This is a genomic window from Isoptericola sp. NPDC057653 (assembly GCF_042799955.1).
In the GTDB taxonomy this organism is placed as follows: domain Bacteria; phylum Actinomycetota; class Actinomycetes; order Actinomycetales; family Cellulomonadaceae; genus Isoptericola.
On sequence record NZ_JBHVHP010000001.1, the window covers coordinates 1,885,725 to 2,109,969 of the forward strand.

At 74.6% G+C, this 224,245-nt stretch carries 218 protein-coding genes, 1 other RNA gene and 3 pseudogenes (2 of these 222 only partly in view); 142 read left to right on the top strand and 80 right to left on the bottom strand.

Going from position 1 to position 224,245, the window contains the following annotated elements; all coding sequences use genetic code 11:
- Nucleotides 1-368: the 5' end (the start) of an RNA polymerase sigma factor gene (locus tag ACFU9A_RS08500; RefSeq protein ID WP_430574793.1), read on the bottom strand. Its footprint begins 622 nt before the window's first position; only the first 368 of its 990 coding nucleotides appear in the window; its start codon is at nt 366-368; its stop codon lies off the left edge, out of view.
- Between the two features lie 284 nt (nt 369-652).
- The gene (locus ACFU9A_RS08505) at nt 653-1,039 is read right to left on the bottom strand and encodes a YciI family protein (RefSeq protein ID WP_430574794.1); all 387 of its coding nucleotides are present in this window, start codon (nt 1,037-1,039) and stop codon (nt 653-655) included.
- Between the two features lie 198 nt (nt 1,040-1,237).
- On the opposite strand from ACFU9A_RS08505, the gene ACFU9A_RS08510 reads away from it, so the two are divergent.
- Genes ACFU9A_RS08510 through ACFU9A_RS08520 form a run of 3 tightly spaced genes read left to right on the top strand, consistent with a single transcriptional unit; the run spans nt 1,238 to nt 3,778 of the window.
- Nucleotides 1,238-2,101: a transporter substrate-binding domain-containing protein gene (locus ACFU9A_RS08510; RefSeq protein ID WP_430574795.1), complete on the top strand. Its 864-nt coding sequence runs from the start codon at nt 1,238-1,240 to the stop codon at nt 2,099-2,101.
- A gap of 7 nt (nt 2,102-2,108) precedes the next feature.
- Complete coding sequence (locus tag ACFU9A_RS08515) at nt 2,109-3,002, top strand: ABC transporter permease subunit (protein WP_430574796.1); 894 nt, start codon at nt 2,109-2,111, stop codon at nt 3,000-3,002.
- Nucleotides 2,999-3,778: an amino acid ABC transporter ATP-binding protein gene (locus ACFU9A_RS08520; RefSeq protein ID WP_430574797.1), complete on the top strand. Its 780-nt coding sequence runs from the start codon at nt 2,999-3,001 to the stop codon at nt 3,776-3,778. The genes ACFU9A_RS08515 and ACFU9A_RS08520 overlap by 4 nt, the downstream gene beginning before the upstream one ends.
- 2 nt (nt 3,779-3,780) lie before the next feature.
- On the opposite strand, the gene ACFU9A_RS08525 is transcribed toward ACFU9A_RS08520, so the two are convergent.
- Together ACFU9A_RS08525 and ACFU9A_RS08530 are read right to left on the bottom strand one after the other, a co-directional pair.
- Entirely contained in the window at nt 3,781-4,449 is a 669-nt protein-coding gene (locus ACFU9A_RS08525) for a response regulator (RefSeq protein ID WP_430574798.1), read from the bottom strand.
- Nucleotides 4,450-4,499: 50 nt separating this feature from the next.
- Entirely contained in the window at nt 4,500-5,582 is a 1,083-nt protein-coding gene (locus tag ACFU9A_RS08530) for a sensor histidine kinase (protein ID WP_430574799.1), read from the bottom strand.
- 401 nt (nt 5,583-5,983) lie between these two features.
- On the opposite strand from ACFU9A_RS08530, the gene ACFU9A_RS08535 reads away from it, so the two are divergent.
- From ACFU9A_RS08535 to ACFU9A_RS08545, 3 genes are all read left to right on the top strand, one after another.
- Nucleotides 5,984-6,829 (top strand): DUF4190 domain-containing protein, encoded by an 846-nt coding sequence (locus ACFU9A_RS08535; protein ID WP_430574800.1) that lies wholly within the window; start codon nt 5,984-5,986, stop codon nt 6,827-6,829.
- 187 nt (nt 6,830-7,016) lie between these two features.
- A complete protein-coding gene (locus ACFU9A_RS08540; RefSeq protein WP_430574801.1) occupies nt 7,017-7,895 on the top strand; it encodes an NAD(P)-dependent oxidoreductase in 879 nt (292 codons plus the stop codon).
- Nucleotides 7,896-7,971: 76 nt separating this feature from the next.
- Complete coding sequence (locus ACFU9A_RS08545; RefSeq protein WP_430574802.1) at nt 7,972-9,315, top strand: DUF2235 domain-containing protein; 1,344 nt, start codon at nt 7,972-7,974, stop codon at nt 9,313-9,315.
- Between the two features lie 8 nt (nt 9,316-9,323).
- Here ACFU9A_RS08545 and ACFU9A_RS08550 read toward each other — a convergent pair whose 3' ends face one another.
- Complete coding sequence (locus ACFU9A_RS08550) at nt 9,324-9,710, bottom strand: universal stress protein (protein ID WP_430574803.1); 387 nt, start codon at nt 9,708-9,710, stop codon at nt 9,324-9,326.
- 80 nt (nt 9,711-9,790) lie between these two features.
- On the opposite strand from ACFU9A_RS08550, the gene ACFU9A_RS08555 reads away from it, so the two are divergent.
- Nucleotides 9,791-10,180, top strand: coding sequence for a zf-TFIIB domain-containing protein (locus ACFU9A_RS08555; protein ID WP_430574804.1), 390 nt, complete (start codon nt 9,791-9,793; stop codon nt 10,178-10,180).
- A gap of 45 nt (nt 10,181-10,225) precedes the next feature.
- On the opposite strand, the gene ACFU9A_RS08560 is transcribed toward ACFU9A_RS08555, so the two are convergent.
- On the bottom strand, nt 10,226-10,666 hold the full coding sequence (locus ACFU9A_RS08560; RefSeq protein ID WP_430574805.1) for a SufE family protein: 441 nt from the start codon (nt 10,664-10,666) through the stop codon (nt 10,226-10,228).
- Nucleotides 10,667-10,743: 77 nt separating this feature from the next.
- Nucleotides 10,744-11,670 carry a sulfurtransferase gene (locus ACFU9A_RS08565; RefSeq protein WP_430574806.1) on the bottom strand — a complete coding sequence of 309 codons (927 nt, stop codon included), beginning with the start codon at nt 11,668-11,670 and terminating at the stop codon, nt 10,744-10,746.
- Nucleotides 11,671-12,092: 422 nt separating this feature from the next.
- Between ACFU9A_RS08565 and ACFU9A_RS08570 the strand changes: the two genes are divergently transcribed.
- The 5 genes from ACFU9A_RS08570 (at nt 12,093) to ACFU9A_RS08590 (ending at nt 19,242) form a co-directional block, all read left to right on the top strand.
- Nucleotides 12,093-12,620, top strand: a complete 528-nt coding sequence (locus ACFU9A_RS08570) for a nucleoside deaminase (RefSeq protein WP_430574807.1) — start codon at nt 12,093-12,095, stop codon at nt 12,618-12,620.
- Nucleotides 12,621-12,649: 29 nt separating this feature from the next.
- Nucleotides 12,650-14,140 (top strand): NCS2 family permease, encoded by a 1,491-nt coding sequence (locus ACFU9A_RS08575; protein ID WP_430574808.1) that lies wholly within the window; start codon nt 12,650-12,652, stop codon nt 14,138-14,140.
- Between the two features lie 58 nt (nt 14,141-14,198).
- Entirely contained in the window at nt 14,199-15,350 is a 1,152-nt protein-coding gene (locus ACFU9A_RS08580) for an XdhC family protein (RefSeq protein WP_430574809.1), read from the top strand.
- A gap of 65 nt (nt 15,351-15,415) precedes the next feature.
- Entirely contained in the window at nt 15,416-16,303 is an 888-nt protein-coding gene (locus ACFU9A_RS08585) for an FAD binding domain-containing protein (RefSeq protein WP_430574810.1), read from the top strand.
- Nucleotides 16,300-19,242 (top strand): molybdopterin-dependent oxidoreductase, encoded by a 2,943-nt coding sequence (locus ACFU9A_RS08590; RefSeq protein WP_430574811.1) that lies wholly within the window; start codon nt 16,300-16,302, stop codon nt 19,240-19,242. The genes ACFU9A_RS08585 and ACFU9A_RS08590 overlap by 4 nt, the downstream gene beginning before the upstream one ends.
- A gap of 75 nt (nt 19,243-19,317) precedes the next feature.
- On the opposite strand, the gene ACFU9A_RS08595 is transcribed toward ACFU9A_RS08590, so the two are convergent.
- Nucleotides 19,318-19,995, bottom strand: coding sequence for an NTP transferase domain-containing protein (locus ACFU9A_RS08595; RefSeq protein WP_430574812.1), 678 nt, complete (start codon nt 19,993-19,995; stop codon nt 19,318-19,320).
- Nucleotides 19,992-20,420, bottom strand: coding sequence for a winged helix-turn-helix transcriptional regulator (locus ACFU9A_RS08600; RefSeq protein ID WP_430574813.1), 429 nt, complete (start codon nt 20,418-20,420; stop codon nt 19,992-19,994). Before ACFU9A_RS08600 ends, ACFU9A_RS08595 begins: the two co-directional genes overlap by 4 nt.
- A 149-nt stretch (nt 20,421-20,569) precedes the next feature.
- Here ACFU9A_RS08600 and ACFU9A_RS08605 point away from each other — a divergent pair, with 149 nt between their 5' ends.
- The 4 genes from ACFU9A_RS08605 (at nt 20,570) to ACFU9A_RS08620 (ending at nt 23,810) form a co-directional block, all read left to right on the top strand.
- On the top strand, nt 20,570-21,442 hold the full coding sequence (locus tag ACFU9A_RS08605) for an SDR family oxidoreductase (RefSeq protein ID WP_430574814.1): 873 nt from the start codon (nt 20,570-20,572) through the stop codon (nt 21,440-21,442).
- A complete protein-coding gene (locus tag ACFU9A_RS08610; protein ID WP_430574815.1) occupies nt 21,442-22,383 on the top strand; it encodes a VOC family protein in 942 nt (313 codons plus the stop codon). Before ACFU9A_RS08605 ends, ACFU9A_RS08610 begins: the two co-directional genes overlap by 1 nt.
- Nucleotides 22,384-22,487: 104 nt before the next feature.
- Complete coding sequence (locus ACFU9A_RS08615) at nt 22,488-23,510, top strand: bile acid:sodium symporter family protein (protein ID WP_430574816.1); 1,023 nt, start codon at nt 22,488-22,490, stop codon at nt 23,508-23,510.
- A 9-nt stretch (nt 23,511-23,519) separates the two neighbouring features.
- Nucleotides 23,520-23,810, top strand: coding sequence for a DUF3175 domain-containing protein (locus ACFU9A_RS08620; RefSeq protein WP_430574817.1), 291 nt, complete (start codon nt 23,520-23,522; stop codon nt 23,808-23,810).
- Between the two features lie 36 nt (nt 23,811-23,846).
- On the opposite strand, the gene ACFU9A_RS08625 is transcribed toward ACFU9A_RS08620, so the two are convergent.
- Nucleotides 23,847-24,785, bottom strand: a complete 939-nt coding sequence (locus ACFU9A_RS08625) for an SDR family oxidoreductase (RefSeq protein ID WP_430574818.1) — start codon at nt 24,783-24,785, stop codon at nt 23,847-23,849.
- 233 nt (nt 24,786-25,018) lie between these two features.
- Between ACFU9A_RS08625 and ACFU9A_RS08630 the strand changes: the two genes are divergently transcribed.
- From ACFU9A_RS08630 to ACFU9A_RS08640, 3 genes are all read left to right on the top strand, one after another.
- The gene (locus ACFU9A_RS08630) at nt 25,019-26,212 is read left to right on the top strand and encodes a GAF domain-containing protein (protein ID WP_430574819.1); all 1,194 of its coding nucleotides are present in this window, start codon (nt 25,019-25,021) and stop codon (nt 26,210-26,212) included.
- A gap of 80 nt (nt 26,213-26,292) precedes the next feature.
- Nucleotides 26,293-27,816: an aldehyde dehydrogenase family protein gene (locus tag ACFU9A_RS08635; RefSeq protein ID WP_430574820.1), complete on the top strand. Its 1,524-nt coding sequence runs from the start codon at nt 26,293-26,295 to the stop codon at nt 27,814-27,816.
- Between the two features lie 31 nt (nt 27,817-27,847).
- Nucleotides 27,848-28,270, top strand: a complete 423-nt coding sequence (locus tag ACFU9A_RS08640) for a DUF779 domain-containing protein (protein WP_430574821.1) — start codon at nt 27,848-27,850, stop codon at nt 28,268-28,270.
- 27 nt (nt 28,271-28,297) lie between these two features.
- Here the strand turns inward: ACFU9A_RS08640 and ACFU9A_RS08645 are convergent, their stop codons facing one another.
- Complete coding sequence (locus tag ACFU9A_RS08645; protein WP_430574822.1) at nt 28,298-28,663, bottom strand: DoxX family protein; 366 nt, start codon at nt 28,661-28,663, stop codon at nt 28,298-28,300.
- Between the two features lie 149 nt (nt 28,664-28,812).
- Between ACFU9A_RS08645 and ACFU9A_RS08650 the strand changes: the two genes are divergently transcribed.
- Nucleotides 28,813-29,232: a winged helix-turn-helix transcriptional regulator gene (locus ACFU9A_RS08650; RefSeq protein WP_430574823.1), complete on the top strand. Its 420-nt coding sequence runs from the start codon at nt 28,813-28,815 to the stop codon at nt 29,230-29,232.
- Between the two features lie 21 nt (nt 29,233-29,253).
- Here ACFU9A_RS08650 and ACFU9A_RS08655 read toward each other — a convergent pair whose 3' ends face one another.
- Nucleotides 29,254-29,619, bottom strand: a complete 366-nt coding sequence (locus ACFU9A_RS08655) for a DoxX family protein (RefSeq protein ID WP_430574824.1) — start codon at nt 29,617-29,619, stop codon at nt 29,254-29,256.
- Between the two features lie 172 nt (nt 29,620-29,791).
- On the opposite strand from ACFU9A_RS08655, the gene ACFU9A_RS08660 reads away from it, so the two are divergent.
- Nucleotides 29,792-30,787, top strand: coding sequence for a hypothetical protein (locus ACFU9A_RS08660; protein WP_430574825.1), 996 nt, complete (start codon nt 29,792-29,794; stop codon nt 30,785-30,787).
- A gap of 40 nt (nt 30,788-30,827) precedes the next feature.
- Here ACFU9A_RS08660 and ACFU9A_RS08665 read toward each other — a convergent pair whose 3' ends face one another.
- Entirely contained in the window at nt 30,828-31,307 is a 480-nt protein-coding gene (locus ACFU9A_RS08665) for an HNH endonuclease (RefSeq protein WP_430574826.1), read from the bottom strand.
- Between the two features lie 168 nt (nt 31,308-31,475).
- On the opposite strand from ACFU9A_RS08665, the gene ACFU9A_RS08670 reads away from it, so the two are divergent.
- Complete coding sequence (locus ACFU9A_RS08670; protein WP_430574827.1) at nt 31,476-32,132, top strand: dihydrofolate reductase family protein; 657 nt, start codon at nt 31,476-31,478, stop codon at nt 32,130-32,132.
- A 2-nt stretch (nt 32,133-32,134) separates the two neighbouring features.
- Here the strand turns inward: ACFU9A_RS08670 and ACFU9A_RS08675 are convergent, their stop codons facing one another.
- From ACFU9A_RS08675 to aceA, 3 genes are all read right to left on the bottom strand, one after another.
- Nucleotides 32,135-32,557 (bottom strand): hypothetical protein, encoded by a 423-nt coding sequence (locus ACFU9A_RS08675; protein ID WP_430574828.1) that lies wholly within the window; start codon nt 32,555-32,557, stop codon nt 32,135-32,137.
- A 155-nt stretch (nt 32,558-32,712) separates the two neighbouring features.
- Nucleotides 32,713-34,467, bottom strand: coding sequence for a malate synthase A (gene aceB / locus ACFU9A_RS08680; RefSeq protein WP_430574829.1), 1,755 nt, complete (start codon nt 34,465-34,467; stop codon nt 32,713-32,715).
- Nucleotides 34,468-34,511: 44 nt separating this feature from the next.
- Nucleotides 34,512-35,825, bottom strand: coding sequence for an isocitrate lyase (gene aceA, locus ACFU9A_RS08685; RefSeq protein WP_430574830.1), 1,314 nt, complete (start codon nt 35,823-35,825; stop codon nt 34,512-34,514).
- A gap of 163 nt (nt 35,826-35,988) precedes the next feature.
- On the opposite strand from aceA, the gene ACFU9A_RS08690 reads away from it, so the two are divergent.
- Nucleotides 35,989-37,491, top strand: coding sequence for a helix-turn-helix domain-containing protein (locus ACFU9A_RS08690; protein ID WP_430575363.1), 1,503 nt, complete (start codon nt 35,989-35,991; stop codon nt 37,489-37,491).
- A 78-nt stretch (nt 37,492-37,569) separates the two neighbouring features.
- On the opposite strand, the gene ACFU9A_RS08695 is transcribed toward ACFU9A_RS08690, so the two are convergent.
- Nucleotides 37,570-38,250: a helix-turn-helix domain-containing protein gene (locus ACFU9A_RS08695; protein ID WP_430574831.1), complete on the bottom strand. Its 681-nt coding sequence runs from the start codon at nt 38,248-38,250 to the stop codon at nt 37,570-37,572.
- Between the two features lie 116 nt (nt 38,251-38,366).
- On the opposite strand from ACFU9A_RS08695, the gene ACFU9A_RS08700 reads away from it, so the two are divergent.
- Nucleotides 38,367-39,791, top strand: a complete 1,425-nt coding sequence (locus ACFU9A_RS08700) for an MFS transporter (RefSeq protein WP_430574832.1) — start codon at nt 38,367-38,369, stop codon at nt 39,789-39,791.
- A gap of 13 nt (nt 39,792-39,804) precedes the next feature.
- Here ACFU9A_RS08700 and ACFU9A_RS08705 read toward each other — a convergent pair whose 3' ends face one another.
- The 4 genes from ACFU9A_RS08705 to ACFU9A_RS08720 are packed head-to-tail and all read right to left on the bottom strand — an operon-like array spanning nt 39,805 to nt 43,465.
- Entirely contained in the window at nt 39,805-40,458 is a 654-nt protein-coding gene (locus ACFU9A_RS08705) for a 3-oxoacid CoA-transferase subunit B (protein ID WP_430574833.1), read from the bottom strand.
- Between the two features lie 3 nt (nt 40,459-40,461).
- Complete coding sequence (locus ACFU9A_RS08710) at nt 40,462-41,292, bottom strand: CoA transferase subunit A (protein ID WP_430574834.1); 831 nt, start codon at nt 41,290-41,292, stop codon at nt 40,462-40,464.
- Nucleotides 41,289-42,068, bottom strand: a complete 780-nt coding sequence (locus tag ACFU9A_RS08715; protein ID WP_430574835.1) for a 3-hydroxybutyrate dehydrogenase — start codon at nt 42,066-42,068, stop codon at nt 41,289-41,291. Before ACFU9A_RS08715 ends, ACFU9A_RS08710 begins: the two co-directional genes overlap by 4 nt.
- On the bottom strand, nt 42,065-43,465 hold the full coding sequence (locus tag ACFU9A_RS08720) for an MFS transporter (protein ID WP_430574836.1): 1,401 nt from the start codon (nt 43,463-43,465) through the stop codon (nt 42,065-42,067). The genes ACFU9A_RS08715 and ACFU9A_RS08720 overlap by 4 nt, the downstream gene beginning before the upstream one ends.
- A 153-nt stretch (nt 43,466-43,618) precedes the next feature.
- On the opposite strand from ACFU9A_RS08720, the gene ACFU9A_RS08725 reads away from it, so the two are divergent.
- Entirely contained in the window at nt 43,619-44,539 is a 921-nt protein-coding gene (locus tag ACFU9A_RS08725; protein ID WP_430574837.1) for a LysR family transcriptional regulator, read from the top strand.
- Nucleotides 44,540-44,649: 110 nt separating this feature from the next.
- Nucleotides 44,650-45,408: a DedA family protein gene (locus ACFU9A_RS08730; protein ID WP_430574838.1), complete on the top strand. Its 759-nt coding sequence runs from the start codon at nt 44,650-44,652 to the stop codon at nt 45,406-45,408.
- Here ACFU9A_RS08730 and nhaA read toward each other — a convergent pair.
- Nucleotides 45,374-46,717: a Na+/H+ antiporter NhaA gene (gene nhaA, locus ACFU9A_RS08735; RefSeq protein ID WP_430575364.1), complete on the bottom strand. Its 1,344-nt coding sequence runs from the start codon at nt 46,715-46,717 to the stop codon at nt 45,374-45,376. The two genes, ACFU9A_RS08730 and nhaA, sit on opposite strands and share 35 nt — an antisense overlap.
- Before the next feature lie 64 nt (nt 46,718-46,781).
- Nucleotides 46,782-47,342, bottom strand: a complete 561-nt coding sequence (locus tag ACFU9A_RS08740; RefSeq protein WP_430574839.1) for a DUF1697 domain-containing protein — start codon at nt 47,340-47,342, stop codon at nt 46,782-46,784.
- 260 nt (nt 47,343-47,602) lie between these two features.
- Between ACFU9A_RS08740 and ACFU9A_RS08745 the strand changes: the two genes are divergently transcribed.
- Nucleotides 47,603-48,970 carry a PhoH family protein gene (locus ACFU9A_RS08745; RefSeq protein ID WP_430574840.1) on the top strand — a complete coding sequence of 456 codons (1,368 nt, stop codon included), beginning with the start codon at nt 47,603-47,605 and terminating at the stop codon, nt 48,968-48,970.
- A gap of 22 nt (nt 48,971-48,992) precedes the next feature.
- On the opposite strand, the gene ACFU9A_RS08750 is transcribed toward ACFU9A_RS08745, so the two are convergent.
- Nucleotides 48,993-50,351: an FUSC family protein gene (locus tag ACFU9A_RS08750; protein WP_430574841.1), complete on the bottom strand. Its 1,359-nt coding sequence runs from the start codon at nt 50,349-50,351 to the stop codon at nt 48,993-48,995.
- A gap of 49 nt (nt 50,352-50,400) precedes the next feature.
- On the opposite strand from ACFU9A_RS08750, the gene ACFU9A_RS08755 reads away from it, so the two are divergent.
- Nucleotides 50,401-50,910: a MarR family winged helix-turn-helix transcriptional regulator gene (locus tag ACFU9A_RS08755; RefSeq protein WP_430574842.1), complete on the top strand. Its 510-nt coding sequence runs from the start codon at nt 50,401-50,403 to the stop codon at nt 50,908-50,910.
- Nucleotides 50,911-51,089: 179 nt separating this feature from the next.
- On the opposite strand, the gene ACFU9A_RS08760 is transcribed toward ACFU9A_RS08755, so the two are convergent.
- Nucleotides 51,090-52,526 carry a class II fumarate hydratase gene (locus tag ACFU9A_RS08760; protein WP_430574843.1) on the bottom strand — a complete coding sequence of 479 codons (1,437 nt, stop codon included), beginning with the start codon at nt 52,524-52,526 and terminating at the stop codon, nt 51,090-51,092.
- Between the two features lie 85 nt (nt 52,527-52,611).
- On the opposite strand from ACFU9A_RS08760, the gene ACFU9A_RS08765 reads away from it, so the two are divergent.
- Complete coding sequence (locus ACFU9A_RS08765) at nt 52,612-53,169, top strand: DUF1697 domain-containing protein (RefSeq protein WP_430574844.1); 558 nt, start codon at nt 52,612-52,614, stop codon at nt 53,167-53,169.
- A 28-nt stretch (nt 53,170-53,197) separates the two neighbouring features.
- On the opposite strand, the gene ACFU9A_RS08770 is transcribed toward ACFU9A_RS08765, so the two are convergent.
- Genes ACFU9A_RS08770 through ACFU9A_RS08780 form a run of 3 tightly spaced genes read right to left on the bottom strand, consistent with a single transcriptional unit; the run spans nt 53,198 to nt 55,061 of the window.
- Nucleotides 53,198-53,836, bottom strand: a complete 639-nt coding sequence (locus ACFU9A_RS08770; protein ID WP_430574845.1) for a carbonic anhydrase — start codon at nt 53,834-53,836, stop codon at nt 53,198-53,200.
- On the bottom strand, nt 53,833-54,768 hold the full coding sequence (locus ACFU9A_RS08775) for a carbohydrate kinase (protein WP_430574846.1): 936 nt from the start codon (nt 54,766-54,768) through the stop codon (nt 53,833-53,835). Before ACFU9A_RS08775 ends, ACFU9A_RS08770 begins: the two co-directional genes overlap by 4 nt.
- On the bottom strand, nt 54,765-55,061 hold the full coding sequence (locus tag ACFU9A_RS08780; protein ID WP_430574847.1) for an exodeoxyribonuclease VII small subunit: 297 nt from the start codon (nt 55,059-55,061) through the stop codon (nt 54,765-54,767). The genes ACFU9A_RS08775 and ACFU9A_RS08780 overlap by 4 nt, the downstream gene beginning before the upstream one ends.
- 114 nt (nt 55,062-55,175) lie before the next feature.
- Here ACFU9A_RS08780 and ACFU9A_RS08785 point away from each other — a divergent pair, with 114 nt between their 5' ends.
- Nucleotides 55,176-56,795 carry an ATP-binding cassette domain-containing protein gene (locus ACFU9A_RS08785; RefSeq protein WP_430574848.1) on the top strand — a complete coding sequence of 540 codons (1,620 nt, stop codon included), beginning with the start codon at nt 55,176-55,178 and terminating at the stop codon, nt 56,793-56,795.
- 3 nt (nt 56,796-56,798) lie between these two features.
- On the opposite strand, the gene ACFU9A_RS08790 is transcribed toward ACFU9A_RS08785, so the two are convergent.
- The gene (locus ACFU9A_RS08790; protein ID WP_430574849.1) at nt 56,799-57,428 is read right to left on the bottom strand and encodes a TetR/AcrR family transcriptional regulator; all 630 of its coding nucleotides are present in this window, start codon (nt 57,426-57,428) and stop codon (nt 56,799-56,801) included.
- A 94-nt stretch (nt 57,429-57,522) separates the two neighbouring features.
- Between ACFU9A_RS08790 and ACFU9A_RS08795 the strand changes: the two genes are divergently transcribed.
- Nucleotides 57,523-58,746 carry an FAD-dependent monooxygenase gene (locus ACFU9A_RS08795; RefSeq protein ID WP_430574850.1) on the top strand — a complete coding sequence of 408 codons (1,224 nt, stop codon included), beginning with the start codon at nt 57,523-57,525 and terminating at the stop codon, nt 58,744-58,746.
- Here ACFU9A_RS08795 and ACFU9A_RS08800 read toward each other — a convergent pair.
- The gene (locus ACFU9A_RS08800; RefSeq protein ID WP_430574851.1) at nt 58,730-59,881 is read right to left on the bottom strand and encodes an epoxide hydrolase family protein; all 1,152 of its coding nucleotides are present in this window, start codon (nt 59,879-59,881) and stop codon (nt 58,730-58,732) included. The genes ACFU9A_RS08795 and ACFU9A_RS08800 overlap by 17 nt on opposite strands.
- A 61-nt stretch (nt 59,882-59,942) precedes the next feature.
- On the opposite strand from ACFU9A_RS08800, the gene ACFU9A_RS08805 reads away from it, so the two are divergent.
- The gene (locus ACFU9A_RS08805) at nt 59,943-60,902 is read left to right on the top strand and encodes a helix-turn-helix transcriptional regulator (RefSeq protein WP_430574852.1); all 960 of its coding nucleotides are present in this window, start codon (nt 59,943-59,945) and stop codon (nt 60,900-60,902) included.
- Here the strand turns inward: ACFU9A_RS08805 and xseA are convergent.
- The gene (gene xseA, locus ACFU9A_RS08810; protein ID WP_430574853.1) at nt 60,871-62,160 is read right to left on the bottom strand and encodes an exodeoxyribonuclease VII large subunit; all 1,290 of its coding nucleotides are present in this window, start codon (nt 62,158-62,160) and stop codon (nt 60,871-60,873) included. The two genes, ACFU9A_RS08805 and xseA, sit on opposite strands and share 32 nt — an antisense overlap.
- Nucleotides 62,161-62,232: 72 nt before the next feature.
- Between xseA and ACFU9A_RS08815 the strand changes: the two genes are divergently transcribed.
- Nucleotides 62,233-63,276: a 4-hydroxy-3-methylbut-2-enyl diphosphate reductase gene (locus ACFU9A_RS08815; protein ID WP_430574854.1), complete on the top strand. Its 1,044-nt coding sequence runs from the start codon at nt 62,233-62,235 to the stop codon at nt 63,274-63,276.
- 42 nt (nt 63,277-63,318) lie between these two features.
- Here ACFU9A_RS08815 and rmuC read toward each other — a convergent pair whose 3' ends face one another.
- Nucleotides 63,319-64,917, bottom strand: coding sequence for a DNA recombination protein RmuC (rmuC, locus tag ACFU9A_RS08820; protein ID WP_430574855.1), 1,599 nt, complete (start codon nt 64,915-64,917; stop codon nt 63,319-63,321).
- 117 nt (nt 64,918-65,034) lie between these two features.
- Here rmuC and ACFU9A_RS08825 point away from each other — a divergent pair, with 117 nt between their 5' ends.
- From ACFU9A_RS08825 to ychF, 5 genes are all read left to right on the top strand, one after another.
- The gene (locus ACFU9A_RS08825) at nt 65,035-65,856 is read left to right on the top strand and encodes an ABC transporter ATP-binding protein (RefSeq protein ID WP_430574856.1); all 822 of its coding nucleotides are present in this window, start codon (nt 65,035-65,037) and stop codon (nt 65,854-65,856) included.
- Nucleotides 65,826-67,424 (top strand): hypothetical protein, encoded by a 1,599-nt coding sequence (locus ACFU9A_RS08830; protein ID WP_430574857.1) that lies wholly within the window; start codon nt 65,826-65,828, stop codon nt 67,422-67,424. The genes ACFU9A_RS08825 and ACFU9A_RS08830 overlap by 31 nt, the downstream gene beginning before the upstream one ends.
- Before the next feature lie 70 nt (nt 67,425-67,494).
- Nucleotides 67,495-68,544, top strand: a complete 1,050-nt coding sequence (locus tag ACFU9A_RS08835; RefSeq protein ID WP_430574858.1) for a GNAT family N-acetyltransferase — start codon at nt 67,495-67,497, stop codon at nt 68,542-68,544.
- Nucleotides 68,545-68,591: 47 nt separating this feature from the next.
- Nucleotides 68,592-69,395 carry a DinB family protein gene (locus tag ACFU9A_RS08840; protein ID WP_430574859.1) on the top strand — a complete coding sequence of 268 codons (804 nt, stop codon included), beginning with the start codon at nt 68,592-68,594 and terminating at the stop codon, nt 69,393-69,395.
- 24 nt (nt 69,396-69,419) lie between these two features.
- Nucleotides 69,420-70,505, top strand: a complete 1,086-nt coding sequence (ychF, locus tag ACFU9A_RS08845; RefSeq protein ID WP_430574860.1) for a redox-regulated ATPase YchF — start codon at nt 69,420-69,422, stop codon at nt 70,503-70,505.
- A gap of 63 nt (nt 70,506-70,568) precedes the next feature.
- Here the strand turns inward: ychF and ACFU9A_RS08850 are convergent, their stop codons facing one another.
- Nucleotides 70,569-71,183 carry a TetR/AcrR family transcriptional regulator gene (locus ACFU9A_RS08850; protein ID WP_430574861.1) on the bottom strand — a complete coding sequence of 205 codons (615 nt, stop codon included), beginning with the start codon at nt 71,181-71,183 and terminating at the stop codon, nt 70,569-70,571.
- Entirely contained in the window at nt 71,180-71,575 is a 396-nt protein-coding gene (locus ACFU9A_RS08855) for a hypothetical protein (protein WP_430574862.1), read from the bottom strand. The genes ACFU9A_RS08850 and ACFU9A_RS08855 overlap by 4 nt, the downstream gene beginning before the upstream one ends.
- Nucleotides 71,576-71,880: 305 nt before the next feature.
- Between ACFU9A_RS08855 and ACFU9A_RS08860 the strand changes: the two genes are divergently transcribed.
- Complete coding sequence (locus ACFU9A_RS08860; protein WP_430574863.1) at nt 71,881-72,402, top strand: AAA family ATPase; 522 nt, start codon at nt 71,881-71,883, stop codon at nt 72,400-72,402.
- 34 nt (nt 72,403-72,436) lie between these two features.
- Here ACFU9A_RS08860 and ACFU9A_RS08865 read toward each other — a convergent pair whose 3' ends face one another.
- On the bottom strand, nt 72,437-72,778 hold the full coding sequence (locus tag ACFU9A_RS08865; RefSeq protein WP_430574864.1) for a YciI family protein: 342 nt from the start codon (nt 72,776-72,778) through the stop codon (nt 72,437-72,439).
- A gap of 137 nt (nt 72,779-72,915) precedes the next feature.
- Between ACFU9A_RS08865 and ACFU9A_RS08870 the strand changes: the two genes are divergently transcribed.
- A complete protein-coding gene (locus tag ACFU9A_RS08870; protein ID WP_430574865.1) occupies nt 72,916-73,464 on the top strand; it encodes a GNAT family N-acetyltransferase in 549 nt (182 codons plus the stop codon).
- A gap of 7 nt (nt 73,465-73,471) precedes the next feature.
- Here the strand turns inward: ACFU9A_RS08870 and ACFU9A_RS08875 are convergent, their stop codons facing one another.
- Complete coding sequence (locus ACFU9A_RS08875) at nt 73,472-74,065, bottom strand: ArsR/SmtB family transcription factor (protein WP_430574866.1); 594 nt, start codon at nt 74,063-74,065, stop codon at nt 73,472-73,474.
- A 56-nt stretch (nt 74,066-74,121) separates the two neighbouring features.
- On the opposite strand from ACFU9A_RS08875, the gene ACFU9A_RS08880 reads away from it, so the two are divergent.
- The 4 genes from ACFU9A_RS08880 to ACFU9A_RS08895 are packed head-to-tail and all read left to right on the top strand — an operon-like array spanning nt 74,122 to nt 76,090.
- On the top strand, nt 74,122-74,691 hold the full coding sequence (locus ACFU9A_RS08880) for a dienelactone hydrolase family protein (protein ID WP_430574867.1): 570 nt from the start codon (nt 74,122-74,124) through the stop codon (nt 74,689-74,691).
- A 25-nt stretch (nt 74,692-74,716) separates the two neighbouring features.
- Entirely contained in the window at nt 74,717-75,130 is a 414-nt protein-coding gene (locus ACFU9A_RS08885; RefSeq protein ID WP_430574868.1) for a GNAT family N-acetyltransferase, read from the top strand.
- A gap of 46 nt (nt 75,131-75,176) precedes the next feature.
- Nucleotides 75,177-75,596, top strand: a complete 420-nt coding sequence (locus tag ACFU9A_RS08890) for an oxidoreductase (RefSeq protein ID WP_430574869.1) — start codon at nt 75,177-75,179, stop codon at nt 75,594-75,596.
- A 38-nt stretch (nt 75,597-75,634) separates the two neighbouring features.
- Entirely contained in the window at nt 75,635-76,090 is a 456-nt protein-coding gene (locus ACFU9A_RS08895) for a cyclase (RefSeq protein WP_430574870.1), read from the top strand.
- A gap of 10 nt (nt 76,091-76,100) precedes the next feature.
- On the opposite strand, the gene ACFU9A_RS08900 is transcribed toward ACFU9A_RS08895, so the two are convergent.
- Nucleotides 76,101-76,484, bottom strand: a complete 384-nt coding sequence (locus tag ACFU9A_RS08900) for a VOC family protein (protein WP_430574871.1) — start codon at nt 76,482-76,484, stop codon at nt 76,101-76,103.
- A 10-nt stretch (nt 76,485-76,494) separates the two neighbouring features.
- Complete coding sequence (locus tag ACFU9A_RS08905) at nt 76,495-77,196, bottom strand: LysE family translocator (RefSeq protein WP_430574872.1); 702 nt, start codon at nt 77,194-77,196, stop codon at nt 76,495-76,497.
- 88 nt (nt 77,197-77,284) lie between these two features.
- On the opposite strand from ACFU9A_RS08905, the gene ACFU9A_RS08910 reads away from it, so the two are divergent.
- On the top strand, nt 77,285-77,716 hold the full coding sequence (locus tag ACFU9A_RS08910; RefSeq protein ID WP_430574873.1) for a GNAT family N-acetyltransferase: 432 nt from the start codon (nt 77,285-77,287) through the stop codon (nt 77,714-77,716).
- Between the two features lie 9 nt (nt 77,717-77,725).
- On the opposite strand, the gene ACFU9A_RS08915 is transcribed toward ACFU9A_RS08910, so the two are convergent.
- Entirely contained in the window at nt 77,726-78,226 is a 501-nt protein-coding gene (locus ACFU9A_RS08915) for an NUDIX hydrolase (protein ID WP_430574874.1), read from the bottom strand.
- 11 nt (nt 78,227-78,237) lie between these two features.
- Complete coding sequence (locus tag ACFU9A_RS08920) at nt 78,238-79,107, bottom strand: alpha/beta hydrolase (RefSeq protein ID WP_430574875.1); 870 nt, start codon at nt 79,105-79,107, stop codon at nt 78,238-78,240.
- Between the two features lie 65 nt (nt 79,108-79,172).
- Here ACFU9A_RS08920 and ACFU9A_RS08925 point away from each other — a divergent pair, with 65 nt between their 5' ends.
- The 19 genes from ACFU9A_RS08925 to ACFU9A_RS09015 all read left to right on the top strand — a co-directional run bounded on the left by ACFU9A_RS08925 (nt 79,173) and on the right by ACFU9A_RS09015 (nt 105,479).
- Complete coding sequence (locus ACFU9A_RS08925; protein ID WP_430574876.1) at nt 79,173-79,907, top strand: TetR/AcrR family transcriptional regulator; 735 nt, start codon at nt 79,173-79,175, stop codon at nt 79,905-79,907.
- 63 nt (nt 79,908-79,970) lie between these two features.
- The gene (locus ACFU9A_RS08930) at nt 79,971-80,792 is read left to right on the top strand and encodes a GNAT family N-acetyltransferase (protein ID WP_430574877.1); all 822 of its coding nucleotides are present in this window, start codon (nt 79,971-79,973) and stop codon (nt 80,790-80,792) included.
- A 40-nt stretch (nt 80,793-80,832) separates the two neighbouring features.
- Entirely contained in the window at nt 80,833-81,048 is a 216-nt protein-coding gene (locus ACFU9A_RS08935; protein ID WP_430574878.1) for a hypothetical protein, read from the top strand.
- A 255-nt stretch (nt 81,049-81,303) separates the two neighbouring features.
- Complete coding sequence (locus tag ACFU9A_RS08940) at nt 81,304-84,267, top strand: FtsX-like permease family protein (RefSeq protein WP_430574879.1); 2,964 nt, start codon at nt 81,304-81,306, stop codon at nt 84,265-84,267.
- Nucleotides 84,267-87,005, top strand: a complete 2,739-nt coding sequence (locus tag ACFU9A_RS08945; protein ID WP_430574880.1) for an FtsX-like permease family protein — start codon at nt 84,267-84,269, stop codon at nt 87,003-87,005. Before ACFU9A_RS08940 ends, ACFU9A_RS08945 begins: the two co-directional genes overlap by 1 nt.
- Nucleotides 87,006-87,030: 25 nt before the next feature.
- Nucleotides 87,031-87,978: an ABC transporter ATP-binding protein gene (locus ACFU9A_RS08950; protein WP_430574881.1), complete on the top strand. Its 948-nt coding sequence runs from the start codon at nt 87,031-87,033 to the stop codon at nt 87,976-87,978.
- Entirely contained in the window at nt 87,975-88,718 is a 744-nt protein-coding gene (locus ACFU9A_RS08955; protein WP_430574882.1) for an ABC transporter ATP-binding protein, read from the top strand. Before ACFU9A_RS08950 ends, ACFU9A_RS08955 begins: the two co-directional genes overlap by 4 nt.
- A 365-nt stretch (nt 88,719-89,083) precedes the next feature.
- Nucleotides 89,084-90,571, top strand: coding sequence for an ABC transporter substrate-binding protein (locus tag ACFU9A_RS08960; RefSeq protein WP_430574883.1), 1,488 nt, complete (start codon nt 89,084-89,086; stop codon nt 90,569-90,571).
- A 250-nt stretch (nt 90,572-90,821) separates the two neighbouring features.
- Nucleotides 90,822-91,748, top strand: coding sequence for an ABC transporter permease (locus ACFU9A_RS08965; RefSeq protein ID WP_430574884.1), 927 nt, complete (start codon nt 90,822-90,824; stop codon nt 91,746-91,748).
- Complete coding sequence (locus tag ACFU9A_RS08970; RefSeq protein ID WP_430574885.1) at nt 91,741-92,718, top strand: ABC transporter permease; 978 nt, start codon at nt 91,741-91,743, stop codon at nt 92,716-92,718. Before ACFU9A_RS08965 ends, ACFU9A_RS08970 begins: the two co-directional genes overlap by 8 nt.
- The gene (locus ACFU9A_RS08975) at nt 92,715-94,496 is read left to right on the top strand and encodes a dipeptide ABC transporter ATP-binding protein (protein WP_430574886.1); all 1,782 of its coding nucleotides are present in this window, start codon (nt 92,715-92,717) and stop codon (nt 94,494-94,496) included. Before ACFU9A_RS08970 ends, ACFU9A_RS08975 begins: the two co-directional genes overlap by 4 nt.
- Before the next feature lie 126 nt (nt 94,497-94,622).
- The gene (locus ACFU9A_RS08980; protein ID WP_430574887.1) at nt 94,623-96,341 is read left to right on the top strand and encodes a BCCT family transporter; all 1,719 of its coding nucleotides are present in this window, start codon (nt 94,623-94,625) and stop codon (nt 96,339-96,341) included.
- A 118-nt stretch (nt 96,342-96,459) separates the two neighbouring features.
- A complete protein-coding gene (gene typA / locus ACFU9A_RS08985; protein WP_430574888.1) occupies nt 96,460-98,370 on the top strand; it encodes a translational GTPase TypA in 1,911 nt (636 codons plus the stop codon).
- Between the two features lie 16 nt (nt 98,371-98,386).
- On the top strand, nt 98,387-99,373 hold the full coding sequence (locus ACFU9A_RS08990; protein ID WP_430574889.1) for a PIG-L family deacetylase: 987 nt from the start codon (nt 98,387-98,389) through the stop codon (nt 99,371-99,373).
- Nucleotides 99,370-99,771, top strand: coding sequence for a DUF6113 family protein (locus ACFU9A_RS08995; RefSeq protein ID WP_430574890.1), 402 nt, complete (start codon nt 99,370-99,372; stop codon nt 99,769-99,771). Before ACFU9A_RS08990 ends, ACFU9A_RS08995 begins: the two co-directional genes overlap by 4 nt.
- A gap of 743 nt (nt 99,772-100,514) precedes the next feature.
- Nucleotides 100,515-102,596, top strand: a complete 2,082-nt coding sequence (locus ACFU9A_RS09000) for a VanW family protein (protein WP_430574891.1) — start codon at nt 100,515-100,517, stop codon at nt 102,594-102,596.
- Complete coding sequence (locus tag ACFU9A_RS09005; RefSeq protein WP_430574892.1) at nt 102,596-103,501, top strand: hypothetical protein; 906 nt, start codon at nt 102,596-102,598, stop codon at nt 103,499-103,501. The genes ACFU9A_RS09000 and ACFU9A_RS09005 overlap by 1 nt, the downstream gene beginning before the upstream one ends.
- Nucleotides 103,498-104,466 carry a prephenate dehydratase gene (locus tag ACFU9A_RS09010; RefSeq protein WP_430574893.1) on the top strand — a complete coding sequence of 323 codons (969 nt, stop codon included), beginning with the start codon at nt 103,498-103,500 and terminating at the stop codon, nt 104,464-104,466. The genes ACFU9A_RS09005 and ACFU9A_RS09010 overlap by 4 nt, the downstream gene beginning before the upstream one ends.
- Nucleotides 104,463-105,479, top strand: a complete 1,017-nt coding sequence (locus ACFU9A_RS09015) for a prephenate dehydrogenase (protein ID WP_430574894.1) — start codon at nt 104,463-104,465, stop codon at nt 105,477-105,479. Before ACFU9A_RS09010 ends, ACFU9A_RS09015 begins: the two co-directional genes overlap by 4 nt.
- A 34-nt stretch (nt 105,480-105,513) precedes the next feature.
- Here the strand turns inward: ACFU9A_RS09015 and ACFU9A_RS09020 are convergent, their stop codons facing one another.
- Nucleotides 105,514-105,879: a hypothetical protein gene (locus ACFU9A_RS09020; protein WP_430574895.1), complete on the bottom strand. Its 366-nt coding sequence runs from the start codon at nt 105,877-105,879 to the stop codon at nt 105,514-105,516.
- Nucleotides 105,880-106,000: 121 nt separating this feature from the next.
- Here ACFU9A_RS09020 and fdxA point away from each other — a divergent pair, with 121 nt between their 5' ends.
- The 3 genes from fdxA (at nt 106,001) to ACFU9A_RS09035 (ending at nt 109,015) form a co-directional block, all read left to right on the top strand.
- On the top strand, nt 106,001-106,318 hold the full coding sequence (gene fdxA, locus ACFU9A_RS09025) for a ferredoxin (RefSeq protein ID WP_416342121.1): 318 nt from the start codon (nt 106,001-106,003) through the stop codon (nt 106,316-106,318).
- Nucleotides 106,318-107,499: a succinyldiaminopimelate transaminase gene (gene dapC, locus ACFU9A_RS09030; RefSeq protein ID WP_430574896.1), complete on the top strand. Its 1,182-nt coding sequence runs from the start codon at nt 106,318-106,320 to the stop codon at nt 107,497-107,499. The genes fdxA and dapC overlap by 1 nt, the downstream gene beginning before the upstream one ends.
- Before the next feature lie 193 nt (nt 107,500-107,692).
- Nucleotides 107,693-109,015: a citrate synthase gene (locus ACFU9A_RS09035; protein ID WP_430574897.1), complete on the top strand. Its 1,323-nt coding sequence runs from the start codon at nt 107,693-107,695 to the stop codon at nt 109,013-109,015.
- 28 nt (nt 109,016-109,043) lie between these two features.
- On the opposite strand, the gene ACFU9A_RS09040 is transcribed toward ACFU9A_RS09035, so the two are convergent.
- Together ACFU9A_RS09040 and dapD are read right to left on the bottom strand one after the other, a co-directional pair.
- Nucleotides 109,044-109,961 carry a hypothetical protein gene (locus ACFU9A_RS09040; protein ID WP_430574898.1) on the bottom strand — a complete coding sequence of 306 codons (918 nt, stop codon included), beginning with the start codon at nt 109,959-109,961 and terminating at the stop codon, nt 109,044-109,046.
- 32 nt (nt 109,962-109,993) lie between these two features.
- Nucleotides 109,994-110,962, bottom strand: a complete 969-nt coding sequence (dapD, locus tag ACFU9A_RS09045; RefSeq protein ID WP_430574899.1) for a 2,3,4,5-tetrahydropyridine-2,6-dicarboxylate N-succinyltransferase — start codon at nt 110,960-110,962, stop codon at nt 109,994-109,996.
- 30 nt (nt 110,963-110,992) lie between these two features.
- Between dapD and dapE the strand changes: the two genes are divergently transcribed.
- The 4 genes from dapE to ACFU9A_RS09065 all read left to right on the top strand — a co-directional run bounded on the left by dapE (nt 110,993) and on the right by ACFU9A_RS09065 (nt 114,276).
- Nucleotides 110,993-112,174 (top strand): succinyl-diaminopimelate desuccinylase, encoded by a 1,182-nt coding sequence (gene dapE / locus ACFU9A_RS09050; protein WP_430574900.1) that lies wholly within the window; start codon nt 110,993-110,995, stop codon nt 112,172-112,174.
- A gap of 9 nt (nt 112,175-112,183) precedes the next feature.
- Entirely contained in the window at nt 112,184-113,005 is an 822-nt protein-coding gene (locus ACFU9A_RS09055) for a TIGR00730 family Rossman fold protein (RefSeq protein WP_430574901.1), read from the top strand.
- A complete protein-coding gene (folP, locus tag ACFU9A_RS09060) occupies nt 113,002-113,946 on the top strand; it encodes a dihydropteroate synthase (protein ID WP_430574902.1) in 945 nt (314 codons plus the stop codon). Before ACFU9A_RS09055 ends, folP begins: the two co-directional genes overlap by 4 nt.
- Nucleotides 113,947-114,108: 162 nt before the next feature.
- The gene (locus tag ACFU9A_RS09065; RefSeq protein WP_111249454.1) at nt 114,109-114,276 is read left to right on the top strand and encodes a DUF3117 domain-containing protein; all 168 of its coding nucleotides are present in this window, start codon (nt 114,109-114,111) and stop codon (nt 114,274-114,276) included.
- 110 nt (nt 114,277-114,386) lie between these two features.
- On the opposite strand, the gene ACFU9A_RS09070 is transcribed toward ACFU9A_RS09065, so the two are convergent.
- Nucleotides 114,387-114,959 (bottom strand): O-methyltransferase, encoded by a 573-nt coding sequence (locus tag ACFU9A_RS09070; RefSeq protein ID WP_430574903.1) that lies wholly within the window; start codon nt 114,957-114,959, stop codon nt 114,387-114,389.
- Nucleotides 114,960-115,153: 194 nt separating this feature from the next.
- Between ACFU9A_RS09070 and sigE the strand changes: the two genes are divergently transcribed.
- The 7 genes from sigE (at nt 115,154) to ACFU9A_RS09105 (ending at nt 121,401) form a co-directional block, all read left to right on the top strand.
- Nucleotides 115,154-115,783: an RNA polymerase sigma factor SigE gene (sigE, locus tag ACFU9A_RS09075; protein ID WP_430574904.1), complete on the top strand. Its 630-nt coding sequence runs from the start codon at nt 115,154-115,156 to the stop codon at nt 115,781-115,783.
- On the top strand, nt 115,780-116,769 hold the full coding sequence (locus ACFU9A_RS09080) for a zf-HC2 domain-containing protein (protein ID WP_430574905.1): 990 nt from the start codon (nt 115,780-115,782) through the stop codon (nt 116,767-116,769). The genes sigE and ACFU9A_RS09080 overlap by 4 nt, the downstream gene beginning before the upstream one ends.
- The gene (locus ACFU9A_RS09085; RefSeq protein ID WP_430574906.1) at nt 116,766-118,145 is read left to right on the top strand and encodes a S1C family serine protease; all 1,380 of its coding nucleotides are present in this window, start codon (nt 116,766-116,768) and stop codon (nt 118,143-118,145) included. Before ACFU9A_RS09080 ends, ACFU9A_RS09085 begins: the two co-directional genes overlap by 4 nt.
- Nucleotides 118,146-118,207: 62 nt before the next feature.
- Nucleotides 118,208-118,612: a Sec-independent protein translocase TatB gene (locus ACFU9A_RS09090; RefSeq protein WP_430574907.1), complete on the top strand. Its 405-nt coding sequence runs from the start codon at nt 118,208-118,210 to the stop codon at nt 118,610-118,612.
- A 71-nt stretch (nt 118,613-118,683) separates the two neighbouring features.
- Nucleotides 118,684-119,751: a tryptophan--tRNA ligase gene (trpS, locus tag ACFU9A_RS09095; RefSeq protein ID WP_430574908.1), complete on the top strand. Its 1,068-nt coding sequence runs from the start codon at nt 118,684-118,686 to the stop codon at nt 119,749-119,751.
- Nucleotides 119,748-120,302 (top strand): 2'-5' RNA ligase family protein, encoded by a 555-nt coding sequence (locus ACFU9A_RS09100; RefSeq protein WP_430574909.1) that lies wholly within the window; start codon nt 119,748-119,750, stop codon nt 120,300-120,302. Before trpS ends, ACFU9A_RS09100 begins: the two co-directional genes overlap by 4 nt.
- Nucleotides 120,303-120,312: 10 nt before the next feature.
- Complete coding sequence (locus ACFU9A_RS09105) at nt 120,313-121,401, top strand: YihY/virulence factor BrkB family protein (RefSeq protein ID WP_430574910.1); 1,089 nt, start codon at nt 120,313-120,315, stop codon at nt 121,399-121,401.
- Here the strand turns inward: ACFU9A_RS09105 and ACFU9A_RS09110 are convergent.
- The 4 genes from ACFU9A_RS09110 to sdhC are packed head-to-tail and all read right to left on the bottom strand — an operon-like array spanning nt 121,385 to nt 124,850.
- Nucleotides 121,385-122,152 carry a succinate dehydrogenase iron-sulfur subunit gene (locus ACFU9A_RS09110; RefSeq protein ID WP_430574911.1) on the bottom strand — a complete coding sequence of 256 codons (768 nt, stop codon included), beginning with the start codon at nt 122,150-122,152 and terminating at the stop codon, nt 121,385-121,387. The two genes, ACFU9A_RS09105 and ACFU9A_RS09110, sit on opposite strands and share 17 nt — an antisense overlap.
- Nucleotides 122,152-123,987 carry a succinate dehydrogenase flavoprotein subunit gene (sdhA, locus tag ACFU9A_RS09115; RefSeq protein ID WP_430574912.1) on the bottom strand — a complete coding sequence of 612 codons (1,836 nt, stop codon included), beginning with the start codon at nt 123,985-123,987 and terminating at the stop codon, nt 122,152-122,154. Before sdhA ends, ACFU9A_RS09110 begins: the two co-directional genes overlap by 1 nt.
- Nucleotides 123,988-124,002: 15 nt before the next feature.
- Nucleotides 124,003-124,467, bottom strand: a complete 465-nt coding sequence (locus ACFU9A_RS09120) for a succinate dehydrogenase hydrophobic membrane anchor subunit (protein WP_430574913.1) — start codon at nt 124,465-124,467, stop codon at nt 124,003-124,005.
- Complete coding sequence (gene sdhC / locus ACFU9A_RS09125; RefSeq protein WP_416342102.1) at nt 124,467-124,850, bottom strand: succinate dehydrogenase, cytochrome b556 subunit; 384 nt, start codon at nt 124,848-124,850, stop codon at nt 124,467-124,469. Before sdhC ends, ACFU9A_RS09120 begins: the two co-directional genes overlap by 1 nt.
- 183 nt (nt 124,851-125,033) lie before the next feature.
- Between sdhC and ACFU9A_RS09130 the strand changes: the two genes are divergently transcribed.
- The 15 genes from ACFU9A_RS09130 (at nt 125,034) to ACFU9A_RS09200 (ending at nt 143,023) form a co-directional block, all read left to right on the top strand.
- Nucleotides 125,034-126,152 carry a mannose-1-phosphate guanylyltransferase gene (locus ACFU9A_RS09130; protein WP_430574914.1) on the top strand — a complete coding sequence of 373 codons (1,119 nt, stop codon included), beginning with the start codon at nt 125,034-125,036 and terminating at the stop codon, nt 126,150-126,152.
- Entirely contained in the window at nt 126,149-127,330 is a 1,182-nt protein-coding gene (locus ACFU9A_RS09135) for an amidohydrolase (protein WP_430574915.1), read from the top strand. Before ACFU9A_RS09130 ends, ACFU9A_RS09135 begins: the two co-directional genes overlap by 4 nt.
- Nucleotides 127,331-127,502: 172 nt before the next feature.
- Nucleotides 127,503-128,600: a BMP family protein gene (locus ACFU9A_RS09140; protein ID WP_430574916.1), complete on the top strand. Its 1,098-nt coding sequence runs from the start codon at nt 127,503-127,505 to the stop codon at nt 128,598-128,600.
- 177 nt (nt 128,601-128,777) lie between these two features.
- The gene (locus ACFU9A_RS09145) at nt 128,778-130,322 is read left to right on the top strand and encodes an ABC transporter ATP-binding protein (protein WP_430574917.1); all 1,545 of its coding nucleotides are present in this window, start codon (nt 128,778-128,780) and stop codon (nt 130,320-130,322) included.
- Between the two features lie 140 nt (nt 130,323-130,462).
- Nucleotides 130,463-131,836, top strand: a complete 1,374-nt coding sequence (locus ACFU9A_RS09150; RefSeq protein ID WP_430575365.1) for an ABC transporter permease — start codon at nt 130,463-130,465, stop codon at nt 131,834-131,836.
- The gene (locus tag ACFU9A_RS09155; RefSeq protein WP_430574918.1) at nt 131,833-133,131 is read left to right on the top strand and encodes an ABC transporter permease; all 1,299 of its coding nucleotides are present in this window, start codon (nt 131,833-131,835) and stop codon (nt 133,129-133,131) included. Before ACFU9A_RS09150 ends, ACFU9A_RS09155 begins: the two co-directional genes overlap by 4 nt.
- 2 nt (nt 133,132-133,133) lie before the next feature.
- Nucleotides 133,134-133,565, top strand: a complete 432-nt coding sequence (locus ACFU9A_RS09160) for a cytidine deaminase (RefSeq protein ID WP_430574919.1) — start codon at nt 133,134-133,136, stop codon at nt 133,563-133,565.
- Nucleotides 133,562-134,866: a thymidine phosphorylase gene (locus tag ACFU9A_RS09165; RefSeq protein ID WP_430574920.1), complete on the top strand. Its 1,305-nt coding sequence runs from the start codon at nt 133,562-133,564 to the stop codon at nt 134,864-134,866. Before ACFU9A_RS09160 ends, ACFU9A_RS09165 begins: the two co-directional genes overlap by 4 nt.
- A gap of 35 nt (nt 134,867-134,901) precedes the next feature.
- Nucleotides 134,902-136,074 carry a hypothetical protein gene (locus ACFU9A_RS09170; protein WP_430574921.1) on the top strand — a complete coding sequence of 391 codons (1,173 nt, stop codon included), beginning with the start codon at nt 134,902-134,904 and terminating at the stop codon, nt 136,072-136,074.
- A gap of 19 nt (nt 136,075-136,093) precedes the next feature.
- Nucleotides 136,094-137,209 carry an adenosine deaminase gene (locus ACFU9A_RS09175; protein ID WP_430574922.1) on the top strand — a complete coding sequence of 372 codons (1,116 nt, stop codon included), beginning with the start codon at nt 136,094-136,096 and terminating at the stop codon, nt 137,207-137,209.
- Nucleotides 137,206-137,925: a deoxyribose-phosphate aldolase gene (gene deoC / locus ACFU9A_RS09180; RefSeq protein WP_430574923.1), complete on the top strand. Its 720-nt coding sequence runs from the start codon at nt 137,206-137,208 to the stop codon at nt 137,923-137,925. The genes ACFU9A_RS09175 and deoC overlap by 4 nt, the downstream gene beginning before the upstream one ends.
- Nucleotides 137,915-138,565 carry an ATP-binding cassette domain-containing protein gene (locus ACFU9A_RS09185; RefSeq protein ID WP_430574924.1) on the top strand — a complete coding sequence of 217 codons (651 nt, stop codon included), beginning with the start codon at nt 137,915-137,917 and terminating at the stop codon, nt 138,563-138,565. The genes deoC and ACFU9A_RS09185 overlap by 11 nt, the downstream gene beginning before the upstream one ends.
- A 67-nt stretch (nt 138,566-138,632) precedes the next feature.
- Nucleotides 138,633-140,213, top strand: coding sequence for a hypothetical protein (locus ACFU9A_RS09190; protein WP_430574925.1), 1,581 nt, complete (start codon nt 138,633-138,635; stop codon nt 140,211-140,213).
- Nucleotides 140,214-140,313: 100 nt separating this feature from the next.
- On the top strand, nt 140,314-142,137 hold the full coding sequence (locus ACFU9A_RS09195; RefSeq protein WP_430574926.1) for an oleate hydratase: 1,824 nt from the start codon (nt 140,314-140,316) through the stop codon (nt 142,135-142,137).
- A gap of 70 nt (nt 142,138-142,207) precedes the next feature.
- The gene (locus ACFU9A_RS09200) at nt 142,208-143,023 is read left to right on the top strand and encodes a siderophore-interacting protein (protein WP_430574927.1); all 816 of its coding nucleotides are present in this window, start codon (nt 142,208-142,210) and stop codon (nt 143,021-143,023) included.
- A 16-nt stretch (nt 143,024-143,039) separates the two neighbouring features.
- On the opposite strand, the gene ACFU9A_RS09205 is transcribed toward ACFU9A_RS09200, so the two are convergent.
- Complete coding sequence (locus ACFU9A_RS09205; protein WP_430574928.1) at nt 143,040-144,884, bottom strand: phospho-sugar mutase; 1,845 nt, start codon at nt 144,882-144,884, stop codon at nt 143,040-143,042.
- A gap of 25 nt (nt 144,885-144,909) precedes the next feature.
- Nucleotides 144,910-145,761 carry a purine-nucleoside phosphorylase gene (locus tag ACFU9A_RS09210; RefSeq protein WP_430574929.1) on the bottom strand — a complete coding sequence of 284 codons (852 nt, stop codon included), beginning with the start codon at nt 145,759-145,761 and terminating at the stop codon, nt 144,910-144,912.
- A gap of 134 nt (nt 145,762-145,895) precedes the next feature.
- On the opposite strand from ACFU9A_RS09210, the gene ACFU9A_RS09215 reads away from it, so the two are divergent.
- Nucleotides 145,896-147,341, top strand: a complete 1,446-nt coding sequence (locus ACFU9A_RS09215; protein WP_430575366.1) for an NAD(P)H-quinone dehydrogenase — start codon at nt 145,896-145,898, stop codon at nt 147,339-147,341.
- A gap of 9 nt (nt 147,342-147,350) precedes the next feature.
- Here ACFU9A_RS09215 and ACFU9A_RS09220 read toward each other — a convergent pair whose 3' ends face one another.
- Entirely contained in the window at nt 147,351-147,881 is a 531-nt protein-coding gene (locus tag ACFU9A_RS09220; RefSeq protein WP_430574930.1) for an NUDIX domain-containing protein, read from the bottom strand.
- 98 nt (nt 147,882-147,979) lie between these two features.
- Here ACFU9A_RS09220 and ACFU9A_RS09225 point away from each other — a divergent pair, with 98 nt between their 5' ends.
- Nucleotides 147,980-149,329 carry an MFS transporter gene (locus ACFU9A_RS09225; RefSeq protein WP_430574931.1) on the top strand — a complete coding sequence of 450 codons (1,350 nt, stop codon included), beginning with the start codon at nt 147,980-147,982 and terminating at the stop codon, nt 149,327-149,329.
- 42 nt (nt 149,330-149,371) lie between these two features.
- On the opposite strand, the gene ACFU9A_RS09230 is transcribed toward ACFU9A_RS09225, so the two are convergent.
- The 5 genes from ACFU9A_RS09230 to ACFU9A_RS09250 form a co-directional block, all read right to left on the bottom strand.
- Nucleotides 149,372-151,159, bottom strand: a complete 1,788-nt coding sequence (locus tag ACFU9A_RS09230; protein ID WP_430574932.1) for an acetyl/propionyl/methylcrotonyl-CoA carboxylase subunit alpha — start codon at nt 151,157-151,159, stop codon at nt 149,372-149,374.
- A 184-nt stretch (nt 151,160-151,343) separates the two neighbouring features.
- Nucleotides 151,344-151,991, bottom strand: a complete 648-nt coding sequence (locus ACFU9A_RS09235) for a Maf family protein (protein ID WP_430574933.1) — start codon at nt 151,989-151,991, stop codon at nt 151,344-151,346.
- Nucleotides 151,992-152,019: 28 nt separating this feature from the next.
- Nucleotides 152,020-152,946 (bottom strand): AEC family transporter, encoded by a 927-nt coding sequence (locus ACFU9A_RS09240; protein WP_430574934.1) that lies wholly within the window; start codon nt 152,944-152,946, stop codon nt 152,020-152,022.
- A gap of 33 nt (nt 152,947-152,979) precedes the next feature.
- The gene (locus ACFU9A_RS09245) at nt 152,980-154,752 is read right to left on the bottom strand and encodes a DUF885 domain-containing protein (RefSeq protein WP_430574935.1); all 1,773 of its coding nucleotides are present in this window, start codon (nt 154,750-154,752) and stop codon (nt 152,980-152,982) included.
- Nucleotides 154,721-155,767 carry a LacI family DNA-binding transcriptional regulator gene (locus ACFU9A_RS09250; RefSeq protein WP_430574936.1) on the bottom strand — a complete coding sequence of 349 codons (1,047 nt, stop codon included), beginning with the start codon at nt 155,765-155,767 and terminating at the stop codon, nt 154,721-154,723. Before ACFU9A_RS09250 ends, ACFU9A_RS09245 begins: the two co-directional genes overlap by 32 nt.
- A gap of 249 nt (nt 155,768-156,016) precedes the next feature.
- Between ACFU9A_RS09250 and ACFU9A_RS09255 the strand changes: the two genes are divergently transcribed.
- From ACFU9A_RS09255 to ACFU9A_RS09270, 4 genes are all read left to right on the top strand, one after another.
- Entirely contained in the window at nt 156,017-157,012 is a 996-nt protein-coding gene (locus ACFU9A_RS09255) for an ABC transporter permease (RefSeq protein WP_430574937.1), read from the top strand.
- A complete protein-coding gene (locus ACFU9A_RS09260; RefSeq protein ID WP_430574938.1) occupies nt 157,009-157,977 on the top strand; it encodes a carbohydrate ABC transporter permease in 969 nt (322 codons plus the stop codon). The genes ACFU9A_RS09255 and ACFU9A_RS09260 overlap by 4 nt, the downstream gene beginning before the upstream one ends.
- Nucleotides 157,978-158,051: 74 nt before the next feature.
- The gene (locus tag ACFU9A_RS09265; RefSeq protein WP_430574939.1) at nt 158,052-159,701 is read left to right on the top strand and encodes a hypothetical protein; all 1,650 of its coding nucleotides are present in this window, start codon (nt 158,052-158,054) and stop codon (nt 159,699-159,701) included.
- 44 nt (nt 159,702-159,745) lie between these two features.
- Nucleotides 159,746-160,963 carry a glycerate kinase gene (locus tag ACFU9A_RS09270; protein WP_430574940.1) on the top strand — a complete coding sequence of 406 codons (1,218 nt, stop codon included), beginning with the start codon at nt 159,746-159,748 and terminating at the stop codon, nt 160,961-160,963.
- Nucleotides 160,964-160,982: 19 nt separating this feature from the next.
- On the opposite strand, the gene ACFU9A_RS09275 is transcribed toward ACFU9A_RS09270, so the two are convergent.
- The 4 genes from ACFU9A_RS09275 to ACFU9A_RS09290 are packed head-to-tail and all read right to left on the bottom strand — an operon-like array spanning nt 160,983 to nt 164,002.
- Nucleotides 160,983-161,552: a hypothetical protein gene (locus ACFU9A_RS09275; RefSeq protein ID WP_430574941.1), complete on the bottom strand. Its 570-nt coding sequence runs from the start codon at nt 161,550-161,552 to the stop codon at nt 160,983-160,985.
- Entirely contained in the window at nt 161,549-161,791 is a 243-nt protein-coding gene (locus ACFU9A_RS09280) for an acyl-CoA carboxylase epsilon subunit (RefSeq protein ID WP_430574942.1), read from the bottom strand. The genes ACFU9A_RS09275 and ACFU9A_RS09280 overlap by 4 nt, the downstream gene beginning before the upstream one ends.
- A complete protein-coding gene (locus ACFU9A_RS09285; RefSeq protein WP_430574943.1) occupies nt 161,788-162,354 on the bottom strand; it encodes a hypothetical protein in 567 nt (188 codons plus the stop codon). Before ACFU9A_RS09285 ends, ACFU9A_RS09280 begins: the two co-directional genes overlap by 4 nt.
- A gap of 31 nt (nt 162,355-162,385) precedes the next feature.
- Complete coding sequence (locus tag ACFU9A_RS09290; RefSeq protein WP_430574944.1) at nt 162,386-164,002, bottom strand: acyl-CoA carboxylase subunit beta; 1,617 nt, start codon at nt 164,000-164,002, stop codon at nt 162,386-162,388.
- A gap of 120 nt (nt 164,003-164,122) precedes the next feature.
- Here ACFU9A_RS09290 and ACFU9A_RS09295 point away from each other — a divergent pair, with 120 nt between their 5' ends.
- Together ACFU9A_RS09295 and ACFU9A_RS09300 are read left to right on the top strand one after the other, a co-directional pair.
- A complete protein-coding gene (locus ACFU9A_RS09295) occupies nt 164,123-165,019 on the top strand; it encodes a biotin--[acetyl-CoA-carboxylase] ligase (protein WP_430574945.1) in 897 nt (298 codons plus the stop codon).
- Nucleotides 165,020-165,038: 19 nt separating this feature from the next.
- Complete coding sequence (locus ACFU9A_RS09300; protein WP_430574946.1) at nt 165,039-166,097, top strand: adenylate/guanylate cyclase domain-containing protein; 1,059 nt, start codon at nt 165,039-165,041, stop codon at nt 166,095-166,097.
- 18 nt (nt 166,098-166,115) lie between these two features.
- On the opposite strand, the gene ACFU9A_RS09305 is transcribed toward ACFU9A_RS09300, so the two are convergent.
- Entirely contained in the window at nt 166,116-166,988 is an 873-nt protein-coding gene (locus ACFU9A_RS09305; RefSeq protein WP_430574947.1) for a helix-turn-helix transcriptional regulator, read from the bottom strand.
- 150 nt (nt 166,989-167,138) lie between these two features.
- Between ACFU9A_RS09305 and ACFU9A_RS09310 the strand changes: the two genes are divergently transcribed.
- The gene (locus tag ACFU9A_RS09310; protein WP_430574948.1) at nt 167,139-167,894 is read left to right on the top strand and encodes an SDR family NAD(P)-dependent oxidoreductase; all 756 of its coding nucleotides are present in this window, start codon (nt 167,139-167,141) and stop codon (nt 167,892-167,894) included.
- Between the two features lie 10 nt (nt 167,895-167,904).
- Here ACFU9A_RS09310 and ACFU9A_RS09315 read toward each other — a convergent pair whose 3' ends face one another.
- On the bottom strand, nt 167,905-168,705 hold the full coding sequence (locus tag ACFU9A_RS09315; protein ID WP_430574949.1) for an SOS response-associated peptidase: 801 nt from the start codon (nt 168,703-168,705) through the stop codon (nt 167,905-167,907).
- Nucleotides 168,706-168,797: 92 nt separating this feature from the next.
- On the opposite strand from ACFU9A_RS09315, the gene ACFU9A_RS09320 reads away from it, so the two are divergent.
- A complete protein-coding gene (locus ACFU9A_RS09320; RefSeq protein ID WP_430574950.1) occupies nt 168,798-170,027 on the top strand; it encodes a multidrug effflux MFS transporter in 1,230 nt (409 codons plus the stop codon).
- Nucleotides 170,028-170,116: 89 nt separating this feature from the next.
- Here ACFU9A_RS09320 and ACFU9A_RS09325 read toward each other — a convergent pair whose 3' ends face one another.
- Both ACFU9A_RS09325 and ACFU9A_RS09330 read right to left on the bottom strand, forming a co-directional pair.
- Complete coding sequence (locus ACFU9A_RS09325; protein ID WP_430574951.1) at nt 170,117-171,472, bottom strand: permease prefix domain 1-containing protein; 1,356 nt, start codon at nt 171,470-171,472, stop codon at nt 170,117-170,119.
- Nucleotides 171,472-171,843, bottom strand: coding sequence for a PadR family transcriptional regulator (locus ACFU9A_RS09330; protein ID WP_430574952.1), 372 nt, complete (start codon nt 171,841-171,843; stop codon nt 171,472-171,474). The genes ACFU9A_RS09325 and ACFU9A_RS09330 overlap by 1 nt, the downstream gene beginning before the upstream one ends.
- 178 nt (nt 171,844-172,021) lie before the next feature.
- Here ACFU9A_RS09330 and ACFU9A_RS09335 point away from each other — a divergent pair, with 178 nt between their 5' ends.
- Together ACFU9A_RS09335 and ACFU9A_RS09340 are read left to right on the top strand one after the other, a co-directional pair.
- Entirely contained in the window at nt 172,022-174,325 is a 2,304-nt protein-coding gene (locus ACFU9A_RS09335) for an esterase-like activity of phytase family protein (RefSeq protein WP_430574953.1), read from the top strand.
- A 94-nt stretch (nt 174,326-174,419) separates the two neighbouring features.
- Nucleotides 174,420-175,721 carry an LCP family protein gene (locus ACFU9A_RS09340; RefSeq protein WP_430574954.1) on the top strand — a complete coding sequence of 434 codons (1,302 nt, stop codon included), beginning with the start codon at nt 174,420-174,422 and terminating at the stop codon, nt 175,719-175,721.
- 36 nt (nt 175,722-175,757) lie between these two features.
- Here the strand turns inward: ACFU9A_RS09340 and ACFU9A_RS09345 are convergent, their stop codons facing one another.
- Nucleotides 175,758-176,717 carry a LysR family transcriptional regulator ArgP gene (locus tag ACFU9A_RS09345; RefSeq protein ID WP_430574955.1) on the bottom strand — a complete coding sequence of 320 codons (960 nt, stop codon included), beginning with the start codon at nt 176,715-176,717 and terminating at the stop codon, nt 175,758-175,760.
- 84 nt (nt 176,718-176,801) lie between these two features.
- Between ACFU9A_RS09345 and ACFU9A_RS09350 the strand changes: the two genes are divergently transcribed.
- The gene (locus ACFU9A_RS09350) at nt 176,802-177,431 is read left to right on the top strand and encodes a LysE/ArgO family amino acid transporter (RefSeq protein WP_430574956.1); all 630 of its coding nucleotides are present in this window, start codon (nt 176,802-176,804) and stop codon (nt 177,429-177,431) included.
- 96 nt (nt 177,432-177,527) lie between these two features.
- Here ACFU9A_RS09350 and ACFU9A_RS09355 read toward each other — a convergent pair whose 3' ends face one another.
- Nucleotides 177,528-178,751: an aminotransferase class I/II-fold pyridoxal phosphate-dependent enzyme gene (locus ACFU9A_RS09355; RefSeq protein WP_430574957.1), complete on the bottom strand. Its 1,224-nt coding sequence runs from the start codon at nt 178,749-178,751 to the stop codon at nt 177,528-177,530.
- Nucleotides 178,752-178,989: 238 nt separating this feature from the next.
- Here ACFU9A_RS09355 and ACFU9A_RS09360 point away from each other — a divergent pair.
- A pseudogene (locus tag ACFU9A_RS09360) lies at nt 178,990-179,637 on the top strand (ATPase, T2SS/T4P/T4SS family); the annotation flags it as partial.
- 99 nt (nt 179,638-179,736) lie between these two features.
- Here the strand turns inward: ACFU9A_RS09360 and ACFU9A_RS09365 are convergent.
- From ACFU9A_RS09365 to ACFU9A_RS09380, 4 genes are all read right to left on the bottom strand, one after another.
- Nucleotides 179,737-180,033 (bottom strand): hypothetical protein, encoded by a 297-nt coding sequence (locus ACFU9A_RS09365; protein WP_430574958.1) that lies wholly within the window; start codon nt 180,031-180,033, stop codon nt 179,737-179,739.
- A gap of 16 nt (nt 180,034-180,049) precedes the next feature.
- Nucleotides 180,050-180,304, bottom strand: a complete 255-nt coding sequence (locus tag ACFU9A_RS09370; protein WP_430574959.1) for a hypothetical protein — start codon at nt 180,302-180,304, stop codon at nt 180,050-180,052.
- Between the two features lie 838 nt (nt 180,305-181,142).
- Entirely contained in the window at nt 181,143-182,003 is an 861-nt protein-coding gene (locus ACFU9A_RS09375; protein ID WP_430574960.1) for a hypothetical protein, read from the bottom strand.
- On the bottom strand, nt 182,000-182,335 hold the full coding sequence (locus ACFU9A_RS09380; RefSeq protein WP_430574961.1) for a hypothetical protein: 336 nt from the start codon (nt 182,333-182,335) through the stop codon (nt 182,000-182,002). The genes ACFU9A_RS09375 and ACFU9A_RS09380 overlap by 4 nt, the downstream gene beginning before the upstream one ends.
- A 191-nt stretch (nt 182,336-182,526) precedes the next feature.
- Here ACFU9A_RS09380 and ACFU9A_RS09385 point away from each other — a divergent pair, with 191 nt between their 5' ends.
- Complete coding sequence (locus tag ACFU9A_RS09385) at nt 182,527-182,826, top strand: hypothetical protein (RefSeq protein WP_430574962.1); 300 nt, start codon at nt 182,527-182,529, stop codon at nt 182,824-182,826.
- A 117-nt stretch (nt 182,827-182,943) separates the two neighbouring features.
- Here ACFU9A_RS09385 and ACFU9A_RS09390 read toward each other — a convergent pair whose 3' ends face one another.
- The 4 genes from ACFU9A_RS09390 to ACFU9A_RS09405 form a co-directional block, all read right to left on the bottom strand.
- Nucleotides 182,944-185,766 (bottom strand): phage/plasmid primase, P4 family, encoded by a 2,823-nt coding sequence (locus ACFU9A_RS09390; RefSeq protein WP_430574963.1) that lies wholly within the window; start codon nt 185,764-185,766, stop codon nt 182,944-182,946.
- Nucleotides 185,767-186,404: 638 nt separating this feature from the next.
- Nucleotides 186,405-186,674 carry a hypothetical protein gene (locus ACFU9A_RS09395; RefSeq protein ID WP_430574964.1) on the bottom strand — a complete coding sequence of 90 codons (270 nt, stop codon included), beginning with the start codon at nt 186,672-186,674 and terminating at the stop codon, nt 186,405-186,407.
- Between the two features lie 209 nt (nt 186,675-186,883).
- Nucleotides 186,884-187,204, bottom strand: coding sequence for a hypothetical protein (locus ACFU9A_RS09400; protein WP_430574965.1), 321 nt, complete (start codon nt 187,202-187,204; stop codon nt 186,884-186,886).
- Nucleotides 187,201-188,592: a recombinase family protein gene (locus tag ACFU9A_RS09405; RefSeq protein WP_430574966.1), complete on the bottom strand. Its 1,392-nt coding sequence runs from the start codon at nt 188,590-188,592 to the stop codon at nt 187,201-187,203. The genes ACFU9A_RS09400 and ACFU9A_RS09405 overlap by 4 nt, the downstream gene beginning before the upstream one ends.
- A gap of 37 nt (nt 188,593-188,629) precedes the next feature.
- Between ACFU9A_RS09405 and ACFU9A_RS09410 the strand changes: the two are divergent.
- The 10 genes and pseudogenes from ACFU9A_RS09410 to ACFU9A_RS09455 all read left to right on the top strand — a co-directional run.
- A pseudogene (locus ACFU9A_RS09410) lies at nt 188,630-189,250 on the top strand (ATPase, T2SS/T4P/T4SS family); the annotation flags it as partial.
- Nucleotides 189,250-190,107, top strand: a complete 858-nt coding sequence (locus tag ACFU9A_RS09415) for a type II secretion system F family protein (protein WP_430574967.1) — start codon at nt 189,250-189,252, stop codon at nt 190,105-190,107. The pseudogene ACFU9A_RS09410 and the gene ACFU9A_RS09415, both read left to right, overlap by 1 nt.
- A complete protein-coding gene (locus ACFU9A_RS09420; RefSeq protein ID WP_430574968.1) occupies nt 190,104-191,045 on the top strand; it encodes a type II secretion system F family protein in 942 nt (313 codons plus the stop codon). The genes ACFU9A_RS09415 and ACFU9A_RS09420 overlap by 4 nt, the downstream gene beginning before the upstream one ends.
- A 59-nt stretch (nt 191,046-191,104) precedes the next feature.
- Nucleotides 191,105-191,296, top strand: a complete 192-nt coding sequence (locus ACFU9A_RS09425; RefSeq protein ID WP_430574969.1) for a hypothetical protein — start codon at nt 191,105-191,107, stop codon at nt 191,294-191,296.
- A gap of 1 nt (nt 191,297) precedes the next feature.
- Complete coding sequence (locus tag ACFU9A_RS09430) at nt 191,298-191,702, top strand: VOC family protein (RefSeq protein WP_430574970.1); 405 nt, start codon at nt 191,298-191,300, stop codon at nt 191,700-191,702.
- Between the two features lie 122 nt (nt 191,703-191,824).
- On the top strand, nt 191,825-192,172 hold the full coding sequence (locus tag ACFU9A_RS09435; RefSeq protein WP_430574971.1) for a TadE/TadG family type IV pilus assembly protein: 348 nt from the start codon (nt 191,825-191,827) through the stop codon (nt 192,170-192,172).
- Nucleotides 192,169-192,675, top strand: coding sequence for a pilus assembly protein (locus ACFU9A_RS09440; RefSeq protein ID WP_430574972.1), 507 nt, complete (start codon nt 192,169-192,171; stop codon nt 192,673-192,675). The genes ACFU9A_RS09435 and ACFU9A_RS09440 overlap by 4 nt, the downstream gene beginning before the upstream one ends.
- The gene (locus tag ACFU9A_RS09445; protein ID WP_430574973.1) at nt 192,672-193,196 is read left to right on the top strand and encodes a hypothetical protein; all 525 of its coding nucleotides are present in this window, start codon (nt 192,672-192,674) and stop codon (nt 193,194-193,196) included. Before ACFU9A_RS09440 ends, ACFU9A_RS09445 begins: the two co-directional genes overlap by 4 nt.
- 62 nt (nt 193,197-193,258) lie before the next feature.
- A complete protein-coding gene (locus tag ACFU9A_RS09450; RefSeq protein WP_430574974.1) occupies nt 193,259-193,702 on the top strand; it encodes an RrF2 family transcriptional regulator in 444 nt (147 codons plus the stop codon).
- 78 nt (nt 193,703-193,780) lie between these two features.
- Nucleotides 193,781-194,995 carry a globin domain-containing protein gene (locus tag ACFU9A_RS09455; protein ID WP_430574975.1) on the top strand — a complete coding sequence of 405 codons (1,215 nt, stop codon included), beginning with the start codon at nt 193,781-193,783 and terminating at the stop codon, nt 194,993-194,995.
- A 39-nt stretch (nt 194,996-195,034) separates the two neighbouring features.
- Here the strand turns inward: ACFU9A_RS09455 and ACFU9A_RS09460 are convergent, their stop codons facing one another.
- Nucleotides 195,035-195,571, bottom strand: coding sequence for a putative glycolipid-binding domain-containing protein (locus ACFU9A_RS09460; RefSeq protein WP_430574976.1), 537 nt, complete (start codon nt 195,569-195,571; stop codon nt 195,035-195,037).
- A 104-nt stretch (nt 195,572-195,675) separates the two neighbouring features.
- Between ACFU9A_RS09460 and ACFU9A_RS09465 the strand changes: the two genes are divergently transcribed.
- Nucleotides 195,676-196,083, top strand: coding sequence for an ankyrin repeat domain-containing protein (locus ACFU9A_RS09465; RefSeq protein ID WP_430574977.1), 408 nt, complete (start codon nt 195,676-195,678; stop codon nt 196,081-196,083).
- A gap of 36 nt (nt 196,084-196,119) precedes the next feature.
- Here ACFU9A_RS09465 and ACFU9A_RS09470 read toward each other — a convergent pair whose 3' ends face one another.
- Nucleotides 196,120-196,506, bottom strand: coding sequence for a hypothetical protein (locus ACFU9A_RS09470; RefSeq protein ID WP_430574978.1), 387 nt, complete (start codon nt 196,504-196,506; stop codon nt 196,120-196,122).
- Between the two features lie 79 nt (nt 196,507-196,585).
- Here ACFU9A_RS09470 and prfB point away from each other — a divergent pair, with 79 nt between their 5' ends.
- The 7 genes and pseudogenes from prfB (at nt 196,586) to ACFU9A_RS09505 (ending at nt 204,239) form a co-directional block, all read left to right on the top strand.
- Complete coding sequence (prfB, locus tag ACFU9A_RS09475) at nt 196,586-197,701, top strand: peptide chain release factor 2 (protein WP_430574979.1); 1,116 nt, start codon at nt 196,586-196,588, stop codon at nt 197,699-197,701.
- Between the two features lie 159 nt (nt 197,702-197,860).
- A pseudogene (ftsE, locus tag ACFU9A_RS09480) lies at nt 197,861-198,538 on the top strand (cell division ATP-binding protein FtsE); the annotation flags it as partial.
- A 401-nt stretch (nt 198,539-198,939) separates the two neighbouring features.
- Entirely contained in the window at nt 198,940-199,851 is a 912-nt protein-coding gene (ftsX, locus tag ACFU9A_RS09485; protein WP_430574980.1) for a permease-like cell division protein FtsX, read from the top strand.
- A gap of 8 nt (nt 199,852-199,859) precedes the next feature.
- On the top strand, nt 199,860-201,329 hold the full coding sequence (locus ACFU9A_RS09490; protein WP_430574981.1) for a peptidoglycan DD-metalloendopeptidase family protein: 1,470 nt from the start codon (nt 199,860-199,862) through the stop codon (nt 201,327-201,329).
- A 94-nt stretch (nt 201,330-201,423) separates the two neighbouring features.
- Complete coding sequence (gene smpB, locus ACFU9A_RS09495; RefSeq protein WP_380243402.1) at nt 201,424-201,924, top strand: SsrA-binding protein SmpB; 501 nt, start codon at nt 201,424-201,426, stop codon at nt 201,922-201,924.
- Between the two features lie 129 nt (nt 201,925-202,053).
- Nucleotides 202,054-202,422, top strand: a transfer-messenger RNA (tmRNA) gene (gene ssrA, locus ACFU9A_RS09500).
- Between the two features lie 101 nt (nt 202,423-202,523).
- On the top strand, nt 202,524-204,239 hold the full coding sequence (locus ACFU9A_RS09505) for a beta-N-acetylhexosaminidase (protein WP_430574982.1): 1,716 nt from the start codon (nt 202,524-202,526) through the stop codon (nt 204,237-204,239).
- A gap of 20 nt (nt 204,240-204,259) precedes the next feature.
- On the opposite strand, the gene ACFU9A_RS09510 is transcribed toward ACFU9A_RS09505, so the two are convergent.
- Entirely contained in the window at nt 204,260-205,279 is a 1,020-nt protein-coding gene (locus tag ACFU9A_RS09510; protein ID WP_430574983.1) for a DUF4349 domain-containing protein, read from the bottom strand.
- A gap of 259 nt (nt 205,280-205,538) precedes the next feature.
- Here ACFU9A_RS09510 and ACFU9A_RS09515 point away from each other — a divergent pair, with 259 nt between their 5' ends.
- The 9 genes from ACFU9A_RS09515 to ACFU9A_RS09555 all read left to right on the top strand — a co-directional run bounded on the left by ACFU9A_RS09515 (nt 205,539) and on the right by ACFU9A_RS09555 (nt 215,543).
- A complete protein-coding gene (locus ACFU9A_RS09515) occupies nt 205,539-206,690 on the top strand; it encodes an ROK family protein (RefSeq protein WP_430574984.1) in 1,152 nt (383 codons plus the stop codon).
- A gap of 71 nt (nt 206,691-206,761) precedes the next feature.
- Entirely contained in the window at nt 206,762-208,111 is a 1,350-nt protein-coding gene (locus tag ACFU9A_RS09520) for an extracellular solute-binding protein (protein WP_430574985.1), read from the top strand.
- A gap of 92 nt (nt 208,112-208,203) precedes the next feature.
- Complete coding sequence (locus ACFU9A_RS09525) at nt 208,204-209,136, top strand: carbohydrate ABC transporter permease (RefSeq protein ID WP_430574986.1); 933 nt, start codon at nt 208,204-208,206, stop codon at nt 209,134-209,136.
- Nucleotides 209,133-210,062, top strand: coding sequence for a carbohydrate ABC transporter permease (locus tag ACFU9A_RS09530; RefSeq protein WP_430574987.1), 930 nt, complete (start codon nt 209,133-209,135; stop codon nt 210,060-210,062). Before ACFU9A_RS09525 ends, ACFU9A_RS09530 begins: the two co-directional genes overlap by 4 nt.
- 1 nt (nt 210,063) lies before the next feature.
- Nucleotides 210,064-211,050 (top strand): ROK family protein, encoded by a 987-nt coding sequence (locus tag ACFU9A_RS09535; RefSeq protein ID WP_430574988.1) that lies wholly within the window; start codon nt 210,064-210,066, stop codon nt 211,048-211,050.
- Nucleotides 211,047-212,381: an extracellular solute-binding protein gene (locus ACFU9A_RS09540; protein WP_430574989.1), complete on the top strand. Its 1,335-nt coding sequence runs from the start codon at nt 211,047-211,049 to the stop codon at nt 212,379-212,381. Before ACFU9A_RS09535 ends, ACFU9A_RS09540 begins: the two co-directional genes overlap by 4 nt.
- A 116-nt stretch (nt 212,382-212,497) precedes the next feature.
- Nucleotides 212,498-213,280, top strand: a complete 783-nt coding sequence (gene nagB, locus ACFU9A_RS09545) for a glucosamine-6-phosphate deaminase (RefSeq protein WP_430574990.1) — start codon at nt 212,498-212,500, stop codon at nt 213,278-213,280.
- A gap of 74 nt (nt 213,281-213,354) precedes the next feature.
- On the top strand, nt 213,355-213,672 hold the full coding sequence (locus tag ACFU9A_RS09550; protein WP_380244530.1) for a DUF3039 domain-containing protein: 318 nt from the start codon (nt 213,355-213,357) through the stop codon (nt 213,670-213,672).
- Nucleotides 213,673-213,761: 89 nt separating this feature from the next.
- Entirely contained in the window at nt 213,762-215,543 is a 1,782-nt protein-coding gene (locus ACFU9A_RS09555) for a DEAD/DEAH box helicase (protein ID WP_430575367.1), read from the top strand.
- A gap of 31 nt (nt 215,544-215,574) precedes the next feature.
- Here the strand turns inward: ACFU9A_RS09555 and ACFU9A_RS09560 are convergent, their stop codons facing one another.
- On the bottom strand, nt 215,575-217,047 hold the full coding sequence (locus tag ACFU9A_RS09560) for a nicotinate phosphoribosyltransferase (RefSeq protein ID WP_430574991.1): 1,473 nt from the start codon (nt 217,045-217,047) through the stop codon (nt 215,575-215,577).
- 140 nt (nt 217,048-217,187) lie between these two features.
- On the opposite strand from ACFU9A_RS09560, the gene clpS reads away from it, so the two are divergent.
- From clpS to ACFU9A_RS09585, 5 genes are all read left to right on the top strand, one after another.
- Nucleotides 217,188-217,493, top strand: coding sequence for an ATP-dependent Clp protease adapter ClpS (clpS, locus tag ACFU9A_RS09565; protein ID WP_430575368.1), 306 nt, complete (start codon nt 217,188-217,190; stop codon nt 217,491-217,493).
- A complete protein-coding gene (locus ACFU9A_RS09570; protein ID WP_430574992.1) occupies nt 217,490-218,224 on the top strand; it encodes a DUF2017 family protein in 735 nt (244 codons plus the stop codon). Before clpS ends, ACFU9A_RS09570 begins: the two co-directional genes overlap by 4 nt.
- A 93-nt stretch (nt 218,225-218,317) precedes the next feature.
- Nucleotides 218,318-219,121 (top strand): glutamate racemase, encoded by an 804-nt coding sequence (murI, locus tag ACFU9A_RS09575; protein WP_430574993.1) that lies wholly within the window; start codon nt 218,318-218,320, stop codon nt 219,119-219,121.
- Nucleotides 219,118-219,924 (top strand): MBL fold metallo-hydrolase, encoded by an 807-nt coding sequence (locus tag ACFU9A_RS09580; protein ID WP_430574994.1) that lies wholly within the window; start codon nt 219,118-219,120, stop codon nt 219,922-219,924. The genes murI and ACFU9A_RS09580 overlap by 4 nt, the downstream gene beginning before the upstream one ends.
- 17 nt (nt 219,925-219,941) lie before the next feature.
- Nucleotides 219,942-220,355, top strand: a complete 414-nt coding sequence (locus ACFU9A_RS09585; protein ID WP_430574995.1) for a DUF3054 domain-containing protein — start codon at nt 219,942-219,944, stop codon at nt 220,353-220,355.
- Nucleotides 220,356-220,419: 64 nt separating this feature from the next.
- Here ACFU9A_RS09585 and rdgB read toward each other — a convergent pair whose 3' ends face one another.
- Together rdgB and rph are read right to left on the bottom strand one after the other, a co-directional pair.
- A complete protein-coding gene (gene rdgB, locus ACFU9A_RS09590) occupies nt 220,420-221,094 on the bottom strand; it encodes an RdgB/HAM1 family non-canonical purine NTP pyrophosphatase (protein WP_430574996.1) in 675 nt (224 codons plus the stop codon).
- A gap of 2 nt (nt 221,095-221,096) precedes the next feature.
- Nucleotides 221,097-221,852 carry a ribonuclease PH gene (gene rph, locus ACFU9A_RS09595; RefSeq protein WP_430574997.1) on the bottom strand — a complete coding sequence of 252 codons (756 nt, stop codon included), beginning with the start codon at nt 221,850-221,852 and terminating at the stop codon, nt 221,097-221,099.
- 77 nt (nt 221,853-221,929) lie between these two features.
- Between rph and ACFU9A_RS09600 the strand changes: the two genes are divergently transcribed.
- Nucleotides 221,930-223,612 (top strand): ABC-F family ATP-binding cassette domain-containing protein, encoded by a 1,683-nt coding sequence (locus ACFU9A_RS09600; RefSeq protein ID WP_430574998.1) that lies wholly within the window; start codon nt 221,930-221,932, stop codon nt 223,610-223,612.
- Nucleotides 223,613-223,720: 108 nt separating this feature from the next.
- Nucleotides 223,721-224,245, top strand: partial view of a glycoside hydrolase family 20 protein gene (locus ACFU9A_RS09605; protein WP_430574999.1) — the 5' end (the start) only. 1,098 nt of this gene lie beyond the right edge of the window; only the first 525 of its 1,623 coding nucleotides appear in the window; the start codon lies at nt 223,721-223,723; its stop codon lies off the right edge, out of view.

Here is a 224,245-nt window from a genome sequence, read left to right on the forward strand (position 1 = left end):
GCGTCCCCGGTGGCCGGGGCGTACCCGGCGGTGAAGGCGAGGTAGGCGACGTCCGCCGCGACGGCGAGCCGGTCCGCGAGCTCCGCGCCCTGCGGCAGGGCGAACCGCTCCCCGGCGAGCTTCTTGCGGGCCCGGGTGAGCCGGGCGGCCATCGTCGGCGTCGACTGCAGGAACAGGCGGGCGACGTCGGCGGTCGGCACGCCGAGGACGAGGCGCAGGCTCAGCGCGGACGCCGCCTCCCGCGACAGCCGGGGGTGCGCGCACAGCAGCACCAGGCGCAGCCGCTCGTCGGTGAGCGGCTCGCCGGCGTCCGCCATCACACGGCGGGCCCGCGCGGCGAGGTCCGCCTCCACCTCCAGCAGCGGCATCGCCCGGGCCAGCACCTTGCTCGGAGCGGAGCCGGTCGAGCACGCGGCGCCGGGCCGCGGTGAGCAGCCAGGCGGCGCCGTTCGCGGGCGCGCCGTCGCGCGGCCAGGTGCGGGCGGCCGCCTCGAACGCCTCCGCGAGGCCGTCCTCCGCGAGGTCCAGCCGGCGGAACCGCGCGACGAGCAGGGCCAGCAGACGGCCCCACTCGTCGCGCATCAGGTCGGCCAGCCGCGCCGAGAGCTCCGGCGCCGTCACGAGGGGTCGACGAGCGGCCCGACCGTGCGCCTCACGCGTCCGGCCCCCCGTGGTCGGCGGCGGCGCGCACCTCCACGACGCCGTCGGCGGTGGCGTCGCCGGGGTCGCCGGCGAGGAGGGCGCACACCTGGAGCAGGTCGTCGAGGTCGTCGGACTCGACCAGGTAGAACCCGGTGAGCTGCTCCGCCGTCTCGGCGTACGGGCCGTCGGTGACGACGACCCGGCCCCCGCCGCCGCGGCGGACCTGCTTGGTGGTGCGGGAGTGGGTCAGCTCGGCGCCTCCGGCCACGGTGTGCCCGCGCTCGGCGAGCGTCCGGGCGAACTCCTCGTGCCGCGCGTAGATCGCGGCCCGTTCCTCGGCGCTGGCCTGCTCGAAGACGTCCTCGACTCCCGGCAGCAGCACGACGTAGGTGGTCATGGTCCCATCGTCCTTCCTCGTGGTGGATCGTCCACCTGGATGACGCGCGAGGGCGCGGCGGATCGACAACCCGGGAAGATCGACAACCGGGCGAGGGTTGTCCTGTGACGACCGCCATGCCGCCAGGACCCGCCGGCGGCATAGGGTCGTCGACGGCGCGACCCGCCGCGTCCCTCCTCCTTCGGAAAGGCCCCACCCGTGCGCACCTCCCGCCCGCTCCTCGCGGTCGCCCTCGCCTCGGCCGCCTCGCTCGCGATCGCGGGGTGCTCGTCGTCCGACGGCAGCGACGACGTCGCCTCGACGGCCTCCGGCAGCGCGACCGACTGCACGCCCGAGGGCATGAAGACGCTCACCGACGGCACCCTGACCGTCGGCGCGAGCGACCCCTTCGAGCCCTGGTACGTGGGCGAGCCGAGCAGCGGGAAGGGCTTCGAGTCCGCCCTCGTGTACGCCGTCGCCGACGAGCTGGGCTTCGCGAAGGACGACGTCGAGTGGACGTCCGTCACCTTCGAGCAGATCATCAGCCCGGCCGTGAAGACGTTCGACGTCGCGGCCTACCAGACCACGATCACGGACGAGCGCAAGGGCGCCGTCGACTTCTCCAGCCCGTACCTCACCAGCCGCCAGGGCGTCATCGTGGCGGACGAGGGCGAGTTCGCGGACGCCGCGAGCCTCGCGGACCTCAAGGGCGCCAAGGTGGGCGTCACCGCCTCCCAGACGTCGCTCGCGGCCGCCGACGCGGCGTGGGGCGACGACGTCGAGGTCACGCCGTTCAACGCGGCGGGCGACGGGATGACCGCGCTGAGCTCCGGCACCATCGACGCCATGGTGATGGACGTCGACCAGGGCGTCGCCGCGTCGACGGTCTACTTCCCGGACACGCACGTCGTCGGCACGCTCCCGCCCGTCGGCGAGCCGGAGCAGCTCGGGCTGGTGCTCGACAAGGGGTCGTCGCTCACCGCGTGCGTCTCGGCCGCCGTCGACACGCTCGAGGAGAACGGCACCCTCGACGAGCTGCGGACCACGTGGCTCAAGTCGGACGACGTCCCCGAGCTCTCCTGACCCCCGCGTGAGCGACCCCACGACCGCGACGACCGACGGCTGGCGGCCGTCGGAGCGGGCGCGCGCCCGCGCGGCCTACCGGCGCGCCCAGCACCGCCGGGCGCTGCTCGTGGCCGGGGTGGCCACCGCGATCGTCCTGGCCGCGGTCGTGTGGGTCGTGACGACGGCGCCCGGCTGGGAGCGGGCGCGCGAGGCGTTCTTCTCGCCCGAGCGGGCGTGGGAGGTGCTGCCCGAGGTCGCGGCGGGGCTGTGGCTCAACCTGCGGGTGTGGGTCGTGGCGAGCGTCGTCGCGCTCGTCGTCGGGCTGCTGCTGGCGGTCGTGCGGACGTCGCGCCTGCCTGCGCTGTTCCCGCTGCGCATCCTCGCCGTCGGGTACGTGGACGTGTTCCGCGGGGTGCCGCTGCTGCTCGTGCTGCTGCTGGTCGGCTTCGGGCTTCCCGCGCTGCGGCTGCCGTGGCTGCCGGTGAGCGCCGCCTTCCTCGGCGGGCTGTCGATCGTGGTCTGCTACACCGCGTACCTCGCGGAGATCTTCCGCGCGGGCATCGAGTCGGTGCACCCGTCCCAGGTCGCCGCCGCCCGGTCGCTCGGGCTGTCCCGCGGCCAGGCCGCCCGCCGCGTCGTGCTGCCGCAGGCGGTCCGCAACGTCACGGCGCCCGTGGCGAGCATGCTGGTGTCGCTGCAGAAGGACTCCGGGCTCATCTCGATCCTCGGGGCCGTGGACGCGATCCGCGCCGCGCAGATCGCGACCACCGGGGACTACAACTTCACGCCCTACGTCGTCGCGGGCCTGCTGTTCCTCGCGATCTCGATCCCGCTCACGCGCCTCGTCGACGCCTGGTCGGCGCGCCAGGGCTGGCGCGGCGAGCTGCGCGGGGTCGCCGGCGCGGGGGTGGTGCGATGAGCGCCGGCGCCGTGCCGGGCGCGCCGCTGCTGTCGCTGCGCGGCGTCCGCAAGTCCTTCGGCACGGGGGACGCGCGCAAGGTGGTCCTCGACGGCGTCGACCTGGACGTCGCCGCGGGGTCGTGCGTCGTCGTCGTGGGCTCGTCGGGGTCCGGCAAGTCCACGTTGCTGCGGGTGGTCGACCTGCTGGAGGAGGTCGACGACGGGCAGGTGCTGCTCGACGGCCTCGACGTCGCCGACCCGTGGGTGGCGGCGGACTCCGTGCGCGCCCGGCTGGGGATGGTGTTCCAGCAGTACAACCTGTTCCCGCACCTGCGCGTGCTCGAGAACGTGACCCTGGCGCCGCGCGTCGTGCACCGCGTGCCGCGCCGCGCGGCCGAGGCGGCCGCGCTGGAGATGCTCGAGCGCGTCGGCCTGTCCGACAAGGCGCACGCCTACCCGGACCAGCTGTCCGGCGGCCAGCAGCAGCGCGCGGCCATCGCGCGCGCCCTCGTCAGCGGGCCCGAGCTGCTGCTGCTCGACGAGGTGACCTCCGCCCTCGACCCCGAGCTGGTGGGCGAGGTGCTCGACCTGCTGCTGTCCCTGCGCACCGAGGGCGTCGCCGGTCGTCCCACGACGATGCTCGTGGCCACCCACGAGATGGGCTTCGCGCGCGAGGTCGCCGACCAGGTCGTCTTCCTGCACGAGGGGCGGGTCCACGAGCAGGGCACGCCCGCCCAGGTGCTCGGCGACCCGCAGCAGGAGCGCACGCGCGAGTTCCTGCGCCGGCTGCGCTGACCTCAGCCGCCCAGCGGCGGCGCGGTGGCGCCGGCCCGGTCGACCAGGACGGCGAGCTGCTCGCGCGCGGTGATGCCCAGCTTGGCCATCGCGCGCCCGAGGTGCGCCTTGACGGTCGACTCGGAGAGGTAGAGCCGCTCGCCGATCTCCCGGTTCGACAGGCCGTGGGGGAGGAACGACGAGATCTCCTGCTCGCGCGCGGTGAGAGCGTCGAGCGCGCCCCTCGCCTCGGCACGGCGGGAGTCGAGGCGCTGGCTGCCGCTCAGGTGCCGGATCACCGCGCCGGCGGAGGCGTGGTCGAGCGCGCCGGCCCCTGCGGCGACCTCGCGGACGTGGTTGGCGATGTGCTCGGGGTCGTCGTCCTTGCTCAAGAAGCCCTGGGCGCCCGCGGCCAGCGCCGCCACCACCGTCTCGTCCGTGCCGAACGAGGTCAGGGCGATGACCGCTGGCGGTCGCGGCCGGCGGCGCACCTCCCGGATGGCATCGAGCCCGCCCATGCGGCGCATCGTCAGGTCCATCAGCACGACGTCTGGTCTGTGCTCCGCGACCGCCGGCACCACCTCGTCGCCGTCCGTGGCCTCGCCGACGACGTCGATGCCCTGGGCGGTCAGCACCGTCGTGAGGAGCCGCCGCACCATCGGGTCGTCGTCGACGACGAGGACGCGCGTCACCTGCCGGATGGTAGCCCGGGGCTCGCGCGCTCGCCGGTGGAAGACCCAGGTCAGGTATCTCGCGCGGCCCAGGGGAAGTGGGCGCGGACGACGAACGACCCGCCCTCGGGCCCTGCGAAGAGCGTGCCGCCGACGGCGTCCGCCCGTTCGTGCATGCCGAGCAGGCCGCTCCCGGTGCCGGGCGGCGCATGCCTGGCGTCGTCCGCGTGCCGGTCCAGCAGGTTGACCACGCGGACGTCGACGCCGCGGTCGGGAGAGGCCTCGACCCGGACGTCGACGGGGACGGCCGGCGCGTGCTTGCGGGCGTTCGTCACCGCCTCCTGCACCACGCGGAACGTCGCGCGTACCAGGGTCGGCGCCGCTCCGTCACCGTCGGAGACGGCCACGGTCGTCGTCATGCCAGGGACGTCGCGGGCCATCCGGTCGAGCAGTGTGGCCACGTCGTCGAGCGTCGCACCGGGGAACCCGGTCACCGTCTCGCCCGACCGCAGCGTCGTCACCAGGGACCGCAGCTCCGCGATCGCACTCTGCGCCGACGCGCGCACCTCGCGGGCTGCCCGCACCGCGTCGGGGTCGTCGGCGCTCGTGACCTCGAGCGCCGACGCCTGCAGCGAGATCGCCGCGACGTGGTGCGCCACGGTGTCGTGCACCTCGCGGGCGACGAGCCGGCGCTCGTCCTGGCGACGCACCTGGTCGCGGAGCACGGCGTACGCCGCGGCCTGGGCGTGTTGCTCCTCGCGCGCCCTGACGGCTGCGACCTGGGCGCGCCGCACGAGCCCCGCCGCGACCGACAGCGCGAGGAGCGCCATCCCCACGGCGACGAAGGCGGCCGCGGTGGGCTCCGAGGCGAGCACCCGGGTCTGCTCGTCGATCGTCACCAGCACGCGGGCCGCGTGGTCGCGCAGGGCGTCCCGGGTCAGGGCCGCTGCGGTCGCCGCCCCCGTCGCCCCGAGCGCGGCGAGGCAGGTACGCGTCGCGGCACGGGCGAGCACCCAGGGCAGCGCGAGCAGCGCCGCCGACGCGTCGAGGGGGAACAGGACCGAGCACGCCGAGGCGGTGAGGCACAGCGCGACGGGGAAGCGGCGGCGGAGCACGAGCAGGCCGGCGAGGGTCACGCCGACGACTGCGCTCACCACGTACAGGGGGCCCGGGGCAGCGCCCGGCGGGCCGGCGGCCTGCGACGCGAAGCCGACTGCGACGAGAGAGCTCGCCGCGGACACCGCGACGGCGACCACGGTGCCCGCGGCAGGTGCCCAACGCAGCACGGCAGCGCGGCCGGACACCGCCCTCGGCATTCGCCTCGGGGCGGCCGTCGCTCGAGCGAACATGTCTCGACAGTACGGCGGTGGCTGTGGCCTCGCGTCCGCCGATCAGGTGGTCGCGATGCCCACGGGACTGCCCGATGGGGCACCCGGGAGTGCCCGATCGGGCGATGTGGCGCGCACCGCCGGGCGGGGACCGTGGTGGCGGAAGATCATCCGGTGCCCGACGCGGCAACGGACCCGTACCGTTCACCGCTTCGAGGAGCAGTCCCGTGTCCCAGACCCTCCCGCCCACCCCGGGCGTCCCCGTCCCGCCCGCGCCGTTCGCGCCGGCACCGCAGCGTGGCAACGCCATGGCGATCACCGGGTTCGTCGTCGCCCTGGTGGCTCTCGTCCTGTGTTTCGTCCCGATCATCAACAACTTCGCGTTCTTCTTGGCGCTGGTTGGCCTCGTCTTCGGCATCATCGGGCTGGTCAGGACCAGGAAGGGCGCGAACCACAAGGGTCTCGCCATCGCCGCCGTGATCCTTGCTGTCCTGTCGGGCGGGGGTGTCCTCGTCTCCCAGTCGATCTACTCCAACGCCCTCGACTCCCTCTCGGACGACCTCGAAGCCACGACCTCGTCCGATCAGGACGGTCCGACGAAGTCCGACGAAGTCGCGTCGGAGGCGGAGGAGGCGGACGACGTGTCGACCGATGCCGACGCGGGCTCGCGCGAGAACCCTTACGCGTTCGGTCAGGAGGTCAGCAATGCTGACTGGACCGTCAAGCTCGGCAAGGCGCACGAGGCGACCGACGAGGTCCTCGCGGCGAACATGTTCAACGAGCAGCCCGGTCAGGGGATGGAGTACTGGATCGTCCCCGTGACCGCGACCTACACGGGCGACGAGACAGGGTTGCCGATGATGGACATCAGCGTGGAGTTCGTGGGCGACGACGCGAGGACCTACAGCGGTACCTGCGTCGCCCCGGACGCCCTTACCGAGGTCAACGAGCTCTACGCAGGGGGGAAGGCCAAGGGGAACGTCTGCGTCGAGGTCCCGAAGGGGGCTGAAGGAACGTGGACGTTGACCGCTGGACTCTTCAACGACCCCGTGTTCTTCACCACCGAGAAGTGAGGCAAGGGATCCTGAGGAGTCACAACAGGGGTCCTGCTGACGGTTGCCCGGGCCCGGGCCGCGGAATTCGCGGTCCGGGCCCGCGGCATCCGGACTCCGGAAGGCCCGGTCGCCGCCGCCCTGCCTCGCTAGCCTGGGCGAGCCGACGTCGCCGATTCCTCGGCGCCGAGGTCAGTGGAGGTCAGTGATGCTGAGCACGTCGATCGGGTTCGTCGGCACGGGTCCGATGGGGGCGCCGATGGCGCGGAACCTGCTGGCGGCGGGGTTCGACGTCGCGCTGTGGAACCGCACCGCCGCGAAGGCGGAGGCGGCCGCCCGGGACCAGCCGCTCGCGACGGTCGCGGCGACACCGGCGGACGCCGCGCGGCCCGTGGTGGTCGTGATGCTGCCGGACCTGCCGCAGGTGCGCGACGTCGTCGAGCGGCCGGACGGGCTGCGCGCGGGGTGGGCGGCGGCCGGGGTCGTCGACCCGGTGCTGGTGGTCATGAGCACGGTGAGCCCGGTGGCGGTCACCGCGTGGGCGCAGGAGCTCGCGGCGGACGGGGTCCGGCTGGTCGACGCGCCCGTGAGCGGCGGCGTCGAGGGCGCCGTCGCCGGCAGCCTGAGCATCATGGCGGGCGGGGCGGACGCCGACGTGGCCGCCGTCCGGCCGCTGCTCGACGCGATGGGGACCACGGTGCGCCACCTGGGCCCCGTGGGCGCCGGCTCCCTCACCAAGACGTGCAACCAGATCATCGTGGGCGGCACGCTCAACGCGCTCGCCGAGGCGGTCGCGATCGCGCGCGCGGGCGGGCTCGACCTCGCGACCGTCCTCGAGGTGCTGGGCGGCGGCCTGGCCGGCTCGCGGCTCCTCGCCGACAAGAGCCGCCGATACCTCACGGGCGACTACGAGCACGGCGGCGCCTGCCGCACGCAGCTCAAGGACCTCGAGTTCGGCATCGCGGCCGGCGAGGCCCTGGGGGTGGACACCGCGCTGACGCAGGTGGCGCGCGACCGCTACCAGCGGATGGTCGACCGCGGCGACGCGGAGCTCGACCACAGTGCCGTCATCCGCGTCGTCGTCTGACCCCGGCGCCCCGCCGCGCGCGCTCGCCGTATCACCGCGGTCCCGCGGCCCTCCGAGATACGTGGGGAGGACGACGATGAAGCGACTGGTGCTGTGCTGCGACGGGACGTGGAGCCACGCGGTGAACCCGCAGGTCTCCAACATCGAGAAGCTCGCGCGGTCGGTGCTGCGCTCCGGAGGGAGCCGGCAGCCGGACGTCGAGCAGGTCGTCGGGTACGTGGCGGGCGTCGGTGCCCGCGGCTACCTGGCGGACCAGCTCCTGGGCGGGGCGTTCGGGTACGGGTTCACGCGCAACGTCGTGGACGGGTACCGCTTCCTGGCCATGAACTACGAGCAGGGCGACGAGATCGTGGTGCTCGGGTACTCGCGCGGGGCCTACACGGCGCGCAGCGTCGTCGGGATGCTGTCCCAGGTGGGGCTGCTCACTCCGGAGGCGACCGACGACGGGCTGCTCCACGAGGCCGAGCGGGTCTACCGGCTCAAGCCGCCGTCGCCCCGCCGCGTCGCGCGGGCGGAGCGCACGGCGGCGGGCACGAGGCCCGGCTCGTGGCGGTACCGCAGGGCGCAGGCGGTGCTGAGCCGTGGCGCCGAGGTCGCGGCCGAGAAGAGGCGGTTCCGCGCCGCCCACGGCATCGAGGTGCCGGTGCGGTTCCTCGGCGTCTTCGACACGGTCGGCGCGCTCGGGGTGCCCGGGCCGTCGCGGCGCAAGAACCGCTTCCACGACGTGTCGCTGTCGCCCGCCGTCGTCACCGCCCGGCAGGCGTTGGCGATCGACGAGCGGCGCCTGACGTTCGCCCCCTGCCTGTGGACCGTTCCCGACGGGGACCCGCCCGAGCGCGTGCAGCAGGTGTGGTTCCCCGGCACGCACGGCGACGTCGGCGGCGGGGGAGCGCGCTGCGGCCTGTCCGACATGGCGCTGCAGTGGATGGCGGAGGAGATGCGCGCCGCGGGCGTGCAGTTCGACGAGCGCCGCCTCGCGCGCCAGCTGACGCCGCGCGCCGAGCTGATCCTGGCGCAGTCTCCGCCGTGGCCGTTCCGGGTCGTCAACGTGGCCAAGCGCACCTGGCCCCGCTACGGGACGGTCGACGGGCGCGTCGTGTTCCGCCGCGGCCTGCGGGTCCTGGCACTGCCCGCGACGGTGACGTCGATGCCGGAGATCGCCGGTCCGGCCGGCGGCGTCGCGTCGGCGTGGCGCGACGGCGTGCGGCTCGCGGACACGGTGCTGCGGCACGTGCTGCGCGACGGCTACGCCGCCCTCGCGCCCAACCTGGGCTGGTGGATGGCGGAGGCCGGCGGCGTGGAGCGGCTCCCCGTGGAGCGCGTGGACGCCGCGCGCGGCGACCTACGGCCGCTGGTCGTTCCCGGCGGCGACGTCATCGCTCCCGAGCGGGAGCCGCGTGCCCTGCCCGTGGGGCGCTGACGGCCCGGTCAGGCGTCGTAGGCGTCCTTGACGACGAGCACGGGCACGGAGGCGTCGAGCAGCACCCGCTGCGTCGTCGTGCCGATGAGGAACGTGCCGGCGCTGGAGCGCTTGCGCGAGCCGAGGACGACGAGCGTCGCGCCGGCCTGGTCGGCGGCGTCGAGGATCGCGTCGGCGGGCTCGGTGCCGGCGGACCGGCGGGTGACGGGCTGGACGTCCACGCCCCGCGGCGCCTCGGCGAGGAGGCTCTCGAGCGGGTCGCCGTCGATCGGGTCGTCCGACCGGGCCAGGTGCACGACGTGCAGGGCGAGGCCCCTGCGGGCCGCCTCCGCGATCGCCGTCCGGACGGCCGCCTCACCGTGCGGCGAGGGGTTGTAGGCCACGAGCACCGTCATGCGCACACTCTCGCACATCGGGGGAACCCTGCGCCGGTCCGGGCCGTTGTCCCCACCACCCGACGAAGGAGCAGCACGCCATGCAGTGTCCCCACGACCAGTCCGTCCTCGTGATGACCGAGCGCAAGGGCGTCGAGATCGACTACTGCCCGACATGCCGCGGAGTGTGGCTCGACCGGGGCGAGCTCGACAAGATCATCGACCGCTCGATGGAGGCCGAGATCGCCGCCGAGGCCGGCAGCCCCGTCGCCGCGGCGGAGCCGGCGTACGGCGGCCCGGCCGCGCCCGCCTACCCGCCCCGGTACGACGACCGTGCCCCGGACCCCCGCGTCTACGACGACCGCCGGTACGACGACCGTCGGGACGACCGTCGCTACGACGAGAAGCGGCACGACGACCGCGGGTACGACCCGCGCTACCGCAAGCGCAAGAAGAAGGAGTCCTGGCTCGAGGACCTGTTCGACTTCTGACGCGGTGCGGTCGGCCGTCCGGCGTCGGACGGCCGACCGCGAGGGTCAGGCGGCGAGCTGCTCGCGCACCTGCCGCTTGGCACGGGTGAGCATGCCGGCCATGCCGTTGAGGCGCAGCGGGCTCACGGCGCGGGTGAGGCCGATCATGAGCGGGAAGTCGTCCGGCACGTCCAGCACCTGCTGCGGCGTGAGACCGGACAGGCCCTGGGCCAGGATCGACGCGAACCCGCGGGTGGTCGGCGCCTCCTCGGGCGCGGTGGCGTAGAAGTGCACGACGTCGCCGTCGACCTCCGCGAACGCGCGCACGGGGGACTGGCACTCCTCGACGCGCTCCAGCAGGCCCGGCGCGCTCTCGTAGCGGGCGGGCAGGCCGGGCAGCTCGCGGGAGAACTCCAGCAGGAGCTGCAGCCGATCGCGCTCGGGCAGGGCGAGGAAGTCCTCCCGGATCTCGGACAGCGTCTCGGGCAGGGTGGCGGCGTCGGTCATGGCTCCAGTCTCGCAGGGGTCGACGGCGGTCGAGCCTGCCGGGAGCGCGTCCCGGCAGGCTCGACGACGGGGTGCGGTCAGGCGGCCTGGCGCTCCTTGAGGCCCGCGGGGACCTCGCCGGGCTCGGAGCCCGCGACGATCGGCACGCGCACGGCGTTGCCCCACTCGGTCCACGACCCGTCGTAGTTGCGCACGTCGTCGATGCCGAGCAGGTAGCGCAGCGCGAACCAGGTGTGGCTGGAGCGCTCGCCGATGCGGCAGTACGTGATGACGGAGTCGCCCCCGGTGAGGCCGAGGCCGCCCTCCTGGTAGATGGCCTCGAGCTCGGCGCGCGGCTTGTAGGTGCCGTCCTCGGCGACCGCGGTGGCCCAGGGGACGTTGCGCGCGGACGGGATGTGGCCGCCGCGCAGCACGCCCTCCTCCGGGTAGTCCGGGATGTGCAGGCGCTCGCCGGAGAACTCCTGCGGGGAGCGGATGTCGACCAGCGGGCCGTTGCCGAGGTGGGCGAGCACGTCCTCCTTGAAGGCGCGGAACGTGGTGTCGTCGCGCTCGACGACGGGGTACGTGCCGGGCGCGGGGGAGGGGACGTCGGTGGTGAGGTCGCGGCCCTCGGCGACCCAGAGGTTGCGGCCGCCGTCGAGCAGGCGGACGTCCTCGTGCCCGAACAGGGTGAAGACCCACGCCGTGTACGCGGCCCACCAGTTGTTCTTGTCGCCGTACAGCACGATGGTCGTGTCGCGCGAGATGCCGCGGCCGGCCAGCAGGTCGGCGAAGCCGGCGCCGTCGAGGTAGTCGCGCTCGACCGGCTGCAGCAGGTCGGTGTGCCAGTCGATCTTCACCGCGCCGGGGATGTGGCCCGTCTCGTACAGCAGCACGTCCTCGTCGGACTCCACGACCACGAGGCCCGGGGTGTCGAGGTTCTCCGCGAGCCACGAGGTCGTGACGAGGCGCTCGGGGTGCGCGTACTCGGCGAGGCGCGGCGTCGGGTCGGTGGGTGCGGGCATGGTTCCTCCATCTGTGCGGCGTCCGGGCGCCGGCGGGGGCGGTGGTCGTCCCCACTCTAGGAACTGCGCCACCTGGGGCGACAGCCCGTGTCCATCATGTGGGACCACGATGCGAGACGGTCGTCATCTGCGCGAAACGCCCGCGATACGGAAATGTGATTCCGAAATCCTTGAAGTCGCCCTCGCCGCAGGTGTAGCGTCGCGAATGCCAAAGGCGGGCCCGGGCCGCACGGACGTCGACGTCGACTCCCGTGCGGTGATCGACGAGATCGATCCGACACCGGCAGCTATCTACCAGGCGGCATGAAGGACAACTCGCCTGCAGCGGCCCGCCGAGCACCCGGTCCCGTACCGGACCCGGTGAGGTGCCGACGGACCCGTGGTGCGCCCGGGGGTCGCTGCCCGAACCGTGGAGACTCACCATGGACCGCAATGCCGTGATCAGCACCCAGCCAGTCCGCACGGCCGTTCCCGTGGACGCAGCACACCTCGAGAAGGCCGTCACCCTGGCCGTCGACAGCGTCGCGAACGCGGGAGGCCCCTTCGGAGCCGTGATCGTCACCCGTGACGGCCGCGTCGTCGAGGGCAACAACCGCGTGACCCAGGACAACGACCCCACCGCGCACGCGGAGGTCACCGCCATCCGGCGGGCCTGCGCCGAGCTGGGCACCTTCGACCTGTCGGGGGCCGTCCTCTACTCGAGCTGCGAGCCGTGCCCGATGTGCCTCGCCTCCGCCCTGTGGGCGCGCGTGGACGCCGTCTACTTCGCCGCCGACCGCCACGACGCGGCCGCCGCAGGCTTCGACGACGCCGTGTTCTACGACTTCCTCGCCACCACGCCCGAGACCCGGGCCGCGGGCGGAGTCATGACCGTGCGCCACGAGCGCACCGACAGCGCCGTCGCGCCCTTCGACGCGTGGCGCGTCCTCGAGACCCGCGTCGACTACTGACGCGCGCGGGCCGGAAAGGACACAAGGACGTGACCATCCTGGGTACCCGGCGGGACACCGCCGAGAACGACAAGACGCCCTCCACCGGCGCCCGCCGCGGCGTGCTGGAGCGGCTGTTCAGGATCACCGAACGAGGCTCCACCACGGGACGCGAGATCCGTGGCGGGCTGGTGACCTTCTTCGCGATGGCGTACATCGTCATCCTCAACCCCCTGATCCTCGGCGGCACGAGCGCCGAGAACGCGCCCACCGACGTCGCGGGCGGCTGGCTCGCGACGGCCCAGGTCGGCGCCGTCACCGGCCTCGCCGCGGGCGTGCTGACCATCCTGTTCGGCCTCGTCGCGAACCTGCCGTTCGCGCTCGCGGCCGGCCTGGGGATCAACTCGTTCCTCGCCGTGGCCGTCGTCGGCGACGTGACCTGGCCCGAGGCGATGGGCCTCGTGCTCATCAACGGCCTGCTCATCGTGCTCCTGGCGGTGACCGGCGCACGGTCGGCGATCTTCAACGCCGTCCCGCGCCAGCTCAAGGCCGCCATCACGGTCGGGATCGGCCTGTTCATCGCCTTCATCGGCTTCGTCGACGCCGGCTTCGTCACCCCCACGGACGGTGGCCCGCCGGTGCAGCTCGGCGACGGCGGGTCGATCACCACCGTCCCGACGATGATCTTCGTCTTCGGGCTGCTGCTCATGGGCATCCTCGTGGCGCGCAAGGTCAAGGGCGGCCTGCTCATCGGGCTGGTCGCCACGACGATCGTCGCGATCGTCGTCGAGGCCGTGGTCGAGCTCGGCCCGGCGAGCGCGGACAACCCCGGCGGCTGGCACCTGTCCGTGCCGGCGCTGCCCGACTCGCTGGTGTCCGTGCCCGACCTGTCCCTGCTGGGGCAGTTCAGCTTCGGCGCCTTCGACCGGATCGGGGCGCTCGCGGCCACGATGCTCGTGTTCACGCTGTTCTTCACGAACTTCTTCGACGCGATGGGCACGATGACGGGGCTCGCCAAGCAGGGCGGGCTCGCCGACGCCGACGGGAACTTCCCCCGGATCAAGTCGGCGCTGGTCGTCGAGGGCGTGGGCGCCGTCGTGGGCGGCGCGACGTCGTCGTCGTCGAACACGGTGTTCGTGGACTCGGCGGCGGGGGTCGGCGAGGGGGCACGCACCGGCCTGGCCTCGGTCGTGACGGGCGGCCTGTTCCTGGCCGCCATGTTCCTCACGCCGCTCACCGCCGTCGTGCCGATCGAGGTCGCCAGCGGCGCCCTCGTCGTGGTCGGCGCGATGATGATGCGAGAGATCAAGGAGATCGACCTGGGCGACTTCTCCGTCGCCCTGCCGGTGTTCCTCACGGTCGTGACCATGCCGCTGACGTACTCCATCGCCAACGGCATCGGGATCGGCTTCATCACGTGGGTGCTGCTGCGGTTCGCCTGCGGCCGGGCGCGCGAGGTGCACCCGCTGCTGTGGGTGGTCGCCGCGGGCTTCCTCGTCTACTTCGTGCGCGGCCCGCTCTCGGCGGCGCTCGGCGCCTGACGTCGTCGGTCGGGCCTGCCGCGACCCGGCAGGCCCAGCCCTCGGGGAGGGAACTTCGATGCTCACCCTTGCTGACCAGCTGACCGAGTGGCTCCGGCCCGGTGCCGAGCCGTTCGCCGTCGCGACCGTGGTCGGCGCCTCGGGCTCGGTGCCGCGCCCCGTCGGCACGGCGATGGCCGTGCGCGCCGACGGCGCCGTGATCGGCAGCCTGTCCGGCGGCTGCGTGGAGGGTGCCGTGCACGCGGCCGCGCTCGACGCGATCGCCGTCGGCGCGTGCCACCGCGAGACCTTCGGCTACTCCGACGACGACGCGTTCGCCGTCGGGCTCACCTGCGGCGGCAGCCTCGAGGTGCACGTGCAGCCCGTGCGCCCCGGCGACCCGGACGACCCCGCCGCGGGCGCGCTCGCGCGCCTCGCCGCCGACGGCGGCGCCCCCGCCGCGCTCGTGCGCCGCCTCGACGTCGCGCGGCCCACCGCCGTGCTCCTCCCCGACGGCCCGGCCCGGCTCGACGACGCCGCGCTGCGGGGGCTGGTGGACGACGCCGCCCTGCCGGCGGTGTCCGCGCAGGTCGCGGCCGTGCGGCGCGCGGGCGGCGCCGCGACCGTGCACGCCGCGCCGGGCGTGGCCGACGGCGCGTGCGCCGAGGAGCCCGTCGCGCTGCTGGTGGAGACCCGGCTGCCGCCGCCCCGGTTCGTGGTGGTCGGCGCCAACGACTTCGCCGGCGCGCTGATCCGGGCCGTGCGGCTGCTGGGCTACCGCGTGACCCTCGTCGACGCGCGCGAGGTGTTCGCCGCCCCGCGCCGCTTCCCGCAGGCCGACGAGGTGGTCGTCGACTGGCCCGACCGCTACCTGGCGGCCGAGGCCGCCGCGGGCCGCCTCGACGGGCGCACCGCCGTCGCCGTCCTCACCCACGACGTGAAGTTCGACGTCCCGACGCTGCGCCTCGCGCTCGGGCTGCCCCTGGCGTACGTCGGGGCGATGGGCTCCCGCCGCTCCCACGCCCAGCGGCTCCAGGCGCTGCACGACGAGGGTGTGGCCGCCGACGAGCTCGCCCGGCTCCGCTCGCCGATCGGGCTCGACCTCGGCGCGGTGACGCCGGAGGAGGTCGCCGTGTCCGTCGTGGCCGAGCTCGTCGCCGTCCGCCACGGCCGCACCGCCGCCGTCCCCCTGAGCCGCACCGACGGGCCGCTGCACGCCGCCCCCCGGTGACCGCACGCCCCCCCGCGCGACCCCTGTACGAACCTCAGCACGACCCGAAGCAAGGAGCGTTCCCGGTGGACATGAACACCGTCACCGACCTGGTCCCCACGGCCGACCCCGCCGACTGGCGCGAGGGCGACGCGTGGCTGGCCGGCGGCACCGTCCTGTTCTCGTACGGCAGCCGGACGCTGCGTCGCCTGCTCGACGTCACGACCGCCGGCTGGCCGGCGCTGACCGTGACCGACGAGGGCCTCGAGATCGCGGCGACCTGCACCGTCGCCGAGCTGTACGCCTTCCCCGACGCCCCGGCGTCGGCGGGCGTGCGCGGTGCCTGGCGCGCGCTGGACCTCGTGCGCCCGTGCTGCGACGCGTTCGTCGCGTCGTTCAAGATCTGGAACACGTCGACCGTCGGCGGCAACGTCGCGACGTCGCTGCCCGCGGGCCCGATGACGTCGCTGACCGCGGCGCTCGACGGCGTCGCCGAGGTCTGGGGGCCGGGCGGCGGCCGGCGGACGCAGCCCGTGGCCGAGCTGGTCACCGGCGAGATGCGCAACACCCTCGCCCCCGGCGAGCTGCTCCGGGCGATCCGCGTCCCCGCGGCCGCGCTGCGCGCCCGCACGGCGTTCCGCCGGCTGTCGCTGTCGAACCTGGGCCGCTCCGGCGTCCTGCTGGTCGGCCGCCTCGACGCCCCGGACGACGGCGGCGAGCTGGTGATCACCGTGACCGCGTCGACCCGCCGCCCGGTGCAGCTGCGCTTCGGCGCCGGCACCCACCCGGACGCCGCGGGCCTGGCGGCGGCGATCGACGCCGCGATCCCGCCCGACCTGTACCACGACGACATCCACGGCCTGCCCGCGTGGCGCCGCGACATGACCTACCGGCTCGCGGAGGAGATCCGCCGCGAGCTGACCGGTGCGCCGACCGGCGCGCCGGACGACAGCACCGACGGAGGCCGGCGATGACCGACGCGACCACCCGCCCCGGCACCACGCCCGCGGGCGGGCCCTCGGGTCCGACGGAGGCGCCCGCGCTGCGCGTGGACGGCCGCACGGTCGACGCCGTCCCGCGCGCGGGCCAGTGCCTGCGCACGTTCCTGCGCGAGCAGGGGTCGCCGGGCGTGAAGAAGGGCTGCGACGGCGGCGACTGCGGCGCCTGCACGGTGCACGTGGACGGCGTGCCGGTGCACAGCTGCGTGTACCCGGCGCGGCGCGCGGCGGGCCGCGAGGTGACGACGATCGCCGGGCTCGCGGCCACCGCGGCCGAACCCACCGCGGACGGGCTGCACCCCGTGCAGCAGCGGTTCCACGACGCGCAGGGCTTCCAGTGCGGCTTCTGCACCGCCGGCATGATCATGACGGCGGCCACGCTCGACGACGAGCAGCGCGCGGACCTGCCCCGCAGCCTCAAGGGCAACCTCTGCCGCTGCACGGGCTACCGGGCGGTCGCGGACGCCGTGCTGGGCGACGCCGGCTGCGGCCGCGAGCACCCCGCCGGCTCTGCGGCCTGCGACGCCCCGCACGACGGCTGGACCGCCGCGCGGGCGCGCGGCGAGGCAGGGGGAGACGCCGGCACCGCCTTCGGCACGAGCGAGCCGGCGCCCGCGAGCAGGGGCGTGGTCACCGGCCAGGTGCGATACACCCTCGACGTCGACCCGGACGCCTACCCCGGGCTGCTGCACCTCACGCTGGCGCGCTCGCCCCACGCCCACGCGCGGATCGTCGCGATCGACGCCGCCGACGCGCTCGCCGTGCCCGGGGTGCAGGCCGTGCTCACGCACGAGGACGCGCCCGCCGCCCGGTTCAGCACGGCCCAGCACGAGCTGTGGACGGACGACCCGGACGACACGCGCATCCTCGACGACGTGGTCCGCTTCGTCGGGCAGCGCGTGGCGGCCGTCGTCGCCGACTCCGTCGCGGCCGCGGAGGAGGGCGTGCGCCGGCTGCGCGTCGAGTACGAGGTGCTGCCCGCCGTGGTCGACCCCGAGCAGGCGATGGCGCCCGGTGCGCCGCTGGTGCACCCCGAGCTGGACGCGGTGCAGGCGCGCGTGGCGAACCCGGGGACGAACCTCGTCGCCGAGCTGCACAGCGAGCTGGGCGACGTCGAGGCCGGGCTCGCGGAGGCCGCCGTCGTGCACGAGGCCACCTACCGCACGCAGCGGGTGCAGAACGCGGCCCTGGAGACGCACGCGGCGATCGCGTCGTTCGACGACGCCGGCCGGCTCGTCGTGCGCTCGTCCACCCAGGTGCCCTTCCTCGCCCGCCGCCACCTGGCGCGCGTGCTGGACCTGCCCATGGACCGCGTGCGCGTGGTGTGCGAGCGGGTGGGTGGCGGCTTCGGAGGCAAGCAGGAGGTGCTGGTCGAGGACGTCGCGGGCCTCGCCGCCCTCAAGCTCGGCCGCCCGGTGCAGCTCGAGCTCACGCGCACGGACACGTTCGTCGGCACGACGACGCGGCACCCGTTCCGGATCCGCGTCCGCGCGGGCGCGCGGCGCGACGGCACCCTCACCGCGATGCACCTGGACGTGCTGAGCAACACCGGCGCGTACGGCAACCACGGCCCGGGCGTGATGTTCCACGGCTGCGGCGAGTCGATCGCCGTCTACACCTGTGCGAACAAGAAGGTCGACGCGCACTGCGTCTACACGCACACGCTGCCGTCCGGCGCGTTCCGCGGGTACGGGCTGAGCCAGACGATCTTCGCCGTGGAGTCCGCGATGGACGAGCTGGCCAGGCAGCTCGGCATGGACCCGCTCGAGCTGCGTCGCCGCAACGTGGTGCGCGAGGGCGACGCGATGCTCTCCACGAGCCCGGAGCCGGAGGAGGACGTGCTGTACGGCAGCTACGGCCTCGACCAGTGCATCGAGCTGGCCGACGACGCCCTCGCCCGCGGCCGGGCGCGCGACGTCGCCGCGTACGGCGCGGACCCCGCGGCCCCGTCGCTGCCGTGGCTCGGCGCCGAGTGGGGCGTCGGCGAGGGCACGGCCGTCTCCATGATCGACACGGTGCCGCCGCGGGGGCACGTGTCGCACGCCCGCGCCAGGCTGCGCCCCGACGGGGTGGTGGAGGCCGAGGTCGGCACCGCCGAGTTCGGCAACGGCACCACGACCGTGCACGCGCAGCTCGTCGCCGCCGCCCTCGGGCAGCGGGCGGCCGACGTCGTCGTCAGGCAGTCCGACACCGACCTGGTGGAGCACGACACGGGCGCCTTCGGGTCCACCGGCACCGTCGTGGCGGGCAAGGCGTCCCTCGCGGCCGCGACGGAGCTGGCGGAGCGGGTGCGCGTGGTCGCGTCGGCGCTCACCGGCACCCCGTCGGCGCAGTGCCGCCTGGTGCCCGGCGGGGTGGAGCACGAGACCGGCGCGGTGGTCCCGCTGGCCGAGGTGGCGCGGCACGCGCACACCGCGGGCGTGCGGCTCGAGGCCGAGGGACGCTGGGGCGGCACGCCCCGGTCGGTGGCGTTCAACGTGCACGGCTTCCGGGTGGCCGTGCACCGCGGCACCGGCGAGATCCGCATCCTGCAGAGCGTGCAGGCCGCCGACGCCGGCGAGGTCGTGAACCCGCGCCAGTGCCGTGGCCAGGTCGAGGGCGGCATCGCGCAGGCCCTCGGCGCCGCGCTGTACGAGGACGTCGTGATCGACGGCGCCGGCCGCGTCACGACCGACATCTTCCGCCAGTACCACCTGCCCACGTTCGCGGACGTGCCGCGCAGCGAGGTCTACTTCGCGCGCACCACCGACTCCACGGGCCCGATGGGCGCGAAGTCGATGAGCGAGAGCCCGTTCAACCCCGTCGCCCCGGCGCTCGCCAACGCGCTGCGCGCCGCCACCGGCGTCCGGTTCACCGAGCTCCCGCTCGCCCGCGACAGGGTCTACCTGGGCATGAGGGCGGCCGCCACGGCCTGACGGCGAGATCGAGGTACCCGTCGCGACGTCGACCCACCGAGGGTCGATCTCGCGACGGGTGCCTCGATCTCGCGCTCAGGCGAGGAGGTCGAGGTCGGCCTCGGTGTCGAGGTCACGGCCGTCGCCGGGATGGGTGACGACGTCGATCAGGGCGGCATGCGCGCGCAGGAACGCGCGCGCGCCGGCGTCGCCCTCGGCGCTCGCCGCCGCCGGTCCGGCGAGCGCGGCGTCCAGCACGAGCGGGTGCGACCAGCGGGGGCGGCCCTGCTCGGGCCCGGCCTGGTCGGACGCGGGCGCGTCGGCCCAGAGGGAGGCGGTGACGCGGCCCGGCCGGTGCGCGGCCAGGAGGCGGGCGACGTCGCCGGGCGTGACGCCCGGCTGGTCGACGTGGGCGACGACGACGCGGGCGACGGGCGACCCGTCGTCGGGCTGCAGCGCCGCCGCGACCCCGGCCTGCAGCGACGAGCCCATGCCCGTGGCCCAGCGCTCGTTGACGACGACGCGCACGCCGGCGGTGCCGGTGAGACGGTCCGCGGCGGTCGCGACCCGCGCGGCGTCGGCGCCGAGCACGACCACGACGTCGTCGCAGCCGCCGTCGGCCAGGACGCGGGCGACGTGCTCGACGAGGGGGCGGCCGCGGTGGGGGAGCAGGGCCTTGGGTCCCCGGCCGAGCCGGGTGCCCGCCCCCGCCGCGAGCAGGACGGCGACGCTGCGGCCCGCCGCGGGGGCGGGGCCGGTCGCGGGGCCCGTCACGCGTCGTCGCGGCGCGCGTCGTAGCGCTGCTGCGCGGCGCTGACCTCGTCGACGGCGCCCTCGAGCACGTCGATGAGCCCGATGAGGCGGTCGGCGACCTGCCGGCCGAGGTCGGTCAGCGAGTACTCCACGTGCGGGGGGATGGTGGTGCGCACCTCGCGCGCGACCATGCCGTCGCGCTCCAGCGCCTGCAGGGTCTGGGCGAGCATCTTCTCGCTGACGCCGTCGATCCGGCGACGCAGGGCGTTGAACCGGACCGCGCCGTCGCGCAGCCCCGCGACCGTGAGGACGCCCCAGCGGCCGGTGACGGCCTCGAGCGCCTGGCGCGAGGTGCAGCCGCGCGAGAAGACGTCGGCGATCATCGCGTCGGTCGGGCCGGCGGCGGCCTCGTCCAGGGCGACGGCGGTGGGGGAGTCGGGGGTCACCGATCCAGGATACGGCGCGATCCCGCGGCAGGCACTGTGAGGAAGGCCGCACTTGCGCATGGTTGGCACTTTCGAAAAGTTAGCGCATGCTGTGGGGGTGGCCCCGAGCGGGCCGCGCACCCGACCCGTCCTTGAAGGGGAGCATCACCATGACCATCGCCGTCACCGGAACCAGCGGCCACCTGGGCCGCCTCGTCGTCGAGTCCCTCCTCGCCCGGGGCGCCGCGCCCGCGGACGTGGTGGCGCTCGCCCGCTCGACGGAGAAGGTCGCGGACCTCGCCGCCCGCGGCGTCGTCGTCCGGGAGGCCGACTACGACCGGCCCGAGACCCTCGTCCCCGCCCTCGACGGGGTCGACGTCCTCGTGCTCGTCTCCGGCTCCGCCGTCGGGCAGCGTGCGCGCCAGCACGGCGCCGTGATCGACGCCGCGAAGGGCGCCGGCGTCGGCCGCGTGGTCTACACGAGCGCCCCGCACGCCGACACCTCGCCGCTCGTCCTCGCGCCCGAGCACAAGGCCACCGAGGAGCTGCTCGCCGCGTCGGGCCTGTCCACGACGGTGCTCCGCAACGGCTGGTACACCGAGAACTACCTCGGCGACGTGCAGCAGGCCCGGGAGACCGGCGAGATCGCGCACAGCGTCGGCGACGGCCGCGTGGCCAGCGCCAGCCGCGCCGACTACGCCGAGGCCGCCGCCGTCGTCGCGCTCGACGCGCACCGCGACGGGGGGCACGACGGCGCCGTCTACGAGCTGTCCGGTGACATGGCGTGGGACTTCGACGAGCTCGCCGCCACCGCCGCCGAGGTGCTCGGCCGGCCCGTGGCCTACCGCCCGCTGACCGCGGAGGAGCACCGCGACGCGCTGCTCGCCGCCGGCCTCGACGAGGGCACCGCCGGGTTCGTCGTCGCGCTCGACGGCGACACGCGCGCCGGCCTGCTCGCCGAGACCTCGGGCGACCTCGCCCGCCTCGTCGGCCGCCCGACCACGCCGCTGGCCGAGGGCCTGCGCCGCGCCCTGGCGGCCTGATGACCCCGCTCCCGGGCGACCGCCTCGCCGACGACACGCGCATGGCCGCGGTCACGCTGCACGTGCGCGACCTCGACCTCATGACGCGCTACTACCGCGACGCCCTGACGCTCACGGAGCTCGCCGTGCCCGAGGGCCTCGAGCTGCCGGCCGGGGCGCGCCGCGAGGAGACCACCGTACTGGGCCGCGGCACCACGCCGCTCGTCGTCCTGCACCGGGCGCGGGACCTGCCCGCACCCGGCCGCGGGGAGGCCGGCCTGTTCCACACGGCCGTGCTCTTCGACGACGAGCCCGGGCTCGCCCACGCGCTCGCGTCCGTCGCGACGACCGCGCCGAGCACGTTCATCGGCAGCGCGGACCACCTGGTGTCGCAGGCGTTCTACTTCACCGACCCGGAGGGAAACGGCGTCGAGCTGTACGCCGACCGGCCGCGCGAGGAGTGGGCCTGGGACGGCGCGCACGTGCGCATGGACACGCTGTACCTCGACCCGAACGCCTTCCTCGGCGACCACCTCACCGACGCCGCGCGGGACGCCCTCGCCACGGGCGACCCGGAGGCCCGTGCCGCGGGCACCCGCGCGGCCGGGGCCGGCGCCGTCGTCGGGCACGTCCACCTGCAGGTGGGAGACGTGCCCGCGGCCCGCCGCTTCTACGTCGAGACCCTCGGCTTCGCCGAGACGGCGAGCGTGCCCGGCGCGCTGTTCGTCTCCGCGGGCGGGTACCACCACCACATGGCGATGAACACGTGGAACAGCCGGGGCGCCGGCCCGCGCGCCTCGACCCTCGGCCTCGGCACCGTGGCCATCACGGTGCCCGGCGCCGACGACGTCGGCGCGCTGCGCGAGCGCCTGGACCGGGCCGGCGTGGCGGTGCGCGACGACGGCGCGGCCGTGCGCTTCGAGGACCCGTGGCGCAACGCCGTGGAGGTCCGCGCGGCCTGACCGGCCCGGTACCCGTGGGGCGGCGTGGCCGGTGCGGCCGCGACGCCCCACGGCCGGCGTGGACCGGATCGCTTCCCGGGGCGCGCATTTCCTACACTCGCGCGGTGCGTCGTGTGCTGAGTGGTTGGTTGGACCTGTTCGTCGTCACGCTGGTCGTCGTGATGGTCCTGGGGCTGGTGGTCCCGGTCCCGCCGACGGCGCAGCAGGTCGTGGACGTCGCGGCGGACGTCGCGGTCACCGTCCTGTTCCTCGTCTACGGCATGCGGCTGTCCACCCGCGAGGTGTGGGCCGGCCTGCGCAACTGGCGCCTCCAGGGCGGCATCCTCGCCGCCACCTACGTCGTGTTCCCCGTTCTGGGGCTCGTGGTCGCGTGGGCGGTCGCGCCGCTCGTCGGTGCGCCGCTGGCCGCCGGCCTGCTCTACCTGTCGCTGCTCCCGTCCACCGTGCAGTCGTCGGTGGCCTTCACGTCCGTGGCGCGCGGCAACGTCGCCGGCGCCATCTGCGGGGCCACCGTGTCCAACGTGCTGGGCATGGTCGTCACGCCGCTGCTGGTCCTGTGGCTCATGACCGACGCGGACGGCGGCGGCGGCGCGACCGCCGGGCACGGGCTGGACGGGCTGCAGACCGTGCTGCTGCAGCTGCTGCTCCCGTTCGTCGTGGGCCAGCTGCTGCAGCCGTGGGTGGGCGACTGGATCCGCGCCCGCCGCTGGCTCACCCTGGGCGTGGACCGCGGCACCATCCTCGTCGTCGTGTTCTCCGCGGTCGCGGCGGCCAGCTCCGCGGGCGTCTGGGCCGGCATCTCGGGCTGGGCGATCGTCGCCCTGCTGGCGGTGAGCGCCGTCATGCTCGCCGTGATGCTCGGCGTCACCTGGTGGGGCGGCGCCGCCCTGAAGCTGCCCCTCGAGGACCGCGTCGCGCTGCTCATGTGCGGGTCCAAGAAGTCCCTCGCCACGGGCCTGCCCATGGCGAGCGTGCTCTTCCCCGTCGCCGCGGCCGGCGTCATCGCCGTGCCGGTGATCATCTTCCACCAGCTCCAGCTCGTCGTCTGCGCCGTGCTCGCGCGGCGCCTCGCGCTGCGCGAGCGCGAGGCCGGACGGCCCGCTGCGAGCACGCAGGACCGCTCCTAGCGTGGCCGGATGGCCGGGCAGGACGAGGGGCGCGAGCGGTGGTCGCAGGACGTCACCGAGCACTCCGACGCGCTGGACCTCGAGGACGACGTCTTCACCTGGGACGACCCCGTCCGCATCGCCGCGTCGTTGAAGCGGTCGGCCGAGGCGAGCGGGCGGCGCAAGGGCACGCCGTACCGGTCGGCGATGTCGATGCTGACCTTCTACGTCAACCGCGCCGGGGCGAACCTCCCCGCCGCGCAGCGGGACGTGCTCGAGCGGGCGAAGGACGAGCTGCGCAGGGCGTTCGGCCGGGAGTGACCCCCGTCGACCGGCGGGCCCGATGGCCGAGGCACGTCAGTCGAAGGTGACTCCCGTCAGCTCCTCGGACACCGCCCACAGCCGCGCCGCGTCCGCGGTGCTGCGCAGCGACGCCCACGGCCGCTGCTCCACCGGAGGCCCGCCGAGCCGGCCCGGCCACCCGGGGCCGTAGAAGCCGCCGTCCCGCGCCGTCCGCGACGTCGCGGCCAGCAGCGCCGGCAGCGCCGCGCTCTCGACCGTCCCGACCACCAGGCCGCGCGCCGAGAACCACCGGACCATCCGCACCTCGCGGGTGTCGGCGGCCCGGCTCACCTCCGGGCGCGCCGCCAGCAGGCTGGTCGGCGCGACACCGGGGTGGGAGACGTTGCTCGTGATCCCCCAGCCCGAGGCGCGGGCGCGGCGGCCGAGCTCGAACCCGAACAGGGCACAGGCGAGCTTCGACCGGCGGTACGCGCGCATGCCGTCGTAGTGCCGCTCCTCGTTGAGGTCGTCCCAGCGCAGCGCGCCGCGACGTGCCGCGACGCTCGTCTGCGACGTCACCCGAGCCCGGCCCGCCCGGAGCAGCGGCAGCAGGCGTCCCGTGAGCGCGACGTGGCCGAGGTGGTTGGTGCCGAGCTGCAGCTCGAACCCGTCGTCGGTGGTGCGCCGTTCGGGCGGCGTCATCACCCCGGCGTTGTTGACCAGGCGGTGGATCGGGTCCCCCTCGGACCGCAGCCGGTCCGCGAGCGCCGCGACCGACGCCAACGACGCGAGGTCCAGCTCGAGCAGCCGGAGCCTGGCCCCGGGGTGGCGCCCGAGGATCCTCGCGACCGCCGTCTCACCCTTTCCCGGGTTGCGGACCGGCATCAGCACCTCGGCCCCTGCCCCGGCGAGCCGGGTCGCGATCTCGAGCCCGACGCCGTCGCTCGCGCCCGTGACCAGCGCCCGCGTCCCCGACAGGTCGGGCACCGTGAGGTCGTGCTCCCTGCGTGCCATGCTCTCTCGCCCCCGTGTCGTCCGTCGGTGGACCCGTGGGCCCCGTCGACACGAGGGTCCCCGACGGGGGCCGCCCGTGCCAGGGCCTGACGATCCCTGGCTGGGGCCCCCTACACTGGCACGCACGCACCGGACGACGACGTCGGGAGGTCGCGGTGGAGCGGACGGCCGCCTCGGTGGCAGGCAAGGGTCAGGGGGCCCGCGCGAGCGGGGTGAGGCGCGACCCGCGGAGCGTGCGCGCGGCGTACGAGCGCTTCATCGGCACGGGCGAGCTGCCCGCCGGGATCGACCCCGTGGTCGCCGACTCCTGGCGCCGGTCGGTGCGCAGCGGCGTCGACCCGGACACCCCGCACCCGCAGGTCGCCCTCGCCGACGACGACCTGGCCGCCTATCGCGCCGCCCACCCCCTCGCCGCGGTGATGCCCGTGGTGCGCGAGCTGGTGGTCGACGGCGCGGCGGACGACGGGCTCGTCGTGGCCGTCTCCGACGAGGTCGGCCGCCTGCTGTGGGTCGAGGGCAACCCGCGCCTGCGCGGCACCGTGGACCGGGTGGGCTTCGTCGAGGGCGCCGTGTGGCGCGAGGAGAGCGTCGGCACCAACGCGCCCGGGACCGCCCTCGCCACCCGCCGCGCCGTCCAGGTGATCGGCGCGGAGCACTTCTCCCGCCCCGTGCAGGAGCTGAGCTGCGCGGCCGCCCCGATCCGCGACCCCGCCACCGGCCGGGTGCTCGGCGTCCTCGACGTCACGGGGCGGCGGGCCGCGGCGACGCACGTCGTGCTGTCGCTGGTGCGCGCCACCGTGGCCACGGTGGAGCGCGAGCTCGCGACCCGCGCGGCCGCCGCCCCGGGCCTTCCGGCGCCCGTCGACCTGCGCGTGCTCGGGCGCCCGGCCCTGCGGTGCCGGTCCGGCGACCGGGCCCTCTCGCTGCGGCACGCCGAGATCCTGCTGCTGCTCGCGGAGCACCCGCGCGGCCTCGGCGCCGACGAGCTGGCCGTGCTGCTGCACCCCGGCGAGCTGTCCGGCGTCACCGTCCGGGCCGAGGTGTCCCGGCTGCGGCACGTCGCCGGGCCGCTGCTCGCCGGGTCGCGCCCCTACCGCCTCGCCCGGCCGCTGCGGACCGACGCCGACGACGTCCGAGCGTCCCTCGCGCTCGGCGACGTGCGCGGCGCCCTCGCCGCGTACGCGCCCCTGCTGCCGCGGTCCGTCGCGCCGGGCGTGGAACGCCTCCGGGCCGAGCTGTCCGCGGAGGTCCGCGCGGCCGTCCTCGCCTCCGGCGACCCCGACGCCCTCGACGCCTGGGTGTGCGGCGTCGACGGCGCGGACGATCACGCCGCGTGGTCCCGGCTGCTCGCCGTCGCGCCCGCCGGCAGCCCGCAGGCCGTGCGCGCCCGCGCCCGCGTCACGCTGCTCGACGCCGACCTGTCCTGACTGCAACGGGCCTGCAACCTTCGACGCCCTACCGTCGGCGGAACGCGGCGCGACGAGGCGCCGTCACGCGAGGAGGCAGCATGACCGTCTACGCAGCCCCCGGCCAGCCCGGGGCGATCGCCGAGTACCGCGCGCGGTACGACCACTGGATCGGCGGGGAGTACGTGCCGCCGTCGAGCGGCCAGTACTTCGAGAACCCCAGCCCGGTCACGGGCCAGACCTTCACCGAGGTGGCGCGCGGCAACGCCGACGACATCGAGCGGGCCCTCGACGCCGCCCACGGCGCGGCGCCGGCCTGGGGGCGCACGTCCGTCACCGAGCGGGCGAACATCCTCAACAAGATCGCCGACCGCATGGAGGCCCACCTCGAGAAGATCGCCGTGGCGGAGACGTGGGAGAACGGCAAGCCCGTCCGCGAGACCCTCGCCGCCGACATCCCGCTCGCCATCGACCACTTCCGCTACTTCGCCGGCGCCATCCGCGCCCAGGAGGGGTCGATCTCCGAGATCGACGAGGACACGGTCGCGTACCACTTCCACGAGCCGCTCGGCGTCGTCGGGCAGATCATCCCGTGGAACTTCCCGATCCTCATGGCCACGTGGAAGCTGGCTCCGGCGCTCGCGGCGGGCAACGCCGTCGTGCTCAAGCCGGCCGAGCAGACGCCCGCGTCGATCCTGTTCCTCATGGACATCATCGGCGACCTGCTGCCGGCGGGCGTCGTCAACGTGGTCAACGGCTTCGGCGTCGAGGCGGGCAAGCCGCTCGCGTCGTCGTCGCGGATCCGCAAGATCGCGTTCACGGGCGAGACCACGACGGGCCGCCTGATCATGCAGTACGCGTCGCAGAACATCATCCCGGTGACGCTGGAGCTGGGCGGCAAGAGCCCGAACATCTTCTTCTCGGACGTCGCGTCGGCGAAGGACGACTTCTACGACAAGGCGCTCGAGGGGTTCACGATGTTCGCCCTCAACCAGGGGGAGGTGTGCACCTGCCCGTCGCGCGCGCTCATCCAGTCCGACATCTACGACCAGTTCCTGGGCGACGCGCTGGAGCGCACCAGGGCGGTGAAGCAGGGCAACCCGCTCGACACCGACACGATGATCGGCGCGCAGGCGAGCAACGACCAGCTCGAGAAGATCCTCAGCTACATCGACATCGGCAAGGCGGAGGGCGCGACGGTCCTCACGGGCGGCCACCGCGCCGAGCTCGAGGGCGACCTCGCGGGCGGGTACTACGTGACCCCCACGGTGTTCGAGGGCAAGAACACCATGCGGATCTTCCAGGAGGAGATCTTCGGGCCGGTGGTGTCGGTGACCGACTTCGCGGACTTCGACGACGCGATGAAGATCGCCAACGACACGCTCTACGGCCTGGGCGCGGGCGTCTGGTCCCGGCAGGGCGAGACGGCGTACCGCGCCGGCCGCACCATCGAGGCCGGGCGGGTCTGGACGAACTGCTACCACGCCTACCCGGCGGCCGCCGCGTTCGGCGGGTACAAGGGCTCGGGCGTCGGCCGCGAGAACCACAAGATGATGCTCGACCACTACCAGCAGACCAAGAACCTCCTGGTCAGCTACTCGGGCCAGAAGCTCGGGTTCTTCTAGGCCGACGACCGACACGACGACGGGGCAGACGATGAGCGACACGATCTCGCGTGTCGCCGTGTCCGACGCCGCGGCCGGGCTCCTCGCCCGGCTGCGGCGTCAGCACGGCGAGCTGATGTTCCACCAGTCCGGGGGCTGCTGCGACGGGTCCAGCCCGATGTGCTACCCCGACGGCGACTTCCTCGTGGGCGACGCGGACGTGCACCTGGGCGACCTGGCCGTCGTCGACGGACCCGTGGACGAGGCCGGCGCGACGGGCGAGCCGTTCACCGTGCCGGTGTGGATGAGCCGCGCCCAGTTCGAGTACTGGAGCCACACGCACCTGACGATCGACGTCGTCCCGGGGCGCGGCGCGGGCTTCAGCGTGGAGGCACCCGAGGGGGTGCGCTTCCTCATCCGCTCGCGGCTGCTCACCGACGAGGAGTCGGAGGCGCTGGCGGGGCCGCCGTCCTGACCCGCCGGCACGCGGCCCGCGAGGGCGTCAGAGCGCGGCGAAGCGCCCGACCGCGACGAAGACGGCGAGCGCGAGCAGGACGACGTTCACCGGCAGGCTCTTGCTCTCGCCCAGACGCACGTGCAGCGGGATCGCGCCGACCTGCGTGATCGCGAGCCCGACGGCGGCGACCGGGGTCAGCACGGGCGCGACGCCGGTGGCCCACGGGAGGATCACGCCGACGGCGCCCAGCACCTCGAGCCAGGCCAGGGTGCGGACGGCGGTGACCCGCTCGGGGGTCACCCAGCGCATCTGCTCCTGCAGCGCGGGGATCGGCCGGAGGGCCTTGCCGAGGCCGGCCATGAGGAAGACGGCGGCGAGCAGACCGGAGGCGATCCACAGGGCGATGTTCATGCGAGTCCTTCGAGGGGCGGCCGCGACGACCCGTCTGGTCGGTCACTCTTTGTGCCTGGCTGCATGATGGGTAATCATCGGACGGCCTACAAAAGGCACACGCGTGTGCCGGAGGCACACCGGGGGACGGCCGATCGGGCGGAGACGACATGACCATCGAGGCGACCTCGACGCACGGGGCGCCGGGCGGGCCGGTGCTCGGCGGGGCGTGCCACGCGGACGCGACGACCAGCGAGGTGCGCGCGGTGCTCGACCGGGTGGGCGACAAGTGGAGCACCCTGGTGCTCGGCACGCTGGCCCCGGGCCCGCGGCGGTTCACCGAGCTGCTGCACGGGATCGACGGGATCTCGCAGCGGATGCTCACGCTCACGCTGCGCCAGCTGGAGCGGGACGGGCTGGTGAGCCGCACGGTGCACGCCGTCGTCCCGCCGCGCGTCGACTACGAGCTCACCGAGCTCGGGCAGACCCTGCTGCCGCCGGTCATCGCGCTCGTGGAATGGGCGTTCGCCCACACGGACGCCATCCGCGCCCACCGCGAGCGGTACGACCAGGCGCGGGCCGAGGCCTGAGGGGCGGCGTCCGCCCGGCCGTCACCAGCCGGCGAAATGGCCCACGGCGACGAACGCCGCGCCCAGCAGCAGGACCACGTTGACCCACAGCTGGGCGAGCTCGCGGCGGCGCACGTGCACCGAGATCGCCAGGGCCTGCAGCACCACCAGGCACGTCGCGGCGACCGGCGTCAGCCACGGCAGCGTGCCGGTGGCCTGCGGCAGGATCAGCCCGAGCGCGCCGGCGATCTCCGCCAGGCCGATGAACCGCACGACCACGCCGGGGAAGTCCTCGACCCAGCCCATCGCCGACCGCAGCCGGTCACGGCTGCGGGTGAGCTTCACGACACCCACGGCCAGGTAGAGCAGGGCCAGCAGCCCGGCGGCGACCCACAGTCCGACGTTCATCCCGTGCCTCCTCGCGGCAGCAGCTCGAGGGCGAGCGGCGGCGTTGCCCGGGTCGGAGCGGCGACGCCGTCGTGCCTGTGCCTGGTGCTGTCCGGAACCTAGCGCGCCGATGCCGCGACGGGAACGACCTCGCCCGTGGTGTCGGAGGGTCGGCGCCCGATATGTTCTGCGGGTGACCCGAGAGACCCTGCCCTCCCTGTCGGCGCTGCCCGCGTGGCTCGTGCCGTCCGTCTACCTCCACTGGTCGGCCGACTGGCTCACGGAGTCCGTCGCGATCGCCACCCGCGCCCCGGAGCACCGGCTGCCGGGCGGGCCCGACGGCCCGCAGCGGGGCGACGTGGTCGTGACGGTCCTCGGGGACGCCGGCGTCGTCGCTGCGGTGGAGCTCATGGGCGCCACCGACGGCGAGAGCTGGGTGAGCGACGACCTGTTCGGCCCGGACCGGCCGATCGTCTGGGCCGACCTCTTCGACGGCGCGGACACCTACACCGGGTCGTCGGGCTGGCTGCCGCCGGACCACGCGCGGCTGGTGCTCGACGGCGTCGCGGAGCAGTTCCGCGGCGGCCCCGTGCACACGCTCGACCCGGGCGACTGCGGCGCCGGTGCCACCGCGTCCGACGTGCACGCGCTGCGCATCCTGGGCCACCGCGCCGTGACGGGCTGGTCGATGCGCCGCGAGGAGCGCTGCGCCACGTGCGAGCGCTTCGTCGACGTGCACCGCATGCAGGCCCACGACGACGGCGCCGTCCGGCTGGGGACGACGACGGCCGGCGGGCGCACGCTCGAGCAGCTGGTGCGCGACGTGCACCTGCTGTGCGAGCAGTGCCACGACCTCATGCACGCGCACACCGTCTCCTCGCAGCGGGCGCGGATGCGCCCGCAGTGCCCGGGGTGCGGCGCGCGCGGCAAGACCAAGCGCATCGTGTGGGGCATGACGTTCCAGGACGACGTGATGAACGCCGAGCCGGACGTCGTCTACGGCGGCTTCGAGGTGCCGGTGCCGACGCCCGAGTGGTACTGCACCGAGTGCCACGCGAACTTCGCGAGCAGCGTCATCGCGTCCCGTGCGCTCACGTCCGCCGACACGGGCGGCAGCGCGGGCGTCGTCGCCGTCACGGGGTCGCTGTCGATCGTGCCGGACCTGCCGGAGGACGAGCCCGCCGCCTGACGGCTCGCGGCCCCTGCGACGGCCGCGGCCGGACCTCGGGTCAGGCCGCGGCCGTCGCGGCGGCGCGGCGGCGCCGTCGCACCAGGCCGTGCTCCGCGGGCGGCACGTACGGGGCGAGGAGCAGCGGCATGCCGGCCTCGAGGGGCGTGCGGTCGGCCTTGCGCCCGTTGCAGCGCTCGCACGCCGCGACGAGGTTGAGCCACGACGAGTCGCCACCGCGCGAGCGGGGGATCACGTGGTCCACCGTCTCGGCGGGCCCGCCGCAGTACGCGCAGGCGCCGTCCCGGCGCTTCACGCCGTCCTTCGTCACCGCCGGGCGGCCCGCGCCGCGGTAGCGCCACCGCATCGCGACGTACCGCACCAGCCGCAGCACGCGGGGCATCGGGTAGGGGCCGAACCGGTGACCCTCGACGGCCTCCTCGACCACGGCGACCTCGCGCACCAGCATCGTGATGGCGTGCTTGACCGAGACGCGGTGCAGGGGCTCGTAGCCCGCGTTGAGCACCAGGACGTCGGCCACGGTCCCGCTCCCTCCTCGGTGGGCAGGCGTGCCGTGTGAATCTCCTCACAGCATGCTGCCGAGGTGAAAGTATGCCGCCGAAGCCTGGAAGTCCAGGGCATACGGCCCGATGAGTCCGGTCCGCGCGCGCCGTCCACCCTCCGTCGACGACATCCGACGGAGGATCACATGAGGCTCAGCGTCGCGATCTTCACCTCGCTCGACGGGGTGGTGCAGGGGCCGGGAGGGCCCGAGGAGGACACCCGCGGCGGCTTCGCCGAGGGCGGCTGGTTCGTCCCGTTCACCGCGGACCCCGTGTTCGGCGAGGTCGTCGAGGGCTGGTTCGCCGAGGTCGACGCGTTCCTGCTCGGCCGTACCACCTACGACATGTTCCACAAGTCCTGGGGCCAGGTGACCGACCCGGACGACGCCCTCGCGGCCCGCATCAACGCCGGCCCCCGATACGTCGTCTCCTCGACCCTGACCGATCCCGCATGGGCCGGCACCACCGTGATCAGCCCCGCCGACGAGGCCGATCTGGCCGCCCGGGTGCAGGCGCTCAAGGACGGGCCGGACGGCGAGCTGCAGGTGCACGGCAGCGCCCGCCTCGCCAGCACCCTGCACGACCTGGGGCTCGTCGACGTCTACCGCCTCGTCCTCGCGCCCGTCGTGGTCGGGTCCGGCGCGCGGCTGTTCGACGACGGCGCCACGCCCTCCGGGTTCGCCGTCACGTGGTCGCGGCTCGGCGAGTCCGGGCTGGTGTTCCTCGAGCTCGCGCCCCGCCCGCTGCGGCACGGCACCGCGGACGTCGTGGACGGCGGCCAGTCCGTGCGGGTCGAGGACTGACCTCACGCGTCGTCGAGCACCAGCGGCCGCACCTGCCCGCCGGCGGCGACGAAGAACCCGCGCAGCCGCACTCCACGGACCGCGGCCTCGGCGCGCAGGTCGCGGTTCCAGGCACGGTCGTCGTCGGTGCGGGTCGCGTCGCCCGGGCGCTCCAGGACGACGACGGCGCACCCGCCGGGCGCCTCGTCGTCGATCACGCCGCGCAGCACGGCGCCCAGCCCGGCGAGGGAGTCGCCGTCGGGCCGGACGGACGGGTCGTCGATCGGCAGCGCCAGGCCGAGGAGGCGGTCGTCGGCGTCGAGCCACGTGACGGTGAGGGCGCGCCGTCGCGGGGAGGCGCCGCCGGCGAGGAACAGGGCGAGCTCCAGGAGCTCGGCGTCGTCGGCGATCTGGTCGCCCGGGCCGAATGCGGTGGTGGTGTCCATGCGTCGTCACCCTGCCGCACCCGCGGGCCCGCCCGTGGGCGTCGTCCACAGGCCTCCTGACCCTGGTTGCCGAACAGGCAGTTGACACCGTGATGGCGGCCCATCGGGCCTCATCACGGTGTCAATTGCCTGCTCGGCAACCGGCCGGGGTGGGGTCAGCCCGCGAGGTAGCGGGCGTACGCGCCGGTGGTGAGGAACGGCGGGAACTCCTCGCCGAGGGCCACCTCGCGGAACAGGGCCACGGCGTCGTCGAACCGGTCGCCCGACGAGCGGGGCAGGCCGCGCAGCACGTCGCGCAGCACCGCCTCGCACCGCACCCGGGTGATGGGCAGGCCGTCCTCCGTCGTCGTGCCCGAGGCCACCCACTGCCACACCTGCGACCGGGAGATCTCGGCGGTCGCGGCGTCCTCCATGAGGTGGTCGATCGCGGCCGCGCCCACGCCCCGCAGCCACGACTCGATGTAGCGCACCCCCACGGACACGTTGGTGCGCAGACCCGCGGCGGTGACGGTGGCGCCCGAGCGGCGGGCCGACGCGACGTCCAGCAGGTCGGCCTGGCCCACCTCGACGTCGTCGCGCAGGCGGTCGACCTGGTGGTCGCGCTCGCCGAGCACCTCGTCGAACGCCCCGCGCGCCACCTCGACCAGGTCGGGGTGCGCCACCCAGGTGCCGTCGAAGCCCGCCGCGGCCTCGCGGGTCTTGTCGGCCCACACCTGCTCGACGGCGCGCTCGGTCACCTCGGGGGAGCGGCGGTCGGGGATGAAGGCGCTCATCCCGCCGATGGCGTGCGCCCCACGCCTGTGGCACGTGGCGACGAGCAGCTCCGTGTACGCCCGCATGAACGGCGCGGTCATCGTCACCTGGCCGCGGTCGGGCAGCACGTACGACGAGCCCCGGGTGCGGAAGCACTTGATGACGCTGAACAGGTAGTCCCAGCGCCCAGCGTTGAGCCCGGCGCAGTGGTCGCGCAGCTCGTAGAGGATCTCCTCCATCTCGAACGCGGCGGGCAGCGTCTCGACGAGCACCGTGGCGCGGATGGTGCCGCGGGGGATGCCGAGCGCGTCCTGCGCGGCCTCGAAGACCTCGTTCCACAGCCGCGCCTCGCGGTAGCCCTCGAGCTTCGGCAGGTAGAAGTAGGGCCCCCGTCCGCGCGAGACCAGCTCGTGGGCGTTGTGGAACAGGTACAGGCCGAAGTCGACCAGCGTGCCCGACGCCGGCTGCGTCGACCCGTCCGGGCCGGTGTAGGCCAGGTGCGACTCGAACAGGTGCCAGCCGCGCGGCCGGAAGACGATCGTCGGCAGCTCGGTGAGGTCGGTGGAGCGCAGCGCGTACCGCTTGCCCGCCGGGTTGGTGAAGGTCAGCGTGCCGCGGATCGCGTCGTGCAGGGCGAGCTGGCCCTCCACCACGTTGCGCCACGTGGGGGACTGCGCGTCCTCGGCGTCGGCCAGCCAGCACCGGGCGCCCGAGTTGAGCGCGTTGATCGTCATCTTCGGGTCCGTCGGCCCCGTGATCTCGACGCGGCGGTCGCTCAGCCCCGGTGCCCCGGCCGCGCCGGCGACCCGCCAGGACGGGTCGTCGCGCACGGGCCGGGTGGCCGGGTGGAAGTCCGGGTCGTCGCCGTCGGCGATGCGCCGCATGCGCCGCTGGCGCTCCAGCAGGAGCGACGTGCGGTCGTCGGCGAACCGGTCGTGCAGCATCGCCAGGAACTCCAGCGCCTCCGGGGTGAGGATCTCCTCGTCGCGCGGCCCGAGGGGTGCGGTGGCGGTGACGTGACCCTCGCCGAGGGTCGCCGTGCCCCAGGCCGACGGCCCGGGGGCCGTGTCGGCGAGCGGGGTGCCGACGGCCGGTGCGACGACCGGCACCGGGGTGGTGCGCGGGGGAGCGGTGGTCGGGGACGTGAGCGTGGTCATGGCGTGCCTCCGGGCGGTCCGGGCTGAGCGGGGGTGGGGACGGGTCAGAACTGCGCGGCCTCGGTGGAGCCGGCGAGCGCGAGGGTGGCGGCGTCGGGGTTGAGCGCCGTCGACACGCGGTCGAAGTAGCCGGTGCCGACCTCGCGCTGGTGCTTCGTGGCGGTGTAGCCGCGCTCCTCGGCGGCGAACTCGGCCTCCTGCAGCCGCACGTAGGCGGACATCTGCTCGCGGGCGTACCCGTGGGCGAGGTCGAACATCGAGTAGTTGAGGGCGTGGAAGCCGGCCAGGGTGATGAACTGGAACCGGAAGCCCATCGCGCCCAGCTCGCGCTGGAACCTGGCGATCGTGTCGTCGTCCAGGTGCTTCTTCCAGTTGAACGACGGCGAGCAGTTGTAGGCCAGCATCTGGTCGGGGAAGTCGGCCTTGACGGCCTCGGCGAACGACCGCGCGAGCTCGAGGTCGGGGGTGCCGGTCTCCATCCAGATGAGGTCGGCGTACGGGGCGTAGGCCTTGGCCCGGGCGATGCAGGGCTCGACGCCGTTGCGGACCTCGTAGAACCCCTCGCCCGTGCGCCCGCCGGTGAGGAACGGGCGGTCCCGCTCGTCGACGTCCGACGTGATCAGGGTGGCCGCCTCGGCGTCCGTGCGGGCGATGACCACGCTCGGCACGTCGGAGACGTCGGCCGCGAGCCGCGCCGCGTTGAGCGTGCGCACGTGCTGCTGGGTGGGGATCAGCACCTTGCCGCCGAGGTGGCCGCACTTCTTCTCGCTGGCGAGCTGGTCCTCCCAGTGCACGCCCGCGGCGCCCGACGCGATCATCGAGCGCATCAGCTCGTACGCGTTGAGCGGGCCGCCGAACCCGGCCTCGGCGTCCGCCACGATCGGGGCGAGCCAGTCGCGGGTGGGGGCGCCGTTCTCGGAGACGTCGATCTGGTCGGCGCGCAGCAGCGCGTTGTTGATGCGGCGCACGACGGCCGGCACCGAGTTTGCGGGGTACAGGGACTGGTCCGGGTAGGTCTGGCCCGCGAGGTTCGCGTCGCCGGCCACCTGCCAGCCGGAGAGGTAGATGGCCTGGAGGCCCGCCTTCACCTGCTGCACCGCCTGGTTGCCGGTCAGCGCGCCGAGGGCGTTGATGAAGTCCTCCTCGTGCAGCTGACGCCACAGCCGCTCGGCGCCGCGGCGGGCCAGGGTGAACTCCTCGCCGACCGACCCGCGCAGCGCGACGACGTCCTCGGCGGTGTACGTGCGCTCGACGCCCGCCCAGCGGGGGTCGGTCGCCCACTGCTCGGCCAGCTCCGCGGCGGTCTGCGTCTGGTCGCCGGCGGCGGTGCTGGTACGGGGCTCGAGGGTGGCGGTCATGGCGTGCCTCTTTCGTCTCTCGTCGTGCGGCGCCGGCGGGTCGCCCGCCGTCGTCCTTGGTCACGACCCTGACGTGGCGCACCACCCCGCGGCCAGGAAATGTCGGGAGAAATATCGAGGTTCTTCTCCTGGACGGAAGGTGTGCCGCGTGTCACCCTCGAGCATGGCGATCTCGACCGAACCGCGGCCCGGTACCCGGGACGACGCGGCGCTGCCCATCGACCAGGAGGCCGACGCCCTCACGATCGGCCGCCGCATCCGGCACCTGCGCACCCGTCGCGGCATGACCCTGGAACAGCTCGGAGAGGCCATCGGACGTGCGCCGTCGCAGGTCTCGATGCTGGAGAACGGCAAGCGCGAGCCCACCATCGCGCGCCTGCAGGCGGTGGCCCGCGCGCTCGGCGCGAGCGTCGAGGACCTGCTCTCCGCCCAGGCGCCGTCGCACCGCGACGCCCTCGAGATCGAGCTGGAGCGCGTGCAAAGGGGCTCGCTCTTCTCCGCGCTCGGGGTGCACCCCGTGAAGGTGGGGAAGTCCCTGCCGACCGACGCGCTCGAGGCGATCGTGGGGCTGCAGCGCGAGCTGGAACGCCTGCACTCCGAGCGCGCGCTCACCCCGGAGGAGGCGCGGCGCGCCAACACCGAGCTGCGCGCCGACATGCGCGCGCAGGACAACTACTTCCCCGACCTGGAGATCGTCGCCCGAGGCCTGCTCGACGACGTCGGCCACGGCCGCGGGCCGCTGCCGCAGCGCGCCGTGGGGGAGCTGGCCGCCCACCTCGGCTTCTCGATCCACTACGAGCCCGACCTGCCGCAGTCCACGCGCGCCGTCATCGACCAGCTCCACCGCCGGGTGTACCTGCCGAGCAACGGGATCCGCGGCCGGTCCGAGGCGCGCTCGGCCGTGCTCCAGGCCCTGGCCTCGCACGTGCTGGAGCACGCCGAGCCGCGCGACTACCGGGAGTTCCTGCGCCAGCGCGTCGAGGCCAACTACCTGTGCGCGGCCCTGCTGGTGCCCGAGCGGGAGGCGGTCAAGCAGCTGCGGGAGGCCAAGGAGGCGCGGTCCATCTCCCTGGAGGACCTGCGCGACGCGTTCGCGGTCTCCTACGAGACGGTGGCGCACCGCTTCACGAACCTCGCCACGCGGCACCTGGGCATCCCGGTGCACTTCATGAAGGTGCACGAGTCGGGGGCGATCCACAAGGCCTACGAGAACGACGGCGTGCGGTTCCCGTCCGACCCGCTCGGCACCGTCGAGGGGCAGCACGTGTGCCGGCACTGGACCGCGCGCGTGGTGTTCTCCGTGGCTGACCGGCTCAGCCCGTACTACCAGTACACCGATACCCCGACGGGCACGTACTGGTGCACGTCGCGGGTGCAGGACACCGCCGACGGGCGGTTCTCGGTGAGCGTCGGCGTGCCGTACGCGCAGGTCAAGTGGTTCCTCGGCCGCGAGACGACGGCGCGCAGCACGTCGCGCTGCCCCGACGAGCGCTGCTGCCGCCGGCCCGACGAGCCGCTCGCCCGCCGCTGGGACGGCCACGCGTTCCCCAGCGCCCGCCCGCACGCCTCCATGCTCGCGGCGATGCCGTCCGGCGCGTTCCCCGGCGTCGACACGACGGAGGTCTACGAGTTCCTGGAGCGGCACGCGCCGACGGCGGCCGGCTGACGGCGAGCAGGCGGTTGCGCACGTTCTGAGCGGTCATTTCGGTGCGGTACCGCCTGGTCGGCGAGCGGTGGTGGGCGCTCAGTCGTGCCAGGCGCCGACCCAGTCGTCCCAGCGCGGGCCGTCGCCCAGCCCGTCGTCGTCGCCGGCCCGCGAGCGCAGCCCGGCGAGGACGAGCCGGAGGTAGCGCAGGTGCAGGGCGTCCGCCTCGGCGCGGGGGAAGGGGAGCGCGGGGCGCAGGTGCAGCAGGAGCTGCATGACGTCCGCGGTGGTGAACCCGGTCGGCAGCAGGCCCGCGGCGCGGTCGTACGCGACCAGCCGCTCGAGGCCGACGCGCAGGTCGCGGGTCGCCGCGGCGAGGTCCGCGGGGAGGGGCCCGCCCGCTCCCGGCGGCCGGAGGATGGGGCCGGTCGCGCCGGTGATCTGCCGCGCGAGGAACGTGCCGACGGCGCCGTCGGCCTCGGGCACCGCGTCGGTCCCGCACTGGTCCGCCACCTCGGTCGCCAGCCGCGCCGCCCCGCGCACCGCCTGCACGTGGAGCGCCTCGACCAGGGCCTCCTTGGTGGGGTAGCGGCGGTAGACCGAGCCGACGCCGACGCCCGCGTGCCGGGCGACGTCCGCCATGGAGGCGCCGTGCCCCTGCGCCGCGAAGACCTCGCGCGCCGCGGCGAGCACGGCGGTGTCGTTGGCGCGCGCCTCCCGCTGCCGGCCGGGGAGCGGTCGGTCGTCGGCGCGGTCGTCGGCGGCGGGGGCGGAGGGCATGGCCTCACGGTAGCCGCCGCCCCGGTGCTAGGGTGAATCGGAACGAGCATTCCGTTCCGTTTCAATCGGCGCGCGACGAGGCGCAGCCACCCCCACCACAGAGAGCGAGCACGACCGTGCCTCCGTCCCGCCCGGCGCCCGGCGCCGCCACCGGCCGGCCCGTCGACGCCACCGTCGTCCGGCACCCCGGCCGCGCGACCTTCGCGCTGAGCGCCGCCGTGCTCGCCTTCTCCCTGATGCAGACGCTCGTCGTCCCGGCGCTGCCGACGCTCGGCCGCGAGCTCGGCGCGACCGCGCAGGGGACCGGCTGGATCCTCACGGCGTTCCTGCTCGCCGGGGCGGTCCTCGCGCCCGTCGTCGGCAACCTCGGCGACCGCTTCGGGCACCGTCGCGTGCTGCTCGGCACCATCGTCGTGTTCGCCGCAGCGACCCTGGCGGCCGCGGCCGCCCCGACGCTCGGCGTGCTGCTCGCCGCCCGCGTGGTGCAGGGCGTGAGCACCGCGACGTTCCCGCTGGCCCTGGCGATCGCCCGGTCCGTGCTGTCCGGGCCGCGGCTCGCGGCGGCGTTCGGGTGGATCCCCGGGATGATCGGCCTCGGCGCGGGCGCCGCGCTCGTCGTGGGCGGCGTGGTCGTGGACGCGCTCGGCTGGCGCTGGCTCTTCGTGCTCGGGGCGGCGCTCATCCTCGGCTCGGGCGCGCTCGTCGCGGCCTGGGTGCCGCGCGGCGGCGCCCCCGCCGTGCAGCGCCGCACCGACTGGCCGGGCATCGCCCTGCTCGCCGGCGGCCTCGTCGGCCTGCTGCTCGCCGTGTCGCAGGGCGGCACGTGGGGCTGGGGCTCCGCGCGGACCGTCGTCGTCGGCGCGGCCGGCCTCGTGCTGCTCGCCGCGCTGGTGCTCGTCGAGCGGCGCATGGACGCGCCCGTCGTGGACGTCCGCACGTTCCGCCACGGCCCGATCGTGCTCGTCAGCCTGCTCACCGTGGCCGTGGGCTTCGTGCCGTACGTCTGCTACGTCGCGCTGCCGCTGCTCATGCAGGCCCCGGCGGGCACGGGCTACGGGCACGGCATGAGCGTCACCGTCTCCGGGCTGGCCATGCTCCCGAGTGCCGTGCTCGTCTTCCTCGGCGGGCGCGCCACCCCGGCGCTGGTGGGGCGGATCGGCCCGGGCGGCACGGGGGCGGTCGCCGCGGGGGTCATGGCCGTCGGCGCGGTCGGCCTGGCGCTGTGGCCCGCGACGCCGTGGGCCGTCGTCGTGGCGTTCTCCGTGCTCGGCCTCGGCAACGGCATCGGGTACGCGATCTGCGCGCAGCTCGTCGTGACCTGGTCGCCGCCCACCGAGACCGGCGCCGCCACCGGGCTCAACAGCGTGGTGCGCACCGTCGGGTCCGCGGCCGCCGCCCCGGTGGTCACCGCCCTCCTCGCGGCGGGCGCGACCGACCCCGCCGGCGCCTACTCCGCCGCGTTCTGGGTGGCGACCGTCGTCAGCGTGGTCGGCGTGCTGGTCGCCCTCGTGCTGGTGGCGCGCTCTCGCCGGGCGGCCTGAGCCGCCGCACCGCTCACGCGGCCCGCGCGTCGTCGAGGGCCGTCGTGAGCGGGGCGCCCGTGGCGGCCACGACGTCGTCGCCGGAGACGCCGGGCGCGAGCTCGCGGAGCACGAAGCCGGTGGTGCCGACGTCGAGCACCGCCAGGTCGGTGATCACACGGTGCACCACGCCGCGGCCGGTGAGGGGGAGGGTGCACTCCGGCAGCAACTTGGGGGAGCCGTCCCGGGCGGTGTGCTCCATGAGGACGATCACGCGCCGCGCGCCGTGCACGAGGTCCATGGCGCCGCCCGGGCCCTTGACCATCTTGCCGGGGATCATCCAGTTGGCCAGGTCGCCGGTGGCGCTCACCTGCATGCCGCCGAGGACCGCCGCGTCGATCTTGCCGCCGCGGATCATCCCGAAGCTGGTCGCGGAGTCGAAGACGGAGGCGCCGGGCAGCAGCGTCACGGTCTCCTTGCCGGCGTTGATCAGATCGGGGTCCACGGCGTCCTCGGCGGGGTACGGGCCGACGCCGAGCAGCCCGTTCTCGGACTGCAGCACCAGGTGCCGGCCGGGCGGGACGTGGTTCGGCACGAGGGTCGGCAGGCCGATGCCCAGGTTCACGTACCAGCCGTCGGCCAGCTCCGCCGCGGCACGCGCGGCCATCTCGTCGCGGGTGAGCGGCACGGCTCAGCCCTCCTCTCGGCCCGACGTCGCGGTGGACGTCGGGGTGGTGGTGCGCTTCTCGATCCGCTTCTCGCCGCCGGGCACGTGCACCACGCGGTGCACGTACACGCCGGGCAGGTGCACGTCGTCGGGGTCGATCTCGCCGGGCTCCACCAGCTCCTCGACCTGGGCCACGCACATGCGGCCCGCCATCGCGGCGAGGGGGGAGAAGTTGCGGGCGGAGCGGTGGAAGACGAGGTTGCCGTGCCGGTCGCCCTTCGCGGCGTGCACGAGGGCGTAGTCGGTGGTGATCGCCTCCTCGAGCACGAACTCGGCGCTCGCGCCGTCCGCACCGACGAACATGCGGACCTCCTTGGGCGGCGAGGCCACCGCGATGCCGCCCGCGCCGTCGTAGCGGCGGGGCAGGCCGCCGTCGGCCACCTGCGTGCCCACGCCGGTGCGGGTCCAGAACCCGGCGATACCGGCGCCGCCCGCCCGTAGCTGCTCCGCGAGCGTGCCCTGCGGGGTGAGCACCAGCTCGAGCTCGCCCGCGAGGAACTGCCGCTCGAACTCCTTGTTCTCGCCCACGTAGGAGCTGGTCATCCGGCGGATGCGCCCCGCGCCCAGCAGCAGGCCGAGGCCCCAGTCGTCGACGCCGCAGTTGTTGCTCACCACGGACAGCCCGGTGGTGCCCTGCGCCAGCAGCGCCTCGATCAGTGCGGCCGGGGTGCCGCAGAGGCCGAAGCCCCCGACGGCGAGCGACGCACCGTCGGGCACGTCCGCCACCGCCTCGGCCGCCGTCGCGACCACCGTGTCGAGTCCCCTGTCGAGACCCGTCGTGCCCGGCCCGCTCATCGTGCGCTCCATCCGCCGTCGATCGTCCACGAGGCCCCGGTGACCATCGAGGCGTCCGGGCCGGTGAGCCAGCCGACCAGCGACGCGACCTCCTCCGGCTCCACGAGGCGCTTCACCGCCGCCTCGGCCAGCATCACCTGCCCCAGCACGTCGGCCTCGGGGATGCCGTGCACCGCGGCCTGGTCGGCGACCTGCTTCTCCACGAGCGGGGTGCGCACGTACCCGGGGTTGACGCAGACGCTGGTGACCCCGCGGGGCCCACCCTCGAGCGCGACCGTCTTGGACAGCCCTTCGAGGCCGTGCTTGGCCGAGACGTACGCGGACTTGAACGGCGAGGCGACGAGCCCGTGGACCGACGACACGTTGACCACCCGCCCCCACCCGCGGGCGTACATGTGCGGCAGGGCCGCCCGTACCAGCAGGAACGGCGCCTCGAGCATGAGGCGGTGGACGAGCCGGAAGTCGTCGGGCGCGAAGTCCTCGACCGGGCTGACCCGCTGGACGCCCGCGTTGTTCACCAGCACGTCCACGTCCAGTCGCAGGTCGTCGAGGGCCCGGGTGTCGGACAGGTCGACGACCCACGCCTCGCCGCCGAGCTCGTCGGCGAGCCGCTTCGCGCCGTCGGGCTCGACGTCGGCGACGACCACGTGCGCGCCGCGCGCGGCGAGCTCCCGCGCGCAGGCCGCCCCGATGCCGGACGCGCCGCCGGTGACGAGGGCCCGGCGCCCGGCGAGCGCGCGCTCGCCGGACGCCGGGCGGGCGGTGGCCGCCGTCATGCCGCGGCCCCGGCGGTCGCGCGGTCGCGGGCGTCGACGTCGCGCAGCGAGATGCCGCGGGTCTCCCGCATGCTCAGCACGGCGACGGTGGTGATCGCGCCCGCCACGAGCAGGTAGACGGCGGTGGGCCACCACGACCCGGTCGTCTTGAGCCACGTCGTGGCGAGGATCGGCGCGAGCGAACCCGCGACGATCGACGTCACCTGGTAGCTGATCGACACCCCCGAGTAGCGCATCCGCGTCGGGAACATCTCGGCCATGATCGCGGGCTGGCCGGCGTACATGAGGGCGTGGAAGAGCAGGCCCACCATGATGACGACGAGCGCCACCACGGTGCTCCTGGTGCCGAACGCGGGGAACGCCCACAGGCCCCAGGTGCCGCCGAGGATCGCCCCGGCGAGGTAGACCGGCTTACGACCGACCCGGTCGGCGAGGCGGCCCACCACCAGGATGACCACGAAGTGGAAGGCGTGCGCGATCGCGATCACGCCGAGGATGGACGCGGTGTCCATCCCGAGCCCGGTGCCGAGGTACACGATCGAGAAGCTCACCACCAGGTAGTACATGATGTTCTCCGCGAACCGCAGGCCCATGCCGGTGAGCACGCCGCGCGGGTAGCGCCGCACGACCTCGGTGACGCCGACGCCCTGCGCCTTGCCCTCCTCGAGCTCGGCCTTCGCCTCCTCGAAGATCGGGGCGTCGGTGATGGTGGTGCGGATCCAGTAGCCGACGAGCACGACCACGGCGGAGAGCCAGAACGCGACGCGCCAGCCCCACGAGAGGAACGCGGCGTCGCTCAGCGTGGTGGACATGACCCACAGGACGGCGGTGGCGAGCAGGTTGCCCACCGGGACGGCGGCCTGCGGCCAGGCGGCCCAGCCGGCACGGGTGCGGTCCGGGGCGTGCTCCGCGACGAGCAGCACGGCGCCGCCCCACTCGCCGCCGAGCGCGATGCCCTGGACGAAGCGCAGCAGCACGAGCAGCGCCGGGGCGGCCAGGCCGATGGACGCGTAGCTCGGCAGGCAGCCCATGAGCACGGTCGCGGCGCCGATCATCATGATCGTGATCTGCAGGGTGTGCTTGCGGCCCAGCCGGTCGCCGAGGTGGCCGAAGATCACGCCGCCCAGCGGCCGCGCGAGGAAGCCGATGGCGTAGGTGACGAAGGCGGCGATGATGCCGTCGTACTGGTTGCCCATCGCGGGCATCAGCACCTTGTCGAACACGAGCGCCGCGGCGGTCGCGTAGAGGAAGAAGTCGTACCACTCGACGACCGTGCCGGCCATCGACGCGGACACGATCCTGGTGAGCAGGGACCGGTCGCTCCCGCTGTCGCCGGTGGTCCGGTCCGGCGTGCTGGCGGTCGCGCGGTCCGGCGCGGTGTTCTGGCCCGAGGCCATGGGTTCCTCCGGTGTCGTCGTTGACACGGTGGCTGGCGCCACTCCTGACGCGGAGGATGCTGCCGGTCCGGTGCATGTGCGTGCAACGACCAACCGAGCACGCCCGCTCTGCAGGGATGCACATCGACGGCGCGCGGCAGTAGGGTGCGGCGCGTGCCGACGACGCCGCAGCCCTCGCCCGACCAGCTCCTCGTGCTGCTGGAGGTGGCCCGCACCGGCCGGTACACGACGGCCGCCGAGGTGCTCGGGGTCAACCACACGACGGTCGCCCGGAACGTCGCGACCCTCGAGCGCGCGCTGGGCGGCCGCGTCCTGGTGCGCGGCGCGGACGGCTGGGAGCTCACCGGCCTGGGGGAGCGGGCGGCCCGCGCGGCGGAGGCGGTCGCGGCGGCGGTGGCGGGCCTCGCGGCCGGCGACGGCGCGCCCGACCCCGTCACGGGGGTGGTGCGGATGACCGCGACCGACGGCTTCAGCGCCTACGTGGCGTCGCCCGCCGTGGCCGCGCTGCGCCGGCGGCACCCCGACCTGTCCGTCGAGCTGGTCACCGTGACCCGGCACGCGATGCAGCACCGGTCCGGCGTGGACGTCGAGGTGGTGGTCGGCGAGCCGCAGGTGGGCCGGGCCAAGGCCGTGCGGCTGGGGGAGTACGAGCTCGGCATGTACGCCTCCCGCGACTACCTCGACCGCCACGGCGTGCCGGGGTCCGTCGCGGACCTGGCCGGGCACGGGCTCGTGTACTTCGTGAACTCGATGCTGCAGGTGGACGCCCTCGACGCCCCGCGCCGGCTGGTGCCGGGGATGCGCGACGCGCTCACCTCCACCAACGTGTTCGTGCACGTCGAGGCGACGCGGGCCGGCGCGGGCGTGGGGTTCCTGCCGTGCTTCATGGCCGACCGGCACCCGGACCTGGTGCGGCTGCTCCCGGGCGAGGTCCGCGACCGGCTGCCCTACTGGGCGGTGGTGCACCCGGAGTCGTGGCGACGGCCGGCGGTCGCGGCGCTGCTCGAGGCGCTGCGCGACCAGGTGGGCCGCCGCCGCGAGGTGCTGCTCGGCCGTCCGGGCGGGGGCGCCTGACCTCGGCCTCCGCCGCCAGGTGACCGGCCGGGCTCTCAGGGTCCCCCCAGGGTCGAACCGGGGGCACACCCCATGGTGGCCGGCGGCGGTCCCGGCGGAGGCTGGGACGCATGATCGACGCGATCGCCTCGCTGTGGGCCCAGCTGGAGAGCACGCTGTTCGCGCTCGTCGCCTCCGTCTGGGCGTTCCCCGCGCTGTTCGTGTCCACGGCCGCCGACGGGTTCTTCCCGCCCGTGCCCGGCGAGACCGTGATCATCATGATGGCGGTCGGCGCCGAGACCGGGCAGGGCGTGAACCTCGCCCTGGTGGTGCTCGTGGCGGCGCTCGGCGCGTGGTGCGGCGACCAGCTGGCCTACGCGCTCGGCCGGGCCCTCGGCACGTCGCGCGTGCCGTTCCTGCGCGGCCCGCGCGGGCAGCGCGCCGTGGCCTGGGCGGCCCGGTCGTTCGAGCGCCGTGGCGCCTCCGTCGTCCTCGGCGCGCGGTTCGTGCCCGTGGGCCGGATGGCGGTGAACGTCACCGCGGGCGCCGTCGGCTTCTCCCGCCGCCGCTTCATGGCGCTGTCCGCCGTGGCGTCCGTGGCCTGGGCGTGCTGGTCGGTGCTCCTCGGCGTCGTGGCGGCCGCGCCGCTCGGCGACCGGCCGCTGCTCGCCGTCGCGGTCGGCATCGTCGTGGGCACGGTGCTCGGCCTCGTCGTCGACCGCGTGCTGTCCGCCTGGGGCGCCCGCGCGGCGCGGGCCAGGACGGCGGCCGCCGCGTCCGCGCAGGTGGAGCGGCGCGAGCCGGCCCTGGCCGGCGCCGCGGTCGGGCCGCGGGTGCCCGCCCGGGCCGCCGCGCTCAGTGCTCCCGCCGGTCCTTCTCGTCCCCGATGAAGTCCTCGACGGCGTCGTCCACGCCGTCGAGGTTCATGTCCGCGGTGCGCGCCCGGCGGGCGTCCCACCGCAGGGTGAGGGCGCCGAGGAGCGCCGCGATCACGGAGCCGAGCAGGATGGCGGCCTTGGCCCCCTCGGTGTGCTCCGACGCGTGCCCGAACGACAGCTCCGACACCAGGAGCGCCACCGTGAACCCGATCCCGGCGAGGAACCCGACGGGCAGCAGGTCGCGGACGCCGATGCCCTGCGCCAGCCGCAGCGGCGTCAGCCGGGTGACCAGCGCCGTCGTGCCGAGCACCCCCACGAGCTTGCCCACGACGAGGCCCACGGTGATGGCCGGCACCACCGGCTGGGAGAGGATCTCCGCGGCGCCGCCGCCGTCGACCAGGTTCACGCCCGCTGCGAAGAACGCGAAGACGGGCAGGGCCACGCCCTGCGACCACGGCCGCACGGCCTGCTCGTAGCGGTGGGTGCGCGGCTCGGCCTCGCCGTGGGCGGGGCGGGCGGCGACGGTGAAGCCCATGAGCACGCCCGCGACGGTGGCGTGCACGCCCGACGAGTGCATGAACGCCCACGCGACGACGAACAGCGGCACGAGCACCCACCAGCGCGGGTTGCGCGAGCGCACGTACCAGCCGAAGACGGCGATCGTGACCAGGGCGGCACCGAGGTACGCGAAGCTCAGGTGCTCCGTGTAGAAGATGGCGATCACGACGATCGCGAGCAGGTCGTCGACCACCGCGAGCGTGAGCAGGAAGGTGCGCACGGCGGTGGGCAGGCCCTTGCCGAAGACGGCGAGGACGCCGAGCGCGAACGCGATGTCGGTGGCCGTCGGGATGGCCCAGCCGCCGAGGGCGCTCGGCTCGCCCAGGGCGACGACGGTGACCGCGTAGATGATCGCGGGCACCGCCATGCCGCCCACGGCGGCGAGCATCGGGACGCCCGCCTCCTTGGGGCTGCGCAGGCTGCCGGCCACGAACTCGTGCTTGAGCTCGACGCCGACGACGAAGAAGAAGATCGCGAGCAGCCCGTCGGCGGCCCACTCGGCGACCGTGAGGTCGAGGTGGACGGGCACCGGCCCGATGCTGTCGATGCCGACCATCGCCTCGGAGAGGGCGAGGTACCACTCGCGCCACGGCGCGTTCGCGCAGACGAGGGCGAGGACGGCGGCGGCGATGAGGAGCGCGCCGCCGGTGGTCTCGCGGGAGGCGAAGCGGCGCAGCCGCGGGCCGAAGGACGGGGTGCGGGTCTCGGTGGTCAGGGTGAGCTCCAGTCCGGTCGTGGGGTCGATCGTCTCCCGGCGTCCCAGCCGGTGCCACCGACCAGACTTCCCGGCTCACCGCAGGCCAGCGTACCCGCCGCGGGCCCCTGGCTCAGGTCGCGTCGCGGGCCATCGCGACGAGGCGCGCGAGGGTGTTCCAGTTGCGCCCGGTGGTCCAGGTGCCCGCGGCGCGGTCGAGGGCGGCGGCGGTGAGGCGCGACCGGCCGATGCCGTCGACGTAGTCGACGAAGAGCACGCCCTCCGCCACGGCGAACCGCTCCGGGTTCTTCTCCGCCAGCGCCGCGACCCCGTCGGGGTCGACCGGGTCCGGCCCCACGTGCACCTGCACGTGCGACGGGTGGTCGGCGGTGGCGTCCGGGAACGGGTCGGCGTCGAGGAGGGCGGCGGCCCGGTCGGCGGGCAGGGCGACGGCGCGCACGTCCCCGCCGAGCCGGTCGGCCAGCGCCGCCTCGACGCGCGCGGCGACGGCGTCGTCGCCCGCGTCGCCGGTGCCGACGAGGTTGCCGCTGTTCGCGTAGGTCCGGGCGTCGTCGAGGCCCGCCGCGGCCGCGGCCTCCCGCAGGTCGGCGGCGCTCACGCGGCGATGGGGGCCCAGGTTCACGCCCCGCAGCAGGACGACGTACGCGGTGCGCGCGGGCTCGGAGGATGCCATGGGGCCCATGGTGCTCGCCGGGCCGCCCGGCGGCGCGCCGGGGTCCGGCGTGTGAACGGCGGGTGACAAGTTCCCGACCCGCCGACGCGGGGGTGGTGGCGCGAATCACAGCGTCGTAGTTTGGCGCTCAGGGACGGTGTCCAGCCGTCCTCGGGGAGGCCAGCCGATGGGGTTCACGCTCCGTGCGGGAGGGCCGGCTCCGGCCCGGCGCCGCACGGCGTCCCCGGCCCGGCCGCCCGCCCACCAGGAGGGAGCTCGCCGTGGCCCGAACCGCACCCGTCCCTGAGCGCGACAGCGCCGACGCGGACGGCACCGCCCGTCGCACGTTCGTCATCGACACGTCCGTGCTGTTGTCCGACCCCCGGGCGATCTACCGCTTCGCCGAGCACGACGTCGTCCTGCCGGTCGTCGTCGTCACGGAGCTGGAGGCCAAGCGGCACCACGCCGAGCTCGGCTACTTCGCCCGCAGCGCCCTGCGGATGCTCGACGACCTGCGCGTGAAGCACGGCAGGCTCGACGCCCCGATCCCGGTCGGCGAGGTCGGCGGCACCCTGCGCGTGGAGCTCAACCACACCGACCCGCAGGTGCTCCCGGCGGGCTTCCGCCTCGGCGACAACGACACGCGGATCCTGTCCGTCGCGGCGAACCTCGCCGGCGAGGGGCGCGACGTCACCGTGGTCTCCAAGGACCTGCCCATGCGGGTCAAGGCGTCGGCCGTCGGCCTGCGCGCGGAGGAGTTCCGGCACGAGCTCGCGGTCGACTCCGGGTGGACCGGGATGCGCGAGATCGACGTCGCCGACGAGCAGGTCGCCACCCTGTACGAGGGGGGCGAGGTGGAGCTGGCCGCCCTCGACGCGGAGGTGGTCGAGGCGGCGTCGCCGCTGCTGTGCCACACGGGCCTCGTCATCCACTCGCCGGGGGGCTCGGCCCTCGGCCGGGTGACCGCCGACAAGACGGTCCGCCTCGTGCGCGGCGACCAGGACGTGTTCGGCGTGCACGGCCGCTCGGCGGAGCAGCGCGTCGCCATCGACCTGCTGCTCGACCCGGAGGTCGGGATCCTGTCGCTCGGCGGGCGTGCCGGCACCGGCAAGTCCGCGCTGGCCCTGTGCGCCGGTCTGGAGGCCGTCCTGGAGCGGCGGCAGCACCGCAAGGTGATCGTCTTCCGGCCGCTGTACGCGGTGGGCGGGCAGGAGCTCGGCTACCTGCCCGGGTCCGAGTCCGAGAAGATGAACCCCTGGGCGCAGGCCGTGTACGACACCCTCGGCGCGCTGGTCTCGCCCGAGGTGGTCGACGAGGTCATCGACCGTGAGATGCTCGAGGTGCTCCCGCTCACGCACATCCGCGGGCGCTCCCTGCACGACGCGTTCGTCATCGTCGACGAGGCCCAGTCCCTGGAGCGCAACGTGCTCCTCACGGTGCTGTCGCGCATCGGGCAGCAGTCGCGCGTCGTGCTCACGCACGACGTCGCCCAGCGGGACAACCTGCGCGTGGGCCGGCACGACGGCGTCGCCGCCGTCATCGAGGCGATGAAGGGCCACCCGCTCTTCGCGCACGTCACGCTCACGCGGTCCGAGCGGTCGCCCGTCGCGGCGCTCGTCACGGAGATGCTGGAGTCGCTGGAGATCTGACGCGCTCCGCCCGCGCCGCCGGTCAGGCCTCGGCCGGCACGGCCGGCCGGCGGCGCGGGTGCACCAGCACGACGGCGAGCACGCCGACGACGGCGCCGAGCACGGTGTCGAGGGCGCGCGAGGCCGCGATCCCGGCGGGGTCGACCGCGCCGCCGAGGGACGTCATCAGCAGGGCCATGGGCGTGATCGTGAGCATCGCCAGCCCGTAGTGGCGCCCGACGACGACCTCCGTGACGACCTGCAGCACCACGACGACGACGCAGGTCGCGGCGAAGGACAGGTGCGCCGCCAGCAGCGGCCAGGCGAGCAGGGCGCCCAGCACGGTGCCGCCCCCGCGCTGCAGGGCGCGGACGACGGCGTGCCGGGTGCTCGCGCCCTGCAGGGTGGCGGTGGCGCCGAGCTGCGCCCACGCCGGGTGGCTCAGGCCGACGGCGGACGTGCCGGCGCCGGCGACGACGCTCGCCAGCACGACGCGGACCCCGGCGAGGCGCCACCCGGGGACGCGCCAGCCGGCCCGGAGGTCGTCGACCAGGCGGCGTCGCGGCGGCAGGTCGTCGGCGGGCGCGGCGGGTGTGCCCTGCACGGCGGCGGACGAGGAGCCCAGGGCCGCGGCGAAGGCGGCGAGCTCGGCCGCGAGCACGCGGGCGGTGTCGCGCGTGCGGCGGTGGGAGAGGTCGTCGGCCAGCACGTCGCGGGCCCGGGCCACGGCGGCGGAGGCGGCCCGCGCGGCGTCCGGGGCGACGTCGGGGCCGGCGTCGAGCGACCTGCGCACCGCGTCGGCGGCCCGGCGGACGGCGAGGCGGGCCGGTGCGCTCGGCCGGACGAGGTAGCCGCTCATCCCGACGAGCCACGCGACGACCGCGCCGAGCGCGAACGCGACGCCGCGCTCGGTGACGTCGGACCACGCGAGCGGTCCGACCATGCCGCCGGCCGCGGCGAAGACGACGATGCTCGCCCCGGGAGGCCCGGTGCGGACCAGGACGCTCAGGGCCGTCGCGAGCCCCGCGACGAGCGCCACCACCGCGAGGACCACGACCGTGGGGGCGCCCGCGGCCGTGAGGCTCGCCGTGAGCACGAAGGCGGCGACGAAGACGACGGCGACGCCGGTCAGGAGGGCCGCGCGGCGCCGGTACGGCTCGTACCGCCCGTACAGGATGACGAGCGCCCCCAGGGAGGCGAAGGCCGCCAGGTCGGTGCGGCCGACGGCGGCGCTGAGCCCGAGGACGACGGCCGCGGCGGCGCCGACGCGCAGCGCCGCGGCGAGCGTGGCGTCGGCGGGGCTGATGCGCAGCGCGGCACGCAGGTGGGCGGGGTCGAGGACGTCGCGGGCGCTGGTCAGCACGGGGGAGGGGGCAGGGGAGGGCGCGGGGGAGGAGGGCATTGCCGACCATGATAGTTCACAGGTAAATCATCATGGAAGGATTGACGGTGTGACCTCTATCCTGGTCGCCGTGGACTACATCGAGCGCGTGCGCGCGCAGTGGGCCGAGCGGCTGCCCGAGGTCGACACGTCGCCGGCCGAGGTCGGGGCGCGGGTGCGGCGGATCGCGGCGCTGCTGGAGGCCGAGCTCGCCGACGACCTCGCGGCCCGCGACGTCACGCGCGCCGAGCTCGACGTCCTCACCGCGCTGCGGCGGTCCGGGCGCACCCTGCGCGCCGGCGAGATCACGACGATGACGGGCTCGCCCGGGGCGTCGATCACCAAGCGGCTGGACCGGCTGGAGCGGGCCGGGCTGGTGGAACGGGCCGTGCACGAACGCGACAAGCGCGGGGTGCTGGTGGCGCTCACCGCGGCCGGGGAGGAGCTCGTCGACGAGCTGTTCCCGCGGCAGATCGAGCACGAGCGGGCCGCGCTGGGCGACCTGTCCGAGGCGGAGCGGGCCGAACTCGGCCGGCTGCTCGCCGTCGTGCTGCGCCGGCTGGACCCGAAGGACTACTGACGCGGGGAGGCGTCGCAGTCAGGTGGAACCCCCCAGCCCCGCGCCCCGAGGGACGCCTCCCCGCATGCGCCGAGACTAGCAGGTGAGGTTAGCCTTACCAACCCTCTTCTCGAAGGGTGGGAGAACGCCGACGGCGGCGGCCCCGGTGGGGGCCGCCGCCGTCGCGGTGCAGGCGGGTGTCAGGCCTGCGGGGGCTTCGTCATCGACAGCACGTCGAGGGCCGAGTCGAGCTGCTCCTCGGTGACCTCGCCGCGCTCCACGAAGCCGAGGTCGACGACGGCCTCGCGCACCGTGAGGCCCTGCTTGACCGAGTGCTTGGCGACCTTCGCCGCCGCCTCGTAGCCGATCACGCGGTTCAGCGGCGTGACGATCGACGGGGACGACTCCGCGAACGCGCGGGCCCGCTCCACGTTGGCGGTGATGCCGGACACGGTCTTGTCGGCCAGCACGCGCGACGCGTTGGCCAGCAGGCGGGTCGACTCCAGCACGCCCTGGGCGATGACGGGGATCTGCACGTTGAGCTCGAACGAGCCGCTCGCGCCGGCCCACGCGACCGTGGCGTCGTTGCCGATCACGCGCGCGGCGACCATGAGCACGGCCTCCGGGATCACCGGGTTGACCTTGCCCGGCATGATCGAGCTGCCCGGCTGCAGGTCGGGGATCGCGATCTCCCCAAGGCCGGTGTTCGGGCCCGAGCCCATCCAGCGCAGGTCGTTGCAGATCTTGGTGACCGACACGGCGATGGTGCGCAGCGCGCCGGACAGCTCGACGAGACCGTCGCGCGCCGACTGCGCCTCGAAGTGGTCGCGCGCCTCGGTCAGGGGCAGGCCCGTGTCCTCGCGCAGCAGCTCGATGACGCGCTGCGGGAAGCCGGCGGGGGTGTTGATGCCGGTGCCGACGGCCGTGCCGCCCAGGGGCACCTCGGCCGCGCGGGGCAGCGCCGCCCGCACCCGCTCGACGCCGTACCGGATCGCGGCGGCGTACCCGCCGAACTCCTGGCCGAGCGTCACGGGGGTGGCGTCCATGAGGTGCGTGCGGCCGGACTTCACGACCGTCGCGAACTCGTCGGCCTTGGCGCCCAGCGCGTCGGCCAGGTGCTCCAGGGCCGGGACGAGGTCGTGGATCGCGGCCGCGGTGGCGGCGACGTGGACCGACGTCGGGAAGACGTCGTTCGACGACTGTGAGGCGTTGACGTGGTCGTTCGGGTGCACGTCCTTGCCGAGCGAGCGCGTGGCCAGCGTGGCCAGCACCTCGTTGGTGTTCATGTTCGAGGACGTGCCGGAACCCGTCTGGAACACGTCGATCGGGAAGTGGGCGTCGTACGCGCCGGAGGCGACCTCGTCGGCGGCGGCGACGATCGCGTCGGCGATGTCCTGGTCGAGCACGCCGAGCTCGGCGTTGGCGCGCGCGGCGGCCTTCTTGATCCGGGCCAGGGCCTCGATGTGCCCGCGCTCGAGCGTGGTGCCGGAGATCGGGAAGTTCTCCACGGCCCGCTGCGTCTGCGCGCGGTAGAGCGCGTGCGCCGGGACGCGCACCTCGCCCATCGTGTCGTGCTCGATGCGGTACTCGGTCTCGCCCGCGCCGGACGCGCCGGGGACGACGGTGTCGGAAGTCATGCCTCTATCGTGCCGCACCCGCGAGACCGGTCCGTCGTGAGCCGGGTCACGCCCCGGCGTCGGTGGCGGCCGTCAGGATGGTGCCGTGACGTTCACCCACGTGGTCCTCTACCGCGCGATGAACCTGGGGCACCGCGGCAGCCCGGTGCGCGCCGACCTCGAGGGCGCGCTGCTCGAGGGCGGCGCGGCGGCCGTGCGCTCGTTCCAGACCAACGGCACGGTGCTGCTCGACGTCGGGTCGGGCGGGGACGACGTCGCCGGCGCCGTGGCCCGCGCGGCGGCGCCGGTGCTCGCCGACGTCTGCGGATACGCCGGGACGGCGCTGGTGCGCTCGCTGGACGACGTGGCCGCCGCGGTGGAGGGCGACCCGTTCGCGCTCACGCGCGACGGGCGGACGTACCGCGAGACGGTGACCTTCGTGGACGGCGGGCAGCCCCTGTCCGTGGCGCTGCCGTGGACGGACGCGCGCGACCTGCTCGACCTCGTGGCCGCCCGGCCGGGGGTGGTGCTCGGGGTGGCGCGCGGCGGCCCGGGCGCCGGCGGCGACCCGAACCCCGCCGTGGAGCGGTTCACGGGCGGCGTCGCCACCACCCGCACCCTCGGCACCGTGCAACGGCTGCTCGCCGCCGCCGCACGGGCCTGAGGGCTCCGGGGGCGAAGGTCAGGGGGCGTCAGTCGACCGGCTGCTCGCCGACCTCGCCGTCGACCGCCACGAGGCGGGCGCTGCCGTCGTCCAGGTCGTAGACCACGCCGACGACGGCGAGGCGGCCGGCGTCGATCGCCGCGGCGATCGCGGCGGAGTAGCCGCGCAGGAGCGCGACCGTGTGCTTGACGTGCTCCGTGCGCAGCACGTCGGGGTCGATCGGGCCGGCGATGCCCTGCCGGCTCGTGAGCTCGGCGACCGACGGGATCACCTTGTCCACGACGGCGCGCACGAAGCCCGGGGGCTGCTCGCCGGTGGCGAGCGTGTGGGCGGTCGCCGCGACGGCGCCGCACGAGTCGTGCCCGAGGACCACGACGAGCGGGGTGTGCAGCACCTCGGTGCCGTACTCGATGGAGCCCAGCACCGTGGTGTCCACCACGTGCCCCGCCGTGCGCACCACGAAGACGTCGCCCAGGCCCTGGTCGAAGATGATCTCCGCGGCGACCCGCGAGTCCGAGCAGCCGAAGATCACGGTGTGGGGGTGCTGGACCGTGCGCAGCTCGTGCCGGCGGACGGCGTCCTGGTCCGGGTGCTCCGGCTCGTCGCGGACGAACCGGCCGTTGCCGGCGCGCAGCCGGTCCCAGGCCTCGGTGGGGGTGATGCTCATGCGTGCTCCTTCGTTGCGAGGTCCAGCTCCCGGGCCCACGGCGGGTTGGCGCCGGCGCGCGAGACGGTCACGGCGGCGACGGCGGCGCAGCGGGCCAGGAGCCGCTCGGTGTCGGCGACCGGGATCGCGCGCAGCGCGTCGCGCCGCGAGGCGCCGAGCAGGTCCGTGGACCACAGGCCGTCGAGCAGGGCGCCCATGAAGGAGTCTCCCGCACCGACGGTGTCGACGACGTCCACCCGCGGGGCTGCCACGGTGACCTCGCCGGCCGCGGTGACCGCGGTCGCGCCCTCGCCGCCGAACGTCACCACGACGAGCGCCGGACCGGTGGCCTGCCACGCGCGGGCGACGTCCAGCGGGTCGGCGCCGGGGGCGAGCCATGCGATGTCCTCGTCGCTGACCTTCACGACGTCGGACAGCGCGACCAGCTCCTCGACCCGCGGGCGCACCGAGGCGGCGTCGCCCATGAGCGCCGGGCGGGCGTTGGGGTCGTAGCTGACCGTGGCGACGCGGCGCGCGTCCTCGAGCACCTGCCGCACCGCCGCGTCGCCGGGGGCGAGCATGGCCGCGATCGAGCCGGTGTGCACCGCGAGCGTCCCGTCGGTCGCGCCCGCGCCCGCGGGCACCTGCCACTCGAGGTCGAACTCGTAGGTGGCGGCGCCCGTCGCGTCGAGGGTCGCCTGGGCGACGCTCGTGCGGTCGGCGCCGTCGCTGCCCGGCGTCAGCGCCACGCGGGACTCCGCGAGCCACGCCCGCACGTCGTCGCCGCGGGCGTCGCGCCCGAGCCACGTCGCGAGCCGCACGTCGCGGCCCAGCCGGCCCAGGGTCAGGGCGACGTTCGCCAGGCTGCCGCCGGGGTGCTCCTCGTGCGAGCCGTCGGTGCGGTGCACCACGTCCACCAGGGCCTCGCCGACGGCGAGCACGTGCGCGCTCACTCGTCGTCCTCCGCGTCCTCGGCACCGGCGGTGGCGCCGGCGGCGCCCGCCTGGGCGGCCGCGAGGCGCTCCCGGGCTCCGTCGAGCCACTGCTGGCAGCGGGCGGCGAGCGCCTCGCCCCGCTCCCAGAGGGCGAGGGAGGCCTCGAGCGGCTCGCTGCCGGCCTCGAGCCGGGCGACGACCTGGACCAGCTCGTCGCGTGCCTGCTCGTAGGTCAGCCCGGAGACGTCGGCGGGCAGGTCGGGGGACGCGCCGGCCGCTGGGGTCGGGGCGTCGAGGTTCGCGTCGGTCACGGGGGACAGTCAACAACATGGCGCCGACGCGATGACAGCGCAGTCCACCGGGCGGTCGGGGACGCGGTCGGAAATGCCTTGCGAGCGCGCGGGCGGTCGGGCAGCGTGCCCGCCATGGGTCATCTGGAGGTGGCGCACGTGGAGCACGTGCTGCCGGACGGTCGCACGCTGCTCGACGACGTCTCGTTCCGCGTCCCCGAGGGCAGCGCGACCGCACTGGTGGGCCCGAACGGCTCGGGCAAGACCACCCTGCTGCGCCTGCTGTCGGGCGAGCTGACCCCGCAGGCCGGCTCCGTCACCGTCACGGGCGGCCTCGGCGTCATGCCGCAGTTCGTCGGCTCCGTGCGCGACGCGAGCACGGTGCGCGACCTGCTCGTCGCCGTCGCCCCGCCGCGCGTCCGTGACGCGGCGCGCGCCGTCGACGCCGCCGAGCTGGCCATCATGGAGGTCGACGACGAGCCCGCCCAGCTCGCGTACGCGCAGGCGCTCGCCGACTGGGCCGAGGTGCGCGGCTACGAGGCCGAGACGCACTGGGACGTGTGCACCGTCGCCGCCCTCGGCATCCCGTACGAGCAGGCGCGCTGGCGCGAGGTGCGCACCCTGTCCGGCGGCGAGCAGAAGCGTCTGGTGCTGGAGTCGCTGCTGCGCGGCACCGACGAGGTGCTGCTGCTCGACGAGCCGGACAACTACCTCGACGTCCCGGGCAAGCGGTGGCTCGAGGACCAGCTGCGCGCCACCCGCAAGACCGTGCTGTTCGTCTCCCACGACCGCGAGCTGCTGGCCACGGCGGCCGACCGGATCGTGTCGATCGAGCCCGCGCCGTCGGGCGCGGACGCGTGGGTGCACGGCGGGTCGTTCGCCACGTTCCACGAGGCCCGGCGCGAGCGCTTCGCCCGTTTCGAGGAGCTGCGGCGGCGGTGGGACGAGAAGCACGAGCAGCTCAAGCGGCTCGTGCGGGAGCTGCGGCAGGCCGCCGCGAACAGCGACGCGCTGGCGTCCCGGTACCGGGCCGCGCAGACCCGCCTGACCAAGTTCGAGGAGGCCGGCCCGCCGCCCGAGCCGCCGCGGGAGCAGGACATCCGCATGCGCTTGCGCGGCGGCCGCACCGGCGTGCGCGCGGTGACGTGCGAGCGGCTCGGCCTCACGGGCCTCATGCAGCCGTTCGACCTCGAGGTCTTCTACGGCGAGCGCGTCGCCGTCCTCGGGTCCAACGGCTCGGGCAAGTCGCACTTCCTGCGGCTGCTCGGGGGCGACGACGTGGCGCACACCGGCGAGTGGCGGCTCGGCGCGCGCGTCGTGCCGGGCGTCTTCGCGCAGACGCACGCGCAGCCGGAGCTGTTCGGCCGCACCCTCACCCAGGTGCTCTGGGAGGACCACGCGCGCGACCGGGGTGCCGCGATGTCCGTGCTGCGCCGCTACGAGCTGACCGTCGCCGCCGACCGCGAGTTCGACCGGCTCTCGGGCGGGCAGCAGGCGCGGTTCCAGATCCTGCTGCTCGAGCTCGCCGGGTGCACGGCGCTGCTGCTCGACGAGCCCACCGACAACCTCGACCTCGCGAGCGCGGAGGCCCTGCAGGAGGGCCTGGAGGCGTTCGACGGCACCGTGCTCGCCGTCACGCACGACCGCTGGTTCGCGCGCGGCTTCGACCGGTTCCTGGTGTTCGGCGAGGACGGCACCGTGCGCGAGACGCCCGAGCCCGTCTGGGACGAGAGGCGCGTCGTCCGGGTGCGCTGAGGGTCAGCCCCGGCGCGCCGGGCGCGTGGCCCGGGACCGGCGGCCCGCGACGACGTCGAGCACGTTGTCGACGAGCCGCTCGGCGGCGTCGCCGGTCGCGTCGGTGATCCCGAAGGTGGAGCCGAGGTGCGCCGGCGCGACGAGCAGCAGGACCAGGTCGAGCGGGTCGAGCTCGGTGGTCCCGCTCGCGTCCAGCAGCTGCTGGAAGAGGTCGAGCCGTGGTCGCAGCAGCTCCTCGGTGCGCTCGGGGCTCAGGTGTGCCTCGCGGGACGCCCGGACCAGGGCGTCGACGAAGGCGAGGCCACCGGGGCGGTCGAAGGCGTCGAGCAGGCCGCGCGTGTACGCGAGGAGGTCGGCGCGCAGGTCGCCGGTGGCGCGGACCGGTGAGGCGGCGTTGACGTCGGCCACCGCGACGTCGAGCACGAGCGCGTCCCGGGTGCGCCAGCGGCGGTAGATCGTGGCCGCGTGGACCCCGGAGCGGGCCGCGACCGCGGAGATCTCGGGAGCCTCGCCGCCGTGCTCCGCCATCAGCTCGCGCACCGCCCGGTGCACGGCCTCCCTGGTCCGGGCCGTGCGGCCGCCCGGACGCACGGTCCCGGTCGACTGGAGGCCGGGGTCGGTCGCGTCGGTCATGACACCACCTTAACGCAACGACTGTTGCGTCAACGGTTCGAGCGCGCTACGTTGCAAATGCAACGAGAGTCGCATCAACAGCGGAGGTGGCGTGATGTCCAGAGTGCTGGTCGTGGGTGCGGGGATCGCGGGGGACGCGCTCGCGGTGCTGCTCGACAGGGCAGGGTGGCAGGTGACCGTCGTGGAGATCGCGCCCGGCCTGCGGTCCGGCGGGCAGACGGTCGACCTGCGCGGGGACAGCCGGGACGTGCTCGCCCGGCTCGGGCTCCTCGACGCGGCGCTCGCGGCCACGATCGAGCAGCGCGGCCTCGCGTGGATCGACGAGCGGGGGAGGCGGCGCGCCGAGATGCCCGTCGAGGCCTTCGGCGGGGCGGGCTTCGTCTCGACGGACGAGCTGCTGCGCGCCGACCTGGCCCGGTTGCTGCACGACGCGACCGGCCCGCGCACGCGGCACCGGTTCGCCGACACCGTGACCGGGCTGACCGGGACCGGCCACGGCGTGCGGGTCGAGTTCCGACGGCACGCTCCGGAGGACTACGACCTCGTCGTCGGGGCGGACGGCGCGCACTCGGTCGTCCGGCGCCTCGCCTTCGGGCCGGAGGAGGCCTTCCGGCGTCCGCTGGGGCTGGCGCACGCGTGGTTCACGCTGCGCGAGGCACGGACGACCCCGCCGACCCCGCCCCTCGACGGGTGGTTCCTCATGCTCAACCTGCCGGGGTCCCGGGTCGTCGAGGCGCGGCCCGGGCACGCCGGCGAGCAGGAGGTCGGCTTCACGTTCCCCGCCACCTCCCTGCCGCCACGCGGCGACACCGAGGCGCGGCTCGCCCTGCTCGAGCGGACCTTCGCGGGGGAGGGCTGGCGCACGGCGGAGCTCCTGGCGGCCGCGCGCGTGGCTGACGACCTCGCGCTCGACACCTACGACCAGGTCCACGCCGACACGTGGTCCCGGGGCCGCGTCGTGCTCCTGGGGGACAGCGCCTGGTGCGCGAGCCCCCTGAGCGGCCTCGGCACCGCGCTCGCGCTCCGGGGCGCCGCCACGCTCGCCGACGCGCTCGGACGGGAGGCCCCGGCGGACGTGGGCGGGGCGCTCGCCGGGTACGAGGCCGCGATGCGGCCCGTGGTCGAGCGGGCGCAGGCCATGTACCCCGGACGGGTCCGGTCGTTCGCGCCGCGCACGCGGCTCGGCATCGCGGCCATGACCGGCGTGATGCGGCTGGTCCAGCGCGGCCCGGTCGGCGCGTTCCTCACCCGGCACGTCGGCGACTACGGGCGGGCGCCCGAGGCGGCACCCGCCCCGCCGGTCACGACCGGCCGCTGAGGAAGGCGCGCAGGTCCGCCGCCAGCAGCTCGGGCTCCTCCATCGCGGGGAAGTGCCCGCCCTCGGGGTGCTCCACCCACTGGTCGATCCCGCCCCAGGCGTTGAAGACCTTCGCCATGAGGGGATGGGTGTCGAAGACCGACCAGGCGGAGGGCACCTCCGCGGCGGAGAGCCAGTCCAGGCCGGAGTGCGTCGCCTCGTAGTAGAGCTGCGCGCTGGACGCGCCGCTGCGGGTGAACCAGTACAGCGACACGTTCGTCAGGAGCTGGTCGCGGTCGACGGACTCGTCCGGCGTGCGGCGGGTCGGGTTCGTCCACGTCTGGAACTTCTCGGCGATCCACGCGAGCTGGCCGACGGGCGAGTCGGTGAGGGCCGGCCCGATCGTGTCCGGGCGGTGGTTCTGCATCTCGAAGTAGCCGTGCTCGGCGGCGTCGGCCGCGCGCACCGCCTCGATCTGCGCGACCTCCTCGGCCGAGAGCCCGTCGGGCATCGGGTACTGGTCGCCGACCATCCCGAGCGACCGGCCGTCGCTCCCGACGTGCGTGCCGATCACGCGCTGCGGGTACAGCGCGGCCAGGCGGCCGGTGGTGCCGGCGCCGATGTCGGTGCCGTGCACCGCGAACCGGTCGTAGCCGAGCCGCGTCATGATCTCCGCGTACGCCTCGGTGGTCCGCGCCACCTCCCAGCCGGTGCCCGACAGCGGCGTCGAGTACCCGAACCCGGGCAGCGACGGCACGACCACGTGGAACGCGTCCGTGAGCAGCGGGACCAGCCGCTGGTACTCGACGAACGACCCCGGCCACCCGTGGCACAGCAGCAGGGGGATCGCGTCCGGGTTCGCCGAGCGGACGTGCTGCACGTGGAAGGTCTGCCCGTCCACGACGGTCGTGAGCTGCTCGTCGGAGTTGAGCGCGGCCTCCTGTGCGCGCCAGTCGAACCCGTCGCGCCAGTACTCGGCGAGCTCGCGCAGGTACGGCAGGGGGATGCCGCGGCTGAAGTCCGTGCGGTCGTCGCGGCCGGGCACGGGCAGGGGCCAGCGGGTGCGCGCCAGCCGGTCGCGCAGGTCGTCGAGATCGGCCTGCGGCACGTCGATGCGGAAGGGGACGAGGGCGGTGTCCGCGCTGTTCGTGGTCATGGCTCCACGCTCCCAGGAAACGCGGAAGACTTGCTTCCGCGATCGGTGAGAAACTCCGAGGGTGCTCGAGACCTCGGCCCGCCTGCTCCAGCTCCTGTCCCTGCTGCAGCTGCGGCGGGACTGGACCAGCGGCGAGCTCGCCGACCGGCTCGGGGTCAGCACCCGCACGGTGCGCACCGACGTCGGCAAGCTGCGGTCGCTCGGCTACCCGGTCGAGGCCCGTCCCGGGGTCGCCGGCGGCTACCGCCTGGCCGCCGGGACGGCGATGCCGCCGCTGGTGCTCGACGACGACGAGGCGGTCGCCGTCGCCGTGGGGCTCGGCGTCGCGGCGAGCACGGGCGCGGGCGGCGGGGAGACGTTCCTCACCGCGCTGGCGAAGCTCGAGCAGGTCATGCCCTCCCGGCTGCGGCGCCGCGTCGAGGCGGTCCGCGAGGCCACCAGCGTGGTGCCGGGGACGGACCCGCCCCCGGACCTCGAGGTGCTCGGCGCCGTCGCCGCCGCGATCCGGGCGCACGAGCGGCTCCGCTTCGGCTACACCGCGCACGGCGGCGCCGAGACGACCCGGCACACGGAGCCGCACCGCGTCGTGCGCTGGGGATCGCGCTGGTACCTGCTCGCCTGGGACCTCGACCGCGCGGACTGGCGGGTCTTCCGGGTGGACCGGATCACCCCACGCCCGCCCACCGGCGCGCGGTTCCGGCCGCGGGCCGTCCCCGAGGACGCCGTGCAGCGGTACGTCGTGGCCCGGGTGGGGCGGGCGACCTGGCGGTACCGCGCCCGGATCCTCGTCCACGCGCCCGCCGAGGACGTCGTGGCGAGGATCGGCTCGCCGCTCGAGGTCGAGGTGCTCGGGCCGCGGACCTGCCGCCTGGAGGTGGGCAGCGACGACCCCGACCAGCTCGCGCTCTGGGTCACCCAGCTCGGGATGGACGTCGAGGTGCTCGAGGGCGCCGAGCTGGCCGCCGCGTTCGGCCGTCTGGCGACGCGCCTCAGCCGCGCGGCGCGGGAGACGTCGCCGTGACCGCCGCCTCCAGCGCCCCCTCGGCGACCCGCACGTGCACGGCGTCGCCGGGGGAGACGTCGCGGGCCGCGCGGACCACGTGCCCGTCGGCGCGCTGCACGACCGCGTAGCCGCGGGCCAGCGTCGACTCGGGGGAGAGGGCACGCACCTGGGCCGCCAGCCGGCCGATCTCGCCCGACGCGCGCAGCAGCGCGGCGTCGAGCAGGTGGCGTGCGTGGCGCACGTGCTGGGCGAGCTCGCGCTCGCGGGCGTCGACCGTCGTCTGCGGGTGCGCGAGCGACGGCCGCGACCGGAGCGCGTCGAGGCCGTGCTGCTCCCGCTCGACGCGCGCGGTGACCGCGGCGCGCATCCGGCGGCGCGCCTGGTCGAGGCGCTGCCGCTCCTCGGCGACGTCGGGCACCACCCGCTTCGCGGCGTCGGTCGGGGTGGACGCGCGGTGGTCGGCGACGAGGTCCAGCAGCGGCGCGTCCGTCTCGTGGCCGATGGCGCTGACCAGCGGCGTCGTGCACGCCGCCGCCGCGCGGACGAGGGCCTCGTTGCTGAAGGGGAGCAGGTCCTCGACGGACCCGCCGCCGCGCGCCACGACGATCACCTCGACCTCCGGGCGCGCGTCGAGGTCGGCGAGGGCGGCGCTCACCTCGCGCACGGCGTCGACGCCCTGCACGGCGACCTCGCGGATCTCGAACCGCACCTGGGGCCAGCGGGCCCGCGCGTTGACGACGACGTCGTGCTCGGCCTTGGACTCCCGCCCGCACACCAGGCCGACGACCGCGGGGAGGAACGGCAGCGGGCGCTTGCGGTCGAGGTCGAACAGGCCCTCCGCGGCGAGCACCCGGCGCAGCTGGTCGATGCGGGCGAGCAGCTCGCCGACGCCCACCTGCCGCACGGCGGTGGCACGCATCGACATCCGGCCCGTCTTGACCCAGAACTCCGGCTTGGCCTGCACCACGACGTGGTCGCCCACCTCGGGCTTGTGGTGGAGGCCGTCGAAGACGCGCGTCAGCATGTGCACCGGCAGGGACGCCTCGACGTCGGTGTCGCGCAGCGTGACGAACTGCATGCCGGCCCGGGGCCGGTAGGTGTGCTCCACGACCTGGCCCTCGACCCAGACCAACGACATCTTCGCGACGTAGTCCCGGATCTTCGCGGACAGCAGGCGCACGGGCCACGGGCGCTCCGCCGTCGTCTCGCGGGCGAGCTCGGGCAGGGGCAGCGGCTGGGCTTCCGGCGGGGACTCGTCAGGCACGGCGTCCAGCATGCCCCACGCCCCCGACGGCCACCGCCGCCGCCCGTCACAGGACGTCCACACCCCCGCACCTAGACTGGCCGCGTGACTGCGACCGTTCCGGCCCCTTCCGTCCCGACGTCGACCAAGCGCGTGCTGCTGGCCGCGCCGCGCGGCTACTGCGCGGGGGTCGACCGCGCGGTCGTGGCGGTGGAGAAGGCCCTCGAGACCTATGGCGCCCCGGTGTACGTGCGCAAGGAGATCGTGCACAACAAGCACGTCGTGGAGACGCTGCGCGACCGGGGCGCGATCTTCGTCAACGAGACGGACGAGGTGCCCGAGGGCGCCCGGCTCGTGTTCTCGGCGCACGGGGTCTCGCCCGCGGTGCGCGAGTCGGCCGCCGCGCGCGGCCTCGACACCATCGACGCCACGTGCCCGCTGGTGACCAAGGTGCACAAGGAGGCCGTCCGCTTCGCGAAGGACGACTACGACATCCTCCTCATCGGCCACACCGGCCACGAGGAGGTCGAGGGCACGGCGGGCGAGGCGCCCGACCACGTGCAGGTCGTGAACTCCCCGGACGAGGTCGACCAGGTGCAGGTCCGCGACCCGCACAAGGTCGTCTGGATCTCGCAGACCACCCTGTCCGTGGACGAGACGATGGAGACCGTGCGGCGCCTGCGCGACCGGTTCCCGGAGATGCAGGACCCGCCCAGCGACGACATCTGCTACGCCACGCAGAACCGCCAGGTCGCGGTGAAGAAGCTGTCGCCGGAGTGCGACGTCGTGATCGTCGTCGGCTCCGCGAACTCGTCGAACTCGGTCCGCCTCGTCGAGGTGGCGCTCCAGGCCGGCGCGCGCACCGCGTACCGCGTGGACCGGGCCACCGAGATCGAGGACGCCTGGCTCGACGGCGCGGCGACCGTGGGCGTCACCTCGGGCGCGTCGGTGCCGGAGATCCTCGTGCAGGACGTCATCGCGCACCTCGACGCGCACGGCTTCGGCGACGTCGAGGAGGTGCGCACCGCGACGGAGGACCTGATGTTCTCCCTGCCGCGCGAGCTGGCGCGCGGGCTCAAGGCCGCGGGCCAGGAGGAGAAGCGGCCCCGCCGCGGCGCACGTACCGCGCTGCCGGTCGAGCCCGCCTGACGTCGGCCGGGCGGGCGGCCCGCCCGACGACGGGCGACGGGCTCAGCCGGCGGCCGACTCGCCCTTGTCGTCCGGGTCCGCGGCGCGCTCGAGGTCGCGCTGCGCGGCGTCGACGAGGGACTCGACCGAGTCGTCCCGGCCGCCCTCGACCCCGAGGATGCCGAGGTCGACGACCAGGCCCTCCTCGACGGCGAGCAGCTCCGGCTTGGTGACCGCGCGCGTGGTGTCCTCGACCGCCTTCAGCGGCTCGAGGGACTGGCCGGCGTCCACCACCTTGAGCTCGACCATGCGGCGCGCCTGCGGCAGCACGCGGGTCTCGAGCGACCCGACGAACGCGTTGTAGTGCTTGGTGGCGGTGGTCATCGACTGGCCGAGCTTGGTGATGCTCTTGGTCATCGTGACGATGCGGGCGTACAGCTCCTTGCCCGTCTGCAGCACCTTCTGGGCGTCCTCGGCGATGGCGTCCTGCTGCCACGCGTACGCCACGGTGCGCAGCATCGCGACGAGCGTCATCGGGGTCGCGACCAGCACGCGCTTGCGGATGGCGGTCTCGAGGAGGTCGGGCCGGCGCTCGACGGCCGCGGCGAGGATCGGCTCGGCCGGGACGAAAAGGACCACGAACTCGGGGGCGGCGTCGAACTGCGACCAGTAGGCCTTGTCGGCCAGCACGTCCACGTGCTTGGCGAGGTCCTTGGCGTGGGCGTCGAGCTCCCTGTCACCCTCGGCGGAGCCCTCGGCCTGCTGGGCGCGCAGGTACGCGCTGAGCGGCACCTTCGCGTCGACCACGATCGTCTTGCCGCCCGCCAGGCTGACGACCAGGTCGGGGATGAGGGTCTCGCCCTCGGCCGTCGTGCGGTGCACCTGCGCCTCGAAGTCGACGTGGTCCATCATCCCGGCCGCCTCGACGACGCGCTTGAGCTGGAGCTCGCCCCACACGCCGCGGGTCTGGTTGGAGCGCAGCGCCGAGACGAGGTCGCTGGTGCCGACGCGCAGCTGGGAGTTCACCGTCTCGAGCTGTCGCAGCTGCTCCGTGAGGGCGGTGTGTCCCTGGAGGCGTGCCTGCTCGGCGGTGTCGACCCGGGCGTTGACCTTGTCGAGGGTCTTGCTCATCGGGTCGAGCAGGGCGCGGATGGCCTGCTCGCGCTGGGCGAGCGTCTCGTCGTTCTTCTGCGTGCTGCGCTGCAGGCGCTCGTCCGCGAGGTCGAGGAACTGCTTCTGGTTGGCGGCGAGCGCGTCGTTGGCCAGCGCGCGGAACCGCTGCGCGGCCGCCTCCTGGTCGCCCTTCGCCTCCGCGAGCTGCCGCTCGAGGTCCTCGCGCACCTGGACCAGCAGGCGGTCGGCCTGCTCGCGGGTCTCCACGACGCGCCGGTCCGCCTCGTCGCGGGCCCGGTCGAGGTCGCGGTCGGCGAGCTCGCGCTGCTCCGCGAGGCGGCGTGCGGTCTCGTCGCCCGCCTGCGACAGGCGGCTGCGCAGCTCGGCGGCGTCGCGCCGCAGGGTCTCGAGCTCGCCGTGCTGCTGGACCCGCTGCATCTCCTGCGACCGGCCCGCCTTGGCCGCACGGTTCGCGTGCCCCATCCATCCCAGCAGCGCACCCACCACGAGGGCGCCGGCGATCAGGAGCAGGGCGAGGGGCGTCGTCATGGGCACACCGTGTCATGCCGCACCGACACGGCCGAGCGCCCACGCGACGATCCCGCCGAGTCGGACCCGCGCCGACGGCCCGCGCCGCGAGCGTGCCCGGAGCACTACGGTTGACCCGTGAGCGACCAGACCGGGCCGCCGCCCGCCGCCCCCGCCCCCGTCCCGCCCGACCTCGGCGCCGCCCTCAGCCTGCGCGGGCTGTGGAAGCGGTTCGGCCAGAAGGTCGCCGTCGCGGGCGTCGACCTCGACGTGCCGAGCGGCTCCTTCTTCGGGCTCGTCGGCCCCAACGGCGCGGGCAAGACGACGTCCCTGTCCATGGCCACCGGCCTGCTGCGCCCCGACTTCGGCACGGTGCACGTGCACGGCACCGACCTGTGGGCGCGCCCGGACGAGGCCAAGGCGCAGCTCGGCGTGCTGCCCGACGGCGTGCGCCTGTTCGACCGGCTCACCGGCGCGCAGCTGCTCACCTACGCCGGCCTGCTGCGCGGGCTCGACCGGGACACGGTCGCCCAGCGCACCGAGGACCTGCTGCAGGCGATGGACCTGACGGGCGACCGCGACACGTTCGTCGTCGACTACTCCGCGGGCATGACCAAGAAGATCGGCCTCGCCTCCGCCATGATCCACGCCCCGCGCGTGCTCGTCCTCGACGAGCCGTTCGAGGCCGTGGACCCGGTGAGCGCGGCGAACATCCGCGACATCCTGCACGCCTACGTGCACGACGGCGGGACGGTCGTGGTCTCGAGCCACGTCATGGACCTGGTGCAGCGGATGTGCTCGCACGTGGCGATCATCGCGGGAGGGCACGTGCTCGCGGCGGGGACCGTCGACGACGTGCGGGGCGAGCAGAGCCTCGAGGACCGCTTCGTGGACCTCGTGGGCGGCCGCCGGGAGTCGGAGGGACTGGCGTGGTTGCGCAGCTCGTCCGCCTCAAGCTGACCCTGCTGGCCAACACGTTCCGCCGGAGCGTGTGGCAGACGATCGGGCTCGTCGTCGGGTCCCTCTACGGCCTCCTGGTCCTGGTGCTCGTGGTGGTCGCCGCCGTCGCGGGCGGCACGGCCGACCCCGGGCTCACCGGCCGGGTGATCACGGTGGCGGGCGCGCTCGTGGTCCTGGCGTGGTGGCTCGTGCCGGTCTTCGCGTTCGGCGTGGACGCCACCCTCGACCCGCGCCGCTTCGTCACGTTCGCGATCCCGCGGCGCACGATGCTGGTCGGGCTCGCCCTGGCCGGCCTCGTGTCGATCCCGGCCGCGGTGACGACGCTCGGTGCGCTCGGCGTCTCGTTCGCCTGGTGGCGCGACCCCGCGGCCCTGGCGGCCGGGCTCGTCGGAGGCGTGCTCGCGACGGCGCTGTGCGTGGTGGGCTCGCGCGCGACGACGACGGCGCTGGCGCCGCTGCTGGACTCGCGCCGCTACCGCGAGGTGCTGATGGTCGTGGCGGTCGTGCCGATCCTGCTGATCGGCCCGGCCTTCGGGTGGGTCGCGAACGGCGTCGAGGTCACCGTCGACGGCTCCGGGACGGGCGCGGTCGACGCCGTCCTGACGCCCCTGGCGCAGGTGGTGGGCTGGACGCCGCTCGGCGCGCCGTGGGCCCTGCCGTCCGCGGTGCACGACGGCGCGTGGGGCCTGTTCCTGGCGCGCCTGCTCATCTCCGCCGGCACGCTCGCGCTCGCGTGGGTCGTGTGGGACCGGGCGCTCGCGCGCGAGCTCGTGACGCCGCGGGGCGGGGGAGCGGCCGCGGCCGCGAAGGGCCTCGGCTGGTTCGGGCGGCTCCCCGCGACGCCCACCGGGGCCGTCGCCGCGCGGGCCGCGACGTACTGGCTGCGCGACCCCCGGTACGCGGCGTCCGTCGCGATGGTGCCGCTGCTGCCGCTGGTGCTCCTCGCCGTCGGCGTCACCAACGGGGGCGGGGGCGGCCTCCTGCTCGTCATGGCGCCCCTTGCGGCGTGGCTGCTCGGCTTCGGCATCTCGAACGACGTCGGCTACGACAACACGGCGTTCGCCCTGCACGTCGCGACGGGCACGAAGGGCCGCGCCGACCGGTGGGGCCGGGTGCTGCCCGTGCTCGTCGCGGGCCTGCCGCTGTGCCTGGCGTTCGCCGTCATCGGCTGCGGCGTGGCCGGGCGGTGGGACGCCCTGCCCGCGATGCTCGGGCTCACCTGCGGCGTCCTGGGGGCGTCGCTGGGGATCTCGAGCGCCGTGTCGGCGCGCATGGTCTACCCCGTGCCGAAGCCTGGGGAGAGCCCGTTCAAGTCGCCGCAGGGGGCGACGATGGCGACGATGGTCGCCCAGATGGTGGCGATGCTCGTCGTGCTCGCGGTGAGCGTCCCGACGCTCGCGCTGACGCTGCCCGCCGTGCTGATGCCGCAGGCCGCGCTCGGGTGGGGCGCGCTGGGCGTCGGGCTGGTCACGGGCGTCGTCGCGCTGCTGCTCGGCGTGCGCTGGGGGGCCCGCACCTACGACCGCCGGCTGCCCGAGCTGCTGCAGCAGGTCATGGCCTTCGGCTGACGAACCGGCCACCCCGCCCGGGAGGTTCCTGGGCGGGGGGTCATGGGCTGCCCAAGCGGGCTTTGCGACAATGGGGGACGTGACGTCCCTGAACCCCGAGCACCTGCCCCTGCCCGCGCGCTGGACCGCGTCGGCCCCCGAGCTCGGCGACCTGCCACGCCTGGGCGAGCTCCGCGGGGTGGTCGCGGCGCCCTTCACGGGCTCGTCGGTCGTGAACCAGGACGCCCTCGCCGCCGAGGTGGCGGGCCCGATGTCGTGGACGCGCCGCCAGGTCGTGGTGCGCGACCCGGGCGGTGAGATCCGGGCCTGGGCGACGGCCCACGACCGGGCCGCGGGCCGCGTGGTCGTGAGCGTGGACGTCGACCGTGCCGCCGAGGGGGCCGACGAGCTCGCCGCGGCGGGGTACGGCTGGGCGGCGCAGCAGGGCCGCGAGCTCGCGGCCCTGCGCGGGCTGGACCGCACGCAGCTCGACGCGGGCGCGTTCGCCGGGGACGAGCGGCAGCGGGAGTGGCTCGCCGCGGCGGGGTATGCGCAGGCGCGGTCGTGGCTGCAGATGTCCCGCCCCGTCGTGCCCGAGGAGGCCCTGCGCGGCGTGCTGCCCGACCCTCGCCCGGGAGTCTCGGTGCGCCAGGTGGCGACCCACGAGGACGGCCTGCCCGTGGCCGAGGACCTGCAGACCGTGCACCGCGTGCTCGAGAGCGCGTTCGAGGACCACTTCAACTCCTACCGCGAGAGCTTCGGCGAGTTCCTGGTGCGGCTGCGCGCCGACCCGGGCCACCGCTGGGACCACTGGTGGCTCGCCCTCGTGGCCGACCCGGAGCGCCCCGACGCGGAGCCGGAGCCGATGGGCGCGCTCGTCGGGGCGGTCCTGCCCTCGGGCGCATCCGGCAAGGAGGGCAGCTACGTCGAGTACCTCGGCGCGGACCGCCGGGCCCGCGGCCGCGGCGTCGCGACGGCGCTGCTGTTCGCGGTCATCCGCGACGCGGCGGCGCGCGGGCGCGACCGGGTGGGGCTCGAGGTCGACGCCGACAGCCCGACCGGCGCCGCGTCGCTCTACGAGAGCTGGGGCTGGCGCACCCGGTACGTGACGGAGTCCTGGCACCAGGACGTCGTCGTCTGACCCGCCCCGCCCGGCGGCGTGTCGGTGACCGCGCCTACGGTCGGCGCATGGCACCTGCGGAGGCACGGTTCGGGCCGGACGACGAGCTGCGGGGCGCGCGGTTCGTCGAGGCCGACATGACGGGCGCGGCGTTCCGGCTGGTCCGGCTCGACGGCGTGCGGCTCGACCAGAGCTTCCTGCCCGGGGCGGTGATGCGCGGCGTCGACCTCACGGACGCGGACATCGACGGCGAGATCACGGGGCTGCGCGTCAACGGTGTCGACGTCGCGCCGCTCGTCGAGGCCGAGCTGAACCGCCGGAACCCGGGCCGCGAGCAGGCGCGCTCGGCGGACCTCGCCGAGCAGCGCGCGTCGCTGGACGCCGCGCTCCGCCGGTGGGACGAGCACCTGGCGCGTGCCGCCGCCCTCGGGCCCCGGGCGGTCGACACGTCGGTCGACGGCGAGTGGTCGACGGTGCAGACGCTGCGGCACCTGGTGTTCGCCATGGACGGCTGGGTGCGGTTCGGGCTCCAGGGGATCGACGACCCCTTCTGGTACGCGGGGCTGCCGTTCACCGAGTACGAGCCCGAGGTGGCCGCCCTCGGCGTCGACCTCGAGGCCACGCCGTCGCTGGCGGAGACCCTCGCCGCGCACGCCGACCGCATCGCCCAGGTGCACGCCCTCTACGACGCGCTCGCCGGCACCGACGTCACGGTCGACGCCCCGCGGCTCCCGCCCTGGTACCCCGACGGCCTCACCCGCGCGGTGCACGAGAGCCTGGGCGTCGTCGCGCGCGAGCACTGGGCGCACCTGCAGTTCGTGGAGCGGGACCTGGCGACGCTCGAGGAGCGCGCCCGGGGGGAGGCCCCCTAGGGGCGCCACGTAGACTCTCCCGACGTGGCACTCACCATCGGCATCGTCGGCCTGCCCAACGTCGGCAAGTCCACGCTCTTCAACGCACTGACCCGCAACCAGGTGCTCGCCGCGAACTACCCGTTCGCGACGATCGAGCCCAACGTCGGCGTGGTCCCGCTGCCCGACCCCCGGCTCGACACCCTCGCCGAGATCTTCGGCAGCGAGCGCACCCTGCCCGCCACGGTGTCGTTCGTCGACATCGCCGGCATCGTCAAGGGCGCCTCCGAGGGCGAGGGGCTGGGCAACAAGTTCCTCGCGAACATCCGCGAGGCGGACGCGATCTGCCAGGTCACCCGCGTGTTCGACGACGGCGACGTCGTCCGCGTCGAGGGGTCCGTCGACGCCGAGGGCGACATCGAGACCATCTCCACCGAGCTGATCCTCGCCGACCTCCAGACGCTGGAGAAGGCGCTGCCGCGGATGGAGAAGGAGGTCAAGATCAAGCGGGGCGACGCCGCGCTGTTCGCGGCCGCCACCACCGCGCAGAAGATCCTCGAGTCGGGCACCACGCTCTTCCAGGGCGCGAAGGCCGAGGGCCTGGACCTCGCCGACGTCGCGTCGCTGCAGCTGCTCACGGCCAAGCCGTTCATCTACGTGTTCAACACCGACGAGGCCGGCCTTGCCGACAAGGGGATGCAGCAGCGCCTGCGCGACCTCGTCGCCCCCGCGGACGCCGTCTTCCTCGACGCGAAGTTCGAGTCCGAGCTCGTCGAGCTCGAGCCGGAGGACGCCAAGGAGATGCTCGCCGACTCCGGCCAGGAGGAGGCGGGCCTCGACCAGCTCGCCCGCGTCGGCTTCCACACGCTCGGCCTGCAGACGTACCTCACGGCCGGGCCCAAGGAGTCGCGCGCCTGGACGATCCGCAAGGGCTGGACCGCCCCGCAGGCCGCCGGCGTCATCCACACCGACTTCGAGCGCGGCTTCATCAAGGCCGAGGTCATCTCGTTCGAGGACCTCGTCGAGGCCGGCTCCGTGCAGGCCGCCCGCTCCGCCGGCAAGGCGCGCGTCGAGGGCAAGGACTACGTCATGCAGGACGGCGACGTCGTGGAGTTCCGCTTCAACGTCTAGGCGCGTTCCGTCCGACGCCCAGCTCTGCCTCAGGCGGGCCGCCGCGGTCCCGCGGACGGCCCGTCAGTCGTCGGTGCGTGCCGCCCCTGCGCCTCCGAGGAAGACCTCGGCGACGTTCTCGGCGTGGCGGTCCGCATCGGCGTCGGGGTGCGCGTCCAGGTAGTCGAGCATGCCGTCGACCATCCCCTGATAGGTCACGGCGAGGACGCGCGGGTCGAGGTCACCCCGGAAGTCGCCCTCGGACTGGCCCCGACGGAAGATCGCCTCCTGGGCTGCGAGCATGTCCTCGAGGTAGCCCGGGCCGATCGCGGGTTCGCCGGTGGCGGTGCGGAGGTTGAGCACGATCTCCTGGATCGCTCGTCGCTCGGCCTCGTGGGTGAGCCTGAGCTCGGTGGTCGCGTGGATCGCCGACCGGATCACCGTCGGCGCGGGCGCGTCGAGGTCGAGCATCGTCGCCGCCGCGCTGGTGAGCGACGTCAGGGCGTAGCGCGTCGTCGTCGCGAACAGGTCGTCGAGGTCGGTGAAGTAGTGCCACAGAAGGCCCTTGGAGACGCCCGCGACGCGGGCGATCTCGCCGGCGGTCGCCGCTCGAAACCCTCGGTCGGCCAGGACGCGGACGGTCGCGGCCATCAGCTGGTCGCGACGCTCGTCCGCGCTGAGCCGCTTTCGCCCGGTCATGCTGCGCGCCGGCCCGCTCGACCGCGCCAGACGAGCGCGACGATCACGGCCATGAGCCCGGCGACGACGAGCATCTCGACGCTCATCCACGGCGGGACGAAACCCGGGACGAGCGCCTCGACGATGTTCACGGCCACCAGCACCGCGGAGATGATCCCGACCGCACCGTAGGCGCGGGCGTCCCCACGGGTCGCTGCCCGCGTGCGCAGCGGGAGGAGCACCGCGAAGACGGCGACGACCGCGGCGTGCCCCCACGCCTCGTCGGTCGCCAGCGCGGGTGCGAGGAACGCGAGGGCCACGAGCGCGAGGAGGGTGGCGACGACGGCCGCGACGTACACGGCGACCAGGCGTGCGATCCACGGCGAGACGTACGGAGCCGGACTGTTGACCATGCGGTCAATATTAATGACCCGTGGGTCAACAAGGCAACGATCGCCATGGCACTGGCCCTCGGCGCGGGCATGTGGTGGAGTCCGCTCACGACGTCGTCCCGGGTCGGCGCCTCGGCCGAGCGCCGATCGGGGCGTCTTCCACGACACACGGAGGGGTGCCTGTCGATGCCTGCGACGCCACGGATCGAGCTGGTCCGGCGGACCGAGCTCCCGCTGCCCAGGGCGCCGGGCCTGCTGAACGAGCCGCGGACCGCCCGCCGCTCGCCGGTGGTGGGCGGTGCCGCGCGACGGGGCGGGCGAAGCACGTGACAGGGTCCGAGCGCTCCCGCCTGATCGTCGTCCGTGGGAACTCGGGAAGCGGGAAGTCCCAGCTGGCGCGGGCGATCCGTGCCGCCCGTCCCCGGGGCGTGGCGATCATCGGGCACGACGTGCTGCGGCGGGAGATCCTGCACGTCCGCGACCGTCCGGGGGCGTTGAGCGTGCCCTACATCGACCTGTCGGCGCGCTTCGCGCTCGATCACGGGCTGGACGTGGTGATCGAGGGCATCCTGCACTCCGAGAGCTACGGAGAGATGCTCGCTCGGCTCCGGAGCGAGCACCGGGGGGTGACCCGCTGCTACTACTACGCGCTCGAGCTGGAGGAGACGCTGCGGCGGCACCGCACCAAGGCCCTGGCGGCCGAGGTCTCGGAGGCCGACGTCGCCTCCTGGTACCGCGACGACGACCGCGTCGCAGCGCTCGACGAGGTCGTCCTCGACGCCACGGTCAGCGCGCAGGAGGCGTTGGAGAGGGTCCTGGCCGACGTGGGATGGGACACGGCCCGCTGACGCACGCGCGACCCCGCCGAGCGGCGCGGCCCGGTCACTCGACCCGGCGGACCTCCTGCGGCCAGCCGCAGGCCTCGGCGACCCTGCGCGCCCACGCCTTCGCGTCGTCGTCGCCGGCGACGTCGATGATCGTCAGGCCGCCGATGCGCTGCTCCGTCGGGGCGAACGACCCGGGGGTGACCACCGGCGTGCCGCCGGTCGCGTCGGCGGTGAAGGCGCGGTCGTCGTCCTCGTCCACGCCGGCGGCGAACACGAGGACGCCGGCGTCCTTCATGTCGTCCACGACGGCGTTGGCGAGCGGCCCGCGCCCGGCGAACCACTCCGGGCTGTGGTCGCCCACCCACTGCTGGTTGAAGTAGATGATGTAGTGGCTCATCGTCGCTCGTCCCGTCGTCGTCGTCGGACACCTGGGCAGGACGCTACTCCGCAGCGACGACGCGGTTCCAGGCACCAGCCGGGCGGCGCGCGTCCGGCCCCCGAATTCCGTTGCGCCGAGGTGCGACGATGCCGGGCATGACCCTGCCGACCCCGGTCCTGGAGACCGAGCGACTGACGCTGCGTCCGTTCACGCCCGCGGACGGCGACGACCTGTTCGCGCTGCAGAGCGACGCGTTCGTGCTGCGCTACTGGGACTCGCCGCCGTGGCGCGACCGGTCGCGGGTCGACAACTTCCTCGACCGGTGCCGGCGGATGGCGGAGGAGGGCAGCGGCGCGCGGGTCGCCGTCGAGCGCAGCGCTGACCGGACGTTCATCGGCTGGTGCACCTTCAACGACTGGGACCCGGGGTTCCGGAGCGCCTCCCTGGGCTACTGCTTCACCCAGGCCTCGTGGGGGCACGGCTACGCGACGGAGGCGGGCCGCGCGCTGCTCGGGTGGGCCTACGACGCCCTCGACCTCAACCGGGTCCAGGCCGAGGCCGACACGCGCAACGCGGCGTCCGCCAGGGTGCTCGAGAAGCTCGGCTTCGTCCGTGAGGGCACTCTGCGCGAGGACTGCGTCGTGGACGGCGTCGTGTCCGACTCGTGGGTGTACGGACTGCTGCGGCGCGACTGGGCGGCCTGACGGTCCGCTACCGGCCCTCGTCCGAGCCGGCCGGCGGCGGCAGCTGCGGGTAGTCGGCGACCGGGTAGACGCCGATCGCGAACCCGTGCACCTGGTCGCCGCGGCGCGGGAGGGTGTCGAACTCCTCGACCAGCGCCGCCATGCGGTGCCAGAACTCCTCCTTCTGCGCCTCGTCGATCCGGGCGTGCCGCAGGAAGCCCCACAGCTGCCCCTCGAGGTACGCGGGCCGGGACTCGCGGGCCGCGACTTCGAAGTCGTTGAAGTCCAGCGGGCTGCCACCGCCGTCGTCCTTCTCGTCCGCCCCCTCGAGGGAGACGTGGAACAGCCGCGCCGTCCGGCCGTAGAAGGCCTCCTCGATCGCGCGGACCCGGCGCGTGCGGACCACGGTCAGGAGGCCCGCGTCGGCGAGGACCTTGACGTGGTGGGCGACGGTGCTCTTCGGCCGGCCCACCGCGGTGGCGAGCTCGGTGACGCTCGCGGCACGCTCGTGGAGCAGGCCGAGGATCGTGGTGCGCAGCGGGTGGGCGAGAGCGCGGACCTGGTCGGGGCGGGTCAGCGCCCGCCTGTCCTCGAGGTCGTAGTCGGGGGTCTTGCCGTCCATGGCTCACGATACTAACGTTCTAGAACGTTCGAAGTTCATGGATCATTGGAGGCGTCATGGCCGAGATCGTCCTGTTCCACCACTCCCAGGGGCTCACCGCGGGGGTGCGGGCGTTCGCCGACGCCCTGGCGGCGGAGGGGCACACCGTGCACGTCCCCGACCTGTTCGAGGGCCGCACGTTCGACGACGTCGAGACCGGCGTCGCCCACGCGCAGGAGATCGGGTTCGACACCGTCCTCGACCGGGGCACCGCGGCCGTCGACGGGCTCCCCGCCGCGCTGGTCTACGCGGGGTTCTCCATGGGCGTGATGCCCGCGCAGCGGCTCGCGCAGACCCGCCCGGGCGCGGTGGGGGCCCTCTTCCTCGACGCCTGCCTGCCCGTCGCCGAGTTCGGCACGTGGCCCGACGGTCTCCCGGCGCAGGTCCACGGCGGCAGCGACGACGAGTGGTTCGCCGAGGACCTGGAGGCGGCCCGCGAGCTGGCCGCCTCGGTGGCCGAGGCGGAGCTCTTCCTCTACCCCGGCACGGCGCACCTTTTCGCCGACTCCTCGCTGCGGAGCCACGACCCGCAGGCCGCCAGCCTCGTCCTGCAGCGCGTGCAGGGCTTCCTCGCCGCGCTCGCCTGAGGGCCGGAGGAGGCATGATGCGCGGGTGATCATCCGCCGCGGCGAGAGCGCCGACGTCCCCGCGATCCTCGAGTTCTGGGCGGTGGCCGGGGAGAACTCCTCCCGGCCGGCCGACGACGCCACGCTGGTGGCGAACCTCCTGAGCCGGGACCCGGACAGCCTCCTCGTCGCCGATCGGGACGGCGCGGTGGTCGGCACCGTGATCGCCGGCTGGGACGGCTGGCGCGCGCACCTCTACCGCCTGGCCGTCGACCCCGGGACGCGGGGGCAGGGCGTCGGCCGCCGCCTGGTGGAGGCGGCCGAGGAGCGGCTCCGCGCGCTCGGTGCCCGCCGGTTCGACGCGATGGTGCTGTCCGGGAACGACCTCGGGGCGCGCGCCTGGACCGCCCTCGGGTACCGGCCCCAGGACGACTGGGCCCGGTGGGTCAAGCCCGCCTGAGGCGTGCTCGGGGCGCCGCCGGCACGGGGTGGCGATACTGGACGGCATGAGCCTGTACGACGACGTGGGTGGCTTCGACATGCTGCTGGCGGTGTGCCGGCGGTGGAACGCGCTGACCCTGGCCGACCCGGTGGCGGCGCACCCGTTCTCGCACGGCACGCTGCACCCGCAGCACGACGAGCGGCTCGCCGCCTACCTGGCGGAGGCGCTGGGCGGGCCGCGGCTGTACACGGGCGGCTACGGGGACGAGTCGAAGGTGCAGCGCATGCACGCGGGCAACGGGGAGCACCCGGACCTCGACGCGGCGTGCGTCCGCCTGTTCCGGCAGGCGCTCGACGACGTGGGAGTCCCGGCCGCGGCGGCCGCACGGGTCGGCGACTTCTTCGAGCGGTCGACGCTCGCCATGCGCGCCTACGGCGGCGGCCGGGACGCCGTGCCGCGGGGGCTCCCGCTCCCGCGGGCGTGACGGACCGGGAGCCCAGAAAGCGGGCCTACCATCTCCCGGTGCCGACGATCGTGCTGACCACCGAGATCCCGTCGTCCGCGGAGGCGTGCTTCGCGGCGAGCCTGTCGGTGGACGCCCACACCGCGTCGATGAGCCGGTCGGGGGAGCGCGCGGTCGGCGGCGTCACGACCGGGGTCATGGGCCCCGGCGACACCGTCACCTGGCGGGCCCGGCACTTCGGCGTCCCGTTCCGCATGACGTCGCGGATCAGCGCCCACGACGCGCCGCACCGCTTCGTCGACGAGCAGGCGGCGGGCCCGTTCCGCCGGTGGTGGCACGAGCACCGGTTCGAGACCGTCCCCGGCGGCACGCGGATGACGGACGTCGTCGAGTTCACGTCGCCGGCCGGGTCGCTGGGCCGCCTGGTGGACCGCGTCGTCCTGACCCGGTACATGACGCGGCTCCTGCGCGCCCGGAACCGGTGGCTCCTCGACGCCCTGTCCCCGCGCGACTGAGGCGGCGCGCCTAGGCCCGCTGCGCCAGCTGCACGGGATGGCCGTCGGGGTCCTCGACGAAAGCGACCCGCAGCAGGCCGTCGCGGAACGGGTGCGGCGCCCGGTTGTCCGTGGCCCCGGCCGCGAGCGCCGCGGCGTAGGCGGCGTCGACGTCGTCCGTCCAGAGCGTCAGGCACGCGCGGTGGCCGCTGGTCACGGGCGTGAGCCCGTGGCTCTCGGCGGCCGGCCCGGGCAGCGCGAGGCCGAGGCCGAACCCGCCGTGCGCCATCTCCACCTTCACCGGGTGCTGCTGCGGCGCCCGGAAGGTCTCGGTGAACCCGAAGGTGCCGTAGAACGCCGACGCCCGCTCGCAGTCGGCCACGAAGAGGATGACCTGGGGGTCGAAGAAGTCCATCGTCGGATGGTCACACGACGGCGGCGGCCCCGGCCAGGGCCAGGTAGACGCCGCCGGTGGTGACGCCGAGGCGGCGCCGGGCGCGCTCCGAGGCGCGCAGCCGCCACGACATCCGGTCGGCGAGCAGGGCGTACCCGCTGTCGACGAGGGCCGCCAGCACGACGAACGCCCCACCGAGGATCGCGAGCTGGGGTGCCACGGCGCCGCGCGCCGGGTCCGCGAACTGGGGCAGGAACGCGACGAAGAAGAGCGCGGTCTTCGGGTTGAGGGCGTCCACGAGGACGCCGTCGGTGACCAGCCGCCAGCCCCGCGGCCGCCGGGTCGTGCCGCCGTCCTCGCCGGCGGCGGTGCCCGCGTCGTCCTCGGGGGCGGGCCGGGACCGGGCGGCGCGCAGCTCCCGCACGCCGAGCCAGACGAGGTAGGCGGCGCCCGCCCACCGGACAGCGCCGAACAGCACGGGCGACCGCTCCAGCAGGGCGGCGAGCCCCGCCGCCGCGGCCACCACGTGCAGGGCCGCGCCGGCCTCGAGCCCGGCCATCGACAGCAGGCCCGCCCGTCGCCCGAGGGTGGTGCTGCGCGCGACGACGTGGACGACCGACGGGCCGGGCACGGCGAGCGTCGCGAGGGACGCGCCGAGGAACCCGAGCAGCGCGGGCGCGGCCGGCAGCAGGCCGGTCACGGCCTGGACGGTGTCGAGCGCCCGCGGGGTCATGGTGGGGAGGGAGGGGCGGGACGGTTGTCCGTGACACCCGTCCGTCGTCGGGGTGCCTGTGCGGCGGTCGCGGACGAGGATGGCGGGCATGGCGGACTGGACGGTCGTGCAGGTCACCGACCCGGCCGAGCTCGTCGCGGCGTCCCACCTCTTCGACGCGCCCGTCCGGGCCGACGGCGCGGCCGACACGCTGGCGCGGCCCGGCCACGTGGTGCTGCTCGCGCGGGGACCGGACGGCCACGACGTCGGGTTCGTGTCCGGGGTGGAGATGCGGCACCCGGACAAGGAGCCGGAGATGTTCCTGTACGAGCTGGGGGTCGAGGAGGGGGCGCGCCGCCGTGGGGTGGCGTCCGCGCTGCTCGCGGCCCTGCGCGACCACGCCCTCGCCCACGGCTGCCGCGGGATGTGGACCGGCACCGAGGCGGACAACGTCGCGGCGCTCGCGACCTACCGGGCCGCGGGAGCCCGGATCGACCGGGACTCCGTCTTCGTCGTCTGGGACGACCTGGCCACCTCGTGAGGGACGCGGTCAGTCCCAGACGCCACTGCGCCCGGCGGCGAGGGCGTCGAGCATCGACACGTGGGGGGCGAAGAGCGGCTCGGGCAGGGCGTCGAGGGCGAACCAGCCCAATGCGCGGGTCTCGACGCCGTCGACCGTGAGCTCCCCGGACACGACCCGGGCGACGAACACCACGACGACCGCCTGGACGACGTCGCCGTTCGGGTAGGTGTGCGACCGGGAGCCGGAGAAGACGCCGAGGAGGGTCCGGGGCTCCACGACGAGGCCGGTCTCCTCGCGCGTCTCCCGGACGGCGGCCTCCGCGACGGTCTCGCCGAGCTCCAGCGCGCCGCCGGGGAGGCCCCACGGGGCGCCGGGCTCGCCGCGCTGCTGCAGCAGCACCCGGGTCGTCCCGGCGGTGTCCTGGTCGAGCACCGCGCACGCCGCGCTCGGCAGGAAGAGGGGGTCGTGGCCGACCACGCCGCGCAGACGCTGGACGTAGCTCTCGGGCCGGCTCGGGGGCTCGCTCACGGGAACCGACCCTAGCGGTGGGGCAAGTCCGGTCGGCCGCGGTGGGCCGTCAGCCAGGGCAGCAGGACCGGCAGGACGGCGTCGGCCTGCATGGCGGACGTGTGGTCCTTGCCGGGCAGCACCTCGACGGTCCAGCCCGCGGCCTCGAGCTCGGCCCGCCGGCGGGTGACGGCGCCGGCGATGACGACCTCGACGTCGCCCCAGCCGGGTCCGTAGACGATGTCGTCGTCCGCACCGACGACGGCGAGGCGCGGCACGGCCAGGGTGAGGGCGGCGGCGTCGTCGAAGCCGGCGAGCGACTCGTAGAGCGTGACGTACTGTCCGGTCTGCTCGGGGGCCTGCGTCATCTCGACGGAGTCCCAGTCGCCGGGCTCGGGTGCCGACGTCGATGCGGGGCGCGGGGCGTCGCGGTGGGCGAGTGCCAGCCGGTGCGCGGCGCGCGTCACGGCGAGCATCGCGGCGTACGGGCCGTCGAGGGGCGGGTAGCCGCCCATCGCCAGGCCGGTGAGCCGGTCGGTGCGCAGCGCGAGCTGGAGCCCGGCGAGCGCCAGCCACGAGTAGCCGTAGTAGGCGAACCGGTCGGCGCCCGCGGCGTCGGCGACGGCCAGGAGGTCGGCCGTGACGGCGTCGGCCGTCAGCGTGCCCGGCCGCGGGTGGGCGGCGAGGTGGGCCTCGTAGTCGGCGGCGACGACGCGGAATCCCGCCCCGGCGACCCGGCGCGCGAGGAGGGCGCCGAGGTCGGGGTCGGCGCCCCAGGCGCGCATCGCGTCGGCCTGGGCCTCCTCGAGCGGGTCGGTCCGGACGGGGAGCAGGACGGCCGGGCCGTCGCCCAGGGTGGTGACGTCGAGGGTCGAGCCGTCGGGCAGGGTGGCGGCGGGCATGGCGGGGCTCCTCGGGTCGACGCGTTAACGTCTTACACTGTAAGCAGATGGGAGGATCCAGGGCAATGAGCGACGTCGAGGAGCACGTGCGGCGGCTGTGGCGCCACCGAGGGGCGGCGCCCGCCGAGGCGCGCCGCGGGCCGCGTCGGCGGCTCGACCTGGACGAGGTGCTCGACGCCGCGGTCGCCGTCGCCGACGCGGACGGCCTCGACGGGCTGTCGACGCGCGCGGTCGGCGCCCGGCTCGGGCTGAGCGCCATGGGCCTGTACCCGTACGTGGGCACCAAGGAACAGCTGCTGGCGCTCGCGGAGGACCACGCCTCGGCGATGCCGGCCTGGCGGGACCCGGGCCCCGACCTCGCCGCCGACCTCGACGCCTGGGCGGGCCGCCTCTTCGACCTGTACCGGGAGCACCCGTGGCTGGCGGAGCTGCCGTGGTCCTCCGCGCCGGGCGGCCCGCAGCAGCAGGACTGGCTCGAACGGCTGCTCGACGTCCTCGCGCGCCACGAGGTGGCCCCGGAGTCCCGGGCGGCGGTCGTCACCGCCCTGTACGCCGTCGTCCGCGCCACCGCGCAGACCGCGGCGGCCTCTGCGCGCCTGGACGCCGCGGGCGCCGAGGCGTGGCGGGAGCGCGCGGCGGCGACGAGCCGCCTCGTGCCCGACCTCGGTGAGCGGTACCCGCGCGCGGCCGCGCTGGCGCCGCACTCCGCCGCCGACTGGCAGGACGCGCCCCGCGCCGCGGTGCGGCACGTCGTGGACGCCCTGAGCCGCGGCCTGGCACCCGGGCCGGGAAGGCCCTGACCGGAGAGTGCACCTCGGCGAAAACCGTTGCCTGCCCCTGGGGCCTCTGGAAGGGTGACGGCCGTGAACTCACCCTCGGGCCAGACCCCGGCCGGCGTGGACGCCACGAGCCTCCTCGCCGCCTACGACGACCAGCTGCGGACCGACGCGGAGACGCCGGGCGCCCTCGCCGTCACCCGCCTCGGGCCCCTGCGCCTCGTGACCTTCGCCGCCGGCCGCGGCTTCGTCACCTACCGCGACCTCGCCGGCGCGGACGCCGCGACGATCCGCGGGTTCGTCGCGTCCGCGCTCGCGCACTTCCGCGACGACGCGACCGTCACGAGCGTCGAGTGGAAGACGCGCGGCCACGACGTCGCGCCGGGCCTGCACGAGGCGCTCGTCGACCACGGCTTCGTGCCCGAGGAGCCGGAGTCGATCATGATCGGCGAGGCGCGCCTGCTGGTCGCGGACGTGCCCCTGCCCGAGGGCGTCACGCTCCGCCGGGTGACCGCCGAGGCGGACGTCCGGGCCATGTCCGCGATGGCCGACGAGGTGTTCGGCGACGACCCGGCCACGTCCGGCCACGCCGACTCGATCCTGCACCGCCAGGAGCGCGACCCCGAGATGGAGCTGTGGATTGCCGAGGCCGACGGCCGGGTGGTCAGCGCCGGACGCCTCGAGCCCGTGCCGGGCACCCAGTTCGCCGGGCTGTGGGGCGGGTCGACCCGCCCGGAGTGGCGCGGCCGTGGCATCTATCGCGCGCTCACCTCCGCCCGCGCCCGGTCGGCGCTCGAGCGCGGCAAGACATACCTGAACAGCGACTCCACCGAGTTCTCGCGTCCCATCCTGGAGCGTTCCGGGCTGGTCAAGGTGTCGACGACGACGCCGTACGAGTGGCGCCGCTGAGCGGCGCCGGGCAGGGCTGAGGGAACCGAGGGAGGGCACCGTGGGCCTCGACGACGACCCGTTCGACCACCGTCTCACCAAGGACGGCAAGGTCCTGGTGAGCCGCGGCGGGCGGCTCGTGGTGACGGTCTCGGGTGCTCGCGCCGCGCGGTTGGTCGCGCTGCTCGGGCAGGACCCCCAGACCGACCAGGAGCTCCTCGCGCGGGCCACGGGGAACTACCGCCGGGGCAACGAGAAGCGCCCCCACCGGCCGTGACCTGGCCCGACGGGTGGGGGACCCGATGTCCGGAACCTCGACCGACGCCCTCCCTCCGTCGTGGCGGCCCCGGGAGGGCGCCCGCGGCCGCGCGAGAGGCGGGCGCGCCGCGCGGCAGAGGGGGACTAGGGTCCGCCCTGGACCCCCGCACCGGCGCGGGGACGACATGACGACGAGGCCCGGAGCGGGCCCGAGCAAGGACGCAGGAGGGCACGTGGTCGACGCCCGCGCTCCGCTCGCCACGAGGGCGGGCCGGTGAGCCGCGCCGGCCTGCTCGCGCGGCGCTCCGCCGCCCACCGCGGCCTGCTGGTCCTGGTCGCCCTGCTCGTCGCCACGGTGACCGCGGCGCTCGGCACGACGATCGGCACCGTGCGCGTCGCCGAGGCGCGGATCGTCCACGACGGACTGACCCGCGGCGGGGAGCCCGGCGTCGTCCAGGTGGTCACGCGCCTCGCCCCCGAGGCCGACGCGCAGGACGCGGCCCTGCGGCGCGACGTCGACGCCCTCTTCCCGGGCGTCCCGTACGACCTGGCGCGCGAGGAGGTGCCCGACGACGACTCGGACGCCCCCTTCGTGCGCTGGACGCTGACGCCGGACGTCGCCGCGACGGGCGCCGCGGACCTCCGGGTCGTCACGACGGGCCAGGCGGCCCTGCGCGACACCGTCCTGGAGGACGACGCCGTGCAGGTGCGGGGCGCCGAGGTGACCGGAGACCTGGGGGAGCGCGCCGCCGACGCCACCGCCGCGCTGGGCGCGGCGTCGGCCGTCGCGCTCGTCCCGATGCTGGTCCTCGCGCTCGCGGGGCTGATCGCCGTCGCCCAGCTCGCGCGGCTCCTGGCGGCGACGCGGGCGGGCGAGGTCCGGCTGCTGGTCTCGCGAGGCGCCTCGCCGGCGCAGCTCACCGGCGCCGCGGCCGCGGAGGCCGGGATCGTCGCGGCGGCCGGCGCCGTCGTCGGACTCGGGACGGCGCTCGCCGTCCTCGCCGCGCGGGGTGCCCCGACCGGAGCGCTGGCGGGCGACCTGGTGCCGGCGACCGTGGTCGCGGCGGCGGCGGCCGTGCTCGTGCTGGTGGTCGTCGAGGGGTTGCAGGCCCGCGCCACGGCGGCGCTGCGCCTCTCGGACGCCTCCGGCCGCGCCCGGCAGGCCGCCACCTGGGGCACCGTCGCGCTCGTCCTCGTCGCCGCCGCGGTCTCCCTGTGGCTGCTGCGCCGCTACGGGTCGCCGCTCGTCCCGACGCCCGACGGCGGGCAGACCGACCCGGCCGCGGCCGCGGCGCCCGCGCTCGTCCTCGCCGCCGCCGCGGTCCTCGCCGTCGCGCTGCTGGGGCCCCTGTCGCGGGCGTGGGCGGCGCTCGCCGCGCGCCGCCCCGACGCGCGGGTGCTCCCCGCGCGGCAGGTCGCGCGCCGGCTCGCCGTCAGCGCCGTCCCCGTGGTGCTCGTCGTCGTGGCCGCCGGGAGCGTCGTGCTCGCCGCGGCCTACACCGGCACCGGGCAGCGGCTGCGCCACGACGCGGCCGCCGTCGCCTCCGGCGGCGACGTGCGCGTCGTCGCGGCCCAGGGCTCGCCCGGGCCCGCCGCGCAGTACGCGGAGCTGCCGGGCGCCGCTTCCGCCGCGCCCGCGCGGGTCACGGAGGGCAACCTCGACGACGTCACCCTCTCCGTGACGGGCGTGCCCGCCGCCCGCCTCGGGCGGGTGGCGCTCGACACGGCCGGGTCGGGCGACCTCGACCGCCTCGCGGCGGCGCTGGCGGTGCCCGACCTGTACGACGGGAACCCGCGCCTGCCCGCGGGGACGACGGGGCTCACCCTCCGCGGCTCGGGGCAGTTCTTCGTGGTCGACCCGGCCGTCGAGGAGGACGCCGGGGCGCTCGGTGCCCCGGCCTCGTGGCGGTCGCTGCGGGAGCGGACGGCGGGGGACCCGGCCGGACGGGGCCTGCTCGAGACGCTGGAACGCGGGTCGATGCCGGTGCGCCTGTGGCTGGCCGACGCCGACGGGCAGCTGCGGGCGGCCGACGTCGGGAGCCTCGACGTCGACCTGGACGGCGACGGCGACGGGGCCCACCCGATCGGCCCCGTCGAACGGTCCTTCACGATGCGCGCGGACGTGCCCCCGGCGCCCGACGGACCCGACGGCACGCCGGGGGAGTGGACGGTGGTCGCGTTCGACGTGCTGCAGGTCGGGTCGGGGAACGACACCACGGTACTGCGGCTCTCCGTGGCCGAGGTGGACGCCACCACGGCCGACGGGACGACCTCCGCCGTGGACGTCGAGGACGTCGGCTGGGCGCCCGCGACGCAGGACGCCGCCGCGCGCTCCGCGTTCGACGCCCGCCCGGGGCTGGGCCTGAGCCTCGCCGCGCGCGTCGAGAACGAGCCGTTCCCGTCGCCGTACCGGATCATCGCCGCGGGTGCCGGTCGCGAGGCCGTGCCCGCCGTGCTCTCGCGGCGGCTCGCCGGCCTGCTCGACGTGCGCGTCGGCGAGCGGACGGAGCTCCCCGTCGAGGGCGGTGACCGGCTCGCGGTGGAGGTGGTCGGCGTCGTGGACGTCGTGCCCGGGGCGCGACGCCCGGCGGCGGCCCTGGTGGGTCTGGCGGAGCTGCAGGCGGCCTCGCTCCGGCTGACGACGACCCCGCCGGACGCCGGCGAGGTGTGGGTCCGCGCGGAGCCGGGGGCCACCGCGGCGGACGTCGCCGGGCTCGCCGCGGCCGCCGCGCGGTCGGCGCGGTCGGCGTCGTCGGGCGACGTCCAGGTCACGACCTCGCACGGCGGCGGCAGCTCGGACGCGACCGGCCCGGTCCGGCAGGCGTTCGTGGTCGCGGCCCTGGCGGCCGTGCTGCTCGCCCTCGTCGGCGTCGGCGCGGTGAGCCTCGCCGCCGTGCGGGGGCGGCGCGGCGAGGTCGCCGTGCTGCGCGCCGTCGGGATGCCTCCGCGGGCCCAGGGGAACGGGCGCGCGCTGGAGCTGGTCACGGTGACCGCCGCGGCGCTCGTCGTCGGGATCGCCGCCGGGTGGGGGCTCGCCGCGGCGACGGCGCCCGGCCTCGCGACGGCCACCCTCACGGGCTTCGCCGTGGTGCCGCCCGCGCTCACCACCCTCGAGCCCTGGGCCACGCTCGTGCCCGGCCTCGTGCTCCTCGCCGGGCTCGCGGCGGTCGCGCTCGCCGTGCGGGCCGGCGTCGCCGCGCAGGCGCGCGACGGCGCCTACCGCGAGGAGGTGCGCTGATGCTCTGGCTGCTGCTGCGTCGCCACCTGCGCACCGCGTGGGGGACGGCCCTCGTCCTCGCGCTCGTCACGCTCGTCGCGGCCGGGACCGCCACCGCCACCGCGCGGGCGATCGGCGAGATGCGCTCGGAGCAGGTCGCCTACGCCACCGACCAGCTCTCGACGCTGCGGAGGGACGTCGTCTCGCGGGCCGGTGAGGTCCCGGCCACGGAGCAGGGGCCCTCCGACTTCCCGGTGTACGAGCCCGACGCCGAGCCGCAGGTCCCGCCCGAGCCGGCGTGGGACGAGTTCCTCGCCGGGATGGTCCGGGCGCGCGACGGCCTCCCGGACCCCCTGCGGGGCGTGCTCGGCGAGCCGTCGTTCACCGTGACCGCGCGGAAGATCGAGACGGAGCACCTGCCCGGGTCGGGGATCCAGACGACCCAGGTCTTCCTCCGGGCGTCGGCCCGCCTGCAGCAGGACGTGCGGCTCGTCGACGGCCGATGGCCCCAGGCCACGCCGGTCCTCCAGGGCGTCAACGGGCCGGAGGGTAGCCGGCCCGTCGAGGTCGTCGTCAGCACGGCGACCGCGGACGTCCTCGGGTGGCGGCTCGACGGGACCTACGCCGCCGAGGTGTGGAAGCATCCCCCGCTGCGCGTCGTCGGGCTCTACGAGCCGGTCGACCCCGCCGCCGGCACCTGGGACCACCAGCCCTTCGGCCGCCGGGCCCAGCTCGCCACGACGCCGGACGGCTCCACCATCGCGAGCGCGGCCGCCTACGTGGACCCCGCGATGGTCGGACCCCTCGCCTGGCGCTACGCCCAGACCACCCTCTGGTACCCGGTCTCCGCCGAGGGGGTCGGGTCCGGCGACGTCGCGGCCCTGACCGACCAGGTGCGCGGGCTCACCCACGACACGATCGAGATCGTCCCGGGCGACCCTGTGGTGCTCCAGGCCCGCACCGCCCTCTCCGAGGTGCTCGACGAGCTGCTCCGCGAGCGCGTGACCACCGACGCCGTCCTCGCCGTCCTCGTCGTCGGGCCGCTCGGCGCGCTCGGTGCCGTGATGGTGCTGGCGGCGCGGCTGGTCGTCGAACGCCGGCGCGCGGCGCTCGCGGTCCTCCTCGCGCGCGGCGCGACGGGGGCGCGGCTGCGGCTCCTCACCGCGGCGGAGGGCTTCGTCGTGAGCCTGCCCGCGGCCGCGCTGGGCGTGCTGCTCGGCCTGCTCGTGCGGCCCGGTGCGGTGACCGGGACGCAGGTGCTGCTCGCGTGCGCGGCGGCGCTGGCGCCCGCGGTGGCCGCCGCCGCCGTCACCGTGCCCCGGTCGCTGCGCGGGGAACGGCGCGACCTCACGGCCGCCACGGGTCGGCGCTGGCGGCGCACGGCCGAGCTGGTGGTCGTGGGCCTCGCGGCGCTGTCGGTCGCGCTCCTGCTGCGTCGCGGCGTGGTCGGCGGCACGGGGACGGGCGGCGTCGACCCGCTGCTCGCCGCGATGCCGCTCCTGGTGTCCGGCGCCGCGGCGCTGGTCGCGGTCCGCGTGATCCCGTTCGTCGCCCGCGGGCTCGAGCGGCTGCTCGCGCGGCGCCGGGACCTCGTGCCGTTCCTCGGCGCCGCGCGCGCCACCCGGGCGCCGGCGGGCGGCGTGGTGCCCGCGCTCGCCCTGGTGCTCGCGGTCGCGGTCGGGGCGTCCTCGGCGGTGGTCCTCTCGACGGTCGACGCCGGCGTCGAGCGGCAGGCGCGGGTCCAGCTCGGCGCGGACCTGCGGGTCACCGGGCCCGCGGTGACGCCCGACGCCGTGGCGGCGATGCGCGCGGTGGACGGCGTCGCCGAGGTGGCGACCGTGGCCCGGGTGACCGACGTGGGCGACCTGACGTGGCCCGACGGGCACAGCCGCGCCGTCCAGCTGCTCGCCGTCGACGCGGCGGCCCTGGCCCGCGTCCAGGAGGGCGTCCCCGACGCGCCGGACGGGCTCGCCGACCTGGCCCGGCCGGACGTGGACGGCGCGCTGCCGATGCTCGCGATGACCGTGCCCGGCGCGACCGCGGGGACGGGCGACCTCGTGCTGGGCCTGCAGGACGAGCAGGCCGACGCCGCGGTGGTGGGCGCGCCCGACCTCGTGCCGGGGCTGGGGGACGCGCCGGCGACCGTGGTCGTGGACTCCGGCCTCGTCGCGGGCTCGCTCGGCACGGCCACCGAGGCCCGCACGGCGCTCGTCGCGCTGGAGGCCGGCGCCTCCCCGGACCGGGTGGGTGCGGCCCTGCGCGGCGTGCTCCCGGACGCCACGGTCGACGGCACCGCGTCGGCGACGGCCGACCTGCTCGACGCGCCCGCGGCGCAGGGGATCGCGACCGCCGCCCGGGTGGCGGTCGCGCTGGCCGGCGTGCTGGTGGCGCTCACCGTCGCGATCACCCTGGTGCTCGCCGCTCCGGACCGCGAGCGGCTCCTCGCGGTGCTGCGCTCGATGGGCCTGCGACGGGCGGAGGCGCGGGGGCTGGTGGCCTGGGAGGTGGCGCCGTGGGCGCTCGGCGCGCTCGTCGTCGGGGTGCTGGTCGGCGCTGTCGTGCCCGCGCTGCTGCGCGCCCGCGTGGACCTCACGTCGCTGACGGGCGGCGGCCCGCAGCCGGCGCTGGCGGTGGACCCGGTGCTGGTCGTGGCGGGCCTGGCCGGGTTCGTCGTGACGGTGGTGGCGGGCGCGGCCCTGGCCGCCGTCGTGGGCCGCCGGGCAGCGACGACGGAACAGTTGCGGGAGGCGGCGGAATGAGGGAGGACGACAGGGTGGTGACGACATGGTGGTGACCCAGGAGGACGCGCCCGGCCCGGCGCCGGACGCGGTCGGTCCGGTGCACGAGGAGATCCGCTGCCGCGGGCTCGTGCGGATCTTCGCGGCGGACGGCATCGAGGTGCAGGCGCTGCAGGGCCTGGACCTCACGGTGGACCGCGGCGAGCTCGTCGCCGTGGTGGGCGCGTCCGGCTCGGGCAAGTCCACGCTGCTGAACATCCTGTCGGGGATGGACCTGCCCACCGCCGGGTCGGCGGTGGTCGCGGGCACGGACCTGCTCGCGATGACGCGCCGCGACCGGGTGCGCTACCAGCGGTCCACGGTCGGGTTCGTCTGGCAGCAGACGGGCCGCAACCTGCTCCCGTACCTCACCGCGGCGGAGAACGTGCGGGTGCCGCTGGAGATCTCGCGGACGGGCACGCGGGACGAGCGCGCGGCGCGGGTGGCCGACCTGCTGGAGATGCTCGAGGTGGGCCAGGTCGCCGACCGCGTGCCCGGGCAGATGTCCGGCGGGCAGCAGCAGCGGGTCGCGGTCGCGGTCGCGGTGGCCGGGTCGCCCCGGGTGCTGCTGGCCGACGAGCCGACCGGCGAGCTGGACGAGGCGACGAGCGTGGAGGTGCTGGAGTCGCTGCGCGCGGTGAACGCCGAGACGGGCGTGACCACGCTGATCGTCACGCACGACCCGACGGTCTCCGAGCACGTCGCGCGGACCGTGCAGATCCGCGACGGGCGCACGTCCACCGAGGTGCTGCGGCGCACGGAGATCGACGAGGACGGTGCGCAGCGGCACGTCGCCGAGGAGTTCGCCGTGCTCGACCGGGTGGGCCGCCTGCAGCTGCCGCAGGACTTCGTGAGCGCGCTGGACCTGCGCGACCGCGTGCGCCTCGCGCTGGAGGACGACCACGTGGAGGTCCGGCCGGACGAGCGGCGGGGCCGGACGGGGGAGGGACGATGAGCGCGACGACGACGCGCCGGCCGACGACCGCGGTGCTGCGCGCGACGGGCGTCTCGCGGGTCTACGGCTCGGGCGCCGGCGAGGTGCGGGCGCTGGAGGACGTGTCGGTCGAGGTCGGAGCCGGCGAGCTCGTGGTGGTCGTGGGCCCGTCGGGGTCCGGGAAGTCCACGCTGCTGCACCTGCTCGGGGGCCTGGACCGGCCGACGGCGGGCACGGTGCACCTCGGGGCGGACCCGGCGGCCGAGGGCGGTCCGGGGGCGGCGGAGCGCGAGCTCGGCAGCCTGGGCGAGGACGAGCTGCACGCGGTGCGGCGCACCGAGATCGGGTTCGTCTTCCAGTCGTTCGGTCTGGTTCCGGTGCTCTCCGCCGCGGAGAACGTGGAGGTGCCGCTGCGGCTGGCGCGGGTCGACGCGGCCGAGCGGGCGGCCCGCGTCGCGGAGGCGCTCGAGGCGGTGGGGCTCGCGGACCACGCCGACCAGCGCCCCTACGAGCTCTCGGGCGGGCAGCAGCAGCGGGTGGGCGTCGCCCGGGCGCTGGTGGCCCGTCCGCGGGTGCTGCTCGCGGACGAGCCGACCGGCCAGCTCGACTCGGCCACCGCCCAGCGCGTCATGGTGCTGCTGCGCGACCTGGTGCACTCGCGGGGCGTCGCCGCCGTCGTGGCCACGCACGACCCCGAGCTCGTGGCGATGGCGGACCGGGTGCTGGTGGTGCGCGACGGCCGCCTGGTGGCGGTCGACTGACCCCGCGCACCCCCCGCGCGCGGCTCCCTGTACCACGGGCCGGCGAGTCCCGCAGGTTGCGACGAGATACCGGAATGGTCACGGTTCCGGGCGCAAACCGGGCAGAGGGTATGACCTGGGGCCGAGACGTGACTAGGCTCACCGGCGCACAGTGCAGTGCGCGCGCACACGCGCCTGTACCTCACCAAGGGGTGACCCCTTCCGGTGAGCGACCCAACTCAGGAGGACACGTGACACCTCGACGACGACTTGCAGGCATCGGGGCCTTTACCCTGGCCTCGGCCCTGCTGCTGTCTGCGTGCGGTGGCGGTTCCGGGGACAACCCCGAGGCCACGGGCGGCGACGGCGGCCCGACGACCGGCATCGTGACGGTCAGCAACGGCGAGCCGCAGAACCCGCTCATCCCCACGATGACCAACGAGACCTATGGCTCGAAGGTCATCAACAACCTGTTCGCCGGCCTGGTGTACTACGACGCCAAGGGCGAGGTGCACAACGAGATGGCCGAGTCCATCGAGACGGACGACCAGCAGACGTACACGATCACGATCAAGGACGGCTGGAAGTTCACGGACGGCACCCCGGTGACGGCCGACAGCTTCGTCAAGGCGTGGAACTACGGCGCCCTGCTGTCGAACAAGCAGAACCTCTCGTACTTCTTCGAGCCCATCGAGGGCTTCTCGTACGACAAGGACTCCGAGCTGACCGGCCTCAAGGTCGTGTCGGACACCGAGTTCACGGTGAAGCTGACCCAGCCCGAGTCCGACTTCGAGCTTCGACTGGGCTACGCGGCCTTCATGCCGCTGCCGGACTCGTTCTTCGACGACCCGAAGGCGTTCGGCGACAACCCGGTCGGCAACGGCCCGTACAAGCTCGAGTCCTGGGAGAAGAACCAGCAGATCTCGCTCCGCCCCAACGCTGACTACGCGGGCGAGCGCAAGGTCCAGAACGGTGGCGTCGACCTGATCGCCTACACCGAGGAGGACACCGCGTACAACGACCTCCTCTCGGGCAACCTGGACATCGTCACCAACGTCCCGTCGTCGGCCTTCGCCACGTTCGAGGACGACCTGGGCGACCGCGCGGTCAACCAGCCCGCGGCCATCATCCAGGTCGTCAACGTCCCGGAGTACCTGCCCGAGTGGGGCGGCGAGGCCGGTCACATGCGCCGCAAGGCCGTGTCGATGGCGATCAACCGCGACGAGATCACCAAGACGATCTTCAACGGCTCGCGCACGCCCGCCAAGGACTTCAGCTCGCCGGTCATCGACGGCTGGTCCGACGACATCGAGGGCAACGAGGTCCTGAACTACGACCCCGAGGGCGCCAAGAAGCTCTGGGACGAGGCCGAGGGCATCTCGAAGTTCGGTGACAAGGCGATCACCATCGCGTCGAACGCCGACTCCGACCACCAGACCTGGGTGGACGCGGTCTGCAACAACATCCGTAGCGCGCTCGGCGTCGACTGCGAGTTCGCGCCGTTCCCGACGTTCGACGAGTTCCTCGACGCCCGCGACAACAAGACCCTCAAGGGTCTCTTCCGTGGCGGCTGGCAGGCCGACTACCCGGCCATGAGCAACTTCCTCGGGCCGATCTACGGCACGGGTGCCGGCTCGAACGACGGTGGCTACTCCAACAAGGAGTTCGACGCCAAGCTGAAGGAGGCGGCCGGCCAGGCCGACCCCGACAAGGCGCTGGACCTCTACAAGCAGGCGCAGACGATCCTGTTCACGGACATGCCGGGCATCCCGCTCTGGTACCAGAACGTGACCGCCGGCTACGGCGAGGACGTCGACAACGTCGTGTTCGGCTGGGACAGCGACCCGCTGCTGTACCAGGTCACGAAGCAGTAGCAGCACCCGGCTGGTGATGTCGACCGGCCCGGGGCGAGCAGGGCAGACGCCCGATCTGCCCGCCCTGGGCCGGTCGTCCGATTCGGATGGTGCCGACGACGTCATGTAGCGTCGCGGGCGGCCACCCGACGTGAGGGGGGCGGGGCGTGCCGACGACGCACGCCCCGCCCCCGAGCCTGTCCGGGCAACGACGGCCGGACAACGACCCGTAGCCCGGGGGATCCCCGGAGCGAACGAGGAGAATAGACACATGCTCTGGTATCTCGGACGCAGGCTCTTGCAGATGATCCCTGTGTTCCTGGGGGCGACCCTCCTGCTGTACGCGATGGTGTTCCTACGGCCCGGCGACCCCGTGGCCGGACTGGGCGGGGAGCGTGGGCTCCCCGAGGCGGTCCAGGAACAGATCCGCGCGGAGTACAACCTCGACAAGCCGTTTATCGTCCAGTACCTGCTGTTCCTGCGTGGCGTGTTCACGCTGGACTTCGGGGTGGACTTCCGCGGCCGCGAGATCACGGACGTGATGGCGCAGGCGTTCCCCATCACGTTCCAGCTCGCCATCATGGCCCTCATCCTGGAGGGCGTCTTCGGCATCATGTTCGGCCTCATCGCCGGCATGCGGAAGGGCGGCTTCTTCGACGCGACGGTGCTGGTCCTCAGCCTCGTGGTGATCGCGGTGCCGACCTTCGTCATCGGCTTCGTCATGCAGTTCGTCTTCGGCGTGAAGCTGGGGTGGTTCCCCGTCAGCGTCGGCAACGACCCAGGCTTGTACGAGCTGTTCTTACCCGCGGTCGTGCTGGCCGCGACGTCGTTCGCCTACGTGCTGCGACTGACCCGCACGTCGGTCGGCGAGAACCTCAGCGCGGACTACGTGCGCACGGCCCGCGCCAAGGGCCTGCGTCGCTCGCAGGTCACCGGCCGCCACGTGCTGCGCAACTCGCTCATCCCCGTCGTGACCTTCCTCGGCGCCGACCTGGGCAACCTCATGGCCGGGGCGATCGTGACCGAGGGCATCTTCAACATCCAAGGCGTCGGCGGAACGCTCTACCAGGCGATCATCCGCGGCGAGAACGTCACCGTCGTCGCGATCACCACCGTGCTGGTCCTCGTCTACATCCTGGCGAACCTGCTCGTCGACCTCCTCTACGCAGCCCTCGACCCGAGGATCCGTTATGCCTGAGAACCGTTTCGAGACCGTGCCCGGCGGACGGCGACCCCGTCCTGGGCAGGAGCACTTCGCCGCCGAGGTGGACGAGGGCGGCCTCGGCGCCGTCGACGCGGTCAAGACCGACGCGGCCCCGTCGGGGCTGTGGCGCGAGGCGTGGCGCGAGATGCGCCGCCGCCCCCTGTTCTGGGTGTCGGCCGCGATCATCCTGCTCGTGATCGTCGTGGCGGCCTTCCCGGGCCTGTTCACGGACATCCACCCGCGGTTCGACTGCGAGCTCTCCAAGTCGCTCGCCGGCCCCGAGGCGGGGCACCCGTTCGGCTACGACAAGCAGGGCTGCGACATCTACTCCCGCACCATCTACGGTGCGCGGGCCTCGGTGCTCGTGGGTGTCATGTCGACCGTCATGGTCGTCATCTTCGGCACCGCCATGGGCGCCGTCGCCGGCTACTACGGCGGCTGGTTCGACTCCGTGCTGTCGCGCATCACCGACATCTTCTTCGCCATCCCGCTGGTGCTGGCCGCCATCGTCTTCATGTCGGTCACCACGAACCGGACCAGCTTCACCGTCGCGTTCGTGCTCGCCGCGTTCGGCTGGACATCCATCGCCCGCATCACGCGCGGCACCGTGATGTCCGTGAAGAACAACGAGTTCGTCACGGCCGCCCGCTCGCTCGGCATGGGCCGCGGCAAGATCCTGCTCCAGCACGTGCTGCCCAACTCGGCGGCGCCGATCATCGTGTACGCGACGGTCGCGCTGGGCACGTTCATCGTCGCGGAGGCGACGCTGAGCTTCCTCGGCATCGGCCTGCCGCCCAGCACCGTCTCGTGGGGCGGCGACATCAGCATGGCGCAGAAGTCCATCCGCGTGGCCCCGGAGATCCTCTTCTACCCGGCCGGCGGCCTGGCCCTCACGGTGCTCGGCTTCATCATGATGGGCGACGTCGTGCGCGACGCCCTCGACCCGAAGGCGCGGAAGCGATGACGACACAGTTCCCAGTGACGAACGGCAACCTGCCCGCCGGTGGGGGCGACGGCTCGAGCTACGAGGCCGGTACGGACAAGCCGCTGCTCGAGATCCGCGACCTGCAGGTCACCTTCAACACCGCCGAGGGTGACGTGCACGCGGTCCGCGGCGCCAACATCACCGTCTACCCGGGCCAGTCGGTTGCGATCGTCGGCGAGTCGGGCTCCGGCAAGTCGACCACGGCGCACGCCGTGATCGACCTGCTGCCGGGCACCGGCAAGGTGACCGGCGGCAGCATCATGTTCGACGGCCGCGACATCGTCGGGCTGCCCCGCGCGGAGATCGAGGGGATGCGCGGCCGCGACATCGGCCTCGTCCCGCAGGACCCGATGTCGAACCTCAACCCGGTCTGGCGCATCGGCACCCAGATCGAGGAGGCCCTCAAGGCCAACGGCTTCGAGGGCGGCAAGAGGGAGCGCAAGGACCGCGTCGCGGGCCTGCTCCAGGAGGCCGGTCTGCCCGACGCCGAGCGGCGCGCGCGGCAGTTCCCCCACGAGTTCTCGGGCGGCATGCGCCAGCGCTCGCTCATCGCGATCGGGCTGGCCTCGCGGCCGAAGCTCCTCATCGCGGACGAGCCGACGTCGGCGCTCGACGTCACCGTGCAGCGGCAGATCCTCGACCACCTCGAGCTCCTCACGCAGGAGCTCGGCACCGCCGTCCTGTTCATCACGCACGACCTGGGCCTGGCCGCCGAGCGCGCCGAGCACCTCGTGGTGATGTTCAAGGGCCGTGTGGTCGAGTCCGGCCCCGCCCGACAGATCCTCGCCGACCCGCAGCACCCGTACACCAAGCGCCTGGTCGCCTCGGCGCCGTCCCTCGCGTCGCGCCGTATCCAGGTGGCGCGCGAGGCGGGCGAGGAGTCGGACGACCTGCTGGCCCCCGACCTCGACGCCACGGTGCCGCGCGCCGGGGCGAAGGGTGCGGGCACGGCGGACATCGTGGTGGCGCGCAACCTCACCAAGGTGTTCACCATCCGCGGCAGCCGGCCCGGGGCGGCGACGGAGTTCAAGGCCGTCGACGACGTGAGCTTCACGCTCAAGCGCGGGCACACGCTCGCGCTGGTGGGGGAGTCAGGCTCCGGCAAGTCCACCGCCGCCAACATGGTGCTTGGTCTGCTGGACGTCACCTCCGGCACGGTCGAGTTCGACGGCTCGGACATCGCGACGCACTCCACCAAGGAGGCGTTCGCGTTCCGCCGCCGGATCCAGCCGGTGTTCCAGAACCCGTACGGCTCGCTCGACCCGACGTACTCGATCTTCCGCTCGATCGAGGAGCCGCTGGTCCTGCACAAGGTGGGCTCCAAGAAGGAGCGCGAGAAGCGGGTGCGCGAGCTCCTCGACATGGTGGCCCTGCCCCAGTCGGCGATGCGCCGCTTCCCGAACGAGCTCTCCGGCGGCCAGCGCCAGCGCATCGCCATCGCGCGTGCGCTGGCCCTGCGCCCCGAGGTGATCGTGCTCGACGAGGCCGTCTCGGCCCTCGACGTGCTGGTCCAGGCGCAGATCCTCGATCTGCTGGGCACCCTGCAGTCGGAGCTGGGCCTGTCGTACCTGTTCATCACGCACGACCTCGCCGTGGTCCGCCAGATCGCCGACCAGGTGGTCGTGATGCAGTCGGGCAAGGTCGTGGAGCAGGCCACCACCGACGAGGTGTTCGACAACCCGCGCGAGCAGTACACGCGCGACCTGCTCGCCGCCATCCCCGGCGCCGGGCTGGAGGGTTCCGCGATCGCGGGCTGACGCCCTCCCGCGGGAACCACGCGCACGGGGCCGCCGGACGACCGACCTGGGTCGTCCGGCGGCCCCGTCCGCGTTCCCGGCCTGCTCCGTTTGCCGACCCCCGTGCGCGGCGTCAGGGTGAGGGGCATGGCACGGGCGTCCACGCTGTCCCGCGGGGTCTTCTACCCGGCTGCGGGCATCATCCTGCTGTTCGTGCTCGTGGCGGTGTTCGCCACCGACGCCACCACGGCGGTGATGAACACCCTGCAGACCAAGGTGATCGGCGCGTTCGGCTGGTACTACGTGCTGCTGGTGGCCGCCTTCGTGATCTTCGCGGTCTGGATGGGCCTGAGCCGCTTCGGCGACATCGTGCTCGGCCCGGACGACGAGGCCCCGGACTTCAAGCTTCCGGTGTGGTTCTCCATGCTCTTCGCCACGGGGATGGGCATCGGCCTCGTCTACTACGGCGTGTCGGAGCCGCTGTCGCACCTCGTGGACCCGAAGCCGGGGGTCACGGGGGACCAGGCGACGCTGGCGCAGGCGGCGATCGGCCAGACCTACGTGCACTGGGGCTTCCACGCCTGGGCGATCTACGTCGTGGCCGGGCTCGCGCTGGCGTACGCGATCCATCGCAAGGGCCGTCCGGTGTCGATCCGCTGGGCGCTGGAGCCGCTCCTCGGGGACCGGGTCAAGGGGACGTGGGGGCACGTCATCGACGTCGTCGCCATCATCGGCACGGTGTTCGGCGTGGCCACGTCGCTGGGCCTGGGGGTGCTGCAGGTGGCGCACGGCCTGGGCTACCTCGACGTGGTCGAGCCGTCCGTGGGTCTCCAGATCGGGCTGATCGCCGTGATCACCGCCATCGCGGGGATGTCCGTGGCCTCGGGCCTCTCCCGCGGCATCAAGTGGCTGTCCAACGGCAACATGATGCTGGCGGGCGTGGTCCTCGCCGTCGTGCTGGTGCTCGGCCCCACCCTGTTCCTGCTGCGCAGCTGGGTGCAGTCGTTCGGCTACTACTTCGCGAACGTCGTCCAGATGACCTTCGACACGCTCGCCTTCCGCGGGGACGAGGGTCTCGAGTGGGAGTCGGGCTGGACGATCTTCTACTGGGGCTGGTGGATGTCGTGGGCCCCGTTCGTGGGCGTCTTCATCGCCCGCATCTCCCGCGGTCGCACCGTCCGGGAGTTCGTGCTCGGCACCCTCGCGGTGCCGATGCTGGTCACGACGATCTGGTTCAGCGTGTTCGGCGGTGCCGGGCTGAACCAGGAGATGACCGAGCCGGGCAGCATGCTGGACCCGGCCACGGGCGGCGTGAACACGGACACCGCGATGTTCCAGCTCTTCGACAGCCTGCCGGGCGCCGGCACCTGGCTCGCGGTCGCGGGGATCGTCCTCGTGGTGATCTTCTTCGTCACGTCGTCGGACTCCGGGTCGTTCGTCGTCGACATGCTGGCGCACGGGGGCAACCCCAACCCGCCGCCGTGGAGCCGGCTTTTCTGGGCGGCGATGCAGGGGCTGGTCGCCATCGCGCTGCTGCTGGCGGGCGGGCTGCAGGCCCTGCAGACGGCGTCGATCCTCATCGCGCTGCCGTTCTCGCTGGTGCTCATCGGCATGGCCGTGTCGATCGTGCGCGAGCTCAGCGCGGAGCACCGGGCGATCGTGCGCTCCGAGCGGCGCGCGGCCCGCGCGGAGCTGACCGAGCACGTCACCGAGAAGGTGGCGACGACGCTCGCCGGCCGGTGGGAGAACGTGCTGCCGTCGGCCCCCGGCGCCCTGCGGCTGCGCGTGCCGCGCCGCCGCGACGCGAAGCCCCCCGGGCGCGCGACCGGCTCCGGAGGGGACGAGGACGCGGGCTCGGGAGGCTGAGCGGAGGGGGAAACAGGGGCGGGGACGACGGCCATCCGCGAGCGGGTTCGCGCGGCAGGTAAGATGGTCGGGGCCCGATCGCGGGCCGCCCCTCCCTCCCCAGGAAAAGAGACCCTCGATGTCTGTGCGCTCAGACCTGCGCAACGTGGCGATCGTCGCCCACGTCGACCACGGCAAGACGACCCTCGTGGACGCCATGCTGCGCCAGGCAGGCGCCTTCTCCGCCCACCAGCACGTGGACGAACGGGTGATGGACTCCGGCGACCTGGAGCGGGAGAAGGGCATCACGATCCTCGCGAAGAACACCGCGGTCCGGTACGCCGGCCCGTCGGCCGCGAGCGTCGGCGAGCCCGGCGGCATCACCATCAACGTGATCGACACCCCGGGTCACGCCGACTTCGGCGGCGAGGTCGAGCGCGGCCTGTCGATGGTCGACGGCGTCGTCCTCCTCGTGGACGCGTCGGAGGGCCCGCTGCCCCAGACGCGCTTCGTGCTGCGCAAGGCGCTGGCCGCGAAGCTCCCCGTCATCGTCGTCGTGAACAAGGTGGACCGCCCCGACGCGCGCATCACCGAGGTCGTGGGGGAGACCACCGACCTGCTGCTCGGCCTCGCGAGCGACCTGTCCGACGAGGTGCCCGACCTCGACCTCGACGCGATCCTCGACGTGCCCGTCGTCTACGCCTCGGCCAAGGCCGGCCGCGCGTCGGTCGACCAGCCCGGTGACGGCTCGCTGCCCGCCAACGAGGACCTCGAGCCCCTGTTCGCGACCATCCTCGAGAAGATCCCGGCCCCGACGTTCGACGCCGACATGCCGCTGCAGGCGCACGTCACCAACCTCGACGCGTCGCCGTTCCTCGGCCGCCTCGCGCTGCTGCGCATCTTCAACGGCACCCTGCGCAAGGGCCAGACCGTCGCCTGGGCGCGCCACGACGGCACGCTGACGAGCGTCCGCATCACCGAGCTGCTCGAGACCAAGGCCCTGGACCGCGTGCCCACCGAGTCCGCCGGCCCCGGCGAGATCGTGGCCGTCGCGGGCATCGCCGACATCATGATCGGCGAGACGCTCACGGACGTCGACGACCCGCGCCCCCTGCCGCTCATCACGGTGGACGACCCCGCGATCTCGATGACCGTCGGCATCAACACCTCGCCGCTGGCCGGCAAGGGCGGCAAGGGCCACAAGGTCACCGCCCGCCAGGTGAAGGACCGCCTCGACGCCGAGCTCATCGGCAACGTGTCGCTCAAGGTGCTGCCCACCGAGCGCCCGGACGCGTGGGAGGTCCAGGGCCGCGGCGAGCTCGCCCTGGCGATCCTCGTCGAGCAGATGCGCCGGGAGGGCTTCGAGCTCACCGTCGGCAAGCCGCAGGTCGTCACCAAGCAGGTCGACGGCAAGCGGCACGAGCCGATGGAGCGCATGACCATCGACGTGCCCGAGGAGTACCTCGGCGCCGTGACCCAGCTCCTGGCGCAGCGCAAGGGCCGCATGGAGACGATGAGCAACCACGGCACCGGCTGGGTGCGCATGGAGTTCATGGTCCCGGCCCGCGGCCTCATCGGCTTCCGTACCCAGTTCCTCACGGAGACGCGCGGCACCGGCATCGCGGCCTCCATCTCCGAGGGCTTCGAGCCGTGGAACGGTCCGATCGAGTCGCGCAACACGGGCTCGCTCGTCGCCGACCGCGCGGGCAAGGTGACGCCGTTCGCCATGATCAACCTGCAGGAGCGCGGCTCGTTCTTCGTCGACCCCACGCAGGAGGTCTACGAGGGCATGATCGTCGGCGAGAACTCCCGCAACGAGGACATGGACGTCAACATCACCAAGGAGAAGAAGCTGACGAACATGCGGTCCTCGACCGCGGACAACTTCGAGAACCTCATCCCGCCGCGCCACCTGACGCTCGAGGAGTCCCTCGAGTTCGCGCGCGAGGACGAGTGCGTCGAGGTGACGCCGGAGGTCGTGCGCATCCGCAAGGTCGAGCTCGACGCGACCTCCCGCGCCCGCGCCGTCGCGCGCGCCAAGCGCGCCTGACGGACCGGCGACGCCCGTGGGGCTGCTCGCGGTGCACGCGCACCCGGACGACGAGACCCTCGCGACCGGTGCGCTGATCGCGTCGTGGGCGGCCGCCGGGCGGCCGGTCACGGTGGTGACCTGTACGCGCGGCGAGCGCGGCGAGGTCATCGACACGCCGTCGCACCCCACGGGCCTGGCCCGGCTGGAGGGCGACGGGCCCGCGCTCGCCGCCCACCGCGAGACGGAGCTGGCGGCGGCGCTGGCCGCCCTCGGCGGCGCCCCGGGCGTCGTCGCGCAGGACTTCCTCGACGGCGTCGCCCTCCCGGACACCCGGGCTGCCGGGGGGACCGCGGAGGTGGAGGCCACGCGCTTCGAGGACTCCGGGATGGCATGGGTCGCGCCGGGGATCGCCGGCCCGGCCGACGACGCGCCGCCGACGGCGTTCGCGCGCGTCCCGCTCGACGACGCCGCGGCGCGGCTCGCCGCCCTGGTCCGGGATCGTCGGCCCGCCGTCGTCGCGACCTACGAGGCCCGCGGTGGCTACGGCCACCCGGACCACGTGCGCACGCACGACGTCGCCGTGCGGGCGCTCGCCCTCGCCGCGGACCCGGGCGCGCCCGTCCCCGGCGAGCCGTGGGCGGGGGCGGAGCTGTGGCAGGCGGTGACGCCGTCGGCGGCCCTGCGGGCGTCCCGCAGGGCCCTGGCCGGTGCGCCGGACGCCCGGGCCCTCGCGGACCGGGCCGGGCTCACCTTCCCCGACCCCGACGAGGAGCTGCCGCCGCTCGCCGGGCACGACGACGAGCTCGCCACGGGCGACGTCCGCACCGTCGAGGTGGCGCCGGTGCTCGACCGGGTGCTCGGCGCGATGTGGGCGCACGCCACGCAGGTGCAGCACGCAACGTCCGGGCCGGCCGGCGCCCCCGCCCTCCTGGGCTGGTACGCGCTGAGCAACGACGTCCTCGCCCCCGTGCCCGCGCACGAGTCGTATCTGGTGTCCGCGCCGGTAGGCTCGGCGCGATGACCACGCCCGAGCACTCGACCGCCCCGGCTCGCACCGGCCGCTGGTGGCGGACCGCCGCCCGAGCCGTGCTCGCGCTCGCCCTCGGCGCCGCCGTCGGCGTGCTGGGCACCGTCGCCCACCGGACCCAGTGGAACGACCTGCCGGTCGGCATCGTGCTGGCGCTGGCCATCACCCTGTCCACGGCGATGCTGTGCCGGGCGTGGGCGGGGCTCGGCCCCCTGCTCGCCGCCGGCGCCGGCTGGGTGGTCGCGGTGCAGGTGCTGTCCGTCGCGGGGCCGGGCGGGGACGTCCTCGTGCCGGCCCAGGCCGTCGGCCTGGTGTGGACCTACGGGGGCCTCGCCATGTTCCTCGTCGCCGCCTTCCTGCCGCGGTCCTGGTTCACCGACCGCCGGGCCTGACCCGGCGGGTGTGAGCGTCCCGTGCGCGGCCCCGGGCCGCGCGTGACGAACGTGTGGGGACTCGTGCCCGAAATGGCGGTTTCACCCGAACTGCGGCGAGGTCGGGCAGAGGGCCGCGAGTAGGATCCTCCACGCGGGTCCGGCCCGCGCCCACCTGTCCTTCCCGGGGCGTCGTCCCCGCACCTCCTCCCCGACGGAGCCTCTGCATGGGTCACCCGACCGAGCGCGATCCGGCGAGCACCGGATCCGCACCCGCCGAGCCCGCGCGTCCCGACTCCGGGGCCGAGCCCGACACGACGGCGACGACCCCGGCAGCGACGCCGGCGACGACGCCCGCACCGTCCGCGCAGCCCGCCCCGCCCGCCACCGTGCCGAGCGCTCCCGCACCGGCGGCGGCGACGCCGCCTGCTGCGACCCCGCCTGCTGCGACGCCGCCTGCCGCGAACTCGCCTGCTGCTGCGACGCCGCCTGCCGCGACCGCGCCTGCTGCTGCGGCGCCGCCTGCCGCGACCGCGCCTGCTGCTGCGGCGCCGCCTGCCGCGACCCCGCCTGCTGCCGCGACCCCGCCTGCTGCCGCGACCCCGCCTGCTGCCGCGACCCCGCCTGCTGCCGCGACCCCGCCTGCTGTCGCGACGCCGTCGGCCTCGACGCCGTCGGCCTCGACGCCGTCGGCCTCGACGCCGTCGGCCTCGACGCCGTCGGCCTCGACGCCGCCTGCCGCCGCCCCGGCCGCCGCGACGTCGATGCTGGCGGAGAAGCCCGAGGAGCCCGAGGAGCCCGAGGAGCCGTACCAGCCGCGCGTGCGCCTCTACGAGCAGCGCGTGATCGCGACGGTCGCCGCGCCGGCGACGGGTGCCCCGACCCAGGCGCTGCCCGCGGTGTCCGTCGCCGCCGCCGCGCCCTCGGTCTTCGCGGCGCCCGGGGGCCCTGCCGGACCCGGTGGCCCGGCAGGCCCCGCCGGCCTTGGTGGCCCTGCCGGTCCTGGTGCGCCCGCCGGACCGGGTGGGACGGGTGGGACTGGCGGGTCCGGCGGACCCGAGGGTCCGACGTCGGGTTCGCCGCTCGACGGTCTTGCCGGCGACGGCGCGCCCAGCCGCGCGCCCAAGGTGGCGCTGTGGGCGGGCGTCGGGCTCGTCGTCGTGGCCGGCCTCTACGTGGGGGCGCAGGCGGCGGTCGCGGGGTCGGTGCCGAAGGGCACGACCGTCGCGGGCGTCGACATCGGCGGCATGGACAGCGCCGCCGCGGTGGCCGCGCTGGACGACGGCCTCGCGCCGCGGGCCGCCGAGCCGGTCACCGTCCAGGCGGGCGACGCGTCGAGCACGGTCGACCCCGCCGACGCAGGCCTGTCGTTCGACGCGGACGCGACCGTCGAGGGACTGACCGGGTTCTCGCTCGACCCCGCGCACCTGTGGGAGCACCTGGTGGGCGGCGACGAGCTCGCCCCCGCGGTCGACGTCCGCCGCTCGGCGCTGACCGAGGTGCTCTCGGGGCTGGAGGAGTCGCTGCAGGTCGAGCCCGTGGACGGCACCGTCGGGTTCGACGGCGCCAAGGCCGTCGCGACGAAGGCGAAGACGGGCTCCAGCGTGCTGGTCGACGAGGCCGTGGACACCGTCGCGGACGCCTGGCTCGTCACCTCGGGCCCGGTCGAGCTGCCGACGAAGACCGTGGCCCCGGCGATCACGCAGGAGGAGACCGACGCGGCCCTGGCCGAGGCCGAGCAGGTCGTGAGCGGCCCCGTCGAGGTGGAGGTCGGCGACCAGACCGCGGAGCTGAGCCCGAAGACGCTCGCCAAGGTGACCTCGTTCAAGGCGGCCGACGGCTCGCTCACCGCGAAGTTCGACGGCGACAAGATCGTCTCGGCGGTCGTGAAGGGCACCGACGGACTGCTCACGGAGCCGGACGACGCGCACTTCGTCTTCTCCGGCGGCAAGCCGGTGGTCGAGGGCGGTGCCCAGGGCACGTCCCTGGACCCGGACACCGCGTCGACGGAGGTCGGCAAGGCCGCCCTCGGCGACTCGCGCACCACCCAGCTCACGCTGGTCGAGCGCGACCCGGAGCGCACCAAGGAGGCGCTCGAGAAGATGGGCGTCAAGGAGGTCGTCTCCGAGTTCTCGACCCCGCTGACCAGCGACAGCGTCCGCACCCGGAACCTGATCCGTGGCGCGCAGCTCGTCACGGGCACGCTCGTCGCCCCCGGCGAGACGTTCTCCCTGCTGGACACCCTGTCGCCCGTGACGGCGGCGAACGGGTACGTGCAGTCGGGCGTCATCAGCAACGGCGTGCACACCGACGCGATCGGCGGCGGGCTGTCGCAGATGGCCACGACCACCTACAACGCGGGCTACTTCGCCGGGTTCGACGACGCGGGCCACCAGCCGCACAGCTACTGGTTCGACCGCTACCCCGCCGGGCGCGAGGCGACCATCTACGTGGGCGCCATCGACATGAAGTTCACCAACGACACCCCGTACGGCGCCGTCATGCAGTCGTGGGTGTCGGGCGGCCGCGTGCACGTCGCCATCTGGTCCACCAAGTACTACGAGGTGAAGACCTCGGCGGGCGACAAGCGGAACGTCGTGCAGGCCACCCCGGTGCGCAGCACGGGCGCGTCGTGCGAGAGCTACCCGGGCGGCAGCGACGGCTTCACCATCACGAACTACCGCAAGGTGTACCACGACGGCAAGCAGGTCAAGGACGAGTCGAAGACCTGGACGTACAAGCCGGACAACCCGGTGGTGTGCGACCAGCCGAAGGCCGACCGGGACCAGGAGCGCAAGCCCGCCGACCACGGGGACGACGACGACGGCAAGGCCAAGGAGGACTGATGCTCGGACGCTCGGAACGCGAGTCCCCGGCGCACGCCGCGCAGGCGGCGCACGACGCGGGATGGTCGGGGGTCGCCGCCGGCTCGGCGGTGGTCACGGCCGTGGCGGACGAGTCGCTCGAGCTGCTCGACCTCGGCACGACGTCGGACACGCTCGCCACGGTGGCGACGATCGACGACCTCGCCGCGGTCGTGCACCTGGGCCACCCGGAGCAGCCGTCGCCGGCGCTCGAGGAGGCGATCCTCGCGGGCGACCCGTCGCTCATCGTCACGGCGGCGGTCGCCGTCGCGCCGCAGTGGGTGTGGGTGGCGCCGGCGGGGGCGTCGGGCGGCCAGGTCGTCATCGACGAGGCCGGGATGCGCGACTGCCAGGACCTGCTGCGCGGCATGGGCGTGAGCCCGCGCCTCGTGCCCACGCGGACGTCGGTCGACGAGCGGGTCGCGCTCGCGGGGGCGGCGGGCTCGATCGTCGTCGAGCGGTCGCGGGTGCCCGCCGGCTGGGCCGAGGTGCCCGGCAGCGAGCGGCTCGCCGGCCGCCTGCCGGTCTGGTACGGCCTGCTCGAGGCGCGCGCGGCCTGGCCGCGGTTCGACGCGCCCGCACAGGTGTGGCTCGCCGTCGGGCCCTCCGACGACCACCGCGGGTCGCTGCAGCACACGCTGGCCGTGCTCTCGGCCGCGGGCGTGGACCTGCAGCACCTGCGCAGCCACCCGTCCACCCGCGGGCCGCACGTGTTCTTCACCTCGTTCCGCTGCCCGTCGGTCGACGTGCTGGACGGGCTCGTCGCCGAGCTGGACGGCCGGGGCGTCGCGCACCGCACGCTCGCGGTGCTGCCGGGCGAGGGCTTCGTGCCCGGACCGGTCCCGCTCGCACCGCGCTGGGCAGAGGGCGGGCAGGCCGGGGCATGAGGGTCGCGTACCTGGGGCCGGAGGGCACGTTCACCCACGAGGCGGCGCGCCGCTGGGCCGGGGGCGCGGGCGCCGCGGCCGAGGACGCCGCCCTGGAGCCGCTCGCCACGGTCCGCGCGGTGCACGACGCCGTCGCCTCGGGGGCCGCGGACCGCGGGGTCGTGGCGATCGAGAGCTCGGTCGAGGGGTACGTCGTGCCGTCGCTCGACGCCCTCGTGGGGAGCCCCGACGTGGCGGCCGTCGACGAGGTGGTGCTCGACGTGTCGTTCGACGCGTTCGTCCGGCCCGGGCACGCCGACGACGCGGGCCTGCGCGAGGCGACCGCGCACCCCCACGGCCTGGCGCAGTGCACGCGGTTCGTCGCGGAGCGCGGCCTGCTGCCGGTGCCCGCGTCGTCCAACGCGGCGGCCTGCCGCGACCTGGCCGAGCACCAGGTCGCGTTCGGCCCGCGGCTGTGCGGGGAGCTGTACGGCCTGGAGACCCTCGCGACGGGGGTGGAGGACTTCGCCGGCGCGCGGACCCGCTTCCTCGTGCTGTGCCGCCGCGACGACGCCATGGCCGCGTGGGCGCCGGTCCGCGCCGCGGACGGGGACGGTGCCGGGGCCACGTGGCGCACCATGCTCGCGATGACGCCGGTCGTCACGGGGCCGGGCGTGCTCGCGCGGGTCACCGGCGAGTTCGCGGCCCGCGGCGTCAACATGACGAGCCTCGTCGAGCGCCCGCTGAAGGTGCGCGAGAGCCAGTACGTGTTCGTCGTGACGCTCGACGGCGCCCCGTGGGAGCCGCGCGTGCGCGACCTGCTCGCCGCGCTCCTCGGCGCGGGCGACTCGCTCAAGGTGCTCGGCGCGTTCCCGGTGTCGCCGGGCGGGCCGGGGCTGGACGGCGTCCTGCCCGACCACGTGCCCACGGGCAGCGTGCTGCAGCAGGACGCGGACGAGACCCTCGCCCGGGGCCTGCTGTGGTGACCCGCGGCCCGGCCGGGACGGTGGCCGTCGTCGGCCTGGGCCTGGTCGGCGGGTCGCTGACCCGGCTGCTCGCGGCGCGCGGCGTCGACGTCGTCGCGACGGACCTGGACCCCGGGACCCGGTCGGACGCCCGCGCGGTGGGCCTGAGGGTCGCGGACGACCTCGCCGCGCTGTGCGCGGCGGCCCCGGACCTGGTGGTGCTGGCCGTGCCGCTGCGGGCCGTGCGTGCGACGGCGGCGGAGCTGGCGCCGCTCCTGGCCGGGGGCGACGCGACGCTGACCGACGTGGGCAGCGTGAAGGGCCCCGTGCGCGCCGCGGTGCGGGCGGCGGGCCTGGGCGACCGGTACGTCGGGGCCCACCCGATGGCCGGCACGGAGCACAGCGGGTTCGCCGCGTCCGACGCGGGCCTGCTCGACGGCGCGCCCTGGGCGGTCACCGTCGCCGAGCCGGGTGCGGCCGCCGCGGACGAGCCGGCGCGCCTGGCGCAGGTGCTGCGCCTGGTGACGGGGCCGTTGGGCGGCACCGCGGCCGTCGTGACCGACGACCGGCACGACGAGGCGGCCGCCCTGATCAGCCACGTGCCGCACGTGCTGGCCACGCAGCTGCTCAACGCGGTGGCGGGCGCCCCCGTGCGCGACCTGGCGCTGGGCCTCGCGGCGGGCAGCTTCCGCGACGGCACGCGGGTCGCGCTCACGGACCCCGCCCGCACCGAGGCGATGGTCACGGAGAACGCCGCCTGGGTGGCGCCCGCGCTGCGCAAGGCGGTGCGGGACCTCGAGGTGGTGATCGGGGCGCTGGAGACCAACGGGTCGCTGCACGACGTCTTCCACGCCGCCGACGACGTCCGGGCCGAGCGCGCGGGCCGCGGGCGGCCCGGCGGCGCCGAGGAGCGCGTGCCGCTCGCCGGCGGCTGGACGCCCGCCGCGGTGGACGCCCTCGTGACGCGCGGCGCGGCCGGGGCCGTCGTCGTCGGCGTGGACGACGACGCGGTGCGGGTGCGCGCGCCGCGCTGACGCGTCGCCCCTGGGCGCGGCCGGCGGCGTCGGCTCAGTCAGTTCGGTCGGCTCGGTCAGTTCGGTCGGCTCGGTCGTCCTCGGGCCGCCCGCGCCGCGGACGGCGGGGCGGGATCGGCTTCACGGCCTCGACGTCGGCCACCCCGACCGCGACCTCGGGTGCGCCGGGGGAGCGGTCGGGGCGCACCCGCAGGCCGTCGTCGGCGACGGACGTGAGGATCCCCACGACGTCCGTCCACCGCGCCCCGCTCGCGGCGGCCTCGGCCGGCGACAGCCGGCGGCGCACGACGACGCGCGCGCCGACCGGCAGCCGCGTCCAGCCGGGCGGGCCGGCGGGCGGCTCGGCAGGCGGCCCGGCGGGAGGGACGGCAGGTGGGACGGCTGACGGCGGAGGCACCACGTCAGCGATACTAGAGTTGGCCGCGCGGGCCACGTGCCCGCGCCGGTATCGCCGAAGAAGCATCGAGCCCCCGCGCCCCGCTCTCCAGGGCGCGCCCTCGTCACCTGGAAGGTAGCCCGCAGTGACCTACGTGATCGCTCAGCCGTGCGTCGACGTCAAGGACAAGGCGTGCATCGAGGAGTGTCCCGTGGACTGCATCTACGAGGGCTCGCGGTCGCTCTACATCCACCCGGACGAGTGCGTGGACTGCGGCGCGTGCGAGCCGGTGTGCCCGGTCGAGGCCATCTACTACGAGGACGACGTCCCCGAGCAGTGGAAGGACTACTACCGCGCCAACGTCGAGTTCTTCGACGACCTGGGCTCCCCGGGCGGCGCCGCGAAGATGGGGGTCATCGAGAAGGACGACCCCATGATCGCCGCCCTGCCGCCCCAGGCCTGATGGGCTTCGCGGACCTCAGCGCCCTGCCCTACCCCTGGGACACGCTGGGGGACGTGCGGGCCACGGCCCACGACCACCCCGGCGGGGTGGTCGACCTGTCGATCGGCACGCCCGTCGACCCGACGCCCGCCGTGGTGCGCGACGCGCTCGCCGCGGCGTCCGACGCCCACGGCTACCCGCTGACGCACGGCACGCCGGCCCTGCGCGCGGCCGTCGCCGGCTGGTTCGCCCGGCGCCGCGGCGTCCCGGGCCTCGACCCGGCGGCGGTGCTGCCCACCGTGGGCTCCAAGGAGCTCGTCGGGCTGCTCCCGTCGCTGCTGGGGCTGGGGCCGGGCGACGTCGTGGTGCACCCGGCGGTCGCGTACCCGACCTACGACGTCGGGGCGCGGCTGGCGGGCGCGACGCCCCTGGCCACGGACGACGTCGACGCCTGGGCGGGGCGCGACGACGTGCGCCTGGTGTGGGTCAACTCGCCGGGCAACCCGACGGGCGAGGTCGCCGACGTCGCGCACCTGCGCCGCGTCGTGGAGGCCGCGCGCGCGATCGGCGCCGTCGTCGTGGGCGACGAGTGCTACGCGGAGCTGCCGTGGGCGGACGCCTGGGTGGGCGACGACGGCGTCTCCCGCGTGCCGAGCCTGCTCGACCCGCGGGTCGCCGGCGACAGCCACGACGGCCTGCTCGTGGCGTACTCCCTGTCGAAGCAGTCCAACGTGGCCGGGTACCGCGCCGCGTTCGTGGCGGGCGACCCGGCCCTGGTCGAGGGGTTGCTGGCGACCCGCAAGCACCTCGGCATGATCGTGCCCGCGCCGGTCCAGGCGGCGATGACCGCCGCGCTCGGCGACGACGCGCACGTGGTCGCGCAGCGCGAGGTGTACCGCCGTCGTCGCGCGGCCCTGCTGGGGGCGCTCGAGGCCGCGGGGTTCGTCGTCGACGGCTCCGAGGCGGGCCTCTACCTGTGGGCGCGTCCCGCGGAGGTGCCCACCGGCGCCGGGGCGGGTGCCCCGGACCCGGTCCCGGCCGGCGCGACGTCGCGCGAGCTCGCCGCATGGTTCGCCCGCCGCGGCATCCTCGTCGGGCCGGGGGAGTTCTACGGCGCCGCGGGGGAGCGGCACGTCCGGGTCGCGCTGACCGCGCCCGACGATTCCGTGGCGGAGGCTGTGGCCCGCATCACACCTGCGTGACTGCCCGGATGGCTGGGGATGAGCAGGGGATTGGAACACCTTGGTGTTGAGGGGTAGGTTCGACCGCAGGCCGCGGTAGCCCTGGAGGACGCCACGGCCGGCGTGCCCCGGGCCGCCCCCGTCCCAGAGTCACGAGTCACGCGCTCTCCGTCCCCGTCGCCGGGTGCCGGTGGGCCCGTCACGGAAGGAAGACATGACGTCCACCACGCCTGCCGCAGGCACCTCGGGCGACACCGCCTCGGTCGAGCTCGTCGTCGACGGCACCGCCCGGCAGCTGCCCGTCGTCCCCGCCACGGAGGGCAACGACGGCATCGTCGTGTCGTCCCTGCTCAAGGACACCGGCCTGGTCACCGTCGACCCGGGCTTCACCAACACCGCGTCGTGCGAGTCGGCGATCACGTACATCGACGGCGACCAGGGCATCCTGCGCTACCGCGGGTACCCGATCGAGCAGCTCGCGGACTCGTCCACCTTCCTCGAGGTGGCCTACCTGCTGATCCACGGCGAGCTGCCGTCGGCGACGGAGCTGTCGGCGTTCGAGGAGCGGGTCAACCGCCACACGCTCGTGCCCGAGGGCTTCCGCGCGTTCCTCTCGTCGTTCCCGCGCGGCGGGCACCCGATGTCGATCCTCGCGTCGGCCGTCAACGCGCTCCCGACGTACTACCCGGAGTCGCTGGACCCGCACGACCCGGAGGCCGTCGAGCTCGCCACCGTGCTGATCCTCGCGAAGATCCGCACCATCACGTCGTACCTGCACCGCGCCACGCGCGACGAGCCGCTCATGTACCCGGACTACGCCCGCGGCTACGTGGACGACTTCCTGCGCATGACGTTCTCGCGGCCCTACGAGCAGTGGGAGTCCGACCCGGTGCTCGTGTCCGCCATGGACAAGCTGCTCATCCTGCACGCCGACCACGAGCAGAACTGCTCCACGTCCACCGTGCGCATCGTCGGCTCGTCGAACGCGACGCTGTACGCGTCCGTCGCCGCCGGCATCAACGCCCTCTCCGGCCCGTCGCACGGTGGCGCCAACGAGGCCGTGCTCACGATGCTCGAGAGCATCCGCAGCGGCGACGACTCCGTCGAGACCTTCATGAAGAAGGTCAAGAACAAGGAGGACGGCGTCCGGCTCATGGGCTTCGGCCACCGCGTCTACAAGAGCTACGACCCGCGTGCCGCGATCGTCAAGAAGCACGCCGACGCCGTGCTCGGCCAGCTCGGTGCCAAGGACGAGCTCCTCGACATCGCCCGCGGGCTCGAGGAGATCGCCCTGTCGGACGACTACTTCGTGCAGCGCAAGCTGTACCCGAACGTCGACTTCTACACCGGCCTCATCTACAAGGCCATGGGCTTCTCGCCGGCCATGTTCACGCCGCTGTTCGCGCTGGGCCGCATGCCCGGCTGGATCGCCCAGTGGCGCGAGATGATGCACGACCCGCAGACCAAGATCGGCCGCCCACGGCAGGTCTACACGGGCCCCACCGAGCGCGACTACGTGGCGCTCGGGCAGCGCTGAGGCGCCGCCGCACCGCTGACGCAGACCGTCAGCCCGCCGTCAGGACGATCGTGACCTGGCCGCCGGGCTGGCGGTCTTCGTCGTCCACGGCCGACCAGGTGCCGTCGGCGCGCGACCACGCCCGGCCCCCCGCGCGGACCTCCTCCGCGCCGGTCGACGCCGCCGTCGCGACCGCCCAGTGGGCGACGGCCCAGGTCGCGAGCTCCCCGTCGAGCGGTACGGCCGTCGCGTCCACGCGCACCCGCTGCCCGTCGTCGCCGGCCGCGCGCACGGCGTCGGCGGGCAGGCCGAGGTCCCGCGCCGCGAGCTCGGTCAGCGCGGCCCGCGCCGCGTCGCCGGTCGGGGCGTCGGTCTCCGCCGCCGGCGGGAGCGTGCACGTGACGGCGCCGGGGGAGTGCCCCGTGAGCGCGGACGCCCAGGCGCGCGACCGGGACTCGTGCTGGGCGTACGCCTCGGGGAACCCGGAGCGCTGCACGGCCTGCGCGGCGTCGGTGATCTCCATGTCCTGGTAGCCGTCGACCTCGACGAGGCCGTCGTAGAAGGCGCCGGTCGAGTACACGGGGTCCATGATCTGCTCGGGCGTCCCCCAGCCCTGCGACGGGCGCTGCTGGAACAGGCCGAGCGAGTCCCGGTCGCCGTAGTCGATGTTCACGAGGCGCGACTCCTGCAGCGCGGTCGCCAGCGCGATCGTCGCCGCCCGGCCGGGCAGGCCGCGCTGCACGGACGTGCCGACCACCAGCGCGGCGTTCTCCGCCTGCACGGGCGTGAGGTACCAGGAGGTGCCGTCCAGCGCGGCGGCGCAGCGCGCCGGCTCGGGCGGGCTCGTGCGGTCGAGGAACCACACCACGCCCGCGGTCGCGCCGACCCCGACCACGAGGACGGCGGCGACGGTGGCGGCCGCCGTGCGCCGCACGCGCCGCCGCCGGCGTTCCTCGCGGCTCGTCATCGTGGTCTCGTGGTCGGGTCGGCGCGGGGTGCTCAGTTCGCGTGCAGCGCGGCGTTGAGCTCGATGCCCACGCCGCCGCGCTCCAGCACCTCGACGGTGCCGGTGCGGGAGTTGCGGCGGAAGAGCAGGTTGTCGCGGCCCGCCAGGTCGCGGGCCTTGACGACGAGCGGGTCGCCGTCGGCCCCCATCTCGCCGAGCACGGTGACCTTCGTGCCGGCGGTGAGGTAGAGGCCGGCCTCGACCACGCAGTCGTCGCCGAGCGGGATGCCCAGGCCGGCGTTGGCGCCCAGCAGGGAGCGCTCGCCCACGCGGATGACCTCCTTGCCGCCCCCGGACAGCGTGCCCATGATCGACGCGCCACCACCGACGTCGGACCCGTCGCCCACGACGACCCCCGCGGAGATGCGGCCCTCGACCATCGACGCGCCGAGCGTGCCGGCGTTGAAGTTCACGAAGCCCTCGTGCATGACCGTGGTGCCGGCGGCGAGGTGCGCGCCCAGGCGCACGCGGTCGGCGTCGGCGATGCGCACGCCCGCGGGGACGACGTAGTCGACCATGCGCGGGAACTTGTCGATGCCGTACACGGTGACGGCCCGGCCGGAGTCGGCGCGCAGGCGCAGGCGGGTGGCCTCGAAGCCCTCGACGGAGCACGGGCCGTGCGACGTCCACACCACGTTGGTCAGCACGCCGAACAGGCCGTCGAGGTTCGCGCCGTGCGGCTCGACCAGGCGGTGCGAGAGCAGGTGCAGGCGCAGGTACGCGTCGGCGGTGTCCGCCGGCGGGGCGTCGAGGTCGATGACCGTGCGCACGACGACGACGTCCACCCGGCGCGCGTCGTCGCGCTCGGTGAGCGCGTCGAGCTCGACCGGGATGTCGACGTCCGACTCCGGCGGCGCACCCAGCACGGGGGCGGGGTACCAGACGTCGAGCGTCGTGCCGTCGTCGGCGACCGTGGCGAGACCGAGGCCCCAGGCGGGGCGGGAGGAGGCAGGCGTCGTCATGCGCCCAGCGTAGTCGGCGGGTCTGCCACGATGGTGCGCGTGACCACGGACCGTACAGCCGCTCCCGCCGCCGACCTCGACCGCCTCCTCGACACGCTGCTCGACCCGGCGACGGTCGCGTCCTCGGACCTCGTCGACCTGCTGGCCGCGGTGTGCGACGTGCCGTCGGTCTCGGGCGACGAGGCGGCGCTCGCGGACGCCGTGGAGCGCGTGCTGCGCGCCCAGCCGCACCTGGAGGTGCTGCGCGACGGCGACGCGCTCGTGGCGCGCACGCGGCTCGGCCGCGACCGGCGCGTGGTCATCGCCGGGCACCTCGACACCGTGCCGCTCACCGAGCCCGCCAACCTCCCGACCCGGCGGGAGACCGCGCAGGACGGGACGGTCGAGCTGTGGGGCCGCGGCACCGTCGACATGAAGGGCGGCGTGGCGATCGCCCTCGCCCTCGCCGTCGAGCTCGGCCGCGCCGGCGCGGAGCCCGTGCACGACGTCACGTACGTCTTCTACGACCACGAGGAGGTCGAGGCCTCCCTCAGCGGGCTCGGCCGGCTGGTGCGGAACCACCCCGAGGCGCTCGCGGGCGACTTCGCGATCCTGGGGGAGTCCAGCAACAACGGCATCGAGGGCGGCTGCAACGGCACGCTGCGCGTCGAGGTGCGCACCCGCGGCGTCGCCGCGCACTCCGCCCGCGCCTGGGCGGGCGTCAACGCGATCCACGCGGCCGCCCCGGTGCTGGCGCGGCTCGCCGCGTACGAGGCCCGCGAGGTCGAGGTGGACGGCCTGGTCTACCGGGAGAGCCTCGGCGCGGTCGGCATCCGCGGCGGCATCGCGGGCAACGTCGTGCCGGACGCCTGCACCGTCACCGTCAACTACCGCTTCGCGCCGTCCCTGGACGTCGCGGGGGCGGAGGCGCACGTCCGGGAGCTGTTCGAGGGCTTCGAGGTGGTCGTCACGGACGCGGCGCCGGGCGCCCGACCGGGCCTCGACGACCCGCTGGTGGCCGACTTCGCGGCCGCCGTCCAGGCCGCCACGGGCACCGAGCCGAAGCCCAAGTACGGCTGGACGGACGTGGCGCGGTTCGCCGAGCTGGGCATCCCCGCCGTGAACTTCGGCCCCGGCGACCCGGTGCTCGCGCACAAGGACGACGAGCGGCTGCCCGTCGCGCGCCTCGCGGTCGGCCGCGACGCCCTGCGCGCCTGGCTCCTGGGCGCCTAGGCTCGTGGCATGACGCGAGCGACGAACACTCCAGGCGGCCCGGGCACCGGCCGCGGCGACGACGGGGTGCCCGAGAAGGGGCGCGGCTACCGCAAGGGACCCGTGCTCCTGCGGGGGAAGGAGATCCCCGCCCAGACCACCGACCAGCGCCTCCTGTCCGGCGGGGGAGACTCCGACTGGGTGCACTCCGACCCGTGGCGCGTGATGCGGATCCAGTCGGAGTTCGTCGAGGGCTTCGGCGCGCTCGCCGAGGTGGGGCCGGCGGTCTCGGTGTTCGGCTCGGCGCGCACGTCGCCCGACCACCCGGACTACGGGCTCGCCGTCGAGGTGGGCCGGCTCCTGGCGGAGGCCGGGTACGCGGTCATGACAGGCGGCGGCCCCGGGATCATGGAGGCCGCGAACGCCGGCGCGCACAAGGCGGGCGGCACGTCCATCGGCCTCGGCATCGAGCTGCCGTTCGAGCAGGGCATGAACGAGCACGTCAACCTCGGGGTGAACTTCCGCTACTTCTTCGCCCGCAAGACGATGTTCGTCAAGTACGCGCAGGGCTTCATCGTGCTACCGGGCGGGTTCGGCACCTTCGACGAGCTGTTCGAGGCCCTCACCCTCGTCCAGACGCACAAGGTCACCGAGTTCCCCATCGTGCTCGTCGGCGCCGACTACTGGGGCGGCCTGCTCGAGTGGCTGCGGACCGCCGTCGCGGACCGCGGCATGATCGGTCCGCACGACCTCGACCTGATGCACCTGACGGACTCGCCCGCCGAGGCGGTCCAGTACGTCGTCGAGCGTGGGCACGTGCTCGCGGCGCGCGCCACCGCCGACGGCTCGTGACGGGCCCGGCGGGCCCGCCGCCCGCGGGGACGCCCCTGGTGCTGCGCGGGCGCGAGGTCGGCCGCGGGGCCGACGGCGCGCTGCGGCCGGTGGTGATGGCCATCGTCAACCGCACCACGGACTCCTTCTACGCGCCGGCCCGCAAGCCCGACGAGGGCGCCGCGCTCGCCGCCGCGCACCAGGCCTGGGCGGACGGCGCGCAGATCCTCGACGTGGGCGGGGTCCGGGCCGGCGTCGGCCCCGAGGTCGGCGAGGCGGAGGAGATCGACCGCGTCGTCCCGTTCGTCGCGCGGCTGCGCGAGCAGGTCCCGGACCTGCTCGTGTCGGTCGACACCTGGCGGGCCGGCGTCGCCCGCGAGGTGGTCGCGGCCGGCGCGGACCTCGTGAACGACACCTGGGCGGGCCACGACCCCGGGCTGGTCGAGGTCGCCGGCGCGGCGGGCGTCGGCGTCGTCTGCTCGCACACGGGCGGGGCCGTGCCGCGCACCGACCCCTACCGCGTCGAGTACCCGCCGACGCCGGGCGCGGGCGGCGACCCGCGCGACGGCGTCCTCGACGACGCGGTCGCGACGCTGCGCGCGGCGGCCGCGCGGGCGGTGGCGTGCGGCGTGCCGCCACGCTCCGTCCTGGTGGACCCGACGCACGACTTCGGCAAGAACACCTGGCACTCGCTGCACCTCCTGCGCCGCACGGAGGCGCTCGCCGGGCTGGGCTACCCGCTGCTCATGGCGCTCAGCCGCAAGGACTTCGTGGGGGAGACGCTGGGGCTCGGCCCCGACGACCGCCTCGACGGCACGCTGGCCGCCACGGCCCTCGCCGCCTGGATGGGGGCGACCGTCTTCCGGGCGCACGACGTCGTCGCCACCCGGCGCGTGCTCGACCTGGTCGCGGCCGTGCGCGACGAGGCGCCCCCGCACGCCGTGCTGCGTGGGCTGGCCTGACGGTCCCCGGTCTCGCCAGTCGATCGCAGGCGTCCGGGGTGTGGAAGTCAGGGGCAGGTTCTGAACTAGAATGGTGGGGCACGCCACCGCCCGCTCCCGCCGACCGGCGGACAGCGGGCAGGGGCAGGCCGAGGAACCGGACAACGGAATGGAGAGCCACAGATGGCTGCGATGAAGCCGCGGACGGGCGACGGGCCGCTGGAGGTCACCAAGGAAGGACGCGGCATCGTCATGCGGGTCCCGCTCGAGGGGGGCGGCCGTCTGGTCGTGGAGCTGAACGCCACCGAGGCGACCGAGCTGGGCGAGGCGCTCCAGGCCGTCGTCGCCTGACGACGGGGGACGCGACAGACGCGGCGAGCGCGGGGCGGACGCCCCGCGCTCGTTCCTTTTGTGCCCGTGTCGCGCCCGTGTCGTGCCCGTGTCCTGGTCGCGCGGCCGGTTCAGCGCCGCACGGCGAGCAGCAGCCCGTCCCCGGAGGGCGTGAGCGCCGAGACCACCCGGTCGTCGGCGCGCAGGGAGCGGCCGACGTCGCGCACCACGGTGGTGACCTCGTCGCGGCGAGCCGGGTCGGGCACGCGCCCGCCGTGCAGGGCGCCGTCGACGGCGAGCACGCCCCCGGGGCGCAGCAGCCGCAGCCCGGCCTCGACGTACTCGGGGTAGGCGTGCGGGTCGGCCCCGACGAGCACCAGGTCGTACGCGCCGTCGGTGAGGCGCGGCAGGACGTCCGCAGGGCGTCCCGGGATGGTCCGCGTGCGGGCCGGCCGGATCCCCGCCTCGGCGAACGCCCGCTTCGCCGCCCGCTGGTGCTCGAGCTCCGCGTCGATCGTCGTGAGGACGCCGTCCGCGGGCATGCCGCGCAGCATCCACAGGGCGGCGACCCCCGTGCCCGTGCCGACCTCGACCACGGCCCGCGCGCCGAGGGAGGCGGCCACCACCTGCAGGAGCGCGCCGGTGCCCGGCGAGGCCGCGTGGCAGCCCAGCTCCGCGGCGCGCTCGCGGGCGCGCAGCAGCACGTCGTCCTCGGGGACGAAGGCCTCGCTGTAGGCCCAGGCAGCGGTGCGGCCGCTGCGGGCGTCGACGTCGGTGCTGATGGCGGGTCCTCCACGGCGGGGTCGCCGGCGGGGCGGCCGGCGCGGGGTGATGCTGCGGTGATCGTACGCGGGAACGTCGAGGCGTGCCCGGACGTTGCCGTGGGACGATGGTGATGATGACGACCGACCCCGCTCCCGTGCAGGACGTGCCCGAGGCCCCCGCCGAGGCGGCCTTCGGTGCGCCCGAGGACGCCGCCTGGACGCCCCCCACGTGGGACGAGATCGTGCGCGAGCACTCGGCGCGCGTCTACCGGCTCGCGTACCGGCTGAGCGGCAACCGGCAGGACGCCGAGGACCTGACCCAGGAGACGTTCCTGCGCGTCTTCCGCTCGCTGTCCAGCTACACCCCGGGCACGTTCGAGGGCTGGCTGCACCGCATCACGACCAACCTCTTCCTCGACCAGGTCCGCCGGCGCAAGCGCATCCGCATGGAGGCCATGGGCGACGACGCCGCCCGGGTGGCCGCGCCGGAGGACCACGGCCGACCCGAGCGGGGCTTCGAGCACGCGAACCTGGACCACGACGTGCAGGCCGCGCTCGACGCGCTGCGCCCCGAGTACCGCGCCGCCGTCGTGCTCTGCGACATCGAGGGCCTCAGCTACGAGGAGATCGCCGTCACGCTGGGCATCAAGCTCGGCACGGTCCGCTCCCGCATCCACCGGGCCCGCGCGCAGCTCCGCGACGCGCTGGAGCACCGTCGCGCGGAGGTGACGGCGCGGGACGCGAGCGGTGGGGTGGCGTCGTGACGGGCTACACCGGGAGCGGCCACCTCGGGCCGTGGGTGAGCGACCTCGCCGACGGCCAGCTCGACGTCGCGTCGACCGAGCGCGCGCTCGTGCACGTCGCGGGCTGCGAGCGCTGCGCCGCGGAGCTCGACGCCGCCCGGGCGGCGCACCGCGCCCTCGCCGGGGCCTGCGACGTGGCGCCCGACCCGGCGCTCACGGACCGGCTGCTGGCGCTGTCCGCCTCGATCCCCTCGACGGCGGGCGACCCGCTGCGCGACCGCGGCACCGCGGTCGGCTGGGAGCGGCCCGCCGCCTGGGCCCCGACGCTCTCCGGGCAGCTCGGTGCGCGCCGCCGGCACCGCACGCGGCGCCTCGTCGCCGTCGGCGCGGGCGGGGTGGGCGTGCTCGGTGTGGCGCTCTTCGTGCTGGGCCAGGTCCCGGTCGTGAGCCCTGACCCGTCGCGGGCCGCCGCCCTCACGCTGCTGGCGGGCGCCGAGCCGGTCGGCGCGGGGGACGCGGCCGCCGCGCGCGCGAGCACCGCGGCGTCGCTGGTGTGGCTGTCCGAGCACGGCTGGGCCGCCCCCTCGGCGCTGCCCACTGGCTACGCCATCACCGCCCTGCGCGGCGACGGCTGCACCGCGACCGACGGGTCGTCCACCGGATCGGTGGAGCTGGACGTGTCCGGGCCGGACGGCAACGCCGTCGTGTGCCTGCGCCAGGGCCGGCTCGCGGACCTGGAGGCGGCCGCCGTCGGCGGCACGAGCGTCGCCGGGTCGGGCGCCCTCGAGGTGCGCGACCACGACCTGCGCGTGCTGTCGAGCGACCCGTGGCACGTCGCCTGGCAGTCCGGCGACACGGCGTTCGACCTCGCGTCCGACCTCCCCGCCGACGCGCTCGCCGAGCTCGTCGCCGCGTTCCCGGGCACCTCGACGGGCGACGACGCCGGCGTGCTGGACGAGATCTCCCGCGGCTGGACCACCATGACAGGAGCCCTCTGGCGCCGATGACCGCACCGTCCCGCCCCGACGACGACGACCTGTTCGCCCCGCCCGAGCCGCCGGCGCACCCCGCGGAGCCGGCGCCGCCCGTCGTGCCGGTCGTCCCCGCCCTCCCCGCGTCGCCGTTCCCGCCGACGCTGTCCTCGACGCCCTCGGGCGTGCCGCCCCGGCCCGCCGCGGAGCACGCCGGGCCTGCCGCGGACCACGGCGAGCCGACGGCGACCGCGCTCGGCACGGTGCGCGCCCCCGTCGCGGCGTCGGCGCGCCGCCGCCGCCCGGGCACGGCCGCCGTCGTGGCGCTCGCCCTGGTGGCGGGCGCCGTGGGCGGCTTCGCGGGCGGACGGATCTCCGACGCGTTCGACGACGGTCGGCCCACGGACGCGGCGCTGCCGACGTCCGGCACGGGGAACGCGGCGACGGGTGCCTCCGCGGGGGCCGCGCGCCCCGACGGGTCGGTCGCCGCGCTCGCCGCGGACGTCCTCCCGAGCGTCGTGTCGATCCAGGTGACGGGCGCCGACGGCGTGTCGACCGGCTCCGGGTTCGTGCTGCGCGAGGACGGCTACATCCTCACGAACAACCACGTCGTCGCACCGACGGGCGGCAAGGGCTCGGCCCGCGTGACCTTCTCGGACGGGCGCGAGCGCGACGCGAAGGTCGTCGGGCGCACCGCGGACTACGACCTCGCCGTGATCAAGGTGGACGAGGACGGGCTGGAGCCGCTCGTCCTCGGCGACTCCGACGAGGTGGTCGTCGGCGACCCGGTGCTCGCCGTGGGCGCGCCCCTGGGCCTGGACTCGACCGTGACGACCGGGATCGTCAGCGCGCTGCACCGGCCGGTGCAGGCGGGCGACGAGACCGGGGGAGCGACCACCGCGTTCATCGACGCGATCCAGACCGACGCCGCGATCAACCCGGGGAACTCCGGCGGGCCGCTGATCGACGCCGACGGCGAGGTCGTGGGGATCAACTCGGCGATCGCGCAGCCCCCGGGCGCGCTGGCCGCCACCGGCAACATCGGCCTCGGCTTCGCGATCCCTTCGGCGCAGGCGCGGCACACGGCCGAGCAGCTCATCGAGTCCGGGCACGCCACCTACCCGGTGATCGGGGCCCTGCTCGACACGTCGTACGCGGGCGAGGGCGTGAAGGTCTCCGACGCCTCCCGGCAGGGGCAGGCGGCGGTGACCCCCGACGGCCCCGCCGACCGCGCGGGCATCCGGCCCGGCGACGTGATCCTCTCGGTGGACGGCAGGCCTGTGACCATGAGCGACGCGCTCATCGTGGCCATCCGCGCGCGCCAGCCGGGCGACGCGGTGACGCTGCGCGTGCGCACCGACGGGCAGGAGCGCGACGTGCGCGTCGTGCTGCAGGAGCGCGAGTCCGAGTGACGTCCGGGACCAGGTCCTGGCGCGACGTCCACAGCACCGCCCGCGGGCGTTAGGCTGCTCCCGTGTTCGACATCAACGGCGGTGAGTTCCTCATCATCGTGGTGCTCGCCGTCCTGCTGATCGGACCCGAGCGCCTCCCCGGGTACGCCGCCCAGCTCGCGTCCTTCGTGAAGCGCGGTCGGAGCATGCTCCGGGACGCGAAGGAGCGGGTGGACACCGAGCTCGGGCCGGAGTTCCAGGACGTGGACTGGTCCAAGCTGGACCCCCGCCAGTACGACCCGCGCCGCATCGTGCGCGAGGCGCTGATGGACGACGACGACGACGTCCCCGCGCGGGCACCCGCCCCGGCCGCGGCCGCCGCGGCGACCGCGGGCACGGCCGGCGGTGCCGCGGGCTCCGCCGCGACCAGCACCTCGGACCAGGCGGCGGTCACGGTGCCGGCCCCGTTCGACGACGAGGCCACGTAGCGGTCTCGCCGCGGCCCCGTCCTCCTGGACCGGTTTTCGACCGACCCGGACGACCTGCCACAATGGACGCCATGCCCGACGTCGCCACCTCACCGTCCCCGGAGCGCGGAGCGTCCGCGCCGGGGCTGCCCCGCATCTTCTCCGGCATGCAGCCGACCGACGGGTCGTTGCACCTCGGGAACTACCTGGGCGCGCTGGCCCAGTGGGTGGCCCTCCAGGACGGCCACGAGGCGCTGTACTGCGTCGTCGACCTGCACGCCCTGACGGTGAACCCGGACCCGGCGTCGCTGCGCGAGCGCACCCGCCGCACGGCCGCGCAGTACCTCGCGGGCGGCATCGACCCCGAGCGCTCGATCCTGTTCGTCCAGTCGCACGTGGCCGAGCACGCGGAGCTCGCGTGGCTCCTGTCGTGCCAGACCGGCTTCGGCGAGGCCGGCCGGATGACGCAGTTCAAGGACAAGTCGGCCAAGCAGGGCTCGGACGGCACCACCGTGGGCCTGTTCACGTACCCGGTGCTCATGGCCGCCGACATCCTCCTGTACGACACGGCGCTGGTGCCGGTCGGCGAGGACCAGCGCCAGCACCTCGAGCTCACCCGCGACCTCGCGACGCGGCTGAACGCCCGCTTCGGCGAGGGCACGGCCGTCGTTCCCGAGGCGCACATCGTCAAGGCCGTGGCGAAGATCCAGGACCTGCAGGAGCCCACGGCCAAGATGAGCAAGTCGAACGCGGGCGGCAAGGGCGTCGTCTGGCTGCTCGAGGACCCGAAGAAGGCCGTCAAGGCGATCAAGTCCGCCGTCACGGACGCGGACGAGTCCTACGGCGTGCGCTACGACCCGGTCGCCAAGCCGGGCATCTCCAACCTGCTCACGATCTTCTCGGCCGTCACGGGCCGCGGCGTCGACGAGATCGCCGCCGAGTACGACGGCCGTGGCTACGGCTACCTCAAGGTGGACCTGGCCGACGCCGTCGTCGCCTTCCTCGAGCCGTTCCAGACGCGGGCCCAGACCTACCTGGCGGACCCGGCGCAGCTCGACAAGGTGCTGGCCGACGGCGCGGAGCGCGCGCGGGACATCGCGCGCCCGGTGCTCGACCGGGTCTACGACCGGTTCGGCCTGCTGCCGCGAGGCGCCCGGTGAACTTCCCAGACCGCGGGCCTGCCCAGGTGCGGATCGGTGTCGCCATCGCGGTGCCCGAGCCGTACGGGACGCAGCTCCAGGAGGCGCGGGCGCGGCTCGGCGACCCGCTGGCGAACGCCATCCCGCCGCACATCACGGTGATCGGCCCCACGGTGGTCGACGAGTCGCTGCTCGACGCCGTGGCGGAGCACCTGGAGAAGGTGGCGTCGGAGACGGCGCCCTTCCGGGTGCACCTGCGCGGGGCGGGCACCTTCCGCCCGATCTCGCCGGTCGTGTTCGTGTCGCTGGCCGAGGGCATCGCGGAGTGCGAGCAGCTCGAGACGGCCGCCCGGTCGGGCGTGCTGGCGCAGGACCTGCGGTTCAACTACCACCCGCACGTCACCGTCGCCCACGAGGTCACCGAGGCCGACCTGGACCGCGCCTTCGTCGAGATGGCCGACTTCGACGGGGTGTTCGAGGTGGACCGCCTGTGGCAGTACGAGCACGGCGACGACGGCGTGTGGCGTCCGCAACGCTCGTTCCGGCTCGCGGGGGAGCATTCGGCTCCCTAGGGTCGCGTCTGTGAACGACCGACTCGTGCAGGCCAAGAGCCGGTCCGTCGTCGCGTACCAGTGGTTCAAGAGCCTCCGGCCCGTCCGGGCGTGGTACTGGTACGTCGACCGGCGCGGAGCCCTCCTGTGCGGCGGCATCGCCTACACGGCCATCTTCTCCCTCTTCGCCGCCCTGACGATCGGCTTCACCGTGTTCTCGCGGGTGCTGGCGGGGCGGCCGGAGCTGCAGGAGGAGGTCTTCGAGCAGATCAACGACTGGCTCCCCGGCCTCATCAAGACGAGCCCGGACTCGACGGGCGTCCTCACGCCCAGCGACCTGGTGCTCACCTCCGCGGTCTCGTGGGCCAGCGTCATCGCCGCCGTCGTCTTCCTCTGGACCGCGATCGGGTTCATGCGCGCCCTGCGCATCTCGGTGCGGTCGATGTTCGACCAGCCCGTGGTGGGTGTCAGCCCCGTGCTGTCGAAGGTCTGGGAGCTGCTGGGCTTCGTCATCCTCGGCGCGATGATCGTGGCCTCCGCCGCGGCGAGCATCCTGTCGCAGACGTTCAGCCGTCAGGTCGAGGAGCTGTTCGGGACGTCGTTCCTCGTGGCCCAGCTCACCGCGCTCGGGACGGCCGCGGTCGGGGTCGTGCTCGACGCCCTGCTGGTGTACCTCGTGGTGCGGGTGGTGGCCCGGGTCCGCCCAAGGCGCCGCCGGGACTTCGTCCTCGGGTGCCTCGCGGCCGGCGTCGTCGCGGGGGCGCTGCGGTGGGCGGGGACGTCGGTCGTGGCCGCCGGCGCGGAGCGCAACGCCTTCCTCGCGGCGTTCGCGGGCCTCGTGACCGTGCTCGTGCTGGTGAACTTCGTCGCGCGGGTGCTGCTGCTGATGTGCGCGTGGATCTACGACCCGCCCCGGCTGGACGAGATCGCGCACGCGGAGGCGGAGGTCGCCGCGATGCGGGACGCCGCGGAGATCGAGCGCGTGGTGCGCCGCGGCCAGGGGTCCGGAAAGCCGTGGAGCCCCGTCGTACGCGGGGTACGACGGGGCTCCTACGCCATGCGGATGTCGAGCGTCCGCCGGGTCGGCCGCAGGGGCCGGGGGGTCAGAACGCGCGCGTGATCATGGCGCGCTTGACCTCCTGGATGGCCTTGGTGACCTCGATGCCGCGAGGGCAGGCCTCGGTGCAGTTGAAGGTCGTGCGGCAGCGCCACACGCCCTCCTTGTCGTTGAGGATCTCCAGGCGCTGCGTGGCGCCCTCGTCGCGGCTGTCGAAGATGAACCGGTGCGCGTTGACGATCGCGGCCGGGCCGAAGTACTGCCCGTCGGTCCAGAACACCGGGCAGGACGACGTGCACGCGGCGCACAGGATGCACTTGGTGGTGTCGTCGAAGCGCTCGCGGTCCTCGGCGGACTGGAGCCGCTCGCGGGTCGGCTCGTTCCCGGACGTGATGAGGAACGGCATGATCTCGCGGTAGGAGGCGAAGAACGGCTCCATGTCGACCACGAGGTCCTTGACCACGGGCAGGCCCTTGATGGGCTCGACCGTGATCGGCTTGTCCGGGTTGATGTCCTTGAGGAGCGTCTTGCAGGCCAGGCGGTTGCGGCCGTTGATGCGCATCGCGTCGGAGCCGCACACGCCGTGGGCGCAGGACCGGCGGAACGTCAGGCTCCCGTCCTGCTCCCACTTGATCTTGTGCAGCGCGTCGAGCACGCGGTCCGTGCCGTGCACCTGGACGGTGAAGTCGTCCCAGGTCGACTCCTCGCCGTGCTCCGACTCGGGGTTGTACCGCCGGACACGGAGCGTGACCTCGAAGCTGGGGATCGCACCGGCCTTCGGCTCGGTGGCGGGGTTCTCGAGAACAGCAGTCATCAGTACTTCCGCTCCATCGGCTCGTAGCGCGTCTGGGTGACGGGCTTGGACCCGAGGACGACCTTGTAGTCCCCGAAGTCCTCGACGTGGTCGAAGTAGCCCGCGACGTGCCCGTCGGCGGCGTCGGAGGCCGACGTCGGACGGCGGTACGCCATCGTGTGCAGCATGTAGTTGGCGTCGTCCCGCGCGGGGAAGTCCTCGCGGTAGTGGCCGCCGCGCGACTCCTTGCGGTTGATCGCCGCGACGACGGTCACCTCGGCGATGTCCAGCAGGAAGCCGAGCTCGATCGCCTCGAGCAGGTCCGTGTTGAACAGCTTGCCCTTGTCCTGCACGGAGACGTTCCGGTACCGCTTCTGCAGCTCGCGGATCTCCGCCAGGGCCTCGTTCAGCGAGTCGCCGGTGCGGAAGACCTGCGCGTTCGCGTCCATGGTCTCCTGGAGCGCCCTGCGGACCTCGGCCACGCGCTCGCCGTCGGGCCGGTCGCGCATCTCCGCGAGCTGGGCCTCGACGCGGGCGGACGGGGCCTCCGGGAGCTCCGCGTGCTGCGCGACCGTCTTGGCGTAGGCGGCGGCGGAGCGGCCGGCGCGCTTGCCGAAGACGTTGATGTCGAGCAGCGAGTTGGTGCCCAGGCGGTTCGAGCCGTGCACGGACACGCACGCGACCTCGCCCGCGGCGTAGAGGCCCTTGACGACGTTGTGGCTGTCGCGGAGCACCTCGCCCTGGATGTTGGTCGGGACGCCGCCCATCGCGTAGTGCGCCGTGGGGTACACGGGCACCGGCTCGGTGTAGGGCTCGATGCCCAGGTAGGTCCGCGCGAACTCCGTGATGTCCGGGAGCTTCGCGTCGATGTGCGCGGGCTCCAGGTGCGTCAGGTCGAGCAGCACGTAGTCCTTGTTGGGGCCGGCGCCGCGGCCCTCGCGCACCTCGTTGGCCATCGACCGGGCGACGATGTCACGCGGCGCGAGGTCCTTGATGGTGGGGGCGTAGCGCTCCATGAAGCGCTCGCCCTCCGAGTTGCGCAGGATGCCGCCCTCGCCGCGGGCCGCCTCCGAGAGGAGGATCCCGAGGCCGGCGAGGCCTGTCGGGTGGAACTGGAAGAACTCCATGTCCTCGAGCGGCAGGCCGCGGCGGTAGGCCAGCGCCATGCCGTCGCCCGTGAGGGTGTGCGCGTTCGACGTGGTCTTGAAGATCTTGCCCGCGCCGCCGGTGGCGAAGATGATCGCCTTCGCCTGGAAGATGTGGATCTCGCCGCTGGCCAGGTCGTAGGCCACGACGCCCGTCGCGTTGACCTCGGCGCCGTCGGCCAGGTCCTCGGTGGTGAGGTCGTGGTCGGTGAGCAGGTCGAGCACGTAGAACTCGTTGTAGAACTCCACCTGCTGCTTCACGCAGTTCTGGTAGAGCGTCTGCAGGATCATGTGGCCGGTGCGGTCCGCGGCGTAGCAGGCGCGGCGCACCGCGGCCTGGCCGTGCTCGCGCGTGTGCCCGCCGAACCGGCGCTGGTCGATGCGACCCTCGGGCGTGCGGTTGAACGGCAGGCCCATCTTCTCCAGGTCGAGGACCGAGTCGATGGCCTCCTTCGCGAGGATCTCCGCAGCGTCCTGGTCGACCAGGTAGTCACCGCCCTTGACGGTGTCGAACGTGTGCCACTCCCAGTTGTCCTCCTCGACGTTCGCGAGGGCCGCCGCCATGCCGCCCTGGGCGGCACCGGTGTGGGAGCGGGTGGGGTAGAGCTTCGAGATGACGGCGGTGCGGGCCTCGCCGGAGGCCTCCAGCGCCGCGCGCATGCCGGCGCCGCCTGCGCCGACGATGACGACGTCGTACTGATGTGTCTGCATCGGGGGAGCCAGTCCTTAGTTCGGGAAGCAGATCGACGGCAGGAGGTCGGCCGGGGCACCCGGCGGGCACGGGTTGAACGTGAAGATCACGAGGGTGCCGAGCACGACGACGATCGTGAACGCCAGGTACAGCAGCACCTTGAGCACGCCGCGCGTCGTGTCGCGCTGGGCGTAGTCGTTGATGATCGTGCGCACGCCGTTGGTGCCGTGGATCATCGCGAGCCACAGCATCAGCAGGTCCCAGACCTGCCAGAACGGGGAGGACCACTTGCCGCCGACGAAGGCGAAGTCGATGGCGTGCACGCCGTCGCCCACCATGAGGTTGACGAACAGGTGCCCGAAGACGAGCACGAGCAGCACGACGCCCGACGCCCGCATGAACACCCAGCTGTACAGCTCGAAGTTGCCGCGGGTGGTCTTGCGACGCGTGTACGGGGACCGCGGGGCGGCGATCGCGGACGGGGTCTGGGTCTGAGCCATCAGTGCCCACCTCCGAAGACGTTCATGAGGTGCCGCGGCAGGAAGCCGGCCATGGTCACGACGAACAGGCCGACGACGACCCAGAGCATGGCCTTCTGGTACTTCGGGCCCTTGGCCCAGAAGTCGACCAGGATCACGCGGATGCCGTTGAACGCGTGGAAGACGATCGCGGCCACGAGGCCGGCCTCCCCGAGTCCCATGATCGGCGTCTGGTACGTCCCGATCACGGCGTTGTAGGCCTCGGGCGACACCCGGACCAGCGCTGTGTCCAGGATGTGCACGAGCAGGAAGAAGAAGATGAGCACGCCGGTCACGCGGTGCGCGACCCAGGACCACATGCCTTCACGGCCGCGGTAGAGCGTGCCAGCAGGTGCTGTAGGCACGGGGGGAGCCTCCGTTGGCGGATTCTGTGTGGATTCCGTTCACGGCCACTGTAGTGACATCCGGTCGGCTCCTGGCGCACGAGATCCGGCAAACCGGGACGCCCCGGGGCGTTTCGTGACCCATCCCACAGGGTTGACGTCGCGCGAGCCGCCGCCGTCAGCACGCGTCACTATGCTGCGGACATGACTTCCCGACCCGTCCCCGGGTTCTTCGCCGTGGTCCCGGCGGGGGGCGCGGGCACCCGCCTGTGGCCGCTGTCCCGGGCGGGCGCGCCCAAGTTCCTGCACGACCTCACCGGCGCCGGCCGCACCCTGCTGCAGGGCACGGTCGACCGGCTGCAGCCGCTGACCGGCCCCGGCGGGGTGGTCCTCGTCACGGGGGAGCAGCACGTGGCCGCGGCGCGCGAGCAGCTCCCCGAGCTCGGCGACGACGCCGTGCTCGCCGAGCCGTCCCCGCGCGACTCGATGGCGGCCATCGGCCTCGCGGCCGCCGTGCTCGAGCAGCGGCACGGGGACGTCGTCGTCGGCTCGTTCGCGGCCGACCAGGTCGTGTCCGGCTCGGCGGCCTTCGACGGCGCCGTGCGGGAGGCGGTCGAGGCCGCGCGCGCGGGCTACGTCGCGACGATCGGGATCGCGGCCTCGCGCCCGTCCGTGGCGTTCGGCTACGTGCGCAGCGGCGACCCGCTCGGCGTCGAGGGCGCGCCGAGCGCGCTGCACGCGCGCGGCTTCACCGAGAAGCCGGACGCCACGACGGCCCGGGCGTACGTGGCCTCCGGCGAGTACCGCTGGAACGCCGGCATCTTCGTCGCCCGCTCGTCCGTCCTCCTCGGGCACCTCGCCCGCCTGCGGCCCGCCCTGCACGACGGCCTGCGCACGGTCGCCGCGGCGTGGGACACGCCGCGGCGCGCCGAGGTCGTCGCCCAGGTGTGGCCCGGCCTGGAGAAGATCGCGATCGACCACGCCGTGGCCGAGCCGGTGGCCGCCGAGGGCGGCGTCGCCGTCGTGCCCGGCACGTTCGGCTGGGACGACGTCGGCGACTTCAACTCGCTCGCGGCCCTCCTGCCGTCGGACGACGACAGCGGGTCCAAGGTGCTCGGCGACCCCGCCGACGTCGTGCGCGTGCAGTCGGCCGGCTCGGTCGTCGTCCCCGGCGGAGACCGCCTCGTGACGCTGCTGGGCATCGACGACGTCGTCGTGGTGGACACCCCGGACGCCCTGCTCGTCACCACCCGGGCCCGCGCCCAGCAGGTGCGCAGCATGGTGGACGCCGTCCGCGCCCAGGGGCGGGAGGACCTGCTGTGAGCGCGGGGGAGCGCCTCGACGCCGCCGTGGCCGCCCTCGAGGCGGAGCTGATCGACGTCCGGCGCGACGTGCACGCGCACCCGGAGCTCGCGCGCGAGGAGGTGCGCACCACCGCCCTGGTGGCCGACCGGCTGCGCGCCGCCGGGCTCGAGCCCCGCCTGCTGGAGGGCACGGGGCTCGTCTGCGACATCGGGCCGGAGCGCTCGGCCGACGGCCGCGGCCGGGTGGCCCTGCGCGCCGACATCGACGCGCTGCCGCTCGACGACTCCTGCGGGCTGCCGTTCCGCTCCGTGGTGCCGGGCGTCGCGCACGCCTGCGGTCACGACGTGCACACCACCGTCGTGCTGGGCGCCGGCCTCGCCCTGGCGGCGCTGGCCGACGAGGGCCTGCTCGAGCGCGGCGTGCGGCTCGTCTTCCAGCCGGCCGAGGAGGTCATGCCGGGCGGCGCGCACGACGTCATCGCCCAGGGCGTGCTCGACGGCGTGGACCGCATCGCGGCCGTGCACTGCGAGCCCAAGCTCGACGTCGGGCAGATCGGCACCCGCATCGGGCCGATCACGTCGGCGTCGGACACCGTGACGGTGACCCTGTCGTCGACCGGCGGCCACACCTCGCGCCCCCACCTGACCGGCGACGTCGTGTACGCGCTGGGCCAGGTCATCACCCAGGTGCCCGCCGTGCTGGGCCGGCGCCTCGACCCGCGCTCGGGCGTGAACCTCACGTGGGGCGCCGTGCACGCGGGCAACGCGCACAACGCGATCCCGGCCACGGGCACCGTGGGCGGCACGCTGCGCTGCCTCGACGTGCGCGCGTGGGAGCGGGCGGGCCAGGTGCTGCACGACGCGGTCGAGCAGGTCGTGGCCCCGTACGAGGTGGACGTGACGGTGCGGCACGCGCGCGGCGTCCCGCCGGTCGACAACGACGCGGCGGTGACGGGCGCGCTCGAGGCGGCGGGGGAGGCGGTGCTCGGGCCCGACGGCGTGGTGCTCACGGAGCAGTCGCTGGGCGGCGAGGACTTCGCCTGGTACCTCACCAAGGCGCCGGGGGCGATGGCGCGGCTGGGCACCGCGACGCCGGGGGAGCGGCGCTACGACATCCACCGCGGCGACCTGGTGGTCGACGAGCGGTCGATCGCCATCGGGGCCCGCCTGCTGGGACGTTTCGCGTTGCAGCCCTGAGGCACCGGAAAGTTGCCTGCGTGTTCCCGTCAGGTGCCGCGTCGATACCGCTTCGGTAACGACTCCTGCAGGTTCACCGCTTGCGGTTCTCGGCGCGGTCGCCGATGACTAGGCTCACGTCGGTGACGGGCCGGACGATCCTGGCCCGACGATCGATCGACAGGAGCGACAGGTGAAGAGAGCGATCCAGCTCACCGCCCTCGCCGGCGTCGCCGCGCTCGCGCTGGCGGCCTGTGCGGAGGCCCCGGAGGAGTCCGGCGGGTCGGGCAGCGGCACCGCCGCGGCGAGCGACTTCAAGCCGTGCATCGTCTCGGACCAGGGTGGGTTCGACGACAAGAGCTTCAACCAGCTGAGCTTCGAGGGCGCGCAGCAGGCCGCCGAGGAGCTCGGGACCAAGCTCGTCTCGGTCCAGTCGCAGTCGGAGAGCGACTTCAAGCCGAACCTCGAGTCCCTCGTCGGGCAGAACTGCAACACGATCGTGTCGGTCGGCTTCGCGCTCTCCGCCGCGACCATCGAGTCGGCGAACGCCAACACGGAGACCGAGTACATCATCGTCGACGACGCCGCGGACGCGGACTTCGACGGCAAGACGGACGCCCCGAACATCAAGCCGCTCCTCTACGACACCGCGCAGGCCGCGTTCCTCGCGGGCTACCTGTCGGCGGGCTACTCGGAGGCGGGCAAGGTCGGCACCTTCGGCGGTCAGCCGTACCCGACCGTGACCATCTTCATGGACGGCTTCAAGCAGGGCGTCGAGTACTACAACGAGACCAAGGGCACCAAGGTCGAGGTCGTCGGCTTCTCCGGTGGCGAGGAGGGCTCGTTCACGGGCGGCTTCGAGGCCAACGAGACCGCGAAGACCACGGCGCAGAACATCATCGACCAGGGCGTGGACGTGCTCCTGCCCGTCGGTGGCCCGATCTACCAGTCCGCCATCGCGGCGATCCAGGACTCCGGCAAGGACATCGCCCTCATCGGTGTCGACGCCGACTTCTACGAGTCCGACCCGTCGACCCAGGACTACGTCCTGACGTCGATCCTCAAGAAGATGGACGTCTCGACGCACGACGCCGTCCTGGCCGCCGGCAAGGGCAGCTTCGACCCGACGACGTACATCGGCACCCTCGAGAACGGCGGCGTCGGCATCGCCCCGCTGCACAACTTCGAGGACAAGGTCGACCCCGCCCTCATGGACGAGGTCAAGGACCTGCAGCAGAAGATCATCGACGGCGACGTGACGGTCAAGTCGTACCTCTCCGGCCAGGAGTGACCGACCGCTCGACACACCGATGACGCTCGTGCGCGGGCCCCGCGGGAACACCCCGGGGCCCGCGCACGACGTATGCGGGGCGGCGACGACGCCGCCCCGGTGAGAGGCTGACGACGGTACGTCGATCCTGGCCACCGACGACTCCTCGACTGATCCTCGAAGGACGAAAGGCAGAGCATGAGGCTCGAGCTACGAGGCATCACGAAGCGCTTCGGCGCGCTCGTGGCGAACGACCACATCGACCTGGTGGTGCAGCCGGGCGAGATCCACTGCTTGCTGGGCGAGAACGGCGCCGGCAAGTCCACCCTGATGAACGTGCTGTACGGCCTGTACCAGGCCGACGAGGGCGAGATCCTCCTGGACGACGAGGTCCAGGCGTTCGAGGGGCCGGGCGACGCGATGGCGGCCGGCATCGGCATGGTCCACCAGCACTTCATGCTCGTCCCGGTGTTCACCGTGGCCGAGAACGTCATGCTCGGGCACGAGTCGACGCGGTCCGGCGGGGTGCTCGACCTGGACAGCGCGCGCAGCCGGGTCACGGAGATCGCGGGCCGGTTCGGCTTCCACGTCGACCCCGACGCGGTCGTCGAGGACCTCCCCGTGGGCGTGCAGCAGCGGGTCGAGATCATCAAGGCGCTGTCGCGCGACGCGGACGTGCTGGTCTTCGACGAGCCGACCGCCGTGCTGACGCCCCAGGAGACCGACGAGCTGATGGCGATCATGCGCCAGCTGCGGGACGAGGGCGCCGCGATCGTCTTCATCACGCACAAGCTGCGCGAGGTCCGGGCCGTCGCCGACCGCATCACGGTCGTGCGACACGGCAAGATCGTCGGCGAGGCCAGCCCCACCGCGACGGACGGCGAGCTCGCCTCCCTCATGGTGGGCCGCGCCGTCGAGCTGACGGTGAGCAAGGACGCGCCGCGCCCCACGGACCACGCGCTCGAGGTCGCGGACCTGCGGGTCGAGGGCTCCGACGGCCAGGTGCTGGTGGACGACGTGACCTTCACCGTCCGCGGCGGCGAGGTGCTCGTCGTCGCCGGCGTGCAGGGCAACGGGCAGACCGAGCTCACCGAGGCGCTGGTCGGCCTTCAGCCCGCGGTGACCGGCAGCGTCCGGCTGGACGGCACGGAGCTCGTGGGCCGGTCCGTGCGCCGCATCCTCGACGCGGGTGTCGGCTTCGTCCCCGAGGACCGCAACGAGGACGGCCTGGTGGGCGAGTTCACCATCGCCGAGAACCTCGTGCTGGACCGTACCGACGGACCGCCGTTCGTGCGGCGCGGGGCGCTGCAGCTCGCCGTCCGCGACGAGTTCGCCCGCGAGAAGGTCGCGGAGTTCGACGTGCGCACGCAGGGCATCGAGACCCGCGTGGGCCGCCTGTCGGGCGGCAACCAGCAGAAGGTCGTCCTCGCGCGCGAGCTCTCCCGCGAGCTGAGCCTGCTGGTCGCGGCCCAGCCGACCCGCGGCGTCGACGTCGGGTCGATCGAGTTCATCCACAAGCGGATCGTCGAGACCCGGGACACGGGCATCCCCGTGGTGGTGGTGTCCACCGAGCTCGACGAGGCCGTCGCCCTCGCCGACCGGATCATGGTCATGTACCGCGGCCGGGTGGTCGGCATCGTCCCGGCGACGACCCCGCGCGACGTGCTCGGCCTCATGATGGCCGGCGTCGCGCCCGAGGACGCGTCGCCGACGGGTCCCGAGAACGAAGGAGACGCGGCGTGAGCGGCGAGACGCCCCGGCCCGACGGCGCGGAGCCGGACGGCACCGCCCCGGACGGCACCGCCCCGGGCAGCCCCGGCACCGAGGGCACCGGCAGCGGGAGCACCGGCACCGAGAGCACGACGAACGGCACCGCGCCCGACCTGGCCGCCGCCGACGTCGACCCCGACTCGCCGCTGGGCGAGGCGATCGACGCGGTCGACGCCGAGGCGGAGCCCGGGCTCGCGGAGGAGCTCGAGCAGGAGGTCGCGCGGGTCGCGGCCCCCGCGGTGGAGGACTCCGGCGACCGGTGGCGCGACGCGATGCGCCGGGCGACGTCCGGTGGCTGGGTCGTGGCGCTCGGCGCCATCGTCCTGGCGATCGTCGCCGGCTCGATCCTCATCATCGTGACCGACGAGAACGTGCTCGCCGCGGCGCCGTACTTCTTCTCGCGGCCGAGCGACACGCTCAGCGCGATCGGCCAGGCCGTGGGCGGCGCCTACTCCGCGCTGTTCCAGGGCGCGGTCTACAACTTCGGCGCGGACTCGTTCGCGCAGGGCATCCGCCCGCTGACGCAGACGCTGACGAACGCCACGCCGCTCATCGCGGCCGGCCTCGGCGTCGCGCTGGCGTTCCGCGCGGGCCTGTTCAACATCGGTGGCCAGGGGCAGATGCTCATGGCCGCGACCGCCGCCGGCTGGATCGGCTTCGGCGTCACCGGGCTGCCGTTCCCGTGGCACATGCTGCTGTGCCTCGTGGCCGGCATCGCCGCGGGCGCCCTGTGGGCCGGGATCGCCGGCCTGCTCAAGGCACGCACGGGCGCTCACGAGGTGATCGTCACGATCATGCTCAACTACGTGGCGTTCTACCTGCTGTCGTACTTCCTCGCGACGCCGGGGCTCATGCAGGCCCCGGGCTCCGCGAACCCGAAGACGCCGCCGATGCAGGACTCGGCCGTGCTGCCGCCGCTGCTCGGCCCGTCGTACAACCTGCACTGGGGCTTCGTGCTGTCGCTCGTCGCCGTCGTCGGCGTGTGGTGGCTGCTCAACCGGTCCAGCGCCGGCTTCGCGTTCCGCGCGGTGGGGGAGAACCCCAAGGCCGCGCGGGTCGCGGGCATCGACGTCTCGCGCACCACGGTGCTCGTCATGCTCTTCGCCGGTGGCCTGGTCGGTCTCGCGGGCGTCCAGCAGGTGCTGGGCACCGTGACCACCGGCTTCAGCGTCGACATCGACGCGGGCATCGGCTTCGACGCGATCACCGTCGCGCTGCTCGGTGGCTCGTCGCCGTGGGGCGTGCTCGGCGCCGGCATCCTGTTCGGCGGCTTCAAGGCCGGCGGCTCGGCGATGCAGGCCGCGCAGGGCATCCCCATCGAGATCGTGCTCGTCGTGCAGTCCCTGATCGTGCTGTTCATCGCGGCGCCGCCGCTGGTGCGGGCGATCTTCCGGCTGCCGCAGCCCGACCGCACACCCCGCCGGCGTGAGACCCGCCGCGACCGCCGCCGCGCCGCGGCCGCCGCCACCGAGGAGGGACGGGCATGACCGCCACGACCGTCGACGCGGCGGGCCCCGCCGCCACCGAGTCCGCGCCGCGCACCGTGGCCAGGGTGTCGTGGAAGGCCGTCGTCGGCCTCGCGGTCGTCCTCGCCCTGTACGCGCTGCTCCTGCTGCTGGCGCCCCACGAGGGCGACGCGCGGTTCGCGCTCTCGACCAGCAACGACTTCGTCGTCCTGCCCACGATCGTGGTGCCGGCGCTGCCGACCGCGTGGGCGTGCGGGGCGATCGGGCTGCTCGTGCTGCTGTTCGCCGTCGTCCGCACGCGCGCCGGTCGGAGGGTGCCCGCCTGGGCCATCGCGGTCTTCGCGGCCGCGCTGCTGGTGGGCTTCCTCGCCTGGGCCGCCGCGGGCAGCCCGCGCGACCTGTCGGTCGTCGGCCTGCTGGGCGGCGCCGTCGGCCTCGCCGTGCCGCTCGTGTACGGCGCCCTCGGCGGCGTCGTGGGCGAGCGCGCCGGCGTCGTGAACATCGCCATCGAGGGCCAGCTGCTCGCGGGGGCGTTCGTCGCCGCGATCGTCGGCTCGCTGACGAACAGCCCGTGGGCGGGCCTGTTCGCCGCCGTGGTCGCGAGCGCGCTGGTGGCGCTCGTGCTGGGCGTCTTCACCATCACCTACAAGGTGAACCAGGTGATCGTGGGCGTGGTGCTCAACGTGCTGGTGATCGGCCTGACGAGCTTCTTCTACTCCGAGGTGCTCGTCCCCAACGCCGAGACGCTCAACTCGACCACCCGCTTCGAGCGCCTGCCGATCCCGCTGCTCTCGCGCATCCCGATCATCGGGCCGGTCCTGTTCAACCAGACCATCGTCGTGTACCTGATGTTCGTCGCGGTCGCCGCGGTCTGGTACGCCCTGTTCCGCACCCGCTGGGGGCTGCGCGTCCGCGCGGTGGGCGAGCACCCGAAGGCGGCGGACACGGTCGGCATCGACGTGCTGCGCACCCGCTACCGTGCCGTGCTCATCGGCGGCGCCGTGGTCGGCTTCGGCGGCGCGTTCTACACCGTGGTGTCGATCAACCAGTTCGGCCGCGAGATGACGGCGGGCGCGGGCTTCATCGCCCTCGCCGCGGTCATCTTCGGCAAGTGGGACCCGTTGCGGGCGGCCCTCGCGGGCCTGCTGTTCGGCTTCGCCACGAACCTGCAGAACGTGCTGTCCGTGGTCGGCTCGCCCGTGCCGAGCCAGTTCATGCTGATGCTCCCGTACGTGGTGACCCTGCTGGCCGTGGCCGGCCTGGTCGGCAAGTCCCGGGCGCCCGCGGCGTCGGGCACCCCCTACACCAAGGAGTAGCCGTGCCCGAGCCGTCGATCGACTGGGACGCCCTGCGCGCCGCGGCGCGCGACGTGGTCGGCCGCGCGTACGCGCCCTACTCGGCGTTCCCCGTGGGCGCCGCGGCGCTGGTCGACGACGGCCGGGTGGTGGTGGGCTGCAACGTGGAGAACGCCGCCTACGGGGTGACGCTCTGCGCCGAGTGCTCGCTGGTGTCCGCGCTCGTCACGGGCGGGGGCGGCCGGCTGGTCGCCTTCACCTGCGTGGACGGCGCCGGCGAGCTGCTGATGCCCTGCGGGCGGTGCCGCCAGCTGCTGTGGGAGCACGGCGGACCGGCGCTGCTCGTGGAGACCGCGCGCGGCGTCGTGCCGATGACCGAGGTGCTGCCGGACGCGTTCGGCGCGCCCGACCTGGACCGGCCGCGCACCAGCGAACGAGAGGGCAGCGGAGCATGAGCACCACGCCGGGGAACGAGCCGTTCGACGCCGTCGACGTCATCCGGACCAAGCGGGACGGAGGGGCGCTCGAGGCCGCGCAGATCGACTGGGTCGTCGACGCCTACACCCGCGGCGCCGTCGCGGAGGAGCAGATGTCGGCCCTCGCGATGGCGATCCTCCTGCGGGGCATGACCCGGCCGGAGGTGGCGCGCTGGACGGGTGCCATGATCGCGTCCGGCGAGCGGATGGACTTCTCCGGCCTGTCGCGCCCCACGGCGGACAAGCACTCCACGGGCGGCGTGGGCGACAAGATCACGCTGCCGCTCGCGCCCCTGGTGGCGTCGTTCGGCGTGGCGGTGCCGCAGCTCTCGGGCCGCGGGCTGGGCCACACCGGCGGCACGCTGGACAAGCTGGAGGCGATCCCGGGCTGGCGCGCGGCGCTGAGCAACGCGGAGCTGATGGACCAGCTCGAGGACGTCGGCGCGGTGGTCTGCGCGGCGGGGGCGGGCCTGGCCCCTGCGGACAAGAAGCTCTACGCGCTGCGCGACGTGACGGGCACGGTGGAGTCGGTGCCCCTCATCGCGAGCTCGATCATGAGCAAGAAGATCGCGGAGGGCACCGGCGCGCTCGTGCTCGACGTCAAGGTGGGCTCCGGCGCCTTCATGAAGGACCTGGCCGCCGCCCGAGAGCTCGCCCGCACGATGGTCGACCTCGGCACGGACGCCGGGGTGCGGACCGTCGCGCTGCTCACCGACATGCAGGTGCCGCTCGGGCGCACCGCGGGCAACGCGCTCGAGGTCCGAGAGTCGGTGGAGGTGCTCGACGGCGGCGGCCCCGCCGACGTCGTCGACCTCACCGTCGCGCTGGCCGTCGAGATGCTCGCCGGAGCGGGCCGACCCGTGCCGGAGGCCGAGGTGCGCGCGGCGCTCGCCGACGGGCGCGCCAAGGACGTCTGGCGCCGCATGATCGCCGCGCAGGGCGGCGACCCCGACGCGCCGCTGCCGGTCGCGGCGCACCGCCGGGACGTGGTCGCGGACCGCGCCGGGGTCGTGTCGCGCCTCGACGCGTACGCCGTCGGCCTCGCCGCGTGGCGGCTCGGCGCGGGCCGGTCCCGGCGCGAGGACCCGGTGCAGGCCGGCGCCGGGGTCGAGATCCACGCCCGGCCCGGCGAGCGCGTCGACGCCGGGCAACCGGTCCTCACGCTGCACACGGACACCCCCGAGCGCTTCGACCGCGCCCTGGCCGCCCTCGACGGGCAGTGGGCGGTCGACGACGCGGCGGGGGCGCCGGCCGCGCTCGTCCTGGACCGGATCGGCTGAGCCGGACGGCGGGGGCGGAGGCGGTGCCGGGCACGGTGGCGAGCCTGCCGGGGCGGCTGTGCGTCAGCGACGCGCTCGCCGCGGTGGGCGCGTTCGCGGGCGCGCCGCCGGCGACGCCGCCCGCGGGGCGGTTCGCCCGGCCGGCCGTGCCGCCCGACCTCGCGCCGCCGCTGGCGGACCTGGTGCCGGCGGCGCGGGCCTGGGTGCTCGACCCGCTCGGCCGCGACGCGCCGATGCCGGCGCCGGGGCGCCCCCGCGCCCTCACGCTGCCGGCGGCCGAGGGCGTGGTGGCGCCCGCGCGGCAGGTCGACGAGCGCAGCTGCGGCCCGGCGGTGCTCGCGCTGCTGCGCCTCGCCGGCGACCCGCGCCGCGCGCTCGAGCTGAGCCGGTGGCCCGAGGGGGCCGCGGCGGCGTTCGCGGCCCAGCAGCGGGCCCTGCACCGGCAGGCGACCCACGGCGCACGTGGCGTGCCCGTGTGGCCGGCCGCCCTCGGCACGCCGCCGTGGGGCGCCGCCCGGGTCGCCCGGTACGGCCGGGTGCGGTACGCGCACCGCGTGGTGGGCGGCCGGTCCGCGCCCGGCGTCCTCGGCGCGGCTCTGGCCGCCGCGGCCGCCGGCGTGCCCGTCCCGCTCTACACGGGCGGCGACCTCGCCCGCGGCGCGGCGACGGCGGTACCCCGCCACGTGGTGCTGCTCACCGCCGTGCGCGGCGGGCTGGCCACGCTCTACGAGCCGTCGTCCGGGCGCCTGCACGCCGTGCCGCGGGCGGCCCTCGAGGCGGCCGGCGGCACCCGTCGTGCGCCCGCGACCGGGCGCCTGCCGGAGGCCGCGCTGGGCGGCTGGCCCCACGTGGTGTGGGCGCTGCTGCCCCGCGACGCACCGCGGCTGACCGGTCGCGCCGGGCTCCTCTGGCGCGCCACCCGGGGCGGGGTCACGATGGGTGGGCGCACCGCCGTCGAGCGAAGGAGGAGCTCCATGAGCACCGTCCCGGAGGACGCCCGGCAAGACGCCGGCGCACAGGGCACGGACGACACGACCAGCCTGGTCGAGGACGCCGAGACCACCGAGCAGGAGCCCCGCGCGGCCGAGGAGTACCGCCCGCGGCACGCCCGCCCGGACCTCGACGACGAGGCCGCGGAGGCGGACGTCGTGGAGCAGAGCCAGGAGGTGCCGGGGCTCGACGATCCCGACGCCGACGACGACGCCTGACGGCCGGTAGGTTGGCCCCATGACGCAAGCGCTCGTCGACCTGATCCCGGCCCTGCCCAAGGTGCTCCTGCACGACCATCTCGACGGAGGACTGCGACCGCAGACCGTCCTCGAGCTCGCCGCGGAGGTGGGCCACGAGCTCCCGGCGTCGGACGCCGAGTCGCTCGGGACGTGGTTCGTGGAGGCCGCGGACTCGGGGTCCCTGGTGCGGTACCTGGAGACGTTCGACCACACGATCGCCGTCATGCAGACGGCCGACGCCCTGGCCCGGGTCGCGCGGGAGGCCGTGCTGGACCTGGCCGCGGACGGCGTCGTGTACACCGAGCAGCGCTGGGCCCCCGAGCAGCACCTGGGCCGCGGGCTCAGCCTCCAGGAGACGGTCGAGGCCGTGCAGGCGGGCATCGACGAGGGCATCCGCGAGGCCGCCGCCCGCGGGCAGATCATCCGCGTGGGCCAGCTGGTCACCGCCATGCGGCACACCGACCGCTGGCAGGAGATCGCCGAGCTCGCCGTCGCGTACCGCGACCGCGGCGTCGTGGGCTTCGACATCGCCGGCCCGGAGGACGGCTTCCCGCCGTCGCGCCACGCCGAGATCTGGCGCTACCTCGCCGAGCAGGACTTCCCGACCACGATCCACGCCGGCGAGGCGGCCGGCCCGGCGTCGATCGCCCAGGCGGTGCACCTGGGCCAGGCCGACCGGATCGGCCACGGCGTGCGCATCGTGGAGGACATCACCTTCCACGAGGGCTTCGACGACGACGGCGAGCGGCGCGCCGAGCTGGGCCGCCTGGCGCACTGGGTGCGCGACCACCAGATCACGCTGGAGGTCTGCCCGGTCTCGAACCTGCAGACCGCGGCGACGACGGCGACGTCGGTGGCCGACCACCCCATCACGCGCCTCAAGGAGCTGGACTTCGCGGTCACGCTCAACACCGACAACCGCCTCATGTCGCGCACCTCGATGTCGCACGAGATGACGCGGCTCGTCACCGAGGCCGGCTGGACCATCGACGACCTCGCGGACGTCACGCTGACCGCCGCGTGGAGCACGTTCATGCACCACGACGAGCGCCGCGCCCTCGTCGACGACGTCATCCTGCCGGGCTACCAGCAGGTCGAAGGAGCGCAGCGATGAGCGACGCAGCCCGCACCGTCCCCACCGACGCGGCGGCCCTGGCCCAGTTCGTGGACCACACGCTGCTCAAGCCCGAGGCGACGACGGCGGACGTGACGGCGCTGGTCGAGGAGGGCGCCCGCCTCGGCGTCTTCTCGGTCTGCATCTCGCCGACGTTCGTCGCGCACGCCGCCCGCGTCGCGGCGGGCCGGATCGCCGTGGCGACGGTGTGCGGCTTCCCGTCGGGCAAGCACGTCAGCGCGGTGAAGGCGGCGGAGGCCGCCCGGGCGGTGGCCGACGGCGCCGACGAGGTCGACATGGTGATCGACGTCGGGGCGGCCAAGGAGGGCGCGTTCGACGCCGTCCGCGCCGACATCGCGGCCGTGCGGGCGGCCGTTCCCGCCGAGCACCTGCTCAAGGTCATCATCGAGGCCGCGGCGCTGACGGACGACGAGATCGTCGCCGTCTGCCGGGCGGCGCGGGACGCGGGCGCCGACTTCGTGAAGACCTCCACGGGGTTCCACCCCGCGGGCGGCGCGTCCGTGCACGCCGTCGCCCTGATGGCGGAGACCGTGGGCGACGCCCTGGGCGTGAAGGCCTCGGGCGGGGTCCGCACGCTGGACGACGCGCTCGCCATGATCGGCGCCGGCGCCACACGGTTGGGCCTCTCGGGGACCGCGGGCGTGCTCGCGGGCTTCTCCGGCGAGGCCCCGGCCGCCGGCGGCAGTGGCTACTGAACCCCTCGTCGAGGTCAGCGACGCGACCCGCACCCACGGCACCGTGCAGGTGCTCGGGCCGACGTCGCTGACGCTCGGCCCGGGGGAGGCGGCCGCCGTCGTCGGCCCCAACGGCAGCGGCAAGTCGACGCTGCTGCGCCTGGTCGCCGGCAAGGACGAGCCGACGTCCGGGCGGGTGCGGGTGCTCGGCCTGCCCGCCGGGCAGGCGCGCCTGCGCCGTCGCGAGGACGTCGCGGTGCTGCTCGGCGGGCTGTCCGCGTACCCGGACCTCACCGTCGCCGAGCACCTGCGGCTCGTGGCGTCGGCGTGGGCGGGTCGGCACCCGGGTCCCGACGTCGAGACCGCCCTCGCGGCGGCCGAGCTCGACCGCGTCCGCGACCAGCTCCCCGGCGAGCTGTCCTCGGGCGAGGGACAGATGTTCGCCCTCGTGACCACGCTGTACCGGCCCGCCCGGCTCGTGCTGCTCGACGAGCCGGAGCAGCGCCTCGACGCCCGCTGGCGCGCCGTCGCCCGCCGCCTCGTCGCGGGGGCGCTCGACGCCGGCCGCGCGCTGCTCGTCGCGACCCATGACCCGGACCTGCGCGCGGACCTCGCGCACCGGGGGCGCGCGGTCGAGCTCGCGGCGCCGGGGCCCCGGTGACGGGCGCGACGACGGACCCCAGGACCCGCTCGGGCGCGGGCGCCGCGACGTGCGAGCGGTCCCCGCGGTGAGCGTCGCCGACGCGGGGCACGTGGACGACGGCTCCCGCGTGCCCTACCGCCGCTGGCGCCGCTGGGTGGCGTCGCTGCGCCGCCGGGCGGTCGTCGTGCGGGCCGCCGAGAGCGGCGGGGACCCGCACGACCGGGTCTACTTGGCGTACGGCGTGGTGCTCCTCGCGCTCGTGTACGGGCCGATCCTGTGGTCCGCGCTCGTCCAGGCCGCGGCCGCGGTGGCGTGGCCCGCGGGGGCCGGGGGCGTGGTGTCCGCGGTCGCCGGGGGCGCCCTGGCGCTGGGCGCGCTGGGCGCCGGCGGGATCGCGGCGGCGCGCGGGGGCGGCCCGCTGTGGACCAGCCCCGCGGAGGCCACCTTCGCCCTGGGCGGCCAGTTCGCCCCGCACGACGTGCTGCGCCGCCGCGCGGCCTGGCTCGTGGCGGGCGCGGCCGCCGTCGGGGCGTTCGTCGGCAGCGCCGTGGCCCAGGGCGCGGTCGGCGGGGGCACGGCGGGCGGCGTCGCGTCCGCCACGCCGCTCGCGGGGGCCGCCGCCGCGCTGCTCGCGCAGGTGCCCCTGGCCGTGGGCGCCGCGGCGCAGGTGCCCGGCCGCGCGCGGGCGGCGACGGCGGTCACGGCGGGCCTGCTGGTCCTCGGCGCCGGTGGTGCCGTGGCGGCGGGCGCCGGAGCGGGGGCCGCCCTGCCCCAGGTTCCCGGTGCGGCCACGGCCGCGGGTGCCGTCCTGGCCGGGCTCGTCGGCCTGGCCTGTGCGGCGCTCGTGCTGCGGGTCCTGCCCGACGGGGTCGACGTGGACCGCGCCGCCGCGGGCCAGGCCCGCACCGTCACGGCCGTGCGCGGTCTGGTGGGCGGCGAGTCGGGCGCCGTGGGGGACGTGCTCGGCCCCCGCGCGTACGCCGGCCGCGCGGCCACGCTCCCGCGGTGGCTGGCTGCCCGGGCGCCCCTGGTGGCCCGCGACCTGCTGGGGCTGCGCCGGCGCCCCGCCGCGCTGGCCGGCTCCCTCGTGGCGGGGTGCGCGGGGGCGCTGCTCGTGCGGCTGGGGGCGGACGGCGGCCCGGCGCTCGTCACCGTCGTCGGAGCGGCAGCCCTCTACGCGGCCTCCCGGACGTGGGCCGACGGCCTGCACGCCTACGCCGCCCAGCCCCAGCCGGGCGCCCTCCTGCCCGGGACGACGACGGCTGCCGTCGTCGGCCACGCGGCGGTGCCGGGGGCCGTCGGGCTGCTGGCCGCCGTCGTCGGGACGGTCGTCGGGCAGGTCGTGGGCGGCGGCGGGGCGGTGGAGGCGGACGCCGCCCTCGTCGTCCTCGCCGTCGTCGTGACCGCGCTGGGGGTGCGCGTCTGGGTGGCGGGTGCCACCGCCGCGCCGCCGGGGCTGTTCACGCCGATGATGACGCCGAACGGCGACATGTCGATGCTCGTCCTCGGCGCCTGGTACCTCCGGGGCTGGCTTGTGGTCGCCGCCGCGGGGTGGCTGCTGCACCAGGCCGGCTCCGCGGGCTCCCCGGGCACGGCGTCCGTCGTGGCGGTCGCCCTCGCCGCGGGCCTCGTCGCGGCCGCCGTGCGCCGGTTCGCGCGCGCCTGACGCGCCGCCGTCGCGTACCGGTCGCGGTCCGCGCCGATCCGGCAGAGGCTCGACCCGAGGCCCGCGGACCGGGCCGTCGCGCCGACCGGAGGGACCGCGGGTGTACTACAGCAACGGCAACTACGAGGCCTTCGCCCGACCGCGCAAGCCGGCGGGGGTGGACGACAAGACGGCGTGGCTGGTGGGCGCGGGGCTCGCGTCCATGTCGGCGGCGGCGTTCATGATCCGCGACGGGCAGCTCGCGGGGGAGCGGATCACGATCCTGGAGCGGCTGCGGCTGCCCGGCGGAGCGCTCGACGGCATCAAGGAACCGAAGAAGGGGTTCGTCATCCGCGGCGGGCGCGAGATGGAGGACCACTTCGAGTGCCTCTGGGACCTGTTCCGGTCGGTGCCGTCGATCGAGGTCGAGGGCGCGTCGGTGCTCGACGAGTTCTACTGGCTCAACAAGGACGACCCGAACTTCTCCCTCCAGCGCGCCACCGTGGACCGCGGCCAGGACGCGCACACCGACGGCCTGTTCGCGCTGTCGGAGAAGGCGCAGAAGGACATCGTGAGCGTCTTCCTCGCCTCCCGCGAGGAGATGGATGGCAAGCGGATCGACGAGGTCTTCGGCCGTGAGTTCCTCGACAGCAACTTCTGGCTGTACTGGCGCACCATGTTCGCCTTCGAGGAGTGGCACAGCGCGCTGGAGATGAAGCTGTACATCCACCGCTTCGTGCACCACATCGGCGGGCTGCCGGACTTCTCGGCGCTGAAGTTCACCAAGTACAACCAGTACGAGTCGCTGGTGCTGCCGCTGTACCGGTGGCTGCTCGACCAGGGCGTGACGTTCCGCTTCTCCACCGAGGTCACGGACATCGACTACGCGGTCGCGCCCGGCGACGACGGGGTGAGCCGCAAGGTGGCGACGCGCATCCACTGGGTGTCCGACGGCGAGGCCGGCGGGGTCGACCTCGGCGAGGACGACCTGGTGCTGGCCACCATCGGCTCCCTCACGGAGAACTCCGACAACGGCGACCACCACACGCCGGCCCGCCTGGACACCGGCCCGGCGCCCGCGTGGGACCTGTGGCGCCGGATCGCGGCGAAGGACCCCTCCTTCGGGCACCCGGACGTGTTCGGCGGCGACGTCGCGGCCACGAAGTGGGAGTCGGCCACCGTCACGACGCTCGACCCGCGCATCCCCGGGTACATCCAGAAGGTCTGCAAGCGCGACCCGTTCAGCGGCAAGGTCGTGACCGGCGGCATCGTCACGGCGAAGGACTCGAGCTGGTTGCTGAGCTGGACGGTCAACAGGCAGCCGCACTTCAAGCAGCAGCCCGCCGACCAGGTCGTGGTGTGGGTGTACTCGCTGTTCGTCGACCGCCCGGGCGACTACGTGGAGAAGCCCATGCAGGAGTGCACCGGCGAGGAGATCACCCGGGAGTGGCTCTACCACCTGGGCGTGCCCGTGGACCAGATCGACGAGCTCGCCGCGACGGGGGCGAGGACGGTGCCGGTGATGATGCCGTACGTGACGTCGTTCTTCATGCCGCGGCACGCGGGCGACCGGCCGGACGTGGTGCCCGAGGGCGCGGTGAACTTCGCCTTCATCGGCCAGTTCGCGGAGACGAGTCGGGACTGCATCTTCACCACCGAGTACTCGGTGCGCACGGGGATGGAGGCCGCGTACCGGCTGCTCGACGTCGAGCGCGGCGTGCCCGAGGTGTTCGGCTCCACCTACGACGTGCGGACGCTGCTCAAGGCCACCAGCCGGCTGCGGGACGGCGAGGAGGTGGACCTGCCGGGGCCGCGGTTCCTGCGCGAGCGGCTGCTGCGGCGGCTCGACGGCACGCAGATCGGCGAGCTGCTCACCGACTTCGGGCTCGTCCCGGAGCTGGGCGGCACCGCCCGGCGGGAGCGCCTGGACGACGCCGTCGAGTGAGCGCCGACCGGGAGGGGTGACGGACCTCACAGCAGGAGCGGTGCCGTGCGGAAGTTAGGCTCGCCTCACCATGTCTGACACGCAGCCTGAGGCAACCACCCCTCCCGCCCGCAAGCGCACCCCGCGGCACGCGACCGTCTCGGCCGTGCGCCGGCTCTCGCCGCACCTCGTGCGGGTCACGCTCACGGGTCCCGAGCTCGCCCCGCTCGATCCCACGGCGCACACGGACAGCTACGTGAAGCTGGTGCTCGGCGAGCTGGCCGACGGGCGCCCGCTGCTGCGCGCGTACACCGTGCGCGCGGTGCGGGACACGCCGGCCGGCACGGAGTGGGACCTCGACCTCGTGGTGCACGGCGACGAGGGCGTGGGCGGCCCGTGGGCCACGCGCGTGCGCCCGGGGGAGCCCGTCACGTTCATGGGCCCGGGCGGCGGCTACGCCCCGGATCCGGCGGCGCCGTGGCACCTGCTCGTCGGCGACGAGTCCGCCCTGCCCGCGATCGCCGCCGCGGTGGAGGCCCTGCCGGCCGGCGCCGTCGCGCACGCCGTCGTCGAGGTGCCCGGCCCCGAGGACGAGCAGCCGCTCGAGACGGCCGCGGACCTCACCGTCACCTGGGTGCACCGCGACGCCGGCGCGGGCGACCTCGCCGGCGTCGTGCGGGCCGCCGCCGGGGGGTTCCCCGCCGGCGCCCCGCACGTCTTCCTGCACGGCGAGGCCGACTGCGTGCGCGACCTGCGCCGCTGGGTGCGCACCGAGCTCGGCGTGCCGCGCGAGCTGCTCTCGGCGTCGGGCTACTGGCGCCGCGGCAGCGACGACGAGGGCTGGCGCGCGAGCAAGCGCGACTGGGCCGCCGCCGTCGAGCGGGACGACGCCGTGCTGGTCGGCTGAGCGGGCGCGGGGCCGGTCAGAGCCCCAGCGCCGCCCGCAGGTCGACCTTGATCCGGTCGAGCTTGCGGTGCGCCGCCACGCGCATCCTGCCGACGTCGATGGCGGACGCGTCCGGGTCGACCGGCTCGACGACCTCGAGGTAGCACTTCACCTTCGGCTCGGTGCCGCTGGGCCGCACGACGACGCGGGTGTCGTCCCCGCCGAGCAGCACGATGCCGTCGGTGGGCGGCAGCCCGTCGATGCCGTCGCCGAGGTCGAGGACCTGCGCGACGCCGGCCCCGGCGAGGGTGCGCGGCGGCGCCGAGCGCAGCCGCGCCATCGTCTCGGGGATCTTCGACAGGTCGTCGAAGCGGACGGACAGCTGGTCGGTGACGAACAGCCCGTTCTCGCGGGCGACGTCGTCGAGCGCGTCGACCAGCGTGCGGCCCGCGGCCTTCTCCCGGGCGGCGAGGAGCGCCACCAGCACCGCGGTGCTGAGGCCGTCCTTGTCGCGCACGCGCGCCGGGTCCACGCAGTAGCCCAGCGCCTCCTCGTAGCCGAAGACGAGCCCCGGGGTCCGCGAGATCCACTTGAAGCCGGTGAGCGTGGTCGCGTGCCCGACGCCGTACCGCACGGCGATCGAGGACAGCACGCGGGAGGACACCACCGAGCAGGCCACGACCGGGCCGTCGGACCCCTCGGGGGCGGGGACGTCGCCGCGCGCGATGCGGCGGACCGCCTCGCGTCCCAGCAGGGCCCCGACCTCGTCGCCGTGCAGCATGCGCCAGCCGTGCGAGCGGGCCGTCTCGGCGCCCTGGTGGGTGCCGTGGCTCGGGTCGTAGACCGCGACCGCGCACCGGTCGGCGTCGGGGTCGTTCGCGATGACCACGTCGGCGTGCGCCTCGGCGAGCGCGACGGCCATGTCGATCGCGCCGGGCTCCTCCGGGTTCGGGAACCGGACGGTGGGGAAGGCGGGGTCGGGGTGCAGCTGCTCCTCGACGGGCTGCACCTGGGTGAAGCCCGCGTCCGCGAGGACCCGCGCGAGCACGCGGCCGCCGACGCCGTGCAGCGACGTCGTGACGATGCGCAGCGCGGCCCGCTCCGCCGGCCCGGTCGACGTCCCGGCCCGCTCGGCGAGCGCGCGCACCGACGCGAGGTACGCGTCGACGACCTCGCGCCCGAGGACCGTCCATCCGGTCTCGACGCGCGGCACGCCCGACGCGGGACCGGCGGCGTCGATGCGCTCGGCGATGCCCGCGTCGTGCGGCGGCACGATCTGCGCGCCCTGGCCGGCGTCGGTCACCACGCGGCCGCCCAGGTAGACCTTGTAGCCGTTGTCCCGTGCCGGGTTGTGGCTCGCGGTCACCATGACGCCCGCGTCGGCGCCCAGGTGGCGCACCGCGAACGCGAGCACCGGGGTGGGCAGCGCCGACGGCAGGAGCAGCACCTCGGCGCCGGCCGCCGTGAGGACGGCGGCCGTGTCGGTCGCGAACGTCGACGAGCGGTCGCGCGCGTCGTACCCGACGACCACGCGCGGCGGCACGCCCGGCCCGAGCCGCGTCGCCAGGTAGGCGCCGAGGCCGGCCGCCGCCGTCGTCACGACCGCGCGGTTCATGCGGTTCGGGCCCGGCGCCATGGCGCCGCGCAGGCCGGCCGTGCCGAACTCCAGGTGGCCGTCGAACCGGTCGCGCAGCAGGCTCACCGCGTGCTCGCGGGTGCTCGCGCGCGGCGACGACGTCTGCTCGGCGAGGCGCGACAGCTCGGCCTTGTCGTCGTCGTCGACGTCGTGCCGGATCCAGCGCTCCACCTGGTCCAGCAGCGCGGACAGGTCGGTGGACCTCGCGGCGGGCTCGAAGGCCGGATCGTCGGTGTCCAGGCTCATCGCTGACCTCTCTCTTCGCGGGGCGTCACAGGGCCGTGACGATGCGGGCGAGCAGCTCGCTGATGCGCGGGCCGGCGGCCTGCCCGGCCTCCAGCACCTCCTCGTGCGACAGCGGCTGCGGGCTGATGCCCGCGGCGAGGTTCGTCACGAGGGAGACGCCGAGCACCTCCAGGCCGGCGTGCCGCGCGGCGATGGCCTCCAGCGTCGTGGACATGCCGACGAGGTCGGCGCCCATGAGCCCGGCCATCTTCACCTCGGCCGGGGTCTCGTAGTGCGGGCCGTGGAACTGGGCGTACACGCCCTCGGGCAGCTCGGGGTCCACGGTCCGGGCGATCTCCCGCAGCCGCGGGGAGTACAGGTCGGTGAGGTCGACGAACGTCGCGCCCTCGAGGGACGACGTGCCGGTGAGGTTGATGTGGTCGCGGATCAGCACCGGCTGGCCGGGGCGCCACGCCATGTGCAGCCCGCCGCAGCCGTTGGTGAGGACGACCGTCTCGCACCCGGTGGCGGCGGCGGTGCGCACGCCGTGCGCGACGCGGCGCACGCCCTTGCCCTCGTACAGGTGGGTGCGGCCGCCGATGACGAGCGCGTGCCGCACGGCGCCGTCGGGGCGCTCGACGCGCACGGAGCGGGTGGTGGCGGCGTGCCCGGCGACGGCGGGCCGCGAGAAGCCGGGGATCTCGTGCGTCGGGATCTCGGCGACGACGTCGCCGAGCAGCTCGGCGGCGCCGCCCCAGCCGGAGCCGAGCACCAGCGCCACGTCGTGGCCGGGCACCCCCGTCGCCTCGGCGATGTGGTCGGCCGCCGCGCGGGCGACGTCGAACGGGTCGGTGGTCGGGTCGTCGAGGTCCCCGACACTGCGGCTCGTGGTGCTCATGGTCCCGAGGGTAGTCCGCGCGAGGGCGCCGCGCCGCGCCGGCGCAGGTGCCCCGGGGGCCTGACACAATGGCACCCGTGCCCACCGTGAACACCCCTTCCCCGGACACCACCCCGGACACCCCGGCCTCGTCGATCGCCCCCACCCCCGGCGTCCCCGAGACCGACCCCCGAGCCCCGCACGTCGTCGTGGTCGGCGGCGGCCCGGGCGGCTACGAGGCCGCCCTCGTGGCCCGCCGGCTCGGCGCCCGCGTGACCGTCGTCGAGCGGCAGGGCCTCGGCGGCGCCGCAGTCCTGACCGACGTCGTGCCGTCCAAGACGCTCATCGCCACCGCCGAGTGGTTCACCACCGCGGAGCAGGGCCCCGAGCTCGGCGTCCGCGGCGAGGCCCCCGCGGGGGAGCGGCGCGACCTCGTCGACCTCAAGGCCGTCAACGCCCGCGTGCTGGCGCTCGCGGACGCCCAGTCGCGCGACATCCACGCCCGCCTGGAGCGCGAGGGCGTCGACATCGTCGCCGGCGCCGGCCGGCTCGACGGGCCGTCGCGCGTCGTGGTCACCGGCGCGGCGGGGGAGACGACGTCGCTCGACGCCGACACCGTGCTGCTCGCCGTGGGTGCCACGCCCCGCACGCTGCCCACCGCCGTCCCCGACGGCGAGCGCATCCTCACGTGGACGCAGCTGTACCGGCTCACCGAGCTCCCCGAGCGGCTGATCGTCGTCGGCTCCGGCGTCACCGGCGCCGAGTTCGCGGGCGCGTACCAGGCGCTCGGCTCCCAGGTGGTGCTGGTCTCCTCGCGCGACCGCGTGCTGCCCGGCGAGGACATGGACGCGGCCGAGCTGCTCGAGGGCGTCTTCCGCTCCCGCGGCATGACCGTCATGTCCCGCTCGCGCGCCGCCTCCGCCGAGCGCACGGCCGACGGGGTCGCCGTGACGCTCTCCGACGGCCGCGTCGTGGAGGGCTCCCACGTCCTCATCGCGGTCGGCGCCGTGCCCTCCACGGACGAGCTCGGGCTCGAGGAGGCGGGCGTGCGCCTCGCGGCCAGCGGCCACGTCGAGGTGGACCGCGTCTCGCGGACGTCCGTGCCGGGCGTCTACGCCGCGGGCGACTGCACCGGCGTCCTGCCCCTCGCGTCCGTGGCGGCCATGCAGGGCCGCATCGCGATGTCGCACGCCCTCGGCGACGCCGTCGCCCCGCTCAAGCTGGGGCACGTCGCGGCCAACATCTTCACCGGCCCCGAGATCGCGACCGTCGGCTTCAGCGAGGAGAAGCTGCGCCAGCGCGGCCACCGCTACGTCACCACCACGCTGCCGCTGGCCCGCAACCCGCGCGCCAAGATGCTCGGCATGCGCGACGGCTTCGTGAAGCTCTTCGCGCACCCCGACGCGGGCGTCGTGCTGGGCGGCGTCGTCGTGGCCCCGCGGGCCAGCGAGCTGATCTTCCCGATCACGCTCGCCGTCGCGCACCGGCTCACGGTCGACGACGTCGCGGACGCGTTCACCGTCTACCCGTCGCTGTCGGGCTCGATCGCGGAGGCCGCGCGCGTGCTGCACGGCCAGTCCGGCCCGCAGGTCGCCGACTGAGCCCGCGCGTCAGCGGCTGAGGCCGGCCGTCCCGTCGAGCCGCGCGCGCAGGGCCGGCCAGGCCACCGCGAACGCGGGCAGCAGGGGGAGGGCCGCGACCTCGTCGACGGCCACCCACCGCACCTCGAGGCTCTCGGGGTCGGCGGCGGACGGCGCGACGTCGGCCCCGGGCACGACGTCCGCGAGGACCGTCGTGTAGGCCCACGGCCCGTGGTCGAGCACGTGCGTGCCCAGGACGTGCACCGCGCGCGGCGGCACGGCGGCCTCCTCGAGGCTCTCGCGCAGGGCGCCGTCGACCGGGGTCTCGCCGGGGGCCAGTGCGCCGCCCGGGACGCCCCAGGTGCCGCCCTGGTCGGACCACGGCGCGCGGTGCTGCAGCACGACGTCCGTCACCCGCCCGGCCCCGCCGGGCGTCGCGCGGCGGGCGAGCAGCAGCCCCGCGGCGCCGTGCAGGCCCCAGTGCCGGTGGTCGCCACAGGTCACCCAGCCGTCCCCGGGGTGCCGGTGGAGCGTCTCGCGCGGAGGGAAAGGGCTGGGCACGCCGACAGGCTACAGGCGACGATGGCCGGGTGAGCGACGCCGGCACCGATGACTTCCGCCCCCGCCGTCCGTCTTCCCGACCCATGGAGGACGACCCCGTGACCACCGCCCCCGACGGCCGCCCCGACGACCGCCACGACGCCGCCGTCGACCCCGGCGACGGCCTGCCCGGCTGGAAGCGCGACGTCGCGATCTTCCTCACCGGCCAGACGGTGTCGCTGCTCGGGTCGATGCTCGTGCAGTTCGCCGTGATGTGGCACCTGACGATCGTCACCCGGTCGGGGTCGGTGCTGATGCTCAGCATCGTGTTCGGGATGCTGCCCCAGGCGTTCATGTCGATCTTCGGGGGCGTGTGGGCCGACCGGCACTCGCGCAAGCTGCTCATCATCGGCGCCGACAGCGCCATCGCGACCATCACGCTGGGCCTGGCGCTGCTCATGCTCTCCGGCGTCGACGACCTGTGGCTCATCTACGTGGCGCTGGCCGTGCGCTCCACGTTCGCCGGCATCCAGACGCCCGCGGTGAACGCGATGGTGCCGCAGATCGTGCCGGCGGCCCAGCTGATCCGCATCAACGGGATCAACCAGTCCATCCAGTCCGGGATGATGCTGCTCGCCCCCGTGCTGGCCGCCGCGATCTACGCGAGCTTCGACATCGTCGCGGTGTTCTTCGTCGACGTGGTCACCGCCCTGCTGGGGGTCGGGATGCTGCTGCTCGTGCGGGTGCCCCGGCTGGTGCGGCACGACGCGGCCGGCGCCGCCGCGGAGCGGCCCACCTACTTCGGCGACCTGGCGGCCGGGGTGCGGTACATCCGCGGCCACGGGGCGGTGAAGTGGCTCATGACGATCTTCGCCGTGACGATGGTGCTCATCGGCGCGCCGTCGTACCTCACGCCGCTCATGGTGACCCGCACGTTCGGCGACGAGGTCTGGAAGCTCACCACGAACGAGGTGTTCTGGGCGGCAGGCATGCTGGCGGGCGGGCTCGCGATGGCGCTGGTCGGCACGCGGGTCACGAACCGGGTGGCGCTGATCGTCGGCACCACCTTCGGCGCGGGCGTCTTCACGGTGGGCCTCGGCCTGTCCACGAACATGTGGGTGTTCTTCGTGCTCGGCCTGCTGATCGGCGTGATGTTCACCCTGATGTCCGCGCCCAGCATGGCGATCCTGCAGGAGACGGTGGAGCCCGAGATGCAGGGGCGCGTCTTCGGCTTCGTCGGCATCGTCATGACCGTGGCCATGCCGCTGAGCATGGTGGTGTTCGGCCCGCTCGCCGACCGCGTGTCCGTGCAGGTGCTCCTGGTGGTCGCCGGCGCGTTGCTCGCCGCGTTCGTCGCCGCGGTGCTGTCCGTGCCGTCGGCGCGACGGTCGCTCGCCGCGATCTCACGTCCCGTCGAGCCCGCAGAGCCTGCCGAGCCCGCCGAGGTGGTTCCCGACCCGCCGAGGTAGTCGAGCTCCGGACCGCCTCGGCGCGCGCCTCGACGGCCTCGGTCAGTCGACGATCTCGCAGATGGCCGCGCCGGCGGTGACGGTCGCGCCGGGGGCGGCGGACAGGGACCGCACGGTGCCGGCCTTGTGCGCCAGCAGCGGCTGCTCCATCTTCATGGCCTCGAGCACGACGACGAGGTCGCCCTCGGCCACCTGGGCGCCGTCCTCGACGGCGACCTTGACGATGGTGCCCTGCATGGGGGAGGCGAGGGTCGCGCCGCTCGCGGCGGCGGACGCGCGCGAGCCGTTGCGGCGGGCCGGGCGGCGGGCGGCGTTCGCGCGGCGCGCGCGGCCCGCGGCGACGCCGAGGCCGGCGGGCAGCACGACCTCGAGCCGGCGGCCGCCCACCTCGACGACGACGCGCTCGGCGAGCTGCTCCTCCGCGTCGTCGGCGTCGGGGACCGGGGCCGGGGCGGGGGCCAGGGTGCTGAGCTCGTCCGCGAAGTCCGTCTCGATCCAGCGCGTGTGCACGCGGAACGGCGAGCCGTCGGTCGGGACGAAGTCCTCGGCCTCCATCACGGCGCGGTGGAACGGCACGACGGTGGGGATGCCCGCCACCTCGAGCTCGCGCAGCGCGCGGCGGGCGCGCTGCGCCGCCTGCTCGCGGGTGGCGCCGGTGACGATCAGCTTGGCGATCATCGAGTCGAACGCGCCGGAGATCGTGTCGCCCTCGACGACGCCGGTGTCGACGCGCACGCCGGGGCCGCTGGGCCAGCGCAGGGTGCTGACGGTGCCGGGGGAGGGCAGGAAGCCCGCCGCCGGGTCCTCGCCGTTGATGCGGAACTCGAAGGAGTGGCCGCGCGGCGTGGTGCTCTCGTACCCGAGCGGCTCGCCCGCCGCGATGCGCAGCTGCTCGCGCACCAGGTCGATGCCGGTGACCTCCTCGGTCACGGGGTGCTCGACCTGGAGGCGGGTGTTGACCTCGAGGAAGGACAGGGTGCCGTCGGTGCCGACGAGGAACTCGCAGGTGCCGGCGCCGACGTAGCCCGCCTCGGTGAGGATGGCCCGCGACGCGCGGTCGAGCTCGGCCTCCTGCTCCGGGGTGAGGAACGGCGCGGGCGCCTCCTCGACCAGCTTCTGGTGGCGGCGCTGCAGCGAGCAGTCGCGGGTGGAGACCACCACGACGTTGCCGTGCGCGTCGGCGAGGCACTGCGTCTCGACGTGCCGGGGGCGGTCGAGGAAGCGCTCCACGAAGCACTCGCCGCGACCGAACGCCGCCACGGCCTCGCGCACCGCGGACTCGTACAGCTCGTCGATCTCGTCGGCGCTGCGGGCGACCTTGAGGCCCCGGCCGCCGCCGCCGAACGCCGCCTTGATCGCGATCGGCAGGCCGTGCTCCGCCGCGAAGGCGCGCACCTCGTCCGCGCCGTTGACGGGGTCGGACGTGCCGGGGACCAGCGGCGCGCCGGCGGCCTTCGCGATGTGGCGCGCGCTCACCTTGTCGCCGAGGGACTCGATCGCCGCGGGCGGCGGGCCGATCCACACCAGGCCGGCGTCGAGGACCGCCTGGGCGAACTGGGCGTTCTCCGACAGGAAGCCGTACCCGGGGTGCACCGCGTCCGCGCCGGAGCGGCGCGCGACGTCGAGCAGCTTGTCGACGTCGAGGTAGGTGTCGGCGGCGCGCTGGCCCTGCAGCGCAAACGCCTCGTCCGCGAGCCGGACGTGCAGGGCGTCCCGGTCGGAGTCGGCGTAGACGGCGACGGAGGCGATACCGGCGTCGGTGCAGGCACGGGCGATGCGGACGGCGATCTCGCCGCGGTTCGCGACGAGGACCTTGCTGATGGTGGGCACGGCTCACGGTAACGCGTGGTCCGCCGTCCTCCGGCACCCGCGGGGCGCCCGCGCCGAAGTCTGTGCCGGGTACCAACGCCGATCGGAGCCGTTTGGAGGGATCCCACATGGACTCGGCGGGTAGAGGGCGGGTGACGCGCCCCGTGTTGGTGGTTTCGGCAGGCCCGGCGGGGTGGGCGGCCGGTCAGCCGCGCAGGTCGCGCCAGGCCACGTCGATCTCGCCGAGCAGCTCGCGCAGCAGGGGCAGGCTGAGGCCGACGACGCCGTGGTGGTCGCCCTCGACGCGCTCGACGTAGGGACCGCCGAGCCCGTCGATGGTGAACGCGCCCGCGACCTGCAGCGGCTCGCCGGTGGCGACGTACGCGTCGATCTCCTCGTCGTCCAGGTCGGCGAAGTGCACGGTGGTCGCCGACGACGCGCCCAGGGTGGCGCCCGTGCCGCCGTCCTCGTCGTCGCGGACGTCGACCACCCAGTGGCCGGTGTGCAGGACGCCCGACCGGCCGCGCATCGCGCGCCAGCGGCGGCGGGCGTCGTCGGCGTCGACCGGCTTGCCGACGATCTCGCCGTCGAGCTCGAGCATGGAGTCGCAGCCCAGCACGAGGGCGGACGTCTCGTCCTCCACCTGCCGGCTCACGACCTCCGCCTTGGCCTGCGCGAGGACGAGGACGGCGTCCGCGGGGTCGAGGTCGCCCTCGGCCCGGGCGCGCGCGGCCGCCAGCACCGCGGGCTCGTCGACGTCGGAGACGACCACCTCGGGCGTGACCCCGGCCGATGCCAGGGTGGCCAGGCGGGCGGGGGACTGGGAGGCGAGGACGAGGCTCACGGTAGGCACGGGTGGCACCCTACCCACCGCGCCGCCGTCAGCCGCTGTGCAGCAGCAGGCTCGACACGAGCAGCACGACCGGGGACGCGAGCGTGGTCACGAGGATCGTGTCGCGCGCGAGCATCTCGCCGGTACGGAAGCGCGCGGCGTAGTTGTACACGTTCTGCGCGACGGGGAGCGCGGCGAGCGTCACGGCCGTGACGACCTCCGCGTCGTCGAGGCCGACGACGTACCGGGCGAGCACGAACGCGAGGGCCGGCATGACGACCGCCTTGAGCGCGGACGCGACCACCACGGCCGTCCGGCCGCCGGGCTGCTGGAAGGGGCGCGACCCGTGCAGCGACATCCCGAACGCCAGCAGGATCATCGGGACGGCGGCGCCGCCCAGGATCTCCAGCGGCGCGAGGACGGGCGCCGGCACGGTCCACCCCGTCAGCGAGACGACCGCGCCCGCGAGCGAGCCGAGGATGATCGGGTTCCGCACCGGCTGGCTCAGCACGAACCGCACCGACACCCGCCCGGACGTCTGGGCGTCCAGGACGAGCAGCGTCACGGGCGCGAGGACCAGCAGCTGCAGCAGGATCACCGGCACGACGGCGGCCGGGTCCCCCAGCACGTACACCGCCACCGGCAGGCCGATGTTGTTGGCGTTGACGTACCCGGACGAGACCGCGCCGATCGTGGCCTCCGCGGCCGGGCGCCGCAGCCAGAGCGCGTTGAGGACGACGAACACCCCGGCCACCGCCACCGCCGCCACGGCCTGCACGAGCAGCGGCGCCTGGAACAGCTCGCCGACGTCGGCGCGGGCGATGACCGTGAACAGCAGCGCCGGGCTGGCGACGAAGAACCCGATCCGGTTCAGCGCGGTCCGGGCGTCGGGCCCGCCGAGGCGCAGGCGCGCCGCGACGTACCCGACGGCGATGACCACGCCGATGATCGCGAACCCGGTGAGGATGCCTTCCATGCCGGAGGAGATGCGGGGCCGGGGTGCGCGCGCTCAGGCGCGGGGGTCGCCCAGCGCGCCCGTGAGGACGTCGAGCCCCACCGAGCCGAGGCTCAGCGCCCGGGCGTGGAACGCCCGCAGGTCGAACTCCTCGCCGCGGGCGCCGGCCGCCGACCGGGCGTCGTCGCGCGCCTGCTCCCACAGCCGCTGGCCCACCTTGTACGAGGGGGCCTGGCCGGGCCAGCCGAGGTAGCGGTTGAGCTCGAACCGCACGAACGACTCGGGCATGTTGACGTTCGCCCGGAGGAACGGCCACGCCTTCTCGGCGTCCCAGGTCCCGCCGCCCCACCGCTCGGGCGCGGGCTTGCCGAGGTGGACGCCGATGTCGAGCACGACGCGGGCGGCGCGCATCCGCTGCGCGTCGAGCATGCCGAAGCGGTCGCCCGGGTCGTCGAGGTGGCCGAGTTCGGCCATGAGGCGCTCGGCGTACAGGGCCCAGCCCTCGCCGTGCCCGGAGACCCAGCACATCAGGCGGCGCCACGAGTTGAGCGTGTCGCGCGCGACGACCGCGGCCGCGCACTGCAGGTGGTGGCCCGGCACGCCCTCGTGGTAGACGGTCGTCTTCTCGCGCCACGTGTTGAACTCCGTGACGTCGGCGGGCACCGACCACCACATGCGGCCCGGGCGGGAGAAGTCGTCGCTCGGCGGCGTGTAGTAGATCCCGCCGGTCTGGGTGGGGGCGATGCGGCACTCGATGGTGCGCACGGGGCCCTCGATGTCGAAGTGCGTGCCGGCGAGGTCCTCGATCGCGGCGTCGGCCGTCTCCTGCATCCAGCGGCGCAGCGCGTCCGTGCCGTGCAGGGTGCGGGCCGGGTCGGCGTCGAGCGCGGCGACGGCGTCCTCGACGCTCGCGCCGGCCCCGGCGATCTGGCGGGCCACGGACTCCTGCTCGGCCACGATCCGGGCCAGCTCGTCCAGGCCCCACTCGTACGTCTCGTCCAGGTCGACCTCGGCGCCGAGGAACTCGCGCGAGAAGCGCGCGTACCGCTCGCGACCCACGGCGTCGGCCTCGGGCGCCCGCGGGGCGAGGTCGCCCTCCAGGAAGTCGGCCAGGCGGGCGTAGGCGGCGCGGGCCGCGGTGGCGCCCCGCTCCAGCTCGGCTCGCACCAGGCTGCAGGCCGCCGACTCGTCGAGCACCGCGGCGGCGTCCTCGCCGCGCACCAGGCCGAGGAAGAACGAGTCGTCGCCGGCGAGCTCGCGCGACTGGGACACGCCCTCGCGCACCTGGCGGATCGCGGCGACCTGCCCGCGGCGGGCGGCCTCCGTCAGCGAGGCGACGTAGCCGTCGATCGCGTCCGGGACGGCGGCCAGCCGGGCGGCGACGTTCTCCCAGGCCTCGACCGAGCCCGTGGGCATGAGGTCGAAGACGTCGCGCAGCTCCTGCACCGGGGACGCGATGTTGTTGAGGCTGGCCAACGGCTCGCCCGCGTCGTGCAGCTCGAGCTGCAGCCCGACCCGCTCGCGCATCGCGGCGAGCGTGACCCGGTCGACGTCGTCGAGCGGGCCGCCGTCGCGCTCCGCCCGGTCGAGCTCGCGCAGCACCGCGCGGTCGCTCTCCGCGCGGGCGTCGTGGCCGGCGGGGGACAGGTCGGTCATCCGGTGGTCGTGGCCGGACAGCCCGATCGACGTGGCGAGCAGCGGGTCGAGCTCGGCGGACCGGGCGACGTACGCGTCGGCCACGGCGTCGATCGCGGACGGGGTGCGGGGCGGGGTGGGGGTGGTCACAGCGAGCAGCCTAGGACGTGCCCGCCCGCGGATCCCGCTCATTCCGCGGGGTACCGGTCGACCCGCGCCAGATGATCGTGTTGAGGGTGCCCTCGGGGGGCGGGGGTGCCGGCTCGTCGCGGAGCGTCGCGACCATCCGGGCCATCGCGGCCCGCCCCAGCCGCCGGTGGTCCACCTGGACGGTGGTGAGGGTGGGCTCGAGGTAGGCGCCGAGGAGGCTGTTGTCCCAGCCCGTCACGCTGAGGTCGCCGGGGATGGACCAGCCGCGCTCGCGGGCGCCCTGCACCACGCCGCCCGCGACGGTGTCGCTGGCCGCGACGACGGCGATGGGTCGGTCGTGCTCCGCCAGCGCCAGGACCGCCTCCCGCCCGGAGGTGGGGGACCAGTCGCCCTCGTGCACGAGCGCCGGGCCGAGCCCCAGGCGGTCGATCGTCGCCTCGAAGACGTCGCGGCGCCCGCGGGCGGACGCGAAGTCGAGCGCGCCGGTCACGTGGAGGAAGCGGCGGTGCCCGAGCGCCGCCAGCCGCTCGACGATCTCGGCGACGGGGGAGCCGTCGGCCAGCTCCCCGACGCCGCGGAAGCGGTCGTCGTAGTCCGCCGACGCCACGATCGCGGCGCGCGCGGGCACCCGGTGCGAGGAGCCCGGCGGGAGCGGCGCGAGAGCCAGGACGCCCTCCACCTGGCCGGAGTCGGCCAGCTCCAGCACCCGGTCGAACCGCTCCGCGGCCGTCCCCTCGACGCTGAAGGCCTCGATCGTGTACCCGTGCTCGTGGGCCACCTCCATCACGCCGCCGAGGATCTGGGGCGGACCGTAGGTGGCGACGGCGGGGAGCAGGACGGCGACCCGTCCGCTGCGGCGGGTGCGCATCGACCGGGCGGTGAGGTTGGGGCGGTAGTCGAGCTCGGCCACGGCGCGGCTCACGCGCTCGATGGTCTCGGGGCGCATGCGGGGGTCGTCCCGCAGGTATCGCGAGACCGTCTGGTGCGAGACCCCGGCCGCCTTGGCGACCTCCCAGATCGTCGCGCGCCGCTCCCGTCCCGACTGCTGCTCCGCCATGGCACGTCCTTGCTGGTCACCGCGCCGCCCTCGAGGCGCCGCCCGGTCATTCTGGCACGCCGCGGAGCGGATCGGCTCGGGGGAGATGGTTGCGGTGTGATCGATCACCTCCTACGGTGTCGCCCTGGAAGTGATCGATCACTTTTGCACCGGTGCGACCTGCGGACGTCGAGGTCCGATGCCGCCCGCTCGACGACGAGAGGACCGACCCATGGCTCCACGCCCACCCCTCCTGACCCGGGGGGACGGATGACGGCGCTCGAGGAGGCCGGCACCCGGCACCGGCCCGAGGCCGCACCCGGGCCCGACGGGGCACCGGGCGCCCCCCGCCCCCCGCTCCCGTGGTGGCGTCGGATGGTCCGCGACCGGGCGGTGCTGCTGCTGGCGCTGCCGGCGATGCTCGTCGTCATCGTGTTCCAGTACCTGGCGCTGGGCGGCAACGTCATCGCGTTCCAGGACTACCAGCCCTACCTCGGCATCGGGCGCAGCCTGTGGGTGGGCCTGGAGAACTTCTCGATCCTGTTCTCCGGGGACCCGGAGTTCCTGAGCGCGCTCCGCAACACGCTGGTCATCACGCTGCTGCAGACGGTGCTCGTCTTCCCCGCGCCGATCGTCCTCGCGCTGCTGCTGCACAGCCTGGTCTCGAACCGCGTGCGCCAGTGGGTGCAGTCGGTGCTCTACCTGCCGCACTTCCTGTCCTGGGTGATCGTCGTCGCCGTCTTCCAGCAGGTGCTCGGCGGGGCCGGGCTGATCAACAACTTCCTGCGCGCCCACGGGTGGCAGCCGATCGACGTCATCGGCAACTCGGACGCGTTCTACGGGCTCATCACCTCGCAGGTGATCTGGAAGGACACCGGCTGGGCGACGATCCTCTTCCTCGCCGTGCTCGCCGGGATCGACAAGTCGCTCTACGAGGCCTCGGCCGTCGACGGCGCCACCCGGTGGCGGCAGACCTGGCACATCACCCTGCCGGGGATGCGGCCGATCATCATCATGCTGCTCATCCTCAAGCTCGGGGACTCCCTCAGCGTCGGTTTCGAGCAGCTCATCCTCCAGCAGGACGCCGTCGGGCTCGGCGTCTCCCAGGTGCTGGACACCTACGTCTACAACCAGGGCGTCGTCGGCGGGTACTGGGGCGTGGCGGCCGCCGTCGGCCTGGTCAAGGGCGTGATCGGCCTGGTGCTGGTGCTCGTCGCGAACAAGGTCGCCCACGCGTTCGGCGAGGAAGGGGTCTACCGCGCATGACCATCACCCGAGAGCCCGCCGGCCCCACGGCCGTCGGCCCCGCCGCCCCGCGCACACCCGGCGGCAGGCGTCGCCGTCGCGCCGTCGTCGACGGAGTCGCCATGCCCGGCCCCGTCGAGCGCACCGCCAAGGGCGTCATCCTGACCGTCGCGTGCGCGCTGGTGATCCTGCCGTTCGTCGGGATCGTCTCCACCAGCCTCGCCACCCCCGAGCAGGTCACCGAGGCCGGCGGCTTCGTCCTCCTGCCGACGGGGATCGACCTCGGCGCCTACCGGATGATCTTCGCCGGCGGCGTCGTCACGCAGGCCCTGTGGGTCAGCGTGCTCGTCACCGTCGTGGGCACCGCGATCAGCCTGGCCCTCACGACCACGCTCGGCTGGGCACTGAGCCGCCGCGGCGCGTTCGGCGTCCGCACGATGCTGCTCCTGGTGCTGGTCAGCCTCCTGTTCAGCCCGGGCATGATCCCCAGCTACCTGGTGGTGCAGCGGCTCGGGCTGCTCGACAGCCTCTGGGCGCTGGTCATCCCGACGTCGGTCTCGGCGTTCAACGTGGTCGTCGTCCGCGCGTTCTTCGTGCAGCTGCCGCACGAGATCATCGACAGCGCCCGCATCGACGGCGCCACCGAGTGGCAGCTCTTCCGCCGCATCGGCCTCCCGCTGTCCAAGCCGGTGCTCGCGGTCGTGGGCCTGTTCTACGGCGTCGGCTACTGGAACGCCTTCTTCAGCGCCCTGCTCTACATCTCCGACTCGAGCAAGTGGCCGCTGCAGCTCGTGCTGCGCACCTACGTGGTCGACGGGGCGCAGCTCGGCTCCCAGGACCTGGGCATCGACGCCTCGTCCCTGCCACCGCAGACCTCCCTGCAGATGGCGATCCTCGTGGTCTCCGTCGTGCCCGTGCTCCTGGTCTACCCGTTCCTGCAGCGGCACTTCGCCAAGGGGATGCTCACCGGCGCGGTCAAGGGCTGACCCCGCCCGCCGCGCGCCGGCACCACGCACCACCTCGACCCATCACGCTCGACCTCACTCGACGAGGAGTTGTCATGTCTGACATCCGTACCATCGGCCGCGAGCCGTCCCGGCGGAACGTGCTGCTCGGGGGCCTGGGGGTGGGCGCGTTCGCCCTCCTCGCGTCCGCCGGCTGCAGCAACGAGGGCCGCGGCGGCGTGGGCGCGGTCTCCGCGGCCCAGAACTCGTCCGTGCTGCCGAAGTACATCCCGTACACCGGCGTTCCCATGGACATCAAGGGCACGGACGGCGTCCCCGACACCATGCTGCGGTACCCGGCGAGCCCGAAGAAGGCGACCAGCGGACAGCCGGGCGACGGCGAGGACGTCGGCGTGTTCGTCATGACGAACACCCCCGCCCCGCCCAAGCTCGAGAAGAACGCCTACTGGCAGGAGCTGAACGAGCGGCTCGGGTTCGGGCTGTCGGTCGCGCTCACGCCGAGCGGCGACTACTCCGACCGCTTCCAGACCGCGGTGGCGGGCGACCAGCTCCCCGACATCTTCGCGATGTTCTCGGGGGACATCCCCGGCCTGCCGAGCCTCCTCGAGGAGCGCGCCGTCGACCTCACCCCGTTCCTCGCGGGCGACGCGGTGGCGAAGTACCCGTTCCTGGCGAACATCCCCACCGAGAGCTGGCAGTCCTGCGTCTTCAACGGGAAGGTCTTCGCCGTACCGGTCCCGCGCGGCCCGGCGCAGAGCGGCGTGATGTACGCCCGGCAGGACTTCTTCGAGTCCGAGGGCATCGACCCGCAGGTGACGTCGTTCGAGGAGTTCTACTCCCTGTGCAAGGAGCTCTCCGGCGGGAACACCTGGGCGCTCGGCCGGGTGCCGCTCGGGTTCATCCGGCAGATGTACGAGATCCCGAACGGCTGGTCGGAGGAGGGCGGCACGCTCACCAGCGCGAACCTGCACGAGCGCCAGCAGGACGCGCTCGAGGCCGCCCGACGGCTCGTCGCCGACGGGTTCGTGCACCCCGACGGCGTCACCGCCGCGCAGCCGCAGCGCAAGACGTGGCTCGTGAACGGCACGATCCGCTTCCTCGACGACACGTTCAGCGCCTGGCCGGACTTCTCGAACTACCCGCTCGGGAAGGGCTTCACGCTGGCCGTCGTGCCGCCGCCGCTCGCCGAGGGCGGGGGCACCGCGGGCATCCACCTCGGTCCGCCGGTCCAGAACATCACGTCGATCAGCGCGAAGTCGGCGGACCGCGCCGAGGCGCTGCTCGACGTGATCAACTACCTCGCCGCCCCGTTCGGCACCGAGGAGCACCTGTTCAAGACGTACGGCGTCGAGGGCGTGCACTACGACCTGGACGGGACCGACCCGGTGCCCACGGAGAAGGGGCGCACCGAGGTCCAGCTCGGCCTGAAGTACGTGGTCGAGGGTCCGTGGGTGAACTTCCAGGCCGGTGACCCGGACGTCGCGCAGGCCGAGCACGACGCGCAGGCGCAGGTGGTGCCGCCCGGCGTGAAGAACCCGGTGCAGGGCCTGTTCAGCGACACGGCCAGCCGCAAGGGCGGGCAGATCGGCGAGAAGCTGGGGTCGGTGGAGACGGACATCCTCGCCGGGCGCCAGAAGGTCACCGCCTGGCAGCCCGCCGCCCAGGCGTGGGCCAAGGGCGGCGGCGACAAGATCCGGGACGAGTACCAGACGGCGCTCGCCGACCGCGAGAAGACGCAGGGCTGACCGGGCCGCACCCCGGCGGCCCCGAGCCGCTAGCCTCGACCACCGTGCACGAGGACGTGAAGAACACCGCCCCCGCCCCGGCCCCCGCACCCGACGGGCGGCCCGACCGGCCGCCGCGAGTCGTGGTCGCGCCCGACTCGTTCAAGGGCAGCGCCACCGCGACGCAGGTCGCCGAGGCGCTCGCCGCCGGGGCCCGCGCCGCCCTGGGCGAGGCCGCGCAGGTCCGCGCGGTGCCGTTCGCGGACGGCGGGGAGGGGACGCTCGACGCGATCCTCGGGGCGTGGGGCACCGACCCGCGCACCTGCGTCACGACCGACGCGCTCCGGCGCCCGACGACGGCCCGGTACGGCGTCTCGCCCGACGGCCGCACGCTCGCCGTCGAGGCGGCGGAGGCGTACGGCCTGCCGAAGGTCGCGGACGTCCTGCTGCAGCCGCTGGCGGCGACCAGCCACGGCGTGGGCACCGTGGTGCTCGCCGCGCTCGAGGCCGCGCCGGGGGCCGAGGAGGTCGTCCTGTTCGTCGGCGGCTCCGCCACGACCGACGGCGGCGCCGGGCTGCTGACGGCGCTCGGCGCGGGCCTGACCGACGCGCACGGCGCCGCGGTCGCGCCGGGCGGCGGCGGCCTGCGGGCGCTGGACCGCGTCGACCTGTCGGGCCTCGACCCCCGCGCCCGGGCGCTGCGGTGGCGCATCGCGTGCGACGTGGACAACCCGCTGCTCGGACCTCGCGGCGCGGCCGCCGTCTTCGGCCCCCAGAAGGGCGCGACGGACGCCGACGTGGCCGCGCTGGAGGAGGGGCTCGCGCACCTGGCCGATGCCCTCGCCGCGGCCACCGGCCACGACGCGCGCGACCTGCCGGGTGCCGGCGCGTCCGGCGGGCTGCCCGTGGGGCTGTCGGCCGCGCTCGGGGCGGAGCTGGTGCCCGGCGGCGAGCTGGTCGCCGACGCCGTCGGGCTCGCGGAGGCGCTGGAGGGCGCCGACCTGGTGCTGACGGGCGAGGGGCGCCTCGACGAGCAGTCGCTCCACGGCAAGGTCGTCGACACGGTGGTGCGGCTCGTCGCGGGGCGGGCCGCCGTCGTCGTGGTCGCGGGCGGCGTGGAGCTCACGCCCGCGCAGGTCGCGGACGCCGGGATCGCGGCGGCGTTCTCCCTCGCGCCGGGGCCGCGCACGCTCGCCGAGCTGTCGCGGGACGCCGTGGTGGAGCTGGAGCGCACCGCCGCGCACGCCTGCCGGCTGTTCGCCGCCGGGCGCGCGGCCCGCTGACCGGTCCCCGAGGGAGCGGTCAGCGACCCCCGGCGCGCCGGCGCAGGGCGTCCGCCCAGTCGCGGTGGTAGCGCGCCACGACCGTGTCCGTGCCCGGCGCCCACCAGACCGCCACCGGGTCGCCGTCGCGGGGCGGCTCGCTCTCGTCGTCGGACGGGCGCAGGAGGTGGGAGAACGGCTGGTCGTCCGTGCCGTCGTCGGTCGGGTAGGCGACCACGCCGCTGACCAGCAGGCCCGAGCTGGTCCGTCGCTCGCGCACCATGACCGTCCCGGTGACGGACCGCGCCCCGGCCGCGAAGGCCTCCGCGGACCGCGCCTCGGCGCCCTGGCGCTGGTCGTCGCGGTAGCGCACCAGCGCGGCGACGGCGGTGACCATGAGGCCGGCGAGCATGCCCATGAACAGCCAGAGCTCGAGCGTCCCGGACGGGTTCTCGACGGTGCGCCGCACCACGTAGAGGGCGACGCTCACCACCAGCGCGGGGGCCCAGAGCCAACGGCGCAGCCACCCGGGCCGCGGGGGAGCGGGGAACTCGTCGAGCGGGGCGTCGACGTCCTCGGCCCGGTCCACCTGCTGCCAGACGACGCTCACGACTGCAGGCTCCAGCGCCACGCGTCGGCGTTGTGACGGCCCCACCGGCCGCCGAAGTTCTTGGCCGTGACCCCGGCGCCGTTGCCGCGCACCGTGCGGGCGCGGTTGGTCCACTCCTCGACGGGCGCCTCGTCGTCGGGCAGCCCGGTCGCGGACGCCACCGCGGCGAGACCGGCCACCAGGGCGGCGACCTCGATGTCGTCGGGGCGGCCGCGGACCACGCGCACCTCGCCGGTCACCGCGGGCCCTCCTCGTCGTCCTCGTCGTCGGTGAGGTCGTCGTCGACGTCGTCGTCGCCGAACTCCACGGCGGCGCCGCGCGAGGTCGCCCACTCCGCGACCTCGTAGCCGCCGTCGAAGAGGCGCTGCGCCACGTCGGCGCCGGCCTCGTCGAGCAGCTCCACCACGCCGTCGAGGGTGACGGCGCCGCCCGGCGCGGGGTCGGCGACCACGAAGCCGAGGTAGAAGACCTCGGCCGGCACGGCGCCCTCGGGGGCGTCATGGGCGTGCTCGTCGTCCTCGTCCTCGCCCTCCCACACCGAGCTGGTGAGGTCGGGGTGCATGCCGAGGCCGTCGTGCAGGGCGTCGAAGACGCCGGCGTTGAGCTGGCCCACCTGGTTCTCCAGCGCGAGCACGCGCGGGTCCTCGTCGGCCTCGGCCGCGCCGAACTCGGCGCGCACGCCGACCGCGGTCTGCACGTACTCGTGCAGGGCGGCCGCCAGCGCGTCGACCGCGCGGTGCATCGGTTCGGGGTCCACCGACCCCAGCGGGGCCGGTCCGTGCGTGGCGTCCTCGTGGCTCATCGGACGATTGTCCCCCAGCAGGTCGGTCGGGTCACAGCGGGATGTTGCCGTGCTTCTTGGGCGGCAGGCTGGCGCGCTTGGTGCGCAGGGCCCGCAGCGCGCGCACCACCTGCACGCGCGTCTCCGAGGGGCGGATGACGGCGTCCACGTAGCCGCGCTCGGCCGCGTCCCACGGGTTGACGATCGCGTCCTCGTACTCGGCGACCAGCCGCGCGCGCTCCGCCTCGACGTCGCCGCCGGTCTCCGCGACCTCCTTGAGCGCCGAGCGCTGCAGGATGTTCACCGCGCCGGAGGCGCCCATCACGGCGACCTGGGCCGTGGGCCAGGCGAGGTTGACGTCGGCGCCGAGCTGCTTGGAGCCCATGACGATGTACGCGCCGCCGTACGCCTTGCGCGTGATGACGGTGACCAGCGGCACGGTGGCCTCGGCGTAGGCGTAGATGAGCTTGGCGCCGCGGCGGATGATGCCCTGGTGCTCCTGGCCGACGCCGGGCAGGAAGCCGGGCACGTCCACGAAGGTCAGCACGGGGAGGTTGAACGCGTCGCAGGTGCGTACGAACCGCGCGGCCTTCTCGGCCGCGTCGATGTCGAGCGTGCCCGCCATGGCCAGCGGCTGGTTGGCGACGATGCCCACCGACTGGCCCTCGACGTGGCCGAAGCCGATCAGCACGTTCTGCGCGAACAGCGGCTGCACCTCGAGGAACGAGTCGGGGTCGAGGACGGCCTCCACGACGGCGCGCATGTCGTAGGGCTGGTTGTCGCTGTCCGGGACGATCGTGTCGAGCGCCTCGTCCTCGGGCGTGACCTCGAGCACCGTCTCGTCCTCGGGCGGGAACGCGGGGGCGTCGCCGAGGTTGTTCTGCGGCAGGTAGCCCACGAGGTGGCGCGCGTAGTCGATCGCGTCGTCCTCGTCCGCGCCGAGGTAGTGCGCCACGCCCGACGTCGCGTTGTGCGTGCGGCCGCCGCCGAGGGTCTCGAAGTCGACGTCCTCGCCGGTCACCGTGCGGATCACGTCGGGGCCGGTGATGAACATGTTCGAGGTGCCGTCGGCCATGACGATGAAGTCCGTCAGGGCGGGGGAGTAGACGGCGCCGCCTGCGCTGGGGCCGAGGATGAGGGAGATCTGCGGGACGACGCCCGACGCCGCGACGTTGCGCCGGAACATCTCGGCGAACTGCGTCAGCGCGGCCACGCCCTCCTGGATGCGCGCGCCGCCGCCGTCGGAGATGCCGATGATCGGCACGCCCGTGCGCAGCGCGAGGTCCTGCACCTTGGCGATCTTCTGGCCGTGCACCTCGCCGAGCGACCCGCCGAAGACGGTGAAGTCCTGGCTGAAGACGCACACCTGGCGGCCGTCGATCGTGCCGTGACCGGTCACGACGCCGTCGCCGGCGACGCGCCGCTTGTCGAGGCCGAAGTTGCGGCTGCGGTGCATGGCCAGGGCGTCCAGCTCGACGAAGCTGCCCTCGTCGAGCAGCGCCTCGATGCGCTCGCGGGCGGTCTTCTTGCCGCGGGGGTGCTGCCGCGCCTTCGCCTTGTCCTCGGCGTCGGCGACGGCCTCGGCCCGGCGGCGCTCCAGGTCGGCGAGCTTGGCGGCGGTGCCGGGGCGGGGGGCGGCCTGCTCCTGGGCGGCGGTGGCGTCGTTCACCCGACCGACCCTAGTTGGTGGGTTGCCACGCATCGATGCGCGACAGGCTGCGCCCGGCCGCCAATCTTTGGAGGGACTCCACAAAGGGCCTGCGGCGGGGGGATGCGGCACGATCGGAGCGTGAGCCACGACCGCCGCCGCGCCCCCCTCGACGTCCCCGCCCTGCGCCGCGCCCTGCTCGCGCCGGCCGGGCCGCTCGCCCGCCTCGACGTGGTCGAGGTGTCCGCCTCGACCAACACCGAGCTGGTCGGTGCGGTGCGCGCCGCGCCGGGCGGGTGGCCCGCCCCCGCGGCCCTGGTGGCGGAGCACCAGGCGGCCGGCCGCGGCCGCGCCGGCCGGTCCTGGGAGACCCCGCCGCGCGCCGCCCTCACCGTCTCGGTGCTGCTGCGCCCGCGGCTCGCGGCGTCCGGCCTGGGCTGGCTGCCCCTGCTGGCGGGCCTCGCCGTCGCGCGCGCCGTCGACGCCGCCGGGGTGGAGGGCGCCGCGCTCAAGTGGCCCAACGACGTGCTGCTGCCCGCCGCCGACGTCGCCCCCGGCCTGGGCCGGTACCGCAAGGTGGCCGGGGTCCTCGCCGAGGTGGTGCCGGGCGTGCCGGGCGTGCCGGGCGTGCCGGGCGCGCCCGGGCCCGCCGTCGTCGTGGGCGTGGGGCTGAACGTGGACCAGTCGGCCACCGAGCTGCCCGTCCCGACCGCGACGTCGCTCGCCCTCGCCGGGGCCGAGGCGGACCGCGGCGTCCTGCTCGACACGCTGGTGCGCGAGCTCGCCGGGCTCACGGCGGAGCTGGAGGCCGCCGGCGGCGACGCCGCGGCCGCCGGGCTGGCGGAGCGGTACGCGGCGGCGTCGGCCACGCTCGGCACGGCGGTGCGTGCGGAGCTCGCCGGCGGACGCGACGTCGTGGAGGGCGAGGCCGTGCGGGTCGCCGCCGACGGCGCCCTCGTCCTCGCGACGGCGGAGGGGGAGCGGACGGTGACGGCCGGCGACGTGCACCACCTGCGGGCCCAGCCGGGGCACAGGTGACGCTGACTACAGTGGGGGCGTGACGAGCGACACCACCACGGGACCCGACCGGCCGATCGACGACGAGGCGAGGCCGTCCGGGGACACGGCGGCCCGGCTGGACGAGGAGATCCTCGGCGGCCCGCGCCGCTACACCCTGTCGGACCTCGTGGAGGGCACCGGCCACTCGCAGGAGTTCATCGAGAACTACTGGCGCTGGCTCGGACTGCCGGTCACGCACCCCGCCGAGGTCGGCTTCACCGACGCGGACATGGAGGCGCTGCGCGAGATCGGCGAGCTCGTGGACTCCGAGCGGCTCGACGAGCAGGCGCAGATGACCCTGATCCGCTCGCTGGGGCACACCACCGACAGGCTCGCCCTGTGGCAGGTGGAGGCGTTCGTCGAGCACCTGAGCCGCCGCGACGGCCTGGACGACGTGAGCGCGCGGCTCGCCGCCCTCGACCGCGTGCCCGACCTTGCGGACCGGCTCTCCCGGCAGCTGGAGCACGCGTGGCGCCGCCAGCTCGCGGCGCTCACCGGGCGCCTGGCCACGGAGTTCGGCGGCGCCCGCGGCACGCACGCCTCGCACGCCGACGAGCTGCCGCTGCCGCGCGCCGTGGGCTTCGCGGACATCGTGTCGTTCACCAAGCGGACCGCGGGCCTGGGGTCGCAGGAGCTGTCGGAGTTCGTGCAGCTCTTCGAGTCGCGGGCGCGCGACGTCATCACCGAGGCCGGCGGCCGCGTCGTGAAGACCATCGGCGACGCCGTGCTGTTCGTGGCCGACGACGTGACGACCGGCGCCGAGGTGGCCCTGGGCCTGGCGGCTCCGCACGCCACGGAGGCGGAGATCCCGGTGCGGGTCGGGTTCGTCTGGGGGCGGGTGCTGTCACGGTTCGGCGACGTGTTCGGCTCCGACGTCAACCTCGCCTCGCGCATCACCGAGCTCGCGGAGCCCGCCACCGTGCTCGTGGACCCGCACACGGCGTCCCTGCTCGCGTCCTCGTCCCGCTACGCGCTGACGGCGCAGCCCGCGCAGGAGGTGCAGGGCATCGGCGAGATCACCCCGGTGCGCCTGCAGCGCGCGTACACCGGGGCCTGAGCCCGCCGACCGCCGAGGTCAGGACGCGTCGCTGCGCACCACGCGCAGGGTGCGGTCGCCCGCGGCGAGGTCGTCGAGGGCCCGCTCGGTCGCCGGGTCGGCCGGGAGCCACACCTCGATGCGCAGCTGGTCGCCGCCGCCCGGCACGAGGACCTGCGGCTCCACGCGCAGCGGCCCGGCCGTCGGGTGCGCGAGGCGCAGGACGCCGTCCCGGCCGCGGTCCGCGACGGGGCGCGCCCAGCGCTCGGTGAAGGCCGCGCCGGCCAGGACCGTCAGGGCGTCCACCAGCTCGCCGAGGGCGGGGTCGGACGGGACCGACCCGCGCTGCAGGTCGGCGACCACCCGGTCGGCGACGGCGTCCCAGTCGGGGAACACCTCGCGGGCCCGGGGGTCGGTGAGGACGGCGTGGGCCACGGTCGGCGCCCCGGGGTCGAGGAGTCCGGCGGGTGCGAGGAGCGCCCGGTAGGCCGGGGTGCACCCCAGCACGGTGCCGAAGCGGTCGAGGAGCGCGGCCGGCGCGGGGGCGAGCCGGTCGAGCACCGCGCGGGTGCCCGCCGGGACCACCTCGGCCGGGGGCCCGGCGAGGCAGACGCCGGCGCCGTGCGCGTCCTTGGAGGCGAGCAGCAGCACGCGCCGCTCGTCGTTCCCCAGACGCAGCGCGTCGGCGAGCGCGCCCACCACGGCCGGCGAGGGGCGCCGGTCGCGACCCTGCTCCAGCCGGGTCAGGTACTCGACGCTCACCCCCGCGAGCACCGCCAGCTCCGCGCGCCGCAGCCCGGGGGTGCGGCGGCGCCCGCCCGGCGGCATGCCCACGTCCCCGGGCCGCACGGCCTCGCGGTACGCGCGCAGCAGGGCGCCGAGGTCGCGGTCGATCCGGTCGCCGTCGGTCATGCGGTCAGCCTAGGTGCGCCTCGTCGCCGCAGGGTGGCCCTGCCGGGGCCAGCCTCGCGGCGGCCTCCCCGGTGCGGGCCGGGGCGCCGAGGGTGGTGGGACGTCGGGCACCGGCCGGTGCCCGACGTCCCACCTTCGGAGGAGAACGTCATGGACCTGGGTCTGCAGGGGCGCACCGTCGTCGTCACGGGGGCGTCCGGCGGGATCGGGCGGCACGTCGCCGCCCAGTTCGGCGCCGAGGGCGCCGAGGTCGTCGTCACGTACCGCGAGTCGAAGGACGACGCGGCGCGCGTGGCCGAGGAGATCGCCGGGCGGACCCTGGTGGCCCGCTACGACCAGACCGAGGAGGGCGCGGCCGAGGGGCTGCGCGACGCCGTCCTCGCGTGGTCCGGCCGGATCGACGTGCTGGTCAACGCCGCGGTGACGTGGACGCCGCCGAGCGCCGACGGCCCGCTGGGCTTCGAGGCCGTGCCGGACGCCGCGTGGCTGGAGGTGGTGCGGACCAACGTCGAGGGGGCGGTGCGCCTGACCCGCGCCGTCGCGCCGGCGATGCGCGCGCAGGGGTGGGGCCGGCTCGTCCACCTCTCGTCGACGCTGGTCACCGACGGCGAGGCCGGCACCGAGTACTACGCGACGGCGAAGTCGGCGCTGCACGGGTTCAGCCGTACCGTCGCCTTCGCGCTGGGCGCGGACGGCGACATCCTGTCCAACGTCGTGGTGCCCGCGCTGACCCGCACGGTGCGGAACACCGTGATGACCGACGCGTTCGGCCCCGCGTACGTCGCCCGGTCGGCCCTGGGCCGCCTGCTCGAGGCGCGCGAGGTGGCGAACGCCGTCGTCTACCTGGGGTCCGGCGCGAACACGGGCATCACGGGCCAGGCCGTCGCGGTGACGGGCGGGGCCTGACGGCCCATCCTCAGGCCCCGCCCGCGGTGACCACGTCCGGGTCCCGCGGGTCGGGGTCGGCCTCGATGAGCGACGGCCGGTTGTTCTGCACCGACCCGACGGCGTCGCCCACCGGCCGGGTGGCCATCGCGACCTGCGGGCCGGTGACGAGCCCCATCGCCTGCTCCGCGCCGACGGCCGGGTCGAGCCACGCGTCCCACGCGCCGCGGGGGAGGATCACCGGCATGCGGTCGTGGATCCGCTCGAGGTCGGGCGACGCCGCCGTCGTCACGACCGTCGCCGACACGAGCCAGCGGTCGGGGTCGTCGTCGGCCTTCGACCGGTCGCGCCAGAACTCGTAGAGCCCGGCGAGCGCGGCGAGGCCGCCGTCGTCGGGGTGGATCCAGTAGGGCTGCTTGGGCACCTTCGGCTTCGACCCGGCCCTGGCGGGGGCGTCGGGCGGGAGCTCGAGCCTGCGCCACTCGTAGTAGCCGTCGGCGGGGAGCAGGCAGCGGCGCACGGCCAGCGGCTTCGCGAACGCGGGCTTGTCGAGGAGGGTCTCGGAGCGGGCGTTGATCATGCGCGCGCCCACCGACGGGTCCTTCGCCCACGAGGGGACGAGGCCCCAGCGCGCGAGCTGCAGCGTGCGCGTGATCTCGCCGGTGCTGCCGCCCTCGAGGCGGCGGGGGCGCTCGACGACGATCCGCACGGGGTCGGTCGGCGCCACGTTCCACGACGGCGGGAGGAGGCGGGCGTCCTCCGCGATCTCGGCGAGCGCGAGGTCGTCGGAGAGGTCCTGGGCGTCGCGGAAGGACGCGTAGCGGCCGCACATGGGTCCATCGTGACGCATCCCACCGACAGTCAGGAGGGCGGGCGCCGACGATGGCCTGGGCACGGTCGTATCGTTTCGATAGGATGGCGACCATGCCCGACGACTCCGCGAGACTTCCGCGCGCCCGCTCTCCGTTCCGTTGGGTCCTCATGCTCGGCGCCCTCGCGGCGCTGCCGGCGTTCACCGTCGACATGTACCTGCCGTCGCTGCCGCAGGTGGCGGCCGACCTCGGTTCCTCCGCCTCCTTCGCGCAGCTGTCGGTGTCCGTCATGCTCATCGGCGGCGCGCTCGGCCAGCTCACCATCGGCCCCCTGTCGGACCGGTACGGGCGCCGCGCGCCGCTCATGTGGGGCCTCGCGCTGCACGTCGTGACGTCGCTGCTGTGCGCCGTCGCCCCGAACATGACCGTCCTTGTGGGCCTGCGCCTCATGCAGGGCTTCTTCAACGCCGCCTGCGGCGTCGCGGCCATGGCCGTCGTGCGCGACCGGTTCGTCGGGGCCGAGGCCGCGCGCATCCTGTCCCGCCTCATGCTCGTCATCGGCGTCGCGCCGATGCTCGCGCCGACCTTCGGCTCCGCCATCGCGTCCGCGGCCGGCTGGCGCTGGGTCTTCGGCGCGCTCGCGCTCGCGGGCGTCGCGATGGCGGTCGTCGTGTGGCGGTTCATGCCGGAGACGCTGCCCGCCGTGCGACGCCAGACCGGCGGCACGCGCAGCGTGTTCGCGGGCTACCGCACCCTGGTCCGGGACAAGCAGTTCATGGCGCTCGCGGTCATCCCCGGGCTCGGGCAGGCGGTGCTCATGAGCTACGTGGTGGGCTCGCCGTTCATCTTCCAGGAGGGCTACGGCCTGACCCACGGGCAGTTCTCCCTGCTGTTCGCCGTCAACGGGCTCGGCCTGGTGCTGTCCGCGCAGGTGAATGCCTCCCTGGTGCGGCGCGTCGCGCCGATCCGGCTGCTGCGGGCGGCGCTGGCGATCCAGGGCGTCGTCGGCGTCGGCCTGCTCGTGGTCGCGCTGACCGGCGCGGGCGGCCTCGTCGGCCTGCTCGCCATGCTGTGGCTGGTGCTCGCCTTCCAGGGGCTGATCCCCGCCAACGCGTCGGCGATCGCCCTGTCGCGCCACGGCGAGCGCGCGGGCACGGCCGCCGCCGTCATCGGCGCGGTGCAGTCCGGCATCGCCGGCCTGGTCTCGCCGCTGGTCGGCGTGCTGGGCGGCGACGCGGTGGCCATGTCCTGGGTCATGCTCGCGGCGCTGGCCTGCGCGCTGGCGGTCCTCGCCTTCGCGACCCCCGCCTACCGCAAGGACGGCTGGGTCAAGCTGGCCTGACCGGCCGCCGACACGCCGAACAGGCGGTGGTGCACCTTCTGGGCGTTCAGGAGGTGCACCACCGCCTGTTCGGCATCCGGCCGGGGGCGCTACGCGAAGGCGAACAGCGGCCCGAACGCCACCACGACCAGTGCCGCCCACACGGCGTAGACGGGCAGGAAGCGCGTCTGCCAGCGGGTCAGCGCGCCGAACGGCTGCCGCTCGCGGACGAACCCGAGCAGCAGCCAGCCCGAGCGGCCCAGGTGCACCAGCAGCAGCAGGTTCAGCCCGAGCGCGGCCGCCTTGTTGGGGCTGACGCCGAACTCGGCGATGCGGGTGAGCATCGCGGTGAGGGCGACGGCGTCGACGGCGAGGGCCGCGACGACGAGGGCGAGCTGCAGCCCGTCGAACCACCCGGCGCGCGCGAGCGAGTCGCGCGCCGACACCGAGTAGAGCAGCAGGCACAGCACGAGCACGAGGATCGCGTCCATGAGGATGAGGAGCTCGCGGTCGGCGTCGGCGAGGTCGCCCGCCGTGAGCAGCACGACGAGCGTCACCAGCAGCATCACGAGGGTCAGCGGCGTGAAGACGCGGGTGAGCACGGGCGCGATGTTCTCCACCACGTCCTGCTTGGCCTCCACCAGCCACGCGCCCACCACCACGGCGCCGGGCACGGCGAACGGCAGGACCCAGTCCTGCATCACGGGCTCGAGGTCGACGCCCACCAGGTTGAGCGTCGCGGCCGTGAGGCCGAGCAGCACCCCGCCGCCGATCGCGAGCAGCGTCACGTACACGACCAGCTCGCCGGTGAAGCGGGCGAAGTCCATCCGCGGCTCCTCGGCCCGCCACCGGCCGCCCACGTAGGTGACGCCGACGAGCGCCCACAGCACGACCGGCGCGTGGACTGCCGCCAGCAGCACCGTGGAGCCGCCGAGGTCGTAGGGGTAGGCGTTGAGCACGACGGCCAGGACGGCGTACGGCACCAGCAGGGCGAGCAGCACGCGCCAGGACACGCGGCGCTTCCATGCGAAGTACGCGGCCAGGAACGGCGCGGTGAGCAGCGGCAGGTTGCGCAGCACCGCGGTGTCCTCGTGGATCGCGGCGAGCCCGACCTTGGCGGCGACGCCGGCGCCGACGGCGAGCGCGAGCACGACGGCGAGCTCGCGCCACGTCGGGCCGGACGCGTCGTGCTCGGGCGTCTCGGGGACCAGCACGAGCTGCTTCCAGAGCCGCTCGGAGTGCTCGCGGGCGAACTCGCGCGAGACGGCGTCCAGGTTGCCCATGCGGCGCACGGCGACGAGGAACGCCTCGTCGTCGTCGAGCCCGGTGGCGGTGAGGTCGGTGACCTGTCCCCGCAGGTGGTCCTCCATCTCGTCGACGTCGGCGGCGGAGATGGCACGGCGCCTCTGCACGTACGCGCGCCACTGGTCGATCTGCGCCTCCAGGCGCTCGTGCGGCCCGGCCATCAGGCCCACCCGTCGGCGAGCGCCGGGCCGGCGGCGGGTGCCTGGGCGGCCCGCCACACGTGCTGCAGCACGTCGGCGACGACGGACCACTGCTGCTGCCGCTCGGCGAGCGCCTCGTGGCCGGCGGGGGTGATCGCGTAGTGCTTGCGGCGCCGGCCGGCCTCGGACGTGCCCCAGGAGGCGACGACCAGCCCGAGCCGCTCCAGCCGGTGCAGCAGGGGGTAGAGCATCCCGTCGGTCCACTGCATGCGGCCGCCCGAGAGCTCGGTGACGCGCTTGAGGATCGCGTACCCGTACGACTCGCCCTCCGCGAGGATGCCCAGCACGAGCGGGGTGGCGGACGCGGCCACCAGGTCCTTGTCGAAGCGCACGGCGCCTCCCGATATCTAGAACTACTAGGTATTCGTAACCTAGCAGATCTAGGGGTGGCCGGACATGGCGCCGCCGGGTGGTCCGCCGTGCCCCGGGCCACGGGATCGTCATCCAGCGGACGTCCAGGGTTCATCCGGGGTTGGGCGTGACGTCGAGGGGCGTCGGTGTCATCGGTCCATGACTCGCTCATTGATGCACGCCCGCATGCTCCGCGTGGCCGCAGCGGGGACCGCCGCCGTCGTCGCGCTCGCGGCCGCGGGGTCCGCAGCCGTCGCCGGCGGCCACCCCGGCGGCGCCGACGACGACGGTCACGGCCGACCCGGTTCCGTCACGACCCACCTGGTGCCCGCCCTCGAAGGGCGGGCCACGCTCTCCGCCGACCACCTGGCGGACGGCCCGGCGTCGGGCGCCGCGGCGTCGTCGGGCAACGGCCGGCAGGGTCCGTGGGACGGCCAGGTGGTGCCCGGCTTCTCGGCCATGGTCGACAACGGTGACGGCACGTTCTGGGCCCAGCCGGACAACGGCTTCGGCGCGAAGGGCAACTCCGCCGACTTCCTCCTGCGCAGCTACCTCGTGAAGCCCGACTGGGACACGGGTCGGTCGGGCGCGAAGGGCGGGTCGGGCACGATCGAGGTGCTCGACCACCTCTCCTACAACGACGCGAACCACCTCCTGGACTTCGACATCGTCAACGGCGGCACGAAGGAGCGGCTGCTGACCGGCGCGGACTTCGACATCGAGTCCGTGGCGCGCGCCGACGACGGCACCCTGTGGGTGGGCGAGGAGTTCGGGCCGTTCCTGCTGCACTTCGACGCCGACGGGACGCTGCTGTCGAAGCCGTTCCCGCTGCCGGGCGGGCTGAGGTCCCCGCAGAACCCGTACCTGGCCGCCGGCGAGACGCCCACCGTGCGCGCCAGCCGCGGCTTCGAGGCGATGGCGCGCTCCGGCCGCTACCTGTACCCGGTGCTCGAGGGCGCGCTGACCACGGACCCTGACCAGCGCCGCCGCGTGATCCACGAGTTCGACACCCGCCGCGGCCAGTACACGGGCCGCACCTGGGCGTACCAGGCCGACCAGGAGGCCAACGTCGTCGGCGACGCGTTCACCGTCGGCAAGGACCGGTTCTGGGTGGTCGAGCGCGACGACTTCGAAGGCCCGGCGTCGGTGACCAAGCGCGTCTACGAGATCGACCTCTCGCGCACCGCGCCCGACGGCGCCGGCGGCCGCTACGTGCGCAAGGAGCTCGTGCTGGACGCGCTGCGGGTGGAGAACCCGCGCGGGATCGACGCGGGCGAGGGCTACGGCCTCGGCGCGACGTACGCCCTGCCCGTGCAGTCCTTCGAGACGGTGCTGCGCCTGCGCGACGGTCGCATCCTCATCGCCAACGACAACAACTACCCGGGCAACGCCGCCCGCAACCCGGGCACGCCCGACGACACCGAGATGGTCGTCATCGATCTGAAGAAGACGCGCACCCGGGACGACGGCGTGACCGTCATCGGGCACCGCGGCGCGTCCGGCGACCGGCCGGAGCACACCCTCGCCTCCTACGAGCAGGCGATCCTGCAGTGCGCGGACGTCATCGAGCCCGACGTCGTGCCCACGAAGGACGGGGTGCTCGTCGCCCGCCACGAGAACGAGATCGGCGGCACGACCGACGTCGCGAAGCACCCCGAGTTCGCCGACCGCCGCACCACCAGGACGGTGGACGGCACGCGGGTGACGGGCTGGTTCACCGAGGACTTCACCCTCGCGGAGCTGCGCACCCTGCGCGCCGTCGAGCGGCTGCCCCGGGTGCGCCCGGGCAACACGGCGTTCGACGGGCTGTACCAGGTGCCCACCCTCGACGAGGTGCTCGATCTCGCGCGGCACTCTCGGACCTGCGACGGCGCGCCGGTCGGCGTGGCCCCGGAGACCAAGCACCCGACCTACTTCGACTCCGTCGGGCTCTCGCTGGAGGCGCCGCTCGTGGCCCAGCTGCGCGCGAACGGGCTCGACTCGCGCCGCGCGCCGGTGGTCGTGCAGTCGTTCGAGACGGGGAACCTGCGCGAGCTGGACCGGCGCACCGACGTGCGGCTCGCCCTCAACGTCTCGGCGAGCGGCGCCCCGTATGACCTGGTCGCCGCCGGCGACCCGCGCACGTACGCCGACCTGGTGACGCCGGCCGGGCTGCGCGGCGTCGCCCGGTACGCCGACATCGTGAGCCTGGAGAAGAACGTCGTCGTGCCGCGGACCGCGGCCGGCACGCTCGGGCGGCCCACCTCCGTGGTGCGGGACGCGCACCGCGCCGGGCTCGAGGCGTACTCGTGGACGTTCCGCGCCGAGAACCAGTTCCTGCCCGCCGAGCTCCGCTCCTCGGCGGACCCGAACGCGCACGGCGACCTGGCCGGCGAGCTCGACACGTTCCTGGACACCGGCCTGGACGGCGTCTTCTCCGACCAGCCCGGGCTCGCCGTCGCCGCGGTCGCGGCGCGGCGCTGACGCCCTGGACGACCGGCTCGCGGACGCGCGCGGGGCAACGGGTGAAACCGCTGTCCCTCGCGCGTCCGTGCTGCTCAGGCCATAGGATCGCGCTGTGCGGACACTGCCGCGGCACGCGACCTCCCTCGCCTCGCACCGTGTCGTCCGCTCGATCGCCCTCGTCGTCACCGCGGTGGTGGCGTTCGGGTCGGCGACGGCGGTCGCGACGTTCCTCGACCTGCGCTCGCAGATCGGCGTGTCCGACGTCGACGGCCTCCTCGCCGAGAACGACCGCCCGCCCGCGGTCGCGACCGAGCAGGACCCCAGCGACCCGTTCGCCGGCAAGGACCTCAACATCCTGGTGATGGGCACCGACTTCCGTGACGAGGCGAACGCGAAGATCGCGGGCGCGGGGGACGAGTTCCACTCCGACACCACGCTGCTCGTGCACATCTCCGGCGACCGCAGCCGCATCGAGGCCGTCTCGATCCCGCGCGACTCGCTCGTCGACATCCCGTCGTGCAAGCTGCCCGGCGGCGGCCAGACCGCGCCGCACGCGAACGCCATGTTCAACACCGCCTTCGCCCTCGGGGGCGGCCCGGGCAAGGACGTCACCGGCGCGGCGGCCTGCAGCATCCACACCGTCGAGAAGCTCACCGGCGTGCGCATCGAGGACCACGTGGTGGTGCAGATGACCGGCGTGATCGGCGTCGTCGACGCCATCGGGGGCGTCACCATGTGCCTGCCCGAGCCGGTCAAGGGCCAGCGGGTCGACCTCGACCTGAAGGCCGGCCGCCAGACGCTCGACGGCCACACCGCGATCAACTTCCTGCGCGCCCGCAAGGGCGAGGGCATGGGGCTCGAGGTCGGCAGCGACCTCAAGCGGATCGAGCGGCAGCAGGCCTTCTTCGACGCGACGATGCGCCAGATCCTGTCGCAGAACGTCATCACCGACTCGCCCCGCCTCTACCGGATGGTGCGGGAGATCCTCGGCTCCATCTCGACCGACCCCGACCTCGCGAGCCCGACGGCGCTCGCCGGCCTCGCGTGGAGCATCCGCGACATCGACCCCGCACGGATCGTGTTCACGTCCGTGCCGGTCGTCGACTCGGTGAGCCAGCCCGGCCGCGTCGAGTGGACGTCGGGGGCCGACGAGATCTGGGCCCGCCTGCGTGCCGACGAGGCCCCGCCCGGCCTCCCGGCCAAGAAGAAGGGCACCTCGGCGTCGTCCGCCGGGGCGGGGAAGGCGCGCACGGCGTCGCCGGACGGGTCGACGCCCGACGCCACCCAGGTCGACGACGACGTCGCCTCGCCCGGCGAGGGCGGGAAGGACGGACAGGGCGGCAAGGGGTCGTCCACGGGCCCGTCGTCCACGCCGTCGCCCAGCCCCTCGCTGCTGCCCGGCGTCTGCGCCTGACGGCGTCCGGCGTCCCGGGGGTTCAGTGCTGGGGGATCAGTGCTGGGGGAGCGCCCGGCGGGCCTCGGCGCGCAGGGCGCCGGTCACGCGGTCGAGCACCTCCGAGCGCAGCTTCCACTGCTGCAGGTAGACCGGCACCTCGACGACGGCGTCGTCGGCGAGGGCGCGGACCTCGCCCCGCTCGAGGGCGTCGCCGAGCACGGCGAACCGCGCGTCCGGGCCGGGCAGCGGCCCCCACATGCCCCAGCCGAGGCCGCGGCGGACGGCGTCGAGGAACTCCGCCGTGCTCGGTACGTGGTGGCGTGGGGGGTCGGGCACCGGCGCGCCGGCCGCGGCGGCGCGGTCGCGCAGCCAGACGTCCTGCAGGTCGTCGGCACGGTCGAAGACGACCATCGGGGCGCGGTCGAGGGCCTCGGGGGTGGGGCCGTCGGGGAACCAGCGCTCGACGACGGAGGGCGTGGCGACCGGGCGGTATCGCGTGATGCCGAGCAGCGCGGAGCTGCAGCCCTGTACCGGCTCGCGCTGGGAGGTGACGGCAGCCATGACGACGCCCGCGGGCAGCAGGTCCACCGTGCGGTCCTGGTCCTCGCGATAGAGGTCGAAGCAGACGCCCTCCACGCCCGCGAGGGCGGGCAGCACCCACGTGGCCAGCGAGTCGGCGTTCACGGCGAGGGGCACGGTGACGGGGCGCGGGGCGTCGGCGGGGGTGGTGCCGCCGGAGCCGCGGGCGTCCGTGGCGCCGGGGCCGAGGGCGTGGCTCGCCTCCGCGCCCAGGAGCTCCACCTGACGGGCCAGGCGCAGCAGGGTGCGGCCGGGCTCGGTCGGGGCGACCGGGCGGGTGCGGCGCACCAGCACGGATCCTGCGGCGTTCTCCAGCGCGCGCACGCGCTGGCTCACCGCCGACGGCGTCACGTGCAGCGTGCGGGCGGCGCCCTCGAACGAGCCCTCCGTGACGACGGCTGCCAGGGCCTCGAGCTGGCGGGTGTCCCAACGCATGCCCCCACCGTAGATGAAGGAACGCTTGATCAGATGAAGAAACCGTAGCTGGACTTCATCACACCGGCTGCCTAGCGTCGTGCCGTGCTCACCGTCCTCGCCGGCCTCGGCCTCGGCCTGTCCCTCATCGTCGCCATCGGGGCGCAGAACGCCTTCGTGCTGCGCCAGGGCGTGCGCCGCGAGCACGTCGGCCTCGTCGTCGCCGTCTGCGCCGCCTCCGACGTCGTGCTCTACGCCGCGGGGACCGCCGGGCTCGGCGCGCTGGTCGTCAGTCACCCCGCCGTCGTCGAGGTGGCGCGGTGGGCGGGCGCCGTCGTCGTCCTCGGGTACGGGGCGCTCGCCGCGCGGCGGGCGTGGCGGGGAGACGAGCCGGGTCTGGCGGCCGCGTCGGACGGCGCCGTCGCGGACGCGGGCCGACGCGCGCGCCCGGTGCTGCTTACGGCGCTCGCGCTCACCTGGCTCAACCCGCACGTCTACCTCGACACGGTGGTGCTCCAGGGGTCGCTCGCCGCGTCGTACGGCGGCGCGCGCTGGGCCTTCACCGCCGGAGCCGTCGTCGCGAGCGTGCTGTGGTTCGTCGGCCTCGGCTACGGGGCGCGGCTGCTCGCCCCGGTGCTCGCGCGGCCCGGCGCGTGGCGCGTCGTCGACGGCGTCGTGGCCGCGATCATGCTGGTCGTCGCCGTGAGCCTGGTGCTCCCCGCGCTCGCGACCTAGCGCCCGTCACTTCGGCAGTCCGTCGATCTGTTCGGCACGGGCTCGTGCCGAACGGATCGAGGGGGTGCCGAACAGATCGACGGGTGCGTGGCGAGGTCAGCGCGCGAGGCGGTGCAGGCGGTCGACGGCGTCGCGCAGCACGTCCTCGCGCTTGACGAACGTGAACCGCACGCGTGACGCGAGCGCGTCGGCCGTCGTCGAGCCCGGCCGGCAGAAGGCCGACACCGGCACGCCGACCACGCCCGCGAGGTCGGGCAGGCGGCGGCACAGCTCGTGGCCGTCCGGCAGGCCGTGCCGCTCGAGCAGCCGCGTGCCGTCCGCGACCACGAAGTACGTGCCCTGCGGGACGACGACGTCCAGGCCGGCCGCGGTCAGCCCCTCGCACAGCAGGTCCCGGCGGGCGGCGAGCGAGGACGCGAGCGCGCGGGGCGCGTCCTCGTCCGCGAGCGCCCGCGCGATGGCGGGCTGGAACGGAGCCCCCGAGGTGTAGGTGAGGAACTGCTTCACCGTGCGCACGGCGGTGACGAGCTCCGCGGGGCCGTGCACCCAGCCGACCTTCCACCCGGTGAGGCTGAACGTCTTGCCGCTGGAGGAGACGGTGAGGGTGCGCCCCGCCATGCCGGGCAGCGTGGCGATCGGCACGTGCACCGCGTCGTCGAAGGTGAGGTGCTCGTAGACCTCGTCGGTGAGCACGACGGCGTCGACCTCGCGCGCGACGGCGGCGACCTGCTCCAGCTCGGCGCGCGCCAGCACGGTGCCGGTGGGGTTGTGCGGGGTGTTGAGCACGATGAGGCGCGTGCGCGGGCCCGCCGCGGCGCGCAGGGCGGCGGCGTCGAGACGGAAGTCGTCGGGGGTCAGGGGCACCGGGACGTGCGTCGCGCCGGCCAGCGCGATGCCCGCGGCGTGCGAGTCGTAGAACGGCTCGAGCGTGATCACCTCGTCGCCCGGGCCCGCGAGCGCGAGGATCGACGCCGCCAGCGCCTCCGTGGCGCCGGTGGTGACGAGCACCTCGGCGTCAGGGTCGACGTCGAGGCCGTAGCGGCGGCGCTGGTGCTCGGCGATCGCGCGCCGCAGCTCGGGCACGCCGTCGCCGGGGGAGTACTGGTTGCGGCCCGCGTCGATCGCGTCCTTGGCGGCCTCCCGGATGAACGCCGGGCCGTCGACGTCGGGGAACCCCTGCCCCAGGTTGATCGCGCCCGTGCGAGCGGCGAGCGCCGTCATCTCCGCGAAGATCGTCTGCGCGACGGCGCCGTCGGCGCCGATCAGCCCGGTCGCGCGGGCGACGTCGGTCCAGCGGCCGGGCGGGGGAGAGGTCGGCATGGGCCGACCCTAGCCCCGCGCCCGGCGGTGCCCGGTCCGCGGGTGCTCAGCATCTGAGACGCGCGACGCCGGGCTCCCGTCCCCAGATCGGGACGTCGGGCCTGGTCACGCCGTTCACCGGCGCCCGTCGACGCGCTCCCGACCGCCGTCGTCCACAGGCGCTGCACAGGCAGTTGCCCGGGTCCCCTACCCTGGAGCCGCTTTCGCCGCCGACGAGGGAACGACGAGAGGGAGATCAGTGTCGATCGACACCCTGGAGCCGACCGGCGCCGCTGCGATCCTCGAGCACGAGGTCCGCGAGCTCGTCCGGCGGCGCGCGCTCGACCCGGTCCGTGACCGGGCCGGGCTGGAGCGGCTCGTCGCGGAGGCCGCGGCCGACTACTCCGACCGTGCCACCCGCGGCGTCGTGCCCCCGCTGGCCGATCCGCAGGGCACCGCGCGCGCCGTCGTCGACGCCCTCGGCGGGCTCGGGCCGCTGCAGCGGTACCTCGACGACCCCGAGGTCGAGGAGATCTGGGTCAACGAGCCGGCCAAGGTGTTCGTCGCCCGGCGCGGCGTGCCGGAGCTGACGACCACGATCCTCACCGCCGTGCAGGTGCGCGACCTGGTGGAGCGGATGCTCAAGGCCTCCGGCCGCCGGCTCGACCTCAGCAGCCCGTTCGTGGACGCGTCGCTGCCGGGCGGGGAGCGACTTCACGTCGTGATCCCCGACGTCACCCGGAGCCACATGGCCGTGAACATCCGCAAGCACCTGGTGCGCGCGGACCACCTCGACCACCTGGTGCGGCTGGGCTCGCTCACGCCGCACGCCGCCGCGTTCCTCGACGCGGCCGTGCGGGCCGGGCTGAACGTCCTGGTGTCCGGCGCGACGCAGGCGGGCAAGACGGCTAGTGAATTAGCGCACCTTTGGTGGGCGCTGCGACCTTAGGACGCCGAACGCCCCTGCCCTCCTATGGAGGGCAGGGGCGTTCGTTGCCATGGGGTCTTAGGCGAAGGCCATCTCTCGCGCGTCCTGAGCAACCTGGACGCCCCAGTGGTCGGCATCCGCGGCGATCATCGCCTTCTCGAAGGCCGCGCGGAAGAACTCCACGGCGTCGTCCATGTCGGAGTCGTCGTCAACCTTCACGCCAGCGAGCATGTAGGCCGCTTCGTCGTCGAGCACGAGGTCCACGGAGTAGATGGCCGGGTCAGAGGTCATCGCATCGTGGATGATGTCCAGGGCAGCATCGGCGCTGTCCATGTCGACGGGGTGCAGCTCCAGCTCAAGGCCGAAGAGCTTCATCGGGGGTCCTTCTCTCTCAGTTGAAGGTCAGGCAGGTTCTGCGGAGCTTGAAGTCGAGGCGTTCCTCGACCAGCGTCACGGTGTCGATCCAGAGGTTGTGCTTCCCACACCTGGTCTCGGGGCACGCATATCTCAGGCCGCGAGCCAATCTGGTCGTCACGCTCCACCCCTCCTTCTCCAGCTGGATGCACACGTCCTCGATGGACCTGCTCAGTTTCTCTCCGGGCTTCAAGAAGTCCCGGTAGGAAGAGCCTTCTTGGTCCGTAGTCATCCTGAGTCTCCTACAGAAGCGGCGCTAGGCGCTGTGGGCATCGTCACCTGGTTCGGGCGATGGTGCCACACGATTTCGCTTCTCTCTGGACAAATAGGGCATTTGGGCCCGGAGTTCACCCTGGGGCAACCGAGTTGCGTCAGATCGATTGCGGGCACCAATCTGGCGCACGCACTTTGGGCTCGCAGCTGGTCCTTGAAGATTCGATTACTTGCAGAGAGAGTTTCTGTGGCACGGGGCTGCCCGAAGCCCCTCCCTCAAAAAAGGTGGGGGCCCGGCCTGCGGAAACGCTCGGCTCGTCGCGGCGCTGCGGTTCACGAACGCTGAGGCTCACGACGTCGGCGCGTCAGACGAACTTCATCGGCTTGATGCTGGTCGTAGTCGTGGTCGGCGCGCGGCTGGACGACGTTGGTCATCGGGATGGCCTCGTGATGGCCGAGGCCATCTGCTCGGGCTGGAGCGCGGCGCCCGGGGCCCGGCCTGGGGCTTGCGGTCCTGACGTTGCTGCCGTGCCGCTGCTGGCGCGGGCCTGGCCATGCACGCGTGTAGGCCGCGCTGCGGGCCTGGAGGCGCTGCCCTGCCGTGCCTGGCCGTCGTGTGGCTGCGGGGCGCCTGAGGGGCCGGGGATGCCCGAGGGCGGGTGCCGCTGCCCGAGGGGGGTGGGCTTGCTCAGGTGTGGGGGGTGGTCGCGCTGCGGGAGGGGGTGCCCTCGTGGGCGAGCCGGGGGTGGCGGTGGCTGACTGACTCCGCTGCGGGAGGGGGGCACGGTGACCCTGGCCGGGTCGCGTCCGCCTTGGGGTTGGTGTTGACCCGGCCAGGGCCACCGTGGTTCTGGGGGCTACCGGAGGGTGATCCGTGCGGCGGGGAAGTAGCGCTGCTGTACGCGGTCGGCGTCACGGCTCAGCGCCCCGACCTCCAGCGCGCGCACCTCGTGCTCGTCGTGGCGCTCGCGCCGTAGGGCCTCGGAGGCGAACCGGGGCACGTCGGCCACGCGCTTGACGCCGGTCTCCGCGATGCCGAACGCCGGGGTCTCGGTCAGGCTCACCTCGCCCAACCGCATGCCCTGGGCGCGGCGCTGCCCGACGATGGCGCCGACGCGCGGCGTGGTCATCACGGCCTTGAATCCGGCGCTCAGGCCGACCCGGCCGAGGTCCACCAGGGCCAGGGCACGGTCCTCCAGTTCGCCCTCGCTCAGCTCCAGCCAGACCCGCAATCCCTCGTCGCGCCGTTCGATGCCGACGAGGCTGCCGCAGCGCACGCTGGTCTCGTGGCTCCAGTGCACTGGGACGTCGGTCGGGTCCAGGGACACCACGTCCACCTGGCCGACGTGCGTCACGGTGTGGCCAGGGTGCTGGGAGACCGCAAAATCGGGCATGAGGGTGCCGGTCACGATCCTGGAGCGCGCGCTGTAGGCCTCAAACACCCCGCGCGGCTCCTCTCGCCGGGCGCGGGCCGCCACCACGGCGTCGAAACCTGAGTTGCTCGTGGCCGAGGGCACGTCAGCGATGGTGTCCGGCGCTGTCCAGCGCAGCAGAGCGGCGGCCGTCTCGTCGGCCGTGAAGCGGTCGGGCAGGCCCTCCGCGAGGCGTTCCAAGTCGTCCTGGCGGACCTGCACGCGACGGTCCTCGGGCAGGTGGTCGTGGACACCGCGCGCGAGGGCGGCCCGCTCATCGGCGGTCGTGGGGTATCCGGTCGTCATCGGCCTGCCACCAGTTCGTCCCACTCGCGGCCCTTGGCCAGGGCGGCGTCGGTCTCGGCCAGCACCGCGCGCCGACGTTCCTCCCGAGCGCGCTCGGCCTCGCGTGCGGCCTCGTCGTCGCGCTCGGGGTCCCCGTCGTCGTCGGGCTCAGGGACGGGCTCGGTGACGGGCTCGGAGGCGTCGGCCAGCGGGATGGGCACCACGTCCTCGGGCACCTCGGGCACCTCAGGGACCGGCGCCACGTCCTCGTCGCCGTCCAGTTCATGCACCTGATGCACCACCACGACCTCCAGCCCCGCCTCGGCCGCGAGCGCTCGCGCGGCGCCCTCCACGTCGTCCCGGCTCAGGTGCGGGGCAAGCCTCGTCAGCGCCCGCGTTCTGGCCCTCCAGCCCCTGGTTCGCATACCTGCAATTGTCCCGGTAGCCGCGCCCAATAGCCAGGATTCCGGTTGGGCCAATCGGGGAGAGAGGGGGGTCGCGGCCCCGGTGGGGCGTGACGGTGGGCGGGCCTACGGTCACGCCCATGGCGACGACGTACGCGGACATCTGGGCCGAGGTGCCACCGGCGCTGCGGGACCGGCTCGGGGCCGCCGAGCCCCTGACCGCCGAGGAATGGGCGGCGCTGCTGCGGGCGGGCGTCCCGGCCACGACGGCCACGCGCCGCGACGACACCGAGCCAACCGGCTGGCGGCTCCCAGTGGCGTTCCGGACGTGGCTGGCCGACGTGCTGGAGGCAGAGGCCGACGTGGCCAGCGGGGCCGACGACGAGGCCCGTGCCGTCGTGCTGCGGGAGCGTGCCGCGCGGCTGCGGGCGGGTCGGTGACCTAGGGGTGTGCCAGATGTGCCAGGTGGCTCGGATAACCACGCGATAGGTTTTCTCTAGGCGGTAGTGGGGAGCACCTGGCACACCTGGCACAGAACGTCCTGACCTGCGGAAACGTTAGAGCCGGCCTTCCTCTGCTGACGGTGGCTCAGGCTTGCCCGTGAGGCCGATCAGGCCTCGCACGGGGTGCTCTGACCCGCCCACCCGACGGCGGCCCTCGGCGACGTGGTGACGACGCGCCCAGGCGGTGGCGAGGAACCGGGACACGAACGTCTTGGCCCTCATCTGGGGATGGCCGATGGACACCAGATGGTCATTAGCCCAGCACAGTAGGACGGTCGTTGGGAGGAACCCCGAGGGGTCGGGGGCGAGACGTTCCTCAGCGAACCCCAGCAGTACGTCGGACTCGATGCGCCAGGCCAGCGTGGCGTTGGTGACGGTGGCCGGCGGGTCGGGCAGGCGGCGCCCGGCCTTGTACCAGTCCACCGCCCCGGCCACGACCCACGCCAGGATGGCCTCAGCGAGCGCCCCCGTGGCGTGGCGGACGGCGTGGCGCACGTCGGGGTCGGCTCGGATGCCGCCGGGCTCGTCGGGCTCGTGGGCCTTCAGGTAGTGCGCCCGGAACGGGATCGTGACCAGGCGGCGCCAGGTCCCGTCGTCGGTCTCCGCTACGGACGGCAGGGTGTTCGTGGTCGCCACCAGGGTGTGCGAGACGGTCCACGTCACCGAGTCCTGTCGGATCAGCCGCGCGGTCATCTGCCCGGTGCCCGCCACGTCCTTCAGCCTGCCGACGTTGATCCGGCCGCCGCCGTTCTCGGTCAGTTCCTCCAGGAACGCCAGGCGCGCCCCCCTGAGGCTCATCAGCTCGGTGGGGTGCTCGCCCGCCCCGGCCAGCAGGACACGCTTGGACACGATGGTGCAGTGCCCACCCAGGGCCGATGCCACGCCGTCCAACAGGGTGGACTTGCCGTTGCTTCCGCCGCCGTGCAGAACGGCCAGCACGTCATCGTCCGGGGGCTCGCCCGTGACGCCTTGGCCGAACCGAGCGCGCACGTAGTCCTGCAACTCAAGGGGCAGGCACTCCAGCGCCCGCGCCCACAGGGAATGCTCGGCCCCCGCGACGTACCGCACGGGGGTGGTGCGGGTGAGTAGCAACTCCGGGTCGTGGTCCAGCAGGTCGCCCGTCCTCAGGTCCACCACCCCGTTGCCCACGCACAACAGGTGCGGGTAGGCGTCCAAGTCGCCCACGCTGGTGCGCACCCGCGCGTCGGTGCGGGCCACGGTGATCAGATCGCGGGCGCGCCCAGCCTCCCGGTACCGCAGCAGGGCCTTGACGGCCTCAGAGTCGGCCCCCGAGTCCACCGCATCCTTGGCGACCTGGGCGCCGTACCGCATGGCCTGGTCGGCCACCACGGCGTCACCGTCCGCCCCGAGGGGGTGCCAGCAGCCGTTGGCGTACTTGAGCCAGCCGAGCCCAGGGGCGTGCCGATAGCGCCCTGCCAGCCGCGCGGCGACGAACTGGCGCCCGACGGGCACCGAGGCCGTGCCCCCCCGCTTCAACTCGCCGTCGATGTACTCGCCATCGCTCTGGACGTCGCTGGCCACGCGGTCGGTCTCCCTCTGCTGCGCGGCCGAGGCGGACAGGGCGTCAGCCCAGGCATCGTCGTCGGGGTCCGGGCTGTGCGGCAGATGGTTGCCCAGTTCTCCGGCTGCCTCGTCGTCGGTCTTCTCCGAGGCCTTGCGCATGGCGTAGCCCGCCGCCCCGGCAACCTCCCCGAGCGCCGGGGCGCGCCGGGGCTCGGTGTGCTTCAGCAGCCAGCCGAACCGCGCGACGAGGGCATGCTGAGCCTCGGCCCAGGTGTCGTCGTTCAGGCACCCCAGGCGCCGGGCGCACGCTAGCCGGATCATCTGCGAGAGCAGCCACGGGTGCCGACCGGGCGGGGTGTCCGTGGCCCAGGCGTCGATCATGCGGGCCACGTAGCGGCACGGCTCGTCCAGCCCGTCATCGGGCCAGTCGGCCAGCGGGGCGACCACCTCGCGCTCGGTCGCGTAGTCCTCGGTCCCGACGCGCACCCCGGCGTCGTTCAGGTAGCCCTCCAGGTCGTCCAGGCTCAGGACGTCTACCTCGTCGGGCTCGGCCATCTGGACCACCACGACGGGCACGGGGTTGGCTGGGTCCTTGACGTTCGTCGTGCCGGGCACGCGGAAGATGCGCGCGAGGTCGGAGACGGTATCGACCGTGCCGCCGTGCTGCTCGGCCACCTCTGCGACCAAGCGCCCCGTGGCACGGATCAGGGCACGGGCTCGGGCGACGTCGCCTCCGTCGTCAATGGCCCAGCGGGGCTGGAGCCCGTGCCCGCTATCGACCACAATGGCGGGCTGGGCGTGGAGTCGTGCGGACACTTCGGCCACGACCGCCTCGGCCGCCGCCCGGTCGGGCAGGTGCTTGCCGTTGCCGCCGATGTCCAGGTCGGCCACGAGGGCGGTCACGCGTGTCACGTCGGCCGACGTGCCCCGCCCCGAGGTCACGCTGTCCGCCACGGGGTTGACGCTCAGCCAGGTATCGACCTGGTCGGACAGGTCCCATGCCAGCAGTTCGGCGGGCGTCACCCAGGTGGTGCGGAACTTCCCGCCGGGGGGTTGGGCGCACAGGGTCAGCCGGTCGCCGTCGCGGTAGCCGCAGGCCTGGAGGAAGCGGTCCAGGACGCCCGGCTTGGCGCCGCCGTCGCCCCGTTCGTCGTGGTCTTCACCATCGTCGTGGTCTTCACCATCGTCGTGGTCTTCACCATCGTGGTCGGGCTCGGGCGCCACGATGGCCGCGCGGGACTTGTCGGTGCCGACGATGGACGTGCAGTGCTCGTGCACCAAGGTGCCCAGCGTGAAGGTGTTCAGCTCCATGCCGCAGTCGGGGCAGACGGTCTCGGTCGTCGTGGTCACCATGACGGCCCCCCCGGGAACTCCAAGCGGGTGCACTCTTCGCACAGGGCCGCCCAGACGACGACCCCAGGGACCACCTCGAAGTCGACGTCCCCCGGCAGCCCTTGTGGCGGCGGGCAGTACCGTTCGCACCGGTCGCAGGTGAAGTTGTCGGGGCTGTCCTCGGAGACGGGAGGCCCGCCGACCGTCATCACGATCAACGGGTCGCCCGGCCTCGGCCGCCCGTAGGTCCTCAGCAGGTGCGAGAGGGCCGCATCGGCCTGGCTCCGCATCCATTGCGATGGCTCGTGCTTCGGGATCACCGAGCGCCACCCCCGCCACCGGGTCGGGCTTCCTCCGGGGCTGTGCGCGGCCGGGTCCCCTGGGTAACCTCGGGAGCACGACGGAAGCCACCTTGGTCGGTGCTCACCTCGTGCCCTGCCCCCCGGGTGCCAGCCCGGGGGGCTTCCTCGTGCCTCATCGGGGGTCACCCCCGCCGGTGGTACGGGGATAGAAGGTCCCGCCGAACAGGCGGCCGAGCCGTTCCCGGACGTCTTCGGGCGGGGCGGGCAGGTCGGCAACGAGGCGGGCTGCAGCAGCGGCGAGGGAAGGGTCAACAGGCCCCGTCGCGATGTACGGGGGGCGCGTGGTGTCGGGGGCGCTCATGCGGCACCGCCAGCACGGCTCAGGGGCGACGGCTTGGCACGGCGAGCTGCCAGAGACTTCCGGGTGAGCGATGCGAAATAGGCCTTGCGCATCGACTCGGCGCGCACGGGGTCACCGTTGGCCTGGTCCAGAAACCGCTGCTCGAACGCCGCACGGCCGCGTGCGGTTCGGGCACTGCGGTCGGGGGTGTTCCCCCACGAGGTGAAGGCCGCAGCGCGTGCGCGTGCACGACGTTCTGCAGGGGAAAGTTCGTTGGTGGTGGGCATGGGACGTTGCCTCCCTTGGAGGTGTCGTCCCAGCGCTTTACCTGGGTTGTTGCTGTCCGGGGCCGCGTCCCGGCCCGTTGGGGTCCACTTTCGACCCACCGAACAAGCCTGATCTGGGGTTGTCCGGCGAGCATAACGCCCAACAGTTGGGGTCCACTACCCCCGTCAAGGTTGCCGCACCGTGCCCCCACAGTTGGGGTCCTTCCCCGTCAGGTGTGCCGCACAACGCCCTGCACGCGGAGGGGCTTGGCAGCGGCTCCCTCCTCGGCCAACTCGTCAATGAGGCGTCGCCCACGAGGGGACAGCTCCACCTCGTGGTCGCGGCACCAGGGGTGGCCCGGATTGGCCAGCAGCTCGCTCAGCAGCTCGCCGCGCCCTAGACCACCGTCGGCCCGCAGCACGCCCCCCGCGTCGTCGTCGCGGGCGCGCACCTCACCGTTGGGGGTGGACCACACCTCGAACGCGATACGGCCATGACACTCAGGCTCAGGGCACCGGACGTTGGCCAAGTGGATGTTCAACGACGTCATCCTCCTTCGGTTGGGGCGCCGGTCCACAGTTGATGGAGGCGCACGCCTTCATCGTTCACGCCACGGCGTCCCGGTGCCACCGGCACCAGTTCGACCCGCCACAGGGCCGCCATGCTGGCTCGCTTGCGCACAAGCGGCATGGTCTCCCAGGTAGCACGTGGGCCATCCTCGCCGTGGACCAGGGCCGCCACTACGTCGTGGCGAGTGCTGGCAACTAGGGCGGTCTCCACGGCGGTCAGCCGGTCGGCTACGGCTTTCTGGGCCGCGCGGAATGCCTCCCGCGAGAGCAGCCCGTCGGCGTAGTCCTGTGCCAGATCGTCGCGCCGACGGCGAAGCGCCTCGGCCTCGGCGGGTAGCGACGATGGGGTGCGCGACTCGGGCTCAGGGGTGAAGCGAAGGAACTCTTCGGCCCAGGTCATGGTGGCCTCGGTGACCAGGTTGTCCAGCGCGTCCTTGGCCCGCGCCACGTGGCCACCAGGACAGCGGTAGCGCACCTGGCGCCGGTCGGCCGCCCCCCGCGATGACACCCGGCACTTGGCGCCGCACACTCCGCACACGGCCACGCCTGACAGGAGGTGCTGCGGCACCGAGCCGGGCGAGGTGCGGCGGGCGGGGTCGGTCAAGATCGTTCGCACCGTCCGCCAGGTGTCCTCGCCCACGATGGCGGGCCAGGCCGCCCGGCCGACGACGACGCCCCGGTGGGAGGACAGGCCCGCGTACCGGGGCGACAGGACGATCTGACGGGCCTTCTGGGTGGTGATGGGCCGCCCGGTGGCCGACAACATCCCCCCGGCCGCGCGGCGTCGCACGGCCTCGCGCAAGGTCACCCCCGCCAGGAGGTCGTCATACAGCGCGCGGAGGTGCTGGGCCTCGGCCTCGCGCACCGTCGTGCCGTCGGCCTCGTAGCCGAACGGGCGGGCGCCGCCGGAGAACCGGCCAGCCTCGGCGCGCTGCTGGGCGGCGCGCCCTATGCGCTCGGCCTTAATCTCCGACTCGTACTGGTTCGCGGCGCCGAGGATGCGGGCCTGGAACCGCCCTGATGCCGTCGTGAGGTCCACCAGCCCTGAGCGGACGGTGGCCACCTGGACGGCCGACGACTCCAACAGGTCCACGAGGGCCTCCAGGTCCACCAGGCGCCGGTACAGCCGGTCGCTGTGCCAGGCCACCACGGCGTCCACCTCGCCCGCCTTGAGCAGGTCCACCAGGCGCTGGTAGTTCGGGCGGGTCTTGCGTGCGTGGGCGGAGACGTCGTTGTCCACGAGGACGTGAGCGACGTCCCAGCCGCGCTCGGCGGCTAGGCGACGGCAGTCCTCTTCCTGTCGTCCCACCCCGGCCTCTCGGCCTGTTCGGTCCTGGGAGATGCGGCAGTAGATAGCGGTCCTCGTCATGCCCACTAGCCTAGGGTGCCTCAATCGCCATGTCGTGAAGACCACCATGCTCAACGCGCTCGCCGGGTCGATCCCGTCGGGGCAGCGGGTGATCTCGTGCGAGGAGGTCTTCGAGGTGCGGTTCGCCGCGCGCGACCACGTCGCGATGCAGTGCCGCCAGCCCAGTCTCGAGGGCACCGGCGAGATCCCGCTGCGGCGTCTCGTGAAGGAGGCGCTGCGGATGCGGCCCGACCGCATCGTCATCGGCGAGGTGCGCGAGGCGGAGAGCTTCGACATGCTCGTGGCGCTCAACGCCGGGATCCCCGGGATGTGCACCGTGCACGCGAACTCGGCCCGCGAGGCCGTCACCAAGATGTGCACGCTGCCCCTGCTGGCCGGGGAGAACGTCTCGGACCGCTTCGTGGTGCCGACCGTGGCGGCGGCGATCGACCTGGTGGTGCACCTCGACGTCGCCGCCGACGGCGCGCGGCAGGTGCGCGAGGTCGTGGCCGTCACGGGCCGGGTCGAGGGCGACCGCGTCGAGACGGCCGGGATCTTCCACCGGCGGCCGACCGACCAGGGCGGCGACCTCGTGCGGGGCGACGGGTTCCCGCCCGGCGAGGAGCGGTTCGCGCGCGCCGGCGTGGACGTGCGGTCGTTGCTCGCGGGGGGCCGCTGATGGGGGTCGTCGTCGGGCTGCTGCTCGGCGCCGGCCTGGTGTGCGTGTGGTTGTCGTGGTGGGAGCCGGCCGAGCGGTCGCGGCGCCGGGGAGGCCGGTCCGCGGCCGTGCAGGACCTGCTGGTCCAGGCGGGGGCGCCGTCGGTGACACCGGCGGCGCTGTGGTGGCTCAGCGCGACGGCCGGCGTCGTCGTGCTGCTCGCGGGGCTGGCGCTCACCCGTTCGCCGGCGATCGCCGCGTGCTTCGCGCTGATGGCCGCGGTCGCGCCGGAGTCGCTCGTCCGGGCGCGCGCCCGGCGGCGTCGCCGGAACCTGCGCGAGGTGTGGCCCGAGGTCGTCGACCACCTCGCCTCCGGCGTCCGGGCCGGCCTGTCGCTGCCCGAGGCCGTGGCGCAGCTCGGGGAGCGTGGCCCGGCCGAGCTGCGCGAGGCGTTCGCGCGGTTCGCGGCCGACTATCGCGCCACCGGCCGCTTCGGCGAGTGCCTGGACCTGCTCAAGGCGCGGCTCGCCGACCCCGTCGCCGACCGCATCATCGAGGCACTGCGGCTCACGCGCGAGGTGGGCGGCTCGGACCTCGGGCGCCTGCTGCGGACGCTGTCGTCGTTCCTGCGCGAGGACGCCCGCACGCGCGGAGAGCTGGAGGCGCGGCAGTCCTGGACGGTCAACGGCGCGCGCCTCGCCGCCGCGGGCCCGTGGGTCGTGCTGGCGTTCCTCGCCTCGCGGCCGGAGACGGCGGAGGCGTACAACTCGGCGGCCGGCGTGGCGGTGCTGGCCGCGGGCGCCGCGACCTCGGTCGTGGCGTACTGGCTGATGCGCCGTATCGGGCGGCTGCCCGAGGAAGGGCGGGTGCTGAGGTGATCGACCGATGGTTCTCCCTCGTGGGCGCGTCCGTGGGCCTGCTCGGTGGGCTCGGCGTCCTGCTCGTCGTCGCCCGGCTCCGCGCCCGCCGCATGACGCTCGACGAGCGCCTCGCCCCGGCGCTCCGCCCCCGCGACGCCACGTCCGGACTCCTGCGCGAGCAGCCCGCGCACACGCCGTTCCCGGCCCTGGAGCGGCTCCTGGCCCCGTGGGTCGCGGACGCCGCGCACTGGTTCGAGCGGCTCGGGTCCACGCGCGCGGACGTGCGCCGCCGCCTCGACCGCGCGGGCTGGTCGGAGAGCGTCGAGGCGTTCCGCGCCCGGCAGGTCGTCTCGGCCGCGCTCGGGCTGGCGGCCGGTCTCGTCCTCGCGCTGCTGCTCGCCGCGGCCCGCGGCTCGTCCCCGGTGCCGCTCGCGGCCCTGGTGCTGCTGTGCGGGGCGATCGGCTTCGTCCTGTGCGACCAGTGGCTCAGCCGCGCCGTCCGGCGCCGCGAGGAGCGGATGCTCGCCGAGTTCCCGACGATCGCCGAGCTCCTCGCCCTCGCGGTCACCGCCGGCGAGGGCCCGGTGCCGGCCCTGGAGCGGGTCGCGTCGACGGCGCGCGGGGAGCTGTCCGGCGAGATCTCCGCGATGCTCGCCGACGTCCGCGCCGGCGCGCCCATCGCCGGCGCCCTCACCGCCATGGCCGACCGCACGGGCCTGCCGTCGCTCACCCGGTTCGCCGAGGGCGTCGCCGTGGCCCTGGAGCGGGGTACGCCGCTCGCGGACGTGCTGCGCGCGCAGGCCCAGGACGTGCGGGAGTCCGGCAGGCGCGCGCTCATGGAGGCAGGTGGCAAGAAGGAGGTCGCGATGCTCGTCCCGGTCGTCTTCCTCATCCTGCCGATCACCGTCGTCTTCGCGGTCTTCCCCTCTCTCGCCACCCTCCGGATCGGCCTGTGACCGTGCGTGCCGACCTCCGACCCCACCGCCGCCGCGCGGTGCCACCGAAAGGACCGACCATGCAGCACGACGAGACCGAGAACCGGCCCCACGACCGCCCGGCCGCGGACGACCCGGAGCGCGGCGACGTGCCGGGCTGGGTGCTCGTGACCCTCATGACGGCGGGCCTGGTCGTCGCGCTCTGGGCGATCGCCGGCCCGCTGCTGGAGGGCGCGTTCACCCAGGCGATCTCGAGCGTCACGGGTCGCTGACATGGCGATCGGCCGGCTCCACCACCTGGTGATCGACTGCCCCGACCCGCGGGCGCTCGCGGAGTTCTGGTCGGCCGTGCTGGGTCAGGACGTCACGTACGCGGACGACGACTTCGTCGTGGTCGCGCGCAGCGACCAGAGCTCCGGGCTCGCGTTCCAGCGTGCGCCCGACCACCGCGCGCCGGACTGGGGCGACCCGGAGCGGCCGCAGCAGATGCACCTCGACGTCATGGTCGACGACGTGGCCGACGCCCACCAGCGCGTCCTCGCCCTCGGGGCGCGCCGCCTCACCGCCGCCGCGCCGGGGGCGGGGGACGGTGACGTGTACGCCGACCCGGCCGGCCACCCGTTCTGCCTGATCCCGCGCCCCGGATGGGCGCCGCCGGTCGCCGACGAGCACCCGTGACCCGCGCGGACAGGTCGCGGCCGACGGGGGCGCGTGCGCGGGGACCGGGGCCGGGGGTCCCGGCCACGCGCGGGGACCGAGCGCCCCGGGCCGGTGCGGCGGACCCCGAGGCGGGCTCGGCCGTGGCCGAGTTCGTCATGGTCGCGGCGCTGGTGCTCGCGCTGTTCCTCGGCGTGGTGCAGGTGGCGCTCGCGATGCACGTGCGGGCGCTGTCGATCGACGCGGCCGCGGAGGGCGCCCGCGTGGCGGCGCGCTCCGACCGGGACCTCGCGAGCGGCGCCACCCGGACGCGCGACCTCCTCACCGCGGCGCTCGGGAGCCGGTACGCCGAGGACGTGTCCGTGCGCAGCGCCGTCCGCGACGGTCTCGACGTCGTGGAGGTCACGGTCCAGGTACCGCTGCCGGTGGTCGGGCTGCTCGGCCCGTCGGGCGTCCTCACCCTCCGCGGTCACGCGCTGGAGGAGGCGTGAGCGCGCCCGCCCCGGGCGGGGACGGCGCGACCGGGGCGGCCCCGTCGGCCGACGGCGAGGTCGATCCCGGCCTCGATCACGAGGCGGGCGCGGCGCTGGTCGAGTTCCTCGGCACGGCGGTGCTGCTGCTGGTCCCGCTGGTGTACCTGGTGCTCACCGTGGCGCAGGTGCAGGCGGGCGCGTTCGCGGTCGAGGGCGCGGCCCGGGAGGCGGGCCGCGCGATGGTCACGGCGGACTCGTCGGCCGCGGGCGCGGAGCGCGCGCGGGCGGCGGCAGGCATCGCGTTCGCCGACCAGGGCTTCGACGTCGTCGACGGGTCGGTGTCCCTGGAGTGCTCGGCGGACCCGTGCCTCACGCCGGGCGCGACGGTCGGCGTGCGCACCTGGCTGGAGGTGCCGCTGCCGTTCGTGCCCGCGGGGCTGCGGGGCTGGGTGCCGCTGGAGATCCCGGTCACCGCGACGCACGTCGCGACGGTCGACGAGTACGGGCAGGCGCGCCCGTGACCGCCCGCACGGCCCGGGCCGCCCGTGGCGCGGCCGGTCGCGACACGTCCGCCCGCGCCGGGCCCGCCCGCGGGGCGGGGGAGGAGGGCCGCATCATGCTGCTCACGGCGGGGATGGTGGCCCTGGCGCTGATGATCGTCGGCATGGTCGCGTCGGCCACGGCGGTCCACCTGGACCGCAAGCACCTGTTCGACCTCGCGGACGCGGTCGCCGCCGACGCCGCGGACGCCACGCCGCCCGAGCGGTTCTACGCGGGCGGCGCGCCCGCCCCCGCGGGCGAGGCGGTGCTCACCCTGACCGCCGCGGACGTCGAGGGGTCGGTGCGCGCCTACCTCGCCGCGCACCCGGGGGAGGCGGCGGGCCTGGACGGGCTGCGGGTCGTGGAGGCGTCGGCCCCGGACGGCCGGACGGCTCGGGTGGGGCTGGCCGCGACGTCGCACCCGCCGCTGCTGCGCTGGTTCACGGACGCGGTCGGGGGTGGGTTCACGGTCGCGGCGACGTCGTCCGCCCGAGCCGGCTGAGTGTGGAACTTCCCACACCGTCAAAGGCGCATCTGAGATGCCGATTTAGCTAGCCTGCGGGTGTGCAGCTCACCGCGTTCACCGACCTCGGACTGCGCATCGTCATGCGCCTGGCGGTGCTCGACGCCGAGGAGACCGCGACCACGCGCGCCCTCGCCGAGGAGCTGAACGTCCCCGCGACGCACGCCGCCAAGGTCGTCACGCAGCTCGGCCGGCTCGGCGTCGTCGACGCCCGCCGCGGCCGCGCGGGCGGCCTGCGGCTCGCCCACGGCGCCCGCGCCGTGTCCGTCGGGTTCGTCGCGCGCTCGCTCGAGGGCGACGGGGAGGTCGTCGAGTGCGAGGGCGCGAGCCCCTGCCCGTTGCGCGGCGGGTGCCGCCTGCGCGGGGCGCTCGCCCGCGCCCGCGAGGCGTTCTTCGCCGCGCTCGACCCGGTGACGATCGCCGACGTCGCCGCCGCGCCCACCCGGGACCTGCTGCTGCAGATCGGCACCCGCCCGCCCGGCTGAGACCTCCGGCGCCGACGCCCGCGCGACGACGCCGGGCGCCCACGACGGAAACCCTGAAGAACAGACAGGAGTCCCTCCATGCTCACCCCCGAGTCCGCGGCCGTCGTCCGCGCCACGCTGCCCGTGATCGGCGGCGCGATCGGCGACATCACGCCCGTCTTCTACCGCCGCATGTTCGCGGCCCGCCCGGAGCTGGAGCGCGACCTCTTCAACCGCGGCAACCAAGCCCGCGGCGACCAGCAGCGGGCCCTCGCGGGGGCGATCGCCGCCTACGCGACGCTCCTCGTGGACGACGGCCCCGACCCCCGCTCGGTGCTGGCGCGCATCGCGCACAAGCACGCGTCGCTCGGGATCCTCCCCGAGCAGTACCCGATCGTGCACGAGCACCTGTTCGCCGCCATCGTCGAGGTGCTCGGCGACGCGGTCACGCCCGAGGTCGCCGCCGCGTGGGACGAGGTCTACTGGGACATGGCGGACGCTCTCGTCGAGATCGAGCTGGGCCTGTACGGCGAGACGGGCGTGGCGCCCGGCGACGTGTGGCGCACCGTGACGGTCGGCCGGCGCACGCAGGAGTCGCCCGACACGGTGTCGCTCGAGCTGGTCGCCCCGGACGGCTCGGCGCTGCCTGCCGCGCGCCCGGGGCAGTACGTGTCCGTGGCCGTGCACCTGCCCGACGGCGCGCGCCAGATCCGGCAGTACAGCCTCACCGGCGCGGGCGCGCCCGGCGCGTGGACCATCTCGGTCAAGGCGGTCCCGGCCGGCGCGGACGCCACGGGGACGGCCCCGGCCGGCGAGGTCTCGAACCACCTGCACGCCAACGCGTTCGAGGGCGACGGGCTCGAGGTGTCCGTGCCCTTCGGCGAGCTGACGCTGATCGAGGGCGAGAACCCGCTGGTGCTCGTCTCCGCCGGCATCGGGATCACGCCGATGATCGGCTTCCTGCACCACCTGCGTCGCGCCGGCACCACGCGGCGCGTCGTGGTGCTGCACGCCGACCGCTCGCCCGCGCGCCACGCGCACCGCGCCGAGCTGCGCGCTCTCGTCGACGACATCCCCACCGCCGAGCTGCACCGCTGGTACGAGGACCTGGGCACCCGCCCTGCGCAGGAACGGCTGCGCTCGGGCTACCTCGACCTCGCGGGCGTGGACGTGCCGCACGACGCGGACGCCTACCTCTGCGGCCCGGCACCGTTCATGACGATGGTCGGGTCCGCCCTCCTGGGCCGGGGCGTCACGGCCGACCGGATCCACCACGAGGTCTTCGGCCCCGGCCAGGAGATCGCCGCGGCCTGACCCCGCGCCCTCCCCGCGGGACCGTCCGCCTGCCCGGCCTCAGCCGTCGTCGGGCAGGCGGACGAAGAGGCCGGGGTAGTCGACGACGAACCCGTCGGCGTCCACCGTGATCTCGCGCAGGAAGTCGCTGTCGCGGGACTCGTAGACGTAGCGGTCGGAGGACGGCCGGGTGTACCGCTGCGGGTCGGGCGTGACCTCGAACGTCGCGCCGTCGACGTACGCGGTGACGATGTCGGCCGCCGCCTCGACCGCCAGGCCGAGGCGGCGCACCGGCAGCGTGTTCGTGAAGGGCGAGAACGACAGGTCGACGTCGACGGCGTCGGCCAGGTCCGGCCGCTCCGCACCGTCCACCCGCCAGGTGCCCGCCGCGTCGCGGTCCAGGTCGAGCTGGCGGCCCGCGGACGACCACAGGCGCAGACCCCGGAACTCCCATCCCGGCGTGAGCTCCATCGCGTACTCGAGCCGCTCGGGCCCCAGGTCCACGAGGGAGCGGGCGCGCAGCAGGTCCTGCCGCAGGTCCAGGTCGAGGTGCTCGACGCTGCCCGTCGTCAGGCCGCGCCACCGGTACGTCGCCATGCGGTTCGCCTCCGGTCCCTCGGGCCGTGCCTGCGGTCCGGTGTCTGCCCTGCTCCGTCCAGGATGGGTCCGGCGGCCCGACCTCGCCGGGTAGATTCGCGCGCATGACCGACGACGCCCGACCCGACGACGACCGGGCTGCCGGCAAGCTCCCCGTGCGCCTGGACCAGATGTTCGACCTCGCCCGCGCCGGAACCGACCTGCTGCTGGAGTTCGTCGACGCCGGCGTCCCGGCCGACCACGCGGACGCACACGGCAACACGCTGCTGATGCTCGCGGCTTACCACGGCCACGCGGGACTCGTCCGCGGCCTGGCCGAGCGCGGCGCAGACGTCGACCGCGTCAACGCGCGCGGCCAGTCGCCGCTCGCGGGCGCCGTCTTCAAGGGGTCCGACGACGTGGTGGCGGCGCTGCTGGCCGCCGGCGCCGACCCGGACGCGGGGTCGCCGAGCGCCCGCGACACCGCGCAGATGTTCGGCCGCGCGCTGCCCGAGGCGCCGGCCGGCGCCTGACCTCGGCGACCGGGCCGGCGCCCCGTGCAGGGTCGGTCAGGGCCGCCGGACGTCCACGAGGAACCCGACCGCGTCGGCGTCGCGCTCCGTCGTCGAGCCGAGCTCGCGCAGCGGGTGCGCCCGCGGTGCGGCGTCGCGTGCCGCGGCGGTGACCTGCAGGACCCGCTCGACGACCGCGCGCGTCTCGGAGACCTCCGCCCAGCGGTCGCCCACGACGTGCGCCTCGATCCGCCACGGGACGCGCACGCCGGGGCTGAGCGCCCGCACCCACCGGTCCTCGGCGGGGAGGTCCGCCAGCGGCAGGCGCAGCGCGCGCCCCGTGGCGAGCTCGCCCACCACGGCGAGCGCGTCGTCCGCGACGTCTGCCTCGAGATGGTCGAGCCGGTACCAGAGGCGGTCGGGCGTCGCGCGGCGGGAGGTCACGCGGCCGATGATGGCAGGAGCGCGCCGCAGGGACGGGCCGGGGCGGGCCCGGCGCTCATGGCGGGTAACCTTGAACCTCGTGGCCACCATCGACTTTCCCGCAGAGATCAAGGCGCTGCGCGCCACCCTCGAGTCCATCGAGGCCGTGAGCGACCCCACCGTCCTGCAGGCGAAGATCGCGGACCTCTCCGAGCAGGCCGCCGCCCCGGACCTGTGGGACGACCCCGACTCGGCGCAGAAGGTGACCTCCGCGCTGTCCGCCACCCAGGCTGAGCTGGACCGCGTGTCCCGCCTCGGTCGGCGCATCGACGACGTCGAGACGCTCGTCGAGCTGGGGCACGAGATGGAGGACGAGGACTCGCTCGTCGAGGCCGAGGGCGAGATCGCGGCGATCCGCAAGGACCTCGACGTCCTCGAGGTCCGCACCCTCCTCAACGGCGAGTACGACGCCCGCGAGGCCGTCGTTACCATCCGGGCGGGCGCGGGCGGCGTCGACGCCGCCGACTTCGCCGAGATGCTCCTGCGCATGTACCTGCGCTGGGCCGAGCGGCACGGGTACCCGACCAAGGTCATGGACACCTCGTACGCCGAGGAGGCGGGCCTGAAGTCGGCGACGTTCGAGGTGAACGCCCCGTACGCCTTCGGCAACCTGTCCGTCGAGGCCGGCACGCACCGCCTGGTCCGCATCTCGCCGTTCGACAACCAGGGCCGCCGCCAGACGTCGTTCGCCGCGGTCGAGGTGGTCCCGCTGATCGAGCAGACCGACTCCATCGAGATCCCCGAGTCCGAGCTGAAGATCGACGTCTTCCGCTCCTCGGGCCCCGGCGGGCAGTCGGTGAACACGACCGACTCCGCCGTGCGGATGACCCACCTCCCCACCGGCACCGTCGTGTCGATGCAGAACGAGAAGTCGCAGATCCAGAACCGTGCCGCCGCCCTGCGTGTCATGCAGTCCCGCCTGCTGCTCATCCGGCAGCAGGAGGAGGCCGCGAAGAAGAAGGAGCTCGCGGGCGACATCAAGGCCAGCTGGGGCGACCAGATGCGCTCCTACGTGCTGCAGCCGTACCAGATGGTCAAGGACCTGCGCACCGAGCACGAGTCGGGCAACACGCAGGCCGTGTTCGACGGCGCGATCGACGACTTCATCGAGGCGGGCATCCGCTGGCGCCGCTCCGGCGGCGCCGACGCGGCCTGACGTCGGCCTCCCCGGGCGGCCGCCCGGACCCAGGGCACACCGGCGTGTCCTTCCTGCCACCCTCCCTGCCGGGTGCGACTCTCGGAAATCGGGCAGCCCGGTCCTGAGGTGACGTGGGCCGGTGCTGCACGGTCCACCAGGCAGGGGAAGAGGCACGTCGTGATCCGGTTCGAGAACGTCTCGAAGGTCTACGCCCGAGGGGCGCGGCCCGCGCTCGACGACGTCTCCGTCGACGTCTCGCGCGGGGAGTTCGTGTTCCTCGTGGGCGCGTCCGGCTCGGGCAAGAGCACGTTCCTGCGGCTGGTGCTGCGCGAGGAGCGCCCCACCGGCGGCAGCGTGTACGTCGCGGGCCGCGACCTGTCCCGCCTGTCGAGCTGGAAGGTGCCGTCCCTCCGGCGCAGCATCGGGGTCGTCTTCCAGGACTTCCGCCTGCTGCCCAACAAGACCGTCTACGAGAACGTCGCGTTCGCGCTGCAGGTGATCGGCAAGCCGCGCCACACGATCCGCACCACCGTGCCCGAGGTGCTGGAGATGGTGGGCCTGGACGGCAAGGAGAAGCGGCTGCCGCACGAGCTGTCCGGCGGCGAGCAGCAGCGGGTGGCCATCGCGCGCGCGTTCGTCAACCGGCCGCAGATCCTGCTCGCGGACGAGCCGACGGGCAACCTCGACCCGACCACTTCGCTGGGGATCATGCGCCTGCTCGACCGGATCAACCGCACCGGCACCACGGTGGTCATGGCCACGCACGACGACGAGATCGTCAACGAGATGCGCAAGCGGGTGGTGGAGCTGTCGACGGGCTCCGTCGTGCGCGACGAGGTGGACGCCGTCTACGGCGAGCGCGAGTCGATCCTGCCGCAGGTGGGGCAGACGCCCGTGCTCGACGCCCCGGGCCGCGGCGCGCGGGCCGTCGCCGCGCGCGTGCAGGTCTCGCCCGAGCCGGCCGACCTCGAGGCCGAGCGGGCCGCCGAGGCCGCGGCGGCGCGCGCCGCCGCAGAGGAGAGCACAGAGGAGAGCGCAGAGGAGAGCGTGGCGGACCACGACGACCACCACCACGACCACGACCTGGTGCCCTCGCCCGAGCAGGCCCCGGTCCTCGTGCAGGAGCCCGACCCCGAGCCCGCGCCGCCCCCCGCGCCCGGGCACCGCCACGACGCGGGGACGCCGTCGGCCGACGAGGTGGTGCGGCAGGTGCTGCGCGAGCACGAGCGCGTGCGCGCGGGACGGGAGGCCTGAGGGTGCGGCTCCAGTTCGTCCTCACCGAGGTCCTCGGCGGCCTGCGGCGCAACCTGTCCATGGTGGTGTCCGTCGTCCTCGTGACGTTCGTGTCGCTCACCTTCGTCGGCGCGGCAGCGCTGCTGCAGTCCCAGGTGACCAAGCTCAAGGGGGACTGGTACGACCTCGTCGAGGTCTCCGTCTTCCTCTGCCCGGACGGCTCCACCGCGCCGACGTGCGCCGACGGCGAGGCGACGCCGGAGCAGGTCGACGCCCTGCAGAAGGTCATCGACACCGAGCTGTCGGACGTCGTGGCCACCACGTACTTCGAGAGCAAGGCGGACGCGTTCAAGGCGTTCACGAAGCTGTACCCGGACGGGTACCAGGGCACCCAGCTCACCGAGGACGACATGCAGGCGTCGTTCCGGCTCAAGCTGGTCGATCCCGAGCAGTACCAGGTGGTCGACGACGTCCTCGAGGGCCGCACCGGCGTCGAGGTCGTGGAGGACCAGCGCGAGGTGTTCGAGCCGCTGTTCCTCGCGCTCGGTCGAGCCTCGCTGCTGGCGGCCGGCCTGGCGGGAGTGATGCTCCTGGCCGCGGTGCTGCTGATCACCACGACCATCCGGCTGTCCGCGGTCTCCCGGCGCCGTGAGACCGGCATCATGCGGCTCGTCGGCGCGTCGAACCTGTTCGTGCAGCTGCCGTTCATGCTCGAGGGCGCGATCGCCGCGCTGGTGGGCGCCCTGCTCGCCGTGGGCGGGCTGTGGCTCGCCGTCCAGTACCTGGTGACGGACTGGTTGCAGGACTCCGTCGACTGGGTGGCGTACGTGGACGTGGGCGACGTCCTGCTCATCGCGCCGCTGCTGATCGGTATCGCCGTGCTCCTGGCGGTGGTGTCGTCCGTGGTGACGCTCAACCGGTACACGAGGGTGTGAGATCGCAGATGACGACCCTGAGCACGAACCGAGGCGTCGGACGGCGCGTGGTGGGCGGCCTCGTGGCCGCGGTGCTGGTGCTGGGCGGGGCGACGACGTCGGCCACCGTGACGGCGGGCGTGCAGGCGAGGTCCGCGGCCGCCGACGACATCGACGACCAGCGGGCCGCCGCGGAGGCGAAGCAGCGGGCGAAGGAGCGCGAGCGCGACAGCCTCCAGGAGGAGCTCGAGGACACCAACGCCAAGTTCCGCCAGGCCGTGCTCGACCTCAACGAGGTCGAGGGGCGCCTCCCGGTGGCGCAGGCGGCGCTCGACGCGGCCGAGGCCCGGCTGGAGGAGGCGCGCCGCAAGGCCGCGATCCTCGCCCAGCGTCTCGCGGACGCCGAGGCGGAGGAGGCCGCCGTCTCCGGCCAGATCGACGCGGGGAAGGGCAAGGTCGAGGCCGCGCGCGCCGACGTCGTGCAGATGGCGCGGCAGGCGTACCGCAACGGCGACGACACCAGCACGCTCGGCATCGTCACCGGCGCGCAGTCGACGGAGGACTTCCTGGCGGAGTTCGCCGTCTCGTCGTCGGCGGCCCGCAGCCAGGCGCGCACCCTCTCCGACCTGCAGGACGCCGAGGCGGTGGCCCGCAACCAGCAGGCCCGGCTCGACGCGATCCGTGCGGCGATCGCCGATCTCAAGCGCGAGGCCGACGCCAACGTGGTCGCCGCCGAGAAGGCCCAGCGCGAGGCGGCGGACCGCAAGGCCGAGGTCGAGCGGCTCATCGCCAAGCAGCAGAAGCTCAAGGCGTCGATCGAGTCGCAGAAGGCGAGCGCGCTCGCGGAGCTCAAGCAGAACGAGAAGGCGCAGCAGAGCCTCGAGTCCGAGCTCAAGCAGATCATCAAGAAGCAGAAGGCCCGCGACGCCCGGCTCGAGGAGCAGCGGCGCAAGGCCGAGGAGGAGGCCCGCCGGAAGGCGGCCGCCGAGCGCAAGAGCAACAGCAACAGCGGCGGTGGCGGTGGTGGCTCCAGCTCCGGCGGCGGTGGCGGTGGCGGCGGAGGCGGCGGTGGTGGTGGCTCGTCGTCCTCGTCCGGGTCGTTCCTCGGCTGGCCGACGAACTACCACGTGGTGACCAGCTCGTACGGCATGCGCTTCCACCCGATCCTGCACTACTGGCGGCTGCACGCCGGCACGGACATCCGCACCTACTGCGGCACGCCGATCTACGCGGCGCAGAGCGGGTACGTCGAGAAGGCGTACTACGGCAGCGGGCCCGGCAACAACGTGCTCATCAATCACGGCACCTACAAGGGCAACAACGTCATGACCCGCTACCTGCACATGACCTACGACACCGTGGGGGTGGGGCAGTACGTCGACAAGGGGCAGGTCATCGGCTACTCCGGCTCGACGGGCACCGCGGAGGCGTGCCACCTGCACTTCGAGGTGTACGTCAACGGCAGCACCACGGACCCGATGGGCGGCTGGCTGAACTGACGGGCGTCCGCGGAGCGCGGAAAAGCCCTGGCCACCGCGCGCGGCTCCCGTATCCTGGGTCGTCGCGAGACCGCGACCTCGGGAGGAGGGAACCATGTCCAGGGCCAACGGCGGAGCCAAGAAGAAGCAGGGCGACCCGCGCACGATCGTGGCGAACAACAAGAAGGCACGCCACGACTACGTGATCGAGGACGTCGTCGAGGCGGGGATCGTCCTGTCCGGCACCGAGGTCAAGGCGCTGCGCATGGGGCGGGCGTCGCTCCTCGACGGGTACGCCGCGATCGACCACGGCGAGGCCTGGCTCGAGAACGTGCACATCCCGGAGTACTTCCAGGGCACGTGGAACAACCACGCGCCGCGGCGGAAGCGCAAGCTGCTGCTCCACCGCGAGGAGATCGACCGGCTGGGCGTCAAGTCGCGGGAGAAGGGGCACACCCTGATCCCGCTGAGCCTGTACTTCCTCGACGGGCGCGCCAAGGTCGAGATCGCCCTGGCGCGCGGCAAGAAGGAGTACGACAAGCGGCAGACGCTCCGCGAGAAGCAGGACATGCGCGAGGCGCAGCGCGCCATCCGGCACCAGGAGCTCCTGGGCTGAGCCGTCGTGCGAGCGGCCCGGGCGCGGAAATAACGGCGCGGCCGGGGCGGTTGATCCTCTAGACTGGAGGACGTCGGCGCGGGTCTCCCGTGGCCGGCAGGGTCGGCAGACCCGGTTGAAAAATGCATAGGGGCTGATCGGTTTCGACGGTGGTCGTGCTTCGTGGAGAAGCGGGCCGAGGATGCAGGCTCATCTCGTTAACGACTTGCCTGCAAACTTATAGGTGCCGATAACAAGCGCACCGACTTCGCCCTCGCCGCCTGAGCGAGTCCCGAAGTCCGTGAGCCCGGGATTGCTCTCGACCCGGTAGCTCACGTCATCTAGAGAGCCACTGCTCGCCGCCCTCGTCACCGGGGCGGCGGGGACACCTAGGTGACTGGGCCCGTCCGCACCTTGTCTGCGTGAGCGCGGGGGCCGAGAAAAGCACAGCAGACTGCGCCCGGAGAAGTCCTCGAAAGGCGCCACCGGACCCGGGTTCGATTCCCGGCAGCTCCACCCCTGCGACAGGCGGGCCACCTTCTCGGTGGCCCGCCTGTCGTGCGTCCGGGGGCGTGGCCGGCCATTGCTTCGGACCCCGTACATTTCGTTAGGGTGGCCGGATGCCGTACGCCGCCGACGTCGTCCCCGCCCCCGTGTCCCTGCAGGCCGCGGGGGAGATCCTCGCCCTGCGCGACGGCGCGGAGGTCGCGGCCAACCCCGACCTCCAGCCGGCCGCCCGGTGGTGGCGGCGGGTGAGCGAGGACGCGTTCGGGCTCGACCTCGTGCCCGCTGCCCTGGCCGACGACCCTGCCGAGGACGAGGCCGACGTCGTGTTCGACGTCGCGCCGGGGCTCGCCGCGGGCGGCTACCGGCTGACGATCGACGCCGACGGTGGCCGCGCCGCCGTGCGCGTGGCCGCCGCGGACCTCGCCGGGGCGCACGCCGCGGCGCAGACGCTCCGCCAGCTCGCCGGGCCGCAGGCGTTCCGCCGCGCCGGGAGCGCGCCGCTCGCGCTGCCCGCCGTGACGGTCGAGGACGGTCCCCGGTTCGGCTGGCGCGGGGTGCTGCTGGACGTCGCCCGCCACTTCCTGCCGAAGGCGGACGTGCTGCGCTTCGTGGACCTCGCGGCCGCCCACCACCTCAACGTGCTGCAGCTGCACCTCACCGACGACCAGGGCTGGCGCATGGAGGTGGAGCGCTACCCGCGCCTCACCGAGGTCGGGTCCTGGCGGCGCGAGTCCGGCGTCGGCACCTGGCGCGCGGGCCGGTACGACGGCCGCCCCCACGGCGGGTTCTACACCCGCGACGACCTGCGCGAGATCGTCGCGTACGCGCGGGACCGCGGTGTGACCGTGGTGCCCGAGATCGGCTCGCCCGGCCACGTGCAGGCGCTGGTCACCGCGTACCCGGAGCTGGCCGCCCGCCCCGGCGCGCACGAGGTGCGCACCACCTGGGGCATCAGCGAGGACGTGATCGACCCCTCGCCCGCGGCCGTCGAGTTCTTCGCCGGCGTCCTGGACGAGGTGTGCGAGGTGTTCGACTCGCCGTTCGTCGCGCTGGGCGGCGACGAGGTGCCGGTCGTGGCGTGGCGGGAGCGCCCCGACATCGTGGCGCGCGCCGCGGACCTCGGCCTCGTCGGGCCCGACGGCGAGGGGGACGTGGCGCGGCTGCACGGCTGGTTCCTCGCGCGGCTCGCGGACCATCTGCGGTCCCGCGGCCGTCGCGCGGTCGTGTGGGACGAGGCGTTCGGCCCGGACCTGCCGCGCGACGTCGTGGTGACGTGCTGGCGTGGCCACGCGGTGGCGGCGGACGCCCTCGCGGCCGGGCACGACGTCGTGATGGCGCCCGAGCAGGAGGTCTACCTCGACCACCGCGCGGCCGGCGGCGACGACGAGCCGGTGCCGGTCGGCTTCGTCCGCACGGTCGACGACGTGCGCGCCTTCGAGCCGTTCCCGGCGGGCCTGCTCGCGGCGCGGCCCGAGCTGGCGGGCGACCTGCCCGGCGCGCTGCTGGGTGCCCAGGCGCAGGTGTGGAGCGAGCACCTCGACTCCGCGCGGCGCGTCGACTACACGGCGTTCCCGCGGCTCGTGGCGTTCGCCGAGGCCGTCTGGAACCCGGCGGCGCCGGCCTTCGACGAGCGGCTGCGCGGCGCGCACCTGGCGCGGCTGGACGCGGCGGGCGTCGAGTACCGGCCGCTCGACGGGCCGCGTCCGTGGCAGCGGCGGCCCGGGGTGGTCGGCTACCCGCGTGACCTGGCGACCGAGCGTGCCGCGGCCGGGTGGGCCGGGATGGGCGGCTGGGTCGAGGGCCGCGACGGCGCCGAGCCGGACGCGTAGGCGCCGGTCGGGGCCGCCGCTCAGCGGCCCGCGACGACCGGCGCGGGAGACTGGTCGGGCGCCTCGTCCGGGGCCGCGGGGAGCGGCGCGTCGGGGTGGTCCGGACCGTCCTCGGGCCCGCCCTCGGGGCCGTGCGGCGCGCCCCCGCCGGCCTCGGCCTCGGGCCGGGACCGCCGGCGCAGCCAGCGGAACCCGAGGTAGCCGAGCCCGGCGACGACGAGCCAGGGGAGCAGGACGCCGAGCACGAGGACGATCGTCTGCAGGGTCGTGACCAGCGAGTGCCAGCCCGACGCGAGCCCGCCCAGGAAGCCGCCGCGCGACTGCACCGCGTTCACCGGCTCGGGGACGATCCGCACGTCGAGCGTGGACATCGCGACCTGGTCGGAGAGGCGCTGGCGCTGGGTCGTGAGCGCGTCGAGGTCGGCCTGGCGGGTGGTCAGCTCCTGCTCCACCTGGAGCAGCTCCTCGGTGCTCCCGGCCGTCTTCATGAGGTCGCGCAGCCGGTCGGTCGACGTGGTCAGCGCGGCGATGCGGGCGTCGAGGTCCTGCCCCTCGCCGGTGACGTCCTCGGTCTGCACGTCGACGTCCTCGACGGTGCCGAGCCGGTCCAGCGCCTCCACGGCGCCGGTCATCCGGTTCGCCGGCAGCCGTACGGTCATGGACGCGGTGCCGGGGGAGTCGTTCGTGGCGGCCGTCTCGGTGCGCCGCTCCACCCGGCCCCCGGCCTCCTCCACGAGCCGGGCGAGCTTGCTCGCCGCCGCGGCGGGCTCGTCGGCGACGACGGTGGCGCTGCCGGTCGTCACGATCTCGCGCTCCGCGGCCGCACCGGCCGGATCGGCCTCCGCGAAGCTCTCGCTCGCGCTCGTCGCCGACTCGTCCGCGGAGCCGGCCGCGGAGTCGGCCGCCCGGTCGGGCACGGACGAGGCGCCGTCGCCGGAGCCGGACGAGCAGCCTGCGACGAGGAGCAGCAGCGCGGTCGCGAGGGCGGCGACGGCGGCGGGCGCGCGTCGGCCCCTGTCCGGACGGGGGGAGGCAGGCATGGCTCCGAGCGTAGGGCGGGGGCACGTCGCCCCTGGTCGGGACCGCGCGATCGTGACCGGACCGTGGCGAGACCGTGATCTTCACCCGCTCGCGCCCGCCCGACGCGACGGTTCGCCCCCCCGGTCGGGCCCGGTCGGGCCCGGACGCCGTGCCGCCGGACGGCCTCCGGTGGTGGCATCCGTCACGATCCGGTAACGCGCGCGCGGCGGCGCCGGAGCGGATTGACAGGAGCCTTGTTAAGACGCTGTACTAACAAACATGTCCACGCCGACGACGCGCACAGCACGACGAGGTCTGGGTGCCGGCCTGCGAGCCACCTCCAAGGTGCTCCCCGAGCACGCCCGGGCGCACAACCGCTCCCTCGTGCTCCAGCACCTGTTCCACGAGGGGCCCACGTCCCGGGCCGACCTCGCCCGCGCGACGTCGCTGACCCGCGTGACGATCTCCGACCTCGTGAACGTGCTCCTCGCCGAGGGTCTCGTCGAGGAGCTCGGCGTGCAGCCGGGCCGCCGGGTCGGCAAGCCCGCGATCCTCGTCGGGATGCGCACCGACGCCTACCAGATCGTGGCTGTCGACCTGTCGGACGACGCGGTCATGCGCGGCGCCGTCATGACGCTCACCGGCGAGGCCGTGGTGCGTCGCTCGCTGCCCGTCGCGGGCCACGTCGGCGACGAGCTCGTGGACCTCCTGACGCGCTTCGCGCGCACCCTCATCTCCGCGGCCACGCGCCCCGTCATCGGCGTGGGCGTCGGGTCGCCGGGCGTCGTCGACGACGAGGGCCGCGTCGTCGAGGCCCCGAACCGCCAGTGGTCCGACCTGCCGCTCGGCGAGCTGCTCACCGACCGGCTCGCCCTGCCCGTGCACGTCGCCAACGACGCCAACTCCGCGGCGCTCGGCGAGTACACCTACGGCGGCGCCGCCGACTCGATGCTCGTCCTCACCGTCGGGCAGGGCGTGGGCGCCGGCGTGATGGTCGACGGCTCCCGCGTGCACGGCTCCGCCGACGCCGCCGGCGAGCTGGGCCACGTGACGGTCGTCGACGACGGCGAGCTGTGCGCCTGCGGGCGCCACGGCTGCCTCGAGACCGTGCTCGGCGTGCCGGCCCTGCGTCGCGCCGTCGCCGGGCTGGGCCCGGCCGAGGCGGACGAGGCGCTCGCCGGCGTCGGGCGCACGCTCGGTGCCGCCCTCGCGCCCGTCGTGGGCGCGCTGAACCTGGCCGAGGTGCTGCTCAGCGGCCCGGCCGACCTGCTCGACGGCGCGCTGCGCACCGCCGCCCTGCAGACCCTGACCGACCGCACGATGCCGGCCACCGCGGCCGGACTGCGGCTCCGGATGGCCACGCTCGACGAGGACGTCGTTCTCTCGGGTGCGGCCGTCCTGGTGCTCGCCGCCCAGCTCGGGGTCTCCTGACCTCCTGCCGGACGACCGCACCGAGGGCGCCGATCCTGGCGCCGACCTGCACAGATCGAGAGGAATCCCCAGTGAAGAGGACCCGTGTCGTCGCCACCGGCGTGGCGACGAGCCTGACCCTCGCGCTCGCGCTCGCCGCGTGCGCGCCCGCCGACGAGGAGGGTAACGGCGACAACGGCGGCACCCCCGAGGCCGGCAACATCACCCTGTGGCTCGCCGGCGCGGACACCAGCGACGAGCTGCGCAAGTACCTCGTCGACACGTTCGCCGAGGAGAACCCCGGCTCGAAGCTGACGATCGAAGAGCAGGACTGGACCGACCTGGTCACCAAGCTCACGACCGCGCTGCCCGACGCCACGAACACCCCGGACGTCGTCGAGATCGGCAACACGCAGGCTCCGACGTTCACCTACGCCGGCGCCTTCCGCGAGATCTCGCCCGAGCTGTACCAGGAGCTGGGCGGCGACAAGCTGCTCCAGTCCTTCGTCGACGCCGGGTCGATCGACGACACGAAGTACGCGCTGCCCTACTACTACGGCTCGCGCTTCATGTTCTACCGCAAGGACATCTGGTCGAAGGCCGGCCTCGAGGTCCCCAAGACGCTCGAGGAGTTCGGCGACTCCGTCAAGGAGCTGACGACCAAGAAGCGGTCCGGCTTCGCGATGGGCGGCCAGGACTGGCGCAACGGCATCTCCTGGGTCTTCGCGAACGGCGGCGAGCTCGCGGTCAAGGACGGCGACACGTGGACCTCCACGCTGTCCGACCCGAACACCGTCAAGGGCCTGGAGCAGTGGCAGGACGTGTACGAGAACGCGTCCAACCTCCCCGCCACCGCCAAGGACGAGGCGTACTGGGACTTCATCAACGACGGCACCGACGGCGAGGCCCCCTCGGGCGCGACGATCATGGCGCCGGGCTGGGCCCGCTGGTCCATCGGTGACCTGACGAAGGGCGACGACGGCAAGGAGGTCCGCGACGGCATGGCGGACGACTCCACGTTCGACATCTTCACGCTCCCGGGCGTGGACGGTGGCGTCGCCCCGGTGTTCGCCGGTGGCTCGAACCTCGCCGTGTCGGCGAAGTCGCAGCACCCGGAGCTCGCCGAGAACCTGCTGAAGATCGTCTACTCGGACGAGTACCAGACGATGCTCGCCACGAACGGCCTCGGCCCGGCCAACTCGGACTTCGACAAGCTCATGACGGTCGACGCCGACGGCAACCCGAACAAGTTCGGCGAGGCCGCGGTGGAGTCCGCCCAGGCCTCCAAGCTGACCCCGGCCGCGCCGGGCTGGGCCGCCGTCGAGGGCGCCTCCGTCTACGAGGAGATCTTCCAGAAGATCGCCGAGGGCGGCGACGTGACGGCCATCGCGAAGCAGTACGACGCGAAGCTCACGCCGATGCTCAACGGCCAGGCGGGCTGACCTTCTCAGCCCCCGCCCCCGACGGGCGGAGCGGTGCCACCGAGACCGGTGCCGCTCCGCCCGTCACCCACGACCCCGGGAAGGAGGACCGCATGACCACCTCGACGCCGCCCGCGTCCACCATCGCGATCCGCCGTCGGCGCCAGCCGGCCACCCCCTACCTCCTGCTGATCCCCGCGGTGCTGATCCTCCTGGTCGGCCTCGGTTACCCCGTGTACTGGCAGGTCGTGACCTCGCTGCAGGAATACGGGATGATGCAGCAGTTCGGCGCGCCCCCGACCTTCGCGGGCCTCGACAACTACGCGCGCATCTTCACCGACGACCGTCTCTGGACCGTCGTCTGGCGCTCGGTCCTCTTCTGCCTGGTGAACGCGTTCCTCACGGTGGCGATCGGCCTCGGCCTCGCGCTGCTGATGAAGACGGTCCACGGCGCCGTGCGCATCGTCATGCAGGTCGTGCTCCTGCTGGCCTGGGCCACGCCGCTCGTGGCCGCGGTGACCGTCTTCCGCTGGCTGTTCGACTACCGCACCGGTGTCGTCAACTGGGTGCTGGTGCAGCTCGGCCTGGAGCAGTTCCAGGGGTACGCGTGGTTCGCGCAGCCGAGCACGTTCTTCATGGTCGCGACCATGGTCATCGTGTGGATGTCCGTCCCGTTCGTGGCGATGTCCCTGTACGCCGGCCTCACGCAGGTCTCCGAGGAGGTGCTCGAGGCCGCCCGGCTCGACGGCGCCCGCCCGGCGCAGATCCTGCGCCACATCCTGCTGCCGCTGGTGCGCCCGGTGCTCGCCATCGTGCTGCTGCTGCAGATCATCTGGGACCTGCGCGTCTTCGCGCAGATCCGCCTGCTGCAGGACGCCGGGGCGCCGATCTCCGAGACGAACCTGCTGGGCAACTTCATCTACGAGCTCGGCATCGGCAGCCAGGACTTCTCGGGCGCCGCCGCCGTCTCGATCTTCGTCCTGCTGCTCACGGTGCTGCTCGCCGCGCCGTACGTCCGCAGCCTCATGAAGGAGGACGCCGCATGACCGCCGCGACCGAGACCGCCCCGCGGGTCACCGCGGCCGCGGCCCGGGAGGACCGGCCCGTCACCCGTCGGGCCCGGCCCCGCCTGAGCAAGGTCCTGCTCGGCGTCCTGGGCATCGCGGTGTCGCTGGTGTGGGCGTTCCCCGTCTACTGGATGCTGCTGTCGGCTGTCACGCCGGCCGCGCGCCTCAAGGCGAGCACGCCGAGCTTCCTGCCCACGCACTTCACGCTCGCCAACTTCTCCAGCGTCCTGACGGGCTCCGGGTTCGGCGGCGCGCTGCGGATGAGCCTGATGATCACCTGCGTGACCATCGTGCTGGTCCTCGCGTTCGCGTTCCTCGCGGCCCTGGCCATCAGCCGCTGGCGCTTCCGCGGCCGGACCAGCTTCGTGCTGGCGGTGCTGTTCATCCAGATGCTGCCGGCCGAGGGCCTGTTCATCGCGCAGTACAAGATGCTCTCGTCGGTGGGGGAGAGCACCCCGATGCTCGGCCTCAACTCCGTGCTCGGCATCTCGATCCTCTACACCGCGACCCTGGTGCCCTTCACGATCTGGATGCTGCGCGGCTTCGTCGCGGGCGTCCCCGCGGAGCTGGAGGAGGCGGCCATGGTCGACGGGCTGTCCCGCACCAAGGCCTTCCTGCGGATCACGTTCCCGCTGCTCGCGCCGGGCCTCGTCGCGTCGGGGGTGTACGCGTTCCTCCAGGCGTGGAACGAGTTCACGACGGCGCTCGTGATCCTGCCCGCCGAGAACCGGCAGACCCTGCCGATCTGGCTGCGCAGCTTCCTGTCGGCGTCGGCCAACCGGGGGATCGACTGGGGCGAGGTGATGGCGGCCTCCACCCTCATCGCCGTCCCGGTGATCGTCTTCTTCCTCTTCGTGCAGGGCCGGATGACGTCCGGCCTGGTCTCCGGGGCGGTGAAGGGCTGACGTGGACGCAACCCTGATCGCCGGGCCCACCGTCGGGCTCGACATCGGCGGCACCAAGACGCTGGCCGTCCTGCTGGACGCCGACGGCAACGCCGTGGCCCAGGCGCGCCTGGCCACCGAGCGCGGCCCGCGCGGCGTGGTGGCGGGCGCCGCCCGCGCCGCCCGGCAGGTCGCGCAGCAGTCCGGCGTCGCCGTCGCCGACCTCGTCGGCGTGGGCGTGGGCATGCCCGGCCTCGTCGACCCGGACGCCGGCACCGTCCGCCACGCCGTCAACGTCGGCGTCGACGCCACGCCGCTCGCGCTCTCGCGGCTGCTCGGCGCCGAGCTGGGGGGACTCCCCGTCGGCCTGGAGAACGACCTCAACGTCGCGGCGCTCGGCGCCGCGCACCTCGAGGCCGCCGCCACCGGCAGGCCGCCGTCGACGATCGACCTCGCCTTCCTCGCGCTCGGCACCGGGCTCGCCGCGGGGCTCGTCCTCGACGGTCGGCTGCGGCGGGGCGTCGGCGGCGCGGCGGGCGAGATCGGGCACGTGCCCGTCGACCCGGCCGGCCCGGTCTGCCCCTGCGGGCAGCGGGGGTGCCTGGAGCTCTACGCCTCCGGCACCGCCGTGGCCAGGCTGTGGCCGGCCCGGACCGGGCGCCCGGCGCCCGTCGAGCTCTTCGAGGCCGCCGAGCGCGGCGTCCCCGGGGCCGTCGAGGTCCGCGACGCGTACGCGTCGGCGGTCGCCGCGGCGGTCCGGATGCTCGTCCTGACGGTCGACGTGCCGCAGGTGGTGCTCGGCGGCGGGGTGGCCCAGCTCGGCCAGCCGCTGCTCGACGCGGTCCGCGCCGCCCTCGCCCGCGAGTCGCTGGCGTCCGGCTTCCTCTCCTCGCTGGGCCTCGCCGACCGTGTCACGCTCGCCGCGGGCCACGTGCCCGTGGGCGCCGTGGGCGCGGCGGTGGTGGGCCGGTCCGTGGCCCGCCCTCTCGCCGGGCCGGTGGCGTCGTGAGGCGCGGCACGGCCGTGCGGGCGTGGTCGAGCCTCGTCGCGGGTGGCGTCGTGCTCGCCATGGCCGGGTGCTCCGCGCTGGGCTCCGACCCGAAGGAGACGGTCGCGGACTCCGACCTCACCCTGTGGCTCGTCGGCACGGACACCACGCCCGAGCTGCGCGAGTACCTGGTGACCACGTTCGAGGACGAGCACCCCGGGGCCACGCTGACGATCGAGCAGCAGGAGTGGGGGACCCTCGTCGAGGACCTCACCCAGGCCCTCGACGACCCGGCGACCACGCCGGACGTCGTCGAGATCGGGAACACGCAGTCGCCGACGTTCACCACCTCCGGCGCGTTCCGCGAGATCTCGCCGGACCTGTACGAGGAGCTCGGCGGCACGAAGCTGCTGCAGTCCTTCGTCGACGCCGGGTCGGTCGACGGCCGGCACTACGCGCTGCCGTACTACTTCGGCTCGCGCTACGTCTTCTACCGCAAGGACGTCTGGGACGCCGCCGGGTTCGAGAAGCCGAAGACGCTCGCCGAGTTCGGCGAGCGGGTCAAGGCGCTCACGGACGACGACCACGCCGGCTTCGCGATGGGTGGCCAGGACTGGCGCAACGGCATCTCCTGGGCGTTCGCGACGGGCGGCGAGCTCGCGGTCAAGAAGGGCGACGACTGGGTCTCGACCCTGTCGGACCCCCGGACCGTCAAGGGCCTCGAGATGTGGCAGGACGTGTACCGCAACGCGTCGTACCTGCCGTCGACGGAGAAGGACGTCTCGTACTGGGACTTCCTCAACGACGGCGTGGAGGAGGCCCCGCCCGCCTCGGCCACGATCATGGCGCCCGCCTGGGCGCGGTGGTCGATCGGCGACCTCGTGCGCAACGACGAGGGCGAGCTGGTGCGCGACGGCATGAAGGACTCCTCCACGTTCGACATCTTCGCCCTGCCCGGGGTGGACGGCGGCCTGGCGCCAGTGTTCGCCGGCGGGTCCAACATCGCGATCTCCGCGACGTCGCCGCGGCCCGACCTGGCCGAGGACGTGCTGCGCGTCGTCTTCTCGGACGAGTTCCAGACCCGCCTCGCCGCGAGCGGCCTGGGCCCGGCCAACGCCGACGCGCAGGAGGCCATGAAGGGCGACAAGTTCGGCCGCACCCTGGTGCGGACGGCGGTCGCGTCGAAGCTCACCCCCGCGGCGCCCGGCTGGGCGTCGATCGAGGAGGAGGGCGTGTACGAGGACCTGTTCGGCCGGATCGCGGACGGCGGCGACGTCGAGGCGCTGGCGCGGGAGTTCGACGCCCGCCTCACGCCGATGCTCAACGCGCCCGCCGCGCAGCCGGAGGACTGAGGGGAGCCCGGCGACGGCCGGGCTCCCGCCATGATGTGATGCCGTGGGCGCCCTCGGGCGCCCACGGACGCGAGGACGGCCCGCCCGCCGGGCCGCACGAGAGACTGGAGCCCCGCATGGAAGTCGTGATCGCCCCCGCCGAGGAGCTGGCCGTGCTGGCGGCCGACGCGATCGAGGCCCTGCTGCGCCGCGACCCGGCCACGGTGCTGGGGCTGGCGACCGGGTCGAGCCCGTTGAAGGTGTACGACGAGCTGGCGCGCCGCCACCGCGAGGAGGGGCTGTCGTTCGCCCGCGCGCGCGGCTTCATGCTCGACGAGTACGTGGGCCTGGCGGCGGGTCATCCGCAGCGGTACCGCAACGTTATCGAGACGGAGATCGCCTCGCGTGTCGGGTGGCCCGCGGACCAGGTGTCCGGGCCGGACGGCCTCGCCGAGGACCTGCCCGCGGCGTGCGCCGCCTACGAGCAGGCGATCACGGACGCGGGCGGGGTGGACCTGCAGATCCTGGGGATCGGTACGGACGGGCACATCGCGTTCAACGAGCCGGGGTCCTCGCTCGCGTCGCGCACGCGGATCAAGACGTTGACGCGCCAGACGCGGGTGGACAACGCGCGGTTCTTCGACGACGACGTGGAGCAGGTGCCCACGCACTGTCTGACGCAGGGGCTGGGCACGATCATGTCGGCGCGGCACCTGGTGCTGCTGGCCACGGGGCGGGGCAAGGCCGAGGCGGTGCACCAGCTGGTGGAGGGGCCGATCTCGGCGATGTGGCCGGGCACGGTGATGCAGATGCACCCGCACGCCACGGTGCTGGTCGACGACGCGGCGGCCTCGCGGCTGCAGCTGGGCGACTACTACCGCCAGACCTTCGCCTCCAAGCCGGACTGGCAGGGCCTGTGATCCGTACCCGGATCCGGGGCACGGGGGCGGTGGTGGACCGGGAGCGTCGGGGGGTGCGTCGTAGACTTCCCGGCATGAGCGATCCCCTCTCCACCCCGCCCGCCGACCCCTCGCAGGACACCGGGGCCGGCACCAGCGTGCTGGAGCGCCCGGACACCCGCGAGCAGGCGGCGGAGCCGGGCGACCACGAGCGCTTCGCGCACTACGTGCGCAAGGAGAAGATCATGGAGTCGGCCCTGTCGGGCAAGCCCGTGATCGCGCTCTGCGGCAAGGTGTGGGTGCCGGGCCGCGACCCGTCGAAGTTCCCGGTGTGCCCGGTCTGCAAGGAGATCTACGACGGTCTCCGCGACCCTCAGGACGGCGAGGGCGGCGAGGGCGACTCCGGCAAGTGAGCGCGCAGCCGCTGAACGAGCCCGAGTCCACCCCCGACCCCGACGGCTTCGACCTCTTCGCCGCCGCGGCGGAGCCGGCCGCGAAGCCGCTGCCGCAGTCGCCGTCGTCGGTCGCGGCCTCCCACCTCAGCCCGGCGTTCCCGCGCCGCGCCCCGTGGGGCACCGCGTCCAACCTCCGTGCCTGGCAGGCGGAGGCGCTGGAGCTGTACCGGCAGCGCGACCCGCGCGACTTCCTCGCGGTCGCGACGCCGGGCGCCGGCAAGACGACGTTCGCGCTGCGCATCGCCACCGAGATGCTCGAGGCGGGCCTGGTCCGTCGCGTGACGGTCGTCGCGCCCACCGAGCACCTCAAGCACCAGTGGGCGGACGCCGCCGCACGCGTGGGCATCCGGATCGACCCGTCGTTCAAGAACAGCCAGGGCCGGCACGGCTCGCACTATGACGGCGTCGCCCTCACGTACGCGCAGGTGGCGGCCAAGCCCGCGCTGCACCGCGCGCGCACGGAGGCCGCCCGCACCCTCGTCATCCTCGACGAGGTGCACCACGGCGGCGACGCCCTGAGCTGGGGCGACGCGGTGCGCGAGGCGTTCGAGGACGCCACGCGGCGCCTCGCGCTGACGGGCACGCCGTTCCGCTCGGACACCGCGCCGATCCCGTTCGTCACGTACGAGGAGGACCGCGACGGCGTCCGCCGCTCCAAGGCGGACTACACGTACGGCTACGGCGACGCGCTGCGCGACCACGTCGTGCGTCCGGTGCTGTTCATGACGTACTCGGGCAACATGCGCTGGCGCACCAAGGCGGGCGACGAGATCAGCGCCCGCCTCGGCGAGGCGATGACCAAGGACATGCACGCCCAGGCGTGGCGCACCGCGCTGGACCCGAACGGCGAGTGGATCCCGTCCGTCCTCGCGGGGGCGGACAAGCGGCTCACGGAGATGCGCCGCGTCGTGCCGGACGCGGGCGGCCTGGTCATCGCGACGGACCAGACCGACGCGCGCGCGTACGCCGGGCACCTCGCACGCCTGACGGGGCAGAGCCCCACGGTGGTGCTGTCGGACGACGACGGCGCGAGCGCCCGGATCGACGAGTTCGCCCAGGGCGACTCGCGCTGGATGGTCGCCGTGCGCATGGTGTCCGAGGGCGTGGACGTGCCGCGGCTCGCCGTCGGCGTCTACGCCACGAGCACCTCCACGCCGCTGTTCTTCGCGCAGGCCGTCGGCCGCTTCGTGCGCGCCCGCAAGCGCGGCGAGACGGCGTCGGTGTTCCTGCCGAGCGTGCCGTTGCTGCTCGAGCTGGCCAACGGCATGGAGATCGAGCGGGACCACGCGCTGGACCGACCGAAGACGGCCGAGGAGCAGGGGATCGAGTACGACCCCGAGGCCGAGCTCCTCGCGGCCGCGAACCGGGAGGAGAAGGCGTCGGGGGAGCTCCTGGGCTCGTTCGAGGCGCTCGAGGCGCAGGCCTCCTTCGACCGCGTCCTGTTCGACGGCGGCGAGTTCGGCACGGGCGCGGACGTCGGCTCCGCGGAGGAGCTCGACTTCCTCGGGCTGCCCGGCCTGCTCGAGGCCGACCAGGTGACCACGCTGCTGCGCCAGCGGCAGGCGCAGCAGGTGCGCGGCCGCGGCGGGGCGACGGCCTCGGAGGCCGCGCTGGAGCAGTCGGAGGCCGAGCACCGGCGCGCCGCCGACCTGCGCAAGGAACTGTCCAAGCTGGTGTCCGCGTGGGCGCGCAAGTCCAGCACCCCGCACGGCTCGGTGCACAACGAGCTGCGGCGCCGCTGCGGCGGCCCCGAGGTGCCGCTGGCCACGGCCGAGCAGCTCACGGCACGGGTCGAGATGGTGCGCGGCTGGTTCGTCGGCAAGAAGTAGCCGCGCCGCCCGCCCCTGGGACGGCGCGAGGCTAGGACAGCGCGAGGCCCACGGTCGGGATGGCCGGGTCGCCGGCGGAGAGCCGGCGGCCCCCGCGCGGCAGCTCCGCACGGGCCTGCAGGTGGTGCTTGGCGGCGTTCTGCACGCCGTAGGCGCCGACCCAGCGGGAGTCGACGGCACCGTCCACGACCAGCGGCACCAGGAGGTTGCGCAGGTCGGCGCGCTCGCCGTCGTCGCCGGCCGCCGCGTGGTCCTCGGGCGACCACGCGACCACGAGGTCGTCGGGCCCGGTGACGAGCACCTCCTCGACGGCGCGGCCGTCGGGGCCGTACCGCCGGGCGGCGCCCTTGCGGCCGCCCTGGCTCGTCTTGAGGGTGGACGCCTTGGCCACCGGCTGCAGCACGCCCGACGCGTCGGCGCGGGCCACCAGCTTGTAGACCATGCCGCAGGTGGGCGCGCCCGACCCGGTGACGAGCGACGTGCCCACGCCGTACACGTCGACGGGCACGGCGGCGAGCCCCGCGATGGCGTGCTCGTCCAGGTCGGACGTCACGACGATCTTCGTGCCCGTGGCGCCCAGCTCGTCGAGCTGGCGCCGCACCTCGACCGCGAGCACGCCGAGGTCGCCGGAGTCGAGGCGCACGGCGCCCAGGGACGGGCCGGCGGCGGCGATGGCGTTCTCGACGCCGCGCCGCACGTCGTAGGTGTCGACCAGCAGGGTGGTGCCGCGGCCGAGCGACGCGACCTGGGAGTCGAAGGCCGACCGCTCGTCGTCGTGCAGCAGGGTGAACGCGTGCGCGGCGGTGCCGATCGTGTCGAGCCCGTACCGCATGCCCGCCTCGAGGTTCGACGTGCCGGTGAACCCGCCCACGACGGCGGAGCGCGCGGCCGCGACCGCGGCCTGCTCGTGGGCCCGGCGCGACCCCATCTCCAGCACCGGGCGGTCGACGGCGGCACTGGTCATGCGGGACGCGGCGGACGCGATGGCCGAGTCGTAGTTGAGGATCGACAGGACGAGCGTCTCCAGCAGCACGGCCTCCGCGAAGGTGCCCTCGACCTGCAGCACGGGCGAGCCGGGGAAGAAGATCTCGCCCTCGGCGTACCCCTGGACGGTGCCGGTGAACCGGTAGCCGCGCAGGAAGTCGAGGGTGCGGTCGTCCACGACGCCCGCCCGTTCGAGGTACGCGAGCTCCGCGTCGCCGAAGCGGAAGTGGGCGAGCGCCTCGAGGATGCGGCCGGTGCCCGCGAGCACGCCGTAGCGGCGGCCGGCCGGCAGGCGCCGCGTGAACACCTCGAAGACGCAGTGCCGGTGCGCGGTGCCGTCGGCGAGCGCCGCCTGCAGCATCGTCAGCTCGTAGCGGTCCGTGAGGAGCGCGACCGACGAGCGGACGGACGGGAGGGGCGCGGCCGGGACCGAGTCCGGGACGGCAGGGACGGCGGGGGCGGCAGGCGACAGCGCGGCGCCGGGCGGCGGGGCGACGCCGCCCCGGGGCTCGTCGGTCATGGGGACACGGTAGGGCGCGGGAGGTCATCCGGCTTGCCGGCGACCGTCTGACGGACGGTCGACGACCGCCCTGCGGCTGTGCTTAGGGTGAGACGGTGAACGGGCAGACGACGACGCGCGCGACGGCGGTCGCGACCGAGGTGCAGCGCGAGACCCGGGTCGAGGCGACGCCGGCCGTCGCGGACCCCTGGGTCACCATCGTGTGGAACGACCCGGTGAACCTCATGTCCTACGTGAGCTACGTCTTCGAGAGCTACTTCGGCTACCCGCCCGCGCGGGCGCAGAAGCTGATGCTGCAGGTGCACCAGGACGGCCGGGCCGTGGTGTCGTCAGGGCCGCGCGAGCGCATGGAGGTGGACGTGCAGGCGATGCACGGGTTCGGTCTGTGGGCCACGCTGCGGCAGTCGGGCTCGCCGGACGGCGGGGCCGAGGGAGGCGCGGCGTGACGCCGTTCCGGTCCGCGCCGGCGGGCTACGTCGCGCGCTGGGACGACGTCGAACGGGAGGTGCTCGCGCGGGTCGCGCGCGACGTCGCGGAGCTCCTGGGCGCCGAGGCGGGCCTCGAGCCGGGCATCGAGGTCGGCGACGGCATCGCGTTCACGGGCGTGGCACGCGTGCCGCAGGACCCGGCGGTGCAGCGGCTGCTGCCCGACGCCCACGAGGAGGACGCGGACGTCGCCGCCGAGTTCCGGCACCTCACCCAGACCGACCTCGCGGCGGGGAAGGTCGCACGCCTCGTGGCCTTCGCCGACGCCGTCGACGCCCCCGACGAGCTCCCGGACGACCCGCGGGTGGGGGCCGAGATCGTCGTGCCGCGCGAGTCCGCGCAGGACTTCGCCGGCGCGCTGACCGACCTTCGCCTCGTCCTCGCCGAGCGCCTCGGCCTGGTCGACGACGCCGACGTCGAGACGCTGCACGACGAGGTCTTCGCCGGCGTCGAGGACGAGGACGACGAGGGCTGGGCCGACGCGGACGACGAGCAGCGTGCCGGGGGCGACGGGGGCGAGGGCGACGGGGGCGAGGACGACGGGTCCGAGGTCGCCGGCTGGGAGCGGGTCGGCCTGTCCGGCGCGGAGCGGCGGTACTGGGGCGGCGTCTTCGTCGCCGCCGGGTTCGCCCAGGAGTCGCTGGTGGAGGAGATGCTCGCGGACCTGCGGGCGGGGCGCCCGAGCGTGTGACCGCAGGTCGGGGCGCTGCTGTGGCGGGCGCCACGCCGTGTCGCCGCTCACTCCCCGCCGTCCTGACCGTCCGTCACGACTAGGCTGCCAGGCGTGAACGACGCCCCCATCGGGATCTTCGACAGCGGCGTCGGCGGGCTCACCGTCGCACGCTCCATCCTCGACCAGCTGCCCCATGAGCAGGTGCTCTACCTGGGCGACACGGCCAACAGCCCCTACGGGCCGAAGCCGCTCGCGGCCGTGCGCGCGATGGCGCTCGCCGTGATGGACCGGCTGGTCGACGAGGGCGTCAAGATGCTGGTCATCGCCTGCAACTCCGCCACCGCCGTCGCGCTGCCCGACGCGCGGGAGCGCTACACCGTGCGCCGGGGCATCCCCGTCGTCGAGGTGATCCGTCCCGCCGCCCGGCGCGCCGTCCTCGCGTCGAAGACCGGGCGCATCGGCGTCATCGGCACGAAGGCGACCGTTGACTCGCGCGCCTACGAGGACGCGTTCCACGTGGCCCCCGGGCTGGAGATCACCACCCAGGCGTGCCCCGACTTCGTGCCGCTGGTGGAGCGGGGGCAGACGTCCGGCCCCGAGGTGCTCGAGGTCGCCCACCGCTACCTCGACCCGGTCCGCGCCGCGGGCGTCGACACCCTCGTGCTCGGCTGCACGCACTACCCGCTGCTGGCCGGCGCCGTGTCGTACGTGATGGGCGAGGACGTCACCCTCGTGTCCAGCGCCGAGGAGACCGCCAAGGACGTGTACCGCAACCTGGTGCAGCACGACCTCGAGCGCTCGCCGGACGCCCCGCCGCCCGTGCACCGCTTCCTGTCCACCGGCGACCCCGAGCCGTTCGAGCAGCTCGCGCGCCGCTTCCTGGGGCCCGAGGTGGCCCTCGTGGAGGCCGCATGAGGCTCGTCACCCTCGGAGTCTCCGGATCGTTCCCCGGCCCCGGGTCGCCGGCGTCCACGTACCTCGTCCAGGCGCACGACGGCGAGCGGGAGTGGAACGTGGTGCTCGACCTCGGCAACGGGGGCCTGGGAGCGCTGCAGCGGCACGTGGACCCGCTCGACCTGGACGCCGTCGCGCTGTCCCACCTGCACCCCGACCACTGCGCGGACCTGTCCGGCCTGTACGTGTACCTGCGGTACCACCCGGAGCGGGGCGGCGCCCGCACGGGCGTCGGGCGCCGGCTGCCCGTCCTCGGACCGGCCGGCACCGCCGAGCGGGCGGCCGCGATGTACGGGCTCGGGCCGGGGGACTCGATGGACGGCGAGTACGACGTCCGCCCCTGGCAGCCGGGCACCGCCGTGCGCGTGGGCCCCTTCGAGCTGGAGCCGTTCGCCGTCTACCACCCGGTCGAGGCGTACGGGATCCGGGTGACCGGCCCGTCGAGCGTCCGCCCCGGCGAGCGGGTCACGCTGGCCTACTCGGGCGACACGGACGCCTGCGACGGCCTGGTCGAGGGCGCCCGCGGCGCCGACCTGTTCCTCGTCGAGGCCGCGTTCCAGGAGGGGCGCGACGACGGCGTCGAGCGCGGCATCCACCTCACGGGCCGTCGGGCCGGGGAGGCCGCTGCGGCCGCCGGCGTGCGCCGCCTGCTGCTCACGCACCTGCCGGTGTGGAACTCGCCCGAGGTCGCGGTCGCCGAGGCGCGCACCGCCTACGACGGCCCCGTGGAGGCCGCGGTGGCCGGCGGGGTGCACGAGCTGTGACGGGTAGCCTCGGCCCCGTGAGCGCCCCCAGCACCCCCGCCCCGACCGGCCCCGCCGTGCCCGCGACCCGCGCCGCGTGGCCGGCCGTCGTCTGCGACCTCGTGTGCGTCGTCGTGTTCACCGTGGTGGGCACCATGAGCCACGCGACCTCCGGCGACCTCGGTCACGTCGCCCTGGTGGGACTGCCGTTCCTCGTGGGCCTCGCCGTCGGCTGGCTCGCGGCCCGCGCGTGGCGCGCGCCGGCGCGGGTGTGGCCCACCGGCGTCGCCGTCTGGTTCGCGACCGTCGTGCTGGGGCTGGCCCTGCGGCCCGCCCTCGGCGTCGGTGGCGTCGAGGTGTCCTTCGTGGTCGTCACCGCGCTGTTCCTCGGCGCGACCCTGCTGGGCTGGCGCGCGATCGCGTCGTTCGCCGCCCGCCGTCGCGCGTCCTGACGCCGCGGGGGCGCTCGTGGCCCGGTTCCGAGGCGCAACCGGGCCACGACCGCACCCGCCACCGTCAGAGGGCGGCGGCGACCGCCGGGGCGAGGGCGCGGAAGGCCTTGCCGCGGTGGCTGATCGCGTTCTTCTCCGCCGGCTCGAGCTCGGACGACGTGCGCGTGCCGGGCGTGCCGTCGGCGGCCGGGGCCTGCTCGACGGGCACGTGGATCGGGTCGTAGCCGAAGCCGTTGCTCCCGCGCGGGGCGCGCACCAGCGTGCCGGGCATCTCGCCGAGGCACACCTCCTCGCGCCCGTCCGGGGTGACCAGCGCCGCCGCGCAGACGAACGCCGCCGCGCGGTGCTCGTCGTGCACGTCGCCCAGCTGGGCGAGGAGGAGCCGGAGGTTCGCCTCGTCGTCGCCGTGCCTGCCCGACCAGCGGGCGGAGAAGATGCCAGGCGCGCCGCCCATGACGTCGACGCTGAGGCCGGAGTCGTCCGCGACGGCGGGCAGGCCGGTCGCCGCGGCCAGCGCACGGGCCTTGATGAGCGCGTTCTCGACGAACGACACGCCGTCCTCGACCGGCTCGGGGGCGCCGACGTCGGCCGCCGACACCACGGCCTCGTCGGGCAGGGCGTCCAGGCCGGGCTGGTCGCGCAGGATGGCGCGCAGCTCCACGAGCTTGCCGCGGTTGTGCGTGGCCAGCACGAGGCGGGCGCCGGCGGGGACCGTCACGCCGGTGGTCGCGTCGGTCATCCTCACAGCTCCTGGGCCAGCGCGGCGCGCTGGATCTCGGTGAGGTCGGCCGTGCCGGCGACGGCGAGGTCGAGCAGGGCGTCGAGCTCGGCACGGTCGAACGGCGCGTGCTCGGCGGTGCCCTGCACCTCGACGAAGGTGCCGGCGCCCGTCGTCACGACGTTCATGTCCGTCTCGGCCCGCACGTCCTCGACGTAGGGCAGGTCGAGCATCGGGGTGCCGTCGATGATGCCGACGCTGACCGCCGCGACCGAGTCCGTGAGGACCTTCCTGCCGCCGGTGACGTGGCCGTGGCGGGTGCCCCACGCGACGGCGTCGGCCAGCGCCACGTACGCGCCGGTGATCGCCGCGGTGCGGGTGCCGCCGTCGGCCTGCAGCACGTCGCAGTCGAGCACGATCGTGTTCTCGCCGAGGGCGGTCACGTCGACGACGGCGCGCAGCGCGCGGCCGATGAGGCGGGAGATCTCGTGCGTGCGGCCGCCGATCTTGCCCTTGACCGACTCCCGCTGGCTGCGGTCGTTCGTGGCGCGGGGGAGCATCGCGTACTCGGCGGTGACCCAGCCCTCGCCGGACCCCTTCTTCCAGCGCGGCACGCCCTCGGTGAACGACGCGGTGCACAGCACGCGGGTCTTGCCGAACTCGACCAGCACGGAGCCCTCGGCGTTCTCGGTCCAGCCGCGGGTGATGGTCACCGGGCGGAGCTGGTCGGGCGTGCGGCCGTCGGCGCGCAGGGCGGCCTCGGAAGCGGGGGAAGTCATGCCGCCACCCTATGCGAGCGCCCGCCCGGCCCGTCCGGCGCCGTGGGCGGGTGCGGGGCGGCACGTAGGGTTGTCCGGTGCAGCTCACCGCCACGGACCTCGCGTTCGCCTACCCCGGCCGCCCGGTGCTCGACGGCGTGAGCCTGCGCGTGTCCGACGGCACCCGGCTCGGCGTGGTGGGGGAGAACGGCTCCGGCAAGTCGACGCTCCTGCACCTGCTCGCGGGGGACCTGCACCCGGCGCGCGGCGCGGTGCGCCGGCGCGGCACCGTCGCGCTGGTGGAGCAGGAGCTGGCCGCGGGGTCCGGGGAGACGGTCGGCGACCTGGTGCGCAGCACGCTCGCCGGGCTGCGCGCGCTCGCCGCGGAGATCGAGAAGGAGGCCGCGTCCTTCGACCACGAGACCGGGGACCTGCGCCGCCTGTCCGGGCTGCTCGCCCGCGCGGAGCACCTCGCCGCGTGGGACGCGGACCGGCGGGTCGACGTGGCGCTCACCCGCCTGGGCGCCGTGCGCGACCTCGACCGGCGCCTGGACACGCTGTCCGTCGGGCAGCGGTACCGGGTGCGTCTGGCGTGCCGGCTCGCGGAGCGCGCCGACCTGCTGCTGCTCGACGAGCCCACCAACCACCTCGACGACTCCGCGATCGAGTTCCTCACCGGAGAGCTGGTCGCGTGGCAGGGCGGCGTCGTCGTCGTGACGCACGACCGCGAGCTGCTGGACGACGTCGCCACCGCCATCCTCGACCTCGACCCGTCGATGGACGGCAAGCCGGTGCTCTACGGGCAGCCTGGCTACCTCGCCTACCGGTTCGCCAAGAACCAGGCGCTGCACCGGTGGCGGCAGCGCTACCGCGCCGAGCAGGAGCGCGCCCGGGTGCTGGCCGAGCGCCTCGACGCGTCCTACGAGGGGCTCTCCGACGAGTGGCGACCGGCCAAGGGGTCGCAGAAGCATCGCCGCGCCACCCGTGCCCGCATCCACGTCAAGGCCGCGGACCGCCTCGTGCAGCAGCTCGAGGCGGAGGCCGTCGAGGTGCCGGTGCCGCCGGCACGCCTCGCCTTCCCGGACCTGCCGTCCATGTCGCCCGGGTGGGACCCGGGCGACCCCCTCGTCGAGGTCCGCTCGCCCCGGGTGCTGGCCGACGACGGCGGCGTGCGGCTCGACCTGCCCGGCACGCGCGTGGTGGTGCCGCCGTCGGGCCGGCTGCTCGTCGTCGGTCCGAACGGCGCGGGCAAGTCGACCCTGCTGGCCGCGCTGGCCGGCCGGGTGGCGCTCGCGCGCGGCAGCCGGACCATGACCCCCGGCGCACGCCTGGGCGTCGTGGCGCAGGAGACGGCGCTCGCGGGCCTGACGGCGGCCCCGGTCACGGCGCCGACGTCGCCGGCGGACGGCGAGGACGCGGGGCCGCCGTCGGGCTTCGACGCGTACGCGGCGGAGGCGCTGGAGCTGCTGAGCCGTGGCGAGCTCGACCCGGAGCACGTGGTGCCGGTGGCCGCCCTCGGGCTGCTCGGCGAGGAGGACCTGGAGCGCCCGCTCGCCGAGCTGTCGGCGGGGCAGCGGCGGCGGTTCGAGCTCGCGCGGGCCCTCCTGCACGCCCCTCATCTGCTGCTGCTCGACGAGCCCACGAACCACCTCTCGGTGGACCTCGTGGACGAGCTGACCCGGGCGCTGATCGCCACGCCCGCCGCCGTCGTCGTCGCGACCCACGACCGGCGCATGCGCGCCGACCTGGCGGACTGGCCGGTGCTCGACCTCGGCGCCTGATCGGCCGGGCCGACGCGCTGGCGGGCAAACGGGCAGGCACAGGTCTAGACCACTGCGGGAATCTCTGACAGGGTGCGACGTGCATCAGAGTCGATCGAGAGGGTCAACATGTCAGCGCTGCCTGTTTCCCGTCCGTCGCGCCGCACCGTGCTCGCCGCCGGGGTCACGGTCCCCCTGCTCGCCGGGCTCGGCGTGCCGACGGCCTCCGCGAGCCCCGGGGCACGGGTCGTCCCTACGGCCCCGCCCCTGCTGCCGGCGCCCCAGCGATATAGCCCCGGGGGGCCGGGCCTGCCGATCGTCGCCGCCCGACGCATCGCGCTCGTCGGCGACGAGGCCGACATGCTGCGGTCCGAGGCCGCCCTGCTCGCGCGCGACCTCCGGCTCGCGGGACTGCTCGACCATCACCTGGAGGTCCTGACGACGGCCCGGCCGCGCCGGACCGACATCGTGCTCGAGGTCGCGGACCTCCCCGAGGTCCCGCATCCCGAGGGTTACGTGCTGAGCACTGGCCACGGGATCCGGATCTCGGCGCCGTCGCGCGCCGGGGTGTTCAGCGGAACGCGCACCCTGCTCCAACTGCTTCGCTCGGGAGGTCGCCCGGGCGGCGTCGTCGTCGACTGGCCGGAACTGGAC

Excerpts from the sequence above, each read along its gene's own strand:
- ACFU9A_RS08505 (WP_430574794.1), bottom strand. The coding sequence starts at position 1,039 with ATGACCACCTACGTCGTGCTGCTGCCGGGAGTCGAGGACGTCTTCGAG.
- ACFU9A_RS08520 (WP_430574797.1), top strand. The coding sequence starts at position 2,999 with ATGAGCGCCGGCGCCGTGCCGGGCGCGCCGCTGCTGTCGCTGCGCGGC.
- ACFU9A_RS08540 (WP_430574801.1), top strand. The coding sequence starts at position 7,017 with ATGCTGAGCACGTCGATCGGGTTCGTCGGCACGGGTCCGATGGGGGCG.
- ACFU9A_RS08545 (WP_430574802.1), top strand. The coding sequence starts at position 7,972 with ATGAAGCGACTGGTGCTGTGCTGCGACGGGACGTGGAGCCACGCGGTG.
- ACFU9A_RS08550 (WP_430574803.1), bottom strand. The coding sequence starts at position 9,710 with ATGACGGTGCTCGTGGCCTACAACCCCTCGCCGCACGGTGAGGCGGCC.
- ACFU9A_RS08555 (WP_430574804.1), top strand. The coding sequence starts at position 9,791 with ATGCAGTGTCCCCACGACCAGTCCGTCCTCGTGATGACCGAGCGCAAG.
- ACFU9A_RS08560 (WP_430574805.1), bottom strand. The coding sequence starts at position 10,666 with ATGACCGACGCCGCCACCCTGCCCGAGACGCTGTCCGAGATCCGGGAG.
- ACFU9A_RS08565 (WP_430574806.1), bottom strand. The coding sequence starts at position 11,670 with ATGCCCGCACCCACCGACCCGACGCCGCGCCTCGCCGAGTACGCGCAC.
- ACFU9A_RS08570 (WP_430574807.1), top strand. The coding sequence starts at position 12,093 with ATGGACCGCAATGCCGTGATCAGCACCCAGCCAGTCCGCACGGCCGTT.
- ACFU9A_RS08580 (WP_430574809.1), top strand. The coding sequence starts at position 14,199 with ATGCTCACCCTTGCTGACCAGCTGACCGAGTGGCTCCGGCCCGGTGCC.
- ACFU9A_RS08590 (WP_430574811.1), top strand. The coding sequence starts at position 16,300 with ATGACCGACGCGACCACCCGCCCCGGCACCACGCCCGCGGGCGGGCCC.
- ACFU9A_RS08605 (WP_430574814.1), top strand. The coding sequence starts at position 20,570 with ATGACCATCGCCGTCACCGGAACCAGCGGCCACCTGGGCCGCCTCGTC.
- ACFU9A_RS08610 (WP_430574815.1), top strand. The coding sequence starts at position 21,442 with ATGACCCCGCTCCCGGGCGACCGCCTCGCCGACGACACGCGCATGGCC.
- ACFU9A_RS08620 (WP_430574817.1), top strand. The coding sequence starts at position 23,520 with ATGGCCGGGCAGGACGAGGGGCGCGAGCGGTGGTCGCAGGACGTCACC.
- ACFU9A_RS08625 (WP_430574818.1), bottom strand. The coding sequence starts at position 24,785 with ATGGCACGCAGGGAGCACGACCTCACGGTGCCCGACCTGTCGGGGACG.
- ACFU9A_RS08635 (WP_430574820.1), top strand. The coding sequence starts at position 26,293 with ATGACCGTCTACGCAGCCCCCGGCCAGCCCGGGGCGATCGCCGAGTAC.
- ACFU9A_RS08640 (WP_430574821.1), top strand. The coding sequence starts at position 27,848 with ATGAGCGACACGATCTCGCGTGTCGCCGTGTCCGACGCCGCGGCCGGG.
- ACFU9A_RS08645 (WP_430574822.1), bottom strand. The coding sequence starts at position 28,663 with ATGAACATCGCCCTGTGGATCGCCTCCGGTCTGCTCGCCGCCGTCTTC.
- ACFU9A_RS08650 (WP_430574823.1), top strand. The coding sequence starts at position 28,813 with ATGACCATCGAGGCGACCTCGACGCACGGGGCGCCGGGCGGGCCGGTG.
- ACFU9A_RS08655 (WP_430574824.1), bottom strand. The coding sequence starts at position 29,619 with ATGAACGTCGGACTGTGGGTCGCCGCCGGGCTGCTGGCCCTGCTCTAC.
- ACFU9A_RS08670 (WP_430574827.1), top strand. The coding sequence starts at position 31,476 with ATGAGGCTCAGCGTCGCGATCTTCACCTCGCTCGACGGGGTGGTGCAG.
- ACFU9A_RS08675 (WP_430574828.1), bottom strand. The coding sequence starts at position 32,557 with ATGGACACCACCACCGCATTCGGCCCGGGCGACCAGATCGCCGACGAC.
- aceB (WP_430574829.1), bottom strand. The coding sequence starts at position 34,467 with ATGACCACGCTCACGTCCCCGACCACCGCTCCCCCGCGCACCACCCCG.
- aceA (WP_430574830.1), bottom strand. The coding sequence starts at position 35,825 with ATGACCGCCACCCTCGAGCCCCGTACCAGCACCGCCGCCGGCGACCAG.
- ACFU9A_RS08690 (WP_430575363.1), top strand. The coding sequence starts at position 35,989 with ATGGCGATCTCGACCGAACCGCGGCCCGGTACCCGGGACGACGCGGCG.
- ACFU9A_RS08695 (WP_430574831.1), bottom strand. The coding sequence starts at position 38,250 with ATGCCCTCCGCCCCCGCCGCCGACGACCGCGCCGACGACCGACCGCTC.
- ACFU9A_RS08710 (WP_430574834.1), bottom strand. The coding sequence starts at position 41,292 with ATGAGCGGGCCGGGCACGACGGGTCTCGACAGGGGACTCGACACGGTG.
- ACFU9A_RS08715 (WP_430574835.1), bottom strand. The coding sequence starts at position 42,068 with ATGACGGCGGCCACCGCCCGCCCGGCGTCCGGCGAGCGCGCGCTCGCC.
- ACFU9A_RS08720 (WP_430574836.1), bottom strand. The coding sequence starts at position 43,465 with ATGGCCTCGGGCCAGAACACCGCGCCGGACCGCGCGACCGCCAGCACG.
- ACFU9A_RS08730 (WP_430574838.1), top strand. The coding sequence starts at position 44,650 with ATGATCGACGCGATCGCCTCGCTGTGGGCCCAGCTGGAGAGCACGCTG.
- ACFU9A_RS08740 (WP_430574839.1), bottom strand. The coding sequence starts at position 47,342 with ATGGCATCCTCCGAGCCCGCGCGCACCGCGTACGTCGTCCTGCTGCGG.
- ACFU9A_RS08750 (WP_430574841.1), bottom strand. The coding sequence starts at position 50,351 with ATGCCCTCCTCCCCCGCGCCCTCCCCTGCCCCCTCCCCCGTGCTGACC.
- ACFU9A_RS08760 (WP_430574843.1), bottom strand. The coding sequence starts at position 52,526 with ATGACTTCCGACACCGTCGTCCCCGGCGCGTCCGGCGCGGGCGAGACC.
- ACFU9A_RS08770 (WP_430574845.1), bottom strand. The coding sequence starts at position 53,836 with ATGAGCATCACCCCCACCGAGGCCTGGGACCGGCTGCGCGCCGGCAAC.
- ACFU9A_RS08785 (WP_430574848.1), top strand. The coding sequence starts at position 55,176 with ATGGGTCATCTGGAGGTGGCGCACGTGGAGCACGTGCTGCCGGACGGT.
- ACFU9A_RS08790 (WP_430574849.1), bottom strand. The coding sequence starts at position 57,428 with ATGACCGACGCGACCGACCCCGGCCTCCAGTCGACCGGGACCGTGCGT.
- ACFU9A_RS08795 (WP_430574850.1), top strand. The coding sequence starts at position 57,523 with ATGTCCAGAGTGCTGGTCGTGGGTGCGGGGATCGCGGGGGACGCGCTC.
- ACFU9A_RS08800 (WP_430574851.1), bottom strand. The coding sequence starts at position 59,881 with ATGACCACGAACAGCGCGGACACCGCCCTCGTCCCCTTCCGCATCGAC.
- xseA (WP_430574853.1), bottom strand. The coding sequence starts at position 62,160 with ATGCTGGACGCCGTGCCTGACGAGTCCCCGCCGGAAGCCCAGCCGCTG.
- rmuC (WP_430574855.1), bottom strand. The coding sequence starts at position 64,917 with ATGACGACGCCCCTCGCCCTGCTCCTGATCGCCGGCGCCCTCGTGGTG.
- ACFU9A_RS08835 (WP_430574858.1), top strand. The coding sequence starts at position 67,495 with ATGGGGGACGTGACGTCCCTGAACCCCGAGCACCTGCCCCTGCCCGCG.
- ACFU9A_RS08840 (WP_430574859.1), top strand. The coding sequence starts at position 68,592 with ATGGCACCTGCGGAGGCACGGTTCGGGCCGGACGACGAGCTGCGGGGC.
- ACFU9A_RS08850 (WP_430574861.1), bottom strand. The coding sequence starts at position 71,183 with ATGACCGGGCGAAAGCGGCTCAGCGCGGACGAGCGTCGCGACCAGCTG.
- ACFU9A_RS08855 (WP_430574862.1), bottom strand. The coding sequence starts at position 71,575 with ATGGTCAACAGTCCGGCTCCGTACGTCTCGCCGTGGATCGCACGCCTG.
- ACFU9A_RS08865 (WP_430574864.1), bottom strand. The coding sequence starts at position 72,778 with ATGAGCCACTACATCATCTACTTCAACCAGCAGTGGGTGGGCGACCAC.
- ACFU9A_RS08870 (WP_430574865.1), top strand. The coding sequence starts at position 72,916 with ATGACCCTGCCGACCCCGGTCCTGGAGACCGAGCGACTGACGCTGCGT.
- ACFU9A_RS08875 (WP_430574866.1), bottom strand. The coding sequence starts at position 74,065 with ATGGACGGCAAGACCCCCGACTACGACCTCGAGGACAGGCGGGCGCTG.
- ACFU9A_RS08880 (WP_430574867.1), top strand. The coding sequence starts at position 74,122 with ATGGCCGAGATCGTCCTGTTCCACCACTCCCAGGGGCTCACCGCGGGG.
- ACFU9A_RS08890 (WP_430574869.1), top strand. The coding sequence starts at position 75,177 with ATGAGCCTGTACGACGACGTGGGTGGCTTCGACATGCTGCTGGCGGTG.
- ACFU9A_RS08900 (WP_430574871.1), bottom strand. The coding sequence starts at position 76,484 with ATGGACTTCTTCGACCCCCAGGTCATCCTCTTCGTGGCCGACTGCGAG.
- ACFU9A_RS08905 (WP_430574872.1), bottom strand. The coding sequence starts at position 77,196 with ATGACCCCGCGGGCGCTCGACACCGTCCAGGCCGTGACCGGCCTGCTG.
- ACFU9A_RS08910 (WP_430574873.1), top strand. The coding sequence starts at position 77,285 with ATGGCGGACTGGACGGTCGTGCAGGTCACCGACCCGGCCGAGCTCGTC.
- ACFU9A_RS08920 (WP_430574875.1), bottom strand. The coding sequence starts at position 79,107 with ATGCCCGCCGCCACCCTGCCCGACGGCTCGACCCTCGACGTCACCACC.
- ACFU9A_RS08925 (WP_430574876.1), top strand. The coding sequence starts at position 79,173 with ATGAGCGACGTCGAGGAGCACGTGCGGCGGCTGTGGCGCCACCGAGGG.
- ACFU9A_RS08945 (WP_430574880.1), top strand. The coding sequence starts at position 84,267 with ATGCTCTGGCTGCTGCTGCGTCGCCACCTGCGCACCGCGTGGGGGACG.
- ACFU9A_RS08950 (WP_430574881.1), top strand. The coding sequence starts at position 87,031 with ATGGTGGTGACCCAGGAGGACGCGCCCGGCCCGGCGCCGGACGCGGTC.
- ACFU9A_RS08955 (WP_430574882.1), top strand. The coding sequence starts at position 87,975 with ATGAGCGCGACGACGACGCGCCGGCCGACGACCGCGGTGCTGCGCGCG.
- ACFU9A_RS08965 (WP_430574884.1), top strand. The coding sequence starts at position 90,822 with ATGCTCTGGTATCTCGGACGCAGGCTCTTGCAGATGATCCCTGTGTTC.
- ACFU9A_RS08970 (WP_430574885.1), top strand. The coding sequence starts at position 91,741 with ATGCCTGAGAACCGTTTCGAGACCGTGCCCGGCGGACGGCGACCCCGT.
- ACFU9A_RS08975 (WP_430574886.1), top strand. The coding sequence starts at position 92,715 with ATGACGACACAGTTCCCAGTGACGAACGGCAACCTGCCCGCCGGTGGG.
- ACFU9A_RS08980 (WP_430574887.1), top strand. The coding sequence starts at position 94,623 with ATGGCACGGGCGTCCACGCTGTCCCGCGGGGTCTTCTACCCGGCTGCG.
- typA (WP_430574888.1), top strand. The coding sequence starts at position 96,460 with ATGTCTGTGCGCTCAGACCTGCGCAACGTGGCGATCGTCGCCCACGTC.
- ACFU9A_RS08995 (WP_430574890.1), top strand. The coding sequence starts at position 99,370 with ATGACCACGCCCGAGCACTCGACCGCCCCGGCTCGCACCGGCCGCTGG.
- ACFU9A_RS09000 (WP_430574891.1), top strand. The coding sequence starts at position 100,515 with ATGCTGGCGGAGAAGCCCGAGGAGCCCGAGGAGCCCGAGGAGCCGTAC.
- ACFU9A_RS09005 (WP_430574892.1), top strand. The coding sequence starts at position 102,596 with ATGCTCGGACGCTCGGAACGCGAGTCCCCGGCGCACGCCGCGCAGGCG.
- ACFU9A_RS09010 (WP_430574893.1), top strand. The coding sequence starts at position 103,498 with ATGAGGGTCGCGTACCTGGGGCCGGAGGGCACGTTCACCCACGAGGCG.
- dapC (WP_430574896.1), top strand. The coding sequence starts at position 106,318 with ATGGGCTTCGCGGACCTCAGCGCCCTGCCCTACCCCTGGGACACGCTG.
- ACFU9A_RS09035 (WP_430574897.1), top strand. The coding sequence starts at position 107,693 with ATGACGTCCACCACGCCTGCCGCAGGCACCTCGGGCGACACCGCCTCG.
- ACFU9A_RS09040 (WP_430574898.1), bottom strand. The coding sequence starts at position 109,961 with ATGACGAGCCGCGAGGAACGCCGGCGGCGGCGCGTGCGGCGCACGGCG.
- dapD (WP_430574899.1), bottom strand. The coding sequence starts at position 110,962 with ATGACGACGCCTGCCTCCTCCCGCCCCGCCTGGGGCCTCGGTCTCGCC.
- dapE (WP_430574900.1), top strand. The coding sequence starts at position 110,993 with ATGGTGCGCGTGACCACGGACCGTACAGCCGCTCCCGCCGCCGACCTC.
- ACFU9A_RS09055 (WP_430574901.1), top strand. The coding sequence starts at position 112,184 with ATGACGCGAGCGACGAACACTCCAGGCGGCCCGGGCACCGGCCGCGGC.
- ACFU9A_RS09065 (WP_111249454.1), top strand. The coding sequence starts at position 114,109 with ATGGCTGCGATGAAGCCGCGGACGGGCGACGGGCCGCTGGAGGTCACC.
- sigE (WP_430574904.1), top strand. The coding sequence starts at position 115,154 with ATGACGACCGACCCCGCTCCCGTGCAGGACGTGCCCGAGGCCCCCGCC.
- ACFU9A_RS09085 (WP_430574906.1), top strand. The coding sequence starts at position 116,766 with ATGACCGCACCGTCCCGCCCCGACGACGACGACCTGTTCGCCCCGCCC.
- trpS (WP_430574908.1), top strand. The coding sequence starts at position 118,684 with ATGCCCGACGTCGCCACCTCACCGTCCCCGGAGCGCGGAGCGTCCGCG.
- ACFU9A_RS09110 (WP_430574911.1), bottom strand. The coding sequence starts at position 122,152 with ATGACTGCTGTTCTCGAGAACCCCGCCACCGAGCCGAAGGCCGGTGCG.
- sdhA (WP_430574912.1), bottom strand. The coding sequence starts at position 123,987 with ATGCAGACACATCAGTACGACGTCGTCATCGTCGGCGCAGGCGGCGCC.
- ACFU9A_RS09120 (WP_430574913.1), bottom strand. The coding sequence starts at position 124,467 with ATGGCTCAGACCCAGACCCCGTCCGCGATCGCCGCCCCGCGGTCCCCG.
- ACFU9A_RS09130 (WP_430574914.1), top strand. The coding sequence starts at position 125,034 with ATGACTTCCCGACCCGTCCCCGGGTTCTTCGCCGTGGTCCCGGCGGGG.
- ACFU9A_RS09145 (WP_430574917.1), top strand. The coding sequence starts at position 128,778 with ATGAGGCTCGAGCTACGAGGCATCACGAAGCGCTTCGGCGCGCTCGTG.
- ACFU9A_RS09155 (WP_430574918.1), top strand. The coding sequence starts at position 131,833 with ATGACCGCCACGACCGTCGACGCGGCGGGCCCCGCCGCCACCGAGTCC.
- ACFU9A_RS09165 (WP_430574920.1), top strand. The coding sequence starts at position 133,562 with ATGAGCACCACGCCGGGGAACGAGCCGTTCGACGCCGTCGACGTCATC.
- ACFU9A_RS09175 (WP_430574922.1), top strand. The coding sequence starts at position 136,094 with ATGACGCAAGCGCTCGTCGACCTGATCCCGGCCCTGCCCAAGGTGCTC.
- deoC (WP_430574923.1), top strand. The coding sequence starts at position 137,206 with ATGAGCGACGCAGCCCGCACCGTCCCCACCGACGCGGCGGCCCTGGCC.
- ACFU9A_RS09200 (WP_430574927.1), top strand. The coding sequence starts at position 142,208 with ATGTCTGACACGCAGCCTGAGGCAACCACCCCTCCCGCCCGCAAGCGC.
- ACFU9A_RS09205 (WP_430574928.1), bottom strand. The coding sequence starts at position 144,884 with ATGAGCCTGGACACCGACGATCCGGCCTTCGAGCCCGCCGCGAGGTCC.
- ACFU9A_RS09210 (WP_430574929.1), bottom strand. The coding sequence starts at position 145,761 with ATGAGCACCACGAGCCGCAGTGTCGGGGACCTCGACGACCCGACCACC.
- ACFU9A_RS09240 (WP_430574934.1), bottom strand. The coding sequence starts at position 152,946 with ATGGAAGGCATCCTCACCGGGTTCGCGATCATCGGCGTGGTCATCGCC.
- ACFU9A_RS09245 (WP_430574935.1), bottom strand. The coding sequence starts at position 154,752 with ATGAGCGGGATCCGCGGGCGGGCACGTCCTAGGCTGCTCGCTGTGACC.
- ACFU9A_RS09250 (WP_430574936.1), bottom strand. The coding sequence starts at position 155,767 with ATGGCGGAGCAGCAGTCGGGACGGGAGCGGCGCGCGACGATCTGGGAG.
- ACFU9A_RS09255 (WP_430574937.1), top strand. The coding sequence starts at position 156,017 with ATGACGGCGCTCGAGGAGGCCGGCACCCGGCACCGGCCCGAGGCCGCA.
- ACFU9A_RS09260 (WP_430574938.1), top strand. The coding sequence starts at position 157,009 with ATGACCATCACCCGAGAGCCCGCCGGCCCCACGGCCGTCGGCCCCGCC.
- ACFU9A_RS09265 (WP_430574939.1), top strand. The coding sequence starts at position 158,052 with ATGTCTGACATCCGTACCATCGGCCGCGAGCCGTCCCGGCGGAACGTG.
- ACFU9A_RS09285 (WP_430574943.1), bottom strand. The coding sequence starts at position 162,354 with ATGAGCCACGAGGACGCCACGCACGGACCGGCCCCGCTGGGGTCGGTG.
- ACFU9A_RS09305 (WP_430574947.1), bottom strand. The coding sequence starts at position 166,988 with ATGACCGACGGCGACCGGATCGACCGCGACCTCGGCGCCCTGCTGCGC.
- ACFU9A_RS09310 (WP_430574948.1), top strand. The coding sequence starts at position 167,139 with ATGGACCTGGGTCTGCAGGGGCGCACCGTCGTCGTCACGGGGGCGTCC.
- ACFU9A_RS09315 (WP_430574949.1), bottom strand. The coding sequence starts at position 168,705 with ATGTGCGGCCGCTACGCGTCCTTCCGCGACGCCCAGGACCTCTCCGAC.
- ACFU9A_RS09320 (WP_430574950.1), top strand. The coding sequence starts at position 168,798 with ATGCCCGACGACTCCGCGAGACTTCCGCGCGCCCGCTCTCCGTTCCGT.
- ACFU9A_RS09325 (WP_430574951.1), bottom strand. The coding sequence starts at position 171,472 with ATGGCCGGGCCGCACGAGCGCCTGGAGGCGCAGATCGACCAGTGGCGC.
- ACFU9A_RS09335 (WP_430574953.1), top strand. The coding sequence starts at position 172,022 with ATGACTCGCTCATTGATGCACGCCCGCATGCTCCGCGTGGCCGCAGCG.
- ACFU9A_RS09345 (WP_430574955.1), bottom strand. The coding sequence starts at position 176,717 with ATGCGTTGGGACACCCGCCAGCTCGAGGCCCTGGCAGCCGTCGTCACG.
- ACFU9A_RS09355 (WP_430574957.1), bottom strand. The coding sequence starts at position 178,751 with ATGCCGACCTCTCCCCCGCCCGGCCGCTGGACCGACGTCGCCCGCGCG.
- ACFU9A_RS09365 (WP_430574958.1), bottom strand. The coding sequence starts at position 180,033 with ATGAAGCTCTTCGGCCTTGAGCTGGAGCTGCACCCCGTCGACATGGAC.
- ACFU9A_RS09370 (WP_430574959.1), bottom strand. The coding sequence starts at position 180,304 with ATGACTACGGACCAAGAAGGCTCTTCCTACCGGGACTTCTTGAAGCCC.
- ACFU9A_RS09375 (WP_430574960.1), bottom strand. The coding sequence starts at position 182,003 with ATGACGACCGGATACCCCACGACCGCCGATGAGCGGGCCGCCCTCGCG.
- ACFU9A_RS09385 (WP_430574962.1), top strand. The coding sequence starts at position 182,527 with ATGGCGACGACGTACGCGGACATCTGGGCCGAGGTGCCACCGGCGCTG.
- ACFU9A_RS09390 (WP_430574963.1), bottom strand. The coding sequence starts at position 185,766 with ATGGTGACCACGACGACCGAGACCGTCTGCCCCGACTGCGGCATGGAG.
- ACFU9A_RS09395 (WP_430574964.1), bottom strand. The coding sequence starts at position 186,674 with ATGCCCACCACCAACGAACTTTCCCCTGCAGAACGTCGTGCACGCGCA.
- ACFU9A_RS09400 (WP_430574965.1), bottom strand. The coding sequence starts at position 187,204 with ATGACGTCGTTGAACATCCACTTGGCCAACGTCCGGTGCCCTGAGCCT.
- ACFU9A_RS09405 (WP_430574966.1), bottom strand. The coding sequence starts at position 188,592 with ATGACGAGGACCGCTATCTACTGCCGCATCTCCCAGGACCGAACAGGC.
- ACFU9A_RS09415 (WP_430574967.1), top strand. The coding sequence starts at position 189,250 with ATGGGGGTCGTCGTCGGGCTGCTGCTCGGCGCCGGCCTGGTGTGCGTG.
- ACFU9A_RS09425 (WP_430574969.1), top strand. The coding sequence starts at position 191,105 with ATGCAGCACGACGAGACCGAGAACCGGCCCCACGACCGCCCGGCCGCG.
- ACFU9A_RS09430 (WP_430574970.1), top strand. The coding sequence starts at position 191,298 with ATGGCGATCGGCCGGCTCCACCACCTGGTGATCGACTGCCCCGACCCG.
- ACFU9A_RS09455 (WP_430574975.1), top strand. The coding sequence starts at position 193,781 with ATGCTCACCCCCGAGTCCGCGGCCGTCGTCCGCGCCACGCTGCCCGTG.
- ACFU9A_RS09460 (WP_430574976.1), bottom strand. The coding sequence starts at position 195,571 with ATGGCGACGTACCGGTGGCGCGGCCTGACGACGGGCAGCGTCGAGCAC.
- ACFU9A_RS09465 (WP_430574977.1), top strand. The coding sequence starts at position 195,676 with ATGACCGACGACGCCCGACCCGACGACGACCGGGCTGCCGGCAAGCTC.
- ACFU9A_RS09490 (WP_430574981.1), top strand. The coding sequence starts at position 199,860 with ATGACGACCCTGAGCACGAACCGAGGCGTCGGACGGCGCGTGGTGGGC.
- smpB (WP_380243402.1), top strand. The coding sequence starts at position 201,424 with ATGTCCAGGGCCAACGGCGGAGCCAAGAAGAAGCAGGGCGACCCGCGC.
- ACFU9A_RS09505 (WP_430574982.1), top strand. The coding sequence starts at position 202,524 with ATGCCGTACGCCGCCGACGTCGTCCCCGCCCCCGTGTCCCTGCAGGCC.
- ACFU9A_RS09510 (WP_430574983.1), bottom strand. The coding sequence starts at position 205,279 with ATGCCTGCCTCCCCCCGTCCGGACAGGGGCCGACGCGCGCCCGCCGCC.
- ACFU9A_RS09515 (WP_430574984.1), top strand. The coding sequence starts at position 205,539 with ATGTCCACGCCGACGACGCGCACAGCACGACGAGGTCTGGGTGCCGGC.
- ACFU9A_RS09525 (WP_430574986.1), top strand. The coding sequence starts at position 208,204 with ATGACCACCTCGACGCCGCCCGCGTCCACCATCGCGATCCGCCGTCGG.
- ACFU9A_RS09530 (WP_430574987.1), top strand. The coding sequence starts at position 209,133 with ATGACCGCCGCGACCGAGACCGCCCCGCGGGTCACCGCGGCCGCGGCC.
- nagB (WP_430574990.1), top strand. The coding sequence starts at position 212,498 with ATGGAAGTCGTGATCGCCCCCGCCGAGGAGCTGGCCGTGCTGGCGGCC.
- ACFU9A_RS09550 (WP_380244530.1), top strand. The coding sequence starts at position 213,355 with ATGAGCGATCCCCTCTCCACCCCGCCCGCCGACCCCTCGCAGGACACC.
- ACFU9A_RS09560 (WP_430574991.1), bottom strand. The coding sequence starts at position 217,047 with ATGACCGACGAGCCCCGGGGCGGCGTCGCCCCGCCGCCCGGCGCCGCG.
- ACFU9A_RS09580 (WP_430574994.1), top strand. The coding sequence starts at position 219,118 with ATGAGGCTCGTCACCCTCGGAGTCTCCGGATCGTTCCCCGGCCCCGGG.
- rdgB (WP_430574996.1), bottom strand. The coding sequence starts at position 221,094 with ATGACCGACGCGACCACCGGCGTGACGGTCCCCGCCGGCGCCCGCCTC.
- rph (WP_430574997.1), bottom strand. The coding sequence starts at position 221,852 with ATGACTTCCCCCGCTTCCGAGGCCGCCCTGCGCGCCGACGGCCGCACG.